Annotated in this window: 164 protein-coding genes, 1 tRNA gene, 1 other RNA gene and 4 pseudogenes; 101 read left to right on the forward strand and 69 right to left on the reverse strand. The window is 41.3% G+C overall.

What is annotated here, in order from left to right:
- Positions 1-411 precede the first annotated feature (411 nt).
- The 8 genes from rplM to BG00_RS06420 all read left to right on the forward strand — a co-directional run bounded on the left by rplM (position 412) and on the right by BG00_RS06420 (position 6,459).
- Positions 412-840 (forward strand): 50S ribosomal protein L13, encoded by a 429-nt coding sequence (gene rplM / locus BG00_RS06380; RefSeq protein WP_002957960.1) that lies wholly within the window; start codon positions 412-414, stop codon positions 838-840.
- Between the two features lie 8 nt (positions 841-848).
- A complete protein-coding gene (rpsI, locus tag BG00_RS06385) occupies positions 849-1,241 on the forward strand; it encodes a 30S ribosomal protein S9 (protein ID WP_024600778.1) in 393 nt (130 codons plus the stop codon).
- A gap of 177 nt (positions 1,242-1,418) precedes the next feature.
- Positions 1,419-1,763 (forward strand): four helix bundle protein, encoded by a 345-nt coding sequence (locus tag BG00_RS06390; protein ID WP_036981292.1) that lies wholly within the window; start codon positions 1,419-1,421, stop codon positions 1,761-1,763.
- A 957-nt stretch (positions 1,764-2,720) separates the two neighbouring features.
- A complete protein-coding gene (petA, locus tag BG00_RS06400; protein ID WP_010390661.1) occupies positions 2,721-3,311 on the forward strand; it encodes a ubiquinol-cytochrome c reductase iron-sulfur subunit in 591 nt (196 codons plus the stop codon).
- Positions 3,311-4,576, forward strand: coding sequence for a cytochrome b (locus BG00_RS06405; protein WP_036981294.1), 1,266 nt, complete (start codon positions 3,311-3,313; stop codon positions 4,574-4,576). Before petA ends, BG00_RS06405 begins: the two co-directional genes overlap by 1 nt.
- The gene (locus BG00_RS06410) at positions 4,573-5,316 is read left to right on the forward strand and encodes a cytochrome c1 (RefSeq protein WP_036981296.1); all 744 of its coding nucleotides are present in this window, start codon (positions 4,573-4,575) and stop codon (positions 5,314-5,316) included. The genes BG00_RS06405 and BG00_RS06410 overlap by 4 nt, the downstream gene beginning before the upstream one ends.
- Positions 5,317-5,395: 79 nt before the next feature.
- Positions 5,396-6,022, forward strand: coding sequence for a stringent starvation protein SspA (sspA, locus tag BG00_RS06415; protein WP_008110861.1), 627 nt, complete (start codon positions 5,396-5,398; stop codon positions 6,020-6,022).
- Positions 6,022-6,459: a ClpXP protease specificity-enhancing factor gene (locus BG00_RS06420; RefSeq protein WP_036981298.1), complete on the forward strand. Its 438-nt coding sequence runs from the start codon at positions 6,022-6,024 to the stop codon at positions 6,457-6,459. The genes sspA and BG00_RS06420 overlap by 1 nt, the downstream gene beginning before the upstream one ends.
- 496 nt (positions 6,460-6,955) lie before the next feature.
- Here the strand turns inward: BG00_RS06420 and dolP are convergent, their stop codons facing one another.
- From dolP to BG00_RS06440, 4 genes are all read right to left on the reverse strand, one after another.
- Positions 6,956-7,522: a division/outer membrane stress-associated lipid-binding lipoprotein gene (gene dolP / locus BG00_RS06425; protein ID WP_008468380.1), complete on the reverse strand. Its 567-nt coding sequence runs from the start codon at positions 7,520-7,522 to the stop codon at positions 6,956-6,958.
- Positions 7,515-8,108, reverse strand: a complete 594-nt coding sequence (locus tag BG00_RS06430; protein ID WP_036981300.1) for an SIS domain-containing protein — start codon at positions 8,106-8,108, stop codon at positions 7,515-7,517. Before BG00_RS06430 ends, dolP begins: the two co-directional genes overlap by 8 nt.
- 151 nt (positions 8,109-8,259) lie before the next feature.
- Complete coding sequence (locus BG00_RS06435) at positions 8,260-8,631, reverse strand: YraN family protein (RefSeq protein ID WP_036981301.1); 372 nt, start codon at positions 8,629-8,631, stop codon at positions 8,260-8,262.
- A 9-nt stretch (positions 8,632-8,640) separates the two neighbouring features.
- Positions 8,641-10,521: a penicillin-binding protein activator gene (locus BG00_RS06440; protein WP_036981303.1), complete on the reverse strand. Its 1,881-nt coding sequence runs from the start codon at positions 10,519-10,521 to the stop codon at positions 8,641-8,643.
- Positions 10,522-10,581: 60 nt separating this feature from the next.
- On the opposite strand from BG00_RS06440, the gene rsmI reads away from it, so the two are divergent.
- Positions 10,582-11,439, forward strand: a complete 858-nt coding sequence (rsmI, locus tag BG00_RS06445) for a 16S rRNA (cytidine(1402)-2'-O)-methyltransferase (protein ID WP_036981305.1) — start codon at positions 10,582-10,584, stop codon at positions 11,437-11,439.
- Positions 11,440-11,481: 42 nt separating this feature from the next.
- An RNA gene (gene rnpB, locus BG00_RS17150) (RNase P RNA component class A) lies at positions 11,482-11,847 on the forward strand.
- A gap of 832 nt (positions 11,848-12,679) precedes the next feature.
- Here the strand turns inward: rnpB and BG00_RS06450 are convergent.
- Both BG00_RS06450 and BG00_RS06455 read right to left on the reverse strand, forming a co-directional pair.
- On the reverse strand, positions 12,680-13,663 hold the full coding sequence (locus tag BG00_RS06450) for an IS110 family RNA-guided transposase (protein ID WP_036981306.1): 984 nt from the start codon (positions 13,661-13,663) through the stop codon (positions 12,680-12,682).
- Between the two features lie 403 nt (positions 13,664-14,066).
- On the reverse strand, positions 14,067-15,170 hold the full coding sequence (locus tag BG00_RS06455) for a mechanosensitive ion channel family protein (RefSeq protein ID WP_036981307.1): 1,104 nt from the start codon (positions 15,168-15,170) through the stop codon (positions 14,067-14,069).
- A 123-nt stretch (positions 15,171-15,293) separates the two neighbouring features.
- Here BG00_RS06455 and BG00_RS06460 point away from each other — a divergent pair, with 123 nt between their 5' ends.
- Positions 15,294-16,241 carry a YihY/virulence factor BrkB family protein gene (locus tag BG00_RS06460; protein WP_036981309.1) on the forward strand — a complete coding sequence of 316 codons (948 nt, stop codon included), beginning with the start codon at positions 15,294-15,296 and terminating at the stop codon, positions 16,239-16,241.
- 23 nt (positions 16,242-16,264) lie between these two features.
- Here BG00_RS06460 and BG00_RS06465 read toward each other — a convergent pair whose 3' ends face one another.
- Positions 16,265-19,291 (reverse strand): bifunctional diguanylate cyclase/phosphodiesterase, encoded by a 3,027-nt coding sequence (locus tag BG00_RS06465; protein ID WP_036981312.1) that lies wholly within the window; start codon positions 19,289-19,291, stop codon positions 16,265-16,267.
- A 252-nt stretch (positions 19,292-19,543) separates the two neighbouring features.
- Here BG00_RS06465 and BG00_RS06470 point away from each other — a divergent pair, with 252 nt between their 5' ends.
- Positions 19,544-20,389 carry a pirin family protein gene (locus BG00_RS06470; RefSeq protein ID WP_036981314.1) on the forward strand — a complete coding sequence of 282 codons (846 nt, stop codon included), beginning with the start codon at positions 19,544-19,546 and terminating at the stop codon, positions 20,387-20,389.
- A 22-nt stretch (positions 20,390-20,411) separates the two neighbouring features.
- On the opposite strand, the gene BG00_RS06475 is transcribed toward BG00_RS06470, so the two are convergent.
- From BG00_RS06475 to BG00_RS06485, 3 genes are read right to left on the reverse strand one after another with little or no spacing between them, the layout of a single operon-like run.
- Positions 20,412-20,654 (reverse strand): hypothetical protein, encoded by a 243-nt coding sequence (locus BG00_RS06475; RefSeq protein ID WP_008110702.1) that lies wholly within the window; start codon positions 20,652-20,654, stop codon positions 20,412-20,414.
- A 13-nt stretch (positions 20,655-20,667) separates the two neighbouring features.
- Positions 20,668-21,108, reverse strand: coding sequence for a hypothetical protein (locus tag BG00_RS06480; protein WP_036981316.1), 441 nt, complete (start codon positions 21,106-21,108; stop codon positions 20,668-20,670).
- A 5-nt stretch (positions 21,109-21,113) separates the two neighbouring features.
- The gene (locus BG00_RS06485) at positions 21,114-21,431 is read right to left on the reverse strand and encodes a hypothetical protein (RefSeq protein WP_036981318.1); all 318 of its coding nucleotides are present in this window, start codon (positions 21,429-21,431) and stop codon (positions 21,114-21,116) included.
- A 574-nt stretch (positions 21,432-22,005) separates the two neighbouring features.
- Here BG00_RS06485 and mraZ point away from each other — a divergent pair.
- The 16 genes from mraZ to lpxC all read left to right on the forward strand — a co-directional run bounded on the left by mraZ (position 22,006) and on the right by lpxC (position 39,751).
- Complete coding sequence (gene mraZ, locus BG00_RS06490; RefSeq protein WP_008110699.1) at positions 22,006-22,464, forward strand: division/cell wall cluster transcriptional repressor MraZ; 459 nt, start codon at positions 22,006-22,008, stop codon at positions 22,462-22,464.
- A gap of 28 nt (positions 22,465-22,492) precedes the next feature.
- Positions 22,493-23,431 (forward strand): 16S rRNA (cytosine(1402)-N(4))-methyltransferase RsmH, encoded by a 939-nt coding sequence (gene rsmH, locus BG00_RS06495; RefSeq protein ID WP_008110698.1) that lies wholly within the window; start codon positions 22,493-22,495, stop codon positions 23,429-23,431.
- The gene (ftsL, locus tag BG00_RS06500) at positions 23,428-23,754 is read left to right on the forward strand and encodes a cell division protein FtsL (protein WP_008110697.1); all 327 of its coding nucleotides are present in this window, start codon (positions 23,428-23,430) and stop codon (positions 23,752-23,754) included. The genes rsmH and ftsL overlap by 4 nt, the downstream gene beginning before the upstream one ends.
- Positions 23,751-25,568 carry a penicillin-binding transpeptidase domain-containing protein gene (locus BG00_RS06505; RefSeq protein ID WP_036981320.1) on the forward strand — a complete coding sequence of 606 codons (1,818 nt, stop codon included), beginning with the start codon at positions 23,751-23,753 and terminating at the stop codon, positions 25,566-25,568. The genes ftsL and BG00_RS06505 overlap by 4 nt, the downstream gene beginning before the upstream one ends.
- On the forward strand, positions 25,561-27,039 hold the full coding sequence (gene murE, locus BG00_RS06510; RefSeq protein WP_036983383.1) for a UDP-N-acetylmuramoyl-L-alanyl-D-glutamate--2,6-diaminopimelate ligase: 1,479 nt from the start codon (positions 25,561-25,563) through the stop codon (positions 27,037-27,039). Before BG00_RS06505 ends, murE begins: the two co-directional genes overlap by 8 nt.
- The gene (locus BG00_RS06515) at positions 27,036-28,424 is read left to right on the forward strand and encodes a UDP-N-acetylmuramoyl-tripeptide--D-alanyl-D-alanine ligase (RefSeq protein WP_036981322.1); all 1,389 of its coding nucleotides are present in this window, start codon (positions 27,036-27,038) and stop codon (positions 28,422-28,424) included. The genes murE and BG00_RS06515 overlap by 4 nt, the downstream gene beginning before the upstream one ends.
- Positions 28,418-29,500: a phospho-N-acetylmuramoyl-pentapeptide-transferase gene (gene mraY, locus BG00_RS06520; protein ID WP_008110692.1), complete on the forward strand. Its 1,083-nt coding sequence runs from the start codon at positions 28,418-28,420 to the stop codon at positions 29,498-29,500. The genes BG00_RS06515 and mraY overlap by 7 nt, the downstream gene beginning before the upstream one ends.
- Positions 29,501-30,835, forward strand: a complete 1,335-nt coding sequence (gene murD, locus BG00_RS06525; protein WP_036981325.1) for a UDP-N-acetylmuramoyl-L-alanine--D-glutamate ligase — start codon at positions 29,501-29,503, stop codon at positions 30,833-30,835. It begins immediately after the preceding gene.
- Entirely contained in the window at positions 30,832-32,007 is a 1,176-nt protein-coding gene (gene ftsW, locus BG00_RS06530) for a cell division protein FtsW (RefSeq protein ID WP_008465286.1), read from the forward strand. Before murD ends, ftsW begins: the two co-directional genes overlap by 4 nt.
- A complete protein-coding gene (gene murG, locus BG00_RS06535) occupies positions 32,004-33,080 on the forward strand; it encodes an undecaprenyldiphospho-muramoylpentapeptide beta-N-acetylglucosaminyltransferase (protein ID WP_036981326.1) in 1,077 nt (358 codons plus the stop codon). Before ftsW ends, murG begins: the two co-directional genes overlap by 4 nt.
- Before the next feature lie 42 nt (positions 33,081-33,122).
- Positions 33,123-34,532 (forward strand): UDP-N-acetylmuramate--L-alanine ligase, encoded by a 1,410-nt coding sequence (murC, locus tag BG00_RS06540; RefSeq protein ID WP_215908052.1) that lies wholly within the window; start codon positions 33,123-33,125, stop codon positions 34,530-34,532.
- Entirely contained in the window at positions 34,529-35,449 is a 921-nt protein-coding gene (locus BG00_RS06545) for a D-alanine--D-alanine ligase (protein WP_016899500.1), read from the forward strand. Before murC ends, BG00_RS06545 begins: the two co-directional genes overlap by 4 nt.
- Position 35,450: 1 nt before the next feature.
- Positions 35,451-36,212 (forward strand): cell division protein FtsQ/DivIB, encoded by a 762-nt coding sequence (locus BG00_RS06550; protein ID WP_036981331.1) that lies wholly within the window; start codon positions 35,451-35,453, stop codon positions 36,210-36,212.
- Between the two features lie 13 nt (positions 36,213-36,225).
- Positions 36,226-37,458 (forward strand): cell division protein FtsA, encoded by a 1,233-nt coding sequence (gene ftsA, locus BG00_RS06555; RefSeq protein WP_013464060.1) that lies wholly within the window; start codon positions 36,226-36,228, stop codon positions 37,456-37,458.
- A gap of 21 nt (positions 37,459-37,479) precedes the next feature.
- Positions 37,480-38,733, forward strand: a complete 1,254-nt coding sequence (gene ftsZ / locus BG00_RS06560) for a cell division protein FtsZ (protein ID WP_036981335.1) — start codon at positions 37,480-37,482, stop codon at positions 38,731-38,733.
- A 106-nt stretch (positions 38,734-38,839) separates the two neighbouring features.
- Positions 38,840-39,751, forward strand: coding sequence for a UDP-3-O-acyl-N-acetylglucosamine deacetylase (gene lpxC, locus BG00_RS06565; protein WP_013464062.1), 912 nt, complete (start codon positions 38,840-38,842; stop codon positions 39,749-39,751).
- A 103-nt stretch (positions 39,752-39,854) separates the two neighbouring features.
- Here lpxC and yjjG read toward each other — a convergent pair whose 3' ends face one another.
- From yjjG to BG00_RS06580, 3 genes are read right to left on the reverse strand one after another with little or no spacing between them, the layout of a single operon-like run.
- Entirely contained in the window at positions 39,855-40,529 is a 675-nt protein-coding gene (gene yjjG / locus BG00_RS06570; RefSeq protein WP_036981338.1) for a pyrimidine 5'-nucleotidase, read from the reverse strand.
- Positions 40,530-40,540: 11 nt separating this feature from the next.
- Entirely contained in the window at positions 40,541-41,080 is a 540-nt protein-coding gene (gene yjjX, locus BG00_RS06575; RefSeq protein WP_036981341.1) for an inosine/xanthosine triphosphatase, read from the reverse strand.
- 60 nt (positions 41,081-41,140) lie between these two features.
- Positions 41,141-42,040: a phosphoribulokinase gene (locus BG00_RS06580; protein ID WP_008114793.1), complete on the reverse strand. Its 900-nt coding sequence runs from the start codon at positions 42,038-42,040 to the stop codon at positions 41,141-41,143.
- Positions 42,041-42,155: 115 nt separating this feature from the next.
- Between BG00_RS06580 and BG00_RS06585 the strand changes: the two genes are divergently transcribed.
- Both BG00_RS06585 and BG00_RS06590 read left to right on the forward strand, forming a co-directional pair.
- Positions 42,156-43,025, forward strand: a complete 870-nt coding sequence (locus BG00_RS06585; protein ID WP_036981343.1) for a TolB-like translocation protein — start codon at positions 42,156-42,158, stop codon at positions 43,023-43,025.
- 376 nt (positions 43,026-43,401) lie between these two features.
- Positions 43,402-43,767: a hypothetical protein gene (locus BG00_RS06590; protein WP_036981345.1), complete on the forward strand. Its 366-nt coding sequence runs from the start codon at positions 43,402-43,404 to the stop codon at positions 43,765-43,767.
- Positions 43,768-43,865: 98 nt separating this feature from the next.
- Here BG00_RS06590 and BG00_RS06595 read toward each other — a convergent pair whose 3' ends face one another.
- The 7 genes and pseudogenes from BG00_RS06595 to BG00_RS06625 all read right to left on the reverse strand — a co-directional run bounded on the left by BG00_RS06595 (position 43,866) and on the right by BG00_RS06625 (position 49,579).
- Positions 43,866-46,439: a M1 family metallopeptidase gene (locus BG00_RS06595; RefSeq protein ID WP_036981346.1), complete on the reverse strand. Its 2,574-nt coding sequence runs from the start codon at positions 46,437-46,439 to the stop codon at positions 43,866-43,868.
- Between the two features lie 113 nt (positions 46,440-46,552).
- Positions 46,553-47,233 carry a site-specific integrase gene (locus BG00_RS06600; RefSeq protein ID WP_036981348.1) on the reverse strand — a complete coding sequence of 227 codons (681 nt, stop codon included), beginning with the start codon at positions 47,231-47,233 and terminating at the stop codon, positions 46,553-46,555.
- Between the two features lie 89 nt (positions 47,234-47,322).
- Entirely contained in the window at positions 47,323-47,673 is a 351-nt protein-coding gene (locus BG00_RS06605; RefSeq protein WP_013464070.1) for a DUF2750 domain-containing protein, read from the reverse strand.
- Positions 47,674-47,684: 11 nt separating this feature from the next.
- Positions 47,685-48,002: pseudogene (locus BG00_RS06610) on the reverse strand (glutathione S-transferase family protein); the annotation flags it as partial.
- 301 nt (positions 48,003-48,303) lie between these two features.
- Positions 48,304-48,582 carry a glutathione S-transferase family protein gene (locus BG00_RS06615; protein ID WP_036981350.1) on the reverse strand — a complete coding sequence of 93 codons (279 nt, stop codon included), beginning with the start codon at positions 48,580-48,582 and terminating at the stop codon, positions 48,304-48,306.
- 69 nt (positions 48,583-48,651) lie between these two features.
- The gene (locus BG00_RS06620) at positions 48,652-48,933 is read right to left on the reverse strand and encodes a peptidylprolyl isomerase (RefSeq protein ID WP_008114778.1); all 282 of its coding nucleotides are present in this window, start codon (positions 48,931-48,933) and stop codon (positions 48,652-48,654) included.
- Positions 48,934-49,009: 76 nt separating this feature from the next.
- The gene (locus tag BG00_RS06625) at positions 49,010-49,579 is read right to left on the reverse strand and encodes a glutathione peroxidase (protein WP_036981352.1); all 570 of its coding nucleotides are present in this window, start codon (positions 49,577-49,579) and stop codon (positions 49,010-49,012) included.
- A gap of 88 nt (positions 49,580-49,667) precedes the next feature.
- Here BG00_RS06625 and BG00_RS06630 point away from each other — a divergent pair, with 88 nt between their 5' ends.
- The gene (locus BG00_RS06630) at positions 49,668-50,156 is read left to right on the forward strand and encodes a GNAT family N-acetyltransferase (protein ID WP_013464075.1); all 489 of its coding nucleotides are present in this window, start codon (positions 49,668-49,670) and stop codon (positions 50,154-50,156) included.
- A gap of 311 nt (positions 50,157-50,467) precedes the next feature.
- On the opposite strand, the pseudogene tnpA reads toward BG00_RS06630, so the two are convergent.
- The 5 genes and pseudogenes from tnpA to BG00_RS06655 form a co-directional block, all read right to left on the reverse strand.
- Positions 50,468-50,707: pseudogene (gene tnpA / locus BG00_RS06635) on the reverse strand (IS200/IS605 family transposase); the annotation flags it as partial.
- Positions 50,708-50,928: 221 nt separating this feature from the next.
- The gene (gene queG / locus BG00_RS06640) at positions 50,929-52,062 is read right to left on the reverse strand and encodes a tRNA epoxyqueuosine(34) reductase QueG (protein ID WP_016899494.1); all 1,134 of its coding nucleotides are present in this window, start codon (positions 52,060-52,062) and stop codon (positions 50,929-50,931) included.
- A gap of 70 nt (positions 52,063-52,132) precedes the next feature.
- Positions 52,133-53,353 (reverse strand): methyl-accepting chemotaxis protein, encoded by a 1,221-nt coding sequence (locus BG00_RS06645; protein WP_036981357.1) that lies wholly within the window; start codon positions 53,351-53,353, stop codon positions 52,133-52,135.
- Positions 53,354-53,411: 58 nt separating this feature from the next.
- Positions 53,412-54,116, reverse strand: a complete 705-nt coding sequence (locus BG00_RS06650) for a glycerophosphodiester phosphodiesterase (RefSeq protein ID WP_036981359.1) — start codon at positions 54,114-54,116, stop codon at positions 53,412-53,414.
- On the reverse strand, positions 54,113-54,979 hold the full coding sequence (locus tag BG00_RS06655; RefSeq protein WP_036981361.1) for a DMT family transporter: 867 nt from the start codon (positions 54,977-54,979) through the stop codon (positions 54,113-54,115). Before BG00_RS06655 ends, BG00_RS06650 begins: the two co-directional genes overlap by 4 nt.
- A gap of 442 nt (positions 54,980-55,421) precedes the next feature.
- On the opposite strand from BG00_RS06655, the gene BG00_RS06660 reads away from it, so the two are divergent.
- The 4 genes from BG00_RS06660 (at position 55,422) to BG00_RS06675 (ending at position 60,525) form a co-directional block, all read left to right on the forward strand.
- Positions 55,422-56,156, forward strand: a complete 735-nt coding sequence (locus tag BG00_RS06660) for an enoyl-CoA hydratase/isomerase family protein (RefSeq protein WP_051498251.1) — start codon at positions 55,422-55,424, stop codon at positions 56,154-56,156.
- 207 nt (positions 56,157-56,363) lie between these two features.
- Entirely contained in the window at positions 56,364-58,823 is a 2,460-nt protein-coding gene (gene rnr / locus BG00_RS06665) for a ribonuclease R (RefSeq protein ID WP_036981365.1), read from the forward strand.
- The gene (rlmB, locus tag BG00_RS06670) at positions 58,820-59,563 is read left to right on the forward strand and encodes a 23S rRNA (guanosine(2251)-2'-O)-methyltransferase RlmB (RefSeq protein ID WP_036981367.1); all 744 of its coding nucleotides are present in this window, start codon (positions 58,820-58,822) and stop codon (positions 59,561-59,563) included. The genes rnr and rlmB overlap by 4 nt, the downstream gene beginning before the upstream one ends.
- A gap of 101 nt (positions 59,564-59,664) precedes the next feature.
- Positions 59,665-60,525 (forward strand): IS982 family transposase, encoded by an 861-nt coding sequence (locus BG00_RS06675; protein ID WP_036981369.1) that lies wholly within the window; start codon positions 59,665-59,667, stop codon positions 60,523-60,525.
- 104 nt (positions 60,526-60,629) lie between these two features.
- Here the strand turns inward: BG00_RS06675 and BG00_RS06680 are convergent, their stop codons facing one another.
- Together BG00_RS06680 and BG00_RS06685 are read right to left on the reverse strand one after the other, a co-directional pair.
- The gene (locus BG00_RS06680; protein ID WP_036981371.1) at positions 60,630-62,786 is read right to left on the reverse strand and encodes a TonB-dependent receptor family protein; all 2,157 of its coding nucleotides are present in this window, start codon (positions 62,784-62,786) and stop codon (positions 60,630-60,632) included.
- 509 nt (positions 62,787-63,295) lie between these two features.
- Positions 63,296-64,153 (reverse strand): LysR family transcriptional regulator, encoded by an 858-nt coding sequence (locus BG00_RS06685; protein WP_036981376.1) that lies wholly within the window; start codon positions 64,151-64,153, stop codon positions 63,296-63,298.
- Positions 64,154-64,279: 126 nt separating this feature from the next.
- On the opposite strand from BG00_RS06685, the gene BG00_RS06690 reads away from it, so the two are divergent.
- The 5 genes from BG00_RS06690 (at position 64,280) to BG00_RS17855 (ending at position 70,652) form a co-directional block, all read left to right on the forward strand.
- Positions 64,280-64,879 (forward strand): hypothetical protein, encoded by a 600-nt coding sequence (locus tag BG00_RS06690; RefSeq protein ID WP_036981377.1) that lies wholly within the window; start codon positions 64,280-64,282, stop codon positions 64,877-64,879.
- Between the two features lie 119 nt (positions 64,880-64,998).
- Positions 64,999-66,081: a glycine cleavage system aminomethyltransferase GcvT gene (gcvT, locus tag BG00_RS06695; RefSeq protein ID WP_036981379.1), complete on the forward strand. Its 1,083-nt coding sequence runs from the start codon at positions 64,999-65,001 to the stop codon at positions 66,079-66,081.
- 76 nt (positions 66,082-66,157) lie between these two features.
- Positions 66,158-66,547 (forward strand): glycine cleavage system protein GcvH, encoded by a 390-nt coding sequence (gene gcvH / locus BG00_RS06700; protein ID WP_036981381.1) that lies wholly within the window; start codon positions 66,158-66,160, stop codon positions 66,545-66,547.
- A gap of 151 nt (positions 66,548-66,698) precedes the next feature.
- Positions 66,699-69,590 carry an aminomethyl-transferring glycine dehydrogenase gene (gcvP, locus tag BG00_RS06705; RefSeq protein ID WP_036981384.1) on the forward strand — a complete coding sequence of 964 codons (2,892 nt, stop codon included), beginning with the start codon at positions 66,699-66,701 and terminating at the stop codon, positions 69,588-69,590.
- Positions 69,591-70,382: 792 nt separating this feature from the next.
- Positions 70,383-70,652, forward strand: a complete 270-nt coding sequence (locus BG00_RS17855; RefSeq protein ID WP_051498233.1) for a hypothetical protein — start codon at positions 70,383-70,385, stop codon at positions 70,650-70,652.
- 584 nt (positions 70,653-71,236) lie between these two features.
- Here the strand turns inward: BG00_RS17855 and BG00_RS06720 are convergent.
- Both BG00_RS06720 and dps read right to left on the reverse strand, forming a co-directional pair.
- Positions 71,237-72,979, reverse strand: coding sequence for a SulP family inorganic anion transporter (locus tag BG00_RS06720; RefSeq protein ID WP_036981389.1), 1,743 nt, complete (start codon positions 72,977-72,979; stop codon positions 71,237-71,239).
- 186 nt (positions 72,980-73,165) lie between these two features.
- Positions 73,166-73,690: a DNA starvation/stationary phase protection protein Dps gene (dps, locus tag BG00_RS06725; RefSeq protein WP_036981392.1), complete on the reverse strand. Its 525-nt coding sequence runs from the start codon at positions 73,688-73,690 to the stop codon at positions 73,166-73,168.
- Between the two features lie 348 nt (positions 73,691-74,038).
- Between dps and corA the strand changes: the two genes are divergently transcribed.
- On the forward strand, positions 74,039-74,995 hold the full coding sequence (corA, locus tag BG00_RS06730) for a magnesium/cobalt transporter CorA (RefSeq protein WP_016900502.1): 957 nt from the start codon (positions 74,039-74,041) through the stop codon (positions 74,993-74,995).
- 33 nt (positions 74,996-75,028) lie between these two features.
- Here corA and BG00_RS06735 read toward each other — a convergent pair whose 3' ends face one another.
- The 3 genes from BG00_RS06735 to BG00_RS06745 all read right to left on the reverse strand — a co-directional run bounded on the left by BG00_RS06735 (position 75,029) and on the right by BG00_RS06745 (position 76,919).
- The gene (locus BG00_RS06735) at positions 75,029-75,391 is read right to left on the reverse strand and encodes a DUF2237 family protein (protein WP_036981395.1); all 363 of its coding nucleotides are present in this window, start codon (positions 75,389-75,391) and stop codon (positions 75,029-75,031) included.
- 156 nt (positions 75,392-75,547) lie between these two features.
- Positions 75,548-75,967, reverse strand: coding sequence for a CBS domain-containing protein (locus BG00_RS06740; protein WP_036981396.1), 420 nt, complete (start codon positions 75,965-75,967; stop codon positions 75,548-75,550).
- 172 nt (positions 75,968-76,139) lie between these two features.
- Positions 76,140-76,919 (reverse strand): DUF2189 domain-containing protein, encoded by a 780-nt coding sequence (locus BG00_RS06745; RefSeq protein ID WP_036981398.1) that lies wholly within the window; start codon positions 76,917-76,919, stop codon positions 76,140-76,142.
- 233 nt (positions 76,920-77,152) lie between these two features.
- On the opposite strand from BG00_RS06745, the gene BG00_RS06750 reads away from it, so the two are divergent.
- Positions 77,153-79,060, forward strand: a complete 1,908-nt coding sequence (locus tag BG00_RS06750) for an MFS transporter (RefSeq protein WP_036981400.1) — start codon at positions 77,153-77,155, stop codon at positions 79,058-79,060.
- A 33-nt stretch (positions 79,061-79,093) separates the two neighbouring features.
- On the opposite strand, the gene katG is transcribed toward BG00_RS06750, so the two are convergent.
- From katG to BG00_RS06765, 3 genes are all read right to left on the reverse strand, one after another.
- Positions 79,094-81,361 carry a catalase/peroxidase HPI gene (katG, locus tag BG00_RS06755; RefSeq protein WP_036981402.1) on the reverse strand — a complete coding sequence of 756 codons (2,268 nt, stop codon included), beginning with the start codon at positions 81,359-81,361 and terminating at the stop codon, positions 79,094-79,096.
- A 315-nt stretch (positions 81,362-81,676) separates the two neighbouring features.
- Positions 81,677-83,017, reverse strand: a complete 1,341-nt coding sequence (locus BG00_RS06760) for an L-cystine transporter (RefSeq protein ID WP_036981404.1) — start codon at positions 83,015-83,017, stop codon at positions 81,677-81,679.
- A 538-nt stretch (positions 83,018-83,555) separates the two neighbouring features.
- Positions 83,556-84,698 (reverse strand): alkene reductase, encoded by a 1,143-nt coding sequence (locus tag BG00_RS06765; RefSeq protein WP_190276261.1) that lies wholly within the window; start codon positions 84,696-84,698, stop codon positions 83,556-83,558.
- Positions 84,699-84,808: 110 nt separating this feature from the next.
- On the opposite strand from BG00_RS06765, the gene BG00_RS06770 reads away from it, so the two are divergent.
- On the forward strand, positions 84,809-85,693 hold the full coding sequence (locus BG00_RS06770) for a LysR family transcriptional regulator (protein WP_036981409.1): 885 nt from the start codon (positions 84,809-84,811) through the stop codon (positions 85,691-85,693).
- A 3-nt stretch (positions 85,694-85,696) separates the two neighbouring features.
- Here BG00_RS06770 and BG00_RS06775 read toward each other — a convergent pair whose 3' ends face one another.
- Entirely contained in the window at positions 85,697-86,965 is a 1,269-nt protein-coding gene (locus BG00_RS06775; RefSeq protein WP_036981411.1) for a mechanosensitive ion channel family protein, read from the reverse strand.
- A 119-nt stretch (positions 86,966-87,084) separates the two neighbouring features.
- Positions 87,085-88,974: a propionyl-CoA synthetase gene (locus BG00_RS06780; RefSeq protein ID WP_036981413.1), complete on the reverse strand. Its 1,890-nt coding sequence runs from the start codon at positions 88,972-88,974 to the stop codon at positions 87,085-87,087.
- Positions 88,975-89,177: 203 nt separating this feature from the next.
- Between BG00_RS06780 and BG00_RS06785 the strand changes: the two genes are divergently transcribed.
- A complete protein-coding gene (locus BG00_RS06785) occupies positions 89,178-89,588 on the forward strand; it encodes a nucleotide triphosphate diphosphatase NUDT15 (RefSeq protein ID WP_036981416.1) in 411 nt (136 codons plus the stop codon).
- Here BG00_RS06785 and BG00_RS06790 read toward each other — a convergent pair.
- A pseudogene (locus BG00_RS06790) lies at positions 89,585-90,349 on the reverse strand (substrate-binding periplasmic protein). The gene BG00_RS06785 and the pseudogene BG00_RS06790 sit on opposite strands and share 4 nt — an antisense overlap.
- A gap of 92 nt (positions 90,350-90,441) precedes the next feature.
- Positions 90,442-91,440, reverse strand: coding sequence for an AraC family transcriptional regulator (locus BG00_RS06795; RefSeq protein ID WP_036981418.1), 999 nt, complete (start codon positions 91,438-91,440; stop codon positions 90,442-90,444).
- A gap of 96 nt (positions 91,441-91,536) precedes the next feature.
- On the opposite strand from BG00_RS06795, the gene BG00_RS06800 reads away from it, so the two are divergent.
- Both BG00_RS06800 and BG00_RS06805 read left to right on the forward strand, forming a co-directional pair.
- Entirely contained in the window at positions 91,537-91,986 is a 450-nt protein-coding gene (locus BG00_RS06800) for an SRPBCC family protein (RefSeq protein ID WP_036956606.1), read from the forward strand.
- The gene (locus BG00_RS06805) at positions 91,976-92,797 is read left to right on the forward strand and encodes a sterol desaturase family protein (RefSeq protein WP_036981421.1); all 822 of its coding nucleotides are present in this window, start codon (positions 91,976-91,978) and stop codon (positions 92,795-92,797) included. Before BG00_RS06800 ends, BG00_RS06805 begins: the two co-directional genes overlap by 11 nt.
- 5 nt (positions 92,798-92,802) lie before the next feature.
- On the opposite strand, the gene BG00_RS06810 is transcribed toward BG00_RS06805, so the two are convergent.
- From BG00_RS06810 to BG00_RS06825, 4 genes are all read right to left on the reverse strand, one after another.
- Entirely contained in the window at positions 92,803-94,635 is a 1,833-nt protein-coding gene (locus tag BG00_RS06810) for an Lnb N-terminal periplasmic domain-containing protein (RefSeq protein WP_036981425.1), read from the reverse strand.
- An 80-nt stretch (positions 94,636-94,715) separates the two neighbouring features.
- Positions 94,716-95,198: a DUF3015 domain-containing protein gene (locus tag BG00_RS06815; protein WP_036956603.1), complete on the reverse strand. Its 483-nt coding sequence runs from the start codon at positions 95,196-95,198 to the stop codon at positions 94,716-94,718.
- A 165-nt stretch (positions 95,199-95,363) separates the two neighbouring features.
- On the reverse strand, positions 95,364-95,747 hold the full coding sequence (locus tag BG00_RS06820; RefSeq protein ID WP_036981428.1) for a hypothetical protein: 384 nt from the start codon (positions 95,745-95,747) through the stop codon (positions 95,364-95,366).
- Entirely contained in the window at positions 95,744-96,112 is a 369-nt protein-coding gene (locus tag BG00_RS06825) for a hypothetical protein (RefSeq protein WP_171034667.1), read from the reverse strand. Before BG00_RS06825 ends, BG00_RS06820 begins: the two co-directional genes overlap by 4 nt.
- Before the next feature lie 220 nt (positions 96,113-96,332).
- Between BG00_RS06825 and BG00_RS06830 the strand changes: the two genes are divergently transcribed.
- A complete protein-coding gene (locus BG00_RS06830) occupies positions 96,333-96,755 on the forward strand; it encodes a VOC family protein (RefSeq protein WP_036981430.1) in 423 nt (140 codons plus the stop codon).
- 24 nt (positions 96,756-96,779) lie between these two features.
- On the opposite strand, the gene BG00_RS06835 is transcribed toward BG00_RS06830, so the two are convergent.
- Positions 96,780-98,066, reverse strand: coding sequence for a sensor domain-containing diguanylate cyclase (locus tag BG00_RS06835; protein WP_253861354.1), 1,287 nt, complete (start codon positions 98,064-98,066; stop codon positions 96,780-96,782).
- A gap of 446 nt (positions 98,067-98,512) precedes the next feature.
- On the reverse strand, positions 98,513-99,391 hold the full coding sequence (locus tag BG00_RS06840; protein WP_036956599.1) for an AraC family transcriptional regulator: 879 nt from the start codon (positions 99,389-99,391) through the stop codon (positions 98,513-98,515).
- Between the two features lie 183 nt (positions 99,392-99,574).
- Here BG00_RS06840 and BG00_RS06845 point away from each other — a divergent pair, with 183 nt between their 5' ends.
- The 5 genes from BG00_RS06845 to BG00_RS06865 all read left to right on the forward strand — a co-directional run bounded on the left by BG00_RS06845 (position 99,575) and on the right by BG00_RS06865 (position 107,035).
- On the forward strand, positions 99,575-100,720 hold the full coding sequence (locus tag BG00_RS06845; protein WP_013465765.1) for an iron-containing alcohol dehydrogenase: 1,146 nt from the start codon (positions 99,575-99,577) through the stop codon (positions 100,718-100,720).
- Positions 100,721-100,909: 189 nt separating this feature from the next.
- Positions 100,910-101,236, forward strand: coding sequence for a hypothetical protein (locus tag BG00_RS06850; protein ID WP_036981433.1), 327 nt, complete (start codon positions 100,910-100,912; stop codon positions 101,234-101,236).
- Positions 101,237-101,409: 173 nt separating this feature from the next.
- Positions 101,410-102,663, forward strand: coding sequence for a TolC family protein (locus BG00_RS06855; RefSeq protein WP_036981435.1), 1,254 nt, complete (start codon positions 101,410-101,412; stop codon positions 102,661-102,663).
- The gene (locus BG00_RS06860; protein WP_036981436.1) at positions 102,660-103,889 is read left to right on the forward strand and encodes an efflux RND transporter periplasmic adaptor subunit; all 1,230 of its coding nucleotides are present in this window, start codon (positions 102,660-102,662) and stop codon (positions 103,887-103,889) included. Before BG00_RS06855 ends, BG00_RS06860 begins: the two co-directional genes overlap by 4 nt.
- A gap of 8 nt (positions 103,890-103,897) precedes the next feature.
- Complete coding sequence (locus tag BG00_RS06865) at positions 103,898-107,035, forward strand: efflux RND transporter permease subunit (protein WP_036981437.1); 3,138 nt, start codon at positions 103,898-103,900, stop codon at positions 107,033-107,035.
- A 394-nt stretch (positions 107,036-107,429) separates the two neighbouring features.
- Here BG00_RS06865 and BG00_RS06870 read toward each other — a convergent pair whose 3' ends face one another.
- Positions 107,430-108,662 carry a TMEM143 family protein gene (locus BG00_RS06870; protein WP_036981438.1) on the reverse strand — a complete coding sequence of 411 codons (1,233 nt, stop codon included), beginning with the start codon at positions 108,660-108,662 and terminating at the stop codon, positions 107,430-107,432.
- A gap of 145 nt (positions 108,663-108,807) precedes the next feature.
- Between BG00_RS06870 and BG00_RS06875 the strand changes: the two genes are divergently transcribed.
- From BG00_RS06875 to BG00_RS06885, 3 genes are all read left to right on the forward strand, one after another.
- On the forward strand, positions 108,808-109,392 hold the full coding sequence (locus BG00_RS06875; protein ID WP_036981439.1) for a YqaA family protein: 585 nt from the start codon (positions 108,808-108,810) through the stop codon (positions 109,390-109,392).
- A 66-nt stretch (positions 109,393-109,458) separates the two neighbouring features.
- Positions 109,459-110,358, forward strand: a complete 900-nt coding sequence (locus BG00_RS06880) for a GGDEF domain-containing protein (protein ID WP_036981440.1) — start codon at positions 109,459-109,461, stop codon at positions 110,356-110,358.
- Positions 110,359-110,433: 75 nt separating this feature from the next.
- Positions 110,434-113,040 carry a DUF2339 domain-containing protein gene (locus tag BG00_RS06885; RefSeq protein ID WP_036981441.1) on the forward strand — a complete coding sequence of 869 codons (2,607 nt, stop codon included), beginning with the start codon at positions 110,434-110,436 and terminating at the stop codon, positions 113,038-113,040.
- 49 nt (positions 113,041-113,089) lie between these two features.
- On the opposite strand, the gene BG00_RS06890 is transcribed toward BG00_RS06885, so the two are convergent.
- The gene (locus BG00_RS06890) at positions 113,090-116,530 is read right to left on the reverse strand and encodes a PAS domain-containing hybrid sensor histidine kinase/response regulator (RefSeq protein ID WP_036981442.1); all 3,441 of its coding nucleotides are present in this window, start codon (positions 116,528-116,530) and stop codon (positions 113,090-113,092) included.
- Positions 116,531-116,991: 461 nt separating this feature from the next.
- On the opposite strand from BG00_RS06890, the gene BG00_RS06895 reads away from it, so the two are divergent.
- From BG00_RS06895 to BG00_RS06950, 12 genes are all read left to right on the forward strand, one after another.
- The gene (locus BG00_RS06895; RefSeq protein ID WP_008464847.1) at positions 116,992-117,255 is read left to right on the forward strand and encodes a DUF4212 domain-containing protein; all 264 of its coding nucleotides are present in this window, start codon (positions 116,992-116,994) and stop codon (positions 117,253-117,255) included.
- Positions 117,256-117,265: 10 nt separating this feature from the next.
- Positions 117,266-118,990 (forward strand): sodium:solute symporter family protein, encoded by a 1,725-nt coding sequence (locus BG00_RS06900; protein ID WP_036981444.1) that lies wholly within the window; start codon positions 117,266-117,268, stop codon positions 118,988-118,990.
- Positions 118,991-119,130: 140 nt separating this feature from the next.
- Entirely contained in the window at positions 119,131-120,969 is a 1,839-nt protein-coding gene (locus BG00_RS06905; protein ID WP_036981446.1) for a DUF294 nucleotidyltransferase-like domain-containing protein, read from the forward strand.
- A gap of 5 nt (positions 120,970-120,974) precedes the next feature.
- The gene (locus BG00_RS06910; RefSeq protein ID WP_036981448.1) at positions 120,975-121,598 is read left to right on the forward strand and encodes a 3'-5' exonuclease; all 624 of its coding nucleotides are present in this window, start codon (positions 120,975-120,977) and stop codon (positions 121,596-121,598) included.
- A gap of 130 nt (positions 121,599-121,728) precedes the next feature.
- Entirely contained in the window at positions 121,729-122,475 is a 747-nt protein-coding gene (locus BG00_RS06915) for an SIMPL domain-containing protein (RefSeq protein WP_036981449.1), read from the forward strand.
- Positions 122,476-122,658: 183 nt separating this feature from the next.
- Positions 122,659-123,672 (forward strand): erythrose-4-phosphate dehydrogenase, encoded by a 1,014-nt coding sequence (epd, locus tag BG00_RS06920; RefSeq protein ID WP_036981451.1) that lies wholly within the window; start codon positions 122,659-122,661, stop codon positions 123,670-123,672.
- Between the two features lie 316 nt (positions 123,673-123,988).
- The gene (locus tag BG00_RS06925) at positions 123,989-125,164 is read left to right on the forward strand and encodes a phosphoglycerate kinase (protein WP_036981452.1); all 1,176 of its coding nucleotides are present in this window, start codon (positions 123,989-123,991) and stop codon (positions 125,162-125,164) included.
- A gap of 211 nt (positions 125,165-125,375) precedes the next feature.
- The gene (gene fba, locus BG00_RS06930; protein ID WP_008111197.1) at positions 125,376-126,440 is read left to right on the forward strand and encodes a class II fructose-bisphosphate aldolase; all 1,065 of its coding nucleotides are present in this window, start codon (positions 125,376-125,378) and stop codon (positions 126,438-126,440) included.
- 618 nt (positions 126,441-127,058) lie between these two features.
- Entirely contained in the window at positions 127,059-127,748 is a 690-nt protein-coding gene (gene phoB, locus BG00_RS06935) for a phosphate regulon transcriptional regulator PhoB (protein WP_013465747.1), read from the forward strand.
- A 93-nt stretch (positions 127,749-127,841) separates the two neighbouring features.
- Positions 127,842-129,188, forward strand: coding sequence for a phosphate regulon sensor histidine kinase PhoR (phoR, locus tag BG00_RS06940; RefSeq protein ID WP_036981454.1), 1,347 nt, complete (start codon positions 127,842-127,844; stop codon positions 129,186-129,188).
- A gap of 79 nt (positions 129,189-129,267) precedes the next feature.
- Positions 129,268-130,236, forward strand: a complete 969-nt coding sequence (locus BG00_RS06945) for a PstS family phosphate ABC transporter substrate-binding protein (RefSeq protein ID WP_013465745.1) — start codon at positions 129,268-129,270, stop codon at positions 130,234-130,236.
- Positions 130,237-130,347: 111 nt separating this feature from the next.
- Positions 130,348-131,679 carry an IS4 family transposase gene (locus BG00_RS06950; protein ID WP_036979639.1) on the forward strand — a complete coding sequence of 444 codons (1,332 nt, stop codon included), beginning with the start codon at positions 130,348-130,350 and terminating at the stop codon, positions 131,677-131,679.
- A 59-nt stretch (positions 131,680-131,738) separates the two neighbouring features.
- Here the strand turns inward: BG00_RS06950 and BG00_RS06955 are convergent, their stop codons facing one another.
- From BG00_RS06955 to sfsA, 8 genes are all read right to left on the reverse strand, one after another.
- On the reverse strand, positions 131,739-131,978 hold the full coding sequence (locus BG00_RS06955; RefSeq protein ID WP_036981457.1) for a hypothetical protein: 240 nt from the start codon (positions 131,976-131,978) through the stop codon (positions 131,739-131,741).
- 30 nt (positions 131,979-132,008) lie between these two features.
- Positions 132,009-132,857, reverse strand: coding sequence for a pantoate--beta-alanine ligase (gene panC, locus BG00_RS06960; RefSeq protein WP_016900475.1), 849 nt, complete (start codon positions 132,855-132,857; stop codon positions 132,009-132,011).
- Positions 132,857-133,651: a 3-methyl-2-oxobutanoate hydroxymethyltransferase gene (panB, locus tag BG00_RS06965; protein ID WP_036981459.1), complete on the reverse strand. Its 795-nt coding sequence runs from the start codon at positions 133,649-133,651 to the stop codon at positions 132,857-132,859. Before panB ends, panC begins: the two co-directional genes overlap by 1 nt.
- A gap of 30 nt (positions 133,652-133,681) precedes the next feature.
- The gene (gene folK / locus BG00_RS06970) at positions 133,682-134,167 is read right to left on the reverse strand and encodes a 2-amino-4-hydroxy-6-hydroxymethyldihydropteridine diphosphokinase (RefSeq protein ID WP_036981460.1); all 486 of its coding nucleotides are present in this window, start codon (positions 134,165-134,167) and stop codon (positions 133,682-133,684) included.
- Positions 134,168-134,170: 3 nt separating this feature from the next.
- Positions 134,171-135,469, reverse strand: coding sequence for a polynucleotide adenylyltransferase PcnB (gene pcnB / locus BG00_RS06975; RefSeq protein WP_036981462.1), 1,299 nt, complete (start codon positions 135,467-135,469; stop codon positions 134,171-134,173).
- Between the two features lie 305 nt (positions 135,470-135,774).
- Positions 135,775-136,671: a tRNA glutamyl-Q(34) synthetase GluQRS gene (gene gluQRS, locus BG00_RS06980; protein WP_036981464.1), complete on the reverse strand. Its 897-nt coding sequence runs from the start codon at positions 136,669-136,671 to the stop codon at positions 135,775-135,777.
- Positions 136,672-136,684: 13 nt separating this feature from the next.
- On the reverse strand, positions 136,685-137,128 hold the full coding sequence (gene dksA, locus BG00_RS06985) for an RNA polymerase-binding protein DksA (protein WP_013465738.1): 444 nt from the start codon (positions 137,126-137,128) through the stop codon (positions 136,685-136,687).
- A 282-nt stretch (positions 137,129-137,410) separates the two neighbouring features.
- Positions 137,411-138,130: a DNA/RNA nuclease SfsA gene (sfsA, locus tag BG00_RS06990; protein WP_036981466.1), complete on the reverse strand. Its 720-nt coding sequence runs from the start codon at positions 138,128-138,130 to the stop codon at positions 137,411-137,413.
- A gap of 144 nt (positions 138,131-138,274) precedes the next feature.
- Here sfsA and pepB point away from each other — a divergent pair, with 144 nt between their 5' ends.
- A complete protein-coding gene (gene pepB / locus BG00_RS06995) occupies positions 138,275-139,573 on the forward strand; it encodes an aminopeptidase PepB (RefSeq protein WP_036981468.1) in 1,299 nt (432 codons plus the stop codon).
- Positions 139,574-139,748: 175 nt separating this feature from the next.
- Positions 139,749-140,315, forward strand: coding sequence for a phosphoribosyltransferase (locus tag BG00_RS07000; RefSeq protein ID WP_008111161.1), 567 nt, complete (start codon positions 139,749-139,751; stop codon positions 140,313-140,315).
- Positions 140,316-140,364: 49 nt separating this feature from the next.
- Here the strand turns inward: BG00_RS07000 and BG00_RS07005 are convergent, their stop codons facing one another.
- On the reverse strand, positions 140,365-141,021 hold the full coding sequence (locus BG00_RS07005) for a Crp/Fnr family transcriptional regulator (protein WP_013465733.1): 657 nt from the start codon (positions 141,019-141,021) through the stop codon (positions 140,365-140,367).
- A gap of 278 nt (positions 141,022-141,299) precedes the next feature.
- On the opposite strand from BG00_RS07005, the gene BG00_RS07010 reads away from it, so the two are divergent.
- Entirely contained in the window at positions 141,300-141,536 is a 237-nt protein-coding gene (locus tag BG00_RS07010) for a YgjV family protein (RefSeq protein ID WP_036981470.1), read from the forward strand.
- Positions 141,537-141,563: 27 nt separating this feature from the next.
- On the opposite strand, the gene BG00_RS07015 is transcribed toward BG00_RS07010, so the two are convergent.
- The 5 genes from BG00_RS07015 to BG00_RS07035 form a co-directional block, all read right to left on the reverse strand.
- Complete coding sequence (locus BG00_RS07015; protein ID WP_036981471.1) at positions 141,564-143,252, reverse strand: amidohydrolase; 1,689 nt, start codon at positions 143,250-143,252, stop codon at positions 141,564-141,566.
- A gap of 204 nt (positions 143,253-143,456) precedes the next feature.
- Complete coding sequence (locus tag BG00_RS07020; RefSeq protein ID WP_036981474.1) at positions 143,457-143,693, reverse strand: calcium-binding protein; 237 nt, start codon at positions 143,691-143,693, stop codon at positions 143,457-143,459.
- Between the two features lie 8 nt (positions 143,694-143,701).
- On the reverse strand, positions 143,702-143,938 hold the full coding sequence (locus BG00_RS07025) for an EF-hand domain-containing protein (RefSeq protein ID WP_010387655.1): 237 nt from the start codon (positions 143,936-143,938) through the stop codon (positions 143,702-143,704).
- A 156-nt stretch (positions 143,939-144,094) separates the two neighbouring features.
- Positions 144,095-144,322: a hypothetical protein gene (locus tag BG00_RS07030; RefSeq protein ID WP_024602367.1), complete on the reverse strand. Its 228-nt coding sequence runs from the start codon at positions 144,320-144,322 to the stop codon at positions 144,095-144,097.
- Between the two features lie 12 nt (positions 144,323-144,334).
- Entirely contained in the window at positions 144,335-144,568 is a 234-nt protein-coding gene (locus BG00_RS07035; RefSeq protein WP_036981479.1) for an EF-hand domain-containing protein, read from the reverse strand.
- 296 nt (positions 144,569-144,864) lie between these two features.
- On the opposite strand from BG00_RS07035, the gene BG00_RS07040 reads away from it, so the two are divergent.
- The 5 genes from BG00_RS07040 to BG00_RS07060 are packed head-to-tail and all read left to right on the forward strand — an operon-like array spanning position 144,865 to position 149,909.
- Positions 144,865-146,319, forward strand: a complete 1,455-nt coding sequence (locus tag BG00_RS07040; protein ID WP_036981480.1) for a HAMP domain-containing sensor histidine kinase — start codon at positions 144,865-144,867, stop codon at positions 146,317-146,319.
- A gap of 1 nt (position 146,320) precedes the next feature.
- Positions 146,321-146,854 (forward strand): hypothetical protein, encoded by a 534-nt coding sequence (locus BG00_RS07045; protein WP_036981482.1) that lies wholly within the window; start codon positions 146,321-146,323, stop codon positions 146,852-146,854.
- A gap of 2 nt (positions 146,855-146,856) precedes the next feature.
- Positions 146,857-148,206, forward strand: coding sequence for a sigma 54-interacting transcriptional regulator (locus BG00_RS07050; protein WP_036981485.1), 1,350 nt, complete (start codon positions 146,857-146,859; stop codon positions 148,204-148,206).
- A 24-nt stretch (positions 148,207-148,230) separates the two neighbouring features.
- Positions 148,231-148,731: a DUF1543 domain-containing protein gene (locus BG00_RS07055; RefSeq protein WP_036981486.1), complete on the forward strand. Its 501-nt coding sequence runs from the start codon at positions 148,231-148,233 to the stop codon at positions 148,729-148,731.
- A gap of 26 nt (positions 148,732-148,757) precedes the next feature.
- Complete coding sequence (locus BG00_RS07060; protein WP_036981488.1) at positions 148,758-149,909, forward strand: murein transglycosylase domain-containing protein; 1,152 nt, start codon at positions 148,758-148,760, stop codon at positions 149,907-149,909.
- 5 nt (positions 149,910-149,914) lie between these two features.
- Here BG00_RS07060 and BG00_RS07065 read toward each other — a convergent pair whose 3' ends face one another.
- The gene (locus tag BG00_RS07065) at positions 149,915-150,133 is read right to left on the reverse strand and encodes a hypothetical protein (RefSeq protein ID WP_036981490.1); all 219 of its coding nucleotides are present in this window, start codon (positions 150,131-150,133) and stop codon (positions 149,915-149,917) included.
- Positions 150,134-150,269: 136 nt separating this feature from the next.
- Here BG00_RS07065 and BG00_RS07070 point away from each other — a divergent pair, with 136 nt between their 5' ends.
- The gene (locus BG00_RS07070; protein ID WP_036983387.1) at positions 150,270-151,523 is read left to right on the forward strand and encodes a multifunctional CCA addition/repair protein; all 1,254 of its coding nucleotides are present in this window, start codon (positions 150,270-150,272) and stop codon (positions 151,521-151,523) included.
- 175 nt (positions 151,524-151,698) lie between these two features.
- Positions 151,699-152,001 carry a hypothetical protein gene (locus tag BG00_RS07075; RefSeq protein ID WP_036981492.1) on the forward strand — a complete coding sequence of 101 codons (303 nt, stop codon included), beginning with the start codon at positions 151,699-151,701 and terminating at the stop codon, positions 151,999-152,001.
- Positions 152,002-152,008: 7 nt separating this feature from the next.
- Here the strand turns inward: BG00_RS07075 and pdsS are convergent, their stop codons facing one another.
- Together pdsS and pdsR are read right to left on the reverse strand one after the other, a co-directional pair.
- Positions 152,009-154,144: a proteobacterial dedicated sortase system histidine kinase gene (gene pdsS / locus BG00_RS07080; protein ID WP_036981494.1), complete on the reverse strand. Its 2,136-nt coding sequence runs from the start codon at positions 154,142-154,144 to the stop codon at positions 152,009-152,011.
- The gene (gene pdsR / locus BG00_RS07085) at positions 154,138-154,833 is read right to left on the reverse strand and encodes a proteobacterial dedicated sortase system response regulator (RefSeq protein WP_036981496.1); all 696 of its coding nucleotides are present in this window, start codon (positions 154,831-154,833) and stop codon (positions 154,138-154,140) included. Before pdsR ends, pdsS begins: the two co-directional genes overlap by 7 nt.
- A gap of 228 nt (positions 154,834-155,061) precedes the next feature.
- On the opposite strand from pdsR, the gene pdsO reads away from it, so the two are divergent.
- Genes pdsO through BG00_RS07100 form a run of 3 tightly spaced genes read left to right on the forward strand, consistent with a single transcriptional unit; the run spans position 155,062 to position 158,409 of the window.
- Positions 155,062-155,787 carry a sortase-associated OmpA-like protein PdsO gene (pdsO, locus tag BG00_RS07090; RefSeq protein ID WP_036981499.1) on the forward strand — a complete coding sequence of 242 codons (726 nt, stop codon included), beginning with the start codon at positions 155,062-155,064 and terminating at the stop codon, positions 155,785-155,787.
- Positions 155,788-155,812: 25 nt separating this feature from the next.
- Entirely contained in the window at positions 155,813-157,807 is a 1,995-nt protein-coding gene (locus BG00_RS07095) for a marine proteobacterial sortase target protein (protein WP_036981501.1), read from the forward strand.
- The gene (locus tag BG00_RS07100; RefSeq protein WP_036981504.1) at positions 157,804-158,409 is read left to right on the forward strand and encodes a class GN sortase; all 606 of its coding nucleotides are present in this window, start codon (positions 157,804-157,806) and stop codon (positions 158,407-158,409) included. Before BG00_RS07095 ends, BG00_RS07100 begins: the two co-directional genes overlap by 4 nt.
- Here the strand turns inward: BG00_RS07100 and BG00_RS07105 are convergent.
- The gene (locus BG00_RS07105; RefSeq protein WP_036981507.1) at positions 158,304-159,263 is read right to left on the reverse strand and encodes a DMT family transporter; all 960 of its coding nucleotides are present in this window, start codon (positions 159,261-159,263) and stop codon (positions 158,304-158,306) included. The genes BG00_RS07100 and BG00_RS07105 overlap by 106 nt on opposite strands.
- 131 nt (positions 159,264-159,394) lie before the next feature.
- Between BG00_RS07105 and proB the strand changes: the two genes are divergently transcribed.
- The 8 genes from proB (at position 159,395) to BG00_RS07145 (ending at position 166,160) form a co-directional block, all read left to right on the forward strand.
- Entirely contained in the window at positions 159,395-160,498 is a 1,104-nt protein-coding gene (gene proB / locus BG00_RS07110; protein ID WP_036983389.1) for a glutamate 5-kinase, read from the forward strand.
- Between the two features lie 107 nt (positions 160,499-160,605).
- On the forward strand, positions 160,606-160,965 hold the full coding sequence (locus BG00_RS07115) for a glutaredoxin family protein (RefSeq protein WP_036981509.1): 360 nt from the start codon (positions 160,606-160,608) through the stop codon (positions 160,963-160,965).
- A gap of 50 nt (positions 160,966-161,015) precedes the next feature.
- Entirely contained in the window at positions 161,016-162,500 is a 1,485-nt protein-coding gene (gltX, locus tag BG00_RS07120; RefSeq protein WP_008111109.1) for a glutamate--tRNA ligase, read from the forward strand.
- A 193-nt stretch (positions 162,501-162,693) separates the two neighbouring features.
- Positions 162,694-163,398, forward strand: coding sequence for a DUF3581 domain-containing protein (locus BG00_RS07125; protein WP_036981512.1), 705 nt, complete (start codon positions 162,694-162,696; stop codon positions 163,396-163,398).
- A gap of 91 nt (positions 163,399-163,489) precedes the next feature.
- Positions 163,490-164,737, forward strand: coding sequence for a DEAD/DEAH box helicase (locus BG00_RS07130; protein ID WP_036981514.1), 1,248 nt, complete (start codon positions 163,490-163,492; stop codon positions 164,735-164,737).
- A gap of 300 nt (positions 164,738-165,037) precedes the next feature.
- The gene (locus BG00_RS07135; RefSeq protein ID WP_150111312.1) at positions 165,038-165,475 is read left to right on the forward strand and encodes a hypothetical protein; all 438 of its coding nucleotides are present in this window, start codon (positions 165,038-165,040) and stop codon (positions 165,473-165,475) included.
- Between the two features lie 168 nt (positions 165,476-165,643).
- The gene (locus tag BG00_RS07140; protein ID WP_005526636.1) at positions 165,644-165,898 is read left to right on the forward strand and encodes a type II toxin-antitoxin system Phd/YefM family antitoxin; all 255 of its coding nucleotides are present in this window, start codon (positions 165,644-165,646) and stop codon (positions 165,896-165,898) included.
- Complete coding sequence (locus tag BG00_RS07145; protein ID WP_005464459.1) at positions 165,891-166,160, forward strand: Txe/YoeB family addiction module toxin; 270 nt, start codon at positions 165,891-165,893, stop codon at positions 166,158-166,160. The genes BG00_RS07140 and BG00_RS07145 overlap by 8 nt, the downstream gene beginning before the upstream one ends.
- Positions 166,161-166,658: 498 nt before the next feature.
- Here BG00_RS07145 and BG00_RS07150 read toward each other — a convergent pair whose 3' ends face one another.
- Positions 166,659-167,615: a methylenetetrahydrofolate reductase gene (locus BG00_RS07150; protein WP_036981522.1), complete on the reverse strand. Its 957-nt coding sequence runs from the start codon at positions 167,613-167,615 to the stop codon at positions 166,659-166,661.
- Between the two features lie 240 nt (positions 167,616-167,855).
- Between BG00_RS07150 and BG00_RS07155 the strand changes: the two genes are divergently transcribed.
- The 3 genes from BG00_RS07155 to BG00_RS07165 all read left to right on the forward strand — a co-directional run bounded on the left by BG00_RS07155 (position 167,856) and on the right by BG00_RS07165 (position 172,450).
- Positions 167,856-170,738, forward strand: coding sequence for a M16 family metallopeptidase (locus BG00_RS07155; RefSeq protein WP_036981524.1), 2,883 nt, complete (start codon positions 167,856-167,858; stop codon positions 170,736-170,738).
- Positions 170,739-170,969: 231 nt separating this feature from the next.
- Positions 170,970-171,788, forward strand: coding sequence for a serine O-acetyltransferase (gene cysE / locus BG00_RS07160; protein ID WP_010387694.1), 819 nt, complete (start codon positions 170,970-170,972; stop codon positions 171,786-171,788).
- Between the two features lie 38 nt (positions 171,789-171,826).
- Positions 171,827-172,450 (forward strand): hypothetical protein, encoded by a 624-nt coding sequence (locus BG00_RS07165; RefSeq protein WP_253861355.1) that lies wholly within the window; start codon positions 171,827-171,829, stop codon positions 172,448-172,450.
- A 15-nt stretch (positions 172,451-172,465) separates the two neighbouring features.
- Here the strand turns inward: BG00_RS07165 and xseA are convergent, their stop codons facing one another.
- Entirely contained in the window at positions 172,466-173,800 is a 1,335-nt protein-coding gene (gene xseA, locus BG00_RS07170) for an exodeoxyribonuclease VII large subunit (protein WP_036981529.1), read from the reverse strand.
- Between the two features lie 134 nt (positions 173,801-173,934).
- On the opposite strand from xseA, the gene guaB reads away from it, so the two are divergent.
- The 5 genes from guaB (at position 173,935) to rimI (ending at position 178,109) form a co-directional block, all read left to right on the forward strand.
- Positions 173,935-175,404 carry an IMP dehydrogenase gene (guaB, locus tag BG00_RS07175; RefSeq protein ID WP_036981532.1) on the forward strand — a complete coding sequence of 490 codons (1,470 nt, stop codon included), beginning with the start codon at positions 173,935-173,937 and terminating at the stop codon, positions 175,402-175,404.
- 106 nt (positions 175,405-175,510) lie between these two features.
- A complete protein-coding gene (gene guaA, locus BG00_RS07180) occupies positions 175,511-177,088 on the forward strand; it encodes a glutamine-hydrolyzing GMP synthase (protein WP_036981535.1) in 1,578 nt (525 codons plus the stop codon).
- A 145-nt stretch (positions 177,089-177,233) separates the two neighbouring features.
- Positions 177,234-177,310, forward strand: a tRNA-Trp gene (locus BG00_RS07185).
- Between the two features lie 63 nt (positions 177,311-177,373).
- Positions 177,374-177,658 carry a hypothetical protein gene (locus tag BG00_RS07190; protein ID WP_036981538.1) on the forward strand — a complete coding sequence of 95 codons (285 nt, stop codon included), beginning with the start codon at positions 177,374-177,376 and terminating at the stop codon, positions 177,656-177,658.
- Positions 177,645-178,109 (forward strand): ribosomal protein S18-alanine N-acetyltransferase, encoded by a 465-nt coding sequence (gene rimI, locus BG00_RS07195; protein ID WP_036981539.1) that lies wholly within the window; start codon positions 177,645-177,647, stop codon positions 178,107-178,109. Before BG00_RS07190 ends, rimI begins: the two co-directional genes overlap by 14 nt.
- 3 nt (positions 178,110-178,112) lie before the next feature.
- Here rimI and BG00_RS07200 read toward each other — a convergent pair whose 3' ends face one another.
- A complete protein-coding gene (locus BG00_RS07200) occupies positions 178,113-180,770 on the reverse strand; it encodes an ATP-binding protein (RefSeq protein WP_036981540.1) in 2,658 nt (885 codons plus the stop codon).
- A gap of 906 nt (positions 180,771-181,676) precedes the next feature.
- On the opposite strand from BG00_RS07200, the gene BG00_RS07205 reads away from it, so the two are divergent.
- Positions 181,677-181,997 carry a helix-turn-helix domain-containing protein gene (locus tag BG00_RS07205; protein WP_036981541.1) on the forward strand — a complete coding sequence of 107 codons (321 nt, stop codon included), beginning with the start codon at positions 181,677-181,679 and terminating at the stop codon, positions 181,995-181,997.
- On the forward strand, positions 181,990-183,204 hold the full coding sequence (locus BG00_RS07210) for a type II toxin-antitoxin system HipA family toxin (RefSeq protein ID WP_036981542.1): 1,215 nt from the start codon (positions 181,990-181,992) through the stop codon (positions 183,202-183,204). Before BG00_RS07205 ends, BG00_RS07210 begins: the two co-directional genes overlap by 8 nt.
- A gap of 517 nt (positions 183,205-183,721) precedes the next feature.
- Here the strand turns inward: BG00_RS07210 and BG00_RS07215 are convergent.
- The gene (locus BG00_RS07215; protein ID WP_036983391.1) at positions 183,722-184,615 is read right to left on the reverse strand and encodes a LysR family transcriptional regulator; all 894 of its coding nucleotides are present in this window, start codon (positions 184,613-184,615) and stop codon (positions 183,722-183,724) included.
- Positions 184,616-184,774: 159 nt separating this feature from the next.
- Here BG00_RS07215 and BG00_RS07220 point away from each other — a divergent pair, with 159 nt between their 5' ends.
- From BG00_RS07220 to BG00_RS07230, 3 genes and pseudogenes are all read left to right on the forward strand, one after another.
- On the forward strand, positions 184,775-185,533 hold the full coding sequence (locus BG00_RS07220) for an SDR family oxidoreductase (RefSeq protein WP_036981543.1): 759 nt from the start codon (positions 184,775-184,777) through the stop codon (positions 185,531-185,533).
- Positions 185,534-185,607: 74 nt separating this feature from the next.
- Complete coding sequence (locus BG00_RS07225) at positions 185,608-186,615, forward strand: zinc-dependent alcohol dehydrogenase family protein (RefSeq protein ID WP_036981544.1); 1,008 nt, start codon at positions 185,608-185,610, stop codon at positions 186,613-186,615.
- 46 nt (positions 186,616-186,661) lie between these two features.
- Positions 186,662-186,882, forward strand: a pseudogene (locus BG00_RS07230) (NADPH:quinone reductase); the annotation flags it as partial.

Raw genomic sequence — 186,882 nt, forward strand, 5'->3', positions numbered from 1 at the left:
GGCAACGGGCAACGGGCAACGGGCAACGGGCAACGGGCAAAGGGCCTAACACCTTGAGCCAAATACTGACGCGGGGTGAACCCGCTGCTACAGGTATAAAAAAACCTTGCGATGTTAACCGCAAGGTTTTTAAATACCCCGAACCCCGAACCCCGAACCCCGAACCCCGAACCCCGAACCCCGAACCCCGAACCCAAACTTTTCTTGAGGAAAAAACAACCGGCCGGTAGCAATGTAGTTTAAGTGCTGGTATACTCCCGCGTCTGCCACGTTGCGTTCTATGTCCTCATATAGTTTAGCCACTTGTGAGCGGCGCAAAAGTCTAAAACTCGAAGGGGTTGTAGCAAACTTAGAGCGGTAGTTAAACATAACTACCTGTGGTTTTAATTGAAAAACATTGGATTTTTATAAATGAAAACGTTTGTTGCTAAACCAGAAACAGTAAAACGTGACTGGTACGTAGTTGACGCTGAAGGTAAAACTTTAGGTCGCATCGCTACTGAAATCGCTCATCGCCTACGCGGTAAGCATAAAGCTGAGTACACACCGCACGTAGATACTGGTGATTACATCATCGTTATTAACGCTGAGAAAGTTACTGTTACTGGTAACAAATTCAAAGACAAAGTGTACTATGCTCACTCTGGTTTCCCAGGTGGTCTTAAGTCTACTACTTTTGATAAACTTCAAGCTGCAAAGCCTGAAATGATCATCGAAAAAGCTGTTAAAGGCATGTTGCCACGTGGTCCTTTAGGCCGCGCTATGTACCGTAAACTTAAAGTTTACGCGGGTACTGAGCACAATCATGCTGCACAACAGCCTCAGGTTCTAGACATTTAAGGAGCACTATCATGGCAAATCAATACTACGGTACAGGTCGTCGTAAAAGTTCAAGTGCTCGCGTATTCTTACGCCCAGGCACTGGTAACATCGTAATCAACAAGCGCTCTTTAGAAGAGTACTTTGGTCGCGAAACAGCACGCATGGTTGTTCGTCAAGCTCTTGAGCTTGTAGACATGACTGAAAAGTTTGACTTACACATCACCGTTGCCGGTGGTGGTACTACTGGTCAAGCTGGTGCTATCCGTCACGGTATCACTCGTGCACTTATGGAGTTTGACGAGTCACTACGTCCACAACTTCGTAAAGCAGGTTTCGTTACTCGTGATGCACGTAAAGTTGAACGTAAGAAAGTGGGTCTTAAGAAAGCGCGTAAGCGTCCACAGTTCTCAAAACGTTAATTTTTACGTTATCAAGAATTCAAAAACCCAGCTTATGCTGGGTTTTTTGTTTTTAGATAATGAGTTTCGAGTAACGGGCTACGAGAACCGAGCTGCGAAAGAGATTAAGTTCCGTGCGTTAAATTATATGTTTACTATAATTTATGATGAATGCGGGATTAAGGCTAAGGAGTGGTTGTGAGGTATGAAAGTTTAGATGTATGGAAAAAGTCTTTCTCATTAAGTTTGTTTGTATACCAAACCTTTGCTGCTTTGAGGGATTTCGGCTTAAAAGATCAAATGTGTCGAAGCGCAGTTTCAGTGCCTAGCAATATTGCAGAGGGTTATGAGCGTTACTCTGATAAAGAAAGAGCTTATTTTCTTTCTGTGGCTAAAGGGTCTGTCGGTGAATTAAAAACTCAGCTAATGATTGCTTTTGAGTTAGGTCATATTAATTATGAACAAACAGAATACGCTTTAAATGAGTGTGAGAGTATTGGGAAAACGCTTGGTAAATTGACTTCTATGATTAAAAATGCATGATAACCCCGAACCCCGAACCCCGAACCCCGAACCCCGAACCCCGAACCCCGAACCCCGAACCCCGAACCCCGAACCCCGAACCCCGAACCCCGAACCCCGAACCCCGAACCCCGAACCCCGAACCCCGAACCCCGAACCCCGAACCCCGAACCCCGAACCCCGAACCCCGAACCCCGAACCCCGAACCCCGAACCCCGAACCCCGAACCCCGAACCCCGAACCCCGAACCCCGAACCCCGAACCCCGAACCCCGAACCCCGAACCCCGAACCCCGAACCCCGAACCCCGAACCCCGAACCCCGAACCCCGAACCCCGAACCCCGAACCCCGAACCCCGAACCCCGAACCCCGAACCCCGAACCCCGAACCCCGAACCCCGAACCCCGAACCCCGAACCCCGAACCCCGAACCCCGAACCCCGAACCCCGAACCCCGAACCCCGAACCCCGAACCCCGAACCCCGAACCCCGAACCCCGAACCTTTTCCCCTTACGACTAATGTCGATATTAGCTTGATCAGAATCGGCAAAGTATGCGTATTTATTGAACGAAAGCTTGAAAATGACTGACTAACGCAAAAAAAGTTAAATAATTATCGCAATTAGTTTAAATCCATCAGTTAATTGGTGAATTTTTTTGCTACAATTGGCGGGCAAATAAAGTGAATGAGTTTAATGTCGCCAAATTCAGTGGTTACTGTACTTAGTTGGTGAGATTGTACTTGTTTACAAATTGTTTTTACGGAAGCGATACTATAGTCATTTGGTTTCATACTCGAGCTAACTTAATCAACTATTTGAGCAAGTCAGGTTTATTCGAGCAGGAGGCTGTGAATAACCTTGTTTTAAACAAGGGTTTTAATTATGATCGTTTCTCTTTTAAAATTCGAAAAATTAACCTGCTGTAACTGATGTTCTCAATATAGCAAGTGTTGAGAATCATAGTGGAGATAAGTGGATGAGCAATGCGCCTGTAGACAATGGCCGACGTCGCTTTTTAACCATAGCTACCTCTGTTGTTGGTGGTGTTGGTGCGGCTGGGGCTGCTGTTCCTTTTATTGCGTCTTGGAATCCAAGTGAGCGAGCTAAATCTGCGGGTGCGCCTGTAGAAGTAGATATCAGCAAACTTGAGCCAGGACAATTAATACGTGTCGAGTGGCGTGGTAAACCTGTATGGGTTGTATCACGGACCCCAAAAATGCTTGAGCAGATGAAAGAACATGAAGGTCAACTTCGTGATCCGCAATCGCAAGAGCCACAACAATTAGAATCATCAACCAATGATTTCCGTTCATTACGCCCAGAGATTTTTGTCGCTGTAGGTATTTGTACGCATTTAGGTTGTTCACCTAGCTTTTTACAAGGTGGCTTTGGTGAGAAAGTGGAAGGGACTGATGACGGTTTTTACTGTCCATGTCACGGTTCTAAGTTTGATATGGCTGGCCGTGTATTCCAATCGGTACCTGCACCATTAAATTTAGAAATTCCACCATATACTTTTCTTGATGAGACCACTATTTTAGTGGGCGAAGAACAAGGGGTGGCCTAATGTTTGGTAAAATTGTTGAGTGGATAGACGACCGTATCCCAATGACACGTGTTTGGAACATGCACATTGCACAGTATCCAGCACCAAAAAACTTTAACTTCTGGTACTTCTTCGGCTCTCTAGCTATGTTAGTACTAGTAAATCAAATACTTACAGGTATTTGGTTAACGATGAACTATGTACCATCTGCTGAAGGTGCATTTGCATCAGTAGAATACATCATGCGTGATGTAGAGTACGGTTGGTTACTACGTTATTTGCATTCAACGGGTGCATCTGCGTTTTTCATCGTTGTTTACATGCATATGTTCCGTGGCATGATCTACGGTTCTTACCAAAAACCACGTGAGTTATTGTGGTTGTTTGGTATGTTCATTTTCTTAGCCCTAATGGCTGAAGCATTCATGGGTTACTTATTACCATGGGGCCAAATGTCGTTCTGGGGTGCACAGGTAATCATTTCATTATTCGGGGCTATCCCGGTTATTGGTGATGACTTAACACTGTGGATCCGTGGTGACTATGTAATTTCAGGTGCAACGCTTAACCGCTTCTTTGCATTACATGTAATTGCATTGCCATTGGTTATTGTTATCTTAGTATTTTTACACATTGTTGCACTACACGAAGTGGGTTCTAATAACCCAGACGGTATTGATAACAAACGTAAAAAAGGAACTGTGGCTGAAGAAGATAAGCCTAAATTTAAGTTCCATGAATACTACACTAATAAAAAAGACATTATTGATGCGATTCCGTTCCACCCTTATTACACAGTAAAAGATATTGTGGGCGTGGTTGGTTTCTTAATCTTGTTCTGTTGGGTTGTGTTCTTTATGCCTGCTATGGGTGGTTTCTTCTTAGAAGCGCCAAACTTTGAAGCAGCTAACCCACTTAAAACACCAGAGCATATTTTCCCTGTTTGGTACTTTACACCATTCTATGCAATCTTACGTGCAATCCCTGACAAACTAATGGGTGTTGCTGCAATGGGTGCATCAATTGTTGTGTTAGCATTATTACCTTGGATTGACCGTGGTTCGGTTCGTTCAGTTCGTTACCGTTGTGGTTTCCACAAATGGAACATTGCAGGTTTTGTTGTTACTTTCGTTCTTTTAGGTTGGGTTGGTGCTACACCACAAACTGATTTTAAAACGCTTGTATCGCAAATCTGTACTGTGACTTACTTTATGTTCTTCGTACTGTTATTCGTTTACAGTAAGAATGAAAAAACTAAGCCATTGCCTGAGAGGTTAACGAAATGATGAAAAAGCTGCTAATAGGTTTATTTGCTTTATCAGTAAACGTGTTACCTGCAATGGCTGCAGGCCCGTCAGTTCCTCTAATGGAAGCGGGTAACGATATATCTGATCAACCTTCTTTGCAACGTGGCGCAAAGTTGTTCATGAACTACTGTCTTGGTTGTCACCAAATGCAGTATCAACGTTATGAACGTACTTTTCGCGATATTGGTATTCCAACAGAGATTGGTCAAGAGCAACTTATTTTTGATGGTTCAAAAGTAGGTAGTCATATCAATAATGCTATGGCTAAAGAAGATGCTGCAAAATGGTTTGGTGCGGCTCCGCCGGATCTAACAAATGTTGCGCGTGTGCGTGGCAGTGATTGGATTTACACCTATTTAAAATCGTTTTACAAAGATGAATCTCGTCCGTTTGGCGTAAATAATACGTTATTCCCATCGGTGGGTATGCCACATGTTCTTCAAGAGTTGCAAGGTGTTCCTACTGCAATTACTGAAGAAGTAACAGTAGATGGTGTAACAACCACTCATATTACTGGTACAAAAACAGATGGTACGGGCGAATTAAGTGTAGATGAATATGACCAAGCAGTTCGTGATTTAACGAATTTCCTAGAGTATGTAGGTGAACCTACACGTCTCGAGTCGGAAGCGCTAGGTATTAAGGTACTTGGATTCTTAGTGATTCTATTTATCTTGGCATTTATGCTTAAGAAAGAATACTGGAGAGATGTTCATTAAGTTTGAACATATTTAAAGGTAATTTTGCAATAGGGGCTTAAGCCCCTATTGCTGTTTTAGTTATTTAATGGAGGTAGGCATGGCCGTAGCTGCCAATAAGCGCCCTGTAATGACCCTTTTTTCTGGTGCTAACTGTATGTATAGCCACCAAGTACGCATTGTACTTGCTGAAAAAGGTGTAAGTGTAGATATTCATATGGCTGAAAAGGATAACCTGCCAGAAGCACTTCACGAAATTAACCCTTATGGCACAGTGCCAACACTGATTGACCGTGAGCTTGGTTTATATCAGGCAAACATCATCATGGAATACCTTGATGAACGTTTTCCTCATCCTCCACTAATGCCTGTATATCCGGTCATGCGTGGTCGTAGTCGATTAATGATGCACCGTATTGATACTGATTGGTACAGCCTAGCTGAAAAAATCATTAACAACACTTCTGATGCCGCGCAAGCGCGTAAAGAGCTTACCGAAGCATTGCTTGCAATAGCACCCATCTTTAGTGAAGCGCCTTACTTTATGAGTGAGGAGTTTAGCTTAGTTGATTGTTACTTAGCACCACTGTTATGGCGTTTACCAGAGTTTGGTATTGAGCTTAATGGTGCAGGCTCTAAAGAACTTAAAGAGTATATGATCCGTTTATTTGAACGTGAATCATTCCAAGCTTCTTTAACTGAAGCAGAGCGTGAGATCCGTTTATAATGACTTCTAATCGTCCTTATTTACTACGCGCTTTTCTTGATTGGATTGTTGATAACGAATGCACGCCACACTTAGTGGTTAATGCTGACTTTCCTGCAGTGCAAGTGCCAACACAGTTTGTTCAAGATGGCCAAATTGTATTGAACATAAGCCCTTCGGCGGTTACGCAGTTTTCGTTAGATAATACTCAGCTTAGCTTTAACGCGCGCTTTGGCGGCCAGCCAATGCAAGTGTACGTGCCTTTAGGGGCTGTACTTGCAATATATGCACGTGAAAATGGCGAAGGCACAGTCTTTACTGCAGATGAGTTTTTAGAGGACGAAGACGATTTTGCTCCAGAGCTTGAAAGTGTCGATTCATCACCTGAACAAGTTGATGAAACGCCAGCTCCCAAGCCTGAAAAGAAAAAAGGCTCGCATTTACGCGTTATAAAATAGCCCGTAAATGTTAGAAAAAAAACCGCTTAAGAAGCGGTTTTTTTATGTCTGTATGAAAATATAAGGCGAAAAGTGAAAGGCTAAAGGCTAAAGGTGAAAGGTGAAAGGTGAAAGGTGAAAGGTGAAAGGTGAAAGGTGAAAGGTGAAAGGTGAAAGGTGAAAGGTGAAAGGTGAAAGGTGAAAGTTCACGGGCGACGGGCTGCGAGAAGCGGGGTAAGGTTGATTGATGTAGCAGCGGGTTTATCCCGCGTCTGGTTAAAGACAAAGGTGCTAGGTGCTAGGTATTAGGTATTAGGTAGAGATTAAGCCAAGCACGGAGTTTGGGTTCACGGCAGCGGGCGACGGGGGACGGGTGACGGGCGTAATACTAAAACCTAATAACGACGCGGGGTGACCCCGCTGCTACAGGTATAAAAAAACCTTGCGATATTACCCGCAAGGTTTTTAAATTTCTCGAACCTCGAACCTCGAACCTCGAACCTCGAACCTGAGACTTTTACAAATACTCAAACACTTTAACTACCCGCTCTACGCCAGAGATGTTGCGAGCTATATTAACAGCTTGGTTTGCTTCAGCGTCAGATACTAGCCCCATTAAGTATACTTCGGCATTTTCAGTCACTACTTTTATATTATTACTGCTGATGTTTTCAGCCGCTAAAAGCTGCGCTTTTACTTTTGAGGTTAACCATGAGTCGTGTGTTTGCGTGGTAATACCAATATTAGAGCCAATGCGTAGTTGGTTGTGAATTTTGCGAATACCAGATAGGTTCTCAATGGTTTTAAACGCTTGGTTTTTCATTTCTTGGTTAGGAACTTGCCCTACCATTAAAACCACGCCATTTACGCTTATAACGCTGATATGAGCAAACTTATTAAGGCGTTCATCTTCGCTAATAGCAATACTGGCTTTTATTTCAATGTTGTTGTCGTCTATTTGCGAGCCAATGGTTCGTCTATCGTTTGCTGCAGTAACAGCACTGGCTGTACCGGCCACTACAGCAGCAGCACAACCTTGTAATAACACAACGGTGCCTAAAATAATCAGGGAGCGTTTAAACATAATTTTCGTCCTGCGGGAAAAGGGTTAAATCTACCAATTCACTTAAACAGTGAAGGTTCACTAAATGCGATTCAATAATGCGACTCGGGCGCTTAGACGGCGTACGAATTTCTACATCGTTATGGCCAAGCAGGCCAACGAGTTCACCGCCATCATCACCTACCATTACTATGACCTTCATATCTTTGGTTAGTGCCGCTTCTACAGCAGAAATTATGTGTTTTTCATTACCATTAATGGCAAGTACCAATAATAAGTCACCTTGCTGAGCAAAGGCACGTACTTGGCGCGCAAAGGTATCGTGGTCATCTATTTGATGGCCTTGACCTAGGTTAATATTTTCTTGCGAGAGAGCGATTGCAGGTAAGCAAGGGCGTTCTGTTTCGTAAAAATTTACTAGTACGCCTGCCATGTGTTGCGCCAACATGTGGCAATTTGCAGTACCGCAACATATCAATTTATTACCATTGATCAGGCTTTGTGCAATGGTGAATGCCGCTGACTCCAATGCGCTAGGAAGTACTTCACCTGCTGCAATTTGAACTTGAATACTTTCTTTAAAAATTTCTTTTATTGTATCTTGCATGGATTACCAACAATTAATATCTAATTCTGTGTGAGCTCACACCCGCTTTATTAAGGATGATTATTTTTAGAAGCAGCTTGTTAATTTTTAACTACGCATTTTGCAATTTAGCTGTTGTAATAATTGCTCACTCATTTGTATGTGCTCGGTATTAAAATACGTTTTTTAGCCAGTTTATGTGTAGTGATGGCTCGCCTGTTATAGCAACATAATCAATACGTAATGGCTGATTTTTTAAATTTTTAGCCGCGAGGTAATGATAAATAGTTCGTCTTAATTTTGCTTGCTTTTGCGGGCTTAAAGCATAATTAGCGCCGCCTTTTATATTATTTTTACGAAACTTAACCTCAACAAACACTAAGGTGTGACCGTCTTTCATAATGACATCAAGTTCGCCATAGGGGCAGTAATAATTACGCTCAATGGCTTTTAAGCCTTGTGCTTCTAAATACTTTTGCGCTTGGCGCTCATAATACTGGCCTTTTTCACGACTATTTTGCCACAGCTGTTTAAACCACGACATGTCGACCCCTTAGTTAATTATGGTTATGCCATCGTTAGCTGATTGCATAAATAGCGGTACAGGGCGTTGTGTTTTTAACTCCACCGGTTTTATTCGGCGGTTGCTGTACTGAGCCCATTGCAGTGAACGTTCAATATCACCGGCACTATTAATCGACAATTTACCGCTCAACCCTGAAAAGTATTTATCGGGTGTAACACTCAATTGTCTAATATCGTTAAGCATGGTGACGGAATCATAAGCCATCGCAAATAAACGTTGGCTTATATCGGCTTGTTCAGGCCATAAATCATTGTATTGCTGACGCAGATTATGTTGCTTAATTTGTGAGTCTAACATCCAAGGCAGTTCAGTAAAGTAGAGTCCGTCTAAATCACCTTTGTCAGTGGTATCTATTTGCTTACTGTGGCTTTTAGAGCTGGCGTAAATAGGAATTCTATCGGCAAAGGTACTCACATTAACATCAAGGTAAGGCTTAATTAATCGGGTTTCAATGGCATCGCCGAGTATGTAAATGGCATCAATATCGCCACGTGAGCGTGTTTCGCTTTCAACTTCTTTATTAAAAAGTGCTTTAACCGATTTAATACGTTCTTTTGACTTATCAACTTCTAACAAGCTAGTAATGGTATTGGGCATATCTTTGTTATCGTTATAAAAACCAACTTGCGTGGTTGTTTCACTATAGCGTTGCCACTGCAGATTAAAGTAGTCAACTAAGCGCTGGCCATTGGTATTATTTGGCGCTAACAACATCGGCTTTTGATAACCCTGTGCTAAAAAGTGCTCTAGCGTTTGCTGTACTTCATGTTCAGGATTAAGCGCAAAAAAGTAATGTTGCAGCGAGGTTCTTTCGCCATCAAAGGTATTTAAATGTAAGGTGGGTATATCGAGTAATGTATTGGTATTAGCGAGCTTATCTATATTGGCTTTTAATAGTGGGCCAATAACAAAGTCAGGCTGTAACTGAGAAATTTGTGCGCTCAACGCTTCTGTTTCAGTGTTTTCATCTATAAACAGTGTTTCGTTGATCTCTTTTTTATCAAGCGCTGCCAATATACCGGCTTTTAAGGCATCCCCAAGGCGCTTATTAGCACCTGACTGAGGCAGTAAAACAACCAAACGCTCAATATTAATTGGCGCTAATTCATTAGCATACGTTTCTTGTTTTGGCAGTACATTGTTACCAGGATGCCCAAGGTAACGGCGGCGCCAATTATTAATGGCTTGGTCTAAATCAACCGAGCTGTTGGCGTAAACTTGATGATACAAAGCTAAGTTAACCCAACCTTGTTGAATAACAGAACCACGGTTAAATCGTTCTAATGCGTAAGATGAGAGTTGCTTTAAATTTTTCCAAAGTGCATCACTAAGCTGAGGAATTGAAATAGTGTTTTTAGTTGCAGATTCTGACGCCGCAAAAAAATAGGGTGCAGCACGTTTTGGCAAGTTTTGAGAAGCAAAAATGCTGGCAGTTAAAAATTGGTGCCAGGCAAAATGTTCGGGTTGCTTGAGTTGTCCCTCAAGTGAGTTTAATACTTCAAGTGCTTGCTGATTTTTATTCTGCTCTTTTTGTGCAAAGGCAATATATAAACGGTTTTGAATTTGATCAACACTGGCAGTAAGTGCAAGTTCGCTACATATTGTTTCGAGTAGCGGCCAGTTTTCTTCAGTAATGGCGCTATCACGGGCACTATAAAGCAGTTGAATTTTATCTGCACCAAAACGGTTTTGCGCTAATTGATAAATCGATTGCGCGTTCAGTGATTCATTTTTCAGCGTATTGGCACTGCTATTTAAGTTATCGCTGGTTTTAGTTGGTTTTTCGGTTGTGCTACACGCCGATAACCCTGACAATATAATTAATAGACTAACTAGTTTAAGTCGCACAATGATTTCCCATACGTTAACGCGATTTGCTTATATTACTGACTGACGCAGGAGACCTCAATGTTAAATGAGGAGAATTCACAGAAAATTGGCACTCTTTACGTTGTTGCCACCCCAATCGGCAATTATGACGACTTAAGTCAGCGTGCAATCGCGACATTATCGCAGGTTGACTTAATCGCTGCTGAAGACACTCGCCATACTGGCAAGCTACTCAGCCACTTTGGTATTAAGGCTAAAACCTTTGCGTTACATGACCATAATGAAAAGCAAAAAGCGCAGCAAATTATCGACCAACTTAATCAAGGGTTAAATATTGCATTAGTATCCGATGCCGGCACGCCGCTTATAAGCGACCCTGGTTATGCGGTTGTTAATTTATGCCGTGAGCAGGGCGCACTTGTAACACCTGTACCAGGTGCATGCGCTGCAATTACTGCGGTATGTTGTTCAGGGCTGCCAACCGACCGTTTTCAGTTTATTGGCTTTACGCCCGCTAAAAGTAAAGCACGCCAAGACTTTTTTATAGATGCAGTTAACTCAAGCATCACCAGCATTATGTATGAAAGTACCCACCGTATTATGGCAAGCCTTGACGATTTAGAAGCAGCGCTAGGTAGTGAGCAGCAAGTGGTATTTGCCAAAGAGCTCACTAAAACATTTGAAACCTTCTTTAATGGCACCGTAGCTGAGTTAAAGCAGTTTTTAACTGACGATCCTACTAAACAGCGCGGTGAAATAGTGCTCATGCTGCCGGGTAAACCTAAGGTAGTTGACGATATTCCGCCTGAAGCCCGTAAAATGTTAGCGCTACTTGAAAACGAAATGCCAATGAAAAAAGCCTGTGGCGTGGTGGCCGATTACTTTGGTATGAAGAAAAACGCGCTTTACAAAACAATTATTGAAGAAAAACAGTAAATGTTTACTGCGTAGTGTGGTGCTCTCATGTATACTTCGCGCCGAGTTAGCCAAGATAATCGCTGCCTGCAACGAAAATGCGCAGGGGGAGGAAAGTCCGGGCTCCACAGGGCAGAGTGCCAGTTAACGGCTGGGGGGCGTGAGCCCACGACAAGTGCAGCAGAGAGAAGACCGCCAATCTTCGGATTGGTAAGGGTGAAAGGGTGCGGTAAGAGCGCACCGGGCCGCTAGTAATAGTCGGTTGCAAGGTAAACTCCACTCGGAGCAAGACCAAATAGGGTTCCTTATGGCGTGGCCCACGTTGGAACCGGGTAGGTTGCTTGAGCCATAGAGCGATTTATGGCCTAGACGAATGATTATCACTTTCTTCGGAAAGGACAGAACCCGGCTTACCGGCTGACTCACTCATTCAATAAAAAAGCTCGCAGTTAACGCTGCGGGCTTTTTTGTGTTTGGAATATGCCGTCAGCCGTCAGCGAGCGGCGGGTGACGGGTTGCGGGTTGCGAGAAGCGGGTTAAGATTGACTGGTGTAGCAGCGGGGTTATCCCGCGTCTGGTTAAAGACAAAGGTTCAAGGTTCAAGGTTCAAGGTTCAAGGTTTTAGGTTATAGGTTCTAGGTTTTAGGTAGAGATTAAGCCAAGCACGGTGTTTGGGTTCACGGCAGCGGGTGACGGGCTGCGAGAGGCGGGTTAAGGTTGACTGGTGTAGCAGCGGGTTTATCCCGCGTCTGGTTAAAGACAAAGGTTCAAGGTTCAAGGTTCAAGGTTTTAGGTTTTAGGTAGAGATTAAGCCAAGCACGGTGTTTGGGTTCACGGCAGCGGGCGACGAGTTGCGAGAAGCGGGGTAAGATTGATTGATGTAGCAGCGGGTTTACCCCGCGTCTGGTAAAGACAAAGGTGCTAGGTTCTAGGTGCTAGGTTTTAGGTAGAGATTAAGCCAAGCACGGTGTTTGGGTTCACGGCAGCGGGCGACGGGCTGCGAGAGGCGGGTTAAGGTTGATTGGTGTAGCAGCGGGTTTATCCCGCGTCTGGTTAAAGACAAAGGTATTAGGTAGAGATTAAGCCAAGCACGGTGTTTTGGGTTCACGGCAGCGGGCGACGGGCTGCGAGAGGCGGGTTAAGGTTGATTGGTGTAGCAGCGGGTTTACCCCGCGTCTGATCAAAAGTGAAGAGCAGGCCTGAGCACGGTGTTTTTATTGAACGTAGATACCATCTCTCTTTATAGGCTTCAAGATCGTATTTAACTTTCTTGGAGCTTAAACGCTTCTTGATTTTTTATTACACCAAAACATATATGAATGAGTTTACGCATATTGGCGCCAATGATTTGCATCGACGTTTTGCCATTATTCAGCAAGGCTATTTTTTGCTGTTGTATCTTATAATTCCACTGCCCAGCGACTACTGCTGCCATATAAAGTTTACTTCTTATTTTTGAGGGCCCTAGCTTGCTCATAGTTGTATGGCCCTTCATTTTCCCAGACTCATGCAGCCGCGGTATTAAGCCACAGTAGGCAGCAGCTTGCTTAGCTCTGCTGAAATTTTTAGCGGCGAATATATACGTCAGCTCCCGAGACATAACAGGCCCAATACCGGGGATTGTTTCTAGTAACGTTCTATTCTTCTTTAAGTCAGGAAAGCTATTTATGTGACTATCAATATCTGACTTAAGTTTTTTTATCTCATCATCTAGAAAGTTAATCGTTTCTTTTAATGATTGAGTGACTCGCTCAGATGTCGCATTAAACTCACTTGCTTCTAATCGATTCTGCTCTCGTTGTTTATTGGACTCCAATGCATCAAGTCGACGCAGTAAGGATTTAAGCTCTCTAATTTCCTTTGCTTCAGGTTGCCAGAAGTTAACGGTTGATTGCTTAGCATAACCGTAGCTTGCAAGCATTATCGCATCTGACCTATCTGTTTTATGAACAACATTTAGAGCCTCAGCATATTTTTTTGCTTTGCTAGGGTTAGCGAGAATAATATTGAATCCTTGCTGGTATAAAAAGTACATTAACGGCTCATGGTAAACACCGGTTGGCTCTACCGTGATAACGATTTCCTCAGCTATAGTTTTGGTTGTACTTAAAAGCCACTGCTTAATTTCCTTGAAAGCTAGGTGGTTATTTTTAAATACTTTTGTTTTCTTTTTATTAGTGATTGGATCTCTCAGCCAACATAAATCAACTTTATCTTTACTGATATCAAAACCAATAAACATCATCTCTACTTACTCCCCTTGTACATACAGCATCAACTTAATCTAAGAGTGCTTGGATACCATTCAGTTTGTTGAGAATTGGAAGCTAGGGCTTAATCTACGGCTCAGTATCAAGTACTGGGCGGGGCTACAAGCTCACTAACTTCCGATGTAATAAATGATAGCTAATCATCTATTACAGAGAGATACAAGGCGGGGCTTTATGCCGCGCAGGTTTGGTTTAAGTTCATGGGTGACGGGTGACGGGTGACGGCGACGGGCGACGGGTGACGGGCGACGGGTGACGGGCTTAATACCTAAAACCTAATAACGACGCGGGGTGAACCCGCTGCTACAGGCATAAAAAAACCTTGTAATGTTAACCGCAAGGCTTTTAAATTTCTCGAACCTCGAACCTCGAACCTCTCTATATAATATTTTTACCTTGCTCTGGGTCGCGTGATTCATCGGCTTGCTCGCGAATATCATCCGTATCACTACTTACATCATCAATACTGTGTTCATGCTCTGTGGTTTTATGTTTTTGAATATGTGATTGCTCGTTAATTTCTTCTGTTGTCTCTGTTTTAGCTTCGCTTGCTATGGGATAAATATCTTCACCTTGGCTATTGAGCAATATACGCTCTCTGGCATTGTCAGGCATGCTTATATTATGTTGCGTAAAACTATTGATTAACTCTCGCATAAGCTGTGAGGCTACTTTTACCGTGCTGTATTGTTCGCCGTTGACCCAAAAGTAAACGGTAAAGTTAATAGTGGCGGAGCCTAAGTTATCAATCAATACTTGGGGAGGTGGATCGCTAAGCACAGAGGTTTGCTGCGATATTGTACTAATTGCCAGACTTTGTGCGTCGCGAATATCATTATCGTAGCCAATACCGATTGAAAAATGACCGCGCATTTTTGGATTAGCGGTTAAGTTTTTAATGGTATTTTTATACACAGTCGCATTGGGTATTTGAATATGATTACCATCGTAGTCAACTAAAGTGGTTGCCCGTGCAGTTACTTTTTTAACAATACCAATTCTGCCATCAACTTCTATTACATCATCTATTTTAAATGGACGCTGTACACTCAAAAGTAAACTGGCAATAAAGTTCTCAGCAATATCCCGAAAGGCAAAGCCTAAAATAAGCCCAATTAATCCGGTGCCACTCATAATTGCGACCGCGAATTCGGTGAGTCCTGCCAAGCGTAAAAATAGATAAAACCCGAGTAAAATAATTAAGGTGCTAATACCTCGCCTAGCAACTAGATGTACTAATTTACTCTTGGTCATGTAAGTAACAGGCTTTATTAACAAGCGTGATAATGGTGTGGCAATTAAATAACTAATCACCAAAATAACAATCCCTAATAATAAAGTGGGCAGTAATTGCATGAATGTGTGTAGTAATTGCACGCTTTGATCTTTTAAAAAGCTCCAAGAAATAGAGTTTGGTTTAACGGTGTCGATTGCTGGAATTGATGTGTTATTAGCGAGTGTTGCAATTAAAGCATTGAGCATAGAGGTCATCCGTGTTAGGTCGAAGTAATTAGGGTCTGTGTTAAACAATAGCAGCAAGTCTAATACCAAGCAGTATTTTTTTGGCAAACATTTTGCTACTTAATTAGGAAAAGGGAGTTAACTATGAGTGACTTTAAGCGTGGCCAAAGAGCCAAGCAGCCTAACCATATCCCTCTGAGTGGCTGGTGGGATATTATAAGGCGAATAGTAAAACAAATGAGCCGTGATAATTTATCTTTAGTGGCGGCTGGCGTGGCATTTTATGCGTTACTGGCTATTTTTCCCGCCATTGCGGCATTGGTGTCTGTGTATGCTTATTTTGCATCACCGAATGATATTAGTGTGTATTTAAGTCAGTTTATGGCGTTATTACCACAAAGCACTCAAGAAATTATTTTATCTCAAGTTTCAAGTCTTGCGCAAAAGTCACAAACTAGTTTAAGCCTTAGTGCGCTGGCTACTTTACTGCTCACTATTTGGAGTAGCTCTAAGGGCAGCCAAGCGTTGATCACAGCATGTAATATTAGTTATCACGAATACGAAAAGCGTTCATTTTTTAAGGCGCAACTTGTACGTTTATTATTTTCAGTAGGTGCAATTGTGGTGGCTGTAATAGCACTGGTAATTATAGGTATATTACCGCTAGCGCTTAACCTGTTAGGAATAAAAGAGAGTATTGATTTTTTAATCATGCTTATCTCATGGCCATTACTGGCACTAACCTTTAACTTTGCATTATTAATTTTATATCGTTATGCGCCTCACAGAAAAGCAGCTAAATGGCGCTGGGTTACCGTGGGCTCATTCACCGCCACTGTATTATGGATTGTGGCATCTTTTGGCTTTTCATTTTATGTATCTCATTTTGCTAGTTACAACGAAACATATGGCTCTTTAGGTGGGGTGGTTATTATGCTTATGTGGCTATTTATTAGCGCTTATATCATTATTTTAGGAGCCACAATCAATGCAGCGTTAGAGCAGCAAACTGCTCAAGACAGCACCATTGGACCAGATAAAAAAAGAGGGCAGCGAGGTGCGTATGTAGCAGACCACCTCGACACAAAATAACCAGTATTAGGGCTAAATGACTTTTATTTTAAACTAATTGCTTGATTTGTTGTTATCAGCTGCATAAACGAGGCTTTGTGCAGCGGCTTTGAAAACAAATAGCCTTGACCATAATCACAACCGGCCTCAAGTAATAAATCCATTTGTAATTTTGTTTCTATGCCTTCGGCAATCACTTTTAAACCAAGCTGATGAGCCATCATGATAATTGCTTCACACAAAGCCAGCTCTTGACTGCCTTTTTGAATATTATCAACAAAGCGTTTATCTATTTTTAGGTAGTCGGTATCCATTTCTTGCAAGTAAGCAAGCGATGAGTAACCGGTGCCAAAGTCATCAAGGGCCAATTGCATACCTGATTTAACCAAGGCTTTTAGGCGGCTTTGGGTCAGCTCTTCAGGATTAACCATTAAGCCTTCAGTAATTTCGGCCACAATCGCTGAGGCTGGTATATTTGCCGTAGCTAGCATATCGTACCATTCGTCTATGCCGCTATCGACGGTTGCCAATTGCACTGGTGAAACGTTAATGCTTATTTGAAATTCATCTTGAATGTGTTTTTTAATATTATTAAGTGTTTGTAGTGCCTCAGCAAATACAAATTGACCTAGCGCATTTATTTGTCTGGTTTCTTCAGCAAGAGGAATAAAGTCAGCAGGGCTGATCAGGCCTTTTTCTGGGTGTTGCCAACGAATAAGCCCCTCAGCTTTGTGAATGTGTAAATCATCAAGCGATACGATAGGCTGGTAATACAATTCAAACTGTTCTAGCTCTATAGCTGAGCGAAGCTCTTTGAGTAGTTGCATTCTTGCGTTTGCATCTTTACGCATATCATGTGAGAAAAATTCAAAGCCATTGCGACCGCTATTTTTTGCTTTATACATAGCTTGGTCAGCGGCTTTAAGTAATTGCTCTGGATTTTGGCCATCATCTGGCGCGCAGGCAATACCAATACTGGCACTGATATACACTTTTTCATCTTCAATAAAAATAGTGGAGGCAAGGCTAAGCAAAAGTGATTTTGCCATTTGCTCGATGTTTTCGCTGCCATGTAAATCACTAAACACAACAACAAACTCGTCTCCGCCAATTCGTGCTACAAAGTCAGCCTCTTTGGCCGTTTTTACAATTCGCTCAGATACTAACTTAAGTAATCTATCGCCGAAATGGTGGCCCAATGTGTCGTTAATATCTTTAAAATGATCAATATCTAATAGCATAATGACCAGTTTTTGATCTTCACTGAACAGGTTTTCGAATCGTTGGTTTAATCGCTCTTTTAGCTCTAATCGATTAGGCAAGTCGGTTAAATGATCAAAATGCGCTTGTCGCCAAATTAATTCATCTGCTTGTTTTTTCTCGGTTAGGTCGGTAAAAATAGCAATACGACTAATCGGGGCTTTATTTTTATCGTAAATAGTATCGATGGTTAACCATTCAACATACAGCTCGCCATTTTTACGACGATTGGTTATTTCACCTTGCCAACGCCCTGTTTTATTGAGCGATTGCCACATGTAATTATAAAACTGCTTATCGTGTTTACCCGATGATAAAATACTAATAGTTTGATTGAGAGCTTCTCTTCGAGAATACAAAGTTGTTTCACAAAACGCAGGGTTCACATCATAAATAACCCCATTTTCATCCGTGATTGCCATGCCTTCACTGCTGTTGTTGTAAACTAATGACGCTAAATGCAACGATTCTTGATTTTGCTTTCGTTGCGTGATGTTACTAATAACGATAATAAACTCATCGGCTTTTTTCATTGGGCTAATTTTAGCTTCATAAAACTGATTGTCTTGTTTTTGTTCAAGCTCAACAGTGACAGGGGCGTTCAGGGGTATTAAGTACCCTTGCACTTGTTTTAAATTAGCATCGGAGAATAAACACGATAATTTTTTAGGGGGTGTTGAATGGCTATAATTTAACGATTTAATATGTCCACCGGTATCAAGAATATTGCCATTGACATCTACGCGTAAAAAAGCATCGGGTAATGCATTAAGTAAGCTATTGAGCTCGTCATGCTTATGTTTAAGGCATGCTTCAGCCATTAAGCGAGTTTCGGCCATGTATTTAAAACGATGGTAAAGTCTATTTAGCTCAGGACTATTGGGCTGCTCATCGTCATGAGGCATATTACCGGCCGCTAAGCGGTTAACCGCCTGCGTTAAACTTTTAACCGGATTTAAAATACTTTTATTGATTAGTCGTCTGGCCATTACAGCTAAAAGAAGAATAGTAATTAAAAACCCTAAAACCATTTTTACAAAGTTAATATCTATCTGCTCAATCGCTTTATCAACTGGCTGAGTAATGTAAATTGATAGTTGATTACCGCTAGTATCTTTATAAAGCGTTGTGTGATTGTAAATTCGGCTCGCTCCATCATTCCCTCTGTAAATTATTCCGGCCTGTTGGCTATGATCAAGGTCTTCATTCGTTATTTTTTTACCTAATCGATCGGCTGAAAAAGGAAAATTAGCCAAAATTAGGCCGTTAGAATCAGTAATCACTGCGCGTGAATTATTGGGCAGATTTAAATTATTAAGCGCTGAATTCCACCATTGCAAAGCAATTGCGGCAACTAACATACCTGTAATTTCGCCATTTTCATCTGATATTGGCGAAGCAAAACTCAGACTGGGCGCATTAATACTTCTACCAATTTGATAAGAGCCAATTGAAAGCGCTTTAGTTGTGAGGGCATGTTGAAAGTATTGACGATCGCTAATATTTATATTTTGGTTATTGCCATTGGTTGCACACATAATATTGCCTTGTCGATCATAAACACTCACATTTGCAATGTTGCTATACAATGTTTGTAAGTCTAAAAAGTAAGGCGGGCAATTGACCGACATTTTGGTAATATTTATGTGCTTGTTTGCTAAGAATAGGGTCAGGCGTTGTACGTCATCGATAATATTTTTTTGCTGTAAAACTAAATGATCAGCAATATGCATTACTTTTTTTTCACTTTCTTTAAGTGCTGCATCGCGACTAAACCATAAGGTAATTAAGATCACAGCGATCCCAGGCATGCAAATTAGCATAAGTAGGCGATAAAGCTGATGTTTTAATGATGCAGTAAAAATAATCGTATCCAAATAAGTATGGGGTGAAGCTATGGCCAATAATTATACTATAAATAACCTTTAATGTACTAAAATTATATCGCAAATATTAAATTTACTTTTATTGTATATAACTGAAATTTATTAATTAATTTTCGGGTCTAGTTGTAATTATAAATTAATATTTTATACTTTTACTTAACCTATTTTAGGCAAAAAATGAAAATAACCAAAGTACTAACTGCTTATGCTACCCAAGATGGGGATGGTGTTAATATTCGTCGTATTCCCGGATTTGATGGTAAATATTTAGATCCATTTTTAATGATAGATGAGCTTAAATCTGACGATGCAAGTGATTATATTGGTGGTTTTCCTCCTCATCCTCATAGGGGTATTGAAACCTTTACCTATATTTTAAAAGGCGGGTTTGAACATCAAGACCAAATGGGTAACAAAAAGGCGATTCGTGCAGGTGACGTACAATGGATGAGTACCGGTAGCGGTGTTATGCACAGTGAAATGCCCCTTGCCGATGCTGAACAAGGCTTACATGGCTTTCAAATTTGGCTCAATATGCCAAGTGCTCAAAAAATGCGTGAGCCTCAATACCAAGATACCACAGAGCATCCAGCACCGAGTTTTACTAATCAACAAGGTGTTTCACTTAAAGCCTTAGCAGGGACATGGCAATTTGAATCACACCAATTGGCTGCAAGCTTACAAAATTTAGCTGCTAATGGCGCTATAGCCGATGTAGCTTTGCCTGCGGGTGAAGGGCTTAATTTACCGGCTTTAAAACAGCAAAAAGTGATGATTTATATTCATACAGGCTCATTAATATCTCAGACCGGTGACGTGTTTAATGCGGGTAAGTTGCTTATATTAGAACCATTGAGTGACATTGCATTACAGGCAAAGAAAGCGGCGGGGGTTCTTATTTTAGCAGGCGATCCACTTAACCAGCCAATTGCGCACATGGGACCTTTTGTAATGACCACCGAGGCTGAAATTCGCCAGGCTGTTAGCGATTATCAAAATGGTTTTTTTGGCTCATTGTCGTGATGAATCGATGCGGGAATGACTTTTAAGCAAGTAGCTTTAATAACCAAGTGTATTTTTTTATCGTGTTAGCATCACCTTTAGCAGACTCAACTACAGCGCCAGCTGCAAACGCACTGGCGAGCCCCACTTTTGTTGCTGCAAAGCGTTTTGCTCTGTATTTTATAGCTGCAAGATGCTGACGTTTTAGCTCTGATCGCATAACAACTTCTTTATCTAGCTGTTGCACGCGAGCGTTCGGTGAGTTGATCAAATAATTGATTAGCATAATAGTGTGTGCCTTATAATTTAAGCAGCTGCCTTAGACTATTTAGCGTTTTAGTAAAGCCAATTTTTTTGCTCAGATAAACGGCATTTCGCCACAGCCAAACTAAGCATAAAATTTGTAGGCTGATCACTACTGCAATGCTCAGCCAGATAGAGCTAAACAGATCAAAGGTGGCAAAGCCTACAATACCTAAAAACCCCACCCACAGTAACACCAAGCCACTGGCAAAACATCCTAGTAGAATGGTGATCAGTGCTAAGGATCTTAACGACAGCTTCCACTCAGCTGTAGCCAGCTGATGCGTTAACTTTCCTTGTTGGTAATAATCATCCTTGAGCTGCGCTGCATAATCAGCAAGCTTAACAACATGATCTTGCCAGTCATCGGCGTGTTTTGCCGATGATGGCGAATCTGTCCCTTGTGATTCACTTGGTGTTGAGTGTTGGTTTTGCATTAGTATTACTTACGACGAAACAGTGCTGTAACTAACATACCAGCAGCAAACGCCAGACCTGCCGTTGCTAATGGGTTTTCTGATGCGAGTTGACGTGTTTTAGACGAACACTCTGCTAGTTTCTTACGAGCGGCTAACTGCTTTTCATTAAGCGTTTCAGCTGAGCTGCTTGCGCCTTTACGAACGCCATTTTCTGCCGCCGCCGCTTTACTTGATAATGCATCAACTGCGTCATGCGCTGCTGATGTCGCTTTATCTGTTAGCGGTGCTTCAATCTCTTGTTTTGCATCAATAGGAGTTTTGCTCTTCGTTGCCGTAGCCATAATCAATCCTTAATAGTTTTTTAAAAGTAATTATTTAGATGCAATGATTAAACCAGCCTTTAACCTGTTGTTTTATATAAATTGTATTTTATTTACGAATTTTGAGTGGGTTTATAGCTGTAACTATTGCGACAACAGTTTGTAATTTTTACAAACTAGGACGTGTTGATCATTCGAGATTGATTTTTTCTTTGTCCACTCGGTTACAAACCTCGCGACACGATTAAACCGCATCTAGTTTGACCAAACTCTAATTCACAAAGGTCAGCAGGGCTCAAATAAATTGTAATTATTCACTGTTTATTCATTACGCAAATAATGCCAACAAGCTAATAAAAAAAACGATAAAAAATTTTTTACTGGCTGATCAGATTTTTTATTAAACAATTCAATCGCTTTAATCGGAGCCTTATTTTTTCAGGCTTCGCGGGGTGCTAAAGCTGGGTGACTTACTTGACAAAAAGGCTTGTCAAGCCCTAAACTGGAGCACTGTGGTAAAAAGTGGTGTTTAGTGGATCAAACTGGATCGGGTTAATCAAAAAGTTGATTAAAATAAATTTACGATAGGCTTTTTATGTTTCGTGGCGCAAGTTCACTGAGTTTGGATGATAAAGGACGTTTTGCGGTACCGACTAAGTACCGTGATACGCTATTGTCTGAAGATCAGGGAACGGTAATTTGCACCGTTGCACTCAATGAGCCTTGCCTTTGGTTATATCCTCTTGCTGAATGGTTAGAAATAGAAAGCCGTTTAGCAAAAATATCTAATATGAATCCCAGAGCACGACGGATGCAACGTATGTTGTTAGGTAATGCGACAGAGTATCAGCTTGATAAAAACGGTCGAATTTTGTTGGCGCCTTCATTGCGCTCACATGCAGAACTTGGCAAAAAAATTATGCTGGTGGGTTTAATGAATAAATTTGAAATTTGGGATGAAGCACGTTGGCACGAACAGATGCGCCAAGACACTGAGCTTGAAAGGCTCGGTGATTTTGAACCGAATGACGATTTAGATAACTTCACCCTCTAGCAGCAAAATAAAAGGCAAATAACAGCTAATGACAGCGCAATTTGAACACGTATCCGTATTAATGGACGAAACCATAGATGCACTTGCAATTAAGCCAGACGGCATATACATGGATGGTACCTTTGGACGTGGCGGGCATTCAGGGCAAATATTAGCGCGCTTAGGTGAAAGCGGTCGTTTGCAGGCCATTGACCAAGATCCACAAGCGATAAAGTCTGCTGAAAAGTTTGCTGATGACCCGCGTTTTTCAATTGCTCATTCTCGTTTTTCAAAGTTATACGAGGTAGCTGAGCAAAACGATCTTATTGGTCAGGTTGATGGCATTTTACTTGATATTGGTGTGTCGTCGCCGCAGCTAGATGACGCAGCGCGTGGCTTTAGCTTTATGAAAGATGGCCCGCTTGATATGCGAATGGATCCAAGTACAGGTCGCAGCGCAGCGCAGTGGTTAGCTGAGGCTGAATTAGATGACATTACTCATGTGATCAAAAAGCTAGGTGAAGAAAAATTTGGTAAGCGCATTGCGCACAAAATTTTAGAAGTGCGTGAACACACGCCAATCACTACCACTAAACAGCTCGCTGATTTAGTCGATGAAGCCGTACCGGTGAAAGATAAGTTTAAACATCCTGCAACGCGGACTTTTCAGGCTATTCGTATTTATATCAATAGCGAGTTAGAGGAAATTCAAACGGCATTACAAGCGGCGATTAAAGTTCTTAAGCCGGGTGGTCGCTTAGTGGTTATTTCGTTTCATTCTTTAGAAGATCGCATTGTTAAACAATTTATTAAAAAACAGAGTAAGGGAGAAGCGATACCCAGAGGTCTGCCTTTAACCGACGCACAAATAAATAAAAATCTGACGTTAAAAGCAGTGGGTAAAGCTATTAAACCAAGTGCTGATGAAGTGGCGCGTAATCCACGCTCTCGCAGCTCAGTGCTAAGGATCGCACAGAGGTTGGGATGAGTAAAAAAGCGAGCTATCGCCAACCCAATTTATTTCTTGAAATAATTAAAGGCCTAGGTGCGAACAAGATCACCTTGGCCTTGTTGGTTGTGATATTCGCATCAAGCTTGAGTGTGGTGCAAGTAACTCATCTCTCTCGAGCGCAATTAATTGAGCAAGATTCGTTGCTCCAAGAGCGTGACGAATTGGATTTAGAATGGCGTTATTTTTTAGTGGAAGAAGAGTTTTATTCACAACATGCGCGCATTGAAGAAGTGGCAACGTCACAACTCGAAATGAAGCGGCCAACCAGCCAAGATGAGCAGGTAATTATATTACAATGAGAATGCGAGGCAAAAAACCAGTCAATAACCTAATCGCATGGCGCTTTATTTTAGTGTGCGCGGTGATTTTTTTAGTGTTTGTGACCTTGGTATCGCGTGCTGCGTACTTGCAAGTAATTGAACCTGATAAAGCGCGCTCTGAAAGCGATAAACGTACGGTACGGATTGAAAAACTGCATGTGCAACGCGGGATGATTTTCGATCGTAACGGTAAAGAGCTTGCCGTTAGTGTGCCTGTGGTAAGCGTGTATGCGGATCCTAAAGCCCTGCATAAATCACTGGTGAGTAAAGTACTTAGGCAAGCACGCAAAAACGGTGAAGATCAGCAAACGCTTCGTGAAAATGTTGCTGAGTTAAATAAGCGTACCGCCCTGTATTATAAAAATGATTTACGCTGGCGTGAATTGGCTGATGTGTTGCGCATTGAGCCTAGTAAAATTAACACGCGATTACTTGATGATCCTACTCGTCGCTTTGTGTATTTAAAACGCCAAGTGACTCCCGCCGTGGCTAATTACATCGGTGATTTACGCCTACCTGGTATTCATTTATTAGATGAATCAAAACGTTATTACCCTGCTGGTGAAGTAAGTGCGCATGTTATTGGGTTTACCAATATTGACGGTAAAGGCATTGAGGGCATAGAAAAGCTTTATGAAAACGCGTTAACCGGTGAAGAAGGTCGCCGTACCATTCGCAAAGATGCGCAAGGGCGTGAAGTTGAAGTACTTGATGAGCGCGAGCGAGTAGAGCCTGAAAGCATTCAACTAAGTATTGATCAGCGAATTCAAGCCATTGCCTATAAAGCAGTTAAATCAGCGGTATTAACTTATAAAGCGACCTCAGGTTCTGCCATGGTAGTAGATGTTAAAACCGGTGAAGTCTTGGCCATGGTCAATAGCCCATCATTTAATCCTAACAACTTAAGCGGGGCGGCTCCTCATAAACGTCGTAACCGCGCTATTACCGATTTGTTTGAACCCGGCTCAACTGTTAAGCCTCTAGCCATTTTAGCTGGATTAGACTACGGCACAATCCAACCGGATGACAAAGTTGATACCTACCCAGGCTGGATGCGTTTAGGGGGCAGCTTAGTACAAGATACCCGTAATCATGGCGAAATGACGCTGCGCGAAATTTTAAAATACTCCAGTAATATGGGAGTAACCAAAATAAGCCAAACAGTACCCAAAGAGTACTTTGTGGACTTGTATCAAAAAGTGGGGTTTGGCAGTGATAGTGGTACTGGCATGGTAGGCGAAAGTAGTGGCCTATTTTACCCTAACCGCCGTTGGTCAGATCATGAAATTGCAGCGCTCTCGTTTGGTTACAATATTGCCGTGAGTACCGCGCAAATGGCACGTTTTTACGCCATGTTAGGGGCAGGCGGAGTTAATCGTCCGCTTACTGTACTAAAGCAAGATTCTATACCTGAAGGTGAGCGTATCTTTCAACAAGAAGATGTTGAAGCCGTTGTACATATGATGGAAAGCGTATTTGAAGAAGGCGGTACCGCACGCCGCGTTAAAGTGGATGGTTACCGTGCTGCTGGTAAAACAGGCACCTCTAAAAAAGCCGCCGCAGGGGGCTATGGTGACGAATATGTGGGTTATTTTGCGGGTGTTGCCCCTGCGAGTAACCCGCGATTAGCTGTTGTGGTATTAATCAACGAGCCCGGTGGAGATGTTTATTATGGCGGCGCAACGGCAGGTCCAGCGTTTGCAGAAATAATCTCTAATTCATTAAGAATTTTAAACGTTGCCCCAGACAAAGACTCGGTGGCATACGTGAAGGGCAAAGATGATGGTGCGTGATTTACACACAATTTTAAAACATTTAGAAATAGATGCAGCACGTTTAATGGTAAACGAGCTGCGTTTAGATAGCCGCGATGTAAAACCAGGTGATGTGTTTGTGGCGATAAAAGGGCACCAGTTAGATGGTGGGCACTTTATTAGTAAAGCAATTGAAAATGGTGCTAGTGCAATTATTGCCGACAGACTGTGTGAATTTGAAAGTGATTTTGAGCCGCTTTATTTAGTCTCAGAATTGAATAAGAAACTGCCTGTATTGGCGAGTCAATTTTACCAACAACCGAGCAAGCACTTAGATTTAGTTGGCGTAACGGGCACCAATGGTAAATCGACTACCACAGCAATGATTGCTCATTTAGCGCAATTTTGTCATACCCAAGCCGCTATTATTGGCACTTTAGGCTACGGCCATCCAGATAACTTAACACCACTGCAAAATACTACGCCTTCAGCAGTCGATTTACAGCGTATTTTAAGCGACTTAAAAAATGAGCAACACCAATTGGTTGCTATGGAAGTGTCATCGCATGGTTTGGTACAGCACCGTGTTGATCAATGCCATTTTAAAGCGGCGGTTTTTACTAACTTGTCGCGCGATCACTTAGATTACCATGGCGATATGCAAAGCTATGGTGATGCTAAATTGATGCTGTTTCGTGATTTTGATGCTGATCATGTCATTCTTAATCAGGATGACGGACAAGCAGAACAATGGATTGAAAAATACAGCTTTAATAGTCTTATTTGTTATGGCCGTAAAAACTTAGCCCCTAAAAATGCACAGTTTGTATATTTTTCAGATGTTCAGTATTCAGCAACCGGTATTTCGGCGCAATTAACTACTAGCTGGGGTGATGTTGCCATAAAATCACCGCTGTTTGGTGAATTTAACCTTTATAATCTAACGGCTGCGTTAGCAACGCTATTAGCGCTAGGCTATCCATTAACACAGTTAGTAGCAGGATGTGAGTATTTACAGCCGGTAGCCGGTAGGATGCAAGCATTTACAGCGCCAAGTATGCCTACTTGCGTTGTTGATTACGCGCATACGCCAGATGCGTTGGCTTTAGCCTTACAAGCGCTGCAGCAACATGTACCAGGTGGCGTGAGTTGTGTGTTTGGTTGTGGCGGCGACAGAGATAAAGGAAAGCGTGTACTAATGGCACAAGCTGCTGAGCAGTTTGCAGACAAAGTGATCATTACCAGTGATAACCCACGCTCTGAAGACCCTAATGACATTATTAATGATGTAGCTGCGGGATTAGAGCATCCAGAAAACGCTCATTTAGAGGCCGAACGCGGTGCCGCGATACAATTTGCTATAGATAACGCAAAAGCCGGTGAGGTTATTTTAATTGCCGGTAAAGGGCATGAAGACTATCAAATTATAGGCGATACACGCATCGATTTTTGCGACCGCCAATTTGTACAACAACAATTAAAAAAAGCAGTAAGAGGGTCTCAAGCATGATCCCAATGGATTTTGATTGGCTAGCTAATGTGCTAGCAACCGATTATCAAGGTGATAATCGCAAGGTGATAAATATAAACACCGATACCCGTACTTTGTGTGATGGTGAAGTGTTTTTGGCGCTTAAGGGCCCAAATTTTGATGGCCATAAATTTATTGAACAGGCAAAACAAAAAGGCGCTATAGGCGTGATTGTCGATCACGCTGTTGATACCGATATTGCTCAATTTGTAGTTGCCGATACCCGTATTGCATTAGGCACAATTGGTACAGCAGTGATGGCGCAAGTTGCACCTAAAACTATCGCTATTACTGGCAGCGTAGGTAAAACCACAGTTAAAGAAATGTGTGCCGCTATTTTATCAAGTAAAGGGGATGTATTAGCCACTAAAGGTAATTTTAATAACGACATTGGCGTACCGTTAACTTTACTCAGATTAGAGCCACAACATCGCTTTGCGGTTATTGAATTAGGCGCTAACCACATAGGTGAAATTGCGTACACCACCGCGATGACCAAACCGGATGTAGCTGTGGTGTGTAATGTTGCTGCTGCCCACTTGGAAGGCTTTGGTAGCCTGCAGGGTGTGGCACAAGCAAAAGGCGAAATTTACGACGGATTAAAAGAGGATGGCATCGCCATCGTCAATTGCGATAGTGACTTTAGTCAATATTGGCTTGATAAGTTAGCAACGCGCAATATTAAATGTTTTTCGAGTAGTGAAAAGCTCGATATTTGGGCTGAAGACATCAGCCTAGATGCACAAGCTCGCGCAAGCTTTACTTTGTGCACCAAGCAACACAGTGTGCCGGTTAAGTTAGCACTGCCAGGTAAACATAATATTAGTAACGCGCTTATTGCTGCGGCGTTAACCAGTGAGTTTGACGTGTCACTTGAGGAAATTGCCAGCGCGTTAGCGACCATGGGTGAAGTTAAAGGACGGGTTAACCTAATTGAAGCCAGTGATTCACTCACTATTATTGATGATACATACAATGCCAACGTAAAGTCGGTGAAAGCTGCGATTGATTTACTTAGTGATATTCAAGGTCATCGTATTTTGGCACTCGGTGATATGGGTGAACTTGGTGAAGATGCACGTAAATATCATCAAGAAGTCGGTGAATACGCATTAGCGCAAGGCATTGATGAGTTATTTACACTCGGAGTATTAAGTAAATGTGCCAGTGATGTATTTGGGCTGCCAAATCGCCATTTCTCTAATCGTGAGCAAATGCTGCAGCAAATTCAAAACAGCATTAGCAAAGTAGATAAAAAAATTACCCTTGTCGTGAAAGGATCACGCAGTTCTCGCATGGAGCTTTTAGTAACCGATTTAGTTAATGGCCAGCAACAAGCCATCAATGGAGTATCATCATGTTAGTTTGGCTGGCTGAGTATTTAACTCAATATTATAGTGGCTTTAATGTTTTTTCGTATTTAACCCTGCGTGCCATTTTAGGTATTTTAACTGCATTGATGATGTCGTTGTATTTTGGTCCTAAGTTAATTCGTGCGCTGCAACGCATGCAAATAGGGCAAACAGTACGTGATGATGGTCCGCAATCGCACCTATCTAAATCGGGTACACCGACCATGGGTGGCTTACTTATTTTAGGGGCTATTTTTACCAGCACATTATTATGGGCAGACTTGTCTAATAAATACGTATGGGCCACTTTATTTGTAATTGGCTCATTAGGTATTGTGGGCTTTATTGATGATTACCGTAAGGTGATCCGCAAAGATCCAAAAGGACTTATTGCAAAGTGGAAATACTTTTGGCAATCGGTAATTGCACTGGTTGTAGCCACTGCGCTTTACATGAGCAGCACACAAGCAACTGAAACGTCACTGGTAGTGCCATTTTTTAAAGATGTACTGCCACAGCTGGGGCTGTTTTATATCGTGATCACCTACTTTGCGTTGGTGGGCACGTCAAACGCGGTTAATTTAACCGACGGTCTAGACGGTTTAGCCATTGTACCTACTATTTTAGTGGCTGCAGCGCTGGCTATTATTGCTTACTTAACGGGTAATATTAATTTTTCGGCTTATTTACATATTCCGCATTTACCACTGGCGAGTGAGTTGGTTGTGGTGTGTACCGCTATTGTAGGGGCTGGGTTAGGTTTTTTATGGTTTAACACGTATCCGGCGCAAGTATTTATGGGCGATGTAGGCTCATTAGCACTGGGTGGTGCATTGGGGATTATTGCCGTACTTGTTCGCCAAGAGCTGTTACTGATTATTATGGGGGGCGTGTTTGTAATGGAAGCGCTATCGGTAATTTTACAAGTTGGCTCTTACAAATTACGTGGGCAACGCATTTTTAGAATGGCGCCTATTCATCACCATTACGAACTTAAAGGTTGGCCGGAGCCACGCGTTATTGTGCGCTTTTGGATAATTTCTATTGTGCTGGTACTCGCTGGCCTTGCGACATTAAAGATCAGATAAATGCAGTATTTAAACGAGATAAAAAATAAACACATAACAGTGCTCGGACTCGGTGTAACCGGTCTGGGCATTGTGCGTTTTTTATTATCTCAATCAATACAGCCTTATGTGGTCGATAGCAGAGAGAATCCGCCAGGTGTTGATTGGCTCAATCAGCACGCACCTCAATTAAAAACTCACTTTGGTGACTTAGAAAATGCGGCGCTCAGTGCTTGCGATATGATTATTATTAGTCCCGGGCTAAGCTTAAAAACACCAGCAATTGTTAAGGCAATTAACGCAGGCGTTGAAGTGATTGGTGATGTTGAGTTATTTGCGCGCATTAATAGCAAACCAGTCGTTGCTGTAACCGGCTCTAATGGTAAATCAACGGTAGTGACACTTGCCTACGAAGTATTAAAAACCGCAGGTTATAAAGTGGCACTCGGTGGCAACATTGGCACAGCGGTACTGGATTTACTTTACGGTGACTTTGATGTATTTGTATTGGAGCTATCAAGTTTTCAGCTTGATACCACACGCAGCCTAAAAACCACCAGTGCAACCGTGCTTAATATTTCAGAAGATCATCTCGATCGTTATGATAGTTACCAAGCCTATATAGACTCAAAACTAAGTATTTATAACGGTGCTGAACACGTAGTGATTAATGCTGACGATAAGCAAACACACCCTGTGAGTCGCACGTTAACACCACAACTGAGCTTTGGTGAAACACAAGGCGATTACCACTTAGCACAGCACAATAGCGAAGCGCACTTTATGGTAAAGGACGAAGCTTATTTACCAGTAAGTGCTTTAGCCGTTGTGGGTAAGCATAACTATTTAAATACCTTGGCAGTGATGGCATTACTCAGCCCATTTACAATTACTAAGGCGCACTACAAAACCGCATTAGCTCAATTTAATGGCTTAGCGCACCGTTGTCAGTTTGTGGGTGAGTTTAATGGCGTTAAATACTTTAACGACTCTAAAGCTACCAACGTAGGCGCAACAGTGGCGGCAATAGATAGTTTAGCGGGTGAACAACAAAACTTAGTGGTTATTGCTGGTGGTGATGCTAAAGGTGCTGATTTAGAGGTGCTAAAGCCTTATATTGAAAAGCATGTAAAAGCGCTGATTTGTTTTGGTAAAGATGCCAAAGATTTAGTGGCACTCAGTGCTAAAGGTCATTTAACCAATAATATGTCTGAGGCTGTGACGCTTGCAAAGCAATTAAGTAAATCGGGCGATACCGTTTTACTCGCACCTGCCTGTGCCAGCATTGATATGTATAACAATTATATGCAACGCGGCGATGATTTTGTGCAATGTGTATTGCAGGGGCAGTCATGATTGCTTTTGCGGATATTAAAGAGGCTCTCACCCCTAAACCTTCAGCGCAGCTTTATGATGTGCCACTGCTTTATTGCATGCTAATGCTGATTGGTGTGGGCTTTGTAATGGTAACCAGTGCCTCAATGCCGACAGCCGATAGACTGTTTGGTAATATTTATCATTTTACTATCCGCCATGGCATTTTTTTAGGGCTCTCGTTTTGTTTATTTTGCATTAGTACTCAAGTACCTATGTCGTGGTGGAAAAAAGCTAACCCCTATTTATTACTAATCGGTTTAGTACTGTTATTAGTGGTACTCATTGTAGGACGTGAAGTCAATGGTTCAACCCGCTGGATACCCGTAGGACCGTTTAATATTCAAGCCTCAGAGCTCGCTAAGTTGTTCTTTTTTAGTTATATCGCAGGCTACTTAGTACGTAAGCGTAATGAAGTTCAAGAAAACATAAAAGGCTTTGCTAAACCCATAGCGGTATTTGCAGTTTATGCAGCACTTATTTTAATGCAGCCCGATTTAGGGACTGTGGTGGTGATGTTTGTTACTACGGTTGGTTTGTTGTTTTTAGCCGGTGCCAAGCTTTGGCAGTTTTTTGCACTTATTTTAACCGGTATTGCGCTAGTGGTTGGGCTTATTGTGTTAGAGCCATATCGTATGGCGCGTGTTGTTGGCTTTTTAGAACCTTGGGATGACCCTTTTGGCAAAGGCTATCAATTAGTGCAATCACTAATGGCTTATAGTCAAGGTGATTGGTTTGGCCAAGGCCTAGGAAACAGCGTACAAAAATTACAATATTTACCAGAAGCGCACACCGACTTTATTTTTGCTGTTATTGCTGAAGAGTTAGGTTTTATGGGAGTGCTTAGCATTTTAATGGTACTCGGTACTTTAGTATTTAGAGCTTTACTCATTGGCCAAAACGCGCTTAAAAACGGCAAAGAATATGAAGGCTACTTAGCCTTAGCAATTGGTATTTGGTTTGCGTTTCAAACTATGGTGAATGTGGGCGCCAGTGCCGGTATTTTACCAACCAAAGGATTAACCTTGCCGTTTATTTCTTATGGTGGCTCAAGTTTATTAATGATGACCATAGCAACCGGTATTTTATTACGTGTAGATTTTGAGACTAAGATGGCAACGAAACAAGCCACGTCAGGTGGAGCTAAGCGATGAGTAAAAAAATAGTCGTTGTAGCAGGGGGCACAGGTGGACATATTTTTCCAGGGATTGCCGTTGCTGATTATCTCAAACAGCAAGGTTGGCAAGTTAGCTGGATAGGCACCCCAGATAGAATGGAAGCCAGTGTCGTGCCCAAGCACAACATAGAAATTGATTTTATTGATGTAAAAGGCGTGCGAGGGAATGGTTTAAAACGCCTTATTAAAGCGCCATTCATGGTTATTAATGCAATATTGCAAGCGCGTAAGGTATTAAAACAACAACGCCCTGACGTCGTTTTAGCAATGGGGGGGTATGTAACTGGCCCAACAGGTATTGCGGCAAAAAGCCTGGGTATCCCTTTGATAATTCATGAGCAAAACGCCGTAGCTGGTATGAGTAATAGGTGGTTGGCTAAATGTGCTAATCGCGTGTTAGCGGCTTTTCCCAGTGCTTTTGCCAATGGCAAAGCAGAGCTGGTAGGTAACCCTGTACGCCAGAGCGTGATTGATATTACTGAGCGCGAAGTAACCAGCCCTATAAATATATTAGTGGTGGGTGGTTCGTTAGGTGCGCAAGTGCTCAACCAAACACTACCTGAAGCATTTAAGCGCTTAAATGACACCAGTGCTATTAATATTTGGCATCAAACCGGTAAAGGGCACCTTGCTAGTGTAAGTGAAAGTTACCAGCAGCAACAAATGGGCAATGAGCAAGTGACCGTTGCTGAATTTATTGATGATATGGATACCGCTTATAGCTGGGCAGATATTGTGATTTGTCGTGCGGGTGCGCTTACGGTAAGTGAAATTGCCGCAGCGGGTAAAATGGCGGTATTTGTGCCGTTTCCACACGCAGTTGATGATCATCAAACAGCCAATGCACAGTATTTAGTAATGGCAGAGGGGGCGTTATTAATGCCACAGGGGCAATTTAATCAGCGCAGTATTGTTGAACTTTTAAGCCCCTATTTAGCCGAACCTTTATTAATAACTAAAATGGCTGGCAAAGCAAAACAGCAAGCTATTTTAGATGCCACAGCAAGCGTAGCGATGCACTGTGAGCAAGTAACAAATAAGAGAACATAAGTGAAACAGACATTAGCAAAAGAAAAATATACACGCCCAGCGATGCGCCGCATTGAAACTATTCACTTTGTAGGAATAGGCGGTGCAGGCATGGGCGGCATTGCAGAAGTACTTGCTTTTGAAGGTTACCGTATTACTGGTTCAGATATAGCTCACAGCGCAATGACTGAGCGTTTAATTAAAGCCGGTGCTGAAGTATTTATTGGTCATCATGAAAATAACGTAAAAGACGCCAATGTGGTGGTGGTTTCAAGTGCAATAGATAAAACAAATCCTGAAATTCAAGCCGCGCAAGCTGCGCGTATCCCGGTGGTTCGCCGTGCAGAAATGTTAGCTGAACTGATGCGCTTTCGCCACGGTATCGCCATTGCGGGCACCCATGGTAAAACGACCACAACCAGCTTAATTGCCAGCATTTATGCACAAGCCGAACTCGATCCAACCTTTATAATTGGTGGTTTGCTTAACAGCGCTGGCAGCAATGCTAAGGTAGGTAAAAGTGACTTTTTAATCGCCGAAGCAGATGAAAGCGATGCCTCATTTTTGCATTTACAGCCTATGGTGTCGGTGATCACTAATATTGAAGAAGATCACATGGAAACCTACGGCGGTAGTTTAGAAAAAATGAAAGATACTTATGTTGAATTCATTCATAATCTGCCGTTTTACGGGTTAGCGGTGGTGTGTATTGATTCAGACGTTGCTGCTGAATTGATCCCCCGTTTTGGTCGTCCGGTGATCACTTACGGTGAGTCACACGAGGCTGATTATCGAATGAGTGACTTTAGCCAAACAGCGAACACATGCCAATTTACGGTGACTAATAAACAAGGTGAGAGTTTAACCGCCAAGCTGAATATGCCGGGTAAACATAATGCCCTTAATGCAACCGCAGCGATTGCCGTGGCTAAAGATCAAAATATTGCGAATCATGCAATTTTAGCGGCTTTAGATACTTTTGAAGGTATTGGCCGTCGTTTTCAGCACTACGGTGAATTTGAAAATGAACGCGGTAGCGTGATGCTTGTTGATGACTATGGTCATCATCCGTCAGAAGTGGCCGCTACTATCACCGCAGCACGAGAAGGCTGGCCTGATAAGCGTTTAGTGATGGTGTATCAGCCGCACCGTTATACGCGTACTCGCGATTTATACGAAGATTTTGTTAAGGTATTGGCTGAGGTTGATCAGCTTTTATTACTCGATGTTTACAGTGCAGGCGAAGAGCCGATTGTTGGCGCTGATAGTAAAAGTTTATGCCGTAGTTTGCGCCAGCGTGGCAAAGAGCCATTACATGTAGCCTCAAGCTCAGAGCTTGCGGGCGTACTTGCCAACTGCCTACAAAATAACGACTTAGTGCTCACACAAGGTGCGGGTAACATAGGTCAGCTCGTTAAAAATTTAGCAGCCACGAATATGTCGATAGAACAATTAAAGCAAGGTGAAGTATGACACAGGTAAATTCCCAGTTTGGTAAAGTAGCGGTGCTGCTAGGTGGAAATTCAGCAGAGCGTGACGTGTCATTAAAATCTGGTCAAGCGGTATTAAATGCGCTGTTAGACGCTGGCATTGATGCGATAGCGTTTGATCCACAAAATCGTTCGTTATGGGAATTAAAGTCGTTAAACGTTGATCGCGTTTTTATTGCTTTGCATGGTCGTGGTGGTGAAGACGGCACGGTACAAGGTGCTCTAGAATTTATGAACCTGCCGTATACCGGCAGTAATGTTCTGGGTTCGGCACTGGCAATGGATAAAATTCGTTGTAAGCATTTGTTTAAATCGGCAGGCTTAAGCACCGCACCTTATGCCGTGGTTGATGCTAAAAAAGGCTTTGATGCCAATGCCATTATGGCGCAATTTAAAAAGGTAATGGTTAAGCCATCGCACGAGGGCTCCAGTATCGGTATGGCACAAGCAAGCTCTGCAGAAGAACTTGAAGATGCGCTCACTAATGCATTTAAGTTCGACAGCCAAGTATTGGTAGAGCAGTGGATCACGGGTCGCGAATTTACCATTACGGTATTAGGTGATGAAGTACAACCTGTGATTGAAATGAGCACCCCAAATGGGTTTTATGACTACCAAGCTAAATATCAGTCAAGTAGTACGCAATATCATTGCCCTGCTGATTTATCACCATTGGATACTCAAAAATTACAAGCGATGGCGCTTGATGCGTTTGATTTAGTGGGGGCAAGTGGCTGGGGGCGAGTCGATGCGATGCAAGATGAACAAGGACACTTTTACTTACTAGAAGTGAATACCGTACCAGGCATGACTGAAAAATCATTGGTGCCAATGGCAGCAAAAGCCAACGGGGCAAGTTTTGAGCAATTAGTTGTTCGCATTTTGGAGCAAACCCTTTAATATGCATCCCTTTTTAGAGAAAGCGCAGCAACTAAAACAGCAACTTAACTGGTCGCTGATTTTTGGAGTGAGTTTTTTTCTAGCCGTGGTGATAGGGTTAATTGAAATAACCAGTGGGGTTTCGCACTGGTTAGTTGAAAATAAAGATGCACAAATTAAGCATTTAACGGTGCTGGGGAACCCTAAGTACACCGATGAAAAAGCAATAACAGCGGCAATAAAAAAAGCAGATTTAAGCAGTTTTTTTGAGCTAAACGTAAAGCAAGTTCAGCATTTAGTACAAGAGCTGCCTTGGGTTGCAACGGTATCGGTAAGAAAGCAATGGCCTGATACCATTCAAGTTTACGTGGTAGAACATCAAGCGGTTGCTCACTGGAATAGTGACTTACTGATTAATCAAAGCGGTGACGCGTTTGAAGCAAAAAGTGATAAATTAAGTGGCACTTTACCCCAACTATATGGGCCAGAGGGTAGTGAAAAAGAAGCATGGGTAGCGTTTAAACAGTTTGATGAAATGCTCAAAGTCAATGCATTAACGCTCACTAGCCTTGCGCTATCTGAGCGGTTTTCGTGGCAACTTTGGTTAGATAACGGTGTGCGTTTAAATTTAGGACGCAAAGATAAAGCCAAACGTGTACAACGTTTTATAGACGTTTATTCACGTATAGAAAAACGTGCTGATGCACAGATAGATGCAATTGATTTACGCTACGATACCGGCCTTGCAGTGAGCTATAAGCCACTGCAAGAACAGCAATTATAATAAAGAGTAAGGCATGACTAAGTCAGCAGAAAGAAACCTAGTGATTGGATTAGACGTTGGCACTTCTAAAGTAGTGGCCACGGTAGGTGAAATCACCACAGATAACAAGCTCAGCATTGTTGGCGTGGGGAGCCAAGTATCTCATGGAATGGATAAAGGCGGTGTTAACGATTTAAATTTAGTGTCTGAGTCTATTCGCCGCGCTATAGATGAAGCCGAATTGATGGCTGATTGTCGTATTAGCTCGGTTTATTTGGGTATTTCTGGCAAGCATATTCAGTGTCAGAACGAAAGCGGTGTTGTGGCTATTAATAACACCGAAGTAACCGATGAAGACATTGAAAATGTAATACACATTGCTCGTTCAGTGCCAATTTCAGCTGAACGCAAAATGTTGCATGCTTTGCCGCAAGAGTACAGCATTGATATGCAAGAGGGGATTAAAAACCCACTCGGCATGAGCGGTGTGCGCATGGAAGCACGCGCGCACATTATTACCTGCTCCAACGACATGGCTAAAAATATAGAAAAATGTGTTGAACGTTGCGGGCTTGAAGTTGACCAACTTATATTCACAGCGCTTGCTTCGTGTTATTCCGTACTGACGGATGACGAAAAAGAGTTAGGTGTTGCGGTGCTTGATATTGGTGGTGGTACTATGGATATCACTATTTATATTAATGGTGCGCTGCGTCATTCGGCGGTTATTCCGGTGGCAGGTAACCAAGTAACCGGTGATATTGCAAAAATATTTCGTACACCTATATCACATGCTGAGTCACTCAAAGTACAATATGCCTGTGCAAGTAGCCAAATGGCGAGCAGCGAAGATACGATTGAAGTGCCAAGCGTAGGTGGGCGGCCAGCAAGACTGATGTCTAGGCACACGTTATCAGAAGTGGTTGAGCCACGTTTTAGAGAATTATTTGAACTGGCGATGGAAGAAATTCGTCGTTCAGGATTAGAAGACCAAATTGCAGCAGGTCTCGTCATTACTGGCGGAACTGCTAAAATGACTGGCGCAATGGAAGTGGCTGAAGATATTTTTCAGATGCCAGTAAGAATAGGTAAACCAATTGGTGTAGTAGGTTTAACTGATTATGTTGATGATCCATCGTACGCAACCGCTGTAGGTTTGTTACAATACGGGCGTACTATGCAGTCGATGAATGCACAAAAGTCGAAAGCGGATGATAATAATAATTGGTGGAACCGCATCACAAAATGGTTTCAAGGCGAGTTTTAGTACTCAAGTCGGAGAGTAAATATGTTTGATATAATGGAACAACACAGCGAAGAAGCTGTAATAAAAGTAATCGGTGTTGGTGGCGGCGGCGGTAACGCAGTTGAGCACATGGTAAAACAACAAATAGAAGGCGTTCGTTTTATTGCAGCGAATACGGATGCACAAGCATTACGTAATTCAGCCGCAGATGTAACGGTACAATTAGGTACGCAAATAACCTCTGGGTTAGGTGCGGGTGCAAACCCTGAAGTAGGCCGTCAGTCGGCTGAAGAAGACGCCGAAACCATCCGTGCCAGCCTTGAAGGCGCCGATATGGTATTTATAGCGGCAGGTATGGGCGGCGGTACAGGAACCGGTGCTGCGCCAGTCGTGGCTAAAATTGCTAAAGAGCTGGGTATTCTAACCGTGGCAGTAGTAACGCGTCCATTTGATTTTGAAGGTAAAAAACGTGCCGCTGCTGCAGAGCAGGGGATTAGCGAATTGTCTGAAATCGTGGACTCGTTAATTACTATTCCAAATAACAAATTACTAAAAGTATTAGGTAAAGGAACAACTTTACTGGATGCGTTTGCTAAAGCAAATGACGTATTATTTGGTGCGGTACAGGGTATTGCTGAGCTAATCACACGCTCGGGTCTAATTAACGTGGATTTCGCCGACGTACGTACTGTTATGTCTGCAATGGGTACAGCCATGATGGGGACTGCATCTGCCTCGGGTCCTGATCGTGCACAAGAAGCAGCAGAAGCGGCTATTTCAAGCCCATTACTAGAAGACGTTGATTTAACCGGTGCTAAAGGTATCTTGGTCAATATTACTGCCGGCATGGATATCGCGATTGAAGAATTTGAAATCGTAGGTAATCACGTTAAGGCGCTAGCGTCTGAAAATGCAACGGTAGTTGTGGGTGCGGTAATCGACCCTGAAATGACAGATGAGCTACGTGTAACGGTTGTTGCAACTGGCTTAGGCGGCGATCGTCGTCCACAGTTTGGTATTGTAGATAACGGCTTTAAAAAAGCATCAGGTTCTGATGTAGCCAGTTCAAGCACGCAAACAAACAGCAGCATGTATGTTCCTAGCTTTGCAAGCCAAGGCGCAAGTACAGAAGAGCCTGCAACGACAACGCAAACAGAATCAAAAGAGCAAAGCACATCGACGAGCTCTTCAAGTTCTTCAGCGAATACGTCGTCAAGCAGCGCTAAGAAAACAGATAAGTCTGAAGGTGGCGATTATTTCGACATCCCTGCTTTTTTACGTAAACAAGCAGATTAATAAAAAACAGTATTTTTGTGCGAAATGTGAACGAATATTGTAGTTATACCGTATTCATGTTACACTCCGCCGTCTAACTGTAATATATACTAAAGTGAGCGAACCTATGATTAAACAGCGTACGATTGCACAAGTAGTCAAAGCCATAGGAATTGGACTTCATAAAGGTGAGAAGGTCACAATAACTCTCCGACCTGCGAGCGCAAATACTGGGATTGTATTTCGTCGTGTCGACCTTGATCCGGTTGTTGATTTTGAAACAACACCTGAAGCCGTTGGTGATACGCAATTGTGTACCTGTTTAATTAACAAAGATGGCGTTCGCTTATCGACTACTGAGCACTTAATTGCGGCGGTTGCGGCAATGGGTATCGACAATTTAATTGTTGAACTTGATAGCTCAGAAGTACCAATAATGGATGGAAGTGCATTGCCATTCATTTATTTATTACAAAAAGGCGGCATTGAAGAGCAAAATGTTGCAAAACGCTTTATTCGTATAAAAGAAAAAGTACGTATTGAAGAAGGTGATAAATGGGCCGAAGTAGAACCTTACGACGGATTCCACATCGATTTCGAAATTGCCTTCGATCACCCTGCAATCAATGAAAGCCGCCAACGTGTTGGTTTAGATATTACGGCACAAAGTTTTACTGAAGAGATAAGCCGTGCGCGTACTTTTGGCTTTATGAAAGACATTGAATACATGCATGCGAACAACCTAGCACTAGGTGGCAGCATGGATAGCGCAGTGGTACTTGATGAATTTAAAGTTTTAAACCCGAACGGTTTGCGTTACGCAGACGAGTTCGTCAAGCATAAGATACTAGACTGTGTAGGTGACATGTTTATGACAGGTCACAATCTTTTAGGCAAAGTAACCGCATTTAAATCAGGTCATGATTTAAATAATAAGTTACTACGCAAAATTATGGCAACTGAGTCAGCATGGGAGTGGGCAACCTTTGAAACGCCTGTGACCATGCCTGCACCCGGCCTTGAGCTAGCTAACGCCTAATTAGTTAATTACTTATATACAGTTATAAAAAATGACGCTTATTAGCGTCATTTTTTTGTTTGTTAATTAGCTAAACAGCTAAATTACACTCAGCCTTTTATTATCAAAGTCCTAATATAGTTTTCAACTGTTTAAGCTGGGTTACCTGATATGTTGGTTTAATTCCCTCAGGCAAGTTCACGCCAGGATGTTGCAGCCAACAAGTGTCAATGCCCACATTTTGACCGCCAAGAATATCACTGCTGGCGGTATCACCGACCATTAAAATTTGCTCTTTCGGTGGATTACCCATTAAGTTAAAGGTGTGCTCAAATATCTCTTTTGCAGGTTTAGCAATGCCAACTTGCTCAGAAATAACTAACCAGTCAAACATATCTTGCAGCCCCGTATGCGCTAGGCGACGTGCTTGTAACTGAGAAAAACCATTGGTAATAATGCCCAGCTTGGCATGGGGTTTAAGGGCATTTAATAATTCAACGGCGCCGGGTAAAGGCATACAAATTTCGGCCATTGCTGATAAAAAATCATCATTGAGCTGTTGAGCTGGCACATCTAGTTTATTTGCCAGTTCGCTAAAACGAGTTACTTGTAAGTGACTTGAGGTGATCTCGTTGTTTTGATAAGCAATCCATAGTGACTTATTGGTGTTTTGATAATGGGCATAATCTGCCTCGGTAAAATCCATGTCATAGGTTGCTAGCATGTTTTTAAGGCCAGCAAAGGCATTAAAGCTAAATAAGGTTTCGTCGGCATCAAATAATACGTAGTTATACTTCATTAAAACATCCGTTATTGATTATATAGAGTGGGATTAAGGAAAGGCGCCATGGCGAGTGTCAGCGCTTGAGTATAGGTACTTTCTCGTGTTGCATGATGATCAGTTAATAAGCCAATAGCACCCCCTTGCTGTTTAATATTGGTGGTATTAAAAGCTTTATCCATCACGTCACCAAGCTCTTCACCTTGAAGCAATGCTTTATAAAACACAGCGGGCAGGGGTAAGTTACTGCTTCGGCCTGTAACTTGCTGTGCGCCATTATCAATAACTACATAGGCAAAGGTTGCTGCACCATAACTAAATTGCGCTGCACCACCTTCCATCGCCATATAGTAGTCTGCCTGATAGTGGCTTTTACAGTAATTAACGCGATTTTGAGCCCCTAAGCAGGTTTGCTCTTCACCTAAGGGTTGATCGGGTACTTCTGAGGGCGCGTGAACGCCACTACATTCGATTACATGCTCAGGAAAATACATCGCAAAAATATGTTTAGCGGCATTGATTTTTACTGGGTTTTTAGACCCAACAATAATTTTAATTGATTGCGACATATTAAACTCGTCATACTTAAAATCAGCAGTGTACGTGAGTTAGAGTTCACAAAAAAGAGTCTAAATAGGAATTTCAGGCGGTGCTAACTTTGCTAAGGCGCGTTTTTTCAAAATAATATCTTTTATCAGAGGCGTGAGCACCAGTTCCATCGCGAGACCCATTTTACCACCAGGCACCACTAAGGTGTTTATACGCGACATAAAACTGCCTTCAATCATCCGCAAATAATACGGAAAATCAACATCATCAATCCCTCTAAAGCGAATCACAACAAAGCTTTCATCAAGGGAGGGGATATCTTTTGCGCTAAATGGGTTGGAAGTATCAACGGTGGGGACTCGCTGAAAGTTAATATGGGTACGAGAAAATTGCGGCGTTATATGATTAATGTAGTCATCCATACTGCGCACAATAGAATCCATGACTTTTTCACGAGAATGGCCGCGTTCTGAGGTGTCGCGAATGAGTTTTTGGATCCATTCAAGGTTAATAATAGGCACCATGCCTATGAGTAAATCAACATGTTTAGCAACATCATGATCTTCATCAACTACACCGCCATGTAGACCCTCGTAAAACATCAGGTCTGTATTTTGCTCAAGTTCTTGCCATGGGGTAAATGTCCCAGGTAGCTGGTTATAAGGCACGGCTTCATCAAAGGTGTGTAAATAACGACGAAGTTTTCCTTCGCCGGTTTCACCGTATTTAGTAAATAAGTCTTCTAAGGCGCCAAAGTCGTTAGCTTCTCGGCCAAAATAGCTAATGTGTTTACTTTCTTGTTGTGCTTCACGAATTTTTTTGTCCATTTCAGGACGTGTATAACGATGAAAGCTATCACCTTCGATAAATGCCGCATTGATATCAAGGCTACGGAAAATATGCTTCACGGCGTTAGTGGTGGTCGTTGTGCCCGCTCCAGATGAGCCGGTGATTGCAATAATAGGGTGTTTAGCTGACATGTTTGTTCTCTTTTTTATGACCCGTTAGTTATAAAGAGTTGACTGACTTAGGTCAAGTGACGTCATCAGTAAATAACGTTATCATGAGGTGCTTAAAATTAAAACGAGAGAAAGCATGAAACTGATTAAACCATTGTTAGGGCTTATAGCTATAAATGCTTTAACGCTAGATATTGCTCAGGCAAGTATGCCTAAAAGCCAAATTTTGCTCGCCGATTTAAATTCTCCGCATGGTATACGTGTAAGCATTGTTAGTGATAAAACGAGCTATAACAATCAACCCCATTTAACCGACACCGGCCTATACTATACCCGAGAAATAATCAGTAATGACCAGAGTCAAACAGATATTGCGCTTTACAACTTATCATCAAAACAAACGTCTATGGTCACTAATACGCCACAAAGTGAATACTCGCCCACTTTAACACCGGATGGGCAGCACTTATCGGCGATTGTCGTTGAAGACGATGGTAAACAAAAACTATGGCAATATCCGTTGGCACCCGAGTTGGCTGCAAGTCGTATTTTTGATTGGATTGAACCTGTAGGCTATCACGCTTGGGGAAGTAACAACGATTTAGTGATGTTTATTTTAGGCGAACCACACACGCTGCAATATACCTCGGTTGCTGCGGCAAAAAGTGAGGTGGTAGCAAGCGATATTGGTCGTACGCTTATTTATAATAAAGCGCAGGCTGAGTTTTTATTTAGCCATAGTAAACACGGGCAGCATCACTTAGCGCGTTTTGATCCACAGACTAAGCAAGTTACCGATATACTTAGACTGCCAAACCAAGTACAAGATTTCATCTTAAAAGATGAAAATACCATTGCTTACGCAATTAAAAACCGTGTTTACCAGCGCAAATTAACACGTGGCTCAGCTATATCGCAGTGGCTTGATTTAAGCCAATATTGCGATACTGAAATAAGCCGGTTGAGTTATAAAAATCAGCAATTAGCTTTTGTGTGTAGTGAATAAATAAATTTCGGACTTTCACTCATGCATGAGTTAGTCTAGGGTCTGTTGACCTTTGCGGATTACAATTTGTTCAAACTAGGGGCGGTTTAATCGCGGCGCGAGGTTTGTAACCTAGTGGGCTAAGTCAAAACTGAGCAAAGCTTACGCGTCCTGCTCACGCCCCTTACCTACATCCATGTAGGCAACAAAGAGTAAATCGCCCCTAGGCAGAACCCGAAGGGCAGTGCCTGTTTGGCATTGATGCTGCATTATCGCCTATTTATGGGGAATAACCACACCACATAGGCTTTACCTTGCCTAAATACCAAACAGACTGCTGCAAATTCAACCTTGAAAGGTCATCAGACCCTAACTATTAAATAAAAAGGAAAGTCACGTGGCATTTAGTGCAGACGAGTTAACCGAGCAGCTGATCAAACTAGAGTGTAGAAGTAACTTTAAAATAAAAAACATAGCTGAGTATATGCTAGTAAACTCTAAAGAGGCGTTTTACACCCATGCGGAAACAGGTAAAGGTAAAATTGTGATCCGCCCTGCATTTGAAGTGTTTAGCGATGACTTTACTGATATTGATGGGGTTGTGCGTACTCAAGGCTATTTTCATAGCAGTGAAATGACCCGTTTTCCTACCCGTATTTATAAAAGTACGCAGCCTATTCATTATGGGGTAGCCTTTAAAATTAACTCTGAGCAAGCAGCGAAAGAGTTTATAGCAAAGCTAACGATGATTATTGGCGGTTAATAGAGTGGTGCAGGGCTAAAGGCAAAAGGTGCAAGATAAAATCTTTAACCTTTAACCCTTAACCCTTAACCCTTAACCCTTAACCCTTAACCTTTAGTTTATTTACTATTTAAAAAGCTATTGACTGATTTCAGTTCGCGGTTTTTAAGTGCAATACAGTCATTAGTGCTCTCTGCAAGTTTACTTAACGTACGCGCATAACCGGGTACAGCTTCCAGTTTAGCGTCAAAGAAACTTTGCGTTGTAGCTAAACTGTCAGCGTCACAGCTGGCGGTAGTAAAGTAAGGTAAGTTAGGCACAAAAAATGGTGGCAAGCTTGCTGTTACTTTATCGTAGTTGTTATAAACCCAATCAATAAACAGTGCTTGGCGTTCATCGGTGTAACTCTGTCCCGATAAAATAGTACGCATATCAGAAGCCGTTACTTCGTCTGTTAAGCTATACGCCAGTACCGCTTTTTGTAGTTCTGGTTTACCAAAGTAACCCATTGCTGCCAGCATATTGGTTCGCACTTGTGGATCTTTGGTGGTTTTAAAGGTTGTCATAAACTGATCTAGCAACGCCTTATCCCCATGAAAAGCCGCAAGACGTAAATAAGTAGCTGCTAAATAAGGGTCTACCTTTTGTGGATCGTTTAGGTAAGCTTGTGTTTGCTGTTTGGCTTTATTGATCACATTTTTATCTTCACCATCAAACCCTAAGCGTGATACCACCGCGGCACGAAGTTGAGCTACTGCACCATCTTCGCCCATTTTTGCTTCTAGGCCATATTTTTTAGCGGCAGGCATCACCGCATTTTGAATAAACGTAGGCCATAAATCTTTATTGCTATCGTCTTTAAAAGTACGCTGCTGTGACGCTAAATAACCTAAAGCAGTATTAGCCACGCGAGGATGACTATCGCTGGCAAAAACTTCAAGCGTTTGCATCAGCTTAGCCGCTGAAATGACACCGGCATTAAGTAGGGCATCTGTTGCCGATAATAGGGCTAAGCGTTCACGGTCGTTTAATACCGTAGCTGCATTATCTATTAGCGCATTAAATTGCGCATCATCCATTACCCAACGGTAATAACCTAGCGCGCCTTGATCTGGATAAATCCACTCTGGTTCAAAGTCTAATGCTAGCGTTTGGCTTTGTTTATTTAATAATACATTGGCTGTTTGTACTTTATCGCCAGCACCATATTTAATTGCAACCGGTACATTCCACAGTTGAGCAGGGGCTTCAACACCGGCATTGGCAAAACGACTTTGCGAAATCGTGATGCTCTTACCTTGCTGCTTAACGTTAATTAGCGGGAATGACGACTGTTCAATAAACGATTTTAAAACGCTCGCTACATCTTTATTTGAAGCCTTACCAAGTGCTTCCCATAAATCGGCAGCTTCTGCATTTTTATAGGAGAATTCTTTTAAGTAGTTCTGAATACCAGCTTGAAATGCCTCTTCGCCAATCCAGTTTTCAACCATCGCCAGTACTGAGCTGCCTTTGCTGTAGGCAAGGCCTAAACCATCCATAATATCGGCTTCGGTTTTAATTGGTTTACGAATTGGCTTAGTGCTTAAACGTGCATCTAACGCCATTACGTTGTTTTGTGGTAAATCTAGGTGTGATTCAAACTCAGGATTAAGCTGCTTAGTAATTTTTGCCGCCATCCAGCTTGCAAACGCCTCGTTTAACCATAAGTCGTTCCACCACTTCATAGTCACTAAGTTACCGTACCATTGGTGAGCTAATTCATGGGCAATAATAGAGACATTACGTTGTTTTTTACTACGCGTTGCAGCTTCTAAATCAACCAGAAGAATATCTTCGCGGTAAGTCACTAAGCCAGAGTTTTCCATAGCGCCAAACGGAAACTCTGGAACAGCCACTGAATCTAGCTTTTTATATACATAAGGAATACCAAAGTAGTCTTCAAGTGCGCCCAGTACTTTAGGCATGTTCTCTTTTGCATATTGCGCTAAATGAATTTTACCTTGTGGGGTGATCACACGCCCAGGAATAGGCATGCCTTTAATTTCTAGCTCTTCAAATGGACCTACAGCCATAGCCACTAAGTAAGATGGAATTGGTGGCGTTTTATCAAAGTAATGGGTGGTCATATCGCCATTCACCGTCGTTTTTAGCTCAGGTGTATTTGAATACACTTTTTGTGAGGTGGGGGCGGTAATGGTTAACTGAAACGGAATTTTATAGCTTGGTTCGTCAAACACCGGAAATGCACGGCGCGCATCACTCATTTCAAATTGCGTGAACAAGTACGGAACGCCTTGATCTAGGGTTTTATATAACCCCACACTCTGGCGGTTATAAGGCGCTGAAAAATCTATTTTTAAGGTGTATTTACCTGGCTGAATTTGCTCTTCACAGCTAAATTTAACTTTACCTGTTTTAAGCATTTCGCTGTTTAAATCACAGTTTTGCTCACCTAGTAGTTGCACCATTTTAGTTGCATAATCAACACCATTAAGTTCAATGTAGTGTGTTGGTTTGAGCACTTCTAAGCTGATCTCGGTCATTCCTGTAAAGGTATCCTGACTTGGGTCGAGCGTTAAAGTGACTTTTTGTGAACTTGGCTTTGCGAGTTTTTCAATGACGAATTCGTTAGCGTGAGCAGCATTCATTGCAAGCGCAACACTCACGGTTAAGAGGCTTTTTAAAAACATAGTTATCCCTAGATTTTTTGTTGTTAGAAACAGTCATATAGACGGCTCTTCATCTTAACAGCTTTTTTATTAGAGTAAGCGCAGATCGCTAAGGAAAAGAGTAACAAAGTTTGTCAGTGGCTATCTCGGGCTAAAAACCGCTGCCAATGAATATGGGAATTGATAACCCGGATCTGTTGTAGCACCTTATTTAACAAGGCTATATCGTTAAAGTTATCATGAGGGTAATCATTAAAGCCCATTAAGTAATTAAAGCAGTCTTTGTTGCCTGCTTGCAGGGCATAAATACGAATTTGCTGTTCAAAGTTAAGCCGTAAACTACTAATGGCGGTTTTCATACCGAATTGATCCACCGAAGGAATTGCACATTTTTGCAAATATCCTGCGCGTTCACCCTCTCCTGAAAACCATATGCGCACTTTTTCGCTATAGCGCCCTGTTTTAGCGGGAAGATCAAACATTAAACGGGAGTAGTTTTGCGCTTCTACATAAGCTAAATAGTCATTAAATCCGGCACTAATAAGGGCATGATGAACAGGCACTAAACGTGGCTTAATTTTACCGTGGGTATGAAAACTAAAACAGAGTATATTATTTTTAAGTATTAGGTCATCAAGGGTTAAGCAGCCAATTTCATCACTGTAAGCGCCACTGTAATAAGCAATTAAGGGCAGCCAAAAATGCCAGTGTTTAGCTTGTTCGCGGGCAAGCCGTGTATCACTATAAATATATCCGTTATAGAGCGTATGCAGCTCCATAGCTGAAAATGGACGACGACCAAGATGGGTTTTCAACGTATTACCTTGACAGTTTTTATTATTTTTATACCCCAACTAACCATTGCTGTTAGTTGGGATAATGTCAGCAAACTAACGCCTAAAACTTATTCGCTTAGCGCGCGAGCTAAACCAACTGGTTCAATTTCTACACACACCTGATCGTCATTCCAATTTAAACCAACCAGAGCATCATCTGATTTAAGGTCTTCAACCCAATCATCTAAAAACTCATCAAGGTTTATTTCTACAGGGCTGTAGTCTTGCCACTCTTCTTTACATTGTGCTTGTGCTGCGTCTTGTGATTCCCACAGTAAAAGTACATCGGTGTCGTCAAACTGATTTGACTCACATACAACAAAGCCACCATCATCGGCACCCAGTGCCCAGATCTGCTCACTAACACGTACTTTTTCTACAAAGCTAACTAGTTGTGATTCAATTTCGATATCGCTCATGTATCCACCTTTTAAAATTTAAGTCGAGGGTTGGTATTTTTAGCCGCTTGACGCTGACTAAACGCTTCATAAAACTTAACTAATTGCGGCTGCGCGCTAAAATCAGTGAGTTCACGAAAGCATATCCAATCAAGTAAGCAGTATAAACTGATGTTGAGACATTCACAGCTTTTAAATTCATCATCGCATAAATGATCATTTAAATAGTGTAATGTTTGCGCAACTCGCTCATTTTGCAGATTAAAAAACAGCTTATCGGCTTGCGTATCAAATCCAGAACGTTGGCATAACAGTAATTCAACCAATGAATCATTGCAGGCATTGATGCTAGGGCCTGTTGACCTTTACGGATTAAAATTTCTTCAAACTAGGGGCGATTTAATCGCGGCGCGAGGTTTGTAACCTAGTGGGCTAAGTAAAAACCGAGCAAAGCTTCCGCGTCCTGCTCACGCCCCTTACCTACATCCATGTAGGCAACAAAGAGTTAATCGCCCCTAGGCAGAACCCTTCGGGCAGCGCCTGTTTGGCATTAATGCTACGTTATCGCCTATTTATGGGGAATAACCACACCACATAGGCTCTGCCTTGCCTAAATACCAAACAGATTGCTGTAAATTTAACCTTGAAAGATCAACAGGCCCTAATTAAAAAGTGCTCTTGAGGCCATGTAAGTGGGGGTTGCTTGGTTTTTTCAAGTAAATAACGCAGTATGGTATTTGAATCACTTAGGGTAAGCGTGTCATCGACCAATATAGGGATTTTGGCTGCTGGATTTTTTGTGACTACCAACGGCCGATCGCCTTTAGAAAAAATATCTAGATTAATAAATTCAAGCGCACAATTGTTTTGTTGTGCCCAGATTCTAATACGGCGAACATAAGGGGAAGTAATAGAGCCAAATAGTTGCATAATGGGGCTTTTGCCAACTCCACATAAATAAAAAGCCGCTGATGCGGCTTTATTAATAAATCGATTTACTTACTCTGAGCGGCTGGTTACTTCTAATAAATGGTAACCAAACTGTGTTTGTACAGGGCCTTGTACTTGATTTAGCGGCGCTGAAAATACCACCTTATCAAATTCAGGCACCATCATACCTGGGCCAAACTCACCTAATGCACCACCATCTTGACCTGATGGACAATTAGAGTGCAGTTTAGCGAGTTCTGCAAAGTCTTCACCTTGCTCAATTTTATCTTTAAGGTCTAAACATTGTGCTTCACTGTCTACGAGTATGTGCCTTGCACTTGCAACTGCCATAAGTTCTCCTACCTGTAAGTTTAGTTTTTTAAATTTGATAGCAACATCTTAGTAAGGTTAAACTGAAAACACAAAGTTAAAATGCACTTTTGATTGCGCTTTCTAGTTTTGCTGAATCCGGTGCTACGCGGCTGTTAAAGCGCGTAATCGTTTTGCGATCGGCCGATACCACGTATTTATAAAAGTTCCAGTTTGGTGAACTGGTTTGAGCGTTTAAATGCTTAAAAATAGGGTTTGCGTCACTACCACGTACTGCGCTGGTGGCCAGCATAGGGAAGGTAACACCATAATTTACATAACACACTTTTGCGGTATCTTTTTCATCGTTCTCTTCTTGAAAAAAATCATCTGATGGAAAGCCTAATACCACCAAGCCTTCGTCTTTGTATTTATTATAAAGTGCTTCTAAACCTTCAAATTGCGGCGTAAAACCGCAGTTACTCGCAGTGTTAACAATTAAAAGAGGCTGGTTCTTAAAATCACATAAGTTAATGGTTTCAGTTGAGCGCAACTTTCTAAGTGAAACATTCGTGAAGTCATTGCAGGTGTTTGCATCTAATGAAGGGGTGGGCAAGTCTGCGGCATATGTATTTAGCGAAACATAACTTAACGCGAGGGTTAAACCAGGTATTATTTTTTTTATCATGCTATTACCTTAAGTGCGTTATTAGAGTACTTATGTAACTTATCATACGCTACTATAGGCTAATTTGATCAATTTTACTTTATTTTCTATGACTATACGTTTAGCAAAACCTGATGATTTAACTGCCATTGTTGCTATTTACAATGAAACTATCCCTAGTCGAATGGTCACCGCCGATACCGAAGAGGTGACCGTCGCTGATAAACAACCTTGGTTTGATAGCCATACTGCTCAACGGCCTATTTTTGTTTACTGTGAGAACAACCAAGTATTAGCGTGGCTTAGTTATAAATCGTTTTATGGCCGCCCAGCTTACGATGGCACCGTTGAGTTAAGCATTTACATTACGGCAGCAGCCCAAGGAAAAGGGTTGGGTAAAAAGCTGATGCAATTTGCACAACAACAAGCCAAGCAGCTTAATATCGAAGTATTACTTGGGTTTATTTTTAGTCACAACGAACCGAGCATTAAATTATTTAAGCATTTTGATTTTGCAGTATGGGGAGAGCTGCCTAACGTAGCAAGAATGGACAATCAGCTGTACAGCCTAACTATTTTTGGTAAGCATTTAACCTAGTACTATAACAAAAGGAAGCAAAATTCACTTTTACGTAGGTGATTATGCTAAACCAAAAATTCTAGACTATGCTGAAAAGGTGTTTAATTAACTCTTTAAAGTGTGTCTAAATGGCGAGAAAAATACTTATTATTGATAGCAGTAGCATGATTGCTATGCGCTTAAAAGTGTTATTAGAACTAATTGGCTGCCAACCGATGTCGTATCGATAGTTGTTGAGAAAGCGACTTCTCAATCATTTTTTTATCGAAATTTTCCGAGAAAACCCATTGTTCGACGCGAAGCGGCGTCGATGGGATGAATCGGAATAGTTAGCCCTGCTCTTGAATGTATTTTCGAATTGTATCAGCAGCCGCATTTCCAACAGAGCAAACAAAATATCCGTCAGACCAAACTGTCTTTTTAACCCAGAATTGCTTTTTAAACCATTTAAATCTCGACCATAGACTTTGCGTTGTAGATTGTTTAATTCTCCTAACGTAATTCGCAACGCTGATATTTGGAGAAATCGTTAGCAATATGTGTATATGATCTTTGTCCACCTCCATCTCGGATCTGTACTTTAATTGTGGCTTCTCATTTTCTTCTCTGTGTTAAATCAGATATTAGTAAATTATGCACAAAGAGAGCAAAGAGCTCGTAAAGAGAGTGATTACAGACAAAGCTTAAAGGTGCGGGTTACGGGCTGCGAGGCGCGGGGTAAATTCCTTGCTACGATTAGGCAGATAGCTTGTATCAGCGACTTTATGTCGCGTTCTTTTAGGCAATAGGCTTACGCGTCTCTGGGTAGGCCTTTTTCAACAATCCGTATTAGCCGTGCTGTTTTACGCAGCTTTTGTCTTTGTTTATCATGTTGCTGGGTAAGTGCCCATTCTATGTGCTCATTCACCATGTCACTGACCGTTTTGCGTTTATCTTCAAGTGCATGAATAATCGCTGGGCTAAAATCTGCGTTGCCTAAGCCAACCGCTATATTTCGTAACCAACGCTCATGGCCAATGCGCCGAATAGGGCTGCCCTCGGTATTTGTTAAAAAGGTAGTTTCATCCCAGGCAAATAACGCGAGTAAGTCTTTATTTTTTAATTGCGTACGGGGGTGGAAGTCTTGCTCGTCGGTAATTTGTCCATAGCGATTCCATGGGCACACTAACTGGCAATCATCGCAACCATAAATGCGGTTACCCATTAAGGTTCGGTATTGCTCTGGAATAGCCCCTTGATGCTCTATGGTTAAATACGATATGCATTTACGTGCATCTACCACATAAGGTTCTACAATAGCGCCGGTAGGGCAAAGGGTTATGCAGGCAACACATTTACCACAACCTTCGAACGTGTTTTCATCATCAATAGGCAGTGGTAAATCTACAAATAACTCGCCTAAAAAAAACCAAGAGCCCGCCTCTTTATTTATCAGTAAAGAATGCTTTCCGCGCCAGCCTAATCCCGCTTTTTCAGCGAGTTGACGTTCAAGTACAGGGGCTGAATCAACAAAAGGCCTAAAGCCATAGTCACCTACCTGCTGTTCAATTTTTTTACCTAATTGCTTGAGCCGATTACGCATTAACTTATGATAGTCACGGCCAAGCGCATAGCGGCTGATATAGGCTTTCTCGGTATTTTTAAGGTTTTTGGCAAAGCCTGAATCTGGCGGCAGGTAATTCATTTTTACTGAAATAACTCGTTGCGTGCCAGGGACTAGCTCGCTAGGGCGGGCGCGTTTCATTCCATGTGCAGCCATGTAATCCATTGAACCATGATACCCTGCATCAAGCCAGCGCTGAAGCTGTGCTTCATGCTTAGTTAAATCAATGTCAGTAATGCCCACTTCACTAAAGCCAAGTTGTTGGCCCCATAATTTTATTTGCTGGGCTAGCTGTTCATAGTTTGGTTTTACGTCGCTCACATACTTCACACAGTTAAATGACAAGCCGCTTAATTTAGCATAATCGCGGCTTGGGTGAAATTGTTATTGCCTAATCTACAAAGCGTTTTAACTGTTGTTGGGTTTGTTGGCTTAGCTTTTGTGATTGTTCAGAATCATGCAGTGCTGTATCTATTTGTTGCTTGGCTTGTTCGCCTAGCGCCACAATTTGCTCAACCGATTCATGCGTTTGGTTTTGGGTATCTTCGAGCAAGTGTACGGCATTGGCTATTTGCTGCAATTGTTGTTGATTATGTTCAAACTCATTGAGCATTTTACCAAACCCATCAGAGGTGGTGTTAATTGATGTTTGCGCATTATTTGAGTGGTTTATTAATTGCTCTGACTCTTTATTCGTTTCATTAACGAGCTCATTCATTTGGGTAATAAAATCACTAATTTGGCGTGTTGCGTCGCTTACTTTAACCGATAGGGTACGAACTTCATCGGCAACCACGGCAAAACCTCGCCCCGCTTCACCAGCGCGTGCTGCTTCTATGGCTGCATTAAGTGCTAATAAGTTAGTTTGATCCGAAAACTCTTCAACCATTTTTAAAATACTGCGAATGTTTTCGCTGTTCTCTTTCAAGCCCGCAATCGTTTTAGAAAAACTACCCAGCATTTCATTAATAAGCCTTACCTGCTCAACTAGTTTTGATAGCTCACCAGCAGAGAGCTTTACAAAATTAAGGTGTTCATTATTGACCTGATGTACGTTATCAGTGTTGCTTACTATAGCCTGCAGGCTTTGGGTAATTTGGTTACTGGCATTAATAATGGTGTGGCTTAAATTAATTTGCTGCTCACTCAATTGTTCAGTGTGTTGCATTGATTGCGTTACTTGGCTGTTACTCTGCACACTCTCTTGGGCGCTGGTATAGGTCGTGCTTAATAAACTATTTAAATGGGTAGTAAATTGATTGTATTGCTCACTTAAGTCTCTAAATTCATCAAACGTGAAATGGGGTAATTTGGCTGCTAAATTCGCATCTTGTTGATTAATATTAATGAGCGTATCGCGCATTGCTTTTACCGGGCGCACAATTAAAAAGCGCATATAAAAAATAGTAAAAATAAAGCCTGCAATAATAAGTAGCGCAAGTACCCAAAATAAGCCAGTGCTTTGCTGGTTTTCGGTTAAGTTACTGTGCAACCAAAACAAAGTAATGGCTTGAAATAAAAAAACAAAACTTAAATTCCCAACTATTTTTCGGGTTAAAGTATAAAACAGTGTTTGTTCTAAAAAATTATAAATACGCATGTAGCTACTCATTAAATAGTGGCCTACTAAATTATTGTTTTTATAGCATAAATGGCAATTAAATAATTAGTTATAGTTCATTTAATTGCGCTAAATAATGCTTAGTTCGTTCAGGGTCGTTAGTAAAAATACCATCAACACCACAGGCAAGCATCAGTTTAATATCTTCGACTTCATCTACGGTGTAAGCAAATACTTGTAAACCGCGCATTTTGGCATCGTCAACAAACGGTTTGTTCATAAAGTTTTTGTCAATATGAATGCTATAGGCCTGTAAGTCTTGTGCAAACTTTGCATACTGCAATGGAATTGATGCAGTAAGTGCGCCAATTTTAAGCCACGGTAAACGGCTCTTTAGCCAGTGTAGTTGATGATGATTAAATGATGAAACTAAAATATTGTCTGCGGTTATTTTTTTGTTCGTAATGTTACTTTCAAGCACGGTTACAAACTTTTCAAGTTCAAAGGTATGTTTTAACTCTAAATTGAGTAAGGTTTGGTTATTATTCCAGTTTATTAATTGCTGCAAAGTAGGGATTTGTTCGCCATTTCCGGCATCAAACTGTTTAATTTGCTGGGCACTAAAGTCGCACACTTTGCCTTTGCCATTAGTGGTTCTATCGAGGTAGGTATCATGAATAATAACGTAATCATCAAGCGCGCTTTGTACATCAACCTCAATGCCATCTACATTCGCTTTTAACGCCGCTAAAATGGCGCTTTGCGTATTTTCGGGGAAGTGTGTGCTTGCGCCTCTATGTGCAAATATTTTCATGGCTGCTTTTTCCGTGAAATTGACCAAGTTTCAAAGCACGCAGCACTAACAATCAGTGCGCCACCAATCAGGGTCATCACTGAGGGGCGTTCGTGCAGAATAATTATAGCCAGTATTGTGCCATAAAGAGGTTGTAAGCAAGAAATCAATCCAGCGGTTGCTGCTGATAAATGTTTTAAACTCGCTGCAAATAACGAATGCGGCATCGCAGTAAACACCACACCGGCAATAAGCAGCAATATTAAATCAGTATCATTAATTTCTGTTATGGGCACTTCAATAAAAGCACATAGCATCAGGCTTGCGACTAAGGTTTGGTAAAACATGGTTTGCGGTCCACCATACTCGCTAAAGTAGCGTTTGTGAGTAATATTACGAAGAGCAAAAAATAATGCTGATACCACGCCCGTCAAAACACCTAAAGTGATGTCATCGCCTAAATTAACGTTAGGGATCAATAAATAAATGCCAAAAATCACCACCACAGCACTTATTATATCTTTTGTTTTGGGCTTACTTTTATTAAATAGGGGCTCTAAAAATACCGTGATCACGGGATAGGTAAAAAAGGCTAACATGCCCACGGTAATTCCCGCCAATTGCATGCCTGCAAAATAGGTTACCCAGTGAATACCTACGGCAATGCCTAATAAAATGGCAATCACATAATCTTTAGCGCGATGCAGCTTAATTGGTTTTTTTTGCAAAGACAGTAGCACACAAATTGCCAGCCCAGCGATAGCCGCACGATAAGCGGTAATATCTAATGCACTCAAACCAATTAGCTTTGCGAATAAGGCGGTGCCGCCAAATAAAAGTACGGCAATGTGTAAGTAAATTAAGCTTTGTTGTTGGGACTGCATTAAATTTCCTGGTCACTTTTTTTGGCTATATTAGCATTGCTTTTACACTCAGAAGATGAATTTTTCTATTTCATGACAAATGTCAGCCAAGTTAATGACACTTCACACTATTATCTATTTACCCACTGGCATAGTTACCTTACTTATATTGGAGGGTGTTATGAATTCTTTAATTTTAACAAGCTTAAGCATTAGCGATTTTTTAGCAGTTTCGCCGTAAACCCTCGCCCGATCCGAGGGCGGGGATATAAAAAACACTAAGTTTTACTATCACTTATGTCGATTGTTTTATGTTCGTATGCATTTTTATGTTATTTGTATTTATCGAAATTTTCCGAGAAAACCCATTGTTCGACGCGAAGCGGCGTCGATGGGTAGTTCACAATTATAAAAGTAATGAAAAGTGCTAAAAGCGCAGCTAAAAGTACTAAATGAGGGTCTAATGACAGCATTAATAGAAATTACCACGCAAGGAAGCACGGCTATCCTTACTATGAATACAGCAGAAAACCGCCATAATCCAACCTTTATAATCGAGTTTAATCAACACCTAGATACGATTGAGGCTAACGAGCATATTAAAGCAGTGGTGCTAACCTCAAGTAGCGATAAAAGTTGGTCGTTAGGCATTGATCTACAGTGGATGGCCAACCCTGACAACACACCACAAATAATTGCCGATTTCATGAACTCGATAGGTGCCTTGTTTAAACGTATCGTTACTTTTCCTATGCCTATTATTGCCGCGCTAAACGGCCACACTTATGGTAATGGTTCGGTGTTGGCATGTGCCTGTGATTTTAGATTTATGAAATCAGACAAAGGCTTCTTTTGTTTCCCCGAAGTCGATGTATTAGTGCCGTTTGTACCGTCTATGTTTCCTATTATTAATAAAGCCATAAATCAGCAGTTTTTTAATCGTTTAGCCATGACCGGTGAGCGTGTTGATGCGCAAAAATTATTACAACATAACGTAGTAGAGGCCACCTTTGCTGATGAGCAAGCCTTGCAAACGGGTGTGTTAGAGTTTGCGCAAAGCTTTAATAAAAATCGCTGGATATACTCTCAAAATAAAAGCCAAATGAACAAACCAATACTCGATGTTATGGCTGCACAAGATGCGGCTTTTATTGAAAACATCAGCGCGCTATTGTGGAAGAAACTACAGCAAAAGTAAGCTGTTTTTATAAAAGTGAGTAAATTAACTACAGTTAATTTACTCACTTTCATGTACATTAATTAAGTAGGTGTTAAGTGTTATTTAGCTACATTGCTACAAAATGCAAAAGGTAATAACGCTTTATTAAAAGTTTAATGGCTTTTACCTGTCTCATTGCGAGTATATGAGTTAAAATACTTACATAACCAACTAACAAGATAGTGAATGTCAAACCAAGATCCAAATCTCAGTCGAGAACAAGAAAAGTACGAAAACCCAGTCCCTAGTCGTGAGTTTATACTTACTCACCTGCAAGAGCGTTCCAAACCTGCTAGCTACGCACAACTATGTGAAGAACTCGCGGTCAACGATGAAGAACGACAAATAGCATTTAAGCGCCGACTTCGCGCCATGGAGCGTGATGGGCAGCTGTATTTTAATAAATTTAAATGTTATGCCCTGATTGACGAAGCCGGTTTAACCAAAGGCAAAGTAGTCGGTCACAGAGACGGTTTTGGCTTTTTAGAAGTTGAAGGCGAGAGCAAAGATTGGTTTATTGCCAAGCATCAAATGAATATGGTGCTACACGGTGACATCGTTCTTGCCAAAGGCACTAAACGCGGCTCAGGCTCAAAATGCGACGCACGCATCATCAAAGTACTCACTAACGAGCGCGCACCTATTGTAGGGCGTTATTTTGTTGAGCATGGTATTGCCGTTGTTGTGGCTGAAGATCCGCGCATTACCCAAGACATTATTATTCTACCGGGTAACGAAAAAGGCGCGCGCCATAACCAAATGGTGCAAGTGCAAATAACCCAAAATCCAAGTCGCAATATGAATGCGGTAGGTAAAGTTATCGACGTACTGGGCGAGCATTTAGCGCCGGGTATGGAAATTGAAGTTGCGCTACGTAATCACGATATTCCACACGTATGGCCTGAAGAGGTTGAACAACAAGTTGCCCACTTAGGTGAATTTGTTGAAGAAGCCGATAAACAAGGTCGAGTTGATTTACGCGGCTTACCGCTTGTGACCATAGATGGCGAAGACGCTCGTGATTTTGATGATGCCGTATACTGTGAGCCTAAAAAGTCGGGTGGCTGGCGCTTATGGGTAGCCATTGCCGATGTATCACATTATGTAGGTATGAACACGCCGCTTAACAAAGAAGCGATAGAGCGCGGTAACTCAGTGTATTTCCCTGAGCAAGTTATTCCAATGCTACCAAAAGTATTATCTAACGGTTTGTGTTCGCTAAACCCTGAGGTTGATCGCTTGTGTATGGTGGCAGAAATGACCGTATCGCAAGAGGGTAAGCTCTCAGGTTATAAGTTTTACGAAGCGGTGATGAACTCACATGCACGTTTAACTTACACCAAAGTAAATGCCATTTTACAAAACGATGAAAAGCTACGTAAAGAATACGCAGCTGTAGTGCCGCATTTAACTGATTTGCAGCAAATGTATATGGCATTAAAAGCGGCGCGCCAAGAGCGTGGTGCCATTGAGTTTGAAACACTCGAAACCCGTTTTGTATTTAATACACAGCGTAAAATAGAATCAATTGTGCCAGTTATTCGTAACGATGCGCATAAGCTGATTGAAGAATGTATGATTTTAGCCAATGTTTCTGCGGCTAAATTACTTGAAAAACACGAAGCAAGTGCCCTATTTAGGGTGCATGATGAACCCGATAGCGAAAAGCTGGGTAACTTTACTCAGTTTTTAACTGAGCTGGGGATTGAAAGCACGCTAAGTGATGAACCAACGCCGAAAGAGATCACTCATGTGTTGGCTCGTTTAGGGGATCGTCCTGAAGCTGAGCTTATTCAAACTATGCTACTGCGCTCAATGAAGCAAGCGGTATATCAGCCAGATAACATAGGCCACTTTGGTTTAGCATTATCGGCTTATGCGCACTTTACCTCGCCAATTCGCCGTTACCCCGATTTAGTGGTGCATCGTGCAATTAAAGCAGTATTAAAAGCACAAGGACAGCAAACCTCTGGTGAATACGCTTATAGCGATGATGAAGTCGATCAACTTGGTGAGCAGTGTTCTACTACTGAGCGCCGCGCAGACGATGCCACCCGTGAAGTAGCCGATTGGTTAAAATGTGAATACATGCAAGATCATGTAGGCATGGAGTTTAACGGGGTTATTTCATCGGTTACTAACTTTGGTTTATTTATTCGTTTAGATGACTTACAAATTGATGGATTAATTCATGTTACCAATTTAGGTGATGAATATTTCCAGCATGATGCAGCTAAACATTGCTTGGTGGGTGAGCACACACATACGGTTTATCGTTTAGGCGACAAAGTGACTGTACAAGTTGCCTCGGTAAGCTTAGATGATCGTCGTATAAACTTAACGCTAAAAGGCGATGTTGCCCAAGATCGTTATGCGCGTCGTCGTGCACCTAAAAAAAATGCTCCAGCCAGTGTTCGCTCGCAACTTAAAGCCGGTAAAATCCCGGGTAAAAAGTCAGCAAGTGATAACAAAAAGCCAAAGACGAGTAAAAAGCCTGCTGCAAAAGGTAAATCAGCGAGCAAATCAAAAGTAAAAGCGGATGACACCACCGCTAAGAAAAAAACCAAAAAGAAAGCGGTCAAAAAGCCTAAAAGACCAGGTAAAAATGCCCGTAAACGTAGTAGCCCAGGAGCAAACAATTCGTGAGTAATGAATTAATTTTTGGCTTTCACTCTGTTGAAGCAATTTTGGCAAAAGAGCCAGAGCGTTTTATAGAAATATACGCCCTTAAAGGACGTGATGATAAGCGCTTATCGCCAGTGATTGAGCAAGCGCGTCAGTTTGGTATTTCAGTACAGTTTATGCAACGAAAAGCGCTTGATAACAAAGCGAAAGATGAACAACATCAAGGCATTATTGCTAACGTGAAAGCGGCACGTGTGTTTAACGAAAAAGATCTTGATGAGATCATTGAACGCGAAGACACCCCGTTTTTACTGGTACTTGATGGCATTACCGATCCGCATAATTTAGGTGCCTGCTTACGTAGCGCCGATGCTGCCGGTGTTCATGCCGTGATAGTTCCTAAAGACAAGTCAGCAAAGCTTAATGGCACGGCACGTAAAGTGGCCTGTGGCGCAGCAGAAACGGTACCGCTTATTCAGGTAACTAACCTTGCACGTACATTACGTGAAATAAAAGACGCAGGTGTATGGGTTGTAGGCACAGCCGGTGAAACCGACACACACGTATTTGATGCCAGCTTAACAGGCCCAATAGCGATTGTGATGGGAGCTGAAGGCGAGGGTATGCGCCGTTTAACCCGTGAGCACTGTGATGTACTCGTTAAAATTCCAATGGCGGGCACGGTTTCAAGTTTAAATGTATCGGTTGCAACCGGTATTTGTTTATTTGAAGTATTACGCCAGCGCGCAGAAACAAATTAAGCCTATTAATTAACCTGAGCTGCACATAAGAAATGGAACTAAATGCCCTTGCGGTGATCAGATCTTTCGACCAAGAAACATAAGATTACCGAGGCAAGGGCATGAATAACTTAGATGCAATTTACGTAGATGTCGATGATTTTTGTTTATTGTTTGAACCTCAATGGCTTAAACACCTAATAGAATCAGGTGAAAAGCAACGCATTAAGCCATCTCGACTATCCTCTAGCGAAGTGATGACTATATTAATTGCTTTTCATCAATCAGGTTATCGCGATTTTAAAACTTACTACACCAAATTTGTTTGTCAGTATTGGCGACATTATTTCCCTGATTTAGTCAGTTATACACGTATGTTGAAGTTACTTCAGGCCACGTTACCTGCTCTGTGTAGCTATCTGAAGCAGCGCTTTGATAAACCAACAGGCATTGCATTTATCGATTCCACTTCTCTCAAGGTGTGTCACAACATGCGTATTCCTCGCCACCAAGTTTTTGCAGGAGAAGCCAAACGAGGCAAAGGAACAATGGGCTGGTTTTATGGTTTTAAACTTCACCTCATCATGAATGATGAAGGGGGTTTATTAGCTGTAAAAGTGACAGCTGGGAATGTTGATGATAGACAGCCGGTATTAGATATGGTCGATAATGTTGCAGGTAGTTTATACGCTGATAAAGGTTATGTATCTGCAAACTTAAAAGCGGAACTTGCTGAGCAAGGTATTGATTTTATTACAGGTCAAAGAAGTAATATGAAACGTCAGCCAATATCATCTTGGGATAGAGCGATGTTATCAAAGCGTTTCATCATCGAAACAGTTTTCGACCAGCTGAAAAATATGGCTCAAATAGACCACACAAGGCACCGCAGCTGCATCTCATTTATGGTTAATTTAATGGCTGGATTAATTGCCTATACCTTTCAGGCTAAAAAGCCGAGTATAAAAGTGACTCGGCTTTAATTCTTATGCAGATCTGAGGTTAATTACATAGGCATTTAGGCATTAAAAAGCCGAGATTGATTTAATCAACCTCGGCTTTTTTGTACTTTTAAGTTAGCACTTTATTAAAAACTGTAAGAGTAGCCCATTTGTACTGAACGTGGCTTACCAGGTTGAATACCGCCATTTGCACGGTTAGCAATGTAGGTTTTATCAAACAAGTTATCTACGCTTAGGTATACTTTTTGGTTTTCGTTGATTAAGTACTTAGCTGCTAAATCCCATACAACACGGCTATCAATCGCATTTAAGCCTGAGTTAGTTAAATCAGCATGTGCATCAGACACGTAACGTATTTGGCTATTTACCACAAAGTTATTCACTTCTGCGCCAAACGATAAAGCAACCTGGTTCTCTGGTACGTAAGGCATCGCATCACCTTTTTCTACAGAGCCCCAAATTTCTGAATTAAACGTGTTTTTAAATTCTGAATCTGTGTAGGTGTAAGTTAATTTTACTGGGAACGCAACCGATGCGGTATTAAACGTACGACCTGCGCTAAATTCAAAGCCCGATACTTCTACTTCACCGTAGTTGTATTGGTCGCCAATGTTATCGTCATTACAACCTACTGATGCAGTACAGTTACCATGCATGTTGTCGTAATCAGAGTAAAACGCAATTACTTCACCGTTAAAACCGCCAGCATTAAAACGAGAGCCAAACTCGATGTTGACGCTTTCTTCTTCGTCTTGGTCGGCATTACCCGGCGCTGCAGGGGCGTAACCTTTTTGAATACCAGCAAGTAACGTAACATTGTCGTTAAGTGTGTAAGTAGCACCTAAAGACGGTACTAAAATTTTAGTATCGTTTGAAATGTCTTTTGTTAAGCCTAGGCTACGGGTTGGATCTGACTTAGCCCACTCTTCACGGGTAATAGTTATGTCTTCATAACGAAGGCCAGCACTCACTACTAATGCATCCATTGTCCATTCGTCTTGAATAAATAGCGTGCTTGCTTTTGCACTGTCTAAACGGTTGCTGTTAGAGCCTGGAGCGCCTTGTGAGGTAAGAGTCATGCTTAAATCTTGATTAAGCGTGTATTTGTCTTCCCACTGGAAACGATCCATTTCGTCTTCGTGGTAACGTACGCCAACCGTAATGTAGTGATCGCCCGCAGGAATGTGTAATTCAGACTGCACACCTTTGGCTTGGTAGTCACGGTTATTAGCTTTAACACCTATGTTTTCGATGCCTTCAGCGGTTGGGTTTGCTTCAAATTCACTGTATTGCTCAAGGTAGCTTTCGCTTACTTTACTGGCTTTGTACCAGTTACGGTGGAAGTCATTTAAGTAAGCGGTTGCTAAAAATTCGTAACCTTCACCAAAGCGGTATGCATAGTTTACTTGGTATGCATTATGACGGGTGTTCATCTCATCATTTTGCGATGCCGCATAACGACGGTTAGGATTTTGTTGGTAATCGGCGTTAGTTAAGCCCATGTACGTTTCGTCTGATGTTTCTTCAGAGTACTTAGCTTTAAACTCAATGTTATGGGCATCGTTTTCACCAAAGGTATGGCCAAACTTTACCAGTACGTCGTTTTTTTCAAAACCAGTGTTGTCATCGCCTACTGGTAATTCTTTAAAACCATCAGCGCCGTAAGAAAACACTTCAATTAAGCCAGCTGTGTTATTTTTTTCTTTAGCGAAGTAAGCGTGACCTTTATAGTAACCATCGCTACCAAGTGCCGCGTCAACCATACCCATAGAGCTATTTGCTTCAGTTGGTAAGCTGCGAGAAAGTAAATTTAATACACCACCGGTAGTGCGCGGGCCATATTTTACTGAGGCAGCACCTTTTAATACTTCAATAGATTCCATACGACCCATAGTCGGGAAGTAATAAGCCGATGGTGCAGAGTAAGGAGCCGGTGCAACAAGTACACCGTCTTCCATTACTGAAATTTTATCGTTACGGCCAGTACCTGTGCCACGCATACCAATGTTAGGACGCAGACCATAGCCATCTTCTTCTTGAACGTATACACCTGGTACAGATGCTAATACGCGAGAAATATCGGTAAATTCGAATTTTTGCAATTCTTCATCAGAGATAAATGTAGCCGATCCTGGAATATCGTTAATTGCTGCTTGTGAACCAATAACGGTAATTTGTTCAAAATTGCGTTCAACGCCGCCGGCATCTTTGGCCATTGCTGTTGCACTCAAAGACAGCGCTACGGCTGCAGTTAACGAAGAAACTAAAAATTTATGTGACATTGATTACCCTAAAAATAGTTCAACTACTAAAATTGGCGTAATTTAAACATGTTAACGAATGAGAATCAATATTATTAAGTTTTAGTTATATTTACATTTGCCGTAAAAACACGCTATTTTTATAACATTTTTAACTAGGGTCTGTTGATCTTTCAAGGTTGAATTTGCAGCAGTCTGTTTGGTATTTAGGCAAGGCAGAGCCTATGTGGTGTGGTTATTCCCCATAAATAGGCGATAACGCAGCATCAATGCCAAACAGGCGCTGCCCGAAGGGTTCTGCCTAGGGGCGATTTACTCTTTGTTGCTCGGTTTTTACTTAGCCCACTAGGTTACAAACCTCGCGCCGCGATTAAACCGCCCCTAGTTTGAACAAATCTTAATCCGCAAAGGTCAACAGACCCTGAATGTTTATTCTAATCTTATAAAACCAAAATAACCTATTGGCTGGTGGCGATTAATTTAACCTGAACTCTGATTGAGCTAGATTTATTATCCAGAGGTCAAGTTATTTAAGCCGTGGGATAGCCTAAGCGCAGCTTAATAAATTCGGCGAGTTTAAATACCGCGTTTTCAGGTTCGCTGGCGGTTTTCACTAAACTAATACCTATACTGCCAAGCGCAGGTAAATGTTTAGTGTGTAAGTGATAGGCTAAATCGTTAGGTACGGTACTTTTTGCAAGTACTGTTATACCTAAGCCTTCTTTTAACGCGGCAATTAAACCGGTTAAATCGGCGTTACTGTAAACAATACGGTATTTAATGCCCGCTTTTTCAAGAGCCTGAGTTGCTCTGCGGCGATAAATACAGCCCTCAGGCGCTGTTACTAAGGTAACGGTTTCATTTTGCGCCAGTGAGAGGTCGCCCACCCACACTAATTGGTCTTGAATAAAAATAGGGAATTTTTCTGAGTCAAGTTGCTCGTTAAGCGCTAACACTAAATCAAATTGATCTTGGCGCTCATCCGAAAGTAAGTGTTTACTCAAACGTGATTTCACTTCTAACGATACATCAGGGTAGAGCGCCACAAAATCGCCAATAATGGAGGGCAAAATACGCGCGGCAAATTCGCTAGGGATCCCTAAGCGCACTTTACCGGTTACACTTTCTGAGGTGAACAACTGCAAAATGGCATCGTTATGCTGCACCATTTGCTTTGCCATAGGCAGTAATAACTCACCATATTGGTTGAGCACTTGTCGTTGGCCCTGCTTTTTAAATAATTTATAGCCGAGTAAATCTTCTAAACGTTTTACTTGTAAGCTCACCGCAGGTTGCGAAAGGCCAAGTAAATCGCCTGCTTTGGCAAATCCACCAACCTCAACCACCATAACAAAAGTTCGTAAACTGTCGGTTGAAATGTTTTTCATATTTAAAATTACTATTTATATGGCTATATATATAAGTATTATTTATCAATTGATAAGTAATTACAATTTGTTGTTGTAAGGCTTGCGCAATATACTTTTGCTATTAAAGATAGATAGGTATTTGTTATGACTTTTAACCCGATTATGTTTGCCCGCCATAGCAACGCTAACAGCGCGGTTATTAATGCCTTACAAGCCGATAGCAATCACGTTGTTATTGATTTTAGCGGCAGTGAAGCATCGGTATTTTTAAGTGCAATTTTAGGTCATGACCTCACAAAACTAACCGCCAGTGGCTTTGGCTTTAAAGGCACACTGGATGGCGATTTAAATTCTGATTTTAGCTACGCCGTTTACTACTTTAGCGAAACCGCCTTTCGATTTGTACTTCCAGTTAATGCTAGCCTGCAATTACAAGCGCTCATTAACGAGCAACAGCTTAGATACGATATCGACTTTGTGGTACGCACCGACTTAGCAACCTTTACCTTAACCGGTAGTAGCGCCTTTGATACCTTAGTTGATGCGTTTAAATTAACACCTGGCTTACGCCTTGCTGACGCGCAGCTTTGTTATGGCGCGCAAAGTGGAGACGTGTTTGTTACTGCAGTAGATCAAAACAACGAACAGCAGTTTATTGTTATTGCTAAAACTGCCACGCTTGATAAGTGGCAACAGTATATGCAGCAACAGGGCTTTAGTGTTACCAACACTCAAGCAGCCTAACGGGTAAAAAGTTAAAGATTACAATTTGGTAGGCTTAATAATGGCTACCATGTTATTCCCCCTCATTTAATTGAGGCCACGCCCACACACATGGGTTAATTTAAAAGTGAAGGAATATTATGACTTCTAAAACAGTATTACATGCAAAGCACCTTGAAGCCGGCGCAAAAATGGTTGATTTTCATGGCTGGGAAATGCCAATTAACTATGGTTCACAAATAGAAGAACACAACGCCGTACGTAACGATGCGGGCATGTTCGACGTATCACACATGACCATTGTTGATATACAAGGTGAGCAAGCACAAGCGTTTTTACGCAAGCTAGTAGCTAACGATGTTGCTAAGTTAACCGTACCAGGTAAAGCGCTTTACACTGGCATGCTTAACGCGCAGGGCGGCGTAATCGACGACTTAATTATTTACTACTTTAGCGAAACATTTTATCGCTTAGTGGTTAACTCAGCGACCCGTGAAAAAGATTTAGCACATTTAGCTAAGGTATCGAGCGATTTTGCTGTAACGGTTACTGAGCGCCCAGAATACGCCATGATTGCGGTTCAAGGCCCTAATGCACGTGCTAAAACAGCCCAGGTATTAAACGCAGACCAGCAAGCTGCAGTAGAGGGCATGAAGCCATTTTTTGGTGTTCAAGCCGGTGATTTATTTATTGCTACAACAGGTTATACTGGCGAAGACGGTTACGAGATTGTAGTACCAAACGAGCAAGCAGCCGATTTATGGCAGCAACTGCTTGATGCCGGTGTAGCGCCTGCGGGCTTAGGCGCGCGCGACACACTACGTTTAGAAGCAGGTATGAACCTTTACGGCCTAGATATAGACGAAAGCGTATCACCACTAGCAGCTAACATGGCATGGACTATTGCATGGGAGCCAGAAGATCGTGACTTTATTGGTCGTGATGTATTGGTAAAACAACGTGCAGAAAAAAGTACTCACAAGCAAGTAGGTCTTATTCTTGAAGAAAAAGGCGTACTACGCAGTGGCTCTAAAGTAATTGTTGATGGTGGCGAAGGTGTTATTACATCTGGCACATTCTCACCAACATTGGGCTATAGTGTTGCATTAGCACGTGTGCCACGTTCAACCGGCGACATAGCTCAAGTAGAAATGCGTAAAAAATTAGTTAACGTAAAAGTAGTTAAACCGGGCTTTGTACGTAACGGTAAATCAATAATCTAAATAATTTGGTTATACCAATAAATAAGTTAGCCTTATTTGTTGGTATTCTCCCAATCTAAACCAAAGGATGAAAAAAATGAGCAATATCCCTAGCGAGTTAAAATACGCACCTTCACACGAGTGGGTTCGTAACGAAGGCGACGGCACTTACACTGTTGGTATTTCTGAGCATGCGCAAGAACTACTTGGCGACATGGTATTTGTTGAATTACCAGAAGTAGGCGACGAAGTAGATGCAGGCGAAGACTGTGCAGTAGCAGAGTCAGTAAAAGCGGCGTCAGACATTTACGCACCAATTAGCGGTGAAATTGTTGCCATTAACGAAGAGCTAGAAGATGCGCCTGAAACAGTAAACAACGACGCATACGGCGACGGTTGGTTATTCCGCATTAAAGCATCTGACGAATCTGAAGTTGATAACTTGCTCGACGCAGAAGGCTACGCACACACTATTGACGAAGAGTAATCGTTAATTAGTTAAAAGCCCCTCTATTTAAAACATTGGGGCTTTTATGATTTTACAGCTTATTACCATACTCAGTAAGTTGCCAAATCACCACATATTTTAATCAATACTAGTTACCCATTAGTATTTAGGATCATAGGAATCTGGACACATGTCAAACGCCAAATCTCTTGAACAATTAGAGCAAAAGCAAGATTTTATTCGCCGCCATATTGGGCCAAGCCCAGCGCAAGTAAACGACATGCTTAGCGCTCTTGAAGTATCGAGCGTTGAAGAGCTGATCGGTCAAACTGTACCTGCTGGTATTCGTCTTGAGCAAGGTCTTAATATCGGCGAAAGCCGTACCGAAGTTGAAACACTAAGCTACTTAAAATCAATAGCAAGCAAAAATAAAGTTTTCAAATCGTATATTGGCCAAGGCTACCACCCAACTCACGTACCGCACGTAATTTTACGTAACGTACTTGAAAACCCGGGTTGGTACACAGCGTACACACCGTATCAGCCAGAGATTGCACAAGGGCGTTTAGAGTCACTATTAAATTTCCAGACTATGACCTTAGACATTACCGGCCTAGATTTAGCAAGTGCTTCACTGCTTGACGAATCAACTGCTGCAGCCGAGGCAATGGGCCTTGCAAAACGTGTATCAAAAGCTAAAAAAGCCAATGCGTTCTTTATTGCCGACGACGTACACACGCAAACCATTGACGTAGTGAGCACCCGTGCAGAGCAATTTGGTTTTGAAATTATTGTAGGTAAAGCCGCTGATGCCGTGAACCACGACATTTTTGGTGCGTTATTTCAATACCCGTCAACATCAGGCGAAATTGTTGATATAACAGACCTAATTGCTGGCGTACAAAGCAAAAAAGCGATTGCCTGTGTGGCAGCCGATATCATGAGCTTACTACTATTAAAAGCACCAGGTAAATTAGGCGCCGACGTAGTACTGGGTTCAGCACAGCGTTTTGGTGTGCCAATGGGTTACGGTGGTCCACATGCTGCATTTTTTGCAACACGTGATGCATACAAACGTTCATTACCAGGGCGTATTATTGGTGTATCAAAAGACCGTTTAGGTAACGATGCACTGCGTATGGCAATGCAAACCCGTGAGCAACACATTCGTCGCGACAAAGCAAACTCAAATATTTGTACTGCGCAAGTATTACTAGCGAACATGGCGGCGTTTTACGCGGTATACCATGGCCCTCAAGGCTTAAAAACCATTGCACAACGCATTCACCGTTTTGCTGATATTTTAGCAACTGGCTTAAAAGCAAAAGGCGTCGCACTTAAGCACACTACCTGGTTTGATACATTAACTGTTGTTGATGAAAACAAAGCCGACGTGATTGCGCGTGCTGTAGCTAAAGGTGTTAACTTTGCTGCTAACCATGCGGGTGAGTACTCAATTTCAGTCTCAGAAACCACAACACGTGCAGACGTTGCCGAGTTATTTGATATTATTTTAGGCGAAGGCCACGGCCTAAGCGTAGATGCAATTGCTGCGGATGTTGAAGCAAATGGCAGTGACTCTATTCCTGCAAGCCTAGTGCGTGATGATGAAATCCTAACGCATCCAAACTTTAACAGCTACCACAGCGAAACAGACATGCTTCGTTATATTAAGCGTCTTGAAAACAAAGATTTAGCGCTTAATCACTCTATGATCTCGTTAGGTTCATGTACTATGAAACTCAACGCGACCGCTGAAATGATCCCAATTACCTGGCCTGAATTTGCAAACCTTCACCCATTCTGCCCGCTAGACCAAGCAGAAGGTTACCAAATAATGATTAACGAGCTACACGATTGGCTAGTTAACATTACCGGTTACGATGCGGTTTCATTGCAACCAAACTCAGGTGCACAAGGTGAATACGCAGGCCTAATCGCCATTCGTAAATACCACGAGTCACGAGGGGATGCGCACCGTAACGTATGTTTAATCCCAAGTTCTGCGCACGGTACTAATCCAGCGTCGGCACAAATGGCCAGCATGAAAATTGTAGTTGTTAACTGTGATAAACACGGCAACATCGACATGGAAGACTTAAAAACCAAAGCTGCTGAGGTGTCCGAAAACCTATCATGTGCCATGGTAACGTACCCATCTACACACGGTGTATACGAAGAAACGATTCGTGAGCTATGTGAAATTGTTCACCAGCACGGTGGCCAAGTTTACATGGATGGCGCAAACATGAACGCGCAAGTAGGTGTTACTAGCCCAGGCTTTATTGGCTCAGATGTATCGCACTTAAACTTACATAAAACCTTCTGTATTCCACACGGTGGCGGTGGCCCAGGTGTTGGTCCAATTGGTGTTAAATCGCACCTTGCGCCATTTATGCCAAACCACAGCGTAATTAACGTACCAGGTACTAATGCTGGTAACGGCGCAGTATCGGCAGCGCCTTATGGCTCTGCCTCTATTTTACCTATTTCATGGGCTTACATTGCCATGATGGGCTCTGAGGGCTTAAAACAAGCGACAGAAATGGCGATTGTAAATGCTAACTACCTAAGTAATGAGCTTAGCAAGCACTTCCCAATTTTATACCGTGGCCGTAACAACCGTGTTGCCCACGAATGTATTATTGACCTACGTCCATTAAAAGAAGCCTCAGGCATTACTGAAATGGACGTTGCTAAGCGCTTACAAGATTACGGTTTCCACTCACCAACGATGTCGTTCCCAGTAGCGGGCACATTAATGATTGAGCCAACTGAGTCTGAGTCTAAGGGCGAGATTGACCGCTTTATCGAAGCTATGGTATCGATTAAAGGTGAAATTGATAAAATCATTTCAGGTGAATGGTCTATCGAAAACAACCCATTGGTATTTGCACCGCACACTCAAGCTGATGTGTTAGGTAATGAATGGGACCGCGCGTATGACCGTTTTTACGCTGCCTTCCCAGTACCAGCAGTTGCTAAAGATAAGTTCTGGCCAACGGTTACGCGTATAGATGACGTATACGGCGACCGTAATTTAGTATGTGCATGTCCTCCGATTGAGACATACCGCGATTAACTTTTGAACTTTAATGGGTAGTAAGTTCCACTGTAGAGTGGGATTTATCAAAATTATAAAAGCCGTTGCAGCAATGCAACGGCTTTTTTGTGTGAGGTGATTAACGTTAATTGTATAAAGATGGGTTAAGTAAAGCGAAGCCTAACAAATCACAAATATGCTTATTTGCTCAAAAGCCAAGGGTATGTGTTATTTATTGTAGGCGCACAGCTTACTAGCGCGCGGGCGTAAACACGATTAGTGTTTTAGATTTTTGCCACGCGATAGCGTTAGTGCGTTTCGTTCTTATAGAATTTAGAACCTTATTCAAGGTTTTGTCGCGCAGGCGACAGCAGCCAAAGAGGGGGCGATTTTCAAATTGATTCTGCTGTAAGTAATTAATCCCTGAAGCTGGGTTACTGTCGGCATCCATGCCTCCACTTCTTCATACTGCGAAGCTGCGCTTCGGTTATTCGTCACCTCCCAGCGCACCCGAGCATCACGAATAATTAATTGATGTGAACGTAAACGGCGAAGATAGGCCATCAATGGCCTAGTTTCGCCTTATCGCGCATCCATGCGCGATATTACTCATCAGTTGCTTATTTTCAAGGCGTGATGACGGGGGAGGGGGTTAAACGTGAGGTTGGTGTTTGGTTTTGGCTAAATCCAAAGTTTATCAGTTAAAACGTTGCTAAAATTAGTACCTAATACGTCATCAATGCTGTAATTTACCTCTTGGTTTGTCGCTCTAACTACTTTACCGCCCTATGTATTAACATTACAGCTTGTAAGTTTTTACAAGGGTTGTCAGTGATCTGCACTGTCGGTACACAATTTAAAACTCAAGATACACCGAGCAACCGTCATTTTGGCTATGCTAAATCGACAACAAACTTCCCCTCAGTACTTGCTGTGACCTTGATGTCGACAAGAACGCATTTAATATCCGATGCAGCGTTTGGCCCCATTACCCAAAGTGAAATTCAAATTCCGACACCTAAAGGGGAAATAGAGCGAGGCTATGGTGAGCTCAAGCAGTATCAGCTATCAAATAAACCAGCATTACGGAGCTTGAAATAGGAAGGTATTTATCAAGAGCTCTTGGGTATTCTGACATCATATAATATCGTGAGACTTGAAATGGCAGAGATGGCTAAAGCCCATAAAGTTGAGCCATTACGCATCAGTTTTATTAACGTATTATATCTCATACAAGACGAGTTTTTATGGTGTTCAGGTCGAAAGCCCAGGGACAATCCCTAAAAAGCTAAAAGAACTACGTGAAAACGGTAAACGGCTAATATTACGGGAGAAAAGAAAGCGAAAAGCTTATCCGCGAGCGGTGCTGGCAAAGACACAAAAATATCCGGTTAGATATAAACGAAAAAACACCACTCGTTCTTAAACGAGAGTTGTTATTTTCTAATAACGGCTTTTTTGTTGATGTTTATTTATAACTAAACTATGTATTTACTGCGCTGTATGATATTTGCATCTGGCTATTGTTTGTATTTTTAAGGTTTAGTATGTAGCAAGAAAAGGTAATAAGGCTACGCTTATTATTAAGTGTTGATTTATTAAAATGCTTGAACACTTTATTGTTTTTATGAAGAGTCATTCACAATAAATGACTCATCTAGTGTCGTTGAGGAAAAATAATAACCCTAATTATTACCTGCATTTATCTCTTCGGAGTTTTGCGATTGAAACATCGTAACCTCGTCGACATGCTGGCTGACGCTGTTTTTTTGTAAGGCAATGTATAAGTCTGAATGAATATAAATACCGTCTTTACCTGAGGCGATACCAGCGGTTTTAAACCAAGAAAGTAGCTGGCGTTTTCTTCCCGCTAGCTCTAATCGAATACCTCGTTTTTTAAATATCACATCTAGGTCTGCGAGCATGGCCATAACGCTTAAATCAAGATGAGTGAAGCAGGGCACAGCATCAATAATGACACATTGCGTGTCGTCTTTTTGCCTTGCGTATTGCTCAAGTAATCTGCGTTTAAAGTAGCTGGCATTAAAGTAAGTTAAAGGTGAATTAAAGCGATAAATAAACACGCCTTGCACTGCTTTTGCTTTATCTGTGGCGTCTAAACTTCTTACTACACCGTTAACATCTACGCCGAGTATATTGTCGGTTGGGCGCATAACAGTTCGAATAAATTGAAATACCCCTAGTAATACAGCAAGGGTAATTCCTGGTATAACACCAATAAACAGCACAGCAAAAAGTGTGGCTGAGGCTAAGTAAAATGCCTGCTTATCTTTAAATTTTAATTGCCAGACTGCCTTTAAATCAAGCAGGTGAACAGAGGCAATTATTAATACAATCCCGAGTGAAGCACTGGGAATAAACTCAAGCGGCGCCGTTAAAAAAAGAGCGATAACACCAATAATAGCGGCAGCTATAATCGAAACTAATTGGGTTTTTCCGCCAGACTCGTCGTTTACGGCTGTGCGTGAGTCGGCACCACTAACGGCAAAGCCTTGTGATAATGCTGACGCTAAATTAGCGATGCCCAAGGCTCTAAATTCTTTATCGGCATCGATGTCGTAGCCATTCTTTGCTGCAAAGCTTCGCGCTGTTAGCATCATGCTGACAAAGCTAACTATGGCTAAGTTGAGTGCCGGTACAACAAGTTCTCGAATAATACCCACGTCAAATACTGGGGTGTTAAACACGGGCAAACCACCAGTTACTGTGCCTATGGTTTTTATTTCAAATTGCTCTAAATTAAAAAACCAAACGAATACCGCACCTAGTGCAATGGCAAACATAGAGGCTGGCCATGTAGGTTTTAAGCGCTTTAACACAAAGTAAACGCCGAGGGTAAATAAAGCCATTAATAAGGTGGGAATATGAGTTTGCGATAAATACGTAGGAACGCCACCTAATCGCTCAAGCAAATAGCGCTCATCAAAGGTAAAGCCAAATACTTTAGAAAACTGACCAACAATAATGGTAATAGCCACACCGTTTAGTAACCCCATTAAAATTGGTTTAGATAAAAAGTCGGCTAATACACCTAGCTTAAAGCGGCTGGCAATAAAGCACCAAAAACCGGTCATTGCGGTCATGGTGATCACTAATTGCCAATGTTTAAAGCTATCGCCTGCAGCAAGTGGAGTAACAACTGCAGCAATAACCGCACATGTTGCGGCATCAGGGCCAATAATAAGCTGTTTAGAGGTACCAAAAAGTGCATAAAGCATCATAGGTAATACGCAAGAATACAGGCCAACTGCAGCATTAACGCCTGTAAGTTGCGCATAAGCTATAGCAACAGGTAAAGCAACGGCTGCAACCGATAATGCCGCCCTCACATCATCAGCAAACCATTGACGTTGATAATTAAATAAGCTGTGTAAACCTGGCATAAAGCTATATAGACGCGACAACACTTCAAATTCCCTGCTAATAATTAGGAGTAGATAGTAAGTTCTCTTTAATAATAAGTATAGTAACTAAACGTGTTAGATGCGCTAAAGAGGGGGGTTCTAGTGTATTAATAAGAGGAATGTAGTTTAAAAACAAAAAAGCCCAGCAAGTTACTGGGCTTTGTAAGTAAAAAATGACTGCTTTAAAAATTAGCTATTCAATTGACCAGTTGATGATTCTATGTGGGCGCGAACAAACCACTGATATTGCTCAAGCTCTGCAAGTTGCGCAATGATCATATCTTCAGATACCGGATCAAGCTCAGCAAGTGATTCTATGGCTTTACGGTGATCACTGTTAACGCCGTTATATACTTTGTCTAATGCGGCTAAGTGTTCAGTTACTAAGCCTTTACCTATGGCGTAATCTTCCCATGTACGACGCTCAACAATCGATTTTGGTGTGCCAACTGGGACGCCGCCTAAAGTGGCAATACGTTCTGCTATGGTGTCAGTCATTTCACGGACGGTTTCTACTTGTGGGTCTAGCATTTCATGTACGCCAATAAAGTTTGGACCTACTACATTCCAATGAATATGTTTTAAAGTTAGCTGTAAATCAATTAGCGCTACCATGCGATTTTCTAGTACAGATATTGCTTTATTTGCTGATTCGTTTTTTACACCGGGAGCGGTAAATTCAGCGACTTTATTTGCATTATTACTGTTACTCATGATTCCTCCTACTATTTCAAAAATAGTGCTCGCTTTACTCTAGTGAGTATTTAAATTGCGATAACGAACACCTCTTGTATTTATCGAAGCAATGGGCATGCCGATTGAACTTTTAACTTAACTAATTGAAATATGTTGATTTAATTTTTATTTAATAAAGTTTTAAGGAGTGTTTAGCTTAACGGGTATGAAAAATATGCACTTTTTTGTAAATTCTGCAAAACAGCAATACTTTAAAGTGTTAGCGAATAGCGTGCCCTTTATAGTGGTTATAATGAAGGTATTATCATTGTTGATTAATGTCCTGTTACATATAATCAACCCAAAGATTCATTAAAGGAGAAGTGTATGTTGAGGTTTTTTTCCATCGAGCAAGGAGTAATCAAAGAGTTAGCGCCTTTACCTGATACCCCTGTTGAAGTATCCATAAAGAATGCACATTGGATTGATACTATTAATCCAACACCGCAGGAGCAAAATGCGCTTGCAAAAACGCTCAATATAACTTTTCCAGATTCGGTAGATGTAGAAGAGATTGAAACGTCGTCTAGGTGCTTTATCGATAATGAAGGTTTACATGTGCATGCATTGTTTATGTCACCTAATGAAGGGCGATTTAATACTGTAACGGTAGCTTGTTTGTTGCAAAACAATTGCTTACTTACTATTCGTGATGAGGAATTGGCTGATTTTAGACTACTGCGCTTAAGAGCGCGCAAAGGTCAGGTGGCATGCGATACAGCAAAACAATTATTAATCACTTTATTTGATCAAAAAGTTGAAAACCACGCGGATATGCTCGAAGACATGCATCATCAATTAGAGAAGCTCAGTGCTTATGTACTTGAAGAAGATAACTCAGACTTAGAAGAGGCGGTTGGTCGCATAGCTCGCTTAGAAGATGCTAATGGTAAGGTGCGTTTATGTTTAATGGATACGCGACGCAATATTTCGTTTTTAATACGCCGTATAGGCGCGCAAAATGACGAGCGCGAATCTCTTCGAGAAATTGTACTCGATATAGAAACTTTAATGTCGCACTGTACCTTTTTATTCGACAAGGTGAACTTTTTGATGGATTCAACACAAGGCTTTATTAATATTGAACAAAATCAAATTATTAAAACCTTTTCTATTGCCTCAGTGGTTTTCTTACCGCCTACAGTAGTGGCTAGTGTGTATGGTATGAATTTTAATATAATGCCTGAGCTACAATGGGAATGGGGTTATCCATTTGCAATTGGCATTATGTTGCTGTCGGGCTTTGCCCCTTATTTATTTTTTAAACATAAAGGGTGGTTATAATACTTTAATATTGCAAGCTGAGCGCTCAAATCATTACCCGGTATATTGATGTGCTTTTAATACTTCAAGGGGAATAATATCTAGCGCTTTTTGGTTTGTTGCTTCAAGTACAACAGGAGGAGCAACATTTGCAGCAATGGCATGATACCAACGAATCGCACATAAGCACCACTTATCGCCAGCTTTTAAGCCCGCAAAATTATACAAAGGATTAGGGCTAATTAAATCGTTACCTTGCGCCTTAGAAAACTGCAAAAATTCGTCGGTCATAATGGCGCATACACTGTGATTGCCAAAGTCTGAATCTGGTACATAGCAAAATCCCTCACGGGTATAGCCACCGTTGCCACAGCAAAGTTGTAAGCGAGTTCCTAGTACATTTAATTGATTAGCCATATGAAAACTTACCTTGTAATAACCATTAAAAGCAGGGTGTTTACCATAACAGGCTGTTAGTGACTTAGCTATCTATGCTGTTAATTTTATATATCTGTTAAGTGAGTAAAAACTGTATTTGGCAAAGCTAAATACAGTTTCATTAAAGAAGAGTATTTACGAGAGAAGTGCTGCAGCTAAACGTACAAAATCAGAAGACGTTAAAATACCTACTAGCTGGCCTTGCTCGCTAACAACGGGCATGCAACCGTGGCGATTATCTACAAAAAACTTAACCACATCTGATAGCGGCTGCTCTGGGGTTACACTAATAAAATCACTCACCATAATATCTTCTACTTTTGTGAGCTTTTCTTTGCGTTGTAATGCATTAGCACCAAATGTTGCCATGATACCCATGACTTTGGCGACCATTATTTTTTGTGTGAGCATACCGACAAATGCGCCGTCTTCGTCAATAACAGGAATATGGCGAACGTTTTTTTCTTTCATTAAATTATGTGCGTCATGCAAAGTGCTTTTTACGTTCACTGAAAATGGGTTCGGTGTCATTAAGTCTTTAACGTTTTGACTCATGTTTATTCCTTTATATTATCTGTAGTGTATCAGCTTATATTAGCGCTATTTTTAAGCTTTGCACCTTATTGAGATCAAGGTTTTTACGGATTTTATAAACTGAGGGAGAAGAGGCAACACTTAATTAAATGCCAAAAAGCATTTAATTAAGTGATAAAACTACAGGTAAATGTTATTCATAACCACGTGGTGTTTTTGTTTTAATAACAGCAATGTATCCATGCCAACTAGCGTAACTAAGTAGTGGCATAATAATAATAAATCCAGCGGCACCTGCAGCAAAGCCAAGCGCTACCAGTACAAATATACAAATTGACCACACTACCATGGCTGCAAAGTTTTCTTTAACTGCGTGGATTGAAGAAACGACTGCGGTCATAATATCAACGCGTCTTTCCATCATAATTTGCGGCGTAAATGCAGAAATTGAAAACACACTGACCAGCAAAATCCCACCGATAATGCTGCCTATAGTTAAAAACGCAGAAAGTTCTTCAAAGGTGGGGTTTACATGGTTTGGGTATAACGCATGCACAATTGCAGCTAGGCGCATCCAAATAATCATAATTACCATGAGTAATACCGCAAAACCCCATTCACCTACAGGGTTACGAAACATTGATTTTAATGAATGGCTTAATGTAGGTTTATGGCCTTTCTCTAGTTCCCAGGCTACATCGTATAAGCCAACGGCGAATACCGGACCGATCAAAGCAAAAGCAACGGTTGCAGGTAAAATAGCTAAGTGGCTGTCGGTAAGTACAATAGAGTAAACAATCGCTACCGGAATAAGCGTGAAGATTAAACCGTAAATTAAACTCAACATGGGCGCGCGCGCCATATCTTTAAACGCTAACGAAAGCCAATGAAAAGCGGCAAATGTATTTACTTTGTTGCACTCTAAACAACGTGCGAATTTAGTGTCTTTGTCTATTGTGTTTGTAGTTGGCATAAAGATGCTCCTTTTTTAGTCACCTTTTAGGTTTAGAACATAGATGTTTTATTTACAACTCATAAACAACTTATACGATTGATTTAGTCGCATTGTTCATTAGTTAGTCATTTTTGTTGGGTTAGCTATTTTGTTTATTTAAATATATGTTTGAGCACTTACTTAAAAAGTGGGTTCGTATTTCTTTTCCACAGTGCTAATCTAAGTTCTGAAGCTAATTTTAAGAGACCGTAATGAAGGAAAATAAACAACAATTTCAAGGAGCTTTACTGGGTAGTAAACGGTTTTTACCTCTGTTTGTGACGCAGTTTTTCTCAGCTTTAAATGACAATGTTTATAAGCAATCAATCCTACTTATTTTAATTTTTCAAGCTGCTACGGTAGCTGATGGTGCCTTTTATTCTAATCTGGCGGCAGGATTATTTATTTTACCGTTTTTTCTATTTTCAGGCATGGCTGGGCAAATTGCAGAAAAGTTGGAAAAATCAAAACTAATCAGCATCGTAAAGTTTTGCGAAATTCCAATAATGCTGGTGGGCGTGGTATCTATTTTAACCGAGCAGGTTTGGTTAATGTTAGGTACTGTGTTTTTAATGGGTTTACAAAGCACTTTTTTTGGGCCATTAAAATACTCAATTTTACCGCAGCATGTCGCTCCTCATGAATTAACCAAAGCTAATGGGTTAGTTGAATCTGGCACCTTTGTGGCTATTTTATTGGGCACGGTATTTGGCACTTATTATATAACCCAAGCTGCAGGCCCTGTTTATATCAGTATCGCGATAGTGAGCCTGGCGGTTATTGGTTATTTGAGTAGTCGTTTTATACCAAAAAGTGCTGCGAATGATGCTAATTTAAAGGTATCGCTTAACCCTATTTCCTCGACCAAAAGTGTATTTAATGCGCTTAACGCACAAACCGAGTCAGTGGGTAAGTCAGTATTAGGGATCAGCTGGTTTTGGCTTATTGGTGCGGTGATATTAACGGCGCTCCCTAATTACGTAAAACATGTAATGGGAGGCGATGAGTTGGTTGTGACGGCTGCTTTAGTGGTGTTTTCGTTGAGTATTGCATTAGGATCTTTATTGTGTGAGAAGCTATCGCGCTCACGTATTGAGTTGGGTATAGTGCCCTTTGGTGCACTGTTAATTACCTTATTTTTATATTTATTAAGTCAAGAACCTGGCATTGAATCTTATCGTTTAGTTAATGAGTTGCAGCTTGCTCTTGAGCAAGTAATTAATACCGGCGATATGCTCTGGCATTTTGTTTGGATGGCAGGTATTGGTATTGCCTCGGGGTTTTATACGGTGCCTTTGTATGCACTTATTCAGCAGCGTACTCACCCCGATAGCCGTTCTCGAGTAATTGCAGCTAATAATGTGCTAAATGCGTTGTTTATGGTTGGCAGCGCCGTTTTAAGTATTTTTACTTTAACGCTATTACACTGGGATATTTCACAATTATTGTTGTTATTAGCAGGACTTAATTTACTCATATCGCTGTACATATACACCAAAGTACCGGAGTTTTTCTTACGTTTTATTATCTATATTTTAGCGATTTGTATGTATCGTGTGCGCACTAAAGGCGAGCTCAATATTCCCGATGAAGGAGCTGCGGTGGTGGTAAGCAATCATGTTAGCTTTGTTGATTGGATGTTTATTTTAGCGGCGTCACCTAGGCCAATTCGATTTGTTGTATTTGCACCTATTTATTATTCACCGGCACTTAATTGGTTGTTTAAAATGGCCAAAGCTATCCCAATTGATAGCGAAAAAGCAAATCCTAAGGCGTTTAATAAAGCCTTTGACGATATTGCTCAGGCACTAGAGCGTGGAGAGCTGGTGGGAATTTTTCCTGAAGGCAAGCTCAGCGATGATGGCGAAGTTGATGTATTTCGCCGTGGCATTGAAAAAATAATTCAGCGCACACCGGTGCCTGTTATTCCTGTTCATTTAGATGGACTATGGGGTAGTATGTTTAGTCGAAAAACAAAGTGGCGATTGCCTAGACCAAAGTGGTCGCTGGTCAGTGTGACCATTGGTGAAATGGTGGCTGCACAGAAGGTTAATGCCGATGATTTGCGCGAGCGAGTGATTGCTTTAAATAACTTAATAATAAAAAAGCGCTGCAATTAATTGCAGCGCTGTGGTTGTGTTACTTAATGGTTGTTAACGGTCTAAATTCATCACTTTAGTCCATGCTTTAACAAAGTCTTCTACAAATTTTTGCTTTGATGTATCAAAGGCATATACTTCGGCAACTGCACGCAATTCTGAATTTGAACCAAAAATCAGATCAACCGAAGTAGCAGTGTACTTTTGCTCACCTGATTGACGGTCAAAGCCTTGGTAAATCCCCACATCGGATGACTTTTTCCAAACCGTCGACATGTCTAATAAATTAACAAAGAAATCGTTATTTAAAGTGCTAGGCTTGTCAGTAAATACGCCGTAATCAGTGCCTTTGTAGTTTGCATCAAGCGAACGTAAGCCACCGATTAATACAGTCATTTCTGGCACGGTTAGGTCAAGCTGATCGGCTTTATCTATTAGCATTTCAGTTGGCGATTTATAGCTTTTCTCTGCATCAAAGTAGTTTCTAAAACCATCGGCTGGCAGCTCTAATAAGTTAAATGCATTAACGTCAGTTTGCGCTTGCGTAGCATCGCCACGGCCAGCATTAAACGGTACGTTTACTGAGTAGCCTGCATCTTTCGCTGCTTTTTCAATCGCTGCATTACCACCAAGCACAATTAAATCAGCAAGCGATACATGGCTTTTGCTAAATAAGCTGTCGTTAAAGTCAGCTTGAATTGCTTTTAATACTTTGAGTACTTTTGCGGTTTCTGCTGGATTATTTACTGCCCAATCTTTTTGTGGAGCAAGCGCAATGCGTGCGCCATTAGCTCCGCCGCGCATATCTGAATCACGGTAACTGGCAGCCGCTGCCCATGCAACACGTACTAACTCAGGTACACTTAGGTTCGAGTCTAAAATAGCGGTTTTAAGCTCTTTTACTGCACCAGCATCAATGTTTGATTGAGTCTCTGCTGAAATAAGATCTTGCCAAATTAAGTCTTCTTTTGGTACTTCTTTACCTAAAAAGTTACGTGGTGGCCCCATATCTCGGTGAGTCAATTTGTACCATGCTTTAGCAAAGGCCAGTTGATACTCTTTAGGGTCGTTTAAAAAGCGTTCAGCAATTTTGCGGTATTCAGGATCAAATTTTAACGCTAAGTCGGCAGTGGTCATTACCGGTGGGTTAAATTTACCTTTGATGTGCGCATCAGGTACTGACTTATGTAATGATTCATCTGTTGGGATCCACTGAATAGCGCCTGCAGGGCTGCGAGTTTGTTTCCACTCAAAGTTAAGCAGGTTGCTCAAGTACAGTGATGACCAGCGAGTAGGTGCTTGTGTCCATGCGCCTTCTAAACCACTTGATACGGTATCTTCAGAGTGGCCTTTACCACATTTGTTTTTCCAGCCTAACCCTTGTTCTTCAATGCCTGCTGCAGCAGGCTCTGCACCTACACAGTCTTTAGGTTTGTGCGCACCATGCATTTTACCAAAGGTATGACCGCCGGCGATAAGTGCTAGGGTTTCTTCATCGTTCATGGCCATGCGAGAAAACGCAACACGAATATTTTTAGCTGAACCAATAGGATCAGGTACTCCTTTAGGCCCTTCTGGGTTTACATAAATTAAACCCATGTGCGTTGCACCTAATGGGCGTTCTAATTTGCCGCTGGCATCTTCACGGTCGCTGGCAAGCATTTCTACTTCTGGACCCCAGTAAACCATGTCTGGTTCCCAGTCGTCAGTTCGCCCGCCGGCAAAACCATAGGTTTCAAATCCCATGTTTTCTAGAGCAACGTTACCTGCTAATACGATTAAGTCTGACCATGAAAGTGCTTCTCCGTATTTTTGTTTAATTGGCCAAAGTAAGCGGCGTGCTTTATCTAGGCTTACGTTGTCTGGCCAGCTGTTAAGCGGTTCAAAACGTTGTTGACCACCGCCTGCGCCACCACGGCCATCAAGCGTACGGTAGGTGCCTGCGCTGTGCCATGTCATACGAATAAAAAATGGGCCATAGTTACCAAAATCCGCTGGCCACCAGTCTTGAGATTGCGTAAGTAGGGCGTCAATATCACTTTTTACTATGTCTAAATCTAGGCTGTTAAATGCCTCTGCATAATTAAAGTCTGCACCATAAGGGTTTGAGCGTAGATCATGATCACGAAGAGGAGATAGGTTTAGTTGATCTGGCCACCAAAATTGGTTTGTTCTGGTTGCGCCCATTTTAGCCTCACCCATGCCAACAGCACCTTGTGGCTTAGACATTTGTGGTTTTTCTTGGCTAAAAGCAGAGCCAGACATAAGTGCCATACTTATAAATCCAACAAGTGCTTTTTTAGTAAATGATCGGTTTTTCATTGTCAGCTTCCTTAAAGTTAACGAATTTCGTTATATACAAAGCGTATTACTATTATTAAAAATAGAATCTAATAATTTAAAAATTAGTGAGCTTTTACTCCATTCAAGTTGTTGTTTACCAAGCTTGAATGACTAAGCAGTGCGAATAGTATAGTAGAGGGGCTAAAAACCGTGTGCGAAATAAACTGATTGATACAATCTATAAAAATGATTTATTAAAGTTAAATGATTAAATAAACAAATCACTAAAGAGCTTTGAAAGTGGCAGACATAAAAAAGCCCAGCGCAGGCTGGGCTATTAGATTAAAATCTGTGTTATTGATTTTTCATTAATTTACTGGTGATCACGCCTGAGGTCATAGAGCCTGATACGTTGAGCGCAGTGCGTGCCATATCTATTAAGGGTTCAATAGAAATAAGTAAAGCCACAACCTCTATAGGTAACCCCATGGTAGGCAATACAACCAACGCTGCGAAGGTAGCACCACCACCAACACCTGCAATACCAAACGAGCTAATAACTACAATACCAATTAACGGTAAAATAAACTCAAATGTAAGTGGGTCTATCCCCACACTTGGCGCAACCATCATTGCGAGCATCGCAGGATAAATACCAGCACAGCCGTTTTGACCAATAGTGGCACCAAAAGAAGCCGATAAGTTTGCAATTGCTGGTGGTACTTTTAACTGGTTAATTTGCACGTCAACATTCATAGGAATCGATGCCGCTGAGCTACGTGAGCTAAATGCAAAGGTCAGTACTGGCCAGATTTTTTCAAAATAATGCTTTGGATTTACACCCACAAAGCTAAGCAATAAGCCATGCACAACAAACATCAATAAAATAGCCACGTAAGAAGCCACAATAAAGGCGAGTAAATTTAAAATATCGTTACTACTAGAGTTTGCCACAACACTTGCCATTAAGCCCGCAACACCATAAGGAGTGAGTGCAATTACCATGCGAACTAAGCTCATTACTGTCGCTTGTAGGGCGTTTACACCGTTACGAATTGGGCTAGCAAGTTCTGTTTTTTCCAGCATTACTTTACGTGCAGCTATACCAACAAGGACACCAAATATAACCGTGGCAATGATAGAGGTTGAACGTTGATTACTTAAATCCGCAAAGGGATTTTCAGGAATAAAGCTCAATAACATTTGCGGCACACTTAAGTCGGCTACATTCGCAGCTTTGCTTTGTAGTGTGTCCATTCTAGCGGCTTCACGAGTACCCGAAACAAGCCCTTCAATACTGAGGTCAAATCCATACGTTACCGCAATACCAATTAACGCTGCAATTGCTGTGGTAAAGAGTAAAACAGAGATACTAATAAAGGAGATTTTCCCCAGTGAGCCTTGGTTTTCGAGCTTTACCACAGCAGCAATCATAAAAATTAATACCAATGGCATAATGATCATTTTTAATAAACCGACATAGCCTTTACCCACCACGCTTACCCAGCTGAGTATTTCTTTAATGGTTTCTGGAGAGTGGGCAAATAAAAACTGTAGGGCTAAGCCAAAGGTGCTACCAAGCACTAAGCCAAATAAAACGGTACGAGATAAAGAGCTGCTTTTTTGCGAAAAAAGATAAATCGCGAACAGCAAACCGACAAATAATGCCAACATTAATAATACAGCAAGCGACATAGTACCCTCTTTTATAGCTGTGAATTAGCGCGGCACTTTAACGCTTTGTAAGACGTTAACAAAATACGCTTTCGCTATGGTATAGAATTAAAATGAATATAGTAATAATATTAAAGTATAACGAATGAGCACATTGTTGAAAAAATTAACCCATATGATTGTATTTTCTTTAATTTATGGCGTTTACTAGATGAAAGTAAGATCTTAACTACAATAATAAAAATAATCCATACACGGCTAAAAGACTCAAAGAAGTTGATTTAACTCCTGCTAACTTTAACAACCCATGCTCCAAAGACCGATGCCTAAAAAAATAAAAGCTTATTGTATTGATATATAAAAATATCACTACTTTAATGCTTGTTAATTATTTAAAACAATACTTTAAAACTAATTTTAATGGTTTTTATCGACATTTTTTTACCAAATGTATGACATTTTAGTAAATGTAAAAATAGTGAGCAGATTAAATTTAACAAGCTGGGAGACGATGTAAAAAGCGTTTAAACATTGAATAAGGCCATCCATGGCCTATTAATTAATCGTTTTTGTAGTAAGGGTAGTCACTGTAACCTTGCTCAGTCCCGCCATACATAGTGGCTGTATCGGCTTCATTTAATGGCCATTGATTTTTTATGCGCGCTGGTAAATCAGGGTTTGCGATAAAAGGACGACCAAAAGCAAATAAATCACCGTAGCCTTTAGCTAACATCGCCACCGCTTTTTCAACAGTGTATTTACCAGCGTAAATAATACGCCCAGAAAATTCAGCTCTGGCTGCTTGATAAAATTGCTCTGGTAAATCAGGGGCATTGTCCCAATCAGCTTCTGCAATTGAAAGGTAGGCAATACCAGCTTGCTCAAGTATTTTAATTGCTTCAATGTAGGTATGATGCGGGTTTGATTCTACTAATCCTAAATAAACACGGGTTTCATCAGTACTGCTAAATAAGGGCGCAAATCTAACCCCTAAGCGCTCAGGGCCTACTACGTCACTTACTGCCGCGACAATTTCTTTTAAAAAGCGCAGGCGATTAGTAAGAGAGCCGCCGTATTCATCATCTCGTTTATTGGTGTGCTCAGAAATAAACTGATTTACTAAATACCCATTAGCACAATGCAGTTCTACGCCATCAAACCCCGCTTCTAGCGCATTACGGGCAGCTTGTGCATACATGCCAACAAGCTCTTTTACTTCATCGGTTGTTAAAGCTTGTGGTTCACTTGGGTTGGCTAAAGCGCCTTGAGCTGGTCCTGTTTCAATAAAGACTTTAACGCTATCAGCTGTTAGAGCTGAGGGGGCAATAGGTTTGGCTTCATTAGGCTGTAAGCTAGTATGTGAAACGCGGCCAACGTGCCAAAGCTGGGCAAAAATAATTCCACCTTCTGCATGTACTGCATCAGTTACTTTTTTCCAACCAGCTATTTGTTGATTAGAATGAATGCCCGGTGTCCAGGCATACCCTTGTCCTCTTGGTTCAATTTGAGTGCCTTCGGTAACCATAAAACCAGCACTAGCACGCTGTGCATAATATGTGGCCATCACCTCGTTGGGGATATTGCCAGGAACTGTGCTGCGTGAGCGTGTAAGTGGCGGCATTACAATACGGTTTTTAAGCGTGTATGGGCCTAAATTGATTGATGAAAATAGACTGTCGATATTTTTACTTGGTTGACTCATTTTAATACCTTTTAAATTAATAATGCTGTTTAGCGCCAATTACAATGCTGGTGATCATAGGGATTAAAAGGTACAATTTGAAACAATGCTTTTTTGTTTAAGATACAATTATGAATGGTATATCTCGGCTTGATATAAAACAATTACGAATATTGAGTGCATTACTTAAACTAAAAAATGTGTCGGATGTGGCGCGAAAAATGGGCTTAACCCAGCAGGCTATTAGCGAGCAGCTGCGAAAATTGCGTGACTTATTTGACGATCGGCTTTTTATTCGCCAAGGCAATACAATGGTTGCAACACCTAAGGCTATCGCACTAGAGAAGCCCATTAATCAAATACTAACTCAGGTAGAAGCGTTATTAATACCTAAACAATTTACCCCAAGTAGTTACAAGGGCGTATTTACAATAAGTGCGACTGATTACGCTATAGCAGCTCTTTTGCCACAATTATTAGAAATAACAAGACGCGAAGCGCCAGGATTAAAGCTGATTATTCGTGACTTTGCCTCTGATAATGTTAATCAATTAATAAGTGCAGGAGAGCTGGATTTATTAATTAGTTTTCCTGAATTTATCCCAACAAACTTAATCTATGACACATTATTTGAAGAACAACATATTTGTATTGCGGGCAAAGACACGGTGCTTTCTTCGTCGACGTTGAGCCTTGCTGAAGTGGCGGCACACCCTCAATTAGTGGTTTCAGCGTCACGTGCTAACTTAAGAGGCTCTCACGACCAGTGGTTTGCTGATAAGGGCTATGCGCGCAATATAGTTATGTCAGTGCCTGGCTTTTCATTTGTCCCCGATTTGCTTTGCAGTACTGACTTAATTGCTTTTTACCCATCGCGTTTACTGCCAAACGCCAAAGTGAAACAGCTTGAAGTTGAATTATTACCACCGCCATTTAAGGTGATTGCAGCGTGGCATCCACGTTCAAATAACAGCGATATTCACCAGTGGTTAATAGCGCAATTAAAACGGATTTAGTAACTATTTAATTAGTTGACGAATATCGTTCCCTGTTGGTGCCTCATGGGCACGCAACGAAAAGGCGGGTAATATCGCTAATATATGGTCAAATATATCTGACTGAATATTTTCATACTCACCCCAATTAGTTGTATTGGTAAATGCATAAATTTCAATGGGTAAGCCATTTTTAGTTGGCTCTAGCTGCCTTACCATCAGTGTCATTCCCTGATGAATATGTGGGTGATGTTTTAATAACGCGACTAAATAATGACGAAATGTGCCAACATTAGTGAGCCGACGACCATTTAACGTACAGCTCATATCTATTTTTTTCGTGGTATTTTGCTCGTTAATAGCCGGTAGGGTAATTTCGAGGTAGTGACTTAATAAATCTGCTTTTTTCAGCGCGGTGATCTCTTGCTCATCTAAAAAGCGCACACTGCTCATTTCTATATGGATACTCCGTTTTATGCGCCGTCCACCGGATTCTGACATACCGCGCCAGTTTTTAAATGAGTCAGAAATTAGCGCATAGGTTGGGATAGTGGTAATGGTTTTATCCCAATTTCTTACTTTAACTGTGGTCAAGGCTATATCAATCACATCGCCATCTGCGCCGTATTTGGGCATTTCTAACCAATCACCAACCGCAAGCATACTGTTTGCTGAAAGCTGAATACCGGCCACCAGCCCTAAAATAGCGTCTTTAAACACCAGTAGCAGTACAGCCGATAGCGCACCTAAACCACTGAGTAATATTAACGGGGATTTATTCATTAATAATGAAATCGCTAAAATACCGGTTAATACGCTGGCGATCAGTTTAATTGTTTGTAAAAAACCACGTAATGGAAAGTGAGCTGCAATGGGTTGCCTGTCAGATATTGCTTGAAAAATATTGAGCAAAGAGAACAGCGAGAGCAGTGCAAATAAAATGATCCACTGATCAGTAAACATCTCAATGATATGTAAAAAAGCCGTTCCTTCTGGAACCCAGAGCCTAGCTTGTATAACAACCACAGCACCTTGTAAAACAAAGGAAATATTACGTGTTAATTTAAGCGCTAAGTCGGCAGGCGTGTGGGTATCGGTTTGAACAACTTTATCACTAAAGCGGCCTTTAAGTAGTCGTTTTGAAACTGACCTTAAGATGAGGTGCAATATGAGCGCAAATAAGCCAACCCAGCACAGTACTAATATGTTGTACCATAAATGCGCACTCCCAGGAAAATAAAGACTAAACCATTGCAGTAAAAATTCTCGCAGCTGCGATCGTATTTCAGTCATTTATTTTCCCAAGAGATTTATTTGCGTGAGTTTCATCTATTTAATGAGATCTAGTTAAGCAGATGGGGCGAGAAAAGTCTATTTAAGCCGCGCTTAAATAGACGTTTTAAAAATAATATTTATATTTTATTTTCAGTAAGTTGCAGAGTTAACTCCTCAAAAATACTCGGATCGTCAATGGTTGATGGAATTTGCAGTTCTTCACCATCAATAAGTTGACGTAAGTTTTTGCGTAAAATTTTACCTGAGCGTGTTTTTGGTAAGCGCTCTACACACATAATATTTTTAAGGCACGCAATAGCGCCGATTTGATTACGCACGGTTTGCACCAATTGCTGCTCTACTTCTTTATGCGATCCATGAAAATCATTTTTTAATACCACCATGGCCATGGGGTTTTGACCCTTGAGCGCATCATTAACACCAAATACGGCACATTCAGCAACCGCGGGATGAGCGGCTACAATTTCTTCCATTTCACCGGTTGATAAACGATGCCCCGCAACATTAATCACATCATCGATGCGGCCCATAATAAATAGGTAGCCATCATCATCAATATAACCGCCGTCGCCAGAGAGATAATAGCCTTCATATTCACTTAAATAACCGGCTTTAAAGCGTTCGGTATTTTGCCAAATAGTGGGTAAACATCCTGGCGGTAAAGGCAGTTTAATAACGACTGCACCTTGTTCATTGGGGGCGCATTCGTCACCATTCATATCTAAAATACGTACGTCAAACCCAGGAGTCGCAACCGTTGAACTGCCTGCTTTTGTAGGTAGGTGCTCAATGCCGACAGGATTACAGGCTATCGCCCAACCAGTTTCTGTTTGCCACCAATGATCAAGCACAGGTAGGCCGGTTTTTTCTTTTAGCCAATCGTAGGTGGGAGGATCTAAGCGCTCGCCTGCTAAAAACAAGCGTTTCAGACTTGAAGTATCGTATTGTTTAAACTCATCGGCATTGGGGTCTTCTTTTTTTATCGCTCTAAAGGCTGTTGGTGCGCTAAATAAAGCCGTTACTTTATACTGTTCAACCACTCGCCAAAATGCACTGGCATCCGGGGTTCTAACCGGTTTACCTTCAAATAAAATAGTGGCGCAGCGGTATATAAGTGGGGCATACACTATGTACGAATGGCCTACAACCCAACCAATATCTGAAGCGGCCCAAAACACGTCACCAGGTTTCATTCCGTATACGGTTTCCATGCTGTAATGCATGGCCACGGCATGGCCGCCATTTTCACGAACAACCCCCTTGGGAGTACCCGTTGTGCCTGACGTGTATAAAATATAAAGCGGGTGATCGCCACTTACCGGAACAGGATCAACGCCAGTAGCTGTTTGCATTGCAACAGCCCAGTCAATATCACGCTCAGGCATAAGTGGTGCAGTTACTTGCTCACGCTGATAAATAATACAATGTTCTACTTTATACGAGGCTGATTCGAGGGCGTTATCAAGTAACTCTTTGTATTCAATTACGGTATTCACTTCTACACCGCAAGAAGCACTGAGTACTAACTTAGGCTTGGCGTCATCAATTCTTACGGCAAGCTCATGTGCTGCAAACCCGCCAAAAACGACCGAATGAATAGCGCCGATGCGGGCGCAGGCTAACATGCCAATTACAGCCTCGGGGATCATGGGCATATAAATAACCACGCGGTCGCCTTTTGTTACGCCTAAAGACTGCATTACTCCTGCGAATTTAGCGACTTCTTGTTGTAGTTCAAAGTAACTGTAGCTGCGCGCGGTATTGGTTACGGGTGAGTCATAAATTAACGCTGTTTCATCACCATGGCCGGCAATAACATGCTGATCTACGGCTAAAAAGCAGCTATTAAGTTGGCCATCGGCATACCAGTGATATAAACCGTTTTCATCTTGTGTGTAAGCTGTTTCGGGAGCCTGGTACCAAGGGAGGCGTTTACTTTGCGATAACCAAAACGCTGCCGGGTTTTGTTTAAACTCGTTGTAATGTTGTTTGTATTCACCTGACATAAAGGCTCCTGAGCAAAATTTAATATAACTTTATTTAAAACTAAGCGCTTTTTATCAGGAGTGATATTCGACTATGGTCGGTTGAATAATGAACGGGTTGTGTGGTTTTTAGCTAACGCTATGGTTTATAACGAACTAACAACTAGTTTGATGATTTAAATGAGGTAACATATAAAAATGATGAACTATTTAATGTGGTAATAATGAGTCAAGTTGTCAGAGTAGGCGTTGCAGTGATAGTAATGCATGATAATAAAATTTTACTCGGTGAGCGAATAGGCGCACATGGTGCAAATACCTGGGCAACCCCTGGGGGGCATTTAGAATTTGGTGAAACGGTTGATCAATGTGCAGTGCGCGAAGTAGCAGAAGAGACAGGGCTTACTGTTACTAATATTCGTAAACTCGATTTTACCAACGATATTTTTAGCGCCGAGAACAAGCATTATATTACTTTATATGTGCAGGCAAAGTATGAAGGTGGCGAGCCTGTAAATAAAGAGCCTAACAAATGTTTACAGTGGCGTTGGTGCGATATTAATAACTTACCTTCACCTTTATTTACTTCATTAAAAAATTACTTAACACAAGGCGTTTTACCCACTCAAGACTAAAGGCGCGTTGGAATAGGGAGTTGCCATTTATTTAAAATTTGTTGGTATTCACCGCTTTCTTTTATCGCGTTTAATCTATCAGTAATAATTTTCGCTGTTTGCGGGTTAAGCTGCTTACTTGCTGCAAAGTGAAGAGAGGAAGGTAGCTCATCTAAATGTATACGCTTAGTAATTAAGCTTGGGTCGAGCCCTGTACGCTTTAGCTCGTTTTCAAGTGTGAGGGTGTTAGTCACCACAAAATCGATACGATTTTTATACAGCATTCTCCATAGCTGCTGGTAGTAACTCACTAAGACTAGATTCTCACTTTCAGTAAAGCCTTGAGCTTCTAAATAAGCTTGTGCAGAATAACCGCGAATAGTGGCTACTTTGTATTCTTTGGCAAAGTTTAAGTGAATCACTTCATCGTTATGACTGCGTAAACTTACTAGGTATGCATCTGCAAAATACACTTTTCCCAGCCACTTAAACTGGCTGTTTCTGTTTGGTGTTTTTAACAGTTACAGCATGATGGCATTAGGATTGGCTTGTTGTTGTTGTTGAAACATACGCGCCATCGGCATTATTTCAAACGTTGCTGTTAAAGCCGTGCCTTTTAATACTGCTTTAGCGATATCAACTAAGGCACCCTGCGCTTCACCTTGAGGGTTTTTAAAATGATAAGGGGGCAAATCTTCAGCGATGAAGGTGACCGGGTTTGCGTGACAGACCGCACTATAAAAAACCACTACAAAAAGAGTTAACATCATACGCAAACGCATAAATAATTGTCTTTAAAGCAATACATGAGGCTATTTTAAATAAAATTAATAAAAAGGTACACGGTGATATGTGTTTTAGGTAATCAAATTGTTTAATTATTGTTTTTTATAAATTGACGAGGTGAGCATTGATACCAGCGCTTAAAGGCGCGATTAAAAGAGCTTTGATCATTAAACCCCAACATAGTTGCAATACTGCTTAGCGGATAATGAGGAATATAAGTTAACAAACGGCGTTTTTGCTCTTGCTCAAGAAGAGCAGCAAAATTGGTGTTTTCTTGCTTTAGATGACGTTGCACTGTGCGCGGGGTCATATTTAAAGCACTAGCCGTTCTGATCAGTGAACAGTCCTGCAAATCGTATTTAGCCATTAAAATATGATTAATTTTTTCTGTTAATAATTGCTGACTTTTAAACTGAGATAGCTGTTGCTCTGACATTTGCTTTAGCATAGCGTTAATCTGGGAGTTATCGGTTTTAAAAGGAAGGGTTAAGTAACTACTTGGAAACTCTACTTGATTAAAGTTAGCGCCAGCTTTTACTGGGCAATTAAACCATTGCGCTAATTGTTGTAACTCACTGTCTGAAAAACGTGCTGTAAAATAAACGCAACTAGGCGAAAGCTGAGGATTAAGCAGTTGGCGTATAACACTTACCCACGCGGTCATATTTCGTAATACGGCCTGTGGACTGCACTGTGGGTCTGCTAACCAGGTTACCTTGCAAAGTGTTTGTTGCTGTTCAAACTCAGCACGCCCTATGTTAGCCACTAAACTGTCGTAGCTCAGTAATGCAGTAATGGCACTGGCTAGATTAGTACTTGATTCAATTAAATACCCAAGTACACCAAAATCAGCGGTGCGTATTTGTTTTCCTAACTCAAACCCGAATAAGGAGTCATTTAGCGTTTGCTGTGCATAACTAAGCAGCGCATTATAGCTTTTTAAGCTAATACGAGGCGCTAATTGTTGTGTTTGCTTATTTGTATATTCATCAAATTTAATGGCAGTTAGTATCTCTTGGCTATCTAATCCTGTGCTTTGAAGATAATCCAAACAGCTAGAAAAGTAATGATCGGCTAAGGTTTTCATTTGTCGCCTAAAGCTAAAAAATAGTCATCTAATCGCAAGTTTGCCATGCAATATTTTTATATGCTAGAGCTCTATAAAAATAATAGGGGGCACACAATGATTGAGATAAACGTTAAACATAGTGTGGCAGCAACGCCTGAACAATTACGCACCTTATTATTAGCGCATGCTGATTTGGGGCGCTTTTTTAATGCGCAGTTTGAAGTGTTAACACCGCAAGACTCGGGTGAAATAAGTGGTGGAAAAGGCACCATTAGACAAATAAAAATGCAAGGTACAACATTTAAGGAGCAAATAATAACGGCCAATAATAGCCACATTTGTTACCGCATTTTAGGGGATAAACCCGTTGCACAGCACCGTGGTGATATTTACTTAAAAGCCAATAATACTCAGCCATCACTCACCGAGATCAGCTACCATATTCGTTGTATTGCGCCTTTGTGGTTACCCGACTTTATACTGGCTTTTTTTATAAAAAAAGATGTTAGCCAAGCACTTAAAAAAATAGCCAGCTATTTTCAGGAGAAACGTCATGAGCATTGAAATTATTTTATTGGCACTGAGCCCTATTTTTTTGCTGTTTGTAGGGGTTGAGTTTATAAAATTTAGACGTTGCTACGATATAAAAGACAGCTTAGCCAACGCGTTACTTGCTTTATTACATCAAGGCGCTGATGCCATTGCGTTATTATTATTAATGCCGTTTTTTTATTGGTTGTATCAGTTTCGACTATTTGATATTGAATTGACAGTATTTACTGTTTTAGGCGCTTTTTTACTGCAAGACTTTTTATACTATTGGTTTCATCGTGCATCACACCATATTCATTGGTTATGGGCCGCTCATGTAGTGCATCATAGTTCTACTAAAATGAATTTTACCACTGCGTTTAGGCAAAGCATAATGTACCCAGTAGCCGGCATGTGGGTATTTTGGCTGCCCATGATTCTCATAGGTTTTGACCCGCTTACAGTATTTAGTGTGGTGGCACTTAATTTAGCGTACCAATTTTTTGTGCATACGCAAATCGTAGGCAAGTTAGGCTGGTTGGAAAGGGTATTTAATACGCCATCGCACCACAGGGTTCATCATGCAATTAATAAAAGCTACCTCGATAAAAACTTTGCCGGCGTCCTTATTATTTGGGATAAGCTGTTTGGTACCTTTATAGAGGAGGACAAAAATCAGCCCTGTAAATATGGCATCGTAGGCCAGCTAAATAGCAATAACCCACTAATAATAACGTTTCATCAGTGGGCTCATTTATTAAAAAGTACCTATACGGCGAAAGGGTTAAAAGCGAAATGCGAAGTGCTATTTGGCTACCCAACCAGTAGCATTAAAATTAAATAATAGACTTAAAAGTAAAACTGTAGGGCTAAACTAGCCGCAGTATTATGGTTGTGCCATTTTTCGAGCTTTATTTGGCTGCGAAGCGCTATGTTACGTGACAGCGCATAGCTCCAGGTTAGCGCAGCTTCGCTGTGGTTATTAGCGGTATTATCGTTTAGCCAAAACATATTACCCGTTAGCGCAAGTTTGTGATTGTTATTTACTTGCCAAATAATGCCAGCCTCACTACCTAGCCCTATACTTAGCTGGTTAGAAGTATCACCAGTATTTAGCTCAAACTGTCCCAAAATATAGCCATGCACACTGTTCGGGTTGCCATAAGACTTACCATATCCACCTTTAGTAAAAAATCGGCCAGAGCGTTTGTTTGGGCTTGGTTGCCTATCAAAGCCCATTTTTATATTCCACGACCAGCTATCAAATACACGATTATCGGGGGCAAGCGACATAGCATCAAGTAAGTAAAAATGCTCAATCTGGCTATTACCGCTATCTGATAGGTTAGCTGCTAAGTCAAAAAAGCTAATTTGAGCACCGGGTATAAAGCCAGCGGGTCTGTCGAGTAAATCATGATAAGCAAGTCGATAAGCTAAATTGGTAGTATTTTGCTGGTTATTATTTTGCACTCTTTTAGCTGTTAGCCTTGAAGAACCATGGCCTTGCTCTGGCGAAGCTTTAGGTTTATAGGGCTTAGCTAAAGGAGAAGGGACAGCATACTTACTGCGCATTAATAATAACTTAGTAAGACGAGGGGCTATTTCTTCACGGTTAAGGGCTTTATCGTAAAATTCAAAATTTAGCCATTCGTACGCCATCTCTAGTATGGCTACTAGCTCTTTTTGTGAGTAATTACGGGTATTTAATGGCTTGCCTTGCATAAGCTCCCTCGCATCACTAAGTTGTTGATCACTTAACTGTGTTGAATAGTGATGTAGCTTAGTACCAAAAGCAGGGCGGTAATTAGGAGTTTGCAGTAAGTTGTTGTCTCTAAGTGCGGCAACTGTGTCTGAAGGAATAGCCTGCATGTTAAATTGCGAGGTTAAATTAAGGTCGTCTTTAGCTAATTGTAATAGCCCCAGTAACTGATATGAGCAGTTTTCGTCTATAAAAAAGTAATCAAAAGTGGCGCGTTGTAACTCCCATAAATGCAGTAATACCCGCTCAACTTGTTGCTCAGTTAAATTGAGTTTGTATTCCCAAATATCGCGTGATTCTAAATCATTATATTCGCGTACTTTTTTATAATACGGCATAAGTGAAAACTTACCCGGATAGCTACCAACAAGGCCTTTCAGTGCATACATGGCAGCGTTATCTGAGTCATCAGGTTCTGCCGCAAAGTTTACAGCAAAGGCAATCAGTTCTTTACTACGGGTTTGATCTTTAGCGTCGATGCGCAGTAAAGTGTGCCCAAACATTGATGAAGGGCTGTTCATAAATGCGGTAGGGAATACAAGCGTAACCCCTTTAGGATTAATGACTTGTTGCCAGGTTTTAAGCTCAGCGCAATCAAGAGCAGGCCAATTGTTTTTAATTTTTGATTTTAGCCATGTGTAGCGAGCTGGAAATTGACAGCTGTATTTTTGTTGACTGCTTTTACTGGCATTAAATGCGCTAATGGTGGCATTTAACTCATCTACTGGGCTGGTTTTACCTGTAGGGGATAAAAAAAACTCGGCGCTATCCACCTCGCTTTTCCAGCTTCTGAAGGTTGTATTGCGGTAGTGGCCCAGTTTAAGCCAATAAGGGTGTGTGGCTAAGGTACTTTTTTCAATACTTTTAGCATTTGATTGCATACTAAAAAGTATGGCTAGCAAGGTAAATAATATTTTTTTCATAATCGCTAAATCATAAAAAAGCCGCTAGAGGATACTCTAGCGGCTTTATTTATACATATAAAACCGGCTAATTTAGCTGATTAAGAAAGAGTATAAGAAGCTAGTTGTGCATCGCTTGCTACAACAGCGTTTAGGTTTTCTAACACTGTTTGTGAAGTTACGTTCTCAGAAGTAAATACTGAAGAAAATTGTGCTTGAGCAAGTTTGTTGAATGCTGCTTTATCTTGGTCTGCAACGCCCCAAACCTCAGCAAGTGTTGCTAAAGTTTCGCCTTCACCTTGAGACATATCACGAGCAAGTTGCTCCATGTTGCCATCGATGAATAATGCGATTTTTTCAGAAGAAGTAACAGTACCAGTACCGTCACAACCTAAAGTACCAAAAGTAATACCGAAAGTTTGGTTACCAGAAGTACCATTAGTTGTAGCGCCTAAAATTTTAACGCCTTTACCTTGCTGACCAGCAAATAACATAGAGCCTAGGCCACAACCAATATCTTGGTCAGCCATAGCATTAGAGAAAGGAAGTAAAGAAAGTGCTGCTACTGCGATTATTTTTTTCATATCCATAAATCCATATTTGATTAGTCTTTATTTAGGGTAAACAAAGAGCGCGGAGGATTTTAACAGAGTTGTAGAAAAAAGGAACATAACAAGCTATGAATTTTTTCATGTTGCGCTTACTTTAATTAATAAAATAAACACGTTACTTACTGGTTTTAGCTAGCTTTAAGAACTTTGCTTTTTACTTCTTGGCGCACCCAGTAAAATAAAAAGGTGGCAAATACACACTGATAAAAATGCACTAATTCCCAAAGCGCCACCAAAGCCATCAAGAATGGGAACCAAATAGGCAAAAAACAATGAAAATATAATTGCTGAACTGGCAAGCGTATAAACACCAAAGCGGTGAGGGGCGCTCATGCCAATAAAGGTGCCGCCAAAAAAAACGATACTATAGAGTTCTGCGTTGAGGCTCAGCTGTGCAAAAATCAAATAGGCAATAATTGAAAGTGCAGCTGAGGCTCTTATAGCATCAAAGCGGTTATGCTTTGCTAAATAAAAGGTAAAAAAAGCACCAGCCAAGGCTAATACTGGGTATGTAATAGTCATATCAGCAATCCTTTAGCTAAAACAAACAGGGCTACACTGGCAAATGCAATACTGCCTAATCGTCCGCCAAATCCTGCAAATACATTAAGTGTTAGTGTATATAAAACAGCGCCAATGGCAGAAATAATAGCGATTTCCCAATAGTTGCTAATTAAGTTGGTGGAACACATACCGGCAAAACTACCTGCATAAATGGAGGCATAAGGGTGGTTTTGATAACGTGCAGGAAACGGAATAAATGAGCCGATGAGGCCTGTTAAAGCAGCAGACACAACAATAGGTAATGCCAATGTGGTATGCAATATAAAGCACGACAAGCAGCCGATAAAAAAGGTGATGAATTTTAAAAGTATGAATTTAGTCATAAGGCGCACATCATAAAGGTTCAGTTTTAGCTTTAATAGTTAAAATCGACAATTTAAGACTAAAAGCGATATATGGCTCCCAAAAGAGCAAATAACCGTGGCTTTAAATTAAATGTACGCAATGAATGACTAAAAATAATGCCGTTAATGTTCTATAAATTACAAATTATGTATAATGCAGCATATTTCATATATTAAAAGTTATAACCTAAGGTAATTTATGTCTAACTGTTTGCATTTGGCTATTCCAGCTGGTGATCTTGAAAAAGCGAAAGCGTTTTATTGTGACGTGCTTGGTTGTAAAACGGGTAATAGTGAAGCTGGGCGATGGGTAGACATTGATTTTTGGGGTAACGAGTTAACGCTTCATCAAAGCACAGAGCGCTTACCAACAGTGCGTCATGATGTTGATATGGGCGCAGTAGCTGTACCGCATTTTGGTATTCACTTATCTGAAGATGAATTTCAGGCATTAAAAAAACGTATTGCACACGCGGGCCTTGAATATTTAGATAAGCCTTACCGCCGTTTTGTAGGTGATGAATTTGAGCAAGAAACGTTTTTTATTGAAGATCCAAATGGTAACGTTTTAGAAATGAAAACTATGGTAAACCCAGAAGTCTTATTCAAAAAAGACGAGTAATGATTATGCGCCTAAACGATGACTTTAGGCGTTTTCTCTTGTGAAGGTTTGCTTAGCCTGCGCTTTTCGTAATGACTTTTTTTGATACATTGCTTTATCACCGGCTTTTAAAACCTCATCTAAATTTTTAGGCGCTTCGCTATAGTTTATTTGCCCTACGCTTGCGTAAATAGCGATGGTGTTACCTTGGTGCTCTAAGCTAAGCGCATTTAATTTTTGTTCAAGGGTCGCAACTCGCCGGTTAATTTTATCTTTGCTGGTAAATAATGCCATAGCCACAAACTCATCTCCGCCTAAGCGGCCAACTGCGTCTTCACTGCGCATATGCTGACTAATTGACTCAGCCACTATGCAGAGTACTTTATCGCCAACATCATGGCCGTAGGTATCATTTATTGCTTTAAATCGGTCTAAATCGATATATAAAAAACACAACACGCCACCACGTTGAGCGTGTTTTTTTAATAACTCATTGGCTTTTAAACTCCAGCCTCGGCGGTTACAAATATGACAAAGATGATCGTAATTAGCGTGCCGTTCAGCCTGTTTTTTAGCATAACTGAGTCGTTGAATTCGCCTACCAACTGCAATAGCAAGAAGTAGAGATTCAATCGTAAAAGCAATCACAAACCCATAACGCTGCATAAAAGGACTGTATTCGGTTAGTAACACTCTAAATATCATGCTGATAAATACGCAGCTTAAGGCAATAAATACCAAGCTGGCTTCGTTAATGCCTTGTTTAGCTTGCACGGCTGAGAGTATAAAAATGGTCATAACAATCAGTAATGACAAATAGCCAGTAACGATTGTGGTGATATTAGTAATAGCGGGTAAATCTAAAGCTATTTTTTGTAAGCACAGAGTCAGTACACATAACGCGATAATTTTTAATGCATAGCTTAATTTGCGCCAATACTCAGGTAGCTCTAATAGTGCGCTCATAAACCAAGTGGCACTGGCTATAGTTAAACCAATGCTTAATGTATAAAGGTGGCTGATATATGCAGAAAAGTAGCCATTGGTAAATAAATAGGGTTGACCTTCTTGTAAAAAAATAAAGCTAGCGATACAAAAAAGGTAGGCAGCATATTGGTTAAAGATAGCGTCTCTAATGCCATAACCTATTATTAAAGCATAAAAAATAAGCGTTGCGCATAATCCATAAAACACCCCAAATATTAAATTGTATACCTGAACCTTTTCAATAAATTGCTGTGAGTCTAGCCAAGTAAACCGGGGGTTATAGCTGGCAGTAGTGGTTAAAGTTAGCTTTGCATTAAAGCTACCTTGTTCCATTAAAATAGCCATTTGATTTGTTTTTAAAGGGGCTTTTAATTGGTTATTTTGTTGCCACGAAAAACTCTCAAGTGCCGGGCGGGTAAACGTAAAAACACCGCTTTGGTTTAGCGTTCATACCAACTCAAATTGGTTAATGCCTTTTTCTAGTTTTGTGTCTGCAGCAATACTTTGCGATAAGGGAATTGATACATTGTTGCGATAGATTTTAAATTGCAGCTATCTTTTGCAATAGCTGTATTGCTGATGAGAAAAGTAAAAATGACAAGTAAAGCACCGCAAAATTTAATACATAAGGAGGTGGTTGTATGTAAGTGCTTCCTTATTGTTACGGTGTTATTGAGCATAATAGGGTTATAAAAAAAGGCAGTTACCTTATATTAACAAAGCTTATTATCTTTGCTAGTAAAAATTAATAGTAAAGTTTGATGTAGCGCATGAATGGGTAAATCTTATTTTTATAACTGTATTTCACTAGGGGTTTTATTAAAGTGGCGTTTAAACTCACGGCTAAACTGTGATGCACTGGTGTAACCTACTTTAAAAGCAGCTTCATTTGCTTTGCTGCCCGCTGTGGTAATTAACTCTTTTGCTTTAGCTAAACGTACTTTTTTTAAGTATTGTAAGGGAGATTCAAACGTTACCTGCCTAAATGCACGATGAAAAGAGGAGACGCTCATATTGACCTCTTCAGCTAAACCTTCAACAGTAATAGGGTTTGCATAGTCCTGATGCATCGTTGCTAGTGTGCGAGCTATACGCGCATAATGGCCATCATGCATAGCTAGGCCTATTAAAGTATTCCCTTGGGGGCCGCAAAGGACACGATACACAAGCTCTTTTACTATATCTTCGCCGAATATCTCAGCTTCAAGTGGATTATTTAAAACTGTTAATAACCTATACGTCACTTGCTCCATTGCGCAGTCTAGCTTGGCGGATTGTACTGCACCAATGTGCGCGCTGGAGACTGATAAAGGCTGGTGCTGCATCATCTGATTAACCAGCTTGTGCAACATGGCAGGATTTATATCTATAGCAATGCCCATAACCGGTAAGTCATTATCAGTAAACGCTTCACACTCTAATGGGACAGGTACACCTAGTACCAAGTAATCACCTTCGCCGTATTTTATTTGATGTTCTGGGAAATGAATTATTTTATGGCCTTGGCCAACCACGATTATGCCTGAATTATAAATAAGCGGTTGGCGTGGTGAGCTTTTGGTAGCGCGATGAAAATACACCCCAGGAATAATTGTTTCCATGGTGCCCTCAAAGCTTAGTAAATTATTGTGCTCGGCGTATTGTTGCAACATTTTGGCTATGATGGGCATAAAAGTATCTGTAATTAAAATATTTTGCGTAAAATAACAGTGCTGGTAGTTTTAGGCAAGCTTCTGGCAGTTATTGGGCTTTTTATATATTAACTTTGCCACTAATATGCATCCATCAAAGCTTTACTTGATATGTAACTAAGTAAAGCATTATAAAATTAACCGTCACCTAGGAGCAAAATAATGAAATTTAGCTACGTAAATCCCACTCTCATCCAATTTGGCCAACAGCAAATTGCCGCACTTAGCGACTTGATCGCAAAAGATCAAAAAGTATTGGTTGTTTATGGCGGCGGCTCAATTAAAAAGAACGGCGTGTATGACCAAGTTGCTGCTGCACTTGAAGGTTTTGATTGGGTCGAATTCTCGGGTGTGGGTGCTAACCCAACAATTGAAGTACTTGACCAAGCGGTTAAAATTTGTAAAGAACAAGATATCGACTTTGTATTAGGTGTCGGCGGCGGCTCTGTAATAGACGGCGTTAAATACATTGCCGCTTCTGCAGTATACGACGGCGAAGGTTGGGACATTCCTACTGGTAAGCATACAATTACTAGCGCATTACCAATTGGTGCCGTATTAACGCTACCAGCTACAGGTTCTGAATCTAACCAAAACTCAGTAGTAAGCAAAGAAGCGACTAAGCAAAAATTGCCGTTTGCTTCACCAGAAGTACTGCCTAAATTTGCGATTATGGATCCTGATGTAATGAAAACATTACCACAGCGCCAGCTTGTAAATGGCTTAGTTGATGCGTGGGTGCATACGTGTGAGCAGTACCTTACGTTCCCTGAAGGCGCATTGGTACAAGAAGGATACGCAGAGGCACTATTAAAAACGCTCAAAACACTGGGCGATAACTTTGAAAACCAAGACGATGCATGGCGTGCAAACCTTATGTGGGCAGCTAACCAAGCACTTAATGGCTTAATTGGTTCAGGCGTATCGCAAGATTGGGCAACCCACATGATTGGTCATGAGCTTACTGCTGCCTATGGTGTTGACCATGCGCGTTCGCTTGCTATTGTTCAGCCTTCTTTATTGCGCAATCAATTTGCAGTTAAAAAAGCGAAACTAGAGCAAATGGGTAAAAACGTATTTGGCCTTGAGCAAACAGATGATTTAGCAGAGCAAACAATTCAAGCGATTGAAGCGTTTTACCACAGCCTTGAGGTTGCAACACAGCTAACTGAACATGGTGATGATAAAGCGGCTGCCATTGATAATATTATTGGCAAACTAGAAGCACATGGCATGGTTGCCCTTGGTGAAAACCAAGCGATTACGCTAAAAGAAAGCCGTGAAATTTTAGAACATGCGGTTGCTTAAGCGTTAATTTTAAAAAACCACTGGCTATTAAAGCCGGTGGTTTTTTGTTTTATAGTTAACCTCAGTAAACGCAATTGGCGCCATTAATTGATAAAAAGCCCTTTATTGTCGTTTGCCGCTAATATACTATGTGGCTTTAATTGGTTAGGTTTATTTAAGTCAATTTTAGGCTGAGAAGATAGCTAAATTATGCGCTCAAATCGTTTGTTAATGGTCATGTTACTCGTGCTTGTGCACAGCTTTATAAGTTGTGATGGCGCTGCATACCATTTACAAGAAGACGTTGAGCATGTAAGTAACGCATTATCACAAAACACTATAATCGCTGATAATGACCATGGACAAAGCGATAATCAGCCACCGGTTGAGATTCATGCACACCAACATTGTCACTGTGGCTATTACAGCACACTTAGTCACGCTATTATTCCTCAACAAAGTAAACCCACAGTACTTGTGTATTACCATAGTTTAAATTATCCACCTGATGTACCTCCACCGAATTCATTTAGCTAGTTTTTAATTTAATTTCAATTAATTATTGTGCTTTTAGCTGCCTGCGCGTAAGCGTTTTATGGGCTGTTATGGCATGTTTAAATTGCTAGCTATTTTACACTGTCGCTATTTTTTTGCGAAGGTTGAGAATGGTTTGCAAGTGAACTCTGTTTATTAAAAAACGGACAAGCTATATGAATAAAAAATCAATTATGTTGGTGGTGATGCTGTGCGCGCTGCCTGCTTTCAGTGCGTTTGCAAATGTTAAAACACTAACTCTAAAACAAGCGTTGATAAATACCGAGCAACAAAATCCGCTATTAAAACGCTACCCTTATCATCAAAAAATACTCAGCGCACTTAAATCTCAAGCGGCACTTTCGCCTAACCCTATTTTAAATATAGAAGCTGAAAACTTATTAGGGACAAACGATGCGCGTGGTGTGCAAGACGCTGAAATAACCTTGGCATTTAGCCAGCTTATAGAGCTTGGAGATAAACGCCAAAGCCGCATAAATTACGCAACGGCGAACATTAAAGCCCAAGCAATACAATATCAAAATACTCGGTTAGCTTTATTAGCAACCACTGGTGAGCGATATTACGAGGCGCTTAAATTTCAAACCTTACTTACGCTTAACAGCGAACGATATCACGTGGTGAGCCAAGCTCTCAAAGCAATAAAGCAACGGGCTAACGCCGGCGCTGTATCGCAAGCCGATGTAACCCGTATGCGTTATGCACTAAGCCAAGTTGAGCTTGAGACAGCTAAGCTAAATAGCGAATTTGAGCGAGCGCGTTTATCGCTCAATGAGCTGTGGAATGAGCAACATAACTACACGAATTTCGCAGGGAATATGGCTACCTTAATACCGCTTAAATCTGAGCAAGCGTTACTTAATGCAGTTAACCAAGCGCCTGAGTTTGCCATGTTGCAGCAACAATACTTACAGCAAGCGGCCAACTTAACGCTGCAAAAAGCCAACGGGCAAAGCGACATTAATGTAGGTGCGGGCCTGCGCTACAATCAGCAAAGCGATACCAGTTCGTTGCTGTTTTCGTTTTCTATGCCATTGCAATTGAGTAACCCAAATAGCGGTAATATTGAAGCGGCTAACAGTCAGTTGGCATTGTTACGTGAGCAGCAAGGGCAATTACGGGTTCAGTTACGCCAACAAGTTCGTACCTTGTACGCCTATTACCAAGGCAAAACGTTACAGGTGCAGTTGTTATCAGAGCAGGTTATTCCACAAGCCCAAACACTTATTGAGCAAAGTTTAAAAAGCTATCAACGCGGACAAATTTCGGTGTTGCAATTGCTCGATGCCCAACAAGCTCTATTTGACTCTAAACGCGCACTTATCAATACCTATGCAGCGCTATATCAAACGCACCTTACTCTTGAGCGTTTAACTGGCCAATCTTTAACTGAGACTTTTCAATCATGAACAACACGTTTATCGCATTATTAATATTTCTTTCGTCTACAACGAGCGTTATAAGCACACATGTATTTGCCTCAGCAGAGCATGGGCAAACAGAGCAAACCCAAAAACAAGGTGCCCATGGCGGCTTTTTATTAACCAACGCAAAGCTCACTCTTGAGTTAAAGCTGCGAGAATTGGCAGGTAAAGTTGAGCTGCGCGTATATGGTTATGAGCAAAATCAGCCGATAGATATCAACGATTTAAGCATCGAAATGAACTTAAAACGATTAGTAGAAGCGCCGCAAAAAATACAATTTACGCGTGAGAATGAGTACCTTGTTAGCACGCAACCCATAAATGAGCCACATTCGTTTGCGCTTTTCATTACTGCCAATTATAAAGGTGAACACGTTAGTTTTGAGTACACCCAATACGAAGGTCGCACTATGCTTAGTGAGCGAGCGATTAAAGGTGCGGGTATTAAAACGCAGATAGCACAAAGTGGCGAAGTTGATATTTCTGACACGCTGTTTGGTGTTATTGCACCGACACAGCATGGCACAGTAGAAGTGATGGCGCCATATACCGGATTGATCAGCGATATTTTTGTCAGCATTGGTCAAACGGTTCAAAAAGGTGAGGTACTGGCCAGTGTCACCAACCGTGAAACATTGCAAAACTACAGTATTAAAAGCCCCATTAGTGGTGTGGTAACCGAGCAATATTTAAAGCGTGGCGAACTGGCAAGTACTCGTGCGTTAATGCAGGTCGTGAACCTTGATAAAGTATGGGTTGAGCTCTCAGCCTTTCCTGAAAACATCGAAAATCTAGCCATTGGTCAAAGCGCCATCGTGTACGATTTACATCATCATTTAAATGCCCAAGGTAAGGTGTTTTTTATAGCACCTATGATGACTGGCGGGCATATTGCACGTGCCCGTATTGAGCTTAATAACCCTGATGGTCATTGGCGTCCGGGTATGCATGTTAATACTGATGTCAGTATCGATAAGGTTAATGCTCGCGTGCGTGTAAAGCCTGAGGCTATTCAAGAGTTTAACGGCATGGCGAGTGTGTTTGTGCGTAAAAATAATGTGTTTGAAGTACGCCCGGTTACTTTAGGCGCAAAAAGTAGCGAGTGGGTTGAAGTCATCGCAGGTTTAAGCCCCGGTAGTGAGTACGTCACTGCCAATAGTTATGTGATCAAAGCCGATATTTTAAAAAGCGGCGCAAGTCACGCTCACTAGGAGGTACCATGATTAACTGGATTGTTTCTTTTGCGGTTAAACGCCGCATGATGGTGCTTGCGCTAACATTTTTATTTGCTGGGTTTGGTGTGTATAACATCCAAAACTTAGCGGTAGATGCTGTCCCCGATATTACCAACGTGCAAGTGCAAATTAATACTAAAGCGCCTGGTTTTACACCGCTTGAAGTTGAGCAGCGTATCACTTACTTAGTCGAAACGGCGATGGCGGGTATTCCTAAGCTTGATTACACCCGTTCGCTCTCTCGCTATGGGCTTTCTCAAGTAACCGTTATTTTTGATGAAGGCACCGATATTTATTGGGCGCGCCAACAAATATCAGAGCGCATTCAAAGTATTCGCGCCGATTTACCTAATAATATTGAGCCAAACCTTGGACCTATTGCCAGTGGTTTAGGTGAAATATTTACCTATAGCGTGCATGTAAAGCCCAATGCGTTAAAAAGTGATGGTACGGCGTATAACGCCGAAGACTTGCGTACTTTGCAAGACTGGGTTATTCGTCCGCAGCTTTTAAAAGTAAAAGGCGTAACCGAAATAAACAGCCAAGGTGGCTTTGAGCGCCAATACCAGGTTGCGCCCATGCCAGAAAAGCTCATTGCTTATAAGCTGACAATCAAGGATGTTATTAGTGCACTTGAGCTTAATAACAGCAACCGTGGCGCAGGGTTCATAGAGCGCTTTGACGGCCAATATTTAGTGCGCTCGCCTGGGCAATTAAAAACCTTAGCCGATATAGCAAACACCGTTATCGCCAAGCGTGATGATGCTCCTGTGCGAATTAAAGATGTGGCCAATGTGTATTTAGGAAAAGAACTTAGAACCGGCGCGGCTACCTATAATGGCGAAGAAACCGTACTAGGCACGGCAATGATGCTAATAGGTGAAAACAGCCGTGTGGTTGCCAAAGCCATGGCTGACAAGTTGATAGAGGTACAAAAAAGCTTACCTGCAGGGGTTATCGTTGAGCCTGTCTATGACCGTACCAATCTGGTTGATAAAACCATTGCCACAGTACAAAAAAACCTGTTTGAAGGGGCGGTATTGGTCATCGTCATTCTGTTGTTATTGCTTGGGAATATCACTGGTGCGCTTATTACCGCCATGGTTATTCCGCTGAGTATGCTATTTGCTATTACAGGCATGGTGGGCAATCGAGTCTCGGGTAACTTAATGAGCTTAGGTGCAATCGATTTTGGATTAATTGTTGATGGCGCGGTGATTGTGGTTGAAAACTGCCTTCGTCAATTAGGGATAGCTCAACATAAACATGGCCGCTTACTTACGCTCAGTGAGCGTTTAGAGGTTGTAACTTCAGCCACCAAAGAAGTGTTTAGCCCCGCAGTATTTGGTATTTTAATTATTATGTTGGTGTATTTACCGCTATTTGCGCTCAGTGGTGTTGAGGGCAAAATGTTTCAGCCTATGGCGTTTACCGTGGTTGCCGCATTAATAGGTGCACTTATTTTTGCTGTCACCTTTGTGCCGGCGGCTATTGCCGTATTTGTGCGTGGTAAAGTAGATGAAAGCGAAAACGCAGTAATGCGTGGCGTTAAAAAAATCTACAAGCCACTGCTTAACTTATCGCTTAAATTACCGTGGCTGATGGTGAGTATTGCCACTGCTTTGGTATTAGTGCTTGGCTTTAAAGTTAAAAATATGGGCGCCGAATTCTTACCGCAGCTAGATGAAGGTGACATTGCAATGCATGCGCTGCGTATTACTGGCACCGGTATTGAACAATCGGTGCAAATGCAAAAGCAGTTGGAGCAGGCTTTATTAGCGCAACCCGAAATTGCGAACGTATTTTCGAAGATTGGTACTGCGGATGTAGCCAGCGATCCTATGCCGCCAAATGTTGCCGACACCTTTTTAATGTTAAAGCCGTCCGAGCAATGGCCAAACCCATCACTGAGTAAAGACGCGTTAGTGCAGCAAATTCGTCATCGCGTGAATGAGGTACCGGGTAATAACTATGAATTTACCCAGCCTATAGAAATGCGCTTTAACGAGTTAATTGCTGGTGTGCGTGCCGATGTAGCGCTGCGTATTTACGGTGACGATTTAGCCATACTTAAGCAGTTTGGCGAAAAAGCCACCGGTTTAATGCGAAATATTACCGGTGCTACCGATGTTCGTTTAGAGCAAATGGAGGGCTTGCCTACACTCTCTGTTACCCCAATGCGAGACCATATGGCGCTATTAGGATTAACCGTAAACGACATTCAACAAACGCTTGTCGCTGCCGTTGGTGGGGTGCAAACAGGGCTCATTTATGAGGGCGATAAGCGCTTTTCGTTACTAGTACGCTTAGATAAGCGTTGGTCTGCTGATGTCTCTGCGCTTGCGCGTTTACCTATTGCATTACCTCAAAGTAGTAACCCTGAGCTTGCATTTGTACCGCTTGGAGAAGTGGCTACAATCAGCATTGAAAAAGGGCCGAATCAAATAAACCGCGAAAGTGGTAAGCGTAATGTGGTAGTAACGGCCAATGTAGCGGGGCGCGACTTAGCAAGCTTTGTCAGTGATGCCCAAGCGAAAATGAACGCACAACTTAACCTACCTAGCGGTTACTGGCTTGAATACGGCGGTACGTTTGAGCAATTACAATCGGCGAGTAAACGTTTGTCGTTGGTTGTGCCTGTGACTTTATTGCTTATTTTTGGCTTACTTTATAGTGCTTTTGGCTCGCTGCGTGATTCACTCATTATATTCAGCGGTGTACCTCTGGCACTGACCGGTGGGGTATTGGCGTTATTGCTACGAGATATGCCGCTTTCTATTTCAGCGGGTGTGGGGTTTATTGCCCTAAGTGGTGTTGCGGTATTAAACGGTGTAGTGATGTTGTCGTTTATTAAGCAGTTACGAAACGAAGGGTTAAGTTTATACCATGCAATACACAGCGGCGCATTACAGCGATTACGCCCCGTGCTGATGACCGCGCTTGTGGCAAGTTTAGGCTTTATACCGATGGCGCTCAATACCGGTACCGGCTCTGAGGTGCAAAGGCCATTAGCAACCGTGGTTGTAGGCGGTATTATGTCATCTACCTTACTAACGCTATTAATTTTGCCAGCACTTTATAAGTTAGTGCATACAAAATTTAAAAAGCCGCAAACAGCTTAGGATCTGTTGATCTTTGCGGATTAAAATTTGTTCAAACTAGGGGCGGTTTAATCGCGGCGCGAGGTTTGTAACCTAGTGGGCTAAGTAAAAACCGAGCAAAGCTTCCGCGTCCTGCTCACGCCCCTTACCTACATCCATGTAGGCAACAAAGAGTAAATCGCCCCTAGGCAGAACCCTTAGGGCAGCGCCTGTTTGGCATTGATGCTACGTTATTGCCTATTTATGGGGAATAACCACACCACATAGGCTCCGCCTTGCCTAAATACCAAACAAACTGCTGCAAATTCAACCTTGAAAGATCAACAGACCCTAGCTAATTACCAATTAGGTAATAACGTAAAAAGCAGCTGAAGTGTCAGCTGCTTTTTCGTTTTTATTAAGTAAAGCGTGCAGTTTAATTATATTGAAACAGGTTATCCCAGCGTTCATCTAATATGGCCTTTGCGTGCTCTAGATTTATCGCGTTATATAGGGTGTTTGTGCAGGTTACTAAATGCATACGTTCAAGTTTTTCAAGCGCATCACTAATTTCAAAATCTAGCTCGCATTGATACTTAGTTTTAAACCACGTCTCTATTTGCTCATCAAGCGCGTGTGCGCTTAAGCCATTTTTAGATTTTAGTAAAAACGTATACGCAAGCAGGGCTTCTTTAATGTCTTCTTCTTCGGCAGCGTCTATCAGAGTGTGGAATACACCGGCGTTGTTATCTAGGTTTTTAAAGTAGAGATTATCGCTCAACGCTTTCATAAATTTAATTTTGCGGTTTTTAAATTTACTCCACTCTTTAAAAACAAAACTACCAAATACCCCAATACCAATCGCTAACGTAATAAAGTGCTGCTGAGTCATGGTAACGGCTTCATCTCTAAACCCTCCCCAAAATGCAAACAAAGCAAACAATAAAAGTAATGAGGCGCCCAGTTTGGTAACTAACACCACCGCACCGCCAATAAGTGCAGATGAGCCAATAATAATTTTATCAATCGGGCGCATGCGTACTTCGCTATTAGGAAATAGCATTTCTAAGTCAGCTTTTGGCACATTTTGAAATAGTTTTACTATGGTTGAGCTGGGCTCAAACCCCATAGGTAGTTTATTTTTTGATTCAAAATAGGCTTTATCTTTAAAACGGATAAATACTGCTACGCGATCGTAGTTGGTAAAATGCAGTGGCTTTTTACGTAACCCCCAAAAACTGGTTATGGTTTCGGTGAGTTGCGATTCGCCTCTGCGATAAAAAACCACTTCTTCAAAATCCTCAAACTCTACCTCAAGGCGAACTTTAAAAAGCGATTCTTCGTTGAGTGCATCTTGTAGGTCTTGATGGGTGATCACTTCAAAATTAGCCGCATTTAATACGTTGGCGAAATCTTTAGCAAAATTGCGTTGGCACTGGGCTTTTTGTTCATCAGTCACGCTGTTTATCAAACGAGTATCGCTATTTGGATCAAAAGGCGCGTAATTATTTTTTAATGACTCAAGTGTGCCATGGTACTGAAAGTGAATTAAGCTAGCTAAAAGTTCACAAAGCTGCTTAAAAGAAGTTTGTTGGTCTTTAGCAAGCTTTTTGGCGCACATTGTAATGATGTCGTGTTTTCTAAAGGGAATGTAGCGAGCAGTTTGCATATGGTGAAAATTTTAAAAGTATAATGATATGTAAAGATAATAAAGCAGTCTTTTACTGATTACTATGTTGACTGTATTTCTTCAGGTAGCATTAACCTTATTATGAGATGATTTAATCACTTACCTCATTGTTAACAGGACGTTTATGACTATACAAAAAAAGCTCAAGAAAAAAACACGTCAGTTTATTGAGTCTAAAAATATGCTCAGCGGGATCACGTTTGCTTCCTTTTTAGAATCCACCATAGTGCCCATTCCACTTGAAGCAGTACTGGTGCCCTTAATGCAGGCAAGGCGGGAAAAGCTTTGGCAAATTGCCCTTATGGCCACAATCGGCTGTGTTATTGGGGCGTTGTTTGGTTATGCGTTGGGTTATTATTTATTTGATGTAGTGGGCGATTGGATCATTAATACCTTTTCTAGTCCTGAACAGTTTGAAAACGTTAAGCAAAAAATGCAGGCACAAGGTTTTTGGTTTGTATTAAGCCTAGGTATTGTGCCTATTCCGTTTCAAATTGCGATGCTAGCCGCTGGCGCAACTAAGTACTCGCTGGCACTGTTTTTAGTGGCATCTGCGATTGCCCGCTCTATACGTTATTTTGGATTAGCGTTAGTGGTATATTATGCAGGCAATCAAGCTGAGCGACTTATCAGTAAACATAAAACTAAAACTATGATTGGGTTAACTATTTTAGTTGCCGTTGGCTGGATCATTAGCACATTAATATAAATTAATCCGTTTTATAATTTATGTTATAGTTTTTAGTAACAATAATAAATTTAAATACAGCCCATGATGAATCCGGAAAAAGTGAGCCTCAAGCTCAGCCGCTTTGTTAAAATTACCAGATTAAATAAGCTGTTAATTTTGATGACGCTGGCGTTTATTATTGCTTTCTCAATTTTTTCGTTGATGTACTTTCCCCCATTAGACATAACCCAAAACCTCTATGGCTTTACCACTGATTTTATTAATTTAGTGGTGATTTTTGCTATTTTTTTTGTAGTGCAATGTTCACGGTTAGCTAAAAAAGCGTATTTATATGTCAGTATCGGTTTAATGCTATGGATTGTAGGCTCTACTGCCGATGTGCTCGATGAAGTGATACGTCAGCCTTTTTGGATAAGTAATTACGTAGAAGACTTATGTCGCACATTAGGTATGCTAATTACCGCTTATGGTTTATTTAAAACCATGCACTTTATGCAGCGAATGCACACCCGCTTGGCGCAAGAATTTATTATAGATGATTTAACGAAAGTGTATAACCGTCGCTGCTTTTATCAGCATGTGAAGGGGGTTGTTAATAATCCTTACACTGTTTTAATTATAGATCTCGACCACTTTAAACGTATTAATGATGATTATGGCCACGATGTGGGCGATAAGGTGCTTAAACAGTTTGCTGATAAAGTGAATCGTCTTTTTAAAGATGAAAATATTTTTGCTCGCATAGGGGGGGAGGAATTCGCCGCTTACCTGCCTAGTTATGAGCTTGATGAAGTACTTAACTTCTCGCAGACTATCCTAGAGACTGCTCGCACTATTACAGTACAAAATCAGCGTTCTTTAACGGTCAGTATCGGTATTGCACATCGTACAAGCGACCAGACCTTTGATAATGTAATGAAACGTGCTGATCAAGCATTATACCGCGCTAAAAAAGCAGGCCGTGATCGCCTTGAGTTTGCTTAAACATCGTAATTTTATGAAATAGACTTCGCTTGTGCTATTTTTGGGAACTCTTGTTGCGAGATAAAAAGGAATTGTATGGATGAGTTAATCGGATTAGCAATTATTATATCTATTGTTATTGTTGCAGGGGCCATATGTGGGTTAGTAGCCTTAGTGCAATTGAACTCCCTTAAACAAGAGGTTGCCGCATTAAAACTAAAACTATTTCAGTTTGAGTTAAACGCAAATGCAGCAATAAATGAAAAATCTCCCGCTGATCCTCAAATAGATAATGTAAAACCTCTACACAGCTCAGATATTCCAGCCGCTGTTTATAAGCCAACCAGCATTAAAGCTACATCAGCTCGTAAAACTATAACTAAAAAACCATCGAGTATTGAACTGCTCTTTAAGCAGTTAGGTGCAGGCTTTGAGCAAAATTGGATGACCTGGATTGGTGCTATTGCTTTGGCTTTAGGTGGCGTATTTTTAGCAAAATACAGTTTAGAGGCTGGGCTACTTTCACCTGCAATGAGGCTCAGTGCCGGTGGATTATTTGGCATTGGCTTAATCGCCGCAGCGTATTATTTACATTATAAACGTATCGTTTTTGAAGGCTTTAATAATTACATTCCTGCAGCCCTGGCTAGTGGCGGCTTTATGACTTGCTTTGCCTTAATGTTTTTGGCCTATAACAGCTTTAGCATGCTAAGTGCTGAGTGGGCATTTATTGGCTTAGCAGTGATTGCTTTGTGCGCCAGTGCAATGGCGATTAAGTTAGGTCCTTTACTTGCTGTAATTGGCATTATAGGCGCATATAGTGTCCCTGTTTGGGTGAATACGGGCAGCGGGCAGTTATTTTCTTTGCTTATTTATGTTGCCCTTGTGAGTGTTGCTGCGACAGTAGTGGCACATAAAGTAAAGCGCGTTTGGCTGTGGTATTTATTATGGGCAGGGCATATTGGTTGGTACTTGGTTGGACTCACTTTATTTAACTACGACACAGTGTGGTTAATAGGCGCTTTTGCGTTATTAAGTATTTTAGGGTTAATCGCTATTGCACGCTTAGGCTTGGGCTTTAACACCCTTGAAGCACGCCCGCACAGCTTTACACGATTAGTGAATTTATTTCCAGATCACGGGTTATTACTGGCCTTTATGGCGCCTTTAATGATTGCCATGTTGTTGAGTGTGTTTAATTTACAGTGGCAAGTAGTGGCATTGTTAAGCATCGCTTTACTTCTATTTTTAGTGCTAAAAAATAGTCGTTGGGATGCATGGCAAGGAGTCTCTTTAATGATTGCGCTGTTATTAGTGATCAGTGCTAAACAAACTTATACCTTTGATGATGCGTTATTTATTTTTAAAAACGAATACGGGCTAGGCTTATTACTTGCTCTGGGGTTAAGTGGCTATGGACTCTATTTTGGTAATAAATACCCAAAACGATTAGCTTTTCATTTGCTTGCTTCATTAAGCGTGTTTGCATTAGTTGGCACTTTGTATGCGATGATCCCAAATACGGCTTTAGCAACCGCTTATCCACTTTGGGCGGTATTGTTATTTTTAATGAGTGCGGTGTTAATTAAATTTACGCAAAATAATACAACCTTATGGCAGCGTTTTAGTTATTGGGTGGGAGCAAACGCCAATATCACTTTAGCAATTACTATGTTACTCAGCGATAGCGGCCTTACTATTGCACTGGCTATTCAAGTATTACTGCTGAGCTTATTAATAAAAAAATACAGTGTGGCTATGCCACACTGGCCAATAAAAGCCCTTGTAGCGGCATTACTTTTACGCCTTACCTTATCGCCGTGGACGCCTAGTTATGATGATCTAACTATCTTTGATTTGCATTGGAGCTTAGTTGTTTACCCGCTGTGTATTGGGTTATTTTTTGCAGCGGCTAAATGTTTTAATACTTCAAAACTAAAAATATGGTTAGAGGGGGCAGCACTGCATTGTTTAGCGTTATTTGTGACAACCGAAACCAGTTATCAACTGGTAGGGCACTACCCACAGCTTTTTTCTTTAAGTTTTTATGAGCAAGTTTTGCTCAGCTGTAACTTGCTTGCTTTAGGCTGCGTTTATTTATATCGCGCGCAAAGTGCAGGGCAGCTGGGTAAGTTATACCGCACTGCAGGTTTGATTTTATCAGCGTTAGCTGGCTTATTATTAATCAATACAACGTTGGATGATAATCCGTTATTAATGCGTCTTTATGTTGGTGAAACGCCAATATTTAACTGGGTGCTTTTAATCTGGTTCGTCCCGAGCCTGCTGGCGTTATGGTTAGCGAGTTTAGTTAAATCGTTAAATGCTAAATTGAGTCAAATTACACTCGGTGTGTCTGGTTTATTAGCCCTGTTAGCTATCAACACCTTGATCCGCCAATATTGGCAAGGCGGCTTTATTTACCTTGATAAGGCAACCAGTGACGCCGAGCTATATAGCTATTCGGTTATTTGGTTATTACTTGGCGCATTGGTGGTGATCGCTGGACATTTAAAACAGCTGCGATTATTACAAAATGTTGGTTTGGGGGTTCTTGGTGCAGTAATTGTTAAAGTATTTTTAATTGATATGGCTAATTTAACTGGGCTTTTAAAGGCATTATCGTTTATTGGCTTAGGGCTTTCGTTAGTCGGGCTTAGTTGGTTGTTCCAAAAACTAAGAAAGCGTAATTATAGCAATTAAGCATAGCTTTAAGCCCAGTATTTTACTGGGCTTAAGCGTTTATTGGTGGTTAAGTACTATGATTAAGCAGGGCCTTAAGTTTACCTGGTTTTACTGGTTTGCTTAGGTAATGAATATTTTCAGCTTTGGTTGTTTGTTTTAGCTCGGTGTCACGCACCGCGGTAATTAAAATTGCCGGAATGTCGCTTTGCCAAGTCTCTCGCAGTGTTTTAATTAAAGTAATGCCATCCCAATCATTACCTAATTGATAATCCATTAAAATAACATCGGGCGCTGCATGCGCTTTAGCATACGCTAACACAGCATCAACTTTGTCGAATAAGGTGTAATTTGCCCGCCATTTTTTCAATAAGCTGGCCATCGCGGCTAAGTTTTCAGGATCGTCGTCAACGGCAATAATATTAATCGCAGCGCGGTTGTCTACGATATTTTGATTTGTTTGTTTTTGTTGTACTAATTGCGCATCACCATAAGGCACTTCTATACTAAATCGACTGCCTTTATTAGGTAAAGAAACCACATCAATCGGCAGGCTCAGTAAATCAGCCATACGTTTAACTACCCCTAGACCAAGGCCTACGCCTTTATTGTCGCCCGCTTCAATTCGGTAAAAGTCGTTAAATATTTTTGCCTGTTCAATATCGCTAATGCCTGGGCCTGTATCCCATACTTCTATGCGTAAACTGTGTTTACGATTTCTGCAGGCAATTAGCACTTGGCCATTTTCGGTGTATTTAATCGCATTAGACAGCAAGTTTTGTAGTATTCGGCGCAAGTAGGTAATGTCACTATGCACTATTTGCTTATTTGAGCGCACTGTAAATGACAGTCCTTTATCGCTTGATAAAATGGCATATTCACTTTTGAGAGGGTCTAAAATATCGTCAATACAAAAGTGACGTGGGCTTGGGGTCATTGCGCCTTGTTCTAATTTTGCAATTTCGAGTAAGGCCGACATTAAATGCACAGTTGAATCTAAACTGTCGCCAAGCTTATTAAAATTATTTTTATTCGTGGTGTCTAGTTGTGTTTCATCAATCGCGGCAAGGTATAAACGTGCAGCATTTAATGGCTGTAAAATATCGTGACTGGCCAATGCTAAAAAGCGAGTTTTACTATCATTAGCTTGTTCTGCCTCGCGCTTGGCTAAAGTAAGTGCTTGCTCTGTTTGTACGCGGCTATCTATTTGAGCTTGTAGATTACTATTAATCATTTGTACTTCTTGGGTGCGCGCTTCAATACGGTTTTCTAAGTCCATATTAATTTCTTCTAGCGCATTTTGAGTATTAATGTGAGTAGTAATATCAGAAAAGCTGGTTACAAATCCGCCATCAGGAAGTGGGTTACCGATCATTTCATACACTTGGCCGTTTCGACGGTGGCGAATAAAGTGATGTGAACTACCATTTTTTAAATGCTGAACTCGCTTATCAACATGACGGTCAATTTCACCTGGGCCACATTCACCGCGCTCTGCGTTATACCGGATTATTTCCTCAATAGGTTGGCCAACTTGTAAAAAGCCCTCGGGGTAGTTAAACATTTCACTGTAGCGCTTATTCCAAGCCACGAGGTTAAGGTCTTTATCTACAACGGATAGGCCATGGCTTAAGTTCTCTAACGAGGTAAACAGCAAGTTTTGATTAAACTGCAGTGCTTGTGTGGTTTCATCAAAAAAGTTTACCACCTCTTCAAACGCCATGCGTTTGCCCGACGATACGGTATGAATAAGCGCTTGCGCCGACGAGGCACCTAATACCCCAGTAAGTGCACGTTCGCAGTAAGCAATAAAGTCAGCGCGAGGGTGAGCATTGTTGTCGTTTAAGTCGTGATGAAGCGCATAGTGTGATAATACTTGCTGGCTACGTTGAATGCCTAAAAAGGTCTGTAGCAGTATTTTGAAGTCGTATACCGTGGCTTTTACATTTTTATTTAATCGGCGCGATAAAATAGCCTGATCTTTTGGATTAACAAAAGCAGCCGCTTGAATTTTATCGATTAAGCGCTCTTCAGCCCCTAGCGAAAAACTAATGTAACAGCCAATATTGGCGAACAACGCGATAAGTGTACCGCGTGTAATTAGGGTTTGTTGTAACTCACTGTCTAGTGGGTTGGGGGCATCTAAAATAGGCAACATTAAAAACAATACCCAACAAATAACCCCAGCGAGTAGCCCGGCATAGACACCATAGGCATGGCCTTTTCGCCAATATAAGCCACCTACAATGGCAGGCAATAGTTGCGATACCAATGAAAAAGCAACCAATCCCATACTAGCCAGTGCACTGCCATTACCAAACCATTGCTGATAGAAGTAAGCTAAAATAAGCACCCCAGCAATGGTAAATCGACGCACCAGTAAAATACGAGACTTATAGCTGCTGGTAATTAAGTTACGTTTAAATTTACGACGTAACATTAACGGCAGTACCACATCATTTGAGATCATGGTACTTAACGTTAATGTGGCTACAACAATCATGGCTGTAGCTGCTGAAAGCCCTCCAATAAACACAAACGTAGTTAAAAAAGCATTATCGTGCAACATAGGCAGTGCCAGTACAAAGCTGTCTGGTGATAAGCTGCGGCCTATTTCGGGGTGAATCGCAGCGGTGGCAATAGGTAAAATCATTGCTGCTGTTAATAGCAAATACAGCGGAAAGGCCCAACGCGCAGTGAATAAATGGCGCTTATCTTGGTTATCGACCACGGTTACATGAAATTGGCGTGGCAAACAAATAATAGCCGCTGCTGCCATAAGTGACTGGCCGATAAAATTAAAACTAAAAAAGTCAAAGTGTGTCCAATACATCCAAATAGACTCGGCGACTTGGCTAGAGCTCTCTGTAGGTAAATTAAATAAGCTGTATATCGCAAGCCCAGCAACGGCGGCTAAGGCAAACAGTTTAACTAAAGATTCAAACGCTACAGCGAGCATTAAACCTGAACGGTATTCGGTTACATCAACTTTGCGCGTACCAAAAAATATAGCAAATAACGCCATCATTAACGTGGCCGATAGCGCCAAAATATCCCCTGATATCTGATTGCTGTTTTGTAGGAGTAAAAAGCTAGAGCTGAGTGCTTTTAATTGCAATGCAATGTACGGAATGGTGGCCAATAAGGCGATTATTGTCACCATAATGGCGGTGGTTTGACGCTTACCATAGCGGGCTGAAATAAAGTCGGCAATAGTGGTGATATTTTGTTTTTTACTCACCAGTACCAGTTTACGTAAAAAGCCTTGACCGAAAAAAAACAATAAAGCGGGGCCTAACAATATAGGTAAAAAACTCCAGCTACTGGTCGCTGCTGTGCCTACTGAGCCGTAGTAAGTCCATGAAGTGCAATAAATACCTAGTGCAAATGAATACACAAACGGGTGATGACTAATACGCTTGGCAAGTGGCGTGGTTTTATCCCCCCAATTAGCCAGCCAAAACAGCACGCCTATGTAACCAAAGGCAACAATGAGTAGTACAGCCGTCATGTTTATTTAACCTTGTAGAATATTTTTATAATTTGCCATAACTATACCCAAACTATTTCAAGATGCGAGCGTCAGTTGGCATTTGAGGCCGTTTGGTTATTTACAATACCTGGCTGTGGATTAAGTTAGGGGTATATATTTTATTTATATTATCTATAAATAAAATAACCATTTGATTTTTAAAGTTTTATTTTAAATTGGTTGTTTGGTTAGACTAATGTCTTATTCCCACGCTTTACTCAAAAATTGGCGTAAACATCTCGCAAAAAAATTAATTAACTTACTGAAATTAAAGTAGTTCACTTATTGTTTACTAATTAAACGCCTACAGTTTACAAAAACGTTAACACATTGTTACGACCATTGTCGCAATTCAATATTTGAGTAGCGTTGCTAAATTGATTAACGAATATAAAAAACCACCCATCGTAATCTTGCGATGTTTAAAGGGGAAAATAAAAATGGCTTTTAAAAATGAAGAACAAGCAAAAGCTTATTGGGCAGAAAACATTTCATTACTGTTTAAGTTATTAGCGGTATGGTTTGTGGTCTCTTTTGGCTTTGGCATATTACTTGTAGATGTACTAAATGAAGTACGTTTTTTTGGGTTTAAACTTGGCTTCTGGTTCGCCCAGCAAGGCGCGATTTATACCTTTGTAGCTTTGATTTTTGTGTACGTTTTCAAAATGAATACGTTAGATAAAAAATATGGCGTAGACGAATAGGTGCTCAGCAATGGATGTTCAAATACTCACTTTTATAATCGTCGGTTTAAGCTTTGCGCTTTATATCGGCATTGCAATCTGGGCTCGTGCAGGGTCAACAAATGAATTCTATGTTGCCGGTGGTGGTGTACCTCCACTAGCCAATGGTATGGCAACTGCTGCGGATTGGATGAGTGCTGCGTCATTTATTTCAATGGCAGGTATTATTTCGTTTGCTGGCTATGACGGTAGTGTTTACTTAATGGGGTGGACGGGTGGTTATGTACTACTGGCCATGTGTTTAGCGCCTTACTTACGTAAATTCGGCAAGTTTACTGTACCAGACTTTATCGGGGATCGTTACTACTCACGTACTGCGCGTTTAGTGGCTATTTTATGTGCCATCTTTATTTGTTTTACTTACATTGCGGGTCAAATGCGTGGTGTGGGTGTGGTGTTCTCTCGTTTCTTAGAAGTTGAAATTGAAACCGGCGTTTACATCGGCATGATTATTGTTTTCTTTTATGCTGTACTTGGTGGCATGAAAGGCATTACTTACACGCAAGTTGCGCAGTACTGTGTACTGGTATTTGCTTATTTGGTACCGGCTATTTTCATCTCGATGATGGCAACCGGTCACTTTTTCCCACAAACAGGGTTTGGTGCCACGCTAAGTGATGGTTCAGGCATGTATGTATTGGATAAATTAGATGGTTTAAGTGCTGAGTTGGGCTTTGGTCAATACACTGAAGGCTCGAAGAGCATGATTGATGTATTTGCAATCACAGGTGCTCTTATGGTCGGTACTGCTGGTTTACCACATGTAATTGTTCGCTTTTTCACTGTACCTCGCGTAAAGGACACACGTATTTCAGCGGCGTGGACACTGGTATTTATTGCTATTGTTTACACAACAGCACCCGCAGTAGCTTCGTTTGCCCGTGTAAACATGATTGACACCATTAATGGTAAAGACGGTAGCGGCACAGCGTATGCAGATGCACCAGCTTGGATTAAAAACTGGGAACGTACAGGCCTAATTACCTTTAATGATAAAAATGGTGACGGCAAAATGTTTTACACATCAGGTAAAATCACTGACCCTAATAGCGCGAACGAAGTAAACGTTGACCGCGATATTATGGTACTAGCGAACCCTGAAATTGCCGACTTACCAGCATGGGTTATTGCACTCGTTGCTGCTGGTGGTATTGCCGCGGCACTATCGACTACAGCGGGCTTACTATTGGTTATTTCAACCTCAGTATCGCACGATTTGCTAAAACGGACACTCAAACCGGATATAACCGACAAGCAAGAATTACTTGCAGCGAGGTTAGCAGCGATGATTGCTATTGTAATATCCGCCTACTTTGGGATTAATCCGCCAGGATTTGTGGCCTCGGTTGTTGCCTTTGCCTTCGGCTTAGCGGCAGCGAGCTTCTTCCCTGCAATTATTATGGGTATTTTCTCTAAATCAATGAATAAACATGGTGCAATTGCAGGCATGGTAACGGGTATCACCTTTACTGCTGCATACATCATCTACTTCAAGTTTGTGAGCCCTGAGCTTAATAGCCCAGAAAATTGGTTCTTAGGTATTTCACCTGAAGGGATTGGTTTAGTAGGTATGATCATTAACTTTGCAGTAGCGGCAGTTGTAATGAAAATGACTCAACCAACACCAATTGAAATCCAAGAAATGGTTGAAGGCATTCGTAATCCTAAAGGGTCTAGTGAAGCGCATGCTCACTAATCCATATAGCTAATGATATAACGCATCAAAGCCCGACTTAAGTCGGGCTTTTTATTTGTTTAAATAATGACTACATTAAATAATCGCTATATTAAATAACCATATTTCAGGTTAAGTCGCTTTTTTATTGAGGATGATTTATGAGTAATGAGCAACAGGAAGTCGCGCAGTTTATTAACAAGCAAGCGCCATTTTCAATGTTACAAGACAGCGCCTGCAGTTATTTTGTAAACCATCTGGATAGTATTTATTTGACCCGAGAAAACCAAACGCAATGGCTTAACAGTGAACAGCCTAAGTTATTTTTAATCCGCTCTGGGTTATACGATTTAGTCGATGCCAAAGGCGATACGGTAACGCGTTTAACTCAAGGTGATTACTTTGGTTACCCCTCTTTATTAACGGGAGATGCAATACAAAATAGCTTAGAAGTACAAAAAGAGGGCATAGTGTATATGCTCGACCAAACGCATTTTGATTATTTACGCCGAGAATATAAAGCCTTTGAGCAATATTTTGTCCGTGCACATGCAAATCGATTACTGTCATCGCATTATAAGAGCAACAACGACAGCTGGTCTGAGCGTAAAATATCAGAGATTATGACTCGCAAAGCGATAACGCTGCCCCCCGATGCCAGCATCCGTCATAGTGCTAAAAAAATGCAAGAGCATGGGGTTTCTTCAATAATGATCACCGAAAACTCGCACCTTGTTGGGGTGGTTACTGACCGTGATTTACGTAATCGAGTGCTTGCTGATGAGGTGGACCCCGCGCAAGCTATCAATAGTATTATGACCAATAAGCCTAAGTTTATATTTGAAAATAATCGTGTATTTTCAGCGCTACACTTAATGCTTAAGCATAATATTCATCATTTACCTGTGCTTGATGAAAATCATAAACCGCTAGGTATGATCACTAGTACAGACTTACTACGCCAACAAAAAAGCGACCCTGTCCAGCTCATTGGCCGTATTTATAAAGCGCATAATGTCGCTGATTTAAAGCGTTACGCTAAAGAAATTCCTGAGTTATTAAAGGGGTTTTCTAATAATATTGATGATATTTCACTGATTGGAAAACTACTCAGCGGTTTAACTGATGCGCTAACCTCGCGGCTAATATTTTTATTTCAACAACAATATGGTGTTGCACCTACGAGCTTTAGCTTTATTTGTTTTGGCTCTCAAGCGCGCGAAGAGCAAACACTGCATTCTGATCAAGATAATGGCTTGTTATTACCCGATGGTCTAAACGATGAGCAGCACGCGTACTTTAAACAAATGGGTGAATTTGTATGTGAAAACTTAGTTGAATGCGGTATTCGTCGTTGCCCTGGTAACATTATGGCCAGCAGTGATGCGTGTCGAATGAGTGTCAGTGATTGGCGGGCGAAGTTTTTAAAGTGGATCACCAGCCCCACACCCCAGGCAATGCTCAACTGTAAAATATTTTTTGATCTGCGTTTTATTGAAGGATCAACCACGCTTTATAGCCAGTTTTGTGAAGAGTTAACTCATATTTCTCGCAACGATCTTTTTTATGCGGCAATGGCCAGCGATGTGAATACCAACAGCGCGCCGATTGGTTTATTCAATAACTTTAAAACCGAAAAAACAGAGCAACACCACAAGTACATCGATCTTAAAAAGCGCGGGGTGGTGATCATTAACGATCTGGCAAGGTTGTATGCATTAAAAGTAGGCATCCGTCGTGCTAACACCCAAGAGCGATTAGACGCCTTATTAAAGTATTCATTGTTAAGCAAAGAAGATATTTATAATTTAAAAGATTGTTGGCGATTTTTAACTCAGCTTCGGCTGCGCACACAAATAAACGAAGAGGGGTTACCCAGCAATTGTATAAACCCAGATAAGCTCAATTCGTTAGAGCGTCATCAGCTTAAAGAAGCGTTTTACCTAGTAAAACAAGCGCAGCAAGGCGCGGCGTTTAAATTTTCGCGTGGGAGTTTGTAACAACAATGGTTAAGCAGCTTATTACTCGTTATTTAAAGCGCCGTCATTTGCTCGTGCAAAGTGCTTTAAAGCAACGTTATTTAGTAATTGATTTGGAATTAACAGGGCTTGCTCCTAAACAACATGAAATTGTCTCGGTTGCTTGGGTACTGATTGATAACGAATGTATCAAAAACAGTCAGTCGCAGCATTTGGTTAATAAAGAGGTGAAAAGTTTAGAGCAGAGCCCCGTTTTTCATGGCATTAGTACTGACTCGGTGGCACAAGGGCAAAGTCTACAAAGCATTTTAACGTCTTTAAGCGCTCACTTTAGTGACTGTATTTTAGTATTTCATAATGCCATGCTCGATTGGGGTTTTTTAAAGTTAGCACTAAAAAATGCAGGGATCACCCAGCGCCCCAAGTTGATTATCGACACCTTACAAATAGAAAAAAAGCGTCTGCTAAAACATAGCTCAGATATAAAATTAGACGATTTAACTCTTAATGAATGTCGTAAACGCTACGGCTTACCAAGCTATCATTGTCATCACGCCCTTACCGATGCACAAGCTACTGCTGAGTTGTTATTAGCCCAATGCCATCAGATAAGCGCGGGTAAGGAGCTCAAAGTAGGCGAGTTGACGTAGGTTGGGCAGAGCGAAGCGAAACCCAACCTATAAAGAATACATAAATACTAGATTACTGAGGCAGTTTACTTTTGTTTTTATTTGTATAACTATGGGAACGTGTGATTTATTATGAATTCAAGGAACGAATATGAAACTTATCATCGCTATTTTTATTACCTTATTCCCTCTTATTACTTTTGCTCATTCAAGCGTGCCAGCTAATCGTCACATTGCAGTGCAGGGGTCAGCTGAGGTATTTGTTGAGCCTGATATGGCTCAAATTATATTTGAAGTAAAAAGCACTGAAGATACATTCCTTGAGGCTAAACGTGAGCTTGATGACCGGATTAGCTTGCTACTTGAACAATCAGACAAATACGGTTTTGACCAAAACGATGTTTATATATCGGGTTTAAAAAGCAAGGTATACACTATGATTGGTACAGAATCTGGGACTGTTTCAGGCGATAAGTATTTAGCTCTGAAAACAGTTAAAGTCACATTAAAAGATATTAAAAAAGTCGATGAATTTATTAATTTTGCTCAAAGCTTAAAAATAGACAATATCGAAAAAATTAATGGTTTATCCACTAAAGTTAATCAGTTAAAGGCAGAAGCAACACAATTAGCAATCGATAACGCAAAAGCGAAGGGAAATAAGCTCGCTCAAGCTTTTGGCGCTGAACTTGGCAACGTTTACAGTATCAGTGCAAATTCCGGCAGCTCAGATTACGATTATGACGAGGGCGGTGTTAAGCACATTATTTTATCTAGCAATAGAAATAGCGTGGTTGCTAGTAATAACGAGAATCCATTTATGCAGCAGCAATATTTAGGCGCAACAATAAGCGTTAAAGCATCAATAAAGGTGGTGTTTGATTTAAAACTAAAATAGCAAACAGTGCAAATACCCACTAGCAGGACTAAAAGTAAAAGTGCAGTGTGTGTTGATTATGACGTTAATTTAAAGTTTCTAATGCTTGGCTCTTATAATCACAAGCAAGGTCGATTACAATACCGCCATCTAAAAGGCGACGCTGCCTTTCTCTGTACGTAACTAGAGTGGATTTTATATTTCATGGCAATCAAACTTGCAATTAATGGTTTTGGTCGTATTGGTCGAAATATTGTCCGTGCACTATACGAATCAGGCTTAAGCGACGAGATCAAAATTGTTGCAATTAACGAATTAGCCGACCCTGAAGCTATTGCCCATTTATTAAAATACGACACCTCTCATGGTCGTTTTGCTTTTCCAGTTAAACTAGGTGAAGACACCATTAGCGTAGCTGATGACACTATTGCGTTATTTTGTGAACAAAATCCAGTTGAATTACCGTGGCAAACGTTAGATGTTGACGTGGTGCTTGAATGTACGGGGGTTTACCACTCACGTGAGCACGCACAGTTACATATTGCCGCAGGCGCTAAAAAAGTGTTGTTTTCACATCCTGCGGATAATGATGTTGATGCCACTATTGTTTACGGTATTAATGACGATGAGCTTAAAAGCGAGCATACTATTGTCTCTAATGGCTCGTGTACCACCAACTGCGTTGTTCCTGTTATTAAAGTACTCGATGATGCCTTTGGCATTGAATCAGGTGCTATTACGACTATTCATGCGTCAATGAACGATCAGCAAGTAATTGATGCGTATCATCATGATTTACGCCGTACGCGTGCCGCCAGCCAGTCTATTATTCCTGTAGATACAAAATTAGCTCGTGGTATAGATCGTATTTTACCCAAATTTAAAGGTCGCTTTGAGGCCATTGCGGTCCGTGTACCGACCATTAATGTGACGGCGATGGATTTAAGTGTCACGGTTAATGCAGATGTAGATTTAAGTGCGGTTAATAATGCCCTTAAAGCACAAGCTAAAGACCGCCTTGAAGGTATTTTAAGTTACACCGAAGAGCCATTGGTATCGGTTGATTTTAATCATGACCCACATTCTTGTATCATAGATGGCACACAGACACGTGTTAGTCATAAACGACTGATAAAGTTATTAGTTTGGTGTGATAACGAGTGGGGATTTGCGAATCGCATGCTCGATACCGCGCGTGCTATGATGGCATTTAAGTAATATTTTAAACGTATTTGTAAGGGTCTGTTGACCTTTGCGGATTAATATTTGTTCAAACTAAGGGCAATTTAATCGCGGCGCGAGGTTTGTAACCTAGTGGGCTAAGTAAAAGCCGAGCAACAAAGAGTTAATTGCCCCTAGGTAGAACCCTTTGGGCAGCGCCTGTTTGGCATTGATGCTGCGTTATCGCCTATTTATGGGGAATAACCACACCACATAGGCTCTGCCTTGCCTAAATACCAAACAGGCAGCTGCAAATTCAACCTTGAAAGGTCAACAGACCCTAGGTTTAGTATCGTTAACTAAGGAGATGTTCATGTCGGTCATTAAAATGGCAGATTTAGATTTAAACGGCAAACGCGTATTAATTCGTGAAGATTTAAATGTACCCGTTAAAGCAGGAAAAGTGACGTCAGATGCACGTATTCGTGCTGCGTTACCTACTATCAAACTAGCGTTAGAGAAAGGCGCGAAAGTGATGGTTATGTCACACCTTGGCCGTCCTACGGAAGGGCAATACGAAGAAGAGTTTTCATTGGCTCCGGTTGTCGATTACTTAAATGATGCACTTGAGCAAACAGTTCGCCTAGAAAAAGATTATTTAAACGGCGTTGATGTTGCAGATAACGAAGTCGTTGTTTTTGAAAACGTGCGTTTTAATAAAGGCGAGAAAAAAGACGACGAAACTTTATCAAAGCAACTCGCTGCATTATGTGACGTGTACGTAATGGATGCCTTTGGTACTGCGCATCGGGCACAAGCATCAACGCATGGTGTAGGTTTATTTGCTGATGTAGCGTGTGCCGGTCCATTATTATCGGCTGAACTTGAAGCGCTAGGCAAAGCGCTTGATAACCCAGCACGCCCATTAGTGGCGATTGTGGGTGGCTCTAAAGTGTCAACTAAGTTAACCGTACTTGATTCATTGTCTAAAATTGTTGACCAGCTTGTTACGGGTGGCGGTATTGCTAATACCTTTATTGCAGCTGCAGGTTACCCTGTAGGTAAGTCCCTTTTTGAGGCTGACTTAATGGACGAAGCTAATCGCTTATGTGCAGCAGCAAAAGCTAACAAGGGTGAAATTCCGGTACCGACAGATGTTGTTGTAGGTAATGAATTCTCAGAATCAGCTGTAGCAACACTTAAAGATGTAAGCGAAGTTACCAGCGACGATATGATTTTTGATATTGGTCCTGATACAGCAAACAAACTTGCAAAAATTATTGCTAATGCGGGCACCGTTGTATGGAATGGCCCAGTGGGTGTTTTTGAATTTGATCAGTTCGGTAATGGTACACGTGCCATTGCCCAAGCGATTGCTGATTCAAAAGCGTTTTCAATTGCAGGTGGTGGTGACACTTTAGCAGCAATTGACAAGTACGGCATTAGTGACAAAGTTTCGTATATTTCTACCGGTGGTGGTGCTTTCTTAGAGTTTTTAGAAGGTAAAAAACTGCCTGCAGTAGCGATGCTAGAATCACGTGCTAAGTAATACGTAAAGTATTAGCTAGCCGTTAGGCAGATGTGGAGTGTCCGCATCTGCTACACTTAACTGATAAATACCTCTCACTTTTATTTATTAGTTATTTAATTCGAATTTTAGGCATTGAGCTTTAAGGTTCGAGGTGCAGTTATTGCACCAAACTAACAAATCCGTTCAAACTAGATAGTTAAATGACTATCGATAAATTGGAGAATACCCAATGGCTTTAATCAGTATGCGACAACTTCTGGATCATGCCGCTGAGCATGGTTACGGTGTACCCGCGTTTAATGTAAATAACCAAGAGCAAATGCGCGCAATTATGGAAGCGGCTGATAAAACAAACAGCCCTGTTATTGTGCAAGGTTCTGCGGGCGCACGTGCGTATGCCGGTGCACCTTTTATTCGTCATATGATTTTAGCGGCAGTTGAAGAATGGCCACATATCCCCGTGGTTATGCATCAGGATCACGGTACATCACCGGGTGTATGTCAGCGTTCAATTCAGTTAGGTTTTTCATCAGTAATGATGGATGGCTCGTTAATGAGCGATGGCAAAACTCCGTCAAGCTACGATTACAACGTTGATGTAACACGTAAAACAGTTGAAATGGCACACGCATGTGGTGTTTCAGTTGAGGGTGAGCTAGGTGTATTAGGTTCACTTGAAACCGGTGAAGCGGGTGAAGAAGACGGCGTTGGCGCTGAGGGTAAACTTACCACAGAGCAAATGCTAACGAATCCAGAAGAAGCGGCAGATTTTGTAAATAAAACCCATGTTGATGCGCTGGCTATTGCCTGTGGTACATCACACGGTGCCTACAAATTTACGCGTCCACCAACCGACGATATTTTAGCGATTGATCGTATTAAAGAAATTCATGCGCGTATTCCAAACACGCACTTAGTAATGCATGGCTCGTCTTCTGTACCACAAGAGTGGTTAGAAGTGATTAACCAATACGGTGGCGAAATTCCTGAAACATACGGTGTGCCAGTTGAGCAAATTGTTGAAGGTATTAAATACGGTGTGCGTAAGGTAAACATTGATACTGACTTACGTTTAGCATCTACCGGTGCGATTCGTCGTCATTTGGCAATGAACCCATCGAACTTCGACCCACGTAAGTTCTTAGCCGCTGCAACACAAGCAATGACTGACATTTGTATTGCCCGTTACGAAGCGTTTGGTACTGCGGGTCAAGCAAGTAAAATTAAGCCAATTTCATTGGATGAAATGCACCTTAAATACTTAAGCGGTGAGTTAAATCCAAAAATAAAATAATGAGCCAATAACGGCGATACTCTCGCACTCATTATAAAAAGCCAGTTGCTTACGCACTGGCTTTTTTGATCTGTGGGGGATCAGTATTTTACCTAGTTATTAATTTGGGATCACTCGATTACTAACTTGTCATATCTGGGATCATTACTTTACTAAGTGAAGGGCTTAAAGTGACGCATTTTGTACTTTTAAGTGTCGAATATCATAATAAATGGATAAAAATCACACAGTAAATCATTGGTTTAGCTTTGTTAGTGGGTAAAATAGTGATCCGAAAAGGGATCTGCTTAATAGAACTCTGATCCTTGTATTTAAGATCATAATAAACCTGATCTAAATAGGTGCCGACTTTTATTATTAAGCCTAAAAATAGCTGCTAGTTAGTAATTTGATGATCCCAAGTTAATATCATAAATAGGCCTTTAATAACGACTCACTTTACTGCAAACCACTTTTTTATTTACTGCTCAAGATGATAAAAATATGACATATTCAATTTTTTGTTACTATTTTGTGTTTTTTTTAGTTTCATTTTAATTTAGACGTTACACTTTAATAAAAATGTCATACTTAGTCATAATAATGAAACCTACTCAATAGCCTAAGAGATAAATTGGAATGTCACGTAAAGTATTAGTCGTTGATGACGAAGCACCTATCAGGGAAATGTTGGTTTTTGTTTTAGAACAAAATGGCTTTCAAGCCATTGAGGCAGAAGATTATGATTCTGCAATAGCCGCAATGGTTGAACCTTATCCAGATATGGTGTTACTCGATTGGATGCTACCTGGTGGTAGTGGAATTCAAATTGCTAAAAAATTCAAACAAAATGAACACACACGCCAAATCCCTATCATTATGCTGACTGCTCGCGGCGAAGAAGAAGACAAAATACGCGGTTTAGAAGTGGGCGCTGATGATTACGTTACTAAGCCGTTTTCACCTAAAGAGTTAATGGCGCGTATTAAAGCAGTTATTCGCCGAGTAGCACCTACCTCTTTAGAAGAAGCAATTGAAGTGCATGGCCTGCGCTTGGACCCTATTTCGCATCGTGTTACCTCAGGGGGCAGTGAGCTTGATATGGGGCCAACCGAATTTAGACTGTTACACTTTTTTATGACCCATCCAGAGCGTGTTTACAGCCGTGAGCAACTGCTTGATCATGTATGGGGCACGAATGTGTATGTTGAAGACAGAACCGTAGATGTTCATATTCGTCGCTTGCGTAAAGCGATTGCTACGCTTGGACATGACCGCTTAGTACAAACGGTACGCGGAGCTGGTTATCGCTTTTCGAGTAAACTATAGTGTGCTTACAATTAAGCTTACTTAGTTAAGTAGCAATCTATTAACCTAGTTCAGTCAACTTGTCTGCTAGCGTTTATAAGGTAAAGAGCGTGTATGTATCGAGTTATTAACAAGCAGGCGCTAACAAAGCGGCTGTTTGTCTATTTTATACCTTTACTTTTAATTGGGGTGCTTATTGATGCCCCATTTTTGATGTTGTTTTTGGGCGCTTTTTCGCTACTTATGTGGCATTACCATCAACTTTATCGGTTAAGTGATTGGCTGCATAAACAGCGCAGTTTTAACCCACCAGAAGGTGAAGGGTCGTGGGAACAAGTATTTGAAGGCATCTATCAGCTGCAACATCGTAATCGTAAAAAGCGTAACGAACTGGCAGAGCTGATACGCCGTTTTCGTGACGGTGCTGAGGCGGTGCCTGATGCCGTTGTTGTATTGCAAAACGATTTATCAATTGTGTGGTGTAATCAACTTGCACTCAAAGTGTTAGGGTTACAATGGCCGGTTGATCATGGTCAGCGTTTAGATAACCTCATTCGCGATCCTAAATTTGCTAAATATATGCGCCGTAAAGAGTTTAGTGATGCACTGGAGCTTGAAAGTGGCCACAGTGTAGAACAAGTACTTGAGTTTAGGGTGATGCCTTATGCTAACACTCAGTTATTGGTGGTAGTACGTGATGTCACCCGTTTAAAGCAGCTTGAGCAGATGCGTAAAGACTTTGTTGCTAATGTCTCTCATGAGCTCAGAACCCCTTTAACGGTTGTTACCGGCTACCTTGAAATGCTCGACAGTGATTCGCTCCCTCCGCCTGCAATGTGGAATAAGGCACAAACTACCATGCTAGAACAATGTAAACGCATGGATAGTTTAGTGAATCAGTTACTTTCGTTATCACGTATTGAAGGCGCAAAACGCCACAGTAATGATAAGGCAGTAAATGTACCGCAATTGCTAAAACTGATTGAAATTGAAGCACAGTCTATAAATCAAAATAAAGGCCATCAACTTATTTTTAATATTGATGCGTCACTTGATATTACCGGTGCTGAGGATGAGCTCAGAAGTGCGTTTTCAAACTTAGTATTTAATGCCATTCATTATACTAAGCCAGGTGGTAAAATTGAGGTGTGTTGGCAGCGCAACAATGCACAGGCATGTTTTAGTGTTATCGATAATGGTGATGGTATTGCACCAGAGCATATAAATCGCTTAACTGAGCGTTTTTATCGGGTCGATAAAGCCAGAAGCCGCACCACAGGTGGCTCAGGATTAGGCTTAGCAATTACTAAACATGTACTTACTCGCCATGGTAGCCAATTAAAAATTAGCAGTGAACTGGGTAAAGGCTCCTGTTTTTCTTTTGCGTTTTCAAGCGATAGGCTGATCTCTATTCCGCCATTAGTGACGAGTAATACTGCTAGTCATAAAAGTGTCATTTAAGAGTCACACCATTGTCATGTACTCACTTTAGAGTGAACCGCAGTTAGGAAATGGGACGAACAAACTGGAGAACCCCAAAATGAAATTTAAAAACTTAGTTGCCGCAATGGGTGTGGCTGTTACAACATTTGTATCTGCGCAAGCAGTAGCATTAGAAGACGGTATGCCTGAGTATCAAAAAATTAGCGGTGTATCAGGTAACTTTTCATCGGTAGGGTCTGATACGTTAGCCAACATGATGACCTTTTGGGCTGAAGAATATAAGCGTATTTACCCAAATGTAAATATTCAAATTCAAGCGGCAGGTTCGTCTACTGCGCCACCAGCACTAACAGAAGGTACGGCAAATTTAGGTCCAATGAGCCGTGCTATGAAGTCGAAAGAAATTGAAGCATTTGAAAAGCGCTATGGTTATAAGCCAACACAAGTACGTGTAGCAATTGATGCATTAGCGGTATTTGTTCATAAAGATAACCCAATTGAAGGGCTACGTATTGACCAAATCGATGCTATTTTCTCATCAACACGTAAATGTGGCGCACCAGAGCAAGTAAACCGCTGGAGTGATGTTGGTCTAGAAGGTGATTGGGCTGCAAAAGACGTGCAATTATATGGACGTAACTCAGTATCAGGGACTTACGGTTACTTTAAAAAGAAAGCCTTATGTAAAGGCGATTTTCGTAATAACGTGAACGAGCAACCGGGTTCAGCTTCTGTTGTACAGTCAATTTCAGCATCACTAAATGCCATTGGTTATTCTGGCATTGGTTATAAAACATCGGGTGTGCGCACTGTTCCGTTATCTAAAAAAGGTACTAACTTTGTAGATGCCACGCTTGAAAACGTAGCTCAAGGTAAATACCCACTTTCACGTTTCTTATATGTTTATGTAAATAAACACCCAAATAAGCCACTTGGCCCAGTTGAAGCTGAGTTTTTAAAGATGGTACTTTCGCAAGAAGGTCAAAAAATTGTAGAAAAAGATGGTTATGTGCCACTTTCTGCAAAGCTAGTTGAAGTTGAGTTGAAAAAGTTAGGCTTAAAATAAACCGCTAATAATTAAAAACCGCTCAAATGAGTAATGCGGATCGTTTAAGTTAATTGAACGATCTTTCAGAGGCTTCATAATAGGCTACAACAAAAGTTGTGGCCTATTTTTATGTCTGAATTTATTAAAGAATTACACCTTACTACTGAGTTTAGCCAAGATCGTGATATTGATTCGTTTACTAAGCATATTCCCCTTGAGTGGATTGAAGCAGCCGTTACTCAAACAGGGAGAGCCTCTGTGCGTAAACGACGTTTCCCCGCCGAGCAAGCTGCTTGGCTTGTATTAGGGATTGGTTTATTAAGAAACCGCTCAATATCTGAAGTCTGTGACAAACTAGAGCTCGCTTTTCCTGACGCTAAAGGAGAGCTTCCACCATTGGCGACGAGCAGTATTATAAAAGGGAAAGAAAAGCTAGGCGCAGCGCCTATGAAACACCTTTTTAAACATACAGCAACGCAGTGGGAGCAGTCGCAAACTTTTGATGACGTGTGTGGTTTAAAGCTGCTCAGCATTGACGGTACACAATTTAAAACTCAAGATACACCGAGTAACCGTCACTTTGGCTATGCTAAATCGACAACAAACTTCCCCTCAGTACTTGCTGTGACCTTGATGTCGACAAGAACGCATTTAATATCCGATGCAGCGTTTGGCCCCATTACTCAAAGTGAAATTCATTATGCTCAACAGCTTGTTGGCTCAGCACCTGAATATTCATTGACGCTATTTGATAGAGGTTTCTTTTCGGCTGAACTATTTACGAGCTGGCAAGGCGTTAGCGAAAATCATCATTGGCTTACGCCCATCAAAAGCAAAATGCGCTATGAAATAACGGAGTCATTTAGCGATTACGACCACTTAATAACAATGCCTATTTCACCACAAGCTAAGAAATCAGCCCCTTACCTAGGTGATACATGGCAAGCAAGGCTTATTCAAATTCCGACACCTAAAGGGGAAATAAAAGGGTTCATCACCTCATGCGTCTGTCCAGAAAAGTACCCGCTGAAAGCGCTACTCGATGTGTATTGGCAACGATGGGAAATAGAGCGAGGCTATGGTGAGCTCAAGCAATATCAACTATCAAATAAACCAGCATTACGGAGCCTGAAACAGGAAGGTATTTATCAAGAGCTCTGGGGTATTCTGACATCATATAATATCGTGAGACTTGAAATGGCAGAGATGGCTAAAGCCCATAAAGTTGAGCCATTACGCATCAGTTTTATTAACGCATTATACCTCATACAAGACGAGTTTTTATGGTGTTCAGGTCGAAGCCCAGGGACAATCCCTAAAAAGCTAAAAGAACTACGTGAAAACGGTAAACGGCTAATATTACCGGAGAAAAGAAAGCGAAAAGCTTATCCGCGAGCGGTGCTGGCAAAGACACAAAAATATCCGGTTAGATATAAACGAAAAAACACCACTCGCTCTTAAACGAGTGGTGTTACTCAAATGAGCGGTTTTTTTTGGTTTACAATTTATGCCGATTGATATTAGTCAGCTTTACTTAAGTTTTCAGCTTGTACTTTGCATTGATTATACGCTTCGATGCACTTAGATGAGCAAACCTGTGACTTAAGGCTGTCGGTGGTTGTTTGTTGTTCACAGCTGGTTTCGCATTGATAACTTTGCTGAGCACATTGATTAAGTGCTGGATTACCCGCCTGGCTCTGGCAGCCAGCAAGAACTGCAAACGAAAAAGCCACGAGGCTAGTTTTAATAAAAGTTTTCATACTTATCCTTAAAGTGAGGCTACACCAGTATTAAACTTCAACCTGTATATTGTCGATTAATCTAACACTTCCTAAAAAGGCGGCAGCTAAAATAACAAATCGTGTATCTTCGAGTGTAGCAGCTTTTAATGTATCTCGTTGAGCTATCGAAAAATAATCTGGTTTTAGCCCTGCGCTTTCTAAAGTCGCTTTAGCATCAGCTTCAAGAGTAGCAAACGCTTTATTTCCGCTTTTTAGTTGCTGCGCACAGTGATTTAAAGTATTGAATAAAATCGTAGCGGTTTGCTTTTCATCACTTGATAAATACCCATTGCGTGAGCTCATGGCAAGGCCGCTAACTTCACGCATCGTTGGCACACCAATAATTTCTACTGGTATCGACAAATCACGGGCCATTGTTTTAACAACTTGCAGCTGTTGAAAGTCTTTTTCACCAAAGCAGGCGTAATCAGGTTGGACTAAGTTAAATAGTTTAGTGACAACTGTTGCTACACCTTTAAAATGACCAGGACGTGAGCCGCCGCAATAGCCCATCGAAATACCTGGTACATCAACAAAACTTTGCACCCCTAAGCCATTTGGGTAAATAGCCTCTACACTGGGGATAAACAAAATATCCGTTTCAAGATCGGCTAAACCTTGTTTATCGGCATCTAAGGTACGCGGATAATTGTCTAAATCTTCGTTAGCACCAAATTGCATCGGGTTAACAAAAATACTAACAACGACTTTGTCGGCCAGTGTTTTTGCTTTTTCTACCAACGAAAAGTGGCCGCGGTGCAGGTTACCCATAGTAGGTACTAGTGCAACACTTAAACCCGCTTGGCGCCAAGCTCTTATTTGACTGCGTAATGATTTAATTTCAGTGATTGACTGCATTATTTAAACTCGTGTTCAGCGCTTGGAAAAACGCCGCTTTTAACATCGTTACAATACTTTTTAACAGCGGCAGGCATGTTGCCTGTTTCGAGTAAAAAGTTTTTTGAAAATTTAGGAATGTAGCCTGCAGAAATGCCGACTAAATCGTGCATAACCAAAATTTGACCATCGGTTACATTGCCCGCACCAATCCCTATAGTTGGAATGCTTAATGAGTCAGTAATACGTTTTGCTAAGGCACTTGGAATACACTCAAGCACGAGTAGTTGAGCACCCGCTGCCTCTAATGCTTTTGCATCGGCAATAATTTTTTGTGCTTGTACTTCTTCACGGCCTTGAATTTTAAAACCACCAAATACGTGCACAGATTGTGGCGTAAGCCCTAAATGCCCACACACCGGAATACCTTGTTGAGTGAGTGATTTAATGCTGTCATGTAGCCATTCACCGCCTTCAAGCTTGATCATGTTAGCACCTGCGCGCATCAACTCTGCGGCATTTTTACAGGCATCATTTGGATTTGCATAGGTCATAAACGGTAAGTCGGCAATAACAAATAGGTCACGGCTTCCAGCACGAACACAGCGAGTATGATACGCAATTTCTTGGTTTGTTACAGCGAGTGTGTCATCGCCACCTTGTAATACCATTCCCAAAGAATCACCGACTAAAACAACTTCAACGCCATTCTCATGAAATAACTTAGCAAAACTGGCATCATAAGCTGTTAACGCAGTGATTTTATTACTTTCAGCCTTCATTTTATTCAAAGTTGAAACGGTTATTTTAGACATAATATTCTCGCAGACAGTGGCCTTAATTAATTACCGTGGTAATTGTTGTAAGTCGTTAAGCGGTAGGTTATTTGCTATCTGTTTGATAGATACGCCGCATGGTAAAATAAGTTCGGGTGCAATTTCTTGCAGCGGGTAAACAACAAATTCTCTCTCGTTTAACCCGTAATGAGGCACCGTTAAACGTTTAGTATTTATAACCTGTTTACCAAATAATAAAATATCAATATCCAGTGTGCGTGCGCCCCAGCGCTCAGCTTTTCTGACTCGACCATGTTCTAGCTCTATGGCTTGGGTTAAATCGAGTAGTTGCTCTGGCTCAAGTGAAGTGTTGATACAGGCGACTGCATTCACATAATCAGGTTGATCTTGTGGTCCCATAGGCTTGCTCGCATAATAATGCGAGCAGGCTATAAGTTCGCTGTTTGGCAAGCTTTTAAGTGCAATAACAGCGTTATCAAGTTGTTTTTTAGGGCTGTTAAGGTTTGCTCCTAAACCCAAATAGACACGTTGCATTATTTACTCAGCTGGCTTTTTAGTAGTACGACGACGAGGTCGCTTGCGTGGCTTTGGGCCACCTTGATGACCAAGCTCTCGCACCATTTCTTTTTGGCCATTAATATCTTGACCTAAGTACTGTGTCCACCACTGTGCCAGCTCTGTATGCTCAGTTTCACCAGCATCAACACGCAATAGTAAAAAATCATAAGCGGCTTTAAAGCGCGGTTGCTGTGTTAAACGATAGGCACGTTGGCCTGCACGTTTATCTAAGCGTTGTTGAATATGCCAAATATCACGAGCACCTAACGTAAAGCGTTTTGGTACGGCAATATGTTGGGCATTCTCACTCAGTACTTTATTAATTGCTTGAGCAAATGCATCGTATTCTGAGAGTTGCTCTTGGCGTCTAATTTTTTCAGTACGTTCAATCAGCGGGAACCACAGTAATGCTGCAAATACGAATGCAGGAGTGACTTTTTTATCTGAATTAATACGGATGTCAGTGTTTGCAAACATTTGCTTGATGAAGGTTTCTTCAAGCCCGTCTGGGTTTTTATCTAAAATCCGGTCAAGTTCTGGGAACAACGATTTAAATAAACCGTACTGACGCAGCATTATAAAGTTTTGCTGTGCTTTGCCGTTTAAAAATAGCTTGAGTATTTCTTCAAATAAACGCGCTGGCGGAATATTATCAAGCAAGCTCGCTAATTCGGTAATCGGCTTTTCGCTTGCTGGCGCTATTTGCATATCTAACTTGGTGGCAAAGCGCACTGCGCGAAGCATACGCACGGGGTCTTCACGATAGCGTGTTTCAGGATCGCCAATTAACTCTATTTGTTTTGCCTTTATGGCCGCTAAACCATTGGCGTAATCATAAATACAAAAATCATTGATTGAGTAATATAAGGCATTGATTGAAAAATCACGGCGCTCGGCATCTTCTTCAATGCTGCCAAATACGTTGTCGCGAAGTAGTTGCCCATGTTCGCTTGATTGGCTAATTTGATTTTTATCTTCTTGTGCTTCGTGATGGCCGCGCATGGTGGCCACTTCAATAATCTCACGACCAAAAACAATGTGCGCTAAACGAAAGCGGCGGCCAATTAAACGGCAGTTACGAAACAGTTTTTTAACTTGCTCAGGGGTTGCATTGGTTACAACATCAAAATCTTTAGGTTGTTGGCCTAACAATACATCGCGAATGCAACCACCAACTAAGTAGGCATCATAGCCACCATCTTTTAGGCGATAGAGTACTTTGATTGCATTTGGGCTAAATTGTTTGCGAGAAATACCATGCTCACCTCTAGGGATCACTAACGGCTCACTGCTGATTGCGACATTTTCGTTATTGGCACTTGGGCCAATAATTTGTCGACAAAATTGAAAAAGCTTGGAAATAATAGTCTGTCTCCTAGAGAAGCGGTTGATTTACTCGCCATTGCAATCAAAATCACAGCAAGTATTCGCTTAAAGCGTTATTTTTACTGTTTAATGTAATTAGCATATATTTAGGCGGCTATCATATACCAGCAAGGTAAAAAAATTAAGTTGCAGCACTGAAATTAAGCCATTTTTAACGATTTTATTTGAATTAATTCCACGTAATACGTAAAGGGAGGTTAAATCTGTATTTCACGCTTAGCAGGAACAAGGCTTAAGTTAAAATGCGCCACGGCCCAAGCGAGTAATTGTTCGCAGGTTAAATCCATTAGTTGCTCATGTATTGGCAAGCCTAAAAATTTAAATACAGCTATTAAAGTGGGTTTTGGATTTTGTTTGCAAATTGCAGGGGCATAATTTTGCTTAGACAGTTTAAACCCTGGTTTTGCTACCGCTAAAGGTAAATGAGCAAATTCTGGAATAGGGTTATTAAGTTGCTTAAACAGACTGATTTGACGGGCGGTAGGTTCAAGTAGATCAGCGCCTCGTACAATTCGATTGATCCCTTGCTCAATGTCATCAATAACCACCACCAGTTGATAGGCAAATAAACCGTCGCTACGTTTTATAATGTAATCTTCATGGGCCAGAGCAGGGTCAACGTCAATACGCCCCTGAATAAGGTCGTTATAAGTCACGGTTGCATGGCATTGAGTTAAGCGAAGGGCATGACCCTGTTCACTGAGTTGGCTGTGTTTACATTGCCCTTGATAAATACCGCCGAGGGCTTTTATTTGCTTACGAGAGCATTGGCAGGCATAAATAAGGTGTTGTTTTGACAGTGAGTTTACTGCATCTTGATAAATAGTAAGACGCTGTGTTTGATACACAACGTTTTCATCCCAATTGAGGTTGTAGGCTTCTAAGGTATTTAGGATATCGGTGGCGGCGCCTTTTACAACGCGAGTGGTGTCTATATCTTCAATGCGTACTAACCATTTCCCTTGGTTAACTTTTGCATCTAGGTAGCTACCTACAGCCGCCACAAGTGAGCCAAAATGTAACGGCCCCGAAGGAGACGGTGCAAATCGGCCGCGATAGTCAGATACTTGCGCGGTAACGGCTGTAGAAGACATGGCTATAACTTAATTAGCCGCGTCCAGCTTGTTTTTCTTTAATTTCGGCAAGTGTTTTACAGTCTACGCATAAATCAGCAGTAGGACGTGCTTCTAAACGACGAATACCAATTTCAATACCACAAGACTCACAAAAACCAAACTCGTCTTCTTTAATTAAGTTGATTGTTTTTTCAATTTTCTTAATTAATTTGCGTTCGCGGTCACGAGTACGAAGCTCTAATGAGAACTCTTCTTCTTGTGCTGCGCGGTCAACGGGATCAGGAAAGTTAGCTGCTTCGTCTTGCATGTGTGACTTAGTACGATCAACTTCGTTTCGTAAATCATTACGCCAAGTTTCTAAAATTGTTTTAAAATGAGCACGTTGTGCTTCATTCATGTACTCTTCACCCGGTTTTTCTTGGTATGGTTCTAAACCGGCTTGAGCCAATAAACCATGTCTTTTTTGGTCTGGCATAACTCTCTCCTAAATCCTTAATTTAATGCCTCAGCATTAGCCGGCGGTATAAATAGCAGAAACTCATACCCTAGGCAAATTTATTTTTAAATAATCGAATTAGCTTCAACCCTGTTTACTCATATTAAAGTAGCAAAAGCAGTGTTTATATTTTTTATTACAGTATCGGTTTATAAACTGGCGTTGTTATGTGGGCAAAAATAATAAAAACAACTTATCTTTTACTTTTCGGATAAGTATTTTTTGGGCGTGGCGAAATACCAACGCTTAAATGCGCTCTTTTTACTCAACAAATGCTACTTTCTCAATTAAAGTAACTTCACTGGCAGAAATATGGGCTTTATAAGCTAATACTTCTACGCCTTGCTCAATGGCCTCGCTAAGCAATTGTGCATAGGTTGGATCAATATGCACCGCAGCACTGACTTGTGTGATGCCTTGGTGCAGCACTGCAAATAGTAATACCGCTCGATGCCCTTGTTTGACCATGTCGATTAATTCACGAATATGCTTTTGCCCACGAACAGTTTGGGCGTCAGGGAAGTAGCCTTGACCGCTTTGTGGACGATCTTCGCTCAGCAGCGTGACTGATTTAACTTCAACATAACAATTGGCTTTGCTGCTGTGGGTAAGTAAAAAGTCGATGCGGCTGTTTTCACTGCCATACTTCACTTCACTTTGTATGTGTTGATAGCCTGTAAGCTCATCAATAACCCCATTATTAAGTGCTTCTTCGACCACTTTATTGGCAACGGCTGTATTTACACAAATAAGTTGTGATAAGTTATTTTGCGTCAGCTCTAATGACTGCGGGTACTTTCGCTTAGTATTACTGCTGGTGGAATAAAAGGCAGTAAAACCGGCATCGGCACAGCCCGTCATCTTACCCGTATTAGCACAGTGAGCGGTAAAAGTAGTGCCATCACTGAGCTCTAAATCAGCTAAAAAGCGTTTGTAACGTTTTAATAACGTAGCAGATTGTAATGGCGGGGTGTACTTCATTAATGACTTCCTTTTATAACCAGAATTCAGGTTAAGTAAAATAAGACTTTACGGACTATTTGAGGTTATTTACCGCAAGCAGTTGGGAACTTAAGCGCGCTATAGTAAACTCAACCACACATTTAAGTGCAAGGATATTCTAACATGAGTGAAAAATTTGTTGTTCAATTAAGCGAGCAATCGGCACCAGGGCATTGGGGCGAAAGTGCGTCACTATCTTTTAACGAACACGGCGCAACGGTTCATTTATCTGAGCAAGAAACATTAAAAAATGTGCAAAAAGCGGGTCGTACTATTGCCAGCCAAGGCATTAAAAGTGTTGTGCTTGAAGGCGATGTTTGGTGTACAGAGAGCCAATGGGCTTTTTACCAAGGCTTTGTATCACCAAAAGTACTAAACGGTGTTGAGTTTGTTGATAACGCACAATCTGATCTTAAAGAACTCGCTGATTTAAAAGCATCGGCAACGTGGGCGCGCGAAATGATCAATGGCACCGCCGATGACATTTACCCAGAAAGCTTGGCTGAAAAAGCCGCTGAATTTATTCAATCACTGGCACCAGAGCATGTTAGCTATCAAATAATAAAAGGCGATGCACTATTAGAACAGCAGTGGATTGGTATTCATGCCGTTGGTCGTGGTAGTGAGCGTCCGCCAGTATTACTTGAGCTTGATTACAACCCAACTGGCGATGAGAACGCACCGGTAAGCGCAGCACTTGTTGGTAAAGGTATTACGTTTGACTCAGGTGGTTACTCAATTAAACCAAGCGAAGGTATGTTGGGTATGAAGTGCGACATGGGTGGTGCAGCAACGGTAACCGCAGGTTTGGCACTGGCAATTAGACGTGGCGTAGAAAAGCGTATTAAACTGTTTTTATGTTGTGCTGAGAACTTAATTTCCGGTCATGCATACAAACTAGGTGACATTCTTACTTACAAAAATGGCACAACCGTTGAAATTGTAAATACCGATGCTGAAGGGCGTTTAGTATTAGCTGATGGCCTAATGGCGGCAGGTGAGACAGGCGCTCCACTTATTATTGATGCGGCAACCCTTACAGGTGCCGCCCTTGTTGCTGTTGGTCAAGAGTACAACGCATTGTTTGCCCTTGATAAAGAGCTAGTGCGTGAAGTGGAAGACTTTGCGTCACAAGAAATGGAAGCCGCATGGCCATTACCACTTGAAAAGTGGCATCAACAAAACTGCCCATCGCCGTATGCGGATACAGCAAATAGCCGCGCCCAAAAAGGCGGTGGTTTCGGTGGTGCATCTAACGCCGCTGGTTTCTTATCTCGCTTTGTGCCAAACGATGGCAAAGGCTGGGTACACATCGATTTAGCTGCTGCATTTAATATGGGTGGTAGCACAAGTCAATGGGCTTCAGGTGCAACTACACAAGGTATGCGCACCGTAGCACGCACCCTACTTGAAAAGGCATAATCTACTGAGATTACGCATTAGTTAAAAAATAGGTACCTTAGGGTGCCTATTTTTTTATCCGTCAAACAAGCAATTTTGTTTTATTTACGGTAAAATCTTTCGCCATTACGTGTTTGGGCATCTATTTTTATTTAAACCTCGCTCAAATATTATACATACCACTGGGATCCTTATTATGTCAGAAAAGTGCTATATCACGGCTCAACAATTACTTGAAGATTCATTCCGCGTAGCGGCACAAGTGTATAAAGATGGCTTTCGTCCAGATTTTATTATTGGTATATGGCGCGGTGGTGCTCCAATTGGGATAGCTGTTCAGGAATATTATGATTACAAAGGCATAGAAACGGATCACATTGCGGTTCGTACCTCGTCTTATTACGGTATTGGTAAGCAATCAAAAGAAATCAAAGTACATGGTTTACACTACATAGTTGAGAACGCAAATGCTGGTGACTCTTTACTGATTGTTGACGATGTTTTTGACTCAGGTCGTAGTATTGTAGCGTTAAAAGAGAAGCTTTCTGAGCTAATGCGTTTAAACTTACCACGTGATATTCGTATTGCTTGTCCATACTACAAGCCAAAAAATTCAAAAGTTGATACAGTGCCTGATTACTACATTCATGAATCTGAAGAATGGTTAGTATTCCCGCATGAATTATCAGGTTTAACGCCGGATGAAATTATTGAAGGTAAATCTGATTTAGCTAAAATCCACGATATTTTACTTGAAAAGTAAACGTGATTTTGCTCAATAAAAAAGGCCTTAATGGCCTTTTTTATTGTCTTTAAAGCTGTGCAAAGCTATCTACATAGTCACTTAATTTAGGAATATCGACAGCTTGTAGTCCTTGTGTGCTTCTTTGCACTAAGTTTTTCTCTACTAACTCACTCACTACACGCCTGTATGCACGCTCAGTGGTTGCAAAACGCTCAGCTTCTGCATTTACCGTAGGGTAAGCACGTAATAAAGTGGGATTGTTATTCTCTGCACGTAATAAGCAGTCTTTGGCAATATTGTAGCTCAACGGCAGTAACAGCTTATCTAAATTAATTTTTTGATTTTCTTGAAACTTAGCCGCAATCGTTTGCGCCGTATATAAGCTTAGCTCGGGTTTGTCGAGCAATAATGCGCGCCAATGTTTTAATTCAATCAAGTTGTACGTGACATCACTAAAGCAGGTTACCGTGTAAATGCAGGGGTTATTATTAAGTGCTTCAATTTCGCCAATTAGGGTATTGTTACAGTCGAGTTGGCCAAGAAGCAGGCGCCTGCCATTACCTACATCGTAACTAAACGATACAGTTCCACTTCGCACTAACACCAACTTAGTTAACGGTTGGTCTTGCTGTATTAATATTTCTTTTTTTGATTGCTGAAAACTACTGCCGGCAAACGTCAGCAGTTGATCAACAAGGTAACTGGAAAAATGGTATTGAAACATCAATCATGCTCTTCGGACAATTGTCCTATTTATTACACCTTAATGACGATAGCATTAAGATTAAGAATTTATGCTAACTTGCCCACGCCGTTAATATAATTAACAGCGTTAAATGACCTTCATTCTTCCGTGTAATGATTAAAAATTGTGGTATTAACCAGTATATTTTAAGGTTTTATTGGTAAGTTAGCTTTTTTATTTTAACTACTGCGTAGCGTAGCTTAATAATGTACTAAAATTTAACGCGTAATACTAACCTAAAGCCTAGGAGAGAACAATTGAGTTGGGAATATTTAGGTTATTTAGCATCCGTCTTATTAGTCATATCATTAACCATGACTGATGTAACCAAACTACGTTGGTTTAATTTATTGGGCTGTATTGCGTTTACTTTTTACGGTGCGGCTATAGGCTCAATGCCGGTGGCTTTTACCAACGGCTTGTTGGCTTTGGTTAATATTTATCACATTATTAAGCTATATCGTCAGTCAAAAGTTGATACAAAAAAGGGTTAACGCAAGTTAACCCTTTTTTGTTTTTAATTACTCAGCTTTTGTAGCGTCTTTTTCGTAGCGTAACGTACCCGCAATCCACGTTTGCAGCACCTGAGTTTTGTATAGCTGCTCAATGGGGACTTTAAAGTAATCTTGATCAACCAGTATAAAGTCAGCCCATTTACCTTGCTCTAAACTCCCTAGCTTAAACTCTTGATGCGCTGCATACGCGCCGCCAAGGGTAAACGCATGTAATGCATCTTCTCTGCTTAACACTTCACTGGCGCGCCAACCATTTTCAGGCAATTGATTATGATCCATACGTGTAATGGCAGAATATAAGCCATCAAACGGATTCGCCAACTCGACAGGGTAATCAGAACCCGCTGCAATAGTCGACCCCTGCTCTAAGAATGTTTGCCAAGCGTATGCGCCTTTGAGTTGTTTATCGGTTAAACGCTGCTCTGCCATATGCATGTCAGATGTAGCATGCACAGGTTGCATTGATGGAATTATTTTCAGGGTTTTAAAGCGCGGTATATCCTCCGGCGAGACTATTTGTGCATGCTCCATGCGATTACGCAGTAGTATACCACCGGTTTGCTTAAATACATTTTGATAGGCATCGAGCACAATTTTATTTGCTCTATCACCAATTGCGTGGGTATTTGCACTAAACCCGCTTTTAAAAGTGAGTGTAAATAATTGTTCTAGCTTTTGTTGGGTTTCAAGCATTAGGCCAAAGTGGTTTGCTCTGTCTGCGTATTCTTCAATAAGCGCGGCACCGCGTGACCCTAAGGCACCGTCAGCGTAAATTTTTACACTGCGAATAGATAAAAAATCTTGAGCATCTTGATACCGACCCGCTTTAAGCATCATGTTTAAATCTGGGCTTGCTGCACTTAACATCGCTACAATTCTAAGCGGTAATGTACCTAACTCAGCGCGCTGTTTATAAACTTGCCACGTGGTTTTATCAATACCTGCATCGTGTGTTGAGGTAATGCCTAAGCTTAACAAATGTTTACCTGCGGCATCTAATGCATTGCTAACCGATTGCGCAGACGTTGCAGGCATATGCTGGGTAACCAAGGTCTCTGCTTTATCTATAAAAATACCGGTTGGTTTGCCAAACTCGTCTTTTATAATTTCTCCACCTGCTGGGGCTGGTGTGTCAGCGTTAATATTGGCAAGTTCTAATGCTTTTGAGTTAACCCAAATGGCGTGACCATCTACTCGCGATAAAATAACAGGGCGATCGTTAACGACTTTGTCTAAGTCAGCGGCCGTAGGAAAGCGAGTATTTGACCATAGCTCTTGGTTCCAGCCTCGACCAATGATCCAACCTTTTTTACCTTTGACAAATTCCTTGAGCTTAGCAGTTATTTCATCGACTGATTTTGCACCGCGCACATCAAGCTGTGACAAATTATTACCAAGTCCGATGACATGTCCATGGGCATCAATGAGCCCTGGGAGTAGTGTTTTGCCTTTCGCGTCAATTAGGGTTGCGCCCGGAAAGCTATTTTTCAAGCTGTCTGGACCTGTTTTAACTACTTTGCCATCTTTTATGACTAAGGTTGTAAATGTATTTACTTCGCCATGGCGCATTTTTCCTTTGTATAAAGGGGTGTAGCCATTGGCATTATATATTACTTTCGTTTGTGCAATTGCCACACTAGATAAGGCGCAGAGGCTTGCTAGTAATACCGGTTTAATTAATTTATTGAGTTGCATAAGAGGTATGTTGTTATTATTTGTACTATCACAGTAGCAAACTCAAATTTAGAATACCAATAGCATAATTTATTAAGCGTCGTATAAGTCAGCTTTTAGCTAAAGCAAGCAACAAGTTAAGGGTGAAATAGGATGTGTTAACAATAGGAGTTAAACTTTTTCAAGCTTGATATTGTTAACCAAGCTTTAATTGAGTGGGGCTATTTATTTACTGGCGTACAAGCTGTATTCGCTTAATGATAATTGTGCGTCTTTATCACGGTCATAACTGCCAAAACGTGACCATAAAGCAGGATCACTGGCAGCTTCAGGGTAAGTTAAAAAGCCATCTTGGTTGCGGTCAAGTTTTTCAAACTTTTCGGCAATATAACTGCTTGTTGCAAAACTCATACAGCTAAAAACAGTCAGTGTTAGTAAAATAATATTATGAAAAGGCTTCATATAAATGCTCAGTACAGGTTAGTGGTTAAGTAGTTTTTAAACTCAGTTAAAGAAATTCTGTTATCTTGATTTTCATCCCAATTTGAAAATGAGTTTAATAGCTGAGGCTGAGCAGCAAGCTCGCTATGGGTTAAATATCCATCATTATTTTTGTCCAAGTGGTCAAAGCGTTGCTTTACATCAAGTGCGAATGCACTTTGGCTGATAAAAAGTAAAGCACCAATAAAGGGAAGCAGTATTCTCATAGTTGGCGTTCCAAGGTGTATTTTAATTGCTGACAGTATTGAAAGAAAGCACTTGCCATAATTTAACTCCCAACATTAAATCCGTTTACACACTCCCTCAGGGATTATGGCAAGTGCTTTTAACTCTATACTAATAGATTAAACTTGAATCTAAACTTAAGGTTTAAAGTTTTGGAATTCTTTTTTAGAAATCATCTCGTTGTTATCTTTGTCTAAATCGGCAAACTGCTTAAGTAATTGTTTATCTTGCTTTGCCTCAACAAGCGATATTTGGTCATCCATATTTTTATCTAAATGCATAAAACGTACATTTAATGGCGATGCCAGTGCGGTGGCACTAATAGCTAAAAATAGGAGCGAAAAAGCACCAATTAGTTGTTTCATGAATGTACTCCTTTATTTTATAAACAGCTTAAATTCATTTAGAGATATGAGTCCGTTTTCATCGGTGTCTATCTGTGCAAAGTTCTCATGTAATAAAGCATCTTCACCTGCTTCAGCTTCACTTAATGTGCCATTACTGTCTTTGTCTAAACGATTAAATTCAGCATCTACATCAAGAGCGAATAAATGAGTACTGGTTAGGCACAGACCAATAAGTGCAGCGTTCTGTAAATTATTTCTGAACATTCCTTGGCTCTTTTAAAATTAATATTAATGTATCCATTACAAAAATGATGCCAATATTAATTTTTATTAATAATCAGCGGGTTATGTTTTTTTGTGGTGGTTGGTGCGTAATTTTTACAAGTAACTGTGTGTTTTATGCAACAATTTTGCAGTTATAAGCGTTTAAAATTTTTTAAATCAATTGCTTAACTTGTCGCTATTTTGAGACAGTAGGGGTTTTTATCCTTGATGGTTCAGCGAGTGTATAAGTTGAGCACTTAATAATAGAACGTTAAAAAATAGCAAAGGACTTTTGTATGCCCGCAGTCATGGCTGAAAAATATAAAGCATTGATAAATTGGCGCCCCAATTTAATTGGCCAATTTGTAATGAGCATGCTGTTGTCGCTGCTGCCCTTATCTATAGTAGTTATTGTGTTTTTAAATGTATTAAATAAGCAATTAGCGGTCACTCAGCAAATTGTGAGTAATAATTACCAAGTAACTAAGTCGTTTAATGTGCTTAAGCAAGAGCTTAATAGTTTAGAAAGGGCAACAAGACAAAACTGGGTATTAAAGAGCGACTCACTCGATAAGCTAATCGTAGATAAATGGCAATCATCATTGCAAAACATCAATGAGCTAAAACAGCTTTCAAATAACCAAGCAAATACACACCAATGGCAACGGCTAACGGATACTTTGCAAACGGCGCATACTCAACTTGTGGTTGAAGCGCGTCAACAAGCTGAATTATTTGTGCCAATCAGCGAAATACTAGCGGAGCTAACATTGTGGTTGCGTGAGGAAAATGAAGCCAAAATCACTCAAAACCAAATTAAGCTCACAAATTTACAAGCTTCCTTTATAAACTGGTTGGTTGCACTTACGCCTTTAACGCTACTTGTTGGTGGCGGGTTTTTGTGGCGCATAAGCGGGCGCTTAAAAAGCTTAACCTCAGTGATTGATAAATTAGGCCAAGGAGATTGGCAGCAAAAAATATCGGTGCAGGGATCAGCTGAACTCATAGAGTTAGGTAACAAGTTGCAGTGGGTGCAAGCGCAGCTGCATATGTTAGAACAACAAAAAGATACATTTTTACGCCACGTTACTCACGAATTAAAAACTCCTTTGGCTTCTATGGTTGAGGGCACTGAATTACTAGCCGATGAAATCGTTGGCCCCATCAATAACGAGCAAAAAGCGGTACTTGGGCTGATCAGTCAATCGATGGTGAGGCTACGTACTATGATAGACAGTTTATTGAGTTATAACGCCATTCGCACCAGTAAAGACAACGTCAGTGAAGTGGAATTTAATCAGCTAATAAAAAAGGTAAATAACCACTTTGAGCACCGCTTAAATGCGCGAGAACAATCGCTTATTTGGCACAATAGTTTACCTAATATTTCTCTTAGTTTGCCACGGGAGTTAATTGAAATGATTTTAATTCAGCTAATTTCCAATGGCTTAAAGTTTTCTCAGCCAAACCAAGTCGTTACTATTAGCTTGAGTCTAGAAAATAACGGCCTAAATATGCAGGTGGCAGATGAGGGCTGTGGCATTAAAGAGCATGAAAGAGAACATGTTTTTGGGGCGTTTTATCAAGGTAAACATACCAAAGAGATTAGCTTACAAGGCAGTGGTTTAGGCCTTACTATAGTCAAAGAGTCAGTTGAACAGTTACATGGACAACTAAAAATTGAGCATAATGAGCCGCAAGGCTGTCGATTTAACATTGTCATCCCCTATAAAAATAAAGGAGTTAAATAATATGTCTGCGCGTTTAATGGCTATTGTATGGCTAACCAGCAGTCTTGTTTTTTTATCTGGGTGTGAAATAACAAACACTCAAACACAGGATGAATCAGCATTAAATGTACCCTCTAAGCCAGATAAAAAAACGAATCAGCCAAACCCCAAACCTCGGCCAAAATCAGAGCCAATATATCCCTCTGCAGCGCAAGTTATTGCTTGGCATGCCAATCAGTGTGGTGGCTTTAAATTAACGCCTGACAATGAAACTTACTTAGGGGAACAAGCACTTAAGGCATTTTTTAATACCGCATGCGTCAACCTTAGTCGCGACCCTGATACTGTTATGAGTCAATTACTTAAGCTGGATCAGGCGTACTATTGGCCCGATGATATAAAGCACTATTTATGGCTGCAAAAACAGCACGTATTAATGCAAATAGATGCAAAAAAACAACAGCAAGCATTGAACGCCAAAATGCAAAAAACCTTGTCGTCATTAGCCGCAATTGAACAGCAACTTTTACTACGTGAAGAAACCAAGGAGCAGTAACTATGTCAGTCACACTTCCATCAAGTGCTAAAGTTTTACTCGTTGATGATGATGCCAGCTTGCTGCAATTACTGGCTATTCGAATTCAATCAAAGGGTTATGAAGTAACGACCTGTGATAGTGGTATGAACGCATTACAACTACTTAAAAACCAAGTGTTTGATGCGGTGATTACCGATTTAAGAATGGATGAAATGGACGGCATGGCGCTGCACCGACAATTGCAAAACCGCTACCCTGCGTTGCCTGTTATTATGATGACGGCTCATGGATCTATCCCTGATGCGGTAGAGGCCACCAAGCAAGGTATTTTTGCCTTTATCACAAAACCCGTTGATAAAGATGAGCTGTTTGACAGCCTAGCCAAAGCCATTGAGATACATGGGGTTAATAATGATGATATTACTCCGCAAAGTAATATTGTCACCCGCAGTGGCGCTATGCTGCATTTGCTGGAGCAAGTTAAACTATTAGGGCCTACACAAGTTAACGTGCTTATTTCTGGTGCCAGCGGTACCGGTAAAGAGTTGCTTGCGCAGGCGATTCATCAGCATAGCCATGTTAGTAATGGTCCATTTGTGGCAATAAACTGTGGGGCCGTGCCTGGTGAGCTATTAGAATCAGAGCTATTTGGTCATAAAAAAGGGGCATTTACAGGAGCTGTAAAAGATCACCAAGGCCTATTTCAGCAAGCGCAAGGCGGTACCTTATTTTTAGACGAAATTGGTGATATGCCTCTAAATTTGCAAGTTAAGTTATTGCGTGTGCTACAAGAAAAAACCATTCGCCCTGTGGGCTTTCAAGAAGAAATTCCTATTAATGTGCGAATTGTTTCTGCAACCCACAAAAACCTGCCTGAAGCGATTAGCAATCAACAGTTTAGAGAAGATTTATACTACAGGTTAAACGTCGTAAACTTAAAGTTGCCCCCGCTGTGTGAACGCCGTGAAGATATTAGCTTATTAGCCAACTTTTTTAGTGCCAACATCGCAAAGCGTATGGAGCAAAAAGAAAAGCGCTTTGCAAGCGATGCCATGCATGCCCTAGTAAGGTATGATTGGCCAGGAAATATACGTCAATTACAAAATGTAGTGGAGCAGGTGGTTGCGTTGACTCCTAGTGAGGTTATATCTGAACATTTAGTGCTTAGTGCCCTAAACAGTAATGAAAGCAACGTTGAGCCATTATCACTTAATGAAGCTAAAAAAGAATTTGAACGAGACTATGTAATTAATACCCTGAAAATGGCAGGGGGCAATGTGGCAGAAGGCGCCAAACTTGCCAAGCGTAATCGTTCTGATTTTTATAAGTTGATTAAAAAGCATGAGATTGACGTAGATAGTTTAATTTAATTTGGTTTTTAAAAGGAAGTGAGCATGCAGTTATTCATGGTGTATTTAGGTGGGCGTATTCAAGGTTGCCACATAGAAATGCACGACGTACGTTTTGTGGTAGGCCAAAATATTGAGCAAACCTATACCAAATTAAAAAGCCAATGGGTGGGTGATAAAAACAGTGTACACATGGATAGCTACATGGCGGTTAATCACATTGATGGTTATAAAATCGAGGTAGTTGATAGTTATGTAGAGCAAAATAAGCAACTTTATTTTGTTAACTTAGGTGCTTACAGAAGCGACTCATTAGCAGAGCAACACGACTTTGCTTTGTATGTTGCCAGTAGTAGTGAAGAAGCAAAACAACGCGCTAAAAATGACTTATTAGCAGGGCTGAGTCATCTTCATAAAGATGATTTATATGATGTTGATGACTGCTTTGCGATTGATTTACTCGATAGTCAGCTTAATATTAAGCTAACCCCAAGCGGCCAAGCACAACCAATTAAACCGGACTGGTTCGGTTATCATGTATTATAGTTGCTAAGCATTTGTTTGGATATTGTGTGAAAAAGTATGCGTTTATACTTTTGCTAGTTGGCTTAAGTGGTTGTAAATCACTGTCGGGTTTATCGCCCGTTGTTGATTTAAATAAACTGGTAAAGCAAGTAAAAAACGACCCGACCAATGTGGTTGCAATTCACAAGCAAGCACAAAAAACACACCGTTCTATTAAGGCACAGGTTGGTAGCGTAAAACAGCTTTTAGCCGCATTAGAAAGCGTTGTTGGGCGCAAGTGGGGTAAACAAAACACTCAGCAACCTAGTGCCAAAAAATACGTAAAATACAGTAATGATTACCAAGCGCGTGCCATTATTGATTTTGAGCAAGGCACTGTAAAAGTAGAAACCATCGCGTTAAAAAATACAATAAGCTTGTTACAGCAGGCCATTGTTATGACCTTACTGACCTCCAGCGACCCCGATAAAACCGATATTTTTACCAGCGAAGCACCAATTTTAGAAGGCGAGCCGTTTTTATACCAACAAGTGCTCGATCAAGATAAGTTACCCATAAAATATAGCTGGCGTGCTAATCGATTTGCGCGTTATTTAGTAAATAATAACTTAAAAAAGCAACGTCAATATGGGCACGTTATTTCGTCGGTTAGTTTTGATTTAGTCGAGCAAAATGCCCATTTAAGAAAGCAAAAGTACAGTGATTATGTGCTGGCGGCTGCAAAAAAATATCAAATATCGGCAGCACTTATTTATGCCATTATTGAAACCGAAAGTAGCTTTAATCCACATGCGGTGAGTTCATCCAATGCCTATGGATTAATGCAAGTGATCCCCGCTACCGCAGGGCGCGATGTATACCAAAAAATAAAAAAAGTACCTGGGCAACCAACCAAAGCAGTATTGTTTAATCCAAAACATAACATTGATATTGGCAGCGCCTATTTAAGTATTTTAAAAAATAACTACTTAAACAAAATTAGTACCGACAAAAGTAAGCACTTTGCCATGATCTCGTCTTATAACGGCGGGGCGGGTAATGTTCTGCGTATATTTAATAAAAATAGAAGTGTGGCGTTTTCACAAATAAATCAGCTTACTGCAAGCCAGTTTTATAATATTCTCACCACTAAGCACTCACGTGCAGAATCAAGACGCTATTTATACAAAGTCACTAAAGCAGAAAAAAACTATCAGTAACTTATTTACTCATCATTTTCTTGTTGTTCACTTTTGGCTGCCATTTTAAAGGCTACTATTACTAAGCCAAACATAGCAAATGGGATTGCAGCTAACAAATACTCAACCAAATGGCTGTCTTGAAAATTAGCCTGCAGCAAGAAATGCCCTGCAACACACATAATAATAACCACCAAAAGGATGGGCAGTAACATAAGTTCTTTTTTTGCTGAGTGGTTTTTCATTCGCTGTTTAGGTATTAAAAAATAATGCGCTATTGTAATGAGCTTAATAAAGCTTGGCAAACAACACAGATTTTTTAATGACTATTAGGTATGATTAACATCAAAGAAAAGCTTAAAAGTAGTGGTTGGGAATAAAGTGCAACAGAGTTTAAAGCAAGTTTACCTAGTGGGTGGAGCAGTGCGAGATAAACTGCTAAACATACAATCAAAAGATAATGACTATGTTGTTATTGGTGAAACGCCAGAGGTTATGGAAGCGCTTGGCTTTTTACCCATTGGCAGCGATTTTCCGGTTTACTTACACCCAAACACTAAAGAAGAATATGCACTAGGGCGCACTGAGCGTAAAAATGGTAAAGGCTATACCGGCTTTGTGGTGGATGCCAGCCCAAACGTAACCCTTGAAGAAGATTTAGCACGCCGAGATTTAACCATTAACTCTATGGCGCTAGACGAAAACGGCACTATTATTGATCCTTTTAATGGTCAAGATGATTTAAAAAATAAAATACTGCGCCACACCACCCAAGCATTTGTAGAAGATCCTGTTCGGGTATTACGTATTGCCCGCTTTTTAGCCCGTTATGGTAGTGACTGGTCTATTCATCCAAGTACTACTGCATTAATGCATGAGCTTAAAAATAAAGGCGAGTTGGAACATCTAGTACCAGAGCGAGTCTGGCTTGAAACAGAAAAAGCGCTTGGCGAAAAACACCCTGAACTTTATTTTCAAGCATTAGATGGGTTAGGTATTTTTCCTGAAATAGAGCAGATGAAAAACACCCCGCAGCCTGCAAATCATCACCCCGAGGGCGATGTGTTTGTCCATACCATGCTAGTGCTTAGACGAGCAGCCGATTTAGGCTTTAACCTAGAAACGCGTTTTGCTGCTTTAACCCATGACTTTGGTAAAGCGCTAAGCTATAAAAAACGCGGTAATTTACGCGGCCATGAACGTGAAGGGGTTGCTGTAGTTGAGGCCTTTTGTGAACGTTTAAAAGTACCTAATCGCTTTCGTGATATCGGCGTGCTCACCAGTGATAACCATACCCTTTGCCACACACTTGAACAATTAAGGCCGCAAACCATTCATAAATTAATCGTCACTAATTTAAATGCACTAGTGCACCCAGAGCGTTTTATTGCCTTTACTCAAGCGTGCCAGTGTGATGCACAAGGGCGAGGCGAAACACTGGTGGATAAGCCCTATCCACAAGCCGCTAAATTACGTGCTATTCACAATGAACTACAAAAAATGGATAAAAAGCAGATAGTGCAAGACGCGCTTAAAAGCGGCAAAAAGGGCCCCGAAATAGGCGAAACGGTCAAACAGGCAGAAATAGACTGCATTAAAGCGTTTTTAAACACTAACACTCCCAAGGTCACTTAAACTGATTGTAATATTGCATTAAGTCATTTTTAAACGTCCTTGCTATAACTAGGACGTTTCAGCCTTTTTTGCTCGTCACTTTTACCAAATAGCGATACAATTGAGTTTGCTTATCATTCTTAATAGTGAAAGCTGCATATCCATAATTGTATTTATCTTAAAAGGAGTTAATTTAATGACACCAGAACAAATTAACGCAAAATTAGCGATAAGCGAAGCTGAAAAAAAACGAGTTCTTGAAGATGAGTTTGAAAAACACTCATCTAAACCCTTTGATATTTTTAAGGGATTATTTGGCAGTTTTGCTTATATCGCATTTGTTTCATTGATGTTCCCAGACGTATTAGCTCAGCCTAGTTTTTATCTGTTGTTACTACTTATCTTAACTATAAAAGTTGAGGCGCAAGCAAAGGTGCAGCAAGCGCATAAGCGTATGGATACTTTGTATCGCTTGTTAAAAAAGAGGCATAGCTTCTAGGGAACCTTTAGTTATTAAGTGGCAAGCTCACAGTAAATACCACCCCATTACCTTGCTCATTATTGTGCGCCGTTACTGTACCTTTGTGGTAATCACACACCAGCCTGACAATATAAAGTCCTAAACCTAAATGCGGTTGTTGCTGCATTTGTTGGCTGCGCACCGATACCATAGAATCAAAAATATGTTCAGTAAGCCCCTCAGGCAATAAAGTACCTGTATTACTTACCGTTAATGTTGCTTTGTTTTCGCTTTGCTTAAGACTAACTTCAATCGCGGTGTTGGCTTCACTAAATTCCAAGGCATTATTTATTAGCTTATCGAGCAGTTGGGCTATAAATTCAGGGGCACCTTGCATTGGCAGTGTGCTTTGGCAAATGTTGAGTGTAAATAACTGGTTAGGGTAAGTTAGCTGGTAGCCTTGCATGCAGCCATTGATCACCTTTTGCAAATCAAACGGCTCTGGCTCATTACTTTGAATGCTTTGCTCAAGGCGGGTGGCTTCACTCATAGTGGTAATTATCTTCCCTAAGCGCTCAACCCCTTCACTGGCACGCTCAAGGTATTTTTGACTCAGTTCACTTTGCTGCAAGCTTTGTAAGTTTTCAAGAGATGAACGTACAACCGCAACCGGCGTGCGCAGCTCATGAGATAATCGCGACGACATATTTTCTAAATAATCGGTATAGCCACCAAGGCGGCTCACTATATTTGAAAAGCTACGCGACAGATCGCCAATTTCGTCATTGGCATCGCTGTAATTTATATGACCTGTTACTCGTCCTTGCGCATCAATGGCTTGCTCTGCGGTATCGCGTAGTTGCCTAATGCGGCTCGATATACGCGAAGCAAAAAAGAACAAAGTCACAGTACCAATCAGCATAACCGCTAAAATCACATTAAACAGTTTTTCCAGTGATTTATTACGCAGTGTACGCACGCCATTGGTGGTTTCTTCAGCTATAACTGCGCCAATCACCTTATCCTCAATCCAAATAGGATACGCAGCCGATAATATCACTGCTTTATTGTCGGGGGTGAGTCGCCACGACGATGCGGGTTGGCCTTTGAGTGCTTTGGCTAAATGAGTGCCTTGCATTGAGGCGACATCGTGTAGGGTGTCTATAAACTCATCTTCGGGACGGGTTAAAATTTTATAGTACAAAGGATGCAAATAGGTTTGTTCAAAGCGTTGCCATGCGGTTTTTGGCGCTTGATTTTTTAGTCCATCAGCCCATACGCCATCGGCATTTTGAATATTGCCCGATTGCGCTAAAACACGGTGATGATTATCGACCACCCAAATGCGACTGCCGCTGTGACCCATGCCTTTTAATATACGGTTTATTTCAGGGGAGGGCACCAGTACTGAGCCCAAATCATTTGGGTTATTTAAGTTGGATGTAGACATAATATTAAGTGTTTGGCTTGGCTGTTTACTATCAATATCGGCAATGGCAAACCCCAGTTTATTGCCAAGCATACTCAAAGGAAAGCGCAGCTCAAGGTTGTAGCCAGTTTCAGTTTGTTTAAAAAAGCCCTGAATTTTAGTAAAAGGCATTTTACTGTTGGCATCAAATGCGTTGACCCAGCCATCTTGGCGCGGAGCAATAATATAAGTATTAAATAGTCCATCAGGATTTTTTAGACCAATTTTTACATAGTCATTATTGGTAATGCTGAGGCTGTTTTTAGCACGGTAAATTACAGTGTCATCTGTGACTTTAAATACAGCATATAAGTAATTATCAAACTTACCTACCATATGGCTAAAAGATAAGTTGCTCAGTTGATGGTTATCATTGGCTGTTTGTAAGTAGCGTTTATCATAAAGCCAAAACAGCGATTGATAAGCGTCCCAGTCGTTGAGTTTGCCATCGAGCTGAATCGGGCTTTTTAAATTATAAGCATAGAGATCGCGACCTTTTACCACCTGATCTAAAAAGTTGGTTTGTTCGTCAAATAAAGCGGGGCGTTCGTGCAGGGCCGTGGCCAGTGCGCGAGTGGTGCCTACCAGCGTTTTTTCTTGGCCTTGGCGTAAAAACTTTTCCATTTCCCATACATATTCGTAGCCAAGCCATGGCAACAAAAACAAAAAGCACGAAAGTAGGATAAATTTACTGCGTAGGCCAAACCTCAGCATGTGGGTTGCTCCCACCTGTAGCCCATGCCATACACGGTATCTATACAGTCAAACTGGCTATCGAGTGCTATAAACTTTTTACGAATACGTTTTACATGCGAGGTAATGGTGCTGTCGTCTACATAAATTTTAGCATCACTCATTAAATCGTTACGGCTTTTAACGTGTCCTGGTCGCTGAGCGAGTGAATGCAGCATCCAAAATTCAGTTACGGTTAAATCAACTAACTGGTGTTGCCAAAGCACCTGCATACGTTGCATATCGAGCGTTAGTTGGCCGCGAGTTATTAATGCGTTAGCATCGGCGGGTTGCTCTAATGCTTCCATACGGCGAAATAGTGCGCCAATACGCGCAGCTAAATGGGCTAAGCTAATGTCTTTGGTTAAGTAGTCGTCGGCGCCCATGCGCAGGCCGCATACGGTGTCTATTTCGCTGTCGCGAGCGGTTAAAAAAATAATCGGTAAGGTTTTAGACAGTGAACGCAGTGTTTGGCACAGTAAAAAGCCACCATCTATTTCATGGCCTAAACCAATATCAACAATGGCTAAATCGGGAAGCGCTTCTTTAAAGGCCGCTTCTGCTTGAGGGCGGTTTTCATAACCACTCACCTGATAGCCTTGAGCGCTCAGCATTTCTATGTAGTTTTCGCGGATTGCGGTTTCATCTTCAATGATGGCTATTTTCTTCATTTTTATTAATTACTCATATTGACTTAGGCGCACTATAGCGAAGTTTTTGCGCTAAGTACGGTTAAAAACACAATTGCCATTTTTTTGCCACAATTGCTCAGCAGTTTGCCATTTTTGATCCCTTTTGTTGCCACTTCATGGTGTTTTAATACAACTATTGAAATTACAGATACAACGCAAGTGCCAACCAATAGCTTGCCAACCATTATTAATAGTAAGGAATAGACCATGAAGAAAACATTAATCGCACTCACACTCGTTAGTACTTTTTGCACTCCTGCTTTTGCCGCGGATACTCCATCGAAAGAAGCAAAAAAGGAAACCATAGTCGGCCTAAGCACAGGTGCCATTATTGGTGGCGTTGTTGGTGGGCCTATTGGCGCGTTTGTAGGTGCATTTGCTGGTGGCTTAATTGGCGATGCCAAGGTGGCTGAGCAAACTATTGCCGAGCAGCAACAAGCTTTAACAGTTATGGCAGAAAAAACCAACGACTACCAACATGTTCTTAATCATAACAGTCACTTAGAAGCGCAACTTGAGCTATTGGCTCAGCAGAATGAGCAATTAACGCAATCACAGCTTAATAATTTATTGGCGATGACAGTGCAATTTAAAACAGGCTCTAGCGATATTGCTCCTCATTTTGCTAAGCAGCTTGATCAATTAGTTGCGTTATTAAAAAGCCAGCCACAACTCGCACTTGATTTAAGTGGCTTTGCCGATCAGCGTGGTGAAGAGCAAGCAAACTTATTACTTTCAAAAGCCAGAGTAAACGCCGTAAAAAGTTACTTAATTAAACAAGGTGTAAGCCATACACGTTTAAGCGCACAAGCATTTGGCGAGCAGCAAAGCATAGCAAGCAGTAACACCCTTGAAGATAACTTTTTTGACAGACGCGTTACTCTCACTACCCGTGCGCTAAATCAGTCAAGTAATCAAACAGCAAGCAATTAACAGCGTGCGTTCGAGGGAGTGATTTATGTTGAGTAAACCCACCAAAGTGCTTACCAAGGTAAGCCTTTTTATTATTATCGTGCTTTTGGCCAGCTTTAAAAGCCATGCACAGTCGCCAAAACTATCCTTGTTTGATAGCCAAGGAGTGGCGGTTAATCCTGGGGTTATTTTAAAAAGTGATGCAAAAATGACCCTAACAGGACTAATTAATCATGTTGTAGTAACGCAGCACTACATAAATGAAAATCCTTTTGCAGTAAATGCACGTTATATATTTCCTTTACCCGATGAAAGCGCCGTGCAAGCAATGACCATGCGTATTGGTGAGCGAGTGATTAACGGTAAAATAGCAAAAAAACGCCAAGCTGAAAAACAGTACCAAGCTGCCAAAAAAGCAGGCAAACAAGCTTCATTGTTGCGACAGCAACGTGCAAATATGTTTATAACAAATGTGGCAAATGTAGGGCCAGGAGAAGAAATAGTTATAACGCTTGAGTATCAAGAGATTATTGATTACCAACACGGAACCTTTGCGATTCATTTTCCAACCACAATTACGCCACGCTATCATGCAATAACAGGGGAAGTTAACGATGATCAAGATAAACATGCGATAAAAAGCGCTAATGCACCTTTGTTCACTCCACAGGGGTGGTTAAGCCCTGTTTATACAAAACAAACCAATGAGGCGGAAAATGCCAGCGATTTAAGCTTAACAATTAACATGGATATAGGCTTAGAATTGGTTGATATAAATGCTAAGTACCATCAAATTAATGTTGAAAACCCTGCATTTGGGCAATACAGCATTGCGCTAAAACCACAGCAAGCCATAAATAGAGACTTTGTACTTGAGTTTAAGCCACTTCAAATAGCGCAAGCGCAAGCTGCACTTTTTACTCAGCAAGCACAAAATGGTGAGCAGTATGCGTTAGCAATGTTAATGCCGCCAAGCGATAGTTTTACTCAATCTCAGCGTTTACCGCGTGAAATGGTGTTTGTTGTTGATACTTCGGGATCTATGCATGGGCAGTCTATTGAACAAGCAAAAAAAGCGCTGTTTTACGCATTATCATTATTAGATAGTGATGATAGCTTCAATATTGTCAGTTTTAATAATGAGGTTGCAGCCATGAGTGAGACCCCATTAATTGCCAGTGACTTTAATTTACGTCGCGCAGAGCGTTTTATTTATAATTTACAAGCCGATGGCGGAACTGAAATAAAAGGCGCACTTGATGCAGTACTCGATGGTACACAGTTTGAAGGGTTTGTACGCCAAGTGGTATTTTTAACCGATGGTAGCGTAAGTAACGAAGATCAGTTATTTAAACATATTGCGCATGCTTTAGGTGATAGCCGTTTATTTACCGTGGGCATTGGTAGCGCGCCTAACCGTTATTTTATGCGTCGTGCCGCTGATATAGGCAAGGGAACTTACACCTTTATAAGCAGTGCTCATGATGTGCAGCCGAAAATGCAGCAGTTGTTTGATAAACTTGCTCACCCGGCGATGACTAATTTAGCGTTAACAAATAAAAATGAAGAGAGTTTAGATTTTTGGCCCTCACCTTTGCCTGACCTATATTTTGCTGAGCCTATTATGGTGGCTATTAAATTAGACACTACCGATGCAATTACTTTTACGGGGCAAACGGCGCATGGGGAGTTTAAGGTTAAGCTTAATCCGCAAGCAAGCTCAAAAGCCACAGGAATTGATAAGCTTTGGGCACGTCAAAAAATAAAGTCATTATTGCTATACAACCAACAAAGTGAAGTAAAACAGCAAGTGCAGCAACTTGCGCTTGAGCATCAGTTACTTAGCCCATTTACTGCGTTTATTGCCATAGAAGAGACGACCATAAAAGAAGTTGCTAAACAAACTACACAAGTGGCTAATTCAATGCCGCAAGGAATGAGTATGCGCTTGCCGCAAACTGATGGGCAAAGCAAAATGCATATTGTGTTTGGGGCTTTAATGCTACTAGGTGGCCTGTTGTTAGTAAGGCGCTGCAAATGAAAAAGTGGCTAAGCATAGGTTTACTTGCCTTAGGTTTGAGCTTGTTTGGCCATGGTGTATACATGCAGGCAAAGGCGTGGCTTGCACAAGTGTTAATAGAGCAAGCATGGCAAACGACCCTTAAATCGCCCAATAAAAAAATTAAGCCGTGGTTTTATGCTGATAGTTACCCAGTGGCACAAATTATATGGCCAAAGCATAATAAACGACTAACCGTGCTCGATGGCGCAAGTGGTAGAAACTTAGCGTTTGCGCCGAGCCACTTTTTACCTGCTGGGGAGTTAGGTGGGGCTGATTTTGGTAACTCGCAAGGAGCACTTATTGCTGGCCACAACGATACCCACTTTGCGTTTTTAAAAAACGCTAAAGTGGGGGAGCAATTTTCTCTACAACTTAAAAATGGCCAAGTGCAGCATTATTCAGTAACACACGTTGAGGTAATTAATCAGTACAACACCGATTTTTTGCAGCAATCAGGGTTGTATTTATTAACCTGTTACCCTTTTGATTCACTGGCCTCGGGGACCGATTTAAGATGGTTAGTGTCGGCTGAAATATCCTCACCCGAAGTTGAGTTAGGAATATCGACCACCAGCTCTTGATGGCGTTGACTAATCATTACGCCTATAAACACCACAAATATGCTGATCCACTGGCCAAGAGTTAGTACCTCGTTGAGGATAATGGCTGACAAAATTAAAGTGAAAATAGGGATTAAATTAGAGTAAGCCGCGGCGGTTAATACCGACACTTTACTAATTGCATAGTTGTACATGCCGTACCCACCCAAAGTAACACAAGAGCCTAAGTACAATATGCTCATTAGTGCGGTTAAATCGTGTTGGTTTTCACTGGGTAGGTCAATAAATAATAAAAACGGAGCAAAAAACAAACTACCACTCACGCCTTGCAGAGCAATTAATGTGAGCGGGGAGTAGCGGTTAGCTAAATGTTTTATACACACGGTATAAAATGCCGCGCACACCATGGCCATTAATTCTAAAAAATTTCCCAGTAATGGGTTTGGGGCTTGGCTTGAACTCGGTGAGAGCAAGGTCAGTAAAATACTGCCGCCAATACACAGCGTAAAGCCCACCACAATAGCTTTACTAATATGCTCTTTGAGCATGAAAAATGCTAAAAGTGCCACAATAATGGGTAAACAAGAAACAATCACCCCCGCTTGAGAGGCTGAGGTATATTCCATTGCGTGGCCTTCAAATAAAAAGTATAAGCAAGGCTCTGCCAGCGACATGCCTAATAAGTACTTCCAATCGCCTTTTAAATATTCAAAGCGAATTACGTAGCGCCATAAACATAACGAAATCAGTAAAGTGGTGAGCATACGTAAAAATATCACCAAGGCTGGGTCATAAATCGCAATCGCGTATTTAAGTGCAATAAAGGAGCTACCCCACAAAAAGGTGGCAATAATTAAACATAAACTGGCAGGCATAAGGCGTAATTTAAAAGGTTGAATATAGTGCGATCCTAGCACGCAGAGGGGGTGATTGAATATTTTTTACTTGTTCAAAAATACCGAACTGGTATAAATAAATGCATCATTTATTGCGCAAAGTAAAAAACATGCAAAGGGATCAGGTCGTAGTTGTAAAGCTAGGTACAAGTGTACTCACTGGCGGTACCGATAAGTTAGACAAAGCACACATGGTGGAACTTGTTCGCCAATGCTGTGAGCTAAAAAAGCAAGGTCATCACGTTATTTTAGTATCAAGCGGTGCGGTTGCTGCAGGTCGCGAACAGCTATTAAAACCCTGTGGGCGCACATTGATAGATAAACAAATGTTGGCCGCCATTGGACAGGGGCAACTCATTCATATTTGGCAAAGTTTATTTGCGTTGTATGGCGTTAACGTGGGGCAAATGCTACTAACGCGCGCAGATGTTGACGACAGAGAGCGCTATTTAAATGCCCGCGATACCCTCAATGCCTTATTAAATTACGATGTAGTGCCGATCATCAATGAAAACGACGCGGTTGCGACCAGTGAAATAAAAGTAGGTGATAACGATAACTTATCGGCATTGGTGGCTATTTTAGCCAATGCCGACAAATTACTGCTACTGACCGACCAACAAGGGTTATTTACCAGCGATCCGCGCACCGACATTAACGCCACCTTGATTGACGAAGTTATCCATATTAATGATGAGTTACGCCAACTTGCGGGTGGCAGTGGTACAAACCTAGGCACAGGAGGTATGGCAACCAAGCTACAGGCCGCAGATATTGCCAGAAGAGCTGGGGTTGAGGTGATTATTGCCAAAGGCGCTGATGAAAATGTGATTTTAAAATGCATGAGCGAGCAACTGCCAGGCACCCGTTTTTTAAAACTTACCGCGCCTAAAGATGGCCGAAAAAAATGGTTATTGGCAGGGCCTAAAAGTAGTGGCCAAATTTTAATTGATGCCGGTGCGGTGCATGCCTTGCAATCTAAGGGCGCCAGTTTACTTGCTAAAGGCATTACGCGCGCCATTGGTGAATTTGAACGTGGAGATTTAATTAACTTAATTGATGTAAACCAGCAAATTATTGCACGCGGGTTAACGCGCTTTAGCCATCTTGAAATCGATAAAATAAAAGGCGCACATTCTAATCAAATCAGCCAATTACTTGATTACGATAGCGGTGTGGAAGTACTACACAGAGATGATATGGTGGTGTTGTAATTAAGCACTTTTTTAACGATATAGCGCAACGTATAATCCGCCTTATAGTGTTGCGCTTTTTTGTGTTAAAATCTTGCACCTTAAATTTGTTGTAAAGAGTATTGAAGATGAAATTAGTTCGCTGGGTTTTAGGTTGTATCATCTTATTTTTTAATTTTGTTTTTACGCCGCGTAGCAAAAAACGTGATCCGCAAGAGCAAGCTAAGCTTGATCAGCAAACCGCACAATTTAAGCTCTATCAATTCAAAGCATGCCCTTTTTGTGTAAAAGTGCGCCGTTCAATTAAGCGTGAAGGCTTAAAAATTGAAACACGCGATGCAAAAAATGATGAGCAATACCGCCAAGAGCTATTAGAGCAAGGCGGAAAAGTTAAAGTACCTTGTTTACGTATTGAGCAAGATGGCCAAGTTAAATGGCTTTATGAATCAAACGATATTATTGCTTACTTAAACAAAGTAGCCGCTTAAAATATTTATTGGTATTTCATACCATCTCACTTATTAAAAGAGACATTACCATGACAATTCGTACCCGTGTTGCTCCGTCGCCAACAGGTGACCCGCATCTTGGCACCGCTTACATTGCCTTATTTAACTACTGTTTTGCTAAACAGCAAGGCGGTGAATTTGTACTTCGTATTGAAGATACTGACCAAGTTCGCAGCACACCAGAATCTGAACAAGCCATCATGGATAGCTTACGCTGGTTAGGCCTTGAGTGGGATCATGGTCCTGATGTTGGTGGTGAGTTTGGTCCATACCGTCAATCTGAGCGCAGTGATTTATATAAAAAATACGCTCATCAGTTAGTTGAAGACGGTAAAGCATTTTATTGTTTTGCAACCAGCGAAGAACTGGACCAAATGCGTGAAGAGCAAATGGCTGAAGGTCTGCGTCCTAAATATGATGGCCGTGGCTTAAACCATACCGAAGACGAAATTAAAGCAAACCTAGCTGCTGGTAAACCGTACGTTATTCGTATGAAAATCCCAAGCGAAGGTACCTTTAAGTTTAACGATTACCTACGCGACGAAATTGAGATCCCGTGGGAAAACGTAGACATGCAAGTGCTATTAAAAGCGGATGGCTTTCCAACTTACTTTTTAGCTAATGTGGTGGATGATCACCACATGCAAATTAGCCATATTTTCCGTGGTGAAGAGTGGATAAACTCAGCGCCTAAGCTATTAAAACTGTATGAAGATTTTGGTTGGGAAGCACCCGTATTAGGTCACTTACCATTACTGCGTAACCCAGATAAATCAAAACTGTCTAAGCGTAAAAACCCAACGTCTATTAATTACTACAAAGAAATGGGTTACCTACCAGAAGCGGTACTAAACTACTTAGGCCGTATGGGTTGGTCAATGCCTGATGAGCGTGAAAAGTTCACCCTTAATGAAATGATTGAACATTTTGACATGAAGCGTGTATCGCTGGGGGGCCCAGTATTCGACGTAGACAAGTTAAGCTGGTTAAACGGTATGTGGATCCGCGAAAACTTAACTGATGCAGAGCTAATGCAGCGTTTTGTTGACTGGAAATTTAATGGCGACATGCTTGCTAAAGTATTACCGGAAGCTAAAACGCGTATAAATACGCTCTCTGACATGGTTGATTTAGCAGGGCACTTTGTAGGCGGTATCCCGACTTACGATCCAGCGCTACTAACAGCCGGTAAAGCTGACGAAGATGTTATTCGCCAAGCATTACAATTTTTTGTATGGCAGCTAGAAGGCTTACGTAGCTTTGAAAAACCAGCTATTTTTGCAATTGCAAAAGAAGTAGCCACCTTCCACGAGCTTAAAATTAAAGACTTCTTAGAGCCTATATTTGTGGCTATTACCGGCAAAACATCATCTACCTCGGTATTAGATGCAATGGAGATTTTAGGGTCTGACCTATCGCGTGCACGTTTACGTGTCGCGCTTGCTCATTTAGGTATTTCTAAAAAGCAGGCTAAAAAGATAGAGCGCGCATACCGCGATTATCCAAGTGCTTAATTAATCCTAATGCAGGTTAGCTATTTAAAAGCCGCTTAATTTAAGCGGCTTTTTACGTTTAAAAAGCCTCGAAATTATATGCTTGGCCATTACAAACAACCATTTGTAACCTTTATTAAACAGATTCGACCTCTCAAGATTTTTTTTCTGGTAGTATGGCTAGGTTATAAGCAGTTTAAGCAGTGAACACACTATGTTAAGTCCTTACTATCAGCAGCATGCTGATTATGTTTCAATTTCTCGTGAGCAAGGTTGTCGCTTTGCTAAATGTGTAGCCGACGACTACAACCCGCTTCATGATAAAGACGCTAAAAAGTTTTGCGCACCAGGAGACTTACTTTTTTCTCTAGTGTTAGACCGCTATGGCATTAGTGAGCGAATGGAGTTTACCTTTGCCGGTATGGTTGATGAAAATACCAAGCTAAATTTTCCAGAACAACCTGGAGAAGAGTTTGATGTAAACCATGACGAAAAAGTAATTTTAAAGGTTAAACGCGACGGTAAAACCAGTAAATGCCCAACACTTACAAACAGTTTAATAAAAAGTTATGTTGAGTTCTCAGGTGCTGCGTTCCCGCATGTAATTATTCCTTTAATGGGCAAGCAAGAGGTAATGATAAATCCTGCGCGGCCTATGATTATTTATGAATCAATGATCATTAACCTTAATAACATTGATATTAAATCACCGACTCTTGAGTTTGCAGAGCCAAGCTTTGAATACGCTGGTAAACGCGGCAAAATAACCTTGCGCTTTAATTTATTAGAAAACGGCGAAAAGGTGGGTTTTGGTGAAAAACACATGGTGGTATCGGGTATTCGTGAATACTGTCAAAGCACCGTAGATGATTTAATTGCATTTTATAATGAGCGTAAAGCCACATTAAAACCGGCTTAAATACTTCATTTTACTTAGGCGCTATTTAGCGCCTTTTTTATTACTTAAGCTCAGGTATAATAGCGTTCTTTGTTATTTTAAAGCCAAGCTTATGTCTGCCACATCGTTCTCATCACTAGCCCTAGACCCGTTACTATTAACGGCAATAGAGCAAAATAATTACACTACGCCTACCGCCATTCAGCACAAAACGATACCGCCAATTTTAGCGGGCAAAGACGTTATGGGCAGCGCTCAAACTGGTACTGGTAAAACAGCCGCTTTTGTTTTGCCGCTATTACATAAGCTTTTAAATACCGCTAAAAAAGACGAACCAGGCATTGCCCGTGTGGTTATTTTAACGCCCACTAGGGAGCTTGCTCAGCAAGTATTTGCAAGCTTTGAAAAATACGCACAAGGTACAGATATAAAAGGTGCACTTGCCTATGGTGGCGCAAGCATTGGCCCACAAATCAAAGCACTTAAAACAGCGCAGGTAATAGTGGCAACGCCAGGGCGCTTACTTGATCATATAGTGAAGGGCAGTGTGGTGCTTTCAAGCGTGGACTCTTTAGTATTTGATGAAGCAGACCGTATGCTTGATATGGGTTTTATTGACGAAATTAGACGAATACTGCGTCACATCCCAGGCGATCGTCAAACCTTACTGTTTTCCGCCACCTTTGATGACAGTGTATTTGAGCTGAGTAAAAAATTGCTCAAAGACCCTGAGCTTATTGAAGTTGATAAGCGTAACTCTGCTGCTGTAGAGGTTGTACAAGTTATTTACGCAGTAGATGAAGACAGAAAGCGCGAACTGGTCTCGCACATGATTGGCATGAAAAACTGGCGCCAAGTGCTTATATTCACCCGCACTAAACAAATGGCCGATAAGCTTGCCAAAGAAATGTGTAAAGATGGTTTAAAAACCGAATCTATTCATGGTGATAAATCACAGGGTGCTCGCGATCGCGCATTACAAAACTTTAAAGAGGGCAGTACGCGTGTATTAGTAGCCACCGATGTAGCGGCGCGCGGTTTAGACATACCGGCACTTAAATACGTAATTAACTTTGAATTGCCATACATAGCTGAAGATTATGTGCATCGTATTGGCCGTACAGGACGAGCTGGTGAGCAAGGCCTTGCTATGTCTTTAGTGAGCTTAGATGAGCAATGGCTGCTTGAAGAAATTGAAGTACTGCTTGATACCCGCTTAACACCACAATGGCTTGAAGGCTATGAACCTGATTTAAATAAGCCACCAAAAGATAACCGCAAAAACACCAACAAAGCGCGTAAAGATCGCGATAAAAAACGTATTACAGGGCAAAGAGCGCCTAACAGAAGACGCAAGTAAAAGCTTAGGGCTTCACCTAACAGGCAGCTAAGAGCGATAACCTGTCATTGAGATTGGCTAAATATCGTCGTTAATTGATTGGTTAAACTGCTCTTTGCGCATATATTCATGAAAATGAGCGCTGAGCGCTGAGCGCATATTGGTTTATTTAAATTTATCTGAAATTTTAGAAAACTTAGTGATAGTAATACTTTAGGTAATTTGTTAAAGCTATATAATGTAGAAAAATGAGCGTAGCGTCGGCAGAAATATGCGCGATGAGCGCACTATTAAATGTTAGCTCTCTATGGGGATTTATCGATGTCGGAGTATTGGGTAGGAAAAATTGGAAGAGCATTATTTGTTTATGACGAATCTATCCAGCCCTCTGAGTCGGATACCGTTACGCTATTCTCCTACTCTTTTGACGAGCCCGTTAAACTCGATAAGGCAATAGTAAAAGAGAAAATTACACAAGCAAGAGGCCCAGAAACTGAGGATGCCTTAAAGCGCTTCAAAAACTGGAAGCAGTTTTATTCCTCAACGCTAAAACGAATTCATGAACAGCCAGGTCCTGATACATTAAAGTTAATACAAGCGGTTCAAGGTGGCGTAATAAAGGCGTACTGGGGAAGGAAAGCACATTGCTATAGCTGTGGAAAATCATTGACTGGAACTAGAGGTAATATATGCCACAAGTGCTTCTGGATATCTTGCTCTTGCGGGGCGTGTGGCTGCGGATATAGTCGTGGAGAATAAGCAAGAGCTAACAAGTCAATCAACTTCGCGCCTACGGCGCCGGATGCGCTAACGCGCACCGGTTATTGAGGCGTTAGCTGTCTTATCAATATCGCATGTTCAATTTACTGTACAACTGGAGTGGTGAAGACTATACTTGTTCCATTAAACGTACATGTGGAGGTTCTTATGAGAATTGTATCTTTTACTGAAGCTAGAAATGGTCTCAAAGCTGTTTTGGACGGTGTAGTTAATGACGCTGATACAACAGTTATTACACGCCGCGATTCTGAAGATGCTGTGGTTATGTCTTTAGACTACTACAATAGCCTTATGGAGACAGTTCACTTACTACGCTCTCCTCAAAACGCTGAACACCTAAACCGTTCAATAGCACAGTACCGTGCTGGTAAAACAACAGCACGAGAATTAATTGATGAGTAGTAGTCAACGTTTACTGTCGTGGACTGATGACGCTTGGGATGACTACCTGTATTGGCAAACTCAAGACAAGAAAACACTCAAGCGCATTAACAAACTTATCAATGATGTTAAGCGCTCTCCATTTGAGGGCATAGGTAAACCAGAGCCGTTAAAAGAGAACTTATCTGGTTTTTGGTCTCGTCGTATTGATGACACTAATAGGCTTGTTTACGCAGTCGATGATCAAGCGATAACGATAATTTCGTGTCGTTACCACTACTAAACCAGGTTCAGCGATCTGGCATCTAACAAACAATTTAAGAGTGATTCCCAACGCTTGGCATTTTTCATTCCATCGTTGGGTTTTGTGTTTAAGGTATAATGGTTTCGTTTCGTGGTAGCGTTGCTCACACCTTAATTGGGCGTTACGAACGTCCGGACATGGCACAAATCAGTCACTGGTAACGTTAACGCGGTAAGTTGGACTGTTTCTGGTAAATTCATTATTTTTGGTGGATGGCGTGGCTCCGCCACTTATCCGACCTACGTCAAAATGTAGGTTGGTTAAGCCGAAAGCGCCACCCAAAAGGCTTTCAAATTCACTTTTTATACGCTGTTGGCACAAATGCGAAATTCAGCTTTGATAAAGTCCTACAGTTCAAACTTGGCAGATCAAGTTAGTACTTATTAAAATAAATGAAGCTAACTACTTGAACTGGCTTATTCGATGTCGCTTATTATTGTTGCCCGAACCCCGAACCCCGAACCCCGAACCCCGAAGCTAAGCAATTTGCTTTTCAGCTAGGTTTAATTCCATGATTGCCTTTAATAATCGGTATAAATTAATGGACGCGTCAATTTCTTCTTTACGGTTGGTTAAGCTTTCAATATTTAAACCCAGCGGCACACCTAAGTGGGCACAGCTTTTTAAAATTGAGTCGAGGTTTTCGCGACAAATACGCACCGATTCGCTTAATGTATTTTCCGAATCAAGCATGCGCCATTTAGTAGCCTCTGGCACTGAGATGCCTAGCCACTGCATAAACTCCAAGGTTTTTTCACCACCACAAGGCGTAAAGGTCAATATAATCCGATTAGGTGTCAGGCCTTGTGCTTTGCATGTGCGCGCATAACTGGTTATTAAATCTATAGTTGCTTGTGCGTTGTAAACGGCTTGAGAGATAAAAAACTGGCATCCTTGAGCTGTTTTTTCTATTAAGCGTTGGTGCTCGTTGCGCTTATTGGCATGGCGCTCAGCAATGGTTACACCACCTAAAAAGAAGTCTTCAGACTGCTCTGCCAGTGTTTTGTAGGCATTCGGTAAGCTCAGCTTTATATCACCCGCTGATGAAGGGCTGCCCACCAACACTACGTTTTTTAAATCGTAGTCATTTTTAGTTTCATCTAACCACGCTTTAAACTCACTCACACCGCGCTGAGCTACACTTTTATAAGTAATTACATCAAGCTCAGACAAGCCTCGTAAGAGTTGACTGTACTCGCGCGGATCAACTGTTTGCTTAAATGCAAATGGACGCGCTTGCTCTGTACGGCTGCTTTCATCTTGAATGTCATAAATAATCACACCGTCATATTCAATTTCGTGTAAACGGCCTAATAACTTTTCGGCAATGACTTTTAATTGCGCTTTATCGGTCCCAATTTTTGGCGGTGTTGTGCCAATTAGGTAAACACCTTGGTTGGTGTCCTGTATTTTTTCTTGAAGTGATAAAGCCATAATCCTCATTCCAGCTTAATTTGTGATGATGGATTTAATATATCAGCCATTTAGACGTCTAGATAGATTTACTTGTTGAAAGTTTCTCAACTAACGTGAATTATTTTCATAGTTAAACCCTAATAACTGACACAGTTGTTTACATAATTAATAGGCTTAGGGCTCTTATATTTAATTACTTTACGGCATACTTAGTTTGGTAAATGTTTTAAAAATTGCTCAATTTAAAAAGGGATAACAATGAAATTTAAATTATTGGCAACTAGCCTAGCGGTATCGCTGGCCTTAACAGGTTGTGCTATGCAGCAAAACCAAAACACGCAAACAGCAGCTCAACAAGAACAAGTTAATAAAGCAGATGAGCGTGTTTTTTCACAAGATTACCTAATAGAAGAGCTAGATAACGGCCTACGTGTGATGGTAGTTAAAACCGATTACCCAGATGTAGTATCGCTACAAATACCTGTATCTGTTGGCTCGCGTAATGAAGTGGAAGCAGGTAAAACTGGTTTTGCTCACTTTTTTGAACACATGATGTTTAAAGGCTCTGAAAAGTTTCCGCAAGATGTGTATTCAGATATTTTAAAAAATTCTGGAGTTGATAACCGCGCCTACACAACTAACGATTACACTAACTACCACTTAAATTTTTCAAAGCAGCATCTTGATAAAGTACTTGAGATTGAAGCGGATATTTTTCAAAACTTAAGCTACACCGAAGAGCAATTTAGAACCGAAGCGCTAACGGTTAAAGGCGAGTACTTAAAAAATAATGCCAGTCCAATTCGTAAATTATTAAGTGCGGTACGCCAAGAAGCGTTCGAAAAACATACCTATAAACACACTACAATGGGCTTTTTTGAAGACATTGAAGCCATGCCAGATCAAATGGCCTACGGTAAAGAGTTTTTTGATAAGTTTTATAAGCCTGAATATGTATCGCTTGTGATTGTTGGTGATGTTGATCCAAAAGAGACCATGGCGATGGTTAAAAAACATTGGGGTAACTGGCAAAAAGGCGACTATGTTGCTGATATTCCTAAAGAGCCAACTCAGCAAGCGCCAAAATATGTGCATGAGCAAAACGAGGGATTACCTGGCCATTGGTTACTTGTGTCGTATAAAGGGGCCGCATGGGAGCCTCAGAAAAAAGACCGAGCCGCATTAGATTTACTGTCGCAGCTTTACTTTTCGAGCAATTCAGATATTTACCAAGAGCTGGTAGTAGAAAAACAAATCGCGAGTCAAATGTTTACCTACAACCCTGAAACTAAAGATCCAGGGTTACTGCATGTATTTGTAAAAGTTGAAAATGCTGATGACTTAGCTACAGTGCGTGATGCCATTAACCGTACTTATGCCAAAGCGCGTACCGAGTTGGTTGATAGCCAAAAGCTCAGCGATTTAAAGTCTAATCTTAAATACAGCTTTATAAATGGTTTAGATTCGTCGCAAGCAATTGCCTCTACCCTTGCCAGCTATATGCATTTTGAGCGCGATCCTGAGGTAATTAACCAACTGTATAAATCGGCAGACAATATCACTAGCGAAGATATTAGAGCCATTGCCAATAAGTACTTTGTTGATAATGCGCGCACCACAATTACTATGTCGGCACTTGATAAAGCCCCTGGTTTTGAACAAGAAAGCGATTTAGATGCCTTGGTAGCAAAATATCAGCAAGCACCGAGTAAGCCTATCTTTAACGTGCTTGATAAAACTAATAGCTCGCCGTTAATCGATATTAACTTATTATTTAATACCGGTGCCGCTGCCGATCCGCAGGGTAAAAAAGGCGTGGCGGCACTCACTGCCGCAATGCTGGCGCAAGGTGGCTCAACCTCAATGAGTTACAAAGAGATTAAAAAGGCAATGTACCCGCTGGCGGGTAGTTTTGGTTATCAAATAGATAAAGAAATGCTGTCGTTCCAAGGGCGTATTCATAAAGATAATGCTGCTCAGTGGTATGCTTTAGTGAGTGAGCAGCTTCTAAACCCAGGCTTTAGAGAAGATGACTTTAAACGTCTGAAAAAAGAAATGATCGATGGCATTAAATCAGGTTTAAAAGCCTCTAATGATGAAGAGTTGGGTAAAGAAGTGCTCTACAGCGTGCTTTATAGGGGGCACCCTTATGAAAGCTATAACTACGGTGACTTATCAGATTTAGAAGCGCTTACTCTTGATGATGTTAAAGCGTTTTATAATGCTGAACTTACACAAGCTAAACTTACTGTGGGTTTAATTGGTGCCGTGCCTGAAAAACTTAAAGCACAAATGTTAGCTGACCTAGCGACGCTCCCTAAAGGCGAACAAAGCCGCTTAACAATCCCTGATGCGCCAGAGCTTAAAGGTCATCATGCAACGATTGTTGAAAAGTCAGCGCAATCAACGGCTGTGTCGTTCGGGTTTCCTATTGATACCATTCGTAGCAGCGAAGACTGGACTGCATTGTGGCTAGTGCGTTCGTACTTTGGTGAGCATCGCAGTTCTAACAGTTACTTGTACGAACGTATTCGTCAAACGCGTGGTATGAATTACGGTGATTACGCCTACATTGAATACTTCCCTAGAGGTATGTTTCAAACTAAACCGGATGCAAACTTAGGGCGCTCGGAGCAAATATTCCAAGTGTGGCTGCGTCCACTGCGCTCAAACAACGATGCGCATTTTGCAACCCGTACCGCATTATTTGAGCTAGATAAGCTAATTAAAAATGGTATGACCGAGGCTGATTTTGAAGCCACACGTAACTTTTTAATTAACTTTGTGCCACAAATGGTTGCTAGTCAAAATCGTCAGTTAGGTTATGCGCTAGATAGCGAGTTTTATAACACCGATAGCTTTGTAAACTATGTCACAAGCAAACTGAAAACATTGACTGTTGACGATGTAAATCGCGTGATTAAAGACAACCTACAAACTGAGAATATTCACTATGTGTTTGTTACCGGTGATGGTGAAGATATGCAAAAACGTTTAGCAACTATGCAAACCTCGCCTATGGTGTATAACACCGATAAGCCTGCCGAGTTAGTGGCTGAAGATAAGGTAATTGCTGATTATAAACTGGCAATTCCTGCAAAAAATATTGAAGTAGTAAAGGTAGATAAAGTATTTCAATAATTTAAGTTCTTAAATATAAAAAAATGCCCCTGTGTCGTAAGCATTGGGGCATTTTATAAATGGTTAAATCTGCATAGCTGTCATATGACATGACTTGAAAAAAGTAATATAAGCCTGAAATTTAACTGGTTATATATAATAACCAGAACAAATAACGAAGGCATTAACACCTAGGCGGCTAAATCCGTTAGAATTGGCCTTAGGCTCTTTGTAATAACTTAAGGCATTATTATGCGTCATGAAATTTGGCAACAGCTTCGTAGCGAAGCAAATGAAGTAGTAACTCGTGAACCCCTTTTAGCGAGCCATGTGTATTCGTGTATTTTAAATCACGAATGCTTAGGGTCGGCATTGAGTTTTATTGTTGCTAATAAACTAGCTGATGCTGTGGTTTCTGCTTTTACAATCCGTGAGTTGTTTGACCAAGCCTTTGTAAAGTGTGACCGCATGCTGACACATGTTGCTCATGATATTAAAGCGGTAAAAGATCGTGACCCTGCGGCCGAAACCTACCTTACCGTGATTTTAAATTTAAAAGGGTTTCACGCCATACAAGCGCATCGTTTAGCAAATTGCTTATGGCAACAAAATCGCAAAGAGCTTGCGCGCTTTATTCAAAGCCGTACTTCAGAGGTGTTTGGGGTTGATATTCACCCTGCCTGTAAAGTCGGCCAAGGCATTATGTTTGACCATGCTACCGGTATTGTAATTGGCGAAACTGCCGTGATTGAAGATAATGTATCTATATTACAATCGGTTACATTAGGTGGTACGGGTAACGAGCAAGGCGATCGCCACCCTAAAATTAGAGCGGGCGTACTTATTGGTGCGGGCGCTAAAGTGTTGGGTAATATTGAAGTGGGCGAGGGCGCACGTATTGGTGCAGGCTCTGTGGTACTAAGCCCTGTGCCGCCTCACACAACTGCTGTTGGCGTACCTGCAAAAATTATTGGTCGTCCTGATTGCGAGTGCCCGGCAGAAAGTATGAACCAAAACTTTTTAGAATATCCCGAGCCAGAAAACGAATCGCACACCAGTGCAATGCTTTAATTTTTGAGTACCTAGAAATGATATATAAAAGTAACCTTATGGCTATGCTGCTCTGTTTTTCTTCAGGCGTGGCATTAGCAAGTGGTTACTTTTTGTTTTTTAAAGATTCCACACGTGTTTCCTCAGCGCCCAAACAACCAGTAATCTCTTCGGCTAGCACTCAAGTCAATAATCAAGCAACTACTTTGCAAGGTTTAGTGCAGGTTAATAAAGCCCATGCGGCTGATCAGCAAACTCAGCTAGCACAACATGTGGTTGAGCTTAATCAGCAGCTTGAAAAAAAATCAATCCAGCTTAAGCAATCTCAACAACAGCTAAAGCTAAATCAATTAGAAAGTGTAGAGCTTGATGATGAGCTCGCAATACAGTTTGAGCAAGAGGCTGATAATCTCGAATGGAGTTACGAGCTTGAAGTCGCGTTAACTGACTTTTTAATTATTAATGAGTTTGCAGATAGCGCTGAGCTTACAGCGCTAAAGTGTAAGCAAACAATTTGTAAGTTTGAGCTTACCATAAACCAACATGCCGTTAATTATGGAGCTAAATTATGGCGCGAGCTAAACGATAAGCTTCACCTTGAACCTTGGTGGCAGCAATTTAAACTCAGTGCATCTCAATCTAACGATGCCCGTATTGAGTTTACTGTTAGTACACAAGGCTAGCGCTTAGCAATATGGCTAAGCTTCTACCTTTGAAATAACCTGACCATCTACTAACTCAGTGGTCAACACATCACCCACTTTTACATCTTCCACTGATTTAACCACTTTATTTTGCGCCGTTTTCGTTATGCTGTAACCGCGCGCCAATACATTAAGTGGGCTAACCGAATCAAGCCGACTCGCCTGTAAGGCAAGGGTGTTATTTGCTTGTTGCAGTTGCTGCTGCATCGCTTGGTGTAACCTTGTATGGAGCTGTGCTAACTGATGGTTTGCATTTGCTAGCTTTTTATCTGGTGATTGGCGCATTAGTCTGGGTGTTAAATTAGCTAACACGCGTTCTTGTTGATATAAACGCTGACGAATTGCCTGTTGCAGTGCAATACTCAACTCATCTAAGCGTTGTGATTTTTGGTTTAGCTGATTGCGCGGGTGACATAAATTTAAGCGATGCTGCAACTGTATGGCTTGTGCGCGTTTATCGGCAATGTCGTGTTTAAATGCATTCGCTAAACGATTAATTAACTGATTAACCCTATTATGTAGCTCTTGTGTATTGGGGCTTACGAGCTCTGCGGCTGCAGAAGGGGTTGCGGCGCGTACATCAGCGACATAATCGCTAATTGTGGTATCTATTTCATGGCCAACAGCGCTCACAATGGGCAGCGAGCTTTGATAAATAGCACGAGCAAGTTGTTCATGGTTAAAGCACCATAAATCCTCTAATGAACCACCACCGCGTCCGAGAATGATAACGTCGACCTCATTACGTAAATTTGCCAGCTCTATTTGATTTATCAAATGGCCATGCGCTTCTTTGCCTTGCACCATCGCAGGGTAAATAACGATTTCTAATTGCGGAGCACGACGTTTTAGTACGGTTAAAATATCTTTGATTGCGGCGCCTGTAGGTGAGGTGATAACCCCTATGCGATTTATGTTTTGGGGTAGGGGTTTTTTATAGGCGGAGCTAAATAAGCCCTCTGCAGCCAAACGCATTTTTAGCGCGTCAAACTCTTGCTTAAGTTGCCCTTCGCCGGCAGGCTCCATATGTTCAACAATAAGCTGGTAGTCACCACGGGGTTCGTACAAAGATACACGTGCTTTAACGGTTACTTGTGCGCCGTTAATTGGTCGGTAACTTTGGTTGCGATTATTGCCTCGCCACATGGCGGCTTTAATTTGCGCTTTATCGTCTTTTAACGAAAAATACCAATGCCCAGAAGCAGGCGCAATAAAGTTAGAAATTTCACCAGTGAGTACTAAAGACGCAAAACCTTGTTCAAGTAAGGCACGTATTTCATGATTAAGGCGAGATACGGTATAAACCGTTTGCGAGGGCTTAGAAAACATAAAAACTACCAAAAAACATTTATAAATCTAGCTTATCATAAATAAATACAAAATATTATTTACTAGTGCCCACAACGCTGTTAAAATTTGGCCGCAATTCCTTATCTTAGATCCACATGTGAGAAGTTGCCAAAATGCTTAGAATCGCTAAAGAAGCTCTTACCTTTGATGACGTACTTTTAGTACCTGGTCATTCTACTGTTTTGCCACATACGGCAAATATTTCAACTCGCTTAACGCGTGGTATCAAACTTAACTTGCCGCTCATTTCAGCATCTATGGATACTGTTACAGAAGCTCGTTTAGCTATTGCCCTCGCGCAGGAAGGTGGTCTTGGTTTTATTCATAAAAATATGACCATTGCAGAACAAGCGAAAAATGTTCGTAAAGTTAAAACCTATGAAGCGGGTATTGTTTCATACCCTGTTACAGTAACTGCCGATCTGACAATTGCAGATGCCGTTGAGCTGTCTCAGGAAAAGGGATTCTCAGGTTTTCCGGTCACCGATAGCGAAAATAACCTTGTAGGTATTGTAACTAGTCGTGATATGCGCTTTGAAACTAAGCTTGAACAGCCGGTTTCAACAGTGATGACGAAAAAAGAAAACCTAGTAACGGTTAAAGAGGGAGCGGCTCGCGAAGATATCTTAAGCTTAATGCACGAACACCGCATTGAGAAGATTCTTGTGGTTGATGATGCGTTTAAACTTAAAGGCATGATCACCGTAAAAGATTACCAAAAAGCACAAGACAAACCAGATGCATGTAAAGACGAGCAAGGTCGTTTACGTGTAGGTGCTGCGGTAGGTGTTGGCGCAGGTACTGATGAGCGTATTGCAGCATTAGTTGAAGCCGGTGTTGATGTACTACTAATCGATACTTCTCATGGTCACTCACAAGGTGTTATTGACCGTGTTGCAGCGACTCGTCAAGCTTACCCTGATTTACAAATTGTTGCGGGTAACGTGGCAACTGCCGAAGGTGCTATTGCCCTTGCAGATGCCGGTGTTGATGCTGTTAAAGTTGGTATCGGCCCAGGTTCTATTTGTACTACACGTATTGTTACCGGTTGTGGTGTACCACAAATAACAGCTATTTCTGATGCGGTTGAAGGCCTTAAAGGCCGTGATATTCCAGTGATTGCTGATGGCGGTATTCGTTTTTCTGGTGATATTGTAAAAGCATTGGTTGCGGGTGCATCGTGTGTAATGGTTGGCTCTATGCTAGCGGGTACTGAAGAAGCGCCAGGTGAAGTGGAGCTTTATCAAGGTCGTTACTACAAGTCTTACCGTGGTATGGGTAGCCTAGGTGCGATGGATCAAAAAGAAGGGTCATCAGATCGCTACTTCCAAAAATCAAACCAAGCTGACAAGTTAGTACCAGAAGGTATTGAAGGTCGTGTAGCTTACAAAGGGCCAATTGCAACCATTATTCACCAACAAGTGGGTGGTCTTCGCAGTGCAATGGGCTTAACCGGTTGTGCCACAATCGAAGAGCTAAACACTAAACCACAGTTTGTACGTGTAACTTCTGCTGGTATGGGTGAGTCGCATGTTCATGATGTGCAAATCACTAAAGAAGCACCGAACTACCGTTTAGGCTAATCAGCCTTTAACAACTTGAAAAAAAGTGGGCTAACCTTTGTTAGCCCTAATATAGTCACGCAGCTTTAGCTGGTGGCGTTTAGCACCTGACTTTACGAGATACTTCATGAGCAAAGACATTCACGATTCACGAATCCTCATTTTAGATTTTGGTTCACAATACACGCAGTTAATCGCCCGTCGCGTGCGCGAAATTGGTGTTTATTGTGAGCTTTGGGCTTGGGATGTAACCGAAGAGCAAATTCGCGAGTTTAACCCACAAGGTATTATCCTTTCTGGTGGCCCAGAATCAACCACGCTTGAAAATAGCCCGCGTGCTCCTGAGTATGTATTCAATGCAGGCGTTCCAGTACTTGGTATTTGTTACGGCATGCAAACTATGGCAACGCAGCTTGGCGGCAGTGTACATAGTTCAGATAAAAAAGAATTTGGTTACGCACAAGTTGAAAAAGTGGGTAACTGTGCATTATTTGATGCCATTGAAGATCATATTACTGATGGCGGCAATGGCGTACTAGATGTGTGGATGAGCCACGGTGATAAAGTAATGGAAATTCCAGATACGTTTAAAACCACAGCTAAAACATCTACCTGCCCGCATGCGGCAATGTCTAACGAAGAAAAGCGCTTTTACGGTGTACAATTTCACCCAGAAGTAACGCACACACATCAAGGTCAACGTTTACTAGAGCGTTTTGTTATTGATATTTGTGGTTGTGAAAAATTATGGACGCCGGCAAAAATAATTGATGACGCCATTGAACGTATCAAAGAAACTGTAGGTGACGACGAAGTTATTTTAGGCTTATCAGGCGGTGTAGATTCATCGGTTGTGGCTATGCTTATTCACCGTGCTATTGGTGAGCGACTAACCTGTGTATTTGTTGATAACGGGCTACTTCGTTTAAACGAAGGCCAGCAAGTAATGGACATGTTTGGCAATAAGTTTGGTTTAAACATTGTTAAAGTAGATGCCGAAGACCAATTTTTAAATGACTTAGCAGGTAAATCAGACCCAGAAGATAAGCGTAAAGCCATTGGCCACACGTTTATTAATGTATTTGATGAGCAAGCCAAAAAGCTTAAAAACGCAAAATGGTTAGGTCAAGGTACAATTTACCCTGACGTAATCGAATCAGCAGCTTCAGCGACTGGTAAAGCACACGTAATTAAATCGCACCATAATGTGGGCGGCTTACCAGATGATATGCAAATGGGCTTAGTAGAGCCATTACGTGAGTTATTTAAAGATGAAGTACGTAAAATTGGTTTAGAGCTAGGTTTACCGTACGACATGCTTTACCGTCACCCATTCCCAGGGCCAGGTTTAGGTGTGCGTGTACTTGGCGAAATCAAAAAAGAGTACTGTGACTTACTTCGCCGCGCAGATGCTATCTTCATTGAAGAGCTTCACAAAGCAGAGCTTTATCATAAAGTAAGCCAAGCGTTTACTGTATTCTTACCGGTTAAGTCGGTAGGGGTTATGGGCGATGCACGTAAGTATGATTGGGTTGTTTCACTTCGTTGTGTAGAAACCATCGACTTTATGACTGCGCGTTGGTCACATTTACCGTATGAATTCTTAGGTGTGGTTTCAAACCGTATCATTAACGAAATCGACGGTATCTCTCGTGTTGTTTACGATATTTCAGGTAAACCACCTGCCACTATCGAATGGGAATAATCCTCCCGTTACTGTAATTTCGTAATAACTAACGGCGAATTAGCATGCTAATTCGCCGTTTTGTTTATTTAAAAAGCAAACAAACCAAAAAGTTGATTTTTTACTTTACCTTTGTCAAAAGGTCTTTATAATTCATCGTCATTGCAGGGGCGTAGTTCCAATTGGTAGAACAGCGGTCTCCAAAACCGACGGTTGGGAGTTCGAATCTCTCCGCCCCTGCCATCTCTTCTTTACATTGTTTTGATTACTTCCTATATTATTCTCTTACTAATCCATCGAGTTGTTATGCATTCACGTTACGCATCTGTTTTTGGTATAGAAAAGCTTGAACTTAATCAACACTTTCGCCCAGCTCAAGCTGGGTTGTCAGCGACTTCATCGTTAATACTCTGTGATACATTAAAAAATGATATTGAGCGTGCCTTTGCGCCTGTAACAATAAACTCAATTGTTAAATCGCCAATCATTGAGTTTAGTGAGCAACAATTAGGCCTGCCTGATTCAAACCTAACCTGTGCGCAAAAACGTGCGTTATGGGCTTTAATGAGTGAACACCTTGATACACTTTAAGTCGGTTACCGATGATAATATCAATGAGCTGATGGCCATTGAAAATGCCTGTCATACACACCCTTGGACGTTAAAAACAATGCAGTCGTGTTTGCAGGGCCGCTATTTTAATTTAGCTGCGTTCGATGATGAACAAATGATAGGCTTTTACATTGGTGAAAAAGCAGGGCCCGATTTTACCTTAATGGACATTTGTGTCGCCCCGATCTTTCAGGGACAAGGATTTGCTAAGCAGTTATTAACGCAGTTTATAGCGTATGGCGAGCAACATAGTGCCGAAAACTTATTTTTAGAAGTGAGAGAGTCTAATACGCGGGCGATTGCTTTGTATGAACGCGCAGGCTTTACTGAAATGTCTGTGCGTAAAAATTATTACCCCAGCGATGCGCCCAATAAAAATGGCTTTGAAGATGCGATTTTAATGGGCATGGCACTGGGTTTAAATTTTTAATGATTACTTATTAGCGATGGCTTGTTCTATTGCTGTAATGAGTTCTACAACGCGTTTTTCTCTTTGAGTCATATCATTGCCTTTTAAACTTTGCTCAAGCGCTGATGCGCTATGGTAAATATCATCAAAGTTAAAGCAACCAGCACTGCCCTTAATACTGTGGGCAAGTGCGCGTAGTGTTTCGCAATCTTGGTTGTTATAAAGGGTTTTTATCTGCTTTAAGTAATCAGGTAAACTTGCCAAATAATTAGCATTTATTTGCTGAAATTTCTCACTTTTTAATAAGCTATCCCACTTATTTTGATTATCGCGTTCAAGGTGTAAATAGCTGACTAATACATTTTCTAGTGCGTCTTTATCAATGGGTTTACCCAGCGCTTTGTTACAGCCTGCTTTAAGGTAAGTATCTATATCATGGTTCATGACATTTGCGGTCAGGGCGATAATTGGGCCATCGTAGGCGGCATCTCTGAGCATTTTAGTTGCTTCTAAGCCGCCCATAACCGGCATTTGCATATCCATGATTATAAGCTGATAGTCGTTCACTAGTGCCATTTCTACTGCTTGTGCGCCATTATTGGCTATATCAGGCTCTAACCCCCATGTTTGAAGGAGTAATTTTATCAGCAACTGATTATCGGGGTTATCTTCTGCCACTAAAATATGCGCATCAAAGTTATTGGTTGCAAAAGAAAGTTGCGGGTCTTTTTCGGGTGATAGCTGAGAGTGTTCAGTCAAAAAAAGGTTACTACTAAGCCCATTACCTAAATGGCAATCTATATCGATAGTAAAGCAACTACCCACACCCACTTCACTGGTTACGCTGACATCGCCACCGAGCAGTTGAGCCAAATTTTTTGAAATACATAGCCCTAATCCTGTACCACCAAATCGGCGTGTGGTTGTGGCATCAGCTTGTTCAAATGGCGTAAATAATCGACTTATTTGGTTTGCCGACATGCCTATACCGGTGTCTTCAACTATAAATGTAAGAATTTTTGGTGCTTGAAACTTTGCCGTAATTGTTACTTGGCCTTGCTCAGTAAATTTAACTGCGTTACTGGCAATATTAATCAGTATTTGTTTTAAACGAGTAACGTCACTATTTATCGTATGCGGCAAAGGTAGCGAATAATTAATCGTAAATGACAGCTGTTTCTCTTGCGCTAAAGGTTTAATGATTGATTCAACATCATGAATAAGTTGTACAACATTTAACGGCGTTTGCTCAACCGCCAGTTTTTCGGCTTCAATTTTTGATAAATCGAGAATGTTATTAATAAGCTCTAACAAATGTTTTGAATTACGTAGAATAGTGCCTAAATGATGTTTGTCATTAGTTGCTTTTTCGCTATGCAGTAGTTGCTCTGTAAATCCCATAATAGCTGTAAGCGGAGTGCGAATTTCATGACTCATATTGGCTAAAAAGCGGCTTTTAAGCTGGTTTGCTTGTTCTGCTTGGGCGATGGCGGTTTCAAGCTTACTATTCATTGATTCAAGTGCCTTAGTACGACTCTCTACTTTATCTTCTAAATGATGCTTATATTCTTCTAGTTGCTGCTGATAATGCTTAATTTGGTTAATCATGTGATTAAAGTCGTTAAACAGTATGCCTACCTCATCGGTAGTATAAGCAGGCAGTGTGACTGAGAGGTCGCCATCACCAACGCGATGACTTGCTTCACCTAGTAATTCAATTGGGTTAAGCAGTAAATTGCGTACCACAATAAAAATTAAGATCGGTAGGGTGATCACAGAAATAATTACAATTAGCCCGGTGATGACACTAATTGCTTTACCTGATTGATACAGTACCGCTTTAGGAATGGTCGACACATAATAGTAGCCGCCACTCATTTGGGCTGCAAAAATCAATCGTTCTACTTTATCAACGCTCGAAAACTCAATGGTTGATAAGCTGCCAATATCAGCTAGGTCATTAATTTTATTAAGTTCATACTCACTAACATAGTGGCCACGCATTTTATAATCAGAGCTAAATAAAATTTTACCATCATTGGCGAGTAGTAAATTTAAGGTATTGTTATAAGGGGCTTCTAAAATACTGGTGTTTAAAATCGAAGGTTCGACCTTAAGGACAATAAAACCAAGTTGTTGTGGGCGTTTTAAATAGTAGTCAACGCTGTATATGCGTTGCACAAAATATAAGTTGGTGGTGCCATCTTCTTTTTGCACCATAAACTGCTGCTGGCTTAAATTACTTTGTTTAACTTGATCAAAAAACGGATAAGACTTTGGCGCGACAGTTAAATTACTGGAGTAATAGGCATCACTTTCACCGGTTTTTGAGACTAAATTAATACTAATAATATCAGGGTAGGCTTCACTGTAACTGGCAAATACATCCATTAACGCGCCAAGGCGATAGGTATAGCTGGCGTCTTCAAATAAATCTTTAGCTAAAAAGTCACTTAGTACCGGTGAGGCAGAGAGTAACTTAGCCGTTGCATGAAAAGAGTCTATATAGTTGAATACTTTTTGCTGTTGTTGCTCTACAAAGCGACTCATGATCAAGTCAGCTTGTTTTTGCGTAGAGTTAGTTACATTAGTGAGCGTAAACCCACCTAAAAATAACAACGGCAGTATAACCAGTGGAGTTATATACCATAATAATCGAATACTTAGCTTACTGGTTTTCATTACCCAACATCAAATCCTCCATTTAATCGACCAATAGTATGATTTACAGCACTATTACTCAAGCTTGGTGTTAAGTTAGTGGGCAATTTATAGCGTTATTGTTAATAATCGCTGAAAACACCAAACTTAAAAAAGATCCGTTAATAACTAACCATTGATTGTTTATAGCGCCAAGATCAGCGAAGGTAGTCTTCAATTACGATTAACTTTACGGATAGCGTCACAAGAGCTAATTTGGGTTCTTGTTGGGGTATGTTGCGCTTTCTAGGTTAGCTTGTTTTTAGCCTTGAAAGCTCAGCATACTAAAATACAAATACATCCGTATATCAACAAAAAGAACCTTTTTAATGGCAGACCAAAATCTCCTTAGCGAAATTAATAAACGCCGTACCTTTGCGATCATCTCGCATCCTGATGCCGCCCAGCCTTTCAACGCATAAAACCACCTTTCATTGCACACCACAATCACATCTCTACGTACTGAATTTAAAGGCTTTTTGTCTTTTTCTCGTTTCTTTGCTTTTCAATGATGTTCAAGCGTAACCTCGGAAAGTGTGTACAAACTTGAGTACAAATTCCATTTTAGAGGTCTTTGGCGAAAATTCCATGACACAAACCTGGCTGTAGGCCTTGTCGTTACTGGGGTTGACGCGAGTTCTTCTTTAGACCTTGCTGTATATGAGCTGAGCGACAAAAGTACTTAGGGAGTTTGATGCGTCAGTTCGCGATTATCAGCGAGAGTATCGCTCTTTTGTCGATGACAAAAATCTCCTTCTACTTATATATAATTATGTATCAGTTCATGGCTTTTGATATGTAATGGCTAATCGAATTTGTGTTATTTGAGTTACTGTGATATGTTTTTGTATATAATTATTCTTAAGTGATGCATTAAGGCGTATCGAAATGAGCTATGTAACAGAGCAGATACTAGAAAGTCTTCGAGAAGCCCGGGTACGAAAGGGGTTTAGCCAGAGAGAGTTAAGTGCTCGTTCGGGGGTGCCTCAAAGCCATATTTCGAAAATCGAGTCTGGCAGTGTTGATTTAAGAATATCCAGTTTGATTGCACTTGCCCGTGTACTAGACCTAGAGCTATTGGTTGCGCCTAAAAAATCTGTACCTGCCATCAAGTCGATCATTCGAAGTGGACAAGGTATTAACGGCATCAGCGACGAGGGTGAGCGAATGTCGCCCGCCTATCAGTTAGAGGAAGACGACGATGACTAACCATGTCTCTACGCTCAACGTTTTGCTTTACGGTGAACCCATTGCAACGATCACCAACGTGGGCAATGACAGAACGATTTTTGCCTTTATGGATTCGTACATTAATGACGAATCACGGCCTGTGTTAGGGCTTGGCTTTAAAGATTCGCTAGGTGGCTTGCTGACTAGCTTCAAACCGACCCAAACCAAGTTAACCCCGTTTTTCTCTAACCTTTTGCCAGAAGAAACCATGCGAAATTACCTGGCAGAGCGTGCCGGTGTTAATCCAGCGCGGGAGTTTTTTCTATTGTGGGTACTGGGACAGGATTTGGCAGGCGCGATCACGGTTGAGCCTGCGGATGGTGAAGCCTTACCACCTAATGTGCATCAAGACATAGAAGATGAAACGAAAACAGATGGGCCAATGCGTTTTTCATTGGCGGGAGTGCAGTTGAAGTTTTCAGCTGTGCAGCAGGCAAATGGCGGTTTGACGATCCCAGCAACCGGTCAAGGTGGTTCTTGGATTGTAAAATTGCCGTCGTCTCGATTTGAAGCTGTGCCAGAAAATGAATATTCGATGATGGAACTGGCTCGAATGTTGGGAATGGACGTGCCAGAAACGCAGCTACTCCCTATTAATCGAATTGCTAATATCCCAAATGGCATTGGCAAATTTGGTGACAGTGCGTTTGTGATTAAGCGTTTTGACCGTGCAGATGGTCAAGCTGTTCACATTGAGGACTTTGCGCAAGTGTTTGGTGTTTATCCTCAAGATAAATACAAAAAAGCCAGTATGCGCAATATTGCTCATGTTATCGGTATTGAAGGGCAAGACGAAGACATTGCTGAATTTACTCGCCGATTGGTGTTCAATACTCTAATTGGTAATGCTGATATGCATTTGAAGAATTGGTCTGTGATCTACAAAGATAAGCGCACAGCGTCTATTGCGCCTGCTTATGACTTCGTTTCAACCATTCCTTATATCCCCGATGATAGTGCATCGCTGAAGGTGAGCCGTAGCAAGAGATTCAGCGATTTCACGCTGGATGAGCTATCACACTTAGCGGCTAAAGCCATGTTGCCAGAAAAATTGGTGTTAGATACTGCAAAGCAAACTGTAGCAGGCTTCCATGAGGTATGGGCGAAAGAAAAAGCGCATTTACCCCTCACTAAGTCAGTGATTGAAGCCATCGAAATGCACTTACGAAGTATACCGCTACGCTGAATTTCTGGAAGCTAGAGTGTGAATATCGATGTTTGTCGTAATGATGGTTTAACTTCACGCTAATTTACGGCGCTTTGCGCCGAAAATTGGACGTTTGGTAAACTGAATAATGATACCAGTGTTTTTATACGGCTGATCTTCTGAACAAATTGACCATCAACAAGTGATGAATCAGGCGATGATAGCTTTACATTGATTTTCAGGAGAATGCAGATGACAGCAGTAGCGCACCAGGTAACCCCTTTTCTAACATCTTACGAAGTGATGGCTCAATAGTGGTATCAAAGCCGTTTGTGGCAAGCTCTTCTTGTCCGTTCGCGAAAAACAAGTAAGTTCAGGGCTTGGCAGGCGCATTTGATGTGAATCCTGTTCCGACGATTCAGAACATGGCAGCATGTTGGTAGCAAAATGCACTTTGTTATGATTCCTGGTGACTCAATGAAGACATTGGTTACGGTTTTTGCAGTAAAGTGAGCTAATGTAGTATTCGCACTTTATGAATATTACTTATGTGCCATTAGCGGCCACTCAATCTTGACACCAAGTGATCAAAAACCAATCGAATACGTGGTGGTACTGGACCACGTTGAGGGCGATAAATATATAAATCCCAAGGCACAGGCTCGGCCTCTTCTAACACTCTCACCAGTTTCTCTTGGCGTAATAAGTCTTGGACCAAAAAGTCAGGAATTTGAGCAAACCCCAGTCCATTTTGTATAGCCATTAATTCAGCTTCGGTGTCGGCACTTCGAAAACGTGTTATGGATGGGGTCCACTGTCTGTCCATGGAAAAAATCCATGGCCAAAGCTTTCCCGTATTGCGATCTACTAACCCTGTAGCCGGCAAGTGGTTTAGATCTTCAATAGACGCAGGCTTTCCCACTTTATTTATTAACTCACGCGAAGCCACGACATACATATTAATTTTGGTGAGCTGGCGGGCAATAAATCGGCTATCTCTCATGAAGCCGATACGAATCCCAATATCTATTTTTTCGTCAACTACATCCACGCGCTCGTCACTGAGTGTCAGGTCTATATCCAGTTGAGGATGTATTGTTGAGAGTTCCAGTAATACTGGCATTAAGCATTTATGACCAAAACCAACAGGCGCTGCGATACGAACCCGCCCTTGTAATTCATTACCCGAGTTAGGGGCGCTTGTTTGAAACAATTCATCTACAGCGCGCAGGCGTTCTTTTGCTATCACAGCAAATTTTTCTCCAACTAGAGTCACTTGTATGTGTCGAGTATTTCGATGAAATAAAAGCTCCCCTTGCAATCGCTCTAACTCTTTCACTGCTCGTGTCACTGCCTGAGGAGAAATTCCCAGACGGTTAGCCGCTTCTTTAAAGCTGCTAGACTCAGCAGCAGTACAAAATATCCGGAGCATTTCTAATCTGTTAAGCATCACAGTCACATTCAGTTTTGATATGAATACATTAATACTATTCCATTTTTAGGAATTGTGAAATTAAAACTTTTCCATTTATTAATTTCTGAAGGTAAGTAATAATTTGATTGTTATTTAGACAGAGTCATTCATTCAACTGATTTGAGGATATTAACTATGAGCAGTGTTTTAGCAAACAACATCAGCAGTAAAGTCGTTGTTATCACCGGTGGTAGCAGCGGTTTAGGCGAAACAACAGCAAGATATCTGGCTAGTCTTGGTGCGTCAGTAGTGTTAGGTGCCCGACGCATCGACAAGCTTGAAGCTATTGCTGCTGACATTCGCTCAGCAGGCGGAAAAGTTGCGGTTCAAGCGACAGATGTGACTAGCCAGGACGAAGTGAAGGCCCTTGTAAATCTTGCACAAGAGCGCTTCGGTAAAGTTGATGTGGTTATCAATAATGCAGGGTTAATGGCGATTGCACCGTTAGCTGAGACTCGAGTTGACGAATGGGATCGCATGATTGACATCAACGTTAAAGGTCTGCTGTATGGAGTAGCCGCAGCGCTTCCGATCTTTCAGGCTCAGGGAACAGGCCACTTTATCAATATTTCATCCGTAGCGGGTGTCAAAGTATTCAGTCCCGGCGGCACGGTTTATAGCGGAACCAAATTCGCTGTTCGCGCTATTGCCGAAGGCTTGCGCCATGAAGTTGGGGGTAAAATTCGTTCAACAATCATTTCACCAGGTGCAGTCGAATCTGATTTAAAACATGGAAGTTCAGATACTCAGGGTGCAGCCTTTGTAAAAGATTTTTATCAGCAAAATGAAATTCCATCTGACTCTGTTGCTCGTGCTATCGCATACGCAATTGAACAGCCTGCGGATGTGGATATAAACGAGATTGTTCTGCGCCCAACTGTTCAAGAGTTTTAATTCGTTTAATAAAAGACCTATTAACCAGCGGGTGATTTAACCACCCGCTGAATATTCAGTTTGTGAGGTTATTGATGACAGCGTTAAACAGACAAATGCGTGCTTTGATATTAGATAGCTATGAAGAGGGTACAGTACTCCGGGATGCCCTGATTAACTTACCCTCTCCATCAGCAGGTCAGGTGCAAGTAAAAATATTTGCAAGTGGCGTCAATCCTATTGATTACAAGATCCGCCAAGGTATCGCTCCTTATGCCATGCCGGAATTACCCGCAGTACTTGGCACCGATTTAGCTGGAGAAATTGTTGCTATCGGCGACGGCGTCACCGACTTTGCAGTAGGCGATGCAGTTTATGGTCTGACTGGCGGAGTGCGAGGATTGCAAGGATCATTGGCTGAATATGCCAACGTAGATGCTGAGTTACTTGCTCTCAAACCGAAAAATTTGTCCATGCGTGAAGCTGCGGCTTTACCTCTGGTTACACTTACCGCTTGGGAAGGTTTGGTTGACAAGGCGAATGTTAAAGCGGGCCAGAAAGTCCTTATCCAAGGTGGAGCTGGCGGAGTTGGGCATGTAGCTGTGCAAATTGCTAAGGCCTTAGGTGCCGACGTTTATGCCACTGCATCGACTGGAAAACAACAACTGCTCAAGGCGCTTGGTGCCACGCCGATTGATTATCACACTGTAAGCCCTGCTGACTACGTGGACACATACACCCAAGGCAAAGGATTCGATATCATTTACGACACTGTCGGTGGCTCTGTACTCGATGCCTCATTAGGTATCATTGCACATTATGGACATATTTTAAGTTGTGCTGCATTCAGCTCACATAACCTGGCACCGTCGTCATTACGCTCTGCAACATTGTCAGCGATTTTTGTGTTACACCCACAGCTCAGCGGAGAGGGGCGCAAACATCATGGTGACATTCTGCGGCAAATTACGGCTCTCGTTGAAGCTGGACAAATTAAGCCAATACTCGATCCGTTACGCTTCTCCCTTGACACGGCAATGGATGCACATAATGCTGTAGAGTTGGGGTCCATGGGTAAAGTAGTTATTGATGTAATTGCTTAAAAAGTCATTGTTGTAATTACTTAAAAAGTCATAGTTGAGGATGCATATGAGCCCAAGAAAACTAATTCGAACTGTTCGTTTCCATGAACTAGGTGGCCCCGAGGTATTAACTATTGACTCGCTGGCGAGTCCAAGTTTGCAGGCCACTGATGTACGTATTGCGGTCAAAGTTGTTGGGCTCAATCGTGCTGATGCTATGTTTAGGCGAGGCAGCTATATAGAAAAGGCTGACTTCCCTTCGCGAATCGGCTATGAAGCATCCGGAAT

The organism is Pseudoalteromonas sp. SCSIO_11900 (assembly GCF_000576475.1).
GTDB lineage: Bacteria > Pseudomonadota > Gammaproteobacteria > Enterobacterales > Alteromonadaceae > Pseudoalteromonas > Pseudoalteromonas tetraodonis.

Excerpts from the sequence above, each read along its gene's own strand:
- BG00_RS06840 (WP_036956599.1), bottom strand. The coding sequence starts at position 99,391 with ATGCCCATCATAGCCAAAATGTTGCAACAATACGCCGAGCACAATAAT.
- BG00_RS07130 (WP_036981514.1), top strand. The coding sequence starts at position 163,490 with ATGTCTGCCACATCGTTCTCATCACTAGCCCTAGACCCGTTACTATTA.
- BG00_RS07155 (WP_036981524.1), top strand. The coding sequence starts at position 167,856 with ATGAAATTTAAATTATTGGCAACTAGCCTAGCGGTATCGCTGGCCTTA.
- BG00_RS07105 (WP_036981507.1), bottom strand. The coding sequence starts at position 159,263 with ATGCCTGCCAGTTTATGTTTAATTATTGCCACCTTTTTGTGGGGTAGC.
- BG00_RS06795 (WP_036981418.1), bottom strand. The coding sequence starts at position 91,440 with ATGAAAACCTTAGCCGATCATTACTTTTCTAGCTGTTTGGATTATCTT.
- BG00_RS06505 (WP_036981320.1), top strand. The coding sequence starts at position 23,751 with ATGAGAATGCGAGGCAAAAAACCAGTCAATAACCTAATCGCATGGCGC.
- BG00_RS07075 (WP_036981492.1), top strand. The coding sequence starts at position 151,699 with ATGACACCAGAACAAATTAACGCAAAATTAGCGATAAGCGAAGCTGAA.
- BG00_RS07140 (WP_005526636.1), top strand. The coding sequence starts at position 165,644 with ATGAGAATTGTATCTTTTACTGAAGCTAGAAATGGTCTCAAAGCTGTT.
- BG00_RS06455 (WP_036981307.1), bottom strand. The coding sequence starts at position 15,170 with ATGCTCAATGCTTTAATTGCAACACTCGCTAATAACACATCAATTCCA.
- rsmI (WP_036981305.1), top strand. The coding sequence starts at position 10,582 with ATGTTAAATGAGGAGAATTCACAGAAAATTGGCACTCTTTACGTTGTT.
- BG00_RS06925 (WP_036981452.1), top strand. The coding sequence starts at position 123,989 with ATGTCGGTCATTAAAATGGCAGATTTAGATTTAAACGGCAAACGCGTA.
- BG00_RS07100 (WP_036981504.1), top strand. The coding sequence starts at position 157,804 with ATGAAAAAGTGGCTAAGCATAGGTTTACTTGCCTTAGGTTTGAGCTTG.
- BG00_RS07225 (WP_036981544.1), top strand. The coding sequence starts at position 185,608 with ATGACAGCGTTAAACAGACAAATGCGTGCTTTGATATTAGATAGCTAT.
- sspA (WP_008110861.1), top strand. The coding sequence starts at position 5,396 with ATGGCCGTAGCTGCCAATAAGCGCCCTGTAATGACCCTTTTTTCTGGT.
- fba (WP_008111197.1), top strand. The coding sequence starts at position 125,376 with ATGGCTTTAATCAGTATGCGACAACTTCTGGATCATGCCGCTGAGCAT.
- BG00_RS06820 (WP_036981428.1), bottom strand. The coding sequence starts at position 95,747 with ATGACTATTACATACCCAGTATTAGCCTTGGCTGGTGCTTTTTTTACC.
- BG00_RS06890 (WP_036981442.1), bottom strand. The coding sequence starts at position 116,530 with ATGACGGCTGTACTACTCATTGTTGCCTTTGGTTACATAGGCGTGCTG.
- BG00_RS07165 (WP_253861355.1), top strand. The coding sequence starts at position 171,827 with ATGGCTATGCTGCTCTGTTTTTCTTCAGGCGTGGCATTAGCAAGTGGT.
- BG00_RS07205 (WP_036981541.1), top strand. The coding sequence starts at position 181,677 with ATGAGCTATGTAACAGAGCAGATACTAGAAAGTCTTCGAGAAGCCCGG.
- BG00_RS06800 (WP_036956606.1), top strand. The coding sequence starts at position 91,537 with ATGATTGAGATAAACGTTAAACATAGTGTGGCAGCAACGCCTGAACAA.
- BG00_RS06865 (WP_036981437.1), top strand. The coding sequence starts at position 103,898 with ATGATTAACTGGATTGTTTCTTTTGCGGTTAAACGCCGCATGATGGTG.
- pdsO (WP_036981499.1), top strand. The coding sequence starts at position 155,062 with ATGAAGAAAACATTAATCGCACTCACACTCGTTAGTACTTTTTGCACT.
- katG (WP_036981402.1), bottom strand. The coding sequence starts at position 81,361 with ATGAAAAACCGATCATTTACTAAAAAAGCACTTGTTGGATTTATAAGT.
- gcvP (WP_036981384.1), top strand. The coding sequence starts at position 66,699 with ATGTCAAACGCCAAATCTCTTGAACAATTAGAGCAAAAGCAAGATTTT.
- folK (WP_036981460.1), bottom strand. The coding sequence starts at position 134,167 with ATGCAACGTGTCTATTTGGGTTTAGGAGCAAACCTTAACAGCCCTAAA.
- ftsL (WP_008110697.1), top strand. The coding sequence starts at position 23,428 with ATGAGTAAAAAAGCGAGCTATCGCCAACCCAATTTATTTCTTGAAATA.
- dolP (WP_008468380.1), bottom strand. The coding sequence starts at position 7,522 with ATGTTTAAACGCTCCCTGATTATTTTAGGCACCGTTGTGTTATTACAA.
- BG00_RS06405 (WP_036981294.1), top strand. The coding sequence starts at position 3,311 with ATGTTTGGTAAAATTGTTGAGTGGATAGACGACCGTATCCCAATGACA.
- BG00_RS06830 (WP_036981430.1), top strand. The coding sequence starts at position 96,333 with ATGTCTAACTGTTTGCATTTGGCTATTCCAGCTGGTGATCTTGAAAAA.
- BG00_RS06915 (WP_036981449.1), top strand. The coding sequence starts at position 121,729 with ATGAAACTTATCATCGCTATTTTTATTACCTTATTCCCTCTTATTACT.
- proB (WP_036983389.1), top strand. The coding sequence starts at position 159,395 with ATGCAAAGGGATCAGGTCGTAGTTGTAAAGCTAGGTACAAGTGTACTC.
- mraY (WP_008110692.1), top strand. The coding sequence starts at position 28,418 with ATGTTAGTTTGGCTGGCTGAGTATTTAACTCAATATTATAGTGGCTTT.
- BG00_RS07220 (WP_036981543.1), top strand. The coding sequence starts at position 184,775 with ATGAGCAGTGTTTTAGCAAACAACATCAGCAGTAAAGTCGTTGTTATC.
- BG00_RS07030 (WP_024602367.1), bottom strand. The coding sequence starts at position 144,322 with ATGAAACAACTAATTGGTGCTTTTTCGCTCCTATTTTTAGCTATTAGT.
- BG00_RS07025 (WP_010387655.1), bottom strand. The coding sequence starts at position 143,938 with ATGAGAATACTGCTTCCCTTTATTGGTGCTTTACTTTTTATCAGCCAA.
- BG00_RS06435 (WP_036981301.1), bottom strand. The coding sequence starts at position 8,631 with ATGTCGTGGTTTAAACAGCTGTGGCAAAATAGTCGTGAAAAAGGCCAG.
- BG00_RS06620 (WP_008114778.1), bottom strand. The coding sequence starts at position 48,933 with ATGGCAGTTGCAAGTGCAAGGCACATACTCGTAGACAGTGAAGCACAA.
- BG00_RS06850 (WP_036981433.1), top strand. The coding sequence starts at position 100,910 with ATGCGCTCAAATCGTTTGTTAATGGTCATGTTACTCGTGCTTGTGCAC.
- rplM (WP_002957960.1), top strand. The coding sequence starts at position 412 with ATGAAAACGTTTGTTGCTAAACCAGAAACAGTAAAACGTGACTGGTAC.
- BG00_RS06655 (WP_036981361.1), bottom strand. The coding sequence starts at position 54,979 with ATGCAGTCCCAACAACAAAGCTTAATTTACTTACACATTGCCGTACTT.
- gcvH (WP_036981381.1), top strand. The coding sequence starts at position 66,158 with ATGAGCAATATCCCTAGCGAGTTAAAATACGCACCTTCACACGAGTGG.
- BG00_RS07210 (WP_036981542.1), top strand. The coding sequence starts at position 181,990 with ATGACTAACCATGTCTCTACGCTCAACGTTTTGCTTTACGGTGAACCC.
- rsmH (WP_008110698.1), top strand. The coding sequence starts at position 22,493 with ATGACAGCGCAATTTGAACACGTATCCGTATTAATGGACGAAACCATA.
- petA (WP_010390661.1), top strand. The coding sequence starts at position 2,721 with ATGAGCAATGCGCCTGTAGACAATGGCCGACGTCGCTTTTTAACCATA.
- BG00_RS06945 (WP_013465745.1), top strand. The coding sequence starts at position 129,268 with ATGAAATTTAAAAACTTAGTTGCCGCAATGGGTGTGGCTGTTACAACA.
- guaA (WP_036981535.1), top strand. The coding sequence starts at position 175,511 with ATGAGCAAAGACATTCACGATTCACGAATCCTCATTTTAGATTTTGGT.
- gcvT (WP_036981379.1), top strand. The coding sequence starts at position 64,999 with ATGACTTCTAAAACAGTATTACATGCAAAGCACCTTGAAGCCGGCGCA.
- BG00_RS06675 (WP_036981369.1), top strand. The coding sequence starts at position 59,665 with ATGAATAACTTAGATGCAATTTACGTAGATGTCGATGATTTTTGTTTA.
- BG00_RS07135 (WP_150111312.1), top strand. The coding sequence starts at position 165,038 with ATGTCGGAGTATTGGGTAGGAAAAATTGGAAGAGCATTATTTGTTTAT.
- BG00_RS06775 (WP_036981411.1), bottom strand. The coding sequence starts at position 86,965 with ATGACTGAAATACGATCGCAGCTGCGAGAATTTTTACTGCAATGGTTT.
- BG00_RS07125 (WP_036981512.1), top strand. The coding sequence starts at position 162,694 with ATGTTAAGTCCTTACTATCAGCAGCATGCTGATTATGTTTCAATTTCT.
- BG00_RS06680 (WP_036981371.1), bottom strand. The coding sequence starts at position 62,786 with ATGTCACATAAATTTTTAGTTTCTTCGTTAACTGCAGCCGTAGCGCTG.
- BG00_RS06900 (WP_036981444.1), top strand. The coding sequence starts at position 117,266 with ATGGATGTTCAAATACTCACTTTTATAATCGTCGGTTTAAGCTTTGCG.
- BG00_RS06465 (WP_036981312.1), bottom strand. The coding sequence starts at position 19,291 with ATGCCTGGGATCGCTGTGATCTTAATTACCTTATGGTTTAGTCGCGAT.
- BG00_RS06595 (WP_036981346.1), bottom strand. The coding sequence starts at position 46,439 with ATGTTTTTAAAAAGCCTCTTAACCGTGAGTGTTGCGCTTGCAATGAAT.
- murC (WP_215908052.1), top strand. The coding sequence starts at position 33,123 with ATGCGCCGCATTGAAACTATTCACTTTGTAGGAATAGGCGGTGCAGGC.
- BG00_RS06805 (WP_036981421.1), top strand. The coding sequence starts at position 91,976 with ATGAGCATTGAAATTATTTTATTGGCACTGAGCCCTATTTTTTTGCTG.
- BG00_RS07045 (WP_036981482.1), top strand. The coding sequence starts at position 146,321 with ATGTCTGCGCGTTTAATGGCTATTGTATGGCTAACCAGCAGTCTTGTT.
- BG00_RS06625 (WP_036981352.1), bottom strand. The coding sequence starts at position 49,579 with ATGATAAAAAAAATAATACCTGGTTTAACCCTCGCGTTAAGTTATGTT.
- BG00_RS06760 (WP_036981404.1), bottom strand. The coding sequence starts at position 83,017 with ATGTCGCTTGCTGTATTATTAATGTTGGCATTATTTGTCGGTTTGCTG.
- BG00_RS06810 (WP_036981425.1), bottom strand. The coding sequence starts at position 94,635 with ATGAAAAAAATATTATTTACCTTGCTAGCCATACTTTTTAGTATGCAA.
- BG00_RS06770 (WP_036981409.1), top strand. The coding sequence starts at position 84,809 with ATGAATGGTATATCTCGGCTTGATATAAAACAATTACGAATATTGAGT.
- rnr (WP_036981365.1), top strand. The coding sequence starts at position 56,364 with ATGTCAAACCAAGATCCAAATCTCAGTCGAGAACAAGAAAAGTACGAA.
- phoB (WP_013465747.1), top strand. The coding sequence starts at position 127,059 with ATGTCACGTAAAGTATTAGTCGTTGATGACGAAGCACCTATCAGGGAA.
- BG00_RS06420 (WP_036981298.1), top strand. The coding sequence starts at position 6,022 with ATGACTTCTAATCGTCCTTATTTACTACGCGCTTTTCTTGATTGGATT.
- ftsA (WP_013464060.1), top strand. The coding sequence starts at position 36,226 with ATGACTAAGTCAGCAGAAAGAAACCTAGTGATTGGATTAGACGTTGGC.
- BG00_RS06690 (WP_036981377.1), top strand. The coding sequence starts at position 64,280 with ATGACTTTTAACCCGATTATGTTTGCCCGCCATAGCAACGCTAACAGC.
- BG00_RS07115 (WP_036981509.1), top strand. The coding sequence starts at position 160,606 with ATGAAATTAGTTCGCTGGGTTTTAGGTTGTATCATCTTATTTTTTAAT.
- BG00_RS06485 (WP_036981318.1), bottom strand. The coding sequence starts at position 21,431 with ATGGCTACGGCAACGAAGAGCAAAACTCCTATTGATGCAAAACAAGAG.
- BG00_RS06880 (WP_036981440.1), top strand. The coding sequence starts at position 109,459 with ATGAATCCGGAAAAAGTGAGCCTCAAGCTCAGCCGCTTTGTTAAAATT.
- BG00_RS06580 (WP_008114793.1), bottom strand. The coding sequence starts at position 42,040 with ATGTCAGCTAAACACCCTATTATTGCAATCACCGGCTCATCTGGAGCG.
- murD (WP_036981325.1), top strand. The coding sequence starts at position 29,501 with ATGCAGTATTTAAACGAGATAAAAAATAAACACATAACAGTGCTCGGA.
- BG00_RS06450 (WP_036981306.1), bottom strand. The coding sequence starts at position 13,663 with ATGATGTTTATTGGTTTTGATATCAGTAAAGATAAAGTTGATTTATGT.
- BG00_RS06630 (WP_013464075.1), top strand. The coding sequence starts at position 49,668 with ATGACTATACGTTTAGCAAAACCTGATGATTTAACTGCCATTGTTGCT.
- murG (WP_036981326.1), top strand. The coding sequence starts at position 32,004 with ATGAGTAAAAAAATAGTCGTTGTAGCAGGGGGCACAGGTGGACATATT.
- cysE (WP_010387694.1), top strand. The coding sequence starts at position 170,970 with ATGCGTCATGAAATTTGGCAACAGCTTCGTAGCGAAGCAAATGAAGTA.
- panB (WP_036981459.1), bottom strand. The coding sequence starts at position 133,651 with ATGTCTAAAATAACCGTTTCAACTTTGAATAAAATGAAGGCTGAAAGT.
- BG00_RS06550 (WP_036981331.1), top strand. The coding sequence starts at position 35,451 with ATGCATCCCTTTTTAGAGAAAGCGCAGCAACTAAAACAGCAACTTAAC.
- BG00_RS06745 (WP_036981398.1), bottom strand. The coding sequence starts at position 76,919 with ATGCCAACTACAAACACAATAGACAAAGACACTAAATTCGCACGTTGT.
- BG00_RS06650 (WP_036981359.1), bottom strand. The coding sequence starts at position 54,116 with ATGAAAATATTTGCACATAGAGGCGCAAGCACACACTTCCCCGAAAAT.
- BG00_RS06615 (WP_036981350.1), bottom strand. The coding sequence starts at position 48,582 with ATGCAACTATTTGGCTCTATTACTTCCCCTTATGTTCGCCGTATTAGA.
- mraZ (WP_008110699.1), top strand. The coding sequence starts at position 22,006 with ATGTTTCGTGGCGCAAGTTCACTGAGTTTGGATGATAAAGGACGTTTT.
- BG00_RS06860 (WP_036981436.1), top strand. The coding sequence starts at position 102,660 with ATGAACAACACGTTTATCGCATTATTAATATTTCTTTCGTCTACAACG.
- BG00_RS06410 (WP_036981296.1), top strand. The coding sequence starts at position 4,573 with ATGATGAAAAAGCTGCTAATAGGTTTATTTGCTTTATCAGTAAACGTG.
- BG00_RS06685 (WP_036981376.1), bottom strand. The coding sequence starts at position 64,153 with ATGAAAAACATTTCAACCGACAGTTTACGAACTTTTGTTATGGTGGTT.
- BG00_RS06480 (WP_036981316.1), bottom strand. The coding sequence starts at position 21,108 with ATGCAAAACCAACACTCAACACCAAGTGAATCACAAGGGACAGATTCG.
- BG00_RS06750 (WP_036981400.1), top strand. The coding sequence starts at position 77,153 with ATGAAGGAAAATAAACAACAATTTCAAGGAGCTTTACTGGGTAGTAAA.
- BG00_RS06875 (WP_036981439.1), top strand. The coding sequence starts at position 108,808 with ATGACTATACAAAAAAAGCTCAAGAAAAAAACACGTCAGTTTATTGAG.
- BG00_RS07065 (WP_036981490.1), bottom strand. The coding sequence starts at position 150,133 with ATGAAAAACCACTCAGCAAAAAAAGAACTTATGTTACTGCCCATCCTT.
- guaB (WP_036981532.1), top strand. The coding sequence starts at position 173,935 with ATGCTTAGAATCGCTAAAGAAGCTCTTACCTTTGATGACGTACTTTTA.
- BG00_RS06950 (WP_036979639.1), top strand. The coding sequence starts at position 130,348 with ATGTCTGAATTTATTAAAGAATTACACCTTACTACTGAGTTTAGCCAA.
- BG00_RS07150 (WP_036981522.1), bottom strand. The coding sequence starts at position 167,615 with ATGGCTTTATCACTTCAAGAAAAAATACAGGACACCAACCAAGGTGTT.
- BG00_RS06585 (WP_036981343.1), top strand. The coding sequence starts at position 42,156 with ATGAAACTGATTAAACCATTGTTAGGGCTTATAGCTATAAATGCTTTA.
- BG00_RS07020 (WP_036981474.1), bottom strand. The coding sequence starts at position 143,693 with ATGAAGCCTTTTCATAATATTATTTTACTAACACTGACTGTTTTTAGC.
- BG00_RS06955 (WP_036981457.1), bottom strand. The coding sequence starts at position 131,978 with ATGAAAACTTTTATTAAAACTAGCCTCGTGGCTTTTTCGTTTGCAGTT.
- phoR (WP_036981454.1), top strand. The coding sequence starts at position 127,842 with ATGTATCGAGTTATTAACAAGCAGGCGCTAACAAAGCGGCTGTTTGTC.
- dps (WP_036981392.1), bottom strand. The coding sequence starts at position 73,690 with ATGAGTAACAGTAATAATGCAAATAAAGTCGCTGAATTTACCGCTCCC.
- BG00_RS07040 (WP_036981480.1), top strand. The coding sequence starts at position 144,865 with ATGCCCGCAGTCATGGCTGAAAAATATAAAGCATTGATAAATTGGCGC.
- BG00_RS06870 (WP_036981438.1), bottom strand. The coding sequence starts at position 108,662 with ATGCAAACTGCTCGCTACATTCCCTTTAGAAAACACGACATCATTACA.
- BG00_RS06740 (WP_036981396.1), bottom strand. The coding sequence starts at position 75,967 with ATGAGTCAAAACGTTAAAGACTTAATGACACCGAACCCATTTTCAGTG.
- pdsR (WP_036981496.1), bottom strand. The coding sequence starts at position 154,833 with ATGAAGAAAATAGCCATCATTGAAGATGAAACCGCAATCCGCGAAAAC.
- ftsZ (WP_036981335.1), top strand. The coding sequence starts at position 37,480 with ATGTTTGATATAATGGAACAACACAGCGAAGAAGCTGTAATAAAAGTA.
- BG00_RS07005 (WP_013465733.1), bottom strand. The coding sequence starts at position 141,021 with ATGTTTCAATACCATTTTTCCAGTTACCTTGTTGATCAACTGCTGACG.
- BG00_RS06475 (WP_008110702.1), bottom strand. The coding sequence starts at position 20,654 with ATGCTAATCAATTATTTGATCAACTCACCGAACGCTCGCGTGCAACAG.
- BG00_RS06905 (WP_036981446.1), top strand. The coding sequence starts at position 119,131 with ATGAGTAATGAGCAACAGGAAGTCGCGCAGTTTATTAACAAGCAAGCG.
- BG00_RS06460 (WP_036981309.1), top strand. The coding sequence starts at position 15,294 with ATGAGTGACTTTAAGCGTGGCCAAAGAGCCAAGCAGCCTAACCATATC.
- pepB (WP_036981468.1), top strand. The coding sequence starts at position 138,275 with ATGAGTGAAAAATTTGTTGTTCAATTAAGCGAGCAATCGGCACCAGGG.
- gltX (WP_008111109.1), top strand. The coding sequence starts at position 161,016 with ATGACAATTCGTACCCGTGTTGCTCCGTCGCCAACAGGTGACCCGCAT.
- BG00_RS07035 (WP_036981479.1), bottom strand. The coding sequence starts at position 144,568 with ATGTTCAGAAATAATTTACAGAACGCTGCACTTATTGGTCTGTGCCTA.
- BG00_RS06895 (WP_008464847.1), top strand. The coding sequence starts at position 116,992 with ATGGCTTTTAAAAATGAAGAACAAGCAAAAGCTTATTGGGCAGAAAAC.
- BG00_RS06910 (WP_036981448.1), top strand. The coding sequence starts at position 120,975 with ATGGTTAAGCAGCTTATTACTCGTTATTTAAAGCGCCGTCATTTGCTC.
- BG00_RS07095 (WP_036981501.1), top strand. The coding sequence starts at position 155,813 with ATGTTGAGTAAACCCACCAAAGTGCTTACCAAGGTAAGCCTTTTTATT.
- BG00_RS06645 (WP_036981357.1), bottom strand. The coding sequence starts at position 53,353 with ATGAGTAGCTACATGCGTATTTATAATTTTTTAGAACAAACACTGTTT.
- lpxC (WP_013464062.1), top strand. The coding sequence starts at position 38,840 with ATGATTAAACAGCGTACGATTGCACAAGTAGTCAAAGCCATAGGAATT.
- BG00_RS07015 (WP_036981471.1), bottom strand. The coding sequence starts at position 143,252 with ATGCAACTCAATAAATTAATTAAACCGGTATTACTAGCAAGCCTCTGC.
- BG00_RS07200 (WP_036981540.1), bottom strand. The coding sequence starts at position 180,770 with ATGAAAACCAGTAAGCTAAGTATTCGATTATTATGGTATATAACTCCA.
- yjjG (WP_036981338.1), bottom strand. The coding sequence starts at position 40,529 with ATGAAGTATAACTACGTATTATTTGATGCCGACGAAACCTTATTTAGC.
- BG00_RS07145 (WP_005464459.1), top strand. The coding sequence starts at position 165,891 with ATGAGTAGTAGTCAACGTTTACTGTCGTGGACTGATGACGCTTGGGAT.
- dksA (WP_013465738.1), bottom strand. The coding sequence starts at position 137,128 with ATGCCAGACCAAAAAAGACATGGTTTATTGGCTCAAGCCGGTTTAGAA.
- BG00_RS07050 (WP_036981485.1), top strand. The coding sequence starts at position 146,857 with ATGTCAGTCACACTTCCATCAAGTGCTAAAGTTTTACTCGTTGATGAT.
- gluQRS (WP_036981464.1), bottom strand. The coding sequence starts at position 136,671 with ATGTCTTCTACAGCCGTTACCGCGCAAGTATCTGACTATCGCGGCCGA.
- corA (WP_016900502.1), top strand. The coding sequence starts at position 74,039 with ATGTTGAGGTTTTTTTCCATCGAGCAAGGAGTAATCAAAGAGTTAGCG.
- BG00_RS06815 (WP_036956603.1), bottom strand. The coding sequence starts at position 95,198 with ATGAAAAAAATAATCGCAGTAGCAGCACTTTCTTTACTTCCTTTCTCT.
- epd (WP_036981451.1), top strand. The coding sequence starts at position 122,659 with ATGGCAATCAAACTTGCAATTAATGGTTTTGGTCGTATTGGTCGAAAT.
- BG00_RS07190 (WP_036981538.1), top strand. The coding sequence starts at position 177,374 with ATGCATTCACGTTACGCATCTGTTTTTGGTATAGAAAAGCTTGAACTT.
- BG00_RS06470 (WP_036981314.1), top strand. The coding sequence starts at position 19,544 with ATGAAAATAACCAAAGTACTAACTGCTTATGCTACCCAAGATGGGGAT.
- BG00_RS07000 (WP_008111161.1), top strand. The coding sequence starts at position 139,749 with ATGTCAGAAAAGTGCTATATCACGGCTCAACAATTACTTGAAGATTCA.
- BG00_RS06785 (WP_036981416.1), top strand. The coding sequence starts at position 89,178 with ATGAGTCAAGTTGTCAGAGTAGGCGTTGCAGTGATAGTAATGCATGAT.
- BG00_RS06660 (WP_051498251.1), top strand. The coding sequence starts at position 55,422 with ATGACAGCATTAATAGAAATTACCACGCAAGGAAGCACGGCTATCCTT.
- BG00_RS06855 (WP_036981435.1), top strand. The coding sequence starts at position 101,410 with ATGAATAAAAAATCAATTATGTTGGTGGTGATGCTGTGCGCGCTGCCT.
- pdsS (WP_036981494.1), bottom strand. The coding sequence starts at position 154,144 with ATGCTGAGGTTTGGCCTACGCAGTAAATTTATCCTACTTTCGTGCTTT.
- xseA (WP_036981529.1), bottom strand. The coding sequence starts at position 173,800 with ATGTTTTCTAAGCCCTCGCAAACGGTTTATACCGTATCTCGCCTTAAT.
- BG00_RS06845 (WP_013465765.1), top strand. The coding sequence starts at position 99,575 with ATGAAATTTAGCTACGTAAATCCCACTCTCATCCAATTTGGCCAACAG.
- sfsA (WP_036981466.1), bottom strand. The coding sequence starts at position 138,130 with ATGAAGTACACCCCGCCATTACAATCTGCTACGTTATTAAAACGTTAC.
- BG00_RS06780 (WP_036981413.1), bottom strand. The coding sequence starts at position 88,974 with ATGTCAGGTGAATACAAACAACATTACAACGAGTTTAAACAAAACCCG.
- BG00_RS06545 (WP_016899500.1), top strand. The coding sequence starts at position 34,529 with ATGACACAGGTAAATTCCCAGTTTGGTAAAGTAGCGGTGCTGCTAGGT.
- panC (WP_016900475.1), bottom strand. The coding sequence starts at position 132,857 with ATGCAGTCAATCACTGAAATTAAATCATTACGCAGTCAAATAAGAGCT.
- BG00_RS06835 (WP_253861354.1), bottom strand. The coding sequence starts at position 98,066 with ATGGCTATTTTAATGGAACAAGGTAGCTTTAATGCAAAGCTAACTTTA.
- BG00_RS06735 (WP_036981395.1), bottom strand. The coding sequence starts at position 75,391 with ATGGCTAATCAATTAAATGTACTAGGAACTCGCTTACAACTTTGCTGT.
- BG00_RS06885 (WP_036981441.1), top strand. The coding sequence starts at position 110,434 with ATGGATGAGTTAATCGGATTAGCAATTATTATATCTATTGTTATTGTT.
- ftsW (WP_008465286.1), top strand. The coding sequence starts at position 30,832 with ATGATTGCTTTTGCGGATATTAAAGAGGCTCTCACCCCTAAACCTTCA.
- BG00_RS06605 (WP_013464070.1), bottom strand. The coding sequence starts at position 47,673 with ATGAGCGATATCGAAATTGAATCACAACTAGTTAGCTTTGTAGAAAAA.
- yjjX (WP_036981341.1), bottom strand. The coding sequence starts at position 41,080 with ATGTCGCAATCAATTAAAATTATTGTTGGGTCTAAAAACCCAGTAAAA.
- BG00_RS06430 (WP_036981300.1), bottom strand. The coding sequence starts at position 8,108 with ATGCAAGATACAATAAAAGAAATTTTTAAAGAAAGTATTCAAGTTCAA.
- BG00_RS07055 (WP_036981486.1), top strand. The coding sequence starts at position 148,231 with ATGCAGTTATTCATGGTGTATTTAGGTGGGCGTATTCAAGGTTGCCAC.
- BG00_RS07215 (WP_036983391.1), bottom strand. The coding sequence starts at position 184,615 with ATGCTTAACAGATTAGAAATGCTCCGGATATTTTGTACTGCTGCTGAG.
- BG00_RS06765 (WP_190276261.1), bottom strand. The coding sequence starts at position 84,698 with ATGAGTCAACCAAGTAAAAATATCGACAGTCTATTTTCATCAATCAAT.
- BG00_RS06825 (WP_171034667.1), bottom strand. The coding sequence starts at position 96,112 with ATGACTAAATTCATACTTTTAAAATTCATCACCTTTTTTATCGGCTGC.
- BG00_RS06515 (WP_036981322.1), top strand. The coding sequence starts at position 27,036 with ATGATCCCAATGGATTTTGATTGGCTAGCTAATGTGCTAGCAACCGAT.